Origin of the sequence: Pseudomonas sp. AF32 (genome assembly GCF_022342325.2) — a bacterium.
GTDB classification, from domain to species: domain Bacteria; phylum Pseudomonadota; class Gammaproteobacteria; order Pseudomonadales; family Pseudomonadaceae; genus Aquipseudomonas; species Aquipseudomonas uvaldensis.
The window spans coordinates 1-188,460 of sequence record NZ_RQJK02000012.1 but is presented as its reverse complement, the minus strand read 5'-3'; the positions used below and the strand labels follow the sequence as shown (position 1 = coordinate 188,460).

167 protein-coding genes and 2 pseudogenes are annotated in these 188,460 nt (G+C 59.4%); 36 read left to right on the top strand and 133 right to left on the bottom strand.

The genetic code is table 11. The features are described 5' to 3' along the window. Positions 1 to 143: 143 nt before the first annotated feature. Together EGM97_RS13705 and EGM97_RS13700 are read right to left on the bottom strand one after the other, a co-directional pair. On the bottom strand, positions 144 to 581 hold the full coding sequence (locus EGM97_RS13705; protein ID WP_238962030.1) for a DoxX family protein: 438 nt from the start codon (positions 579 to 581) through the stop codon (positions 144 to 146). A gap of 102 nt (positions 582 to 683) precedes the next feature. Next, complete coding sequence (locus EGM97_RS13700; RefSeq protein WP_238962029.1) at positions 684 to 2,105, bottom strand: MltF family protein; 1,422 nt, start codon at positions 2,103 to 2,105, stop codon at positions 684 to 686. A gap of 236 nt (positions 2,106 to 2,341) precedes the next feature. Here EGM97_RS13700 and EGM97_RS13695 point away from each other — a divergent pair, with 236 nt between their 5' ends. The 3 genes and pseudogenes from EGM97_RS13695 to EGM97_RS13685 all read left to right on the top strand — a co-directional run. Then, positions 2,342 to 3,151: a TatD family hydrolase gene (locus EGM97_RS13695; RefSeq protein WP_238962028.1), complete on the top strand. Its 810-nt coding sequence runs from the start codon at positions 2,342 to 2,344 to the stop codon at positions 3,149 to 3,151. 127 nt (positions 3,152 to 3,278) lie between these two features. Further along, positions 3,279 to 4,760, top strand: coding sequence for a methyl-accepting chemotaxis protein (locus EGM97_RS13690; RefSeq protein ID WP_238962027.1), 1,482 nt, complete (start codon positions 3,279 to 3,281; stop codon positions 4,758 to 4,760). Positions 4,761 to 4,917: 157 nt separating this feature from the next. Then, a pseudogene (locus EGM97_RS13685) lies at positions 4,918 to 5,136 on the top strand (terminase); the annotation flags it as partial. Between the two features lie 16 nt (positions 5,137 to 5,152). On the opposite strand, the gene EGM97_RS13680 reads toward EGM97_RS13685, so the two are convergent. From EGM97_RS13680 to EGM97_RS13670, 3 genes are all read right to left on the bottom strand, one after another. Next, the gene (locus EGM97_RS13680) at positions 5,153 to 5,950 is read right to left on the bottom strand and encodes an acyl-CoA thioesterase (RefSeq protein ID WP_238962026.1); all 798 of its coding nucleotides are present in this window, start codon (positions 5,948 to 5,950) and stop codon (positions 5,153 to 5,155) included. 131 nt (positions 5,951 to 6,081) lie between these two features. Next, entirely contained in the window at positions 6,082 to 6,840 is a 759-nt protein-coding gene (locus EGM97_RS13675) for a CHAD domain-containing protein (RefSeq protein ID WP_238962025.1), read from the bottom strand. 96 nt (positions 6,841 to 6,936) lie between these two features. After that, positions 6,937 to 7,227 (bottom strand): hypothetical protein, encoded by a 291-nt coding sequence (locus tag EGM97_RS13670; RefSeq protein ID WP_053155130.1) that lies wholly within the window; start codon positions 7,225 to 7,227, stop codon positions 6,937 to 6,939. Between the two features lie 205 nt (positions 7,228 to 7,432). On the opposite strand from EGM97_RS13670, the gene EGM97_RS13665 reads away from it, so the two are divergent. Continuing rightward, positions 7,433 to 8,470 carry a patatin-like phospholipase family protein gene (locus tag EGM97_RS13665; RefSeq protein WP_238962024.1) on the top strand — a complete coding sequence of 346 codons (1,038 nt, stop codon included), beginning with the start codon at positions 7,433 to 7,435 and terminating at the stop codon, positions 8,468 to 8,470. A gap of 94 nt (positions 8,471 to 8,564) precedes the next feature. Here EGM97_RS13665 and EGM97_RS13660 read toward each other — a convergent pair whose 3' ends face one another. From EGM97_RS13660 to kdpF, 6 genes are all read right to left on the bottom strand, one after another. Next, positions 8,565 to 9,278, bottom strand: coding sequence for a response regulator (locus EGM97_RS13660; protein ID WP_238962023.1), 714 nt, complete (start codon positions 9,276 to 9,278; stop codon positions 8,565 to 8,567). 48 nt (positions 9,279 to 9,326) lie between these two features. Beyond that, positions 9,327 to 11,978, bottom strand: coding sequence for a sensor histidine kinase (locus EGM97_RS13655; protein WP_238962022.1), 2,652 nt, complete (start codon positions 11,976 to 11,978; stop codon positions 9,327 to 9,329). A gap of 54 nt (positions 11,979 to 12,032) precedes the next feature. After that, a complete protein-coding gene (gene kdpC, locus EGM97_RS13650) occupies positions 12,033 to 12,578 on the bottom strand; it encodes a potassium-transporting ATPase subunit KdpC (RefSeq protein WP_238962021.1) in 546 nt (181 codons plus the stop codon). A 65-nt stretch (positions 12,579 to 12,643) separates the two neighbouring features. Beyond that, positions 12,644 to 14,698 (bottom strand): potassium-transporting ATPase subunit KdpB, encoded by a 2,055-nt coding sequence (gene kdpB, locus EGM97_RS13645; RefSeq protein ID WP_477788813.1) that lies wholly within the window; start codon positions 14,696 to 14,698, stop codon positions 12,644 to 12,646. A gap of 10 nt (positions 14,699 to 14,708) precedes the next feature. After that, positions 14,709 to 16,403, bottom strand: coding sequence for a potassium-transporting ATPase subunit KdpA (kdpA, locus tag EGM97_RS13640; RefSeq protein WP_238962020.1), 1,695 nt, complete (start codon positions 16,401 to 16,403; stop codon positions 14,709 to 14,711). 8 nt (positions 16,404 to 16,411) lie between these two features. Continuing rightward, positions 16,412 to 16,501 (bottom strand): K(+)-transporting ATPase subunit F, encoded by a 90-nt coding sequence (gene kdpF, locus EGM97_RS13635; protein WP_053155116.1) that lies wholly within the window; start codon positions 16,499 to 16,501, stop codon positions 16,412 to 16,414. 243 nt (positions 16,502 to 16,744) lie between these two features. Here kdpF and EGM97_RS13630 point away from each other — a divergent pair, with 243 nt between their 5' ends. Further along, entirely contained in the window at positions 16,745 to 16,912 is a 168-nt protein-coding gene (locus tag EGM97_RS13630) for a DUF2897 family protein (protein ID WP_082339829.1), read from the top strand. A 68-nt stretch (positions 16,913 to 16,980) separates the two neighbouring features. On the opposite strand, the gene EGM97_RS13625 is transcribed toward EGM97_RS13630, so the two are convergent. From EGM97_RS13625 to mtnA, 33 genes are all read right to left on the bottom strand, one after another. Beyond that, positions 16,981 to 17,316 carry a ComEA family DNA-binding protein gene (locus EGM97_RS13625; protein ID WP_238962019.1) on the bottom strand — a complete coding sequence of 112 codons (336 nt, stop codon included), beginning with the start codon at positions 17,314 to 17,316 and terminating at the stop codon, positions 16,981 to 16,983. A 115-nt stretch (positions 17,317 to 17,431) separates the two neighbouring features. Beyond that, positions 17,432 to 19,426, bottom strand: a complete 1,995-nt coding sequence (locus EGM97_RS13620; protein ID WP_238962018.1) for a polysaccharide biosynthesis protein — start codon at positions 19,424 to 19,426, stop codon at positions 17,432 to 17,434. Between the two features lie 147 nt (positions 19,427 to 19,573). Further along, a complete protein-coding gene (locus EGM97_RS13615; RefSeq protein ID WP_238962017.1) occupies positions 19,574 to 21,583 on the bottom strand; it encodes a polysaccharide biosynthesis protein in 2,010 nt (669 codons plus the stop codon). 96 nt (positions 21,584 to 21,679) lie between these two features. Then, complete coding sequence (locus EGM97_RS13610; protein ID WP_238962016.1) at positions 21,680 to 22,696, bottom strand: MraY family glycosyltransferase; 1,017 nt, start codon at positions 22,694 to 22,696, stop codon at positions 21,680 to 21,682. Further along, positions 22,693 to 23,658: a UDP-glucose 4-epimerase family protein gene (locus EGM97_RS13605; RefSeq protein ID WP_238962015.1), complete on the bottom strand. Its 966-nt coding sequence runs from the start codon at positions 23,656 to 23,658 to the stop codon at positions 22,693 to 22,695. The genes EGM97_RS13610 and EGM97_RS13605 overlap by 4 nt, the downstream gene beginning before the upstream one ends. After that, entirely contained in the window at positions 23,658 to 24,911 is a 1,254-nt protein-coding gene (locus tag EGM97_RS13600) for a glycosyltransferase family 4 protein (protein WP_238962014.1), read from the bottom strand. The genes EGM97_RS13605 and EGM97_RS13600 overlap by 1 nt, the downstream gene beginning before the upstream one ends. A gap of 14 nt (positions 24,912 to 24,925) precedes the next feature. Beyond that, entirely contained in the window at positions 24,926 to 26,056 is a 1,131-nt protein-coding gene (gene wecB, locus EGM97_RS13595; RefSeq protein ID WP_238962034.1) for a non-hydrolyzing UDP-N-acetylglucosamine 2-epimerase, read from the bottom strand. Positions 26,057 to 26,078: 22 nt separating this feature from the next. Next, complete coding sequence (gene wbjC / locus EGM97_RS13590) at positions 26,079 to 27,197, bottom strand: UDP-2-acetamido-2,6-beta-L-arabino-hexul-4-ose reductase (RefSeq protein ID WP_238962013.1); 1,119 nt, start codon at positions 27,195 to 27,197, stop codon at positions 26,079 to 26,081. Positions 27,198 to 27,202: 5 nt separating this feature from the next. After that, positions 27,203 to 28,237, bottom strand: coding sequence for a polysaccharide biosynthesis protein (locus EGM97_RS13585; protein WP_238962012.1), 1,035 nt, complete (start codon positions 28,235 to 28,237; stop codon positions 27,203 to 27,205). Positions 28,238 to 28,268: 31 nt separating this feature from the next. Further along, complete coding sequence (locus EGM97_RS13580; protein ID WP_275300595.1) at positions 28,269 to 29,051, bottom strand: AglZ/HisF2 family acetamidino modification protein; 783 nt, start codon at positions 29,049 to 29,051, stop codon at positions 28,269 to 28,271. 1 nt (position 29,052) lies between these two features. Continuing rightward, positions 29,053 to 29,667: an imidazole glycerol phosphate synthase subunit HisH gene (gene hisH, locus EGM97_RS13575; protein WP_238962010.1), complete on the bottom strand. Its 615-nt coding sequence runs from the start codon at positions 29,665 to 29,667 to the stop codon at positions 29,053 to 29,055. Beyond that, positions 29,664 to 30,809, bottom strand: a complete 1,146-nt coding sequence (locus EGM97_RS13570) for an N-acetyl sugar amidotransferase (protein ID WP_275300594.1) — start codon at positions 30,807 to 30,809, stop codon at positions 29,664 to 29,666. Before EGM97_RS13570 ends, hisH begins: the two co-directional genes overlap by 4 nt. A 21-nt stretch (positions 30,810 to 30,830) precedes the next feature. After that, positions 30,831 to 32,090: a hypothetical protein gene (locus tag EGM97_RS13565; protein ID WP_238962008.1), complete on the bottom strand. Its 1,260-nt coding sequence runs from the start codon at positions 32,088 to 32,090 to the stop codon at positions 30,831 to 30,833. Between the two features lie 239 nt (positions 32,091 to 32,329). Then, the gene (locus tag EGM97_RS13560) at positions 32,330 to 33,517 is read right to left on the bottom strand and encodes an MATE family efflux transporter (protein ID WP_238962007.1); all 1,188 of its coding nucleotides are present in this window, start codon (positions 33,515 to 33,517) and stop codon (positions 32,330 to 32,332) included. 224 nt (positions 33,518 to 33,741) lie between these two features. Beyond that, entirely contained in the window at positions 33,742 to 34,443 is a 702-nt protein-coding gene (locus EGM97_RS13555) for an acylneuraminate cytidylyltransferase family protein (RefSeq protein WP_238962006.1), read from the bottom strand. Positions 34,444 to 34,483: 40 nt separating this feature from the next. After that, entirely contained in the window at positions 34,484 to 35,530 is a 1,047-nt protein-coding gene (locus EGM97_RS13550) for a nucleotidyltransferase family protein (RefSeq protein WP_238962005.1), read from the bottom strand. A 9-nt stretch (positions 35,531 to 35,539) separates the two neighbouring features. Next, the gene (locus EGM97_RS13545; protein ID WP_238962004.1) at positions 35,540 to 36,205 is read right to left on the bottom strand and encodes an acetyltransferase; all 666 of its coding nucleotides are present in this window, start codon (positions 36,203 to 36,205) and stop codon (positions 35,540 to 35,542) included. Then, a complete protein-coding gene (gene neuB, locus EGM97_RS13540; protein WP_238962003.1) occupies positions 36,202 to 37,287 on the bottom strand; it encodes an N-acetylneuraminate synthase in 1,086 nt (361 codons plus the stop codon). Before neuB ends, EGM97_RS13545 begins: the two co-directional genes overlap by 4 nt. Continuing rightward, positions 37,284 to 38,444 (bottom strand): UDP-N-acetylglucosamine 2-epimerase, encoded by a 1,161-nt coding sequence (gene neuC / locus EGM97_RS13535; protein ID WP_238962002.1) that lies wholly within the window; start codon positions 38,442 to 38,444, stop codon positions 37,284 to 37,286. The genes neuB and neuC overlap by 4 nt, the downstream gene beginning before the upstream one ends. Then, entirely contained in the window at positions 38,434 to 39,591 is a 1,158-nt protein-coding gene (locus tag EGM97_RS13530; RefSeq protein WP_238962001.1) for a LegC family aminotransferase, read from the bottom strand. Before EGM97_RS13530 ends, neuC begins: the two co-directional genes overlap by 11 nt. An 11-nt stretch (positions 39,592 to 39,602) precedes the next feature. Next, positions 39,603 to 40,583 carry an NAD-dependent 4,6-dehydratase LegB gene (locus EGM97_RS13525; protein ID WP_238962000.1) on the bottom strand — a complete coding sequence of 327 codons (981 nt, stop codon included), beginning with the start codon at positions 40,581 to 40,583 and terminating at the stop codon, positions 39,603 to 39,605. Positions 40,584 to 40,612: 29 nt separating this feature from the next. Further along, the gene (locus EGM97_RS13520; protein ID WP_238961999.1) at positions 40,613 to 40,852 is read right to left on the bottom strand and encodes a hypothetical protein; all 240 of its coding nucleotides are present in this window, start codon (positions 40,850 to 40,852) and stop codon (positions 40,613 to 40,615) included. 947 nt (positions 40,853 to 41,799) lie between these two features. Beyond that, a complete protein-coding gene (locus tag EGM97_RS13515) occupies positions 41,800 to 42,024 on the bottom strand; it encodes a lipopolysaccharide assembly protein LapA domain-containing protein (RefSeq protein WP_238961998.1) in 225 nt (74 codons plus the stop codon). A gap of 17 nt (positions 42,025 to 42,041) precedes the next feature. Next, complete coding sequence (ihfB, locus tag EGM97_RS13510) at positions 42,042 to 42,338, bottom strand: integration host factor subunit beta (protein WP_238961997.1); 297 nt, start codon at positions 42,336 to 42,338, stop codon at positions 42,042 to 42,044. A 144-nt stretch (positions 42,339 to 42,482) separates the two neighbouring features. Further along, positions 42,483 to 42,761 (bottom strand): hypothetical protein, encoded by a 279-nt coding sequence (locus EGM97_RS13505; protein WP_238961996.1) that lies wholly within the window; start codon positions 42,759 to 42,761, stop codon positions 42,483 to 42,485. Positions 42,762 to 42,984: 223 nt separating this feature from the next. Beyond that, positions 42,985 to 44,673 (bottom strand): 30S ribosomal protein S1, encoded by a 1,689-nt coding sequence (gene rpsA, locus EGM97_RS13500; protein WP_238961995.1) that lies wholly within the window; start codon positions 44,671 to 44,673, stop codon positions 42,985 to 42,987. A gap of 119 nt (positions 44,674 to 44,792) precedes the next feature. Next, entirely contained in the window at positions 44,793 to 45,482 is a 690-nt protein-coding gene (cmk, locus tag EGM97_RS13495; protein ID WP_053155075.1) for a (d)CMP kinase, read from the bottom strand. Further along, complete coding sequence (locus EGM97_RS13490) at positions 45,479 to 47,686, bottom strand: bifunctional prephenate dehydrogenase/3-phosphoshikimate 1-carboxyvinyltransferase (protein WP_238962033.1); 2,208 nt, start codon at positions 47,684 to 47,686, stop codon at positions 45,479 to 45,481. Before EGM97_RS13490 ends, cmk begins: the two co-directional genes overlap by 4 nt. A 28-nt stretch (positions 47,687 to 47,714) precedes the next feature. Then, positions 47,715 to 48,827, bottom strand: a complete 1,113-nt coding sequence (gene hisC, locus EGM97_RS13485) for a histidinol-phosphate transaminase (RefSeq protein WP_238961994.1) — start codon at positions 48,825 to 48,827, stop codon at positions 47,715 to 47,717. Between the two features lie 13 nt (positions 48,828 to 48,840). Further along, positions 48,841 to 49,935: a prephenate dehydratase gene (pheA, locus tag EGM97_RS13480; RefSeq protein ID WP_053146538.1), complete on the bottom strand. Its 1,095-nt coding sequence runs from the start codon at positions 49,933 to 49,935 to the stop codon at positions 48,841 to 48,843. Continuing rightward, positions 49,935 to 51,020, bottom strand: coding sequence for a 3-phosphoserine/phosphohydroxythreonine transaminase (gene serC / locus EGM97_RS13475; protein WP_238961993.1), 1,086 nt, complete (start codon positions 51,018 to 51,020; stop codon positions 49,935 to 49,937). The genes pheA and serC overlap by 1 nt, the downstream gene beginning before the upstream one ends. Positions 51,021 to 51,179: 159 nt before the next feature. Further along, positions 51,180 to 53,843 (bottom strand): DNA gyrase subunit A, encoded by a 2,664-nt coding sequence (gyrA, locus tag EGM97_RS13470; RefSeq protein WP_238961992.1) that lies wholly within the window; start codon positions 53,841 to 53,843, stop codon positions 51,180 to 51,182. Positions 53,844 to 54,285: 442 nt separating this feature from the next. Further along, complete coding sequence (gene mtnA / locus EGM97_RS13465) at positions 54,286 to 55,362, bottom strand: S-methyl-5-thioribose-1-phosphate isomerase (protein ID WP_238961991.1); 1,077 nt, start codon at positions 55,360 to 55,362, stop codon at positions 54,286 to 54,288. Between the two features lie 106 nt (positions 55,363 to 55,468). On the opposite strand from mtnA, the gene EGM97_RS13460 reads away from it, so the two are divergent. The 5 genes from EGM97_RS13460 to EGM97_RS13440 all read left to right on the top strand — a co-directional run bounded on the left by EGM97_RS13460 (position 55,469) and on the right by EGM97_RS13440 (position 60,316). Next, entirely contained in the window at positions 55,469 to 56,800 is a 1,332-nt protein-coding gene (locus EGM97_RS13460; protein WP_238961990.1) for a TRZ/ATZ family hydrolase, read from the top strand. 62 nt (positions 56,801 to 56,862) lie between these two features. Then, the gene (ubiG, locus tag EGM97_RS13455; RefSeq protein ID WP_238961989.1) at positions 56,863 to 57,561 is read left to right on the top strand and encodes a bifunctional 2-polyprenyl-6-hydroxyphenol methylase/3-demethylubiquinol 3-O-methyltransferase UbiG; all 699 of its coding nucleotides are present in this window, start codon (positions 56,863 to 56,865) and stop codon (positions 57,559 to 57,561) included. A 4-nt stretch (positions 57,562 to 57,565) separates the two neighbouring features. Beyond that, the gene (gene mupP / locus EGM97_RS13450; protein ID WP_238961988.1) at positions 57,566 to 58,237 is read left to right on the top strand and encodes an N-acetylmuramic acid 6-phosphate phosphatase MupP; all 672 of its coding nucleotides are present in this window, start codon (positions 57,566 to 57,568) and stop codon (positions 58,235 to 58,237) included. Between the two features lie 87 nt (positions 58,238 to 58,324). Then, the gene (locus EGM97_RS13445; protein ID WP_238961987.1) at positions 58,325 to 59,065 is read left to right on the top strand and encodes a YciK family oxidoreductase; all 741 of its coding nucleotides are present in this window, start codon (positions 58,325 to 58,327) and stop codon (positions 59,063 to 59,065) included. A gap of 324 nt (positions 59,066 to 59,389) precedes the next feature. Then, complete coding sequence (locus EGM97_RS13440; RefSeq protein WP_238961986.1) at positions 59,390 to 60,316, top strand: GGDEF domain-containing protein; 927 nt, start codon at positions 59,390 to 59,392, stop codon at positions 60,314 to 60,316. 167 nt (positions 60,317 to 60,483) lie between these two features. On the opposite strand, the gene EGM97_RS13435 is transcribed toward EGM97_RS13440, so the two are convergent. After that, a complete protein-coding gene (locus tag EGM97_RS13435; protein WP_275300591.1) occupies positions 60,484 to 61,242 on the bottom strand; it encodes an iron-containing redox enzyme family protein in 759 nt (252 codons plus the stop codon). Positions 61,243 to 61,320: 78 nt separating this feature from the next. After that, complete coding sequence (locus tag EGM97_RS13430) at positions 61,321 to 63,780, bottom strand: EAL domain-containing protein (RefSeq protein WP_238961984.1); 2,460 nt, start codon at positions 63,778 to 63,780, stop codon at positions 61,321 to 61,323. Between the two features lie 306 nt (positions 63,781 to 64,086). On the opposite strand from EGM97_RS13430, the gene EGM97_RS13425 reads away from it, so the two are divergent. After that, entirely contained in the window at positions 64,087 to 68,778 is a 4,692-nt protein-coding gene (locus EGM97_RS13425) for a deaminase domain-containing protein (protein ID WP_238961983.1), read from the top strand. Between the two features lie 10 nt (positions 68,779 to 68,788). Here the strand turns inward: EGM97_RS13425 and EGM97_RS13420 are convergent, their stop codons facing one another. The 5 genes from EGM97_RS13420 to EGM97_RS13400 form a co-directional block, all read right to left on the bottom strand. Beyond that, positions 68,789 to 70,606, bottom strand: coding sequence for an ABC transporter ATP-binding protein (locus tag EGM97_RS13420; RefSeq protein WP_238961982.1), 1,818 nt, complete (start codon positions 70,604 to 70,606; stop codon positions 68,789 to 68,791). Beyond that, on the bottom strand, positions 70,599 to 71,234 hold the full coding sequence (locus EGM97_RS13415) for a DsbA family protein (RefSeq protein WP_238961981.1): 636 nt from the start codon (positions 71,232 to 71,234) through the stop codon (positions 70,599 to 70,601). Before EGM97_RS13415 ends, EGM97_RS13420 begins: the two co-directional genes overlap by 8 nt. 3 nt (positions 71,235 to 71,237) lie before the next feature. Beyond that, positions 71,238 to 72,179: an oxygen-dependent tRNA uridine(34) hydroxylase TrhO gene (gene trhO / locus EGM97_RS13410; protein ID WP_232775449.1), complete on the bottom strand. Its 942-nt coding sequence runs from the start codon at positions 72,177 to 72,179 to the stop codon at positions 71,238 to 71,240. Between the two features lie 315 nt (positions 72,180 to 72,494). Beyond that, positions 72,495 to 72,794 carry a BolA family protein gene (locus EGM97_RS13405; RefSeq protein WP_053155039.1) on the bottom strand — a complete coding sequence of 100 codons (300 nt, stop codon included), beginning with the start codon at positions 72,792 to 72,794 and terminating at the stop codon, positions 72,495 to 72,497. Between the two features lie 12 nt (positions 72,795 to 72,806). After that, complete coding sequence (locus EGM97_RS13400) at positions 72,807 to 73,328, bottom strand: DUF2059 domain-containing protein (RefSeq protein WP_024778710.1); 522 nt, start codon at positions 73,326 to 73,328, stop codon at positions 72,807 to 72,809. Between the two features lie 191 nt (positions 73,329 to 73,519). On the opposite strand from EGM97_RS13400, the gene EGM97_RS13395 reads away from it, so the two are divergent. After that, positions 73,520 to 74,914, top strand: a complete 1,395-nt coding sequence (locus tag EGM97_RS13395; RefSeq protein ID WP_238961980.1) for a class II fumarate hydratase — start codon at positions 73,520 to 73,522, stop codon at positions 74,912 to 74,914. A gap of 196 nt (positions 74,915 to 75,110) precedes the next feature. Here the strand turns inward: EGM97_RS13395 and EGM97_RS13390 are convergent, their stop codons facing one another. Beyond that, positions 75,111 to 76,073, bottom strand: coding sequence for a DMT family transporter (locus tag EGM97_RS13390; RefSeq protein WP_238961979.1), 963 nt, complete (start codon positions 76,071 to 76,073; stop codon positions 75,111 to 75,113). A 188-nt stretch (positions 76,074 to 76,261) separates the two neighbouring features. Here EGM97_RS13390 and EGM97_RS13385 point away from each other — a divergent pair, with 188 nt between their 5' ends. Further along, entirely contained in the window at positions 76,262 to 76,459 is a 198-nt protein-coding gene (locus EGM97_RS13385; protein ID WP_238961978.1) for a DUF6316 family protein, read from the top strand. Positions 76,460 to 76,583: 124 nt separating this feature from the next. Here the strand turns inward: EGM97_RS13385 and EGM97_RS13380 are convergent, their stop codons facing one another. Both EGM97_RS13380 and pap read right to left on the bottom strand, forming a co-directional pair. Then, positions 76,584 to 77,768, bottom strand: coding sequence for a thiolase family protein (locus EGM97_RS13380; RefSeq protein WP_238961977.1), 1,185 nt, complete (start codon positions 77,766 to 77,768; stop codon positions 76,584 to 76,586). Between the two features lie 105 nt (positions 77,769 to 77,873). Beyond that, entirely contained in the window at positions 77,874 to 79,388 is a 1,515-nt protein-coding gene (pap, locus tag EGM97_RS13375; protein ID WP_238961976.1) for a polyphosphate:AMP phosphotransferase, read from the bottom strand. A gap of 151 nt (positions 79,389 to 79,539) precedes the next feature. On the opposite strand from pap, the gene mnmC reads away from it, so the two are divergent. From mnmC to EGM97_RS13340, 7 genes are all read left to right on the top strand, one after another. Continuing rightward, positions 79,540 to 81,522: a bifunctional tRNA (5-methylaminomethyl-2-thiouridine)(34)-methyltransferase MnmC2/FAD-dependent 5-carboxymethylaminomethyl-2-thiouridine(34) oxidoreductase MnmC1 gene (gene mnmC / locus EGM97_RS13370; RefSeq protein ID WP_238961975.1), complete on the top strand. Its 1,983-nt coding sequence runs from the start codon at positions 79,540 to 79,542 to the stop codon at positions 81,520 to 81,522. A gap of 565 nt (positions 81,523 to 82,087) precedes the next feature. Continuing rightward, positions 82,088 to 83,458 carry a hypothetical protein gene (locus EGM97_RS13365; RefSeq protein WP_238961974.1) on the top strand — a complete coding sequence of 457 codons (1,371 nt, stop codon included), beginning with the start codon at positions 82,088 to 82,090 and terminating at the stop codon, positions 83,456 to 83,458. Between the two features lie 987 nt (positions 83,459 to 84,445). After that, complete coding sequence (locus EGM97_RS13360) at positions 84,446 to 84,724, top strand: site-specific integrase (protein ID WP_238961973.1); 279 nt, start codon at positions 84,446 to 84,448, stop codon at positions 84,722 to 84,724. Positions 84,725 to 84,762: 38 nt separating this feature from the next. Beyond that, positions 84,763 to 86,535: an N-acetylglutaminylglutamine amidotransferase gene (locus EGM97_RS13355; RefSeq protein ID WP_238961972.1), complete on the top strand. Its 1,773-nt coding sequence runs from the start codon at positions 84,763 to 84,765 to the stop codon at positions 86,533 to 86,535. 3 nt (positions 86,536 to 86,538) lie between these two features. Beyond that, the gene (gene ngg, locus EGM97_RS13350) at positions 86,539 to 88,284 is read left to right on the top strand and encodes an N-acetylglutaminylglutamine synthetase (RefSeq protein ID WP_238961971.1); all 1,746 of its coding nucleotides are present in this window, start codon (positions 86,539 to 86,541) and stop codon (positions 88,282 to 88,284) included. A gap of 135 nt (positions 88,285 to 88,419) precedes the next feature. Further along, the gene (locus tag EGM97_RS13345; protein ID WP_275300590.1) at positions 88,420 to 89,610 is read left to right on the top strand and encodes an osmoprotectant NAGGN system M42 family peptidase; all 1,191 of its coding nucleotides are present in this window, start codon (positions 88,420 to 88,422) and stop codon (positions 89,608 to 89,610) included. 207 nt (positions 89,611 to 89,817) lie between these two features. Then, positions 89,818 to 90,045: a YheU family protein gene (locus tag EGM97_RS13340; RefSeq protein WP_024778700.1), complete on the top strand. Its 228-nt coding sequence runs from the start codon at positions 89,818 to 89,820 to the stop codon at positions 90,043 to 90,045. On the opposite strand, the gene csrA is transcribed toward EGM97_RS13340, so the two are convergent. The 3 genes from csrA to EGM97_RS13325 form a co-directional block, all read right to left on the bottom strand. Beyond that, the gene (gene csrA / locus EGM97_RS13335) at positions 90,034 to 90,234 is read right to left on the bottom strand and encodes a carbon storage regulator CsrA (protein ID WP_238961970.1); all 201 of its coding nucleotides are present in this window, start codon (positions 90,232 to 90,234) and stop codon (positions 90,034 to 90,036) included. The two genes, EGM97_RS13340 and csrA, sit on opposite strands and share 12 nt — an antisense overlap. Positions 90,235 to 90,383: 149 nt before the next feature. After that, positions 90,384 to 90,716, bottom strand: a complete 333-nt coding sequence (locus EGM97_RS13330; RefSeq protein WP_238961969.1) for a YnfA family protein — start codon at positions 90,714 to 90,716, stop codon at positions 90,384 to 90,386. A gap of 57 nt (positions 90,717 to 90,773) precedes the next feature. Then, positions 90,774 to 91,589, bottom strand: a complete 816-nt coding sequence (locus tag EGM97_RS13325) for an SDR family oxidoreductase (RefSeq protein WP_238961968.1) — start codon at positions 91,587 to 91,589, stop codon at positions 90,774 to 90,776. 315 nt (positions 91,590 to 91,904) lie between these two features. Between EGM97_RS13325 and EGM97_RS13320 the strand changes: the two genes are divergently transcribed. Next, positions 91,905 to 92,057 carry a DUF3309 family protein gene (locus EGM97_RS13320; RefSeq protein WP_018606531.1) on the top strand — a complete coding sequence of 51 codons (153 nt, stop codon included), beginning with the start codon at positions 91,905 to 91,907 and terminating at the stop codon, positions 92,055 to 92,057. A 53-nt stretch (positions 92,058 to 92,110) separates the two neighbouring features. Here the strand turns inward: EGM97_RS13320 and EGM97_RS13315 are convergent, their stop codons facing one another. The 11 genes from EGM97_RS13315 to ccmA form a co-directional block, all read right to left on the bottom strand. After that, the gene (locus tag EGM97_RS13315) at positions 92,111 to 94,204 is read right to left on the bottom strand and encodes an LTA synthase family protein (protein ID WP_238961967.1); all 2,094 of its coding nucleotides are present in this window, start codon (positions 94,202 to 94,204) and stop codon (positions 92,111 to 92,113) included. A 250-nt stretch (positions 94,205 to 94,454) separates the two neighbouring features. Then, complete coding sequence (locus EGM97_RS13310; RefSeq protein WP_238961966.1) at positions 94,455 to 94,862, bottom strand: hypothetical protein; 408 nt, start codon at positions 94,860 to 94,862, stop codon at positions 94,455 to 94,457. A 14-nt stretch (positions 94,863 to 94,876) separates the two neighbouring features. Then, positions 94,877 to 96,085, bottom strand: a complete 1,209-nt coding sequence (gene ccmI, locus EGM97_RS13305) for a c-type cytochrome biogenesis protein CcmI (RefSeq protein ID WP_238961965.1) — start codon at positions 96,083 to 96,085, stop codon at positions 94,877 to 94,879. Further along, complete coding sequence (locus tag EGM97_RS13300) at positions 96,078 to 96,551, bottom strand: cytochrome c-type biogenesis protein (RefSeq protein WP_053155005.1); 474 nt, start codon at positions 96,549 to 96,551, stop codon at positions 96,078 to 96,080. The genes ccmI and EGM97_RS13300 overlap by 8 nt, the downstream gene beginning before the upstream one ends. Beyond that, positions 96,548 to 97,084: a DsbE family thiol:disulfide interchange protein gene (locus EGM97_RS13295; RefSeq protein ID WP_238961964.1), complete on the bottom strand. Its 537-nt coding sequence runs from the start codon at positions 97,082 to 97,084 to the stop codon at positions 96,548 to 96,550. Before EGM97_RS13295 ends, EGM97_RS13300 begins: the two co-directional genes overlap by 4 nt. Continuing rightward, positions 97,081 to 99,069, bottom strand: a complete 1,989-nt coding sequence (locus EGM97_RS13290; protein ID WP_238961963.1) for a heme lyase CcmF/NrfE family subunit — start codon at positions 99,067 to 99,069, stop codon at positions 97,081 to 97,083. Before EGM97_RS13290 ends, EGM97_RS13295 begins: the two co-directional genes overlap by 4 nt. A gap of 3 nt (positions 99,070 to 99,072) precedes the next feature. Continuing rightward, positions 99,073 to 99,528: a cytochrome c maturation protein CcmE gene (ccmE, locus tag EGM97_RS13285; protein WP_238961962.1), complete on the bottom strand. Its 456-nt coding sequence runs from the start codon at positions 99,526 to 99,528 to the stop codon at positions 99,073 to 99,075. Continuing rightward, a complete protein-coding gene (gene ccmD, locus EGM97_RS13280) occupies positions 99,525 to 99,701 on the bottom strand; it encodes a heme exporter protein CcmD (protein ID WP_238961961.1) in 177 nt (58 codons plus the stop codon). The genes ccmE and ccmD overlap by 4 nt, the downstream gene beginning before the upstream one ends. Beyond that, a complete protein-coding gene (locus EGM97_RS13275) occupies positions 99,698 to 100,453 on the bottom strand; it encodes a heme ABC transporter permease (protein ID WP_238961960.1) in 756 nt (251 codons plus the stop codon). Before EGM97_RS13275 ends, ccmD begins: the two co-directional genes overlap by 4 nt. Positions 100,454 to 100,547: 94 nt before the next feature. Beyond that, positions 100,548 to 101,216: a heme exporter protein CcmB gene (gene ccmB / locus EGM97_RS13270; protein ID WP_238961959.1), complete on the bottom strand. Its 669-nt coding sequence runs from the start codon at positions 101,214 to 101,216 to the stop codon at positions 100,548 to 100,550. Beyond that, positions 101,213 to 101,848 (bottom strand): cytochrome c biogenesis heme-transporting ATPase CcmA, encoded by a 636-nt coding sequence (gene ccmA, locus EGM97_RS13265; protein WP_238961958.1) that lies wholly within the window; start codon positions 101,846 to 101,848, stop codon positions 101,213 to 101,215. Before ccmA ends, ccmB begins: the two co-directional genes overlap by 4 nt. A 198-nt stretch (positions 101,849 to 102,046) precedes the next feature. Here ccmA and fliK point away from each other — a divergent pair, with 198 nt between their 5' ends. The 5 genes from fliK (at position 102,047) to EGM97_RS13240 (ending at position 106,899) form a co-directional block, all read left to right on the top strand. Beyond that, on the top strand, positions 102,047 to 103,618 hold the full coding sequence (gene fliK, locus EGM97_RS13260; RefSeq protein ID WP_238961957.1) for a flagellar hook-length control protein FliK: 1,572 nt from the start codon (positions 102,047 to 102,049) through the stop codon (positions 103,616 to 103,618). Continuing rightward, complete coding sequence (locus EGM97_RS13255; RefSeq protein ID WP_238961956.1) at positions 103,615 to 103,944, top strand: EscU/YscU/HrcU family type III secretion system export apparatus switch protein; 330 nt, start codon at positions 103,615 to 103,617, stop codon at positions 103,942 to 103,944. Before fliK ends, EGM97_RS13255 begins: the two co-directional genes overlap by 4 nt. Positions 103,945 to 104,485: 541 nt before the next feature. After that, positions 104,486 to 104,782, top strand: a complete 297-nt coding sequence (locus EGM97_RS13250; RefSeq protein WP_238961955.1) for a fructose-bisphosphate aldolase — start codon at positions 104,486 to 104,488, stop codon at positions 104,780 to 104,782. Between the two features lie 432 nt (positions 104,783 to 105,214). Next, positions 105,215 to 106,330, top strand: coding sequence for an AAA family ATPase (locus tag EGM97_RS13245; RefSeq protein ID WP_238961954.1), 1,116 nt, complete (start codon positions 105,215 to 105,217; stop codon positions 106,328 to 106,330). Then, entirely contained in the window at positions 106,324 to 106,899 is a 576-nt protein-coding gene (locus tag EGM97_RS13240; protein ID WP_238961953.1) for a DUF4276 family protein, read from the top strand. The genes EGM97_RS13245 and EGM97_RS13240 overlap by 7 nt, the downstream gene beginning before the upstream one ends. Positions 106,900 to 106,935: 36 nt before the next feature. Here the strand turns inward: EGM97_RS13240 and EGM97_RS13235 are convergent, their stop codons facing one another. The 58 genes and pseudogenes from EGM97_RS13235 to EGM97_RS12950 form a co-directional block, all read right to left on the bottom strand. Then, complete coding sequence (locus EGM97_RS13235; protein ID WP_238961952.1) at positions 106,936 to 107,331, bottom strand: DUF2802 domain-containing protein; 396 nt, start codon at positions 107,329 to 107,331, stop codon at positions 106,936 to 106,938. A gap of 1 nt (position 107,332) precedes the next feature. Continuing rightward, positions 107,333 to 107,818, bottom strand: a complete 486-nt coding sequence (locus EGM97_RS13230; RefSeq protein WP_003183968.1) for a chemotaxis protein CheW — start codon at positions 107,816 to 107,818, stop codon at positions 107,333 to 107,335. A 72-nt stretch (positions 107,819 to 107,890) separates the two neighbouring features. After that, positions 107,891 to 108,763, bottom strand: a complete 873-nt coding sequence (locus EGM97_RS13225) for a CheW domain-containing protein (RefSeq protein WP_238961951.1) — start codon at positions 108,761 to 108,763, stop codon at positions 107,891 to 107,893. A gap of 80 nt (positions 108,764 to 108,843) precedes the next feature. Then, positions 108,844 to 109,635 (bottom strand): ParA family protein, encoded by a 792-nt coding sequence (locus EGM97_RS13220; protein ID WP_238961950.1) that lies wholly within the window; start codon positions 109,633 to 109,635, stop codon positions 108,844 to 108,846. 49 nt (positions 109,636 to 109,684) lie between these two features. Continuing rightward, positions 109,685 to 110,569, bottom strand: coding sequence for a flagellar motor protein MotD (motD, locus tag EGM97_RS13215; protein ID WP_238961949.1), 885 nt, complete (start codon positions 110,567 to 110,569; stop codon positions 109,685 to 109,687). Between the two features lie 15 nt (positions 110,570 to 110,584). Further along, a complete protein-coding gene (locus EGM97_RS13210; protein ID WP_238961948.1) occupies positions 110,585 to 111,325 on the bottom strand; it encodes a flagellar motor protein in 741 nt (246 codons plus the stop codon). Continuing rightward, positions 111,325 to 112,452: a protein-glutamate methylesterase/protein-glutamine glutaminase gene (locus tag EGM97_RS13205; protein WP_238961947.1), complete on the bottom strand. Its 1,128-nt coding sequence runs from the start codon at positions 112,450 to 112,452 to the stop codon at positions 111,325 to 111,327. The genes EGM97_RS13210 and EGM97_RS13205 overlap by 1 nt, the downstream gene beginning before the upstream one ends. Positions 112,453 to 112,500: 48 nt before the next feature. Next, the gene (locus EGM97_RS13200; RefSeq protein ID WP_238961946.1) at positions 112,501 to 114,774 is read right to left on the bottom strand and encodes a chemotaxis protein CheA; all 2,274 of its coding nucleotides are present in this window, start codon (positions 114,772 to 114,774) and stop codon (positions 112,501 to 112,503) included. A 30-nt stretch (positions 114,775 to 114,804) separates the two neighbouring features. Continuing rightward, positions 114,805 to 115,593: a protein phosphatase CheZ gene (locus EGM97_RS13195; protein ID WP_238961945.1), complete on the bottom strand. Its 789-nt coding sequence runs from the start codon at positions 115,591 to 115,593 to the stop codon at positions 114,805 to 114,807. Between the two features lie 18 nt (positions 115,594 to 115,611). Continuing rightward, positions 115,612 to 115,983, bottom strand: coding sequence for a chemotaxis response regulator CheY (locus EGM97_RS13190; protein WP_003183998.1), 372 nt, complete (start codon positions 115,981 to 115,983; stop codon positions 115,612 to 115,614). Between the two features lie 165 nt (positions 115,984 to 116,148). Then, complete coding sequence (gene fliA / locus EGM97_RS13185) at positions 116,149 to 116,892, bottom strand: RNA polymerase sigma factor FliA (RefSeq protein WP_238961944.1); 744 nt, start codon at positions 116,890 to 116,892, stop codon at positions 116,149 to 116,151. Continuing rightward, complete coding sequence (gene fleN / locus EGM97_RS13180) at positions 116,889 to 117,719, bottom strand: flagellar synthesis regulator FleN (RefSeq protein ID WP_003184001.1); 831 nt, start codon at positions 117,717 to 117,719, stop codon at positions 116,889 to 116,891. Before fleN ends, fliA begins: the two co-directional genes overlap by 4 nt. Before the next feature lie 116 nt (positions 117,720 to 117,835). Further along, entirely contained in the window at positions 117,836 to 119,185 is a 1,350-nt protein-coding gene (flhF, locus tag EGM97_RS13175) for a flagellar biosynthesis GTPase FlhF (RefSeq protein WP_238961943.1), read from the bottom strand. A gap of 11 nt (positions 119,186 to 119,196) precedes the next feature. After that, positions 119,197 to 121,326, bottom strand: coding sequence for a flagellar biosynthesis protein FlhA (flhA, locus tag EGM97_RS13170; protein WP_238961942.1), 2,130 nt, complete (start codon positions 121,324 to 121,326; stop codon positions 119,197 to 119,199). Between the two features lie 235 nt (positions 121,327 to 121,561). Continuing rightward, positions 121,562 to 122,698, bottom strand: coding sequence for a flagellar biosynthesis protein FlhB (gene flhB / locus EGM97_RS13165; protein ID WP_238961941.1), 1,137 nt, complete (start codon positions 122,696 to 122,698; stop codon positions 121,562 to 121,564). A gap of 3 nt (positions 122,699 to 122,701) precedes the next feature. After that, positions 122,702 to 123,478, bottom strand: a complete 777-nt coding sequence (gene fliR, locus EGM97_RS13160; RefSeq protein WP_477788814.1) for a flagellar biosynthetic protein FliR — start codon at positions 123,476 to 123,478, stop codon at positions 122,702 to 122,704. A gap of 10 nt (positions 123,479 to 123,488) precedes the next feature. Further along, positions 123,489 to 123,758 (bottom strand): flagellar biosynthesis protein FliQ, encoded by a 270-nt coding sequence (gene fliQ / locus EGM97_RS13155; protein WP_047226258.1) that lies wholly within the window; start codon positions 123,756 to 123,758, stop codon positions 123,489 to 123,491. Positions 123,759 to 123,781: 23 nt separating this feature from the next. Then, the gene (fliP, locus tag EGM97_RS13150; protein WP_053154963.1) at positions 123,782 to 124,531 is read right to left on the bottom strand and encodes a flagellar type III secretion system pore protein FliP; all 750 of its coding nucleotides are present in this window, start codon (positions 124,529 to 124,531) and stop codon (positions 123,782 to 123,784) included. Beyond that, on the bottom strand, positions 124,531 to 124,944 hold the full coding sequence (gene fliO / locus EGM97_RS13145) for a flagellar biosynthetic protein FliO (RefSeq protein WP_275300598.1): 414 nt from the start codon (positions 124,942 to 124,944) through the stop codon (positions 124,531 to 124,533). The genes fliP and fliO overlap by 1 nt, the downstream gene beginning before the upstream one ends. A gap of 27 nt (positions 124,945 to 124,971) precedes the next feature. Continuing rightward, positions 124,972 to 125,430 carry a flagellar motor switch protein FliN gene (fliN, locus tag EGM97_RS13140; protein WP_238961938.1) on the bottom strand — a complete coding sequence of 153 codons (459 nt, stop codon included), beginning with the start codon at positions 125,428 to 125,430 and terminating at the stop codon, positions 124,972 to 124,974. A 64-nt stretch (positions 125,431 to 125,494) separates the two neighbouring features. Next, complete coding sequence (gene fliM / locus EGM97_RS13135) at positions 125,495 to 126,463, bottom strand: flagellar motor switch protein FliM (protein ID WP_072389494.1); 969 nt, start codon at positions 126,461 to 126,463, stop codon at positions 125,495 to 125,497. Positions 126,464 to 126,472: 9 nt separating this feature from the next. Further along, a complete protein-coding gene (gene fliL / locus EGM97_RS13130) occupies positions 126,473 to 126,976 on the bottom strand; it encodes a flagellar basal body-associated protein FliL (protein WP_238961937.1) in 504 nt (167 codons plus the stop codon). A 200-nt stretch (positions 126,977 to 127,176) separates the two neighbouring features. Then, entirely contained in the window at positions 127,177 to 128,550 is a 1,374-nt protein-coding gene (locus tag EGM97_RS13125; RefSeq protein ID WP_238961936.1) for a flagellar hook-length control protein FliK, read from the bottom strand. 98 nt (positions 128,551 to 128,648) lie between these two features. Further along, the gene (locus tag EGM97_RS13120) at positions 128,649 to 128,993 is read right to left on the bottom strand and encodes an Hpt domain-containing protein (RefSeq protein ID WP_042731736.1); all 345 of its coding nucleotides are present in this window, start codon (positions 128,991 to 128,993) and stop codon (positions 128,649 to 128,651) included. A 31-nt stretch (positions 128,994 to 129,024) separates the two neighbouring features. Next, a complete protein-coding gene (locus EGM97_RS13115) occupies positions 129,025 to 130,731 on the bottom strand; it encodes an ATP-binding SpoIIE family protein phosphatase (protein ID WP_238961935.1) in 1,707 nt (568 codons plus the stop codon). 99 nt (positions 130,732 to 130,830) lie between these two features. Then, positions 130,831 to 131,130 (bottom strand): annotated as a pseudogene (locus EGM97_RS13110) (STAS domain-containing protein); the annotation flags it as partial. 102 nt (positions 131,131 to 131,232) lie between these two features. Beyond that, the gene (fliJ, locus tag EGM97_RS13105) at positions 131,233 to 131,682 is read right to left on the bottom strand and encodes a flagellar export protein FliJ (RefSeq protein ID WP_053154949.1); all 450 of its coding nucleotides are present in this window, start codon (positions 131,680 to 131,682) and stop codon (positions 131,233 to 131,235) included. A 6-nt stretch (positions 131,683 to 131,688) separates the two neighbouring features. Next, a complete protein-coding gene (gene fliI, locus EGM97_RS13100) occupies positions 131,689 to 133,047 on the bottom strand; it encodes a flagellar protein export ATPase FliI (RefSeq protein WP_053154947.1) in 1,359 nt (452 codons plus the stop codon). After that, positions 133,037 to 133,867, bottom strand: a complete 831-nt coding sequence (fliH, locus tag EGM97_RS13095) for a flagellar assembly protein FliH (protein WP_238961934.1) — start codon at positions 133,865 to 133,867, stop codon at positions 133,037 to 133,039. The genes fliI and fliH overlap by 11 nt, the downstream gene beginning before the upstream one ends. Positions 133,868 to 133,874: 7 nt before the next feature. Then, positions 133,875 to 134,894, bottom strand: coding sequence for a flagellar motor switch protein FliG (gene fliG, locus EGM97_RS13090; RefSeq protein ID WP_053154943.1), 1,020 nt, complete (start codon positions 134,892 to 134,894; stop codon positions 133,875 to 133,877). Continuing rightward, complete coding sequence (gene fliF / locus EGM97_RS13085; protein WP_238961933.1) at positions 134,887 to 136,671, bottom strand: flagellar basal-body MS-ring/collar protein FliF; 1,785 nt, start codon at positions 136,669 to 136,671, stop codon at positions 134,887 to 134,889. Before fliF ends, fliG begins: the two co-directional genes overlap by 8 nt. Positions 136,672 to 136,686: 15 nt before the next feature. After that, positions 136,687 to 137,013: a flagellar hook-basal body complex protein FliE gene (gene fliE, locus EGM97_RS13080; RefSeq protein WP_238961932.1), complete on the bottom strand. Its 327-nt coding sequence runs from the start codon at positions 137,011 to 137,013 to the stop codon at positions 136,687 to 136,689. A gap of 238 nt (positions 137,014 to 137,251) precedes the next feature. Next, the gene (fleR, locus tag EGM97_RS13075; protein WP_238961931.1) at positions 137,252 to 138,646 is read right to left on the bottom strand and encodes a sigma-54-dependent response regulator transcription factor FleR; all 1,395 of its coding nucleotides are present in this window, start codon (positions 138,644 to 138,646) and stop codon (positions 137,252 to 137,254) included. Positions 138,647 to 138,651: 5 nt separating this feature from the next. Continuing rightward, positions 138,652 to 139,860 (bottom strand): sensor histidine kinase, encoded by a 1,209-nt coding sequence (locus EGM97_RS13070; RefSeq protein WP_477788812.1) that lies wholly within the window; start codon positions 139,858 to 139,860, stop codon positions 138,652 to 138,654. 110 nt (positions 139,861 to 139,970) lie between these two features. After that, complete coding sequence (locus tag EGM97_RS13065; protein ID WP_053154934.1) at positions 139,971 to 141,446, bottom strand: sigma-54 dependent transcriptional regulator; 1,476 nt, start codon at positions 141,444 to 141,446, stop codon at positions 139,971 to 139,973. A 160-nt stretch (positions 141,447 to 141,606) separates the two neighbouring features. Next, positions 141,607 to 141,903: a flagellar protein FliT gene (fliT, locus tag EGM97_RS13060; RefSeq protein ID WP_238961929.1), complete on the bottom strand. Its 297-nt coding sequence runs from the start codon at positions 141,901 to 141,903 to the stop codon at positions 141,607 to 141,609. A gap of 12 nt (positions 141,904 to 141,915) precedes the next feature. Continuing rightward, positions 141,916 to 142,311: a flagellar export chaperone FliS gene (gene fliS / locus EGM97_RS13055; protein WP_238961928.1), complete on the bottom strand. Its 396-nt coding sequence runs from the start codon at positions 142,309 to 142,311 to the stop codon at positions 141,916 to 141,918. Between the two features lie 127 nt (positions 142,312 to 142,438). After that, positions 142,439 to 143,875, bottom strand: coding sequence for a flagellar filament capping protein FliD (gene fliD / locus EGM97_RS13050; protein ID WP_238961927.1), 1,437 nt, complete (start codon positions 143,873 to 143,875; stop codon positions 142,439 to 142,441). Between the two features lie 82 nt (positions 143,876 to 143,957). Continuing rightward, complete coding sequence (locus EGM97_RS13045) at positions 143,958 to 144,329, bottom strand: flagellar protein FlaG (RefSeq protein WP_238961926.1); 372 nt, start codon at positions 144,327 to 144,329, stop codon at positions 143,958 to 143,960. Positions 144,330 to 144,401: 72 nt separating this feature from the next. Next, a complete protein-coding gene (locus EGM97_RS13040) occupies positions 144,402 to 145,253 on the bottom strand; it encodes a flagellin domain-containing protein (RefSeq protein ID WP_045155383.1) in 852 nt (283 codons plus the stop codon). 312 nt (positions 145,254 to 145,565) lie between these two features. Beyond that, positions 145,566 to 146,492, bottom strand: coding sequence for a ketoacyl-ACP synthase III (locus EGM97_RS13035; RefSeq protein ID WP_238961925.1), 927 nt, complete (start codon positions 146,490 to 146,492; stop codon positions 145,566 to 145,568). A 215-nt stretch (positions 146,493 to 146,707) separates the two neighbouring features. Continuing rightward, positions 146,708 to 149,641: a TIGR00180 family glycosyltransferase gene (locus EGM97_RS13030; RefSeq protein WP_238961924.1), complete on the bottom strand. Its 2,934-nt coding sequence runs from the start codon at positions 149,639 to 149,641 to the stop codon at positions 146,708 to 146,710. A gap of 49 nt (positions 149,642 to 149,690) precedes the next feature. Beyond that, positions 149,691 to 150,428: a cephalosporin hydroxylase family protein gene (locus EGM97_RS13025; protein ID WP_238961923.1), complete on the bottom strand. Its 738-nt coding sequence runs from the start codon at positions 150,426 to 150,428 to the stop codon at positions 149,691 to 149,693. A gap of 15 nt (positions 150,429 to 150,443) precedes the next feature. Then, positions 150,444 to 151,514 carry a class I SAM-dependent methyltransferase gene (locus EGM97_RS13020; protein ID WP_238961922.1) on the bottom strand — a complete coding sequence of 357 codons (1,071 nt, stop codon included), beginning with the start codon at positions 151,512 to 151,514 and terminating at the stop codon, positions 150,444 to 150,446. Next, entirely contained in the window at positions 151,504 to 152,361 is an 858-nt protein-coding gene (locus EGM97_RS13015) for an NAD-dependent epimerase/dehydratase family protein (protein WP_238961921.1), read from the bottom strand. The genes EGM97_RS13020 and EGM97_RS13015 overlap by 11 nt, the downstream gene beginning before the upstream one ends. Then, on the bottom strand, positions 152,358 to 153,584 hold the full coding sequence (locus tag EGM97_RS13010) for a class I SAM-dependent methyltransferase (RefSeq protein ID WP_238961920.1): 1,227 nt from the start codon (positions 153,582 to 153,584) through the stop codon (positions 152,358 to 152,360). Before EGM97_RS13010 ends, EGM97_RS13015 begins: the two co-directional genes overlap by 4 nt. Further along, positions 153,581 to 154,141, bottom strand: a complete 561-nt coding sequence (locus tag EGM97_RS13005) for a dTDP-4-dehydrorhamnose 3,5-epimerase family protein (RefSeq protein WP_238961919.1) — start codon at positions 154,139 to 154,141, stop codon at positions 153,581 to 153,583. Before EGM97_RS13005 ends, EGM97_RS13010 begins: the two co-directional genes overlap by 4 nt. Further along, positions 154,138 to 155,220, bottom strand: a complete 1,083-nt coding sequence (gene rfbG / locus EGM97_RS13000) for a CDP-glucose 4,6-dehydratase (RefSeq protein WP_238961918.1) — start codon at positions 155,218 to 155,220, stop codon at positions 154,138 to 154,140. Before rfbG ends, EGM97_RS13005 begins: the two co-directional genes overlap by 4 nt. Beyond that, on the bottom strand, positions 155,202 to 155,975 hold the full coding sequence (gene rfbF / locus EGM97_RS12995; RefSeq protein ID WP_072389542.1) for a glucose-1-phosphate cytidylyltransferase: 774 nt from the start codon (positions 155,973 to 155,975) through the stop codon (positions 155,202 to 155,204). Before rfbF ends, rfbG begins: the two co-directional genes overlap by 19 nt. A gap of 226 nt (positions 155,976 to 156,201) precedes the next feature. Beyond that, positions 156,202 to 159,774 carry a glycosyltransferase gene (locus tag EGM97_RS12990; RefSeq protein WP_238961917.1) on the bottom strand — a complete coding sequence of 1,191 codons (3,573 nt, stop codon included), beginning with the start codon at positions 159,772 to 159,774 and terminating at the stop codon, positions 156,202 to 156,204. Positions 159,775 to 159,868: 94 nt separating this feature from the next. Then, positions 159,869 to 161,434 (bottom strand): flagellar hook-associated protein 3, encoded by a 1,566-nt coding sequence (locus tag EGM97_RS12985; RefSeq protein ID WP_238961916.1) that lies wholly within the window; start codon positions 161,432 to 161,434, stop codon positions 159,869 to 159,871. A gap of 13 nt (positions 161,435 to 161,447) precedes the next feature. Further along, positions 161,448 to 163,508, bottom strand: a complete 2,061-nt coding sequence (gene flgK, locus EGM97_RS12980; protein ID WP_238961915.1) for a flagellar hook-associated protein FlgK — start codon at positions 163,506 to 163,508, stop codon at positions 161,448 to 161,450. A gap of 10 nt (positions 163,509 to 163,518) precedes the next feature. After that, positions 163,519 to 164,826, bottom strand: a complete 1,308-nt coding sequence (gene flgJ / locus EGM97_RS12975; RefSeq protein ID WP_238961914.1) for a flagellar assembly peptidoglycan hydrolase FlgJ — start codon at positions 164,824 to 164,826, stop codon at positions 163,519 to 163,521. A 10-nt stretch (positions 164,827 to 164,836) separates the two neighbouring features. After that, positions 164,837 to 165,922: a flagellar basal body P-ring protein FlgI gene (locus EGM97_RS12970; protein WP_238962031.1), complete on the bottom strand. Its 1,086-nt coding sequence runs from the start codon at positions 165,920 to 165,922 to the stop codon at positions 164,837 to 164,839. Positions 165,923 to 165,952: 30 nt separating this feature from the next. Further along, the gene (gene flgH, locus EGM97_RS12965; RefSeq protein WP_238961913.1) at positions 165,953 to 166,648 is read right to left on the bottom strand and encodes a flagellar basal body L-ring protein FlgH; all 696 of its coding nucleotides are present in this window, start codon (positions 166,646 to 166,648) and stop codon (positions 165,953 to 165,955) included. Between the two features lie 52 nt (positions 166,649 to 166,700). Next, complete coding sequence (gene flgG, locus EGM97_RS12960) at positions 166,701 to 167,486, bottom strand: flagellar basal-body rod protein FlgG (RefSeq protein ID WP_053154880.1); 786 nt, start codon at positions 167,484 to 167,486, stop codon at positions 166,701 to 166,703. 49 nt (positions 167,487 to 167,535) lie between these two features. Next, entirely contained in the window at positions 167,536 to 168,273 is a 738-nt protein-coding gene (locus EGM97_RS12955) for a flagellar basal body rod protein FlgF (protein ID WP_238961912.1), read from the bottom strand. Positions 168,274 to 168,529: 256 nt separating this feature from the next. Continuing rightward, positions 168,530 to 170,092: a sigma-54-dependent transcriptional regulator gene (locus EGM97_RS12950; RefSeq protein ID WP_238961911.1), complete on the bottom strand. Its 1,563-nt coding sequence runs from the start codon at positions 170,090 to 170,092 to the stop codon at positions 168,530 to 168,532. Between the two features lie 333 nt (positions 170,093 to 170,425). Here EGM97_RS12950 and phhA point away from each other — a divergent pair, with 333 nt between their 5' ends. The 3 genes from phhA (at position 170,426) to EGM97_RS12935 (ending at position 172,889) form a co-directional block, all read left to right on the top strand. Next, positions 170,426 to 171,241, top strand: coding sequence for a phenylalanine 4-monooxygenase (phhA, locus tag EGM97_RS12945; RefSeq protein ID WP_275300587.1), 816 nt, complete (start codon positions 170,426 to 170,428; stop codon positions 171,239 to 171,241). Positions 171,242 to 171,339: 98 nt separating this feature from the next. Beyond that, positions 171,340 to 171,696 (top strand): 4a-hydroxytetrahydrobiopterin dehydratase, encoded by a 357-nt coding sequence (locus tag EGM97_RS12940; RefSeq protein WP_003184087.1) that lies wholly within the window; start codon positions 171,340 to 171,342, stop codon positions 171,694 to 171,696. Next, on the top strand, positions 171,696 to 172,889 hold the full coding sequence (locus tag EGM97_RS12935; RefSeq protein WP_238961909.1) for an amino acid aminotransferase: 1,194 nt from the start codon (positions 171,696 to 171,698) through the stop codon (positions 172,887 to 172,889). The genes EGM97_RS12940 and EGM97_RS12935 overlap by 1 nt, the downstream gene beginning before the upstream one ends. Before the next feature lie 73 nt (positions 172,890 to 172,962). Here EGM97_RS12935 and EGM97_RS12930 read toward each other — a convergent pair whose 3' ends face one another. Next, positions 172,963 to 173,526, bottom strand: coding sequence for an NAD(P)H nitroreductase (locus tag EGM97_RS12930; protein ID WP_238961908.1), 564 nt, complete (start codon positions 173,524 to 173,526; stop codon positions 172,963 to 172,965). 172 nt (positions 173,527 to 173,698) lie between these two features. Between EGM97_RS12930 and EGM97_RS12925 the strand changes: the two genes are divergently transcribed. Continuing rightward, complete coding sequence (locus tag EGM97_RS12925) at positions 173,699 to 175,153, top strand: TrkH family potassium uptake protein (RefSeq protein ID WP_238961907.1); 1,455 nt, start codon at positions 173,699 to 173,701, stop codon at positions 175,151 to 175,153. Here EGM97_RS12925 and EGM97_RS12920 read toward each other — a convergent pair. Next, positions 175,110 to 176,165, bottom strand: coding sequence for an AraC family transcriptional regulator (locus tag EGM97_RS12920; protein WP_238961906.1), 1,056 nt, complete (start codon positions 176,163 to 176,165; stop codon positions 175,110 to 175,112). The genes EGM97_RS12925 and EGM97_RS12920 overlap by 44 nt on opposite strands. A gap of 136 nt (positions 176,166 to 176,301) precedes the next feature. Between EGM97_RS12920 and EGM97_RS12915 the strand changes: the two genes are divergently transcribed. Continuing rightward, the gene (locus EGM97_RS12915; protein WP_238961905.1) at positions 176,302 to 176,613 is read left to right on the top strand and encodes an Mpo1-like protein; all 312 of its coding nucleotides are present in this window, start codon (positions 176,302 to 176,304) and stop codon (positions 176,611 to 176,613) included. Between the two features lie 51 nt (positions 176,614 to 176,664). Here the strand turns inward: EGM97_RS12915 and EGM97_RS12910 are convergent, their stop codons facing one another. Beyond that, complete coding sequence (locus EGM97_RS12910; RefSeq protein WP_238961904.1) at positions 176,665 to 177,483, bottom strand: UDP-2,3-diacylglucosamine diphosphatase; 819 nt, start codon at positions 177,481 to 177,483, stop codon at positions 176,665 to 176,667. 134 nt (positions 177,484 to 177,617) lie between these two features. On the opposite strand from EGM97_RS12910, the gene EGM97_RS12905 reads away from it, so the two are divergent. After that, positions 177,618 to 178,361, top strand: coding sequence for a helix-turn-helix transcriptional regulator (locus tag EGM97_RS12905; protein WP_238961903.1), 744 nt, complete (start codon positions 177,618 to 177,620; stop codon positions 178,359 to 178,361). A 247-nt stretch (positions 178,362 to 178,608) separates the two neighbouring features. Continuing rightward, a complete protein-coding gene (locus EGM97_RS12900; RefSeq protein ID WP_238961902.1) occupies positions 178,609 to 179,499 on the top strand; it encodes a DMT family transporter in 891 nt (296 codons plus the stop codon). On the opposite strand, the gene EGM97_RS12895 is transcribed toward EGM97_RS12900, so the two are convergent. Beyond that, entirely contained in the window at positions 179,493 to 179,780 is a 288-nt protein-coding gene (locus EGM97_RS12895; RefSeq protein ID WP_238961901.1) for an Rdx family protein, read from the bottom strand. The genes EGM97_RS12900 and EGM97_RS12895 overlap by 7 nt on opposite strands. A 70-nt stretch (positions 179,781 to 179,850) precedes the next feature. On the opposite strand from EGM97_RS12895, the gene EGM97_RS12890 reads away from it, so the two are divergent. Then, positions 179,851 to 181,995, top strand: coding sequence for a patatin-like phospholipase family protein (locus tag EGM97_RS12890; RefSeq protein ID WP_238961900.1), 2,145 nt, complete (start codon positions 179,851 to 179,853; stop codon positions 181,993 to 181,995). 138 nt (positions 181,996 to 182,133) lie between these two features. Here the strand turns inward: EGM97_RS12890 and EGM97_RS12885 are convergent, their stop codons facing one another. The 3 genes from EGM97_RS12885 to recQ all read right to left on the bottom strand — a co-directional run bounded on the left by EGM97_RS12885 (position 182,134) and on the right by recQ (position 186,895). Continuing rightward, positions 182,134 to 184,116 (bottom strand): FimV/HubP family polar landmark protein, encoded by a 1,983-nt coding sequence (locus EGM97_RS12885; RefSeq protein WP_238961899.1) that lies wholly within the window; start codon positions 184,114 to 184,116, stop codon positions 182,134 to 182,136. 100 nt (positions 184,117 to 184,216) lie between these two features. Further along, complete coding sequence (locus tag EGM97_RS12880; RefSeq protein WP_053154838.1) at positions 184,217 to 184,651, bottom strand: MarR family transcriptional regulator; 435 nt, start codon at positions 184,649 to 184,651, stop codon at positions 184,217 to 184,219. A gap of 117 nt (positions 184,652 to 184,768) precedes the next feature. Next, the gene (gene recQ / locus EGM97_RS12875; protein ID WP_238961898.1) at positions 184,769 to 186,895 is read right to left on the bottom strand and encodes a DNA helicase RecQ; all 2,127 of its coding nucleotides are present in this window, start codon (positions 186,893 to 186,895) and stop codon (positions 184,769 to 184,771) included. Positions 186,896 to 187,309: 414 nt separating this feature from the next. Between recQ and EGM97_RS12870 the strand changes: the two genes are divergently transcribed. Both EGM97_RS12870 and EGM97_RS12865 read left to right on the top strand, forming a co-directional pair. After that, positions 187,310 to 187,897 carry a UPF0149 family protein gene (locus tag EGM97_RS12870; RefSeq protein WP_053154832.1) on the top strand — a complete coding sequence of 196 codons (588 nt, stop codon included), beginning with the start codon at positions 187,310 to 187,312 and terminating at the stop codon, positions 187,895 to 187,897. Positions 187,898 to 187,907: 10 nt separating this feature from the next. Then, a complete protein-coding gene (locus EGM97_RS12865) occupies positions 187,908 to 188,303 on the top strand; it encodes a YbaN family protein (protein WP_238961897.1) in 396 nt (131 codons plus the stop codon). The last annotated feature ends 157 nt before the right edge of the window (positions 188,304 to 188,460 follow it).

Here is a 188,460-nt window from a genome sequence, read left to right as displayed (position 1 = left end):
TGCTGTTCATAACAAAACGCCCCAGACCGGCGAGGCCCAGGGCGGTGAAGATGTCAAAAACCCGGTATCCCGTGGATCGCAATGCTGCTCCGCTTAAGTGAACAGCATTGCGTACCAGACGGGCCTTTCACGGGTGGATTTGACTATGAGCGAGCGACAGCGCCGTCGACCGAGAACTTGCCTGCACCTTCGATCAGGATTGCAATGCTGCCGGCCAACAAGGCCAGGGCGAACTCATAACCATTGTTTGCCATGAACAGACCGTTACCGATGTGGACCGAAAAAATCGCCACCAGCGACAGGAAGGCCAGGCCCAGTGCCGCCGGACGAGCCAGCAAACCGATGACCAACGCCAACCCCGCGAAGAACTCCGTGCCGCCTGCCAATGTCGCCATCAGGTAACCGGGGGTCAACCCGATGCTTTCCATCCATTGAGCCGTCCCGGCCAGACCGTAGCCACCGAACAGACCGAAGAGTTTCTGCGCGCCATGAGCGGCGAAAATGACGCCCACCGCTATACGCAAAACGGTCAGGCCATAGCCAGCGCGGGTAGACAGGACTTTGTTGATGACAGTGCTCATAGCGTGCATTTCCTGAGTGAGTGCAGTTGATGGCCGCCATATTAATCAAATAAACAAATGACAAAAGCGGAAAATATCCGTCATTCAGATCAAATTATTCGATTACTTCCGTGAGGCGACCTTTTGCTCCTTGGGCTCCAGCGACTCTCGTTCCCGATCGAACGCCAGATAGTACTTATTCACACTATTAACGTAGCTGACGGCGCCCATTCCCACCTGCTCCATGGCAATGCGCTCAACCTGGAAGAACCACTGATTGGGATTCAAGCCCCGTCGCCGGGCCTCGGCACGCATGCCCTGCACCCGCTCCGGTCCCATGTTATAGGCTGCCAGCACGAAGGCCATGCGTTCGCGTTCGTTGAGTTTGGGGCTGGAAAAAAACTTGCGACGGATCATGGCCAGGTACTTTGCGCTGGCCTGCACGTTCGCATCCAGGTTCTGGATATTGCCCACACCTACCCGCTGGGCTGCCGACGGCGTGATCTGCATCAGGCCTGTGGGGCCGCTGCCACTGCGGGCATTGGGTTGCAAGGCCGACTCCTTGAACGCCAGGGCAGCCAGGTTCAGCCAGTCCATGTCTTGGGCCTCGGCATGCTTTTGCAACACCGGACGCAGCTTCTCCAGACGCTGGCGATCAGCCCGGGCCAATGGGTTGTGGACCTGATACAAACGGCGATAGATACGCAGGAATGCCGCATCCTGATTGGACGGCACCTTGTAGGTGGTCAGGAATCCGTTGATGCTGGCACGCAGCATGGCAGCGTCACGGCGGACGAACCAATGCTCGCTTCGTGGCTCACCAATCAGCACCTGTCGATCGAAACGCAGTTTGGGGAGAATCTTGCCCCAGCGCTCGGCAATCGGTTGTTCGACGATGGTCAGGTGAAAGATCCCGCCCTGGACCATCTCCAGCACATCTTCCACCGCCAGGCTGGGGTCCACCCATTCGATCTTCACCGGTGGCAATTTGAGCAGAGCCAGCTTCTGGTTGATCTGGTTCACGGCATCTCCCGCTGCACTGCCATTGGGCAGGGCCAGGCTCTTGCCGGAGAGCTGTTCCACGCGGGTGTAACGTTTCTCGCCCTTGATGCCCACCAGCAGCAGGGGCACATCGGATCGGATCGGATCGCTGGCGCTGACCGCCTGGCCAGCCTGGGGGTCGAGCAATTCGCCCGGTGCCACCATGTCGCCTTCGCCACGGTGCAAAGCACCTAGCAGTTGGTCCTTGGCAGTGGGGATGATCTTGAGGGTGATTTCCTGGCCATCGCGGGCGTGACCGTTCAGGTACTGCTCGAAGGCTCGCAGCCGGTGATATTCGACGCCAATGGATTGCCCCTGGACTTCACCGGAACTGTTGCGACTTTGATTGACCAGCACTTTGAGCACGCGACTGCTGCGGATCTGCGCCAGATCCCGCACGGTACCCGGCGCCACCGTTTGCACTGGCCCGGGCAGCCGCGCTTCGGCCGACAACGGCAAAAGCAGCGAACAACACAGCAGTAACAATACCTGAGGACGTGCCATCCATTCTCCGGGGAGGATACCGGGACTCGCCTTTCGGAAAATTCGAGGCTTGAGCCGACGGAAACAGAGCGCACGAGGCGCTGAAAAGTGCGCAAGACTGGCACAGTGCTGGCTTTTATACCAACCCGACCTGTCTCGTGGCCTCAACAGACAGCCTCAACTCATTGTAGTTCTTGGCTTTTCTTATAAATCTACAGCTCTGGTATGCTTTCGGGCCCTTGGGCCGAGGTAGCACCATGCAACTCATCGATATCGGCGTCAACCTGACCAACCCCAGTTTCGCCGACAAACACGAGGCGGTACTTGAGCGCGCCTACGATGCCGGCGTCTGCCAACTGGTCCTGACCGGCACCAGCATTGAGGGCAGCGAAGAGGCGATCGAGCTCTGCCAGCGCCTCGATGAAACCGCGCAACGGCTGTTTTCCACCGCCGGCATCCACCCTCACAGCGCCAGCGAATGGACCGCCGACAGCGCCCGGCACCTCAAGGATCTGCTGAAACAAAGCCGCGTCCGGGCGGTAGGTGAATGCGGACTGGACTACAACCGGGACTTCTCGCCTCGTCCACAGCAAGAAAAAGTCCTGGAAGAGCACCTTGCCCTGGCGGTGGAACTGCAACTTCCGGTCTTCCTTCACGAACGCGACGCGGACCAACGACTGCTCGAGATCCTGCGGGACTTTCGCGACCGCTTGCCTGCCGCGGTGGTGCATTGCTTCACCGGCGAGAAAAAAGCGCTGTACAGCTATCTCGACCTGGATCTGCACATCGGCATCACGGGCTGGATCTGCGACGAGCGCCGGGGCACGCACTTGCATCCCTTGGTACGCGATATCCCTCGCGGCCGGCTGATGCTGGAAAGCGATGCGCCGTACCTGCTGCCCCGCACGCTGCGTCCCAAGCCCAGGAACGGCCGCAACGAACCGGCTTACCTGACCGAAGTGTTGCGCGAAGTCGCCTTGCACCGGGGCGAGTCCCAGGAAGACCTCGCAGCGCACAGCACGGCTTGTGCCCGAGCGTTTTTCGGGTTGCCGGTCATTCCGGGGTAGGACATTGCCCTCTGTGGCAGCCCCCGGGCAGTGTGATCTGTTGATCCGTATCAAAACCCCAGCCCTGGTTAGCGGCACAATAATGGCACCTTGCCAAAACTGTTTCCGCTATCAGAGAAGACCTACCATGGGTGCCTGGCTTAGCAACATCTCGCTGAAATACAAATTCTGGGCGGTCAATGCGGTGGCCTTCGTGACCACCCTGCTGCTTGTCCTTTTCGCGGTGCATCTGGAACAACAGGCCCGCAACCACGCGGCCCTGGCGAATGCCCAGGCCCAGGCCCGGTTGCTCGACCGTTGGCCTGTTGGACAGGCCGTGCCCAAGACCGATGACTTGTTGACCTTCCCCCGAGGCCAGGTGCCCGTTTTCGAGGGCGAGCCGTTGCCGACACTGGCGACCGCCGCGGGCTGGGTCGAGCTCGATGCCAGGCCATTATTCGGCGACCGGCCGCTGCTGGGCGCCGAGGTGATCCAGCGAAGCGACGGCCAGCAACTCGCCGTCCTCGCCCCTGGCGCCAGCCTGAGCCAGGTCTTCAGCGAACGCTTCAGCCAATACGCCGTGGCGGTATTCGTGCTGATGTTGGCGATGCTGGGTGCGTCTCAGTTGTTGATCCGCTTTTTGCTGAGCCAACTCAACACGTTGAAGGACGTGATGCTGCACGTGGAACGGACCGGCGACCTGTCCGCCCGCGTGCCCCTGGCCTGCAAGGATGAAGTAGGCCAGATGGCCGCGGCCTTCAACGCCATGCAGGCCGGTTATCAGCGGGTCGTCGATACCGTGGCCAACACCGCTCGACAACTGGACAACGGAGCGGCACGCCTGGCATCGAGCATGAACGATGTGCGCCACGGCATGCTCGGCCAGCAGAGCGAAACCGATCAGGCAGCAACGGCGATCAACGAAATGTCTGCCACGGTGCACCACATCGCCCAGCATGCCGGCGCCACCCGCGACCTGTCGAAAACCGCCGACACCCTGGCCGGCAACGGTCGCGAAGTGGTGGGCCGTGTACAGCAATCGATCACCGGGCTTTCATCCGGCGTGCAACAGACCGCCGAAATGATCCAGCGTCTGGCCGAAGACAGCCAGAAGATCAACAGCGTGGTCAGCGTGATCCACAGCATCGCCGAACAGACCAACCTGCTGGCCCTCAACGCAGCCATCGAGGCGGCACGGGCCGGGGATATGGGTCGGGGCTTCGCCGTGGTCGCCGATGAGGTACGCAACCTCGCCAAGCGGGTGCAAATCTCGACGGACGAAATCACCACCATGATCTCCGCCCTGCAGGCAGGAACCCGGGATGCGGTGGATTTCATGCAGGAAAGCTCTTACAAGGCTGACGACTGCGTACAGCAAGCTCGCGAAGCGGGCGAGGCGCTGGAACAGATCACCGGCGCGGTGGCCCAGATGCGTGAAAGTAATACCCAGATCGCCGTCGCGGCCGAACAGCAGAGCCAGGTGGCCGAAGAAATGAACCGGGCGGTGGTCGGTATCCGTGATGTCACTGAAAACACCGTGCGCCAAACCGTGGACTCGGCCACCACCAGCCATGAACTGGCGACCCTGGCGGGTGAACTGAACAAGGCGATCGGGCAGTTGAAACTCTGAGACACTGTCATCGCGGGCAAGCCGTGCCCGCGATGACAGTCTGCAATTGATCCAGACTCCAGCACCTATCGCTTCGATAGCCAACCATGATTCGCCCGCCCTGCCTGCCGCGCCTATCCTTGGGTCATTCGGTTCCATCGACTCAAGGATCACCATCATGGGCAAACGTCACCCCAACCTTGCGGCCTGGCAATGGCGCGTCTACCCCAACAACCACCGCCAACCGACCCATCAGGTCTTGCAGTTGATTGCGATACCCCTGTTCATCGTTGCATTCCTGTTGATCGTCACCGGGATGTTCAAGCTGAACCTGGCGGATGTCGCCATCGGCATCATCGGTGTGTTCGCGTCGCTTGCGCTGCAACGCCACCGACACTGAACAGACCGCAGCGTCAGCCGAAGATCGTCACGGTCTGCCGGCTCATGGCGATCAAACGTCCATCGGCGCTCCAGAACTTCGCGGCGACGTGTCCGTAGCCGTCCTGGGCGTGCTCGATCTCGGCCAGGTACTGGCACCAGTCCAGGGTCGTGAGCTCCAGCACCGGCTGGACGAACTCGATGGTCCAGGTGAGCGTGCTGCCCGGCGCCATTTGCGTGAGGTGTGGCAACAACGCCGGAGGCCAGGCGTCCACCAACGCCAGGATGTGAGCCTCATTGAGCAGTTCCTCCTTTACATCCCCCCGTAACCGTACCCAGCCCCCCATACTCCGGGATTTATTTCCGGTAAACGGCAGGCCGCCGACGCTCCAGCGCATTGCCAGATGCCTCATGAACTCCGGCGTGGCGCCTTTGACGTAGGGCAGCTCCTGGCACCGCTCCACCTCAGTGAAGGGCGGCGCAGGTTCGGCCTGTACCGCCACCACGGAAGCACGGGAGGCACCGAAGCTGCCCTGGACCAGGGTCACCACCTGCCCCTTCTGCACCGCACGCCCCACGACCTGGCTGACCGCCTTGCCTTCACGCAACACGTCGACCTCGAAACTGACGGGTACGTCCGGTTCGACCGGGCCGACGAAGGTGATCGCCAGCGAGCGCACTGGACGATCCGCCGGGACCTGCGCACGCATCGCTTCGTATTGCAACGCCGCTATCAGCCCACCAAAACTGGCGCGCCCCTGGCCCCATTCCGGGGGAACAACCACGGCGCCTGGCTGACGGCGCACGGCCTCGATCAAATCGGAAAAGCGCATGACAACCTCGAAGACTGGGAAGAAAGTTGAACGGATCTTAACCAGCCGGGGTGAATGGCACAGCGCTCATTCCGGCCAAAGAGGCTGACAGAAAAGCCGCCACTTCTGAATCTGCGCTCTTCATGCTGGATTCAGGAATCGAAGCAACTGGCAATCAGCCGATCGAGAACCCTGTCGGACCTGGCCTCGGCCTTGCCCATGGTGATTTGCCAGACCGGTACGCAAGGTTGCAGGTCGCGCTCCTGCTCGGCCCTGGCCAGCCACTGCCAGCAATCGTGCCAGTCACCCAGCGCGCCCTGGGCGGATTTGAGTCGTGGCATGGCCGTTTCGGGCAAGCGGTTGAGCTCAGGGTAAGCTTCGATGGCGTAGCGCACGCGCTTGATCAGCAGGCGCAGCCGATGGCGGTCGTGGGCTGGATCGCGCAAGGCTTCGCCGAGTTTCTTCCATTGTTTGTCCAGACGCTTTTCGATGCGCTTGCGCAGGCCTTTGAGCAGCCCTTCACGCTGGGCGGCGCGAATGAAACGCGGGAACGCGTCGAGGATCATCAACAGCTGCGCCAGCTCCGGGCTCTCGGCCACGGCAGGATAGGCGCCCTCCATCTGCACCCGACGCTGCTCGGCGGCTTGGGTCTTGCCGTGTTGCTCAAGATAGGCCGCCAGCACTTCACGATCGCGCAACGGCGTGGTGAGAGTGCCGACCGCCGATGCGGCGGCTTCCAGCTGTTCAACACCGGGCAACCCTCGTAGCGGACGAAGCAGGCTGCGCAGACGGCGAACCGTGGTGCGCAGGTCATGCAGCGCCTCGCTGTCGGTATGGGCATTCAAGCGGGCCTGGCAGGCCAGCAGGCGGACTTCCAGGCCCAGTATCCGGGCCACCAGCCGATCGATCATGGGCGTACTCCGTACGCAGCTTCGAGCTTCAAGCTGCAAGTGAGGAGCGGTGCGCGCCCTTCACTTGTAGCTCGCTGCTCATGGCTTGTCGCTGGTTTATCGTCCCGCGCGGGATTCGCGGATGTAGAAACGCGCCTTCTCGGCTTTCCTGGTGCAGCCTTCAAAGGCTTCGAACTGCTGCTGGGTCTTGGCCCCTGTCAGCAGCGACAGGGCTTTGGAATAACTCACGGTGCCGGCAAAACCTTCGGCCTTGGCCAGGTCGAGTTCCTTCCAGGCGGCGTCGAGCTGGCTGCCGCAGCTGTCACGGTAAGCGGTTTTGCCGGCGCAACCGGCCAGGGCCAGAACCATCAGGGAAGCCACCAAGGGCAGGCAGATCCGGGCTTTCATCGATAACACCTCAAGGTCAACAGTCGTGCTGGTAAGACGGTCCCGCCGGCAAAAAGTGCCGAGGCCGGACCGCGTTAATTCAAGTGTGGGCGAGAATACAAAAAAGCCACATCGGCGTGTCAAAAAACGACGCCTGCGCCATGACGATTGAGCCGGGCCGTCGATGAGTGCATTGTTGAAGTCTGTTCGACAAGGGGGCATGGTCATGACAAAACGTGTCGCATTGGTATTGGGCTCGGGTGGCGCACGGGGCTACGCGCATATTGGCGTGATCGAGGAAATCGAACGGCGTGGCTACGACATCGCCTGCATCGCCGGTTGTTCCATGGGCGCCGTCGTCGGCGGGATCTATGCCGCGGGCAAGCTCGACGACTATCGCAACTGGATCGAAAGCCTGGACTATCTGGATGTTCTGCGACTGGTGGATGTGAGCTTTCGCCTGGGGGCGATTCGTGGGGAAAAGGTCTTCGGACAGATCCGCAAGATCGTCGGCGAACTCAATATCGAAGATTTGCGCATTCCCTACACGGCCGTGGCCACCGACCTGACCAACCAACAGGAAATCTGGTTCCAGGAAGGTTGCCTGCATCAGGCCATGCGGGCGTCGGCGGCAATTCCCAGCCTGTTCACACCCGTGATGCAAGGCAACCGCATGCTGGTGGACGGCGGCCTGCTCAATCCATTGCCGATCGTGCCGGTGGTGTCCAGCCATTGCGACCTGATCATCGCGGTCAACCTCAATGCCACGAACCAGCGGCAATATCAGTTGCCGGTGATCCCGCGTCCCGCTGCGTTCCGGCGGCGCTTCGACACCCTGGTCAACTCCTTGGGCTCGCGCATGCCGTTCCGGCGCAAACAAGCTGAACAATTGCTGCTGCTGGAACAGGAGGCGCTGAAGGCGGAGGCGGCGGCGCTCAATCCATGGATCGAATCCGCCGAACCCGAAGGCCAGCAACCGGCCGCCGCGCCTGAGGCCGAAGGCGCACCGAAGTCCGCTACGGGCTCGTTCATCATCGATAACGTCGGCCCGGCTTCGTTGCTGGACCTGATCAACCAGAGTTTCGAGGTGATGCAGACCTCCCTGGCTCAGTACAAGATCGCCGGGTACCCGCCGGATGTGCTGATCAACGTGCCGAAACGGGTATGCCGTTTTTTCGAGTTCTACAAGGCGCCTGAACTGATCGCGCTGGGGCAGGAAATTGCCAGTGATACGCTGGATCGGTATGAGCGTGAGGAGCGATGAATGACTGAAGGATCTCTTTTGACTGTCAGGACCTGATCGCGAGCAGGCTCGCTCCCACAAGAGTTGCGCTGAACCTGCTCGCGCTGGCATCAGCTCAGACACCACTGAATGGGATCCCACCCTCCTCCAGCAACCGATACCCCACCCCCGCCTCGGTCACGATGAACCGGGGCCGCGTAGGATCATCCGCCAGCTTTTGCCGCAGGTGGCCCACCACAATCCGCAGATAATGGCTGTCTTCGACGTGGGTCGGGCCCCAGATGTCCTTGAGCAGTTGCTGCTGGGTAATGACCCGCCCGGGATGACGCGCCAGTTGCGCCAACACTGCATATTCCTTGCGGGTCAGGGACACTTCGGCGCCATCGAGCAGCACCCTCCGGTATGCCAGGTCCACCGTCAACGGACCGACTGTCACAGCCGCTTCCCGCCCCTCCGCCGCTGGCACCTGTCGCAACAGCGCGCGGATGCGGGCCAGGAACTCCTGGATGCCGAACGGCTTGGTGACGTAGTCATTGGCCCCATTGTCCAGCGCCTCGACCTTCTGCGCTTCGCTGGCCCGCACCGACAGCACCAGCACCGGTACCGCCGACCATTGACGGAACTCGCGCAGCACTTGCTGGCCGTCCATGTCCGGCAGGCCCAGGTCGAGCACCAGCAGGTCAGGCTTGTTCAACGCTGCCTGGGCCAGGCCGTCGCTGCCCGTGGCGGCCTCCAGCACCTTGTAACCCTGAGAGGCCAGGCTGATGCGCAGGAATTTGCGGATCTGCGGTTCATCGTCGATGACCAACAGTGTGGCGGTCTGGTTCATGAGGTCCGTTCAGTAAAAATAGATCGCAGGAGAATATCCCAGCCCGACTCAGGCTTCATCGTCCATGCCCGGTTGTGCCTGCGAGGGCAAGTGCAACGTGATACAGGTTCCGCGTCCGTCGAGCCCTTCGTCCACACTGATCCGCCCGCCATGGGCTCCGATCATGCCCTGGCAAATGGCCAATCCCAGCCCGGTGCCCTGTCCGCCCCGGTCGCCCCGCGCAGCCGTGTAGAACATGTCGAAGATTTTTTCCCGATCCTCTGCCGGGATTCCCGGCCCCTCATCGGCCACGGCAAAGAATACTTCGCGATCCGTCGCTCCGGCACTCAGTAACAGCCGGCCGTGCGCCGGTGAGAACCGCGCAGCGTTCTCCAGTACATTCACCAGGGCCTGCTCGATCAGCGCTGCATGGATGTGCAGCAACGGCAGTTCGGCCGGGGCCTCGACGCTGACCTCCAGCGGCGCCAGCACCGCACGCAACCGATTGAGCGCGCTGCCCACGATATCGGCCGGCGCCACCCAGTCCCGCGCCAGTTTCAGGGCGCCGTGGCCGAGACGGGTCATGTCCAGCAGGTTCTGGATGTAGCGATCCAGCCGTTCGGCTTCGTCACGCGTACCTTCGAGCAATTCACGACGATCGGCCAACGGGATCGCCTCTCCCAGCGCCAGCAGGCTGTCGATGCTGCCCCGCATCGCGGTCAGCGGTGTGCGCAGATCATGGGACACCGAGGCCAGCAAGGCGCTGCGCAGTTGCTCGGTTTCGCCGTGCAAGCGCGCCGCTTCCAGATCCTGGGCCAGTTGGGCCCTCGCCAACGCCTGGGCCAGCGGCTGACCGAGGGCGGCCAGCAGACGTCGCCGCTGACCACTCAACGGCTTGCCGTCCCTGGGGCATGCCCCCAACAATGCCAAGGGCCCACCCTCCGCCGACAATGGCCACCACCACCAACGCCCGGATGGCAGCGTCCCGGTACCTGCCCCGGCTGACTGATCATGCTGCCAGGCCCAGTCGGCGGCGGCGCGCTCGGCCTCGCTGAAGGTCAGCGGTTCGCCGGTTTCGACTTTCCAGCCCGCCTGGCCATCACGGTTGAGCAGACACAACTGCATATCGTGCCAACCGTCAAAGTGCTGCACGGCGGCACTGATCACTGCCTGTCTGTCAGTCGCCGCGGTGAGCTTTCGAGACAGGTCGAGCAACTCGCCGGTTTCCTGCTGGGTATCGCGCAGCACCTGCAACTGACGACGCTGGCGAGCGGCGAGGTTGCCAGTCAGGGCCGCCATCAGCAGGAAGAACACCAGCGTCAGCACATCCTCCTCGCGCTGGATGGTGAAGGAGAAATTCGGCGGGATGAACAGAAAGTCATAGGCCAGGAATGACAGAGCCGCGCAGGCCAGCGCAGGGCCGAGGCTGCTGCGCACAGCCACCAGCAGGACCGCCATCAGAAATACCAGGGAAATGTTGGGCAATGCCAGCAGCCCGGAGATACCCCAGGCCAGTGCGCTGGCGGCCATGGTAGCCAGCAGCGCCAACGCATAGTCGAACCCGCTGCGCGCGGCGTCTGAACGCACATGGGCGGGACGCGGCTGCTCATCGCTGTCCAACACATTGATCTCCAGCCCCCGGGCATCTCGCAGCAGACGCGACGCCAGACCGCCGCCGAACCAGCGCCGGCGCAAGCGTGGCCGGGACTGCCCCACCAACACCAGCGTGGCACGGCGCTCGGTGGCATGCTGGATCAAGGTCCTGGCCACTTCACCGGCCCGCAACAGCACCACTTCGCCGCCCAGGCGTTCCGCCAGTTGCTGGGCGGTTTGCAGGCGCTGGCGCGAGGGCTCGTCCCGTGTGCTGCCGTTATCCACATGCACGACACTCCACGGCAGATGCCGCCGCTGGGCGACGCGGCTGGCGTGGCGTACCAGACGTTCGGCCTGGATGTCACCATCCACGCCCACCAGCAGCCGTCCGCGCACCGCCGGCGCAGCCTGGCCCAGTTGCCGATAGCCCTGGGTCAGATCCTTGTCCACCTGGGCCGCGGCAGTCTGCATCGCCAGCTCGCGCAAAGCGGTCAGGTTGGTCTGGCTGAAGAACGCATCGATGGCTGCCCGGGCCTGCTCCGGGACGTAGACCTTGCCTTCGCGCAAGCGCTCCAGCAGTTCCCGGGGTGGCAGGTCGATCAACAGCAACTCGTCGGCGTCCTGCAGCACCCAGTCCGGCAACGTCTCGCGAACCTGCACACCGGTGATGCCCCGAACCTGATCGTTGAGACTTTCCAGATGCTGGACGTTCACGGTGGTATAGACGTCGATGCCGGCGGTAAGCAATTCCTGGATATCCTGCCATCGCTTGGCATGACGGCTGCCGGGGGCATTGCTGTGGGCCAGTTCGTCCACTAGCACCAGGGCCGGACGTGCCGCGAGCAGGCCGTCGAGGTCCATTTCTTCAAGCGTCACACCACGGTACTCCGAGCGCACCAATGGTTGCTGCGCCAGGCCACCGAGCAGCGCCTCGGTTTCGGTTCGACCATGCGTCTCCACCACGCCAGCGAGCACCTGCACACCCTGGCGCAGTTGGGCATGGGCCGCCTGCAACATGGCGTAAGTCTTGCCGACCCCGGGGGCCGCCCCCAGGAAAACCTTGAGCCGACCACGGCCAGTGCGGGGCAAGTTGGCTAACAGTGCGTCGGCACGGTCGGAGTCGCTCATGCGATGGGGCTCTCTCGTTTCAGTTTTTGATGCGTTGGATGTTCCGGCGCCTGATTACAGTTTTTCCAAAGCCAGGTTCAGTGCCAGGACATTCACCACCGGCGGCCCCACCAAGGGCTGCTCGATGTGTGCATCGAGTAATTGCTGCACCGTCGAAACCGGCAGATTGCGCGCCGCGGCGACACGCGCCAGTTGATAGGCAATCGCTGCCGGAGGCAAGTGCGGATCGAGACCGCTGCCGGAGGTGGTGAGCAGCGCCAGCGGTACAGGCCCTTGCTCGGTCACCTGAAGCTTGCGAGCGTCTTCGACCACTCGGGTGGCCAGGGCCGGGTTGCTCGGGGCCAGGTTACTGGCGCCGCTGGCGACCGTGGCGAAGGCACCAGCCGATGGCCGTGAATGGAACCACGCATCACCCTGGAAATCCTGGGCGATCAGCATCGAACCGCGCACCTTGCCGTCGGCATCCTGGACCAGACTGCCGTTGGCCTGGGCGGGAAACGCCATTTGCGCGACTCCCGTCACCCCCAACGGATAAGCAACACCTGTGATCAGGGTCATCAGCAACAACAGGCTCAAGGCAGGGCGTAACAGTGTGGACATCTCAGAATCCTCGAATTGGAACAACAACCGCTAGCGACGGATAGGCCGGTTGGCCGGCATCAGGCTCAGACCAGGTTCAACGCTGTCAGCAACATATCGATTGCCTTGATGCCTGCGAATGGCACCACGATCCCACCCAGGCCGTAGATCAACAGGTTGCGCCGCAGCAGTGCCGCCGCGCTCGCCGCCTGCACACGCACGCCCCGCAGGGCCAGGGGAATCAGCACCACGATGATCAGCGCATTGAAAACGATGGCCGAGACAATCGCGCTTTGCGGGCTGCTCAGGTGCATCACGTTCAACACACCGAGCTGTGGATAGATCGAAGCGAACAACGCCGGCAGGATTGCGAAGTATTTGGCGACGTCATTGGCCACGGAGAATGTGGTCAACGCGCCCCGGGTGACCAGCAGCTCCTTGCCGATCTGCACCACGTCCAGCAATTTGGTCGGGTCACTGTCGAGGTCGACCATGTTGGCCGCTTCCCGCGCCGCCTGCGTGCCGTCATTCATTGCCATGCCGACATCGGCCTGGGCCAGGGCCGGCGCGTCGTTGGCGCCGTCGCCGCACATGGCGACCAATCGACCGTCATTCTGCTCGTGACGAATACGCGCCAGTTTCTTTTCCGGCGTGGCTTCGGCCAGCACGTCATCGACACCGGCCTCGGCAGCAATCGCGGCGGCCGTCAGCGGGTTGTCGCCGGTGACCATCACAGTGCGGATTCCCAACTTGCGCAGTTCGGCAAACCGTTCGCGAATACCGGGCTTGACCACATCCTTGAGATGGATGGCGCCCAACAACTTGCCGTCGACGCACACCAGCAGAGGCGTGCCACCACTCTGGGCGATCCTGTCGACCTCCCGGGCGAGCACCGGAGGCAACTCATCGCGTGGCAGACCAACGAATGCCAGCAGCGAATCGACGGCCCCCTTGCGATATTTGCGTCCTTGATAATCGACACCGGACAAACGGGTCTCAGCGCTGAAGGGGACGACAGTCAGCAAGTCGACAGCGGGCTCGGGCTGCGGATGCAGGCCGCGCAGGTATTCGACGATGGACTTGCCTTCGGCGGTTTCGTCGGCCAACGAGGCGAACAGCGTGCCTTCAGCCAGCTCCCTGGCGCTGACGCCCGGAGCGGCATACACCGCGGCACAACGCCGATTGCCAAAGGTGATGGTGCCGGTCTTGTCCAGCATCAGCACATGGACGTCCCCCGCCGCCTCCACCGCACGACCGGACTTGGCGATCACATTCAGGCGCACCAACCGGTCCATCCCGGCGATGCCAATGGCCGACAGCAGTCCGCCGATGGTGGTGGGAATCAGCGTGACCAACAGCGCCACCAGGAACACCAACGGCAGGCTGCCATTGGCGAAATGGGCGAACGGTTGCAACGTGACGACCACCAGCAAGAAGATCAGGGTCAGGCCGATCAGCAGGATATCCAACGCCACTTCGTTGGGGGTCTTCTGGCGTTTGGCGCCTTCGACCAGGGCGATCATGCGGTCCAGCGTGGACTCACCGGGGTTGCTGGTGATACGCACCAGCAACCAGTCGGAAACCAGCCGAGTGTTGCCGGTGACGGCCGAACGATCCCCACCGGATTCCCGGATCACCGGTGCCGACTCTCCCGTGATGGCGGCCTCGTTGACGGCGGCGATCCCTTCGATCACTTCACCATCGCCCGGAATCATCTCCCCCGCCTCGACGCGAACCACATCGCCCTTGCTCAAGGCGCTGGCGGGGACCGATTCAAACCCTCCAGCTGTCTGACGGCGTGCAGTGAGGCCTTCGCTACCGGCCTTGAGGCTGTCGGCCCGGGCCTTGCCACGCCCCTCGGCCAAGGCTTCGGCGAAATTGGCGAACAGCACGGTGAACCACAGCCAGAGCGCAATCTGCGCCGCCACGAAGACTGGTACAACGCTGTCAGGAATGAAGCACAACACCGTGGTGAAAATCGCGGTCAATTCCACCACCAGCATCACCGGCGCCCGATACAACTGCCGCGGATCGAGCTTGACGAAGGCTTGCTTCAGCGCGGGCCGCCACAGGGTAGAAATCGAAGTCTTCGGTGACTGGGAGGCCTTGGTGGCGACCGTTTCGGTTGCAGACATATTCATCATCGGTTCCTCAGAAGCCCATGCTCAGGTGTTCGGCAATCGGGCCCAGGGCCAGGGTCGGCAGGAAGCTCAGGCCGCCTACCAATAGAATGGTCACGGTCAGCAGGGTCACGAATAACGGACCGTGGGTGGGGAAGCTGTTCTGGCCGATCGGCGCGCGTTTCTTCAGCGCCAGGCTGCCGGCCAATGCCAGCACTGGCAGGATGTAGCCGAAACGACCGATCAACATGCCCAGGCCCAACATCAGGTTATGGAAAAGCGTATTGGCGCCGAAGCCGGCGAAAGCCGAACCGTTGTTCGCCCCCGCCGAGGTATAGGCGTAGAGCAGTTGGCTGAAACCATGGGCGCCGGGGTTGCTCACCGCCGCGGCCGGTCCGGGCAGGATCGCGGCGACGGCACCGAGCACCAGGACGCTCACCGGCATGACCAGCAAGGTCACCACGAGCAACTGCACTTCCCTGGCACCAAGCTTCTTGCCCAGGTATTCCGGAGTTCGACCGATCATCAAGCCTGCCAGAAACACCGCGATCAGCACGTTCAACAGCATCCCGTAGAGCCCGGCACCCACGCCGCCGAAGATCACTTCGCCGACCATCATGTTGACCAGCGCCACCATGCCGCTGAGCGGGTTCAGGCTGTCGTGCATCGCGTTGACCGAGCCATTGGACGCCGACGTGGTAGTCACCGACCACAGCACCGTGGCGGTGGTACCGAACCGTGATTCCTTGCCTTCCAGTGGCGCGGTTTGCTCCACCGCCGCGTTGATCAGGGCCGGATTGGGCTGGTATTCCGCCCATAACGAGGTAGCGCCGCCAATCAAGAACAGCACGAGCATGCAGACAATGATCGCCCGGCTCTGGCGCAGGTCCTTGACGTAATGGCCGAAAGTGAACACCAGCGCGGCGGGAATCAGGATGATCGAGGCGACTTCGAACAGATTGCTCAAGGCCGTCGGGTTTTCGAAGGGATGCGCCGAGTTGACACCAAAGAACCCACCACCGTTGGTGCCCAGTTGCTTGATCGCGATCTGGCTGGCGGCCGGACCCAGCGGGATCACCTGGTCCGCGCCCTGCATCGTCACGGCGTGGACGTAATGGGCGAAGGTCTGCGGTACGCCCTGCCACACCAGGAACAAGGCCAGTAACAGGCACAACGGCAAGAGTCCATAAAGAGTGGCACGGGTCATGTCGACCCAGAAGTTACCCAGCGTCGCGGCGGATCTGCGTCCAATGCCGCGACACAGCGCCACCAACACAGCCAGGCCAGTGGCGGCGCTGACGAAGTTTTGCACGGTCAGGCCAACCATCTGGCTCAAGTAGCTCAGGGATGCCTCGCCACTGTAGGACTGCCAGTTGGTATTGGTCATGAAACTGACGGCCGTGTTGAAGGCCTGGGTCCACTCCATGCCAGGCAGTTGCTCGGTATTGAGGGGCAGGTATCCCTGTAGCAGCAACATTGCGAACAGCAACACGAACCCCGCCAGGTTGAAAGCAAGCAAGGCCAGGGCATATTTTTGCCAGCTCTGCTCGATAGCAGGATCGACACCAGCCAGGCGATAACAGCCACGCTCCATCGGGCCGAGAATGATTGAAAGCCAGGTGCGCTGGCCCTCCATGACCCTGTAGTAGAACCGTCCCAGAAACGGTGCCGGAATCAGCACCAACGCGAAAAAGGCAAGTATCAATCCGTAGTCATAACCGTGCATGGCCGCTCCTAGCTCCGATCCGCGCGCAACAGCGCAACCAGCAGATAAATGAACAGCGCCACTGCCAAGAGCAATGACACCCCGTCCAGAACACTCATGGGATTTCTCCGTATTACGGCGTCGTGCCGTGTTGGAGCGATTGTCCTCAGGCAGGCTGTAAAGGAGCGAGATCGAGAGCGAGCGTGGGGATAAAAAATGCGTAAAGAATGAGCCAGGGTTTCGTTATGACAGCGATAGTGCGCAGCAGGGGTAGTATTGAACCACTGCGAACGACTTTCGCTCAAAACTGTAACGACGGCTGAGGCAAGCGCGCCTCACCGCCGAGCCTCTAGGAGAGCCCTATGCCCTGGTATGCCTGGTTGATTCTGATTATTGCGATCGGCTCGATCGTCGGCGGCTTGATGCTATTGCGCGACACCGCCAACAAGGTCGAACTGACTGAAGAACAACGCAAGCGCGTTGCCGAAAGGAACGCCGAGATGGATGCGAAAGAAGCCAAGGATCGCTGACTGGAGTTAGTGTGGCGAGGGAATTCAGAAAGGCCAGTCGTCAGGACCGGCCCTCTTATTGTCACACCTTAGTTCACTTCCAGCTTGTCGCGGTTCCGGTCCAGGATCGCCTTGCCGATCCCCTTGACTTCCAACAGTTCTTCGACCGACGAAAACGGCCCATTACTATCACGGTAGGCAATAATCGCCTTGGCCTTGGCCTCACCAATTCCCGACAAGTCGCGTTGGAGGGTAGCGGCATCCGCCGCGTTGAGATCAACCTTTGTACTCTGCGGTTTCGTCGACAGTTCCGTTGCCTGCGGTGCAGCCGTCGACTCTGTTTTTACCGCAGGTGCAGCGATCACGGCAATGGACGCGCTGGTCAGGAGAGCGAAAACGAGGGAGTAAAAGTAGCCTTTACGCATGAGTGAAGCTCCATCACATCGTTAAGAGAGGAAGCAGCTTTTCCGAAGCTGCCTGTCAAACTTAGGCCATCATGAAGCGGTGTCAAAAACAGGCAAGTTACAGCATGTGTAACAATCAGGGCTCAAGGCGACGCTGTTGGTAAATCCAGTCGACGATCTCACCATCCGGGGCGTAACCACTGACAGTGTCTCGAAGCAACTGGCGGACTCGTGCGTAGTCATCCCGCTCAATCGCGGCCAACAACCCAGCGAGCCTGGTCTTGAGCACTTCCCACGAGAGAAAATCCTCGTTGGCGCTCATGATCATCGGGTGCTGGGTCGAAACAACGTTGTCACCAATCAGTAACTCTTCGTAAAGCTTCTCGCCAGGGCGCAGGCCCGTGAACTCGATCGCAATGTCGCCATGGGGGTTCTTTTCAGAGCGCACGCTCAAGCCAGAAAGGTGGATCATCTTTTCCGCCAGCTCGACAATCTTCACCGGCTCGCCCATGTCCAGCACGAAAACATCCCCGCCCAAGCCCATGGAACCGGCCTGGATCACGAGTTGAGCCGCTTCGGGAATGGTCATGAAATAGCGCGTGATCTTGGGATGCGTAACGGTCAATGGACCGCCGGACTTGATCTGCTTATGAAACAGGGGAATAACCGAACCGGACGAGCCGAGTACGTTGCCGAACCTGACCATGGTGAAGCGGGTTTTATTGACACGCGAAACGTTGGCCTGATCGCCGAACAACACGGGCGCCAACTCACGGCTGAGGGCCTGCAAGGTCAATTCCGCAAGCCGCTTGGTGCTGCCCATCACGTTGGTAGGTCGCACGGCCTTGTCCGTCGAAATCAGCACAAAGTTCGACACGCCCGCCTGCAACGCAGCCTGCGCCGTGTTCAGCGTGCCAATCACATTATTCAGGACACCTTCGGCGATATTGTGCTCGACCATTGGTACATGTTTGTAGGCTGCGGCGTGATAGACCGTGTCGACGCTCCAGGTCTTCATCACATCCAGCAGCTTGTTCTGGTCCCGTACCGATCCCAGGATAGGCAACAGGCGAACGGACAGGGACTCCCGGGCAATCCTGGGTTCCAGCTCGGACAGGATACTGTAGAGATTGAATTCGCTGTGCTCGAAAAGCAGCAGCGTCGTTGGCTTGAGCGCCAGAATCTGTCGGCACAGTTCGGAGCCGATAGAACCGCCCGCCCCGGTAACGAGCACCGACTGGCCCACAATGCAATGTTCGAGCAAATCAGCTTGCGCAGGCACCGAGTCACGCCCCAGGAGGTCCGCGATATCCACCTCTTGGATGTCATCGACCTTGACCCGTCCACTGGCCAGGTCCATGAAACCGGGGACGCTGCGCACATGCAGCGGAAACCGTTCGAGCAACGCCAGTATTTCCCGACGACGCCCGCGGGATGAAGACGGGATAGCCAGCAAAATCTCCTGGGCGCCGGTGGTATCGATCATCTTCTGGATATTCTTCGGCTCGTAGACCTGCAATCCGGCGATGACTCGGTCGGCAATACTGCTGTCATCGTCGATGAATGCAACCGGTCGCATGACACGTCCCATACGTAAGGCGGCCACGAGTTGATTACCGGCAGCCCCTGCGCCATAGATTGCAACCTTGGGCAGGCCATCTGCGCGATTGGTAAAGGGGACATGCTGCGCAGCAGAGAACCAGTCCCCCAGGAAATACTGCCGCATCATCAGACGCAGGCCGCCAATCATGATCAGGCTGAGCCACCAATAATTGAAAATGATGGAGCGCGGTACGACGGTCTTGTGGTTGCTGTACCAATACACCACGAGAGCCAGCAATAATGCCGAAAGGCTGACGGCCTTGCAGATTGTAATCAGCGCGTCGTTACCGAAATAACGCATGACAGCGCGGTACATGCCAAAGCGGATGAAAATCGGAACAGCAACCAGCGGTGCGGAGCCGAATAACCACAAATGCGTCTCAATCGGGCTGGCCAATGCGTCGATACCGAGCCGAACGACGAACGCCAGCCAAAGGGCGAGCCAGACAAGGACGATGTCAGTCGCCACCTGGATCGCCCGCTTATGGCGCCTTGGCAATCCGAGCAGGGTTATTCTCAACTTGTCCATGAACCCCTTACCCACCTTGGGCTACTCCCGTCGCGAATGCACTCGCATTGAACGCATAGGCGCCGTGCATCATCGATAAAACGTTCATCAGAAAACGTACCCGTACCTAGTACTAGAAAATAGACCCGATCCAGCGCTCCGGCCTGTTCAGCAGTCCTTATGTTTGGGTATCAAGCGCCGCTGTTGGAATATCCAATCGACAATTTCTCCCTCTGGGGTATAACCGCTGACCACTTCACGCAAGAGCACGCGGACTCGTGAATATTCGTCCCTGGCAACGGCAGCCATCAACTCGTCCAACTTTATCTTGAGTTGCTCCCACGGCAGATGGTCCTCATTGGCACTCATGATCATCGGATGCGGGGTCGCGACTACATTATCCCCGATCAGCAACTCCTCATAGAGTTTTTCACCTGGCCGCAGTCCGGTAAATTCGATCGCGATATCACCGTGTGGGTTTTTTTCGGAGCGCACGCTCAAGCCTGACAGATGGACCATCTTCTGCGCCAACTCGGCGATCTTCACCGGCTCGCCCATGTCCAATACGAACACGTCCCCTCCTCGCCCCATCGAACCCGCTTGGATCACCAACTGAGCGGCCTCCGGGATGGTCATGAAATAACGCGTGATATTGGGATGGGTAACGGTGATGGGCCCGCCGGACTTGATCTGCAAGCGAAAGCGCGGGATAACCGAGCCGGACGATCCCAGCACATTACCGAAGCGCACCATGACGAAACGGGTTTTGTTGACCCGCGCGACATTCCCGCTGTCGCCGAACAGCACCGGGGCAACCTCTTGGCTCAAGGCCTGCAAGACCATTTCCGCCAAACGCTTGGTACTGCCCATGACATTGGTCGGGCGCACGGCCTTGTCCGTGGAAATGAGCACGAAATTTTCAACCTGAGCCTTCAGCGCCGCTTGTGCAGTATTTAACGTACCGATGACATTGTTGAGCATCCCTTCGGCGATGTTGTGTTCGACCAGGGGCACATGCTTGTAGGCTGCGGCGTGATAGACCGTCTCGACCTTCCAGGAAGTCATGGTGTCGAACAATTTATTCGCGTTGCGCACCGATCCCAGAATTGGCAATACATTTACCGGGATCGATTGTCGGGCAATGGTTTCTTCCAGCTCGCTCAAGATACTGTAAAGGTTGAACTCACTGTGGTCGAACAGTAGCAACGTGGAAGGCTCCAGGGCGAGGATCTGGCGGCAGAGCTCGGAACCGATCGACCCGCCCGCACCCGTGACCAGGACCACCTTGCCCCGAATGCAACGCGACAGCAGCGCAGGTTGTGCAGGGACCGCATCCCGTCCCAGCAAGTCCGCGATGTCCACCTCCTGGATGTCGTCGACTTTCACACGACCGCTGGCCAGGTCCATGAAACCCGGAACACTGCGGACGTGCAGCGGAAAACCTTCGAGATACCCCAGAATTTCACGTCGCCGCGCACGGCTCGCCGAAGGAACGGCCAACAGCACTTCCTGGGCCCCGGTGAGTTCAATCATCTTCTGGATGTGTTTTGGCTTGAACACCTGCAAGCCGGCAATCATGCGATTCGCGATACTGACATCGTCATCAATGAATGCCACCGGTTGCATGTCTCGACCAATGCGCAAGGCAGCCACCAACTGATTACCGGCGGCACCGGCACCATAGACCGCTACCTTGGTAAGACCGGTGTTACGGTTTACAAAAGGCACGTGATGGGCCGGGATGAACCAATCGCCCATGAAGTACTGTCGCATGAGCAGTCTCAGGCCGCCGATCATCACCAGGCTGAGCCACCAGTAATTGAAAATGACCGAACGTGGCACGGGTGCCATGTAGGAAGCCCCCCAATACACCACGAGCGCCAATAGAAGCGCGCTCAGGCTGACCGCCTTGATGATCGCGACCAGGGCATCGTTCCCCAGGTAACGCATGACCGCCCGATACATCCCGCATCGTACGAACAAGGGAATGGCAATCAACGAAGCGCTGACCATTAGCCATGGATGATGGATGAATGGATTGACCATGTCGTCGAAGCCAAGGCGCACCACAAATGCCAACCACAAGGCGAGCCAGACCAACAGCACATCGGTCACGACCTGAAGCAGGCGTTTTTGCCGACGTGGCAGCTTCAGCAATGCGACGCGAAGTCTATCCATGAATGTTTCCAACACCTTGTCCTTCCTACCCATTCTCGTGAAGGCTGTACGGCTACAGTCTTCCCTTACCATTATCTGCTCTCTCTACTCGAGGACTCAGGCGCTCTCCAATTGACCGGCCTTGAACTTGAGGGCCAACAACACCAGCGGCACGTAAGCCAGCAACAGACCTGTCAACCCATCGAGCTTCAACATCACGACGCACCACGCCACGGGGAACAACCACAGCACGTTGATTGCAGCCACTGCCAGTGTGACCGGACGATGGCGACCATAGCGGCGCGAGGCAAACTGATAAGCATGACTGCGGTGTGCCTCGTAGACCTTGTCACCCCGTAAGAATCGACGAATCAGCGTGACCGTCGCATCGACGATAAACACCCCCAACAGAATCAGCCAAGCCCAAAACAAGGCTGGTGAAACCCAGGCCGCTTGCAGCGACATTATCCCAAGCGCGATGCCCAGGAAGCCACTGCCCGCATCCCCCATGAAAATTTTTGCCGGTGGAAAATTCCAGAACAGAAAACCCAGCACCGCAGCAGCCAGTATCAACGGGGGCCAGATCAGGTCGGCGAAACCCGACAAAACGTAGAGCACGCTTGCTCCAACACAGGCCAGCACCGCCTCTATACTGGCGATACCGTCAATGCCATCCATGAAGTTATACAGGTTGAGAAGCCAGACTAGATAAAAAGCAGCCAGAACATGCCCCACCCAGGAGAGGTCGAAGTGGACGCCAAACAGGTCCAGTGGCGCCAGGCCCTCAAGCCATACCAGCGCCCAAACAGCCGCACTGAAATGCCCGAGCAATCGCCAACGTGCGGCAATGTGACCATGATCATCCATGAACCCCACGATGGCCACCAACGCACCGCTCCCACCCAACGCCACCAGATAGTCGAGCGACACCAGGCCCAGTTGTCCCAGCAACGGCAATGTCACCAGGAACGCAACCACGATCGCGACGCCCCCTCCCCTAGGGGTCGGGATGCTATGTGAGCTGCGTGCGTTCGGGATATCGATGATGCTGCGTGCCAAGGCATAGCGACGAAGGCCAGCCGTCATGAGCAGCGACGCCATCGCGACAGAGAAAAACAACCAGAAGTACATCATTTCGTTTGATTCATCCTGAAGTGCCGTGCGGTCCTGGCCAAGGCATCATCGACACTCACGGGCGGGATCCAATTCAAAAGTGTCCGGGTTTTCTCAATATCGACTTGCAACGAACCACACAGGCGCTGAGACAGCGCTTTTTTACCCAACAGGCCGGCTCCACGTTCGAGCATCCAGCTTGGGACCGGTATCAATCGGGCCGACTTGCCCAGTGCACGAGCCATTCGACTGAGCAACGCCGTTGTCGATAAGTCTTCACCATCACTGACCAGAAACGTTTGGTTCGCCGCCGCCGGATGGTCGATGCACGTGACAATCAGGTCGACCAGATTATCGATACTTACCAGGCTACGCCGGTTTTCAATGGCACCGAATGGCAATGGCACACCTTTGTCCAGCCAACGCATCATGCTCAGGAAGTTCGCCTTCACCCCCGGGCCATACACCAGAACAGGCCTGATGATAACCACTTCCATTCCCGTCGCTTGCGCAAGCTGGCGCAGACCTTCCTCGGCCTCCTGCTTGGACACGCCATACGGGTCGGCCGGCGCAGGGAGATCGTCCGCATGATAAGGGCGGCCGGGCGAGGTGCCTTCCCCATTGACCTTGATGGAACTGATGAAAATAAAGCGGCGCACTCCGGCTTGCGCCGCCTGCCGCGCAAAGTTGAGCGTGCCCACCACGTTAACCTGCCGAAAAGCAGCCAGTGGATCGGCTTCCTTATCATTCATCACATGCACGCGCGCGGCGCAATGAATGACGGTATCCACATTGGTCAGGTGCGATAGCCATTCGGTCTGCGGGGAAAATGCCTCGATCCGTACCGTGTTTACGGGAGCTGGTAAACGCTTGTCACCACGCACCACCGCAATCACCGACTTCTCGGGCTCCGCTTGCAGGCGCTCGAGCAATGCACCGCCGACAAACCCGCTCGCTCCGGTCATAAGAATACTGTGCTGCATCAGCGGTCTACCTTCCGTAGCGTGGCATTTCTGAAGATCTCTTCCAAACGCGCCAGTAAACGCTGCTTGGAGTAGTGCTGGAGATAATAGTTGCGACCACTCTCGCCCATCACCTTGAGCTGAAGAGGCGCCGTTTCGGCCAGGGCCTCAGTGATGCGGGCCAGCCCCTCTGCGTCACCGGATGCACATGTGAAACCCGCACCCGACTCATTGATGACGCGTGCGGCTTCACCATTGATCATGCCCAGCAGGGGCCTGCCCGAAGCCAGGTAGGCCTGGACCTTGCCGGGAATGGTCTTTTCAAATACATCATTGGTTTTTAATGAGACCAACAGCGCATCGGCGTTGGCGAACAGCGCAGGCATGGCTTCCAGTGGATGTCTGCCCAACAGCAATACGTTGTCCAGGCCGCGTGCGCTGACCTGTTGCCCCAGCCACTCACTCATTCGACCATCCCCCACGATGGCCCAACGCACAGCGACTTTCCCACGCAGTCGTTCAGCCGCGTCCAGCACGGCAGGGAAATCCTGGGCTTCGCCCAGATTCCCGGCAAACACCACCGTAAACACTGACTCGTCACGTGCAAGTATCGCGGTCGATGGGTCCGCCGTCGTCGAGAAATCGTCCTCAGCCCAACTGGGGAAATAGACCAGGCGCTCCAGATCCATAGGCCGGGTACAGTAGCCTTTGACGTTTTCAAGGAAGCCATTGGATTGCAGCAGCAAATAGTCCGCGCGGTTGTAGATCCACGACACCATTCGTCCCACCAGAGCCAATAACGCCGGTTTTTTCAATACACCTACCGCCCGCAGCGTTTCCGGCCACAGATCCAAGACCCAGATGAATACCGGGGCTTTCTTCAGGCGACCGATGACCAAGGCAGGAATCGCCGCCATGATGGGGGACACGGCGTAGACAAATACGGCATCGAAAGCACGCCCCCGCAGTGCATAAGTACCGACGGTCGAAGCGCTGGTAAAAAAACTGAGGTAGTTGAGGATCAACTGGATGCTGCGCTTTCCACGCGGGATCATGGGAACCCTGACAATGTTCGCACCATGATAGTCGTCGAACTGATGCGGTGCGGACTTGTAGGCTTCGAATACCCTCCCTTCCGGATAATTGGGTACCCCGGTGAGCACCGTCACCGAATGCCCTTTTTCGGTGAAATCACGCACAAGATCGTTGATCCGCATGTTTTCCGGCCAGAAATACTGCGTGACCACCAAGATGTTCAGCTTGCTCTCAGGCATATTCACAACTCGACTCAATACCGCTTCCAGACGACACGGTTCACGTAGTCGGTGTAGCTGTGCACGATCCTGGCAACCTTTTCAGAAACGTTGGGCATGCTGTAATCCGCCACCAGACGCAGGCTGCGCTCGGTGCCTGATAGCTGTGCCTGGAGAATATTCAGCCCCTGCAGAACACGCTCGACTTCCAGGCCCACCATCATTACCGCCGCTTCTTCCATCCCTTCAGGCCGCTCATGAGCTTCACGCAAGTTCAAGGCAGGAAAATTGAGGATGGAAGATTCTTCGTTGATGGTGCCGCTATCGGATAGAACAGCACGGGATTCGAGTTGCAGCTTGTTGTAGTCCATAAAGCCCAGGGGCTTGAGCAGTCGAACGTTCTCATGGAAGACGATACCCATGGCATCCACGCGTTTCTGAGTACGCGGATGGGTAGAAACAATCACGGGCTGGCCGAACGTGCTGGCAATGGTATTGAGTACCTCGACCATCTTGAGGAAGTTCTTGTCCGAGTCGACGTTCTCTTCCCGGTGTGCGCTGACCACGAAGAACTTGCCCGCTTCCAGGCCAAGCCGTTCCAGGACGTCTGACGCCAGGATGCGATCACGGTAATGGTTGAGCACCTCGAACATCGGGCTGCCCGTCTTGATCACCCGATCGGCAGGTAACCCCTCGCCCAGCAAATAATCACGGGCGATGGTGCTGTAGGTCAGGTTGATGTCTGCAGTGTGATCGACGATGCGTCGATTGATTTCCTCGGGAACACGCATGTCAAAACAGCGGTTCCCGGCTTCCATGTGGAAAGTTGGGATCTTGCGACGCTTGGCAGCAATGACCGCCATGCAGCTGTTGGTATCGCCCAACACCAGCAAGGCCTCCGGCTGGATAGTCGCCAATACCCGATCCACTGCGATGATCACATTACCGATGGTTTCAGCACCGGTACTCCCAGCGGCATTCAGGAAGTGATCAGGCTTGCGAATGCCCAGGTCCTGGAAAAAAATCTCGTTCAGTTCATAGTCGTAGTTCTGTCCTGTATGCACCAATACGTGCTCACAGTACTTATCCAACGCAGCCATGACCCGGGACAAACGGATGATTTCCGGACGCGTTCCTACGACGGTGACGATTTTCAATTTTTTCACTGCAGTGTTCATTACTAATCCTTCAGGCCTGGGTGCCAACAGCCATGGTGTAGGTATCTGGCCGCTCACGATCAAAGATCTCGTTGGCCCACAGCATTACGATCATTTCGGTTTCGCCAATGTTGGTGATGTCATGCGTCCAACCTGGCACCGTCTCGACCACTCGTGGGGTATCGCCGTCCGTGTAGAGTTCGTAGAACTCACCGCTGACGATATGCCGGAAACGGAAGCAGGCACGGCCCTTGATAACCAGGAACTTTTCGGTTTTGCTGTGATGGTAATGCCCCCCCCGCGTAATACCTGGATGGGCAGTGAAATAGGAAAATTGACCCGCATCCGGGGTTTTGAGCATCTCGACGAATACGCCCCGCGCATCACCATGCTTGGGCAATTCGTAGGTGAATACTTCAGGGGGAAAGTAACTTAGATAGGTCGAGTACAGCGCACGGACCAAACCGGTTCCGACCCGTTCGGTCACCATGGTCTCCCGGCTGCGCTTGAACGCCTGCAATTGCTCCGCCAACGCTCCGACCGTAGTGTCGTAGATCGGCTGGACATCCAGATAAGGGCCCTGAGCGGCATTGCCATCCATCACGTCGATGAAGCTTTTGATCACATCGTCGATATACACCAACTGCAAGGGAGCAACCGGGTTATTGACGGTAATCGGCAAGTCACGAACGATGTTATGGCAGAACGTCGCTACAGCCGAGTTGTAGTCAGGCCGTGCCCATTTTCCGAAAACGTTGGGCAAACGATAGAGATAGACCGGTGAGCCCTGCTGTTCTGAAAGCTCGAGCAATGCGCGCTCTGCCTCTCGCTTGCTCGCTCCATAGGGATTGTCCACTTCGGCTTGTATGGACGAGGTGTAGATCACGGGAATCGACCGACCAGTGGTTCTGATTGCTGCGCACAATGTTGCGGTGAGGCCGCTATTACCTTCGCTGAACTCCTCGACACGCTGCGGTCGGTTGACGCCGGCCAGATGAAAAACAAAGTCCACGCCGTCCAGCATCGACACCAAATCGCACGCAGCTTGCTCGCGACCAAATCGCACGACCTGAACATCTCGGCGCTCCTGCAGATGCGCAACAAGATTCTTGCCGACGAAACCGTTGGCGCCGGTAATAAGGACTTTCATAGGTCTCATTCCTCTGGAGTGGCATGCTCGCCACGCTGGATGGCCCGCATGAATTCCAGCTTCAACAACAACTTCTGCATGCCTTCGACGTCCAGGCGCTCAGTGTTATGCGAGTTGTAATCCTCTGTATGGGAAATCTTCTCCTCGCCTTGCTCTACGAACTTGCTGTAGTTCAAGTCACGCAAGTCCGGCGGGACACGGAAATAGGCGCCCATATCTTCCGCAGAGGCCATTTCCTCACGACTGAGCAATGCTTCATAAAGCTTTTCGCCGTGGCGTGTGCCAATGATCTGGATCGGGTGATCGGGCAGGCCGAGCATGGCCGTCAACGCCCGCGCCAGGGTCTCCACCGTAGCCGCGGGCGCTTTCTGTACAAAAAGATCACCATTGTTGCCATGTTCGAAGGCATAGAGCACAAGATCCACCGCATCGGACAAGGTCATCATGAACCGAGTCATGTTCGGGTCGGTGATCGACAATGACTTGCCTTCACGAATCTGCTCGATGAAGAGCGGGATGACCGATCCCCGAGAAGCCATGACGTTGCCATAACGCGTACCGCAGATAACCGTCTTGCTCTCGTCGACATTACGCGACTTGGCGACCATGACCTTTTCCATCATAGCCTTGGAAATGCCCATCGCATTGATGGGGTAGACAGCCTTGTCGGTACTCAGGCAAACCACGCGCCGGACGCCATTCTGAATAGCGGCCTCGAGCACGTTATCAGTGCCGATAACGTTGGTTTTCACCGCTTCCATGGGATGGAATTCGCAGGACGGAACCTGTTTGAGGGCTGCGGCATGGAAGATATAGTCAATACCGCGAGTGGCATTCAGCACGCTTTGGTAATCACGCACATCACCGATGTAAAACTTCAGCTTGGCGTTACTGTAACGCTTGCGCATGTCGTCTTGTTTTTTTTCATCGCGGCTGAAAATGCGTATCTCAGCGATGTCGGTATCCAGGAAACGTTTGAGCACTGCATTACCGAAAGAACCAGTACCGCCGGTAATAAGAAGTTTCTTGCCGTTGAACATATGACCTGACCCTTGCCGCGAACCCGGAGAACTACCGAGCCCGTAGAGCTGAATAAATAATTTCGTTTTTCTGCTGAGCACTCGGGTAGCTGATCAGCACAGCCCGGTATGCGCCCTTGAACACAAAGAAGCTGCCCGCCGCTACACCGACCACACCACAAGCTGCCACGACGTCGCGCATGTCCTCAAGCGAACCGCCGCCACCCAGGATGGTAATGGGGATGCGCAGGGTCTCCCGGAGCTTAACGGCAAGCTCCACATTGTAGCCTTTCATCCTGCCGTCGTTTTCGATGGAATTGAGCACGATTTCTCCGGCTCCGAGTCTTTCAAACTCTTGAGCCGCTTCAAGAACGCTGCGCTTGGTGTTCCGCGTGCCGTTGTGCGTCCAAACCTCCTGCTGCTTACTCAACAGGCGGGCTTTATGGTCCAGGACCACCACAACGCTTTGACTGCCGATCTCTTCAGCGATCTGACTGATCAACTGAGGGGTCTCAAAGGCCGCCGAGCTGATGGCGACCTTCTCAACGCCCAACGCGATAATGTCCTTGGCTTGCTGCGCGGTACGAATGCCCCCGCCATAGCACAACGGCATGCGGCACTCCGCTGCCAGTTTGGCAATCTGAGCGTAATTAGGTTCGACAGCGTTCACCGTGGCGTCGATGTCGATCACAATCAATTCGTCGGCTTCTTTCTCGTTGAAGATTTTCACCGCGTTGATCGGGTCCCCAACGTACTTGGGATCCTTGAACTTCACTGTCTTCACCAGCCCGCCGTCTTGAATCAGCAAGCAAGGAATGATCCTGGGTCTCAACATGTCATAGTTCCGCGAAGTTTTTCAGCAATCCGACGCCGAAATGGTGGCTTTTTTCGGGATGAAACTGAACGCCATACACGTTTTCAGCGCGCACGGCGCAACTGAACGCCAAGCCGTAGGAAGATGTTGCCTCGCTGTGCCGGGCCTCTTCACATTCAAAAAAGAACGAATGCAGGAAATAAAAACGCGCATCGTTCTCAAAGCCGTTGAATAACGCGGAGTTCGCAGTCGGACTGACATCGTTCCAGCCCATGTGCGGCAGAGGTAGCTCGGTCAGGCCCGGAACAGACTTGAATGACCGAACACAACCGGGCACCCAGCCAAGGCCAGGCAGGGAGCCCTCGTCACTACGGTTCGCCAGTATTTGCATGCCTACGCAAACACCCAGTACCGGGACATTGTGCCCCAAGACCAATTCTTCCAGCGCGGGACGCATGCCCGAGGCGCCAAGCCGTTGAACGGCATGGTCGAACGCGCCGACCCCAGGCAGGATCAATTTGGTCGCACCGTCCAATTGCGCAGTTGTCTGAGCGACGGTAACCGGGATGTGCAAACGTCGATAAACGTTCACGAAAGCCTGGATATTTCCCAGACCATAATCAATGATGGTAATCATCTGAACAGTCGTTTTTCCAATCCGATTGCACTGAGTATCCGGGCACCTATTCCGATCAGGAAGCGCTTGTTTTTGTAGTCACGGTAGGTTTTATTTTCACCCTCGAAAATGCGCTGAAGTTCAGGCACAGTCAAGTCCAACTTATGCGCGACATATTCAAACTCAGACGTCAGAAAATTTTCATCCAGTTCTGGCTTGGCGATGCGCTCCAGGGCGGACTCACGAGTCATCTGTCCGGTCATGATGAGACTGGAGAAATGAGCACGGCGCTTTTCATATCCGAACTTACGCGGCATCCAGTAATCTTCGTAGAAACGTGTGAACCGGGATTCATGATGTTTGTGTTGAAAACGCTTCCAGCCAAACAAGCGCTCCAGCGTATCTTCCGCATCACTCTTTATATAAGGCAACAGGTTTAACGGGCGCACAACCTGCATACCCAAGACATAGCGGTAATACAACTTATAGGACAATATATCGACGAGAGGGAACGTCTTGAGCTTGCGAGTCCCAAATTTGCCGTGGATATCATTGATCAGTATTTTGTCGATCCCCGGATAGCCGCCCCACTCCTCCGGTTCACGGCAACACTCCGTAGAGTAGTTGGCGCCTGTCAATACGTACTTTATTTTGTTGGCTTTTGCAAACCGATAAAGCCCGGAAAAGAAAGCAGCATCTTGCGGAATATCCTGGTCCGGAATTTGCGCTTTTAAGAAAGCCACTTGCAAACTCTTCATTTCTTCCCAGTTGACAACGTCGGTATATAGCTCCAAGCCAAGACCATCAACCAGCTTTTCGATATTCCCCACAGCCTGGTCAGTATTCCAACCTGCGTCAACATGAAACAGGAGCGGCCGCAAGCCCATGATTTCCTTGGCGACATAGCACAAGTAAGAACTGTCAAGACCACCGCTAAGACCTATGATACAGTCGAAATCGCGACCAACGCCGTCAGCTTTAATTTTATTAGCCAACGCCTCAAGCTCAGCTTGGCCACGAGCATCAGTGTGCCAACTGGGCTTGATAACCTTCTCAAAATTATTGCAATACTCGCAAACGCCCTGCTCATCAAATTTTATATTAGGATCACTGGTATCCATAATACATCTAGAGCAAATAGTGTACTCTCCAGCGCGGCTCATCCCCCCCCCTCCCACTCAACTTTACTTCGCTGACTGCAGCTTATTGGTTATTTTCGACAAAACCGATTCGTATTCCTCGGGCTGAATCGCCAACGGGTGCAAAATCGCACCTATTCCGCTGCCCTCATACTCAGCCACCAAGGTAGAGGGGTAAGATATTAACAAATCGACCTTGGGAAAGAAATCAGCCTGCTCGATCATATGCCACCCCCTGGCCCTGATCTCCTTGCTCGGAGACACCGTCGGGTGCGGCTTGTAAAAAAAGTCAATAGAGGAATCCGACATTATCCGGTCATACAGAAATATGTGAAAGTTTTCACATATGGCATGTCCGACAATCAGCACGCTAAAACCCGAAGACACAGGGGTCAATGAAATTCTTGGTTTGAAACACTCAATATCCAGATCACGCTTGAGGTTGCCGCGAAATATAATATATTTGCGAAACACCTCGGCAGACGCCTCATTGTATACATACAACTTATCCACATTTCTCAACCGGGTAGGAATTTTTACGGAGAAAGTGGTTTCCATACTTGTTGAAGATAACCCTACAAGCGAACCATGCTGGACAATTGTCAGGCTTGACTGCGTCTTCTTTTCGGCGACCAGACGATCAATAAGAACCGCCCATCGATCATAATGATCAGTGATGACAAATTTATGAGAAGGTATTTTTTCGATAGCCAAATAAAATGCAATCCATTTGAATGCCGTATAACTTTGCAGCCTCCAAACTTTAAAAGCAGCCTTATGCCCCATCCGACTGGAAATAAAAAAGGAAAGTCTTAGCGCCTGAGCGCAATCCCACCAGGTCAGAAGAGACGAATAATCCAAAACTGTTAACTTTGAATTAACCACCAATCCCTCGCTGCCTGGCCCTCTAATCAGACAACTGGAATAACTCAACGCATCAACCGACTCGAGTACACCCAAAGCCCGCGGAGAGAAGGCAAGCGCAACAGGCTTATTCGAAGGCAAATCCAAGAACTTTAAATCAAACTTTTCCTTCCCGATCAACAACCTTAAGAAGTCAAATAGAAACCAACATTTATCGAACCCCATGCGCCACAGCAAGCTTACGATCTGAATAAAAAAGCGAGCGGATAAAAAACCTGACCCTATGACACTTAAAAATTTTGCGGGACGAGGCGCATATGCCAGCTTACTCGGATCACACGCGCACAGCGAATAAACACTCTCATCAACGGCAATTTCATTTTTTGTAGCGGCAAGATAGTGGGCAAGCAACTTAAATCGTCTGCGCATTTTATTATCCATTATATTCGCTCCCCCTCGACTCTCTGAAAAAAGCGCCTCTATCAGGCAAAAACATCTGATCACGGGAAGAAATTCAGTGCATTCTCAAATACAGCACAAACGAGGCAATACAAAATCATCGCGACCATCCCAGGATATCTCGTAAAAGCACATGAAACATCGAGGAAACCAGACACTTTGATGTCGCTTTAGTGAAAAAACATGACAATCTTGAATCGCCCCTTTCATGGAACGTTCCGTTAGGCTTTAGCATCACAACCTTCCTTCTTAATCAAGCGAAAGCCAAAACCATAAGCCAGAGATTTCCATATAAATATCGTCGCAAAAGCATTACACATGCCCCAGAGTACAGCCGAGACCCCATCAACGTCTGCCATGCGCATCGCAAAATAAGACACGAGAAAAACCACAAGCCCGCCGACTTGACTCAAAAATATGTGCGAATCTTTATGAAGCGCATAGAGTCCCACGTGGGGAATCATGCTTAAGGCATATAGAGCCATCGCTAAAATCAGCCACTTCAAAATATAAAAATACTCTACATAAACAACCTTATCCAACCATAGCGCCATGCCCCAACCAAAAAAGTAACAGGCAACAGACAGAAACAGGGTAAATCCAATTACGTTAAAACTAAGTCCACGCATACTGACCGAGAATTGATGGTGATCGTGAGACTTGGCGGCAAGAATAAGTTTTGGTAAAAAAAACACTATTACGGCCGCATCCAAAAATGAAAGAACAGCTGTCGCCATACCTATGTACAAAACATACGCACCCAAGACGTCCAGACCAGCCACCCGCTCTATCCAATAACGATCAATTGTAAAAATACCACGAATACAAAGGCTGGCGATCAGCAACGGCCACACCAACCTTAGCCCTCTTTTTATCCACAGCCAATTCACCGGCGTAAAAAAAGAACGGCCGTTGTACGTTCTCAAACCCCAGAGCCCCATAAACAGCGCTAATACGCATCCCGAAAACCAGAGCGCAAAGACAAAGTTCAAATTTCGCGAGGAGGGCGATATAAACATGACCAATATGGCAAGCAGCCCCCAGACACCACTGCGGACAAACAGGACCGCACTGGCCAGCATCTGCTGCGAAACAGCGACCAGAACTCGGTTTAGCTCTTGAGCCAGATGCTCGACGATCAAAAGAAAACCAAACCAATAAATATATTTTATGGCTATGAATCCACTCGAAAAGAAAACCACCATTAGTGGAAAAGCCAGAAGATAAGCCAGAGCATAAAGCACTACTTGATCTTTAAGATAGCCAAATAAAAGATCTGGATCGGAACCTATGATCTCCCGGGTTGAGTAATTATAAAACTCAAAGCCAACCAGATAAATTGCATACCCAATGGTGGCCGCTACCAGACCGTAGACACCGACATCTTTAGCATCGAGGTACTTGGCCATAAAAAAAATCAGAGCGAACTTACTAACCAGCGTAGCCGCCCTTATATTTAAATTGATAACACGCTTAATTTTCTCGCGCCCCACCAACGTTAGAATTCTATTTAACAACCGAACCAACACTCCTAAACAAAAACAGCTGCTTTGGACAGAAGAATCATGCGACCAGATTCTCCTGTCGCGAGGTAGCGTATTGTATACGGCAAATCAATACACATACTTCAGCATTAAGCGTCTAGGTCCTTGTTCAGATTTTCATCATGAACGAACATTTCAGCCATCTTAAAATCATAGATATCATCCACATCGACAGCGCGCATCCGCGGGATCACAACAGATTTCAACCGTCCATCAAAAAGCCCTGTCGACGCTTTGATATAGGAAGGCCGCGTCACATAAGCAACCCCGGTCATATCATAGACAGCCGGAGCATCCTGCCTACGAGTAATGGTGCCATCTCCACACACCAACTTGCTAAACCCAGCATCATCCCGAATCAACATTGCAAAGTACGGATTAGTTGCCGCGGGAGTCACAGTCACAACGACATCAGCGTCTTTAATTGAATCCAGGCATTTGCGTACATCACCGGCATTTCGTAATGGACTGGTAGCAGGGAGGCTTAAGAAAATATCAAAACGATCACCGCGCTGCTCCAAAGTTTCGACGGCATGCTGCCAGGATTTCCACTCGGCCGATGTATCCGCCGCCAAATCTTCTGGTCGATCAATCACCTCTGCGCCATACTGTTTCGCAATGGCAGCTATCTGGGGACAATCCGTTGACACAAATACCTTCTCTATACTTTCTACCTGCTTGGCCACATTGATTGAGTAGGCCAGCAAAGGCTGACCTGCCAAGTTTCTAATATTCTTACCAGGCAGCCCCTTAGAGCCACCTCTTGCAAATATAAAAGCGTACGTTTTCATGAACCCCCCGATGACGCAAAAAGATCAGACAAGCAAAAAATCACAAACTTAAAAAATCACTTTGAGCACGCTGGAAGTCCTCCATACGACCTATATCAAGCCAATACTCGTGAACAGGAAACATATTCACATTTCGATTGAGCCCGATCTCTCTTTCCAATAGCGTAGGCATATCAATGCGCTCACCGGCCGGAACGCTTTTCACCAGTTCTGGTGACAGCAAATAAATACCAGCGTTGATGAAAAAGTGTTGGATCGGCTTTTCGACCATAGAGATTATTCTGTGCCCTTCGCTCTGAATAACGCCATAGGGGACGCGATATTCAAACTCTCTCACGCACATGGTGGCAACGCCGTTGTGTGTTTCATGAAATTCCAACAGATTGAGGAAATTCAAGGTAGTCAACAAATCTCCGTTCATCATGAACAGCGGCATATCTATCTCATCATGAGGAAGCAGTCCTAGCGCCCCCCCCGTGCCCAGCGGGGCCTCTTCATGGATATAGGTAATGCTGACACCCCATTGACTTCCGTTGCCAAAATAATCTCGGATCATCTCCGGCATGTAATGAGTGGAAATGTAAAACCGATGAAAACCAGAGCTGATGAAGCGCTCTAAAATCAGTTCCAGAATTGGCTTATCCCCAACCTTGAGCAAAGGCTTGGGACAGTTATGGGTCAGCGGCCTCAATCGTGTTCCAAAACCACCAGCCATGAGAAATACAGGATTATCACGGCGCGGCTTATCTAGAAGATTATGCAAGGTCTCAAGGCCAATCACCTTGCCTTGGTCATCCAGGATCGGAAGTTGAAGAAGTTTATATTGTTCCATTATGGAAAGGATACGCGCCTTCGTCCAACCCGTTCGGGCAGTCTTCGGCGACAAGCACATGATATCCCTGATAGGACCGTTGAGCGGCAGCTTTTTCAGTAGTGCCCGCCGAATATCTCCGTCAGTCACTGTACCTAAGAGTTTTTGTTGGTCATCGACCACTAGTACTATACGCATCGCAACGCGATCCAGCGTAGCGATAGCTTCTTCCATAGCGATATCTGGACTAACAAGGGTTAACTGCCACTGTTTCATTCTTGCCTCTTAATTCTTTAGCCGTTGGGTAATGTGAGGTTTGGCACCTAACGATATGCGATTAGCTGGTAACGATCTCACCAGTACCGAACCGGCTCCAATCACAGCGTCCTTTCCCACGGTCAATGACTGAACGACGGTCGCACCAGCACCAACGAAAGCCCCTTCGCAAATAGTACAGTCCCCACAAACCACCGCACCGGGGGCAATATGCACGTTAGCGTGGACATTACAGTCATGATCAATGCTCGCGCGGGTATTGATAATTGTATTTTCACCGATGTCACAGTCAGCCTGTATGATAGCACCCGCCATGACTTGAACGCCTTGCCCAAGGTTCGCAGTGGAGTCGACTGAAGCACGGGGATGAACCAATACAGGAAAATTAAATCCCTTGGCTCGGTAGCACTTGAATATTTTTTTTCGAATATTATTGTGAGTGACTTGACCAATCCCATTGATAAGGCCAACTTCTGTGGGATCTAATTGCTCAATAAAACTATCATCACCAAGCACATCGACGCCACGCCATTCCTTCACTTCTTTTGATTTAAACTCAGGAGCACATACGCCGATGACATCAAAACCCGCCGATGTCGCTAATGAAAGAAGAACCTTGGCATGGCCTCCCGCACCGATTAGCACTACTGACTTTACAGTCTTTACGAGTTTCACTTCTCGAGAGCCTCGCCCACGGCATATTCGCGCGGGCTGACTTTTCCGACCAAACTCCATAGTTCAACAGCCGGCACGCCACCGCCACTGCGCGCCGTTGTAAGGTCCTCACGGGACAACACAGTTCCTTTTGCTATTTGACGACTTGCTACAACCTGCTGCCGGGCGGCCTTGCGTGTATCCCACTCGCTTGCTTGCGGAGCCTTGCACGCACTACCAATGGCTTGTTCTAAGGCTCGGATATCATTGATCATGCCTTTAAGCTCATTCGGCTCAAGGGATGCTTTGTGATCAGGCCCTGGCAGAGTCCGATCAAGCGTAAAATGCTTTTCAATGACCTTGGCTCCCCGTGCCACAGCAGCAATGGAGACCAACGCACCTTCCGTATGGTCCGAATAACCAACCTCAAGACCAAAAGCATTTGCGAGCGTATCCATCGCCTTCAAATTGACCTCAGACCAAGGGGTGGGATATTGCGATGTGCAGTGAAGCAAGGTCACGTGTCCAAGCAATTTATGTCTGTTTTCTGCAACGCTCCAGGAACGCCAAACCTCATCCATATTCTCTGGCTCACGCTCATGGACCAAGGCATGAGCAACAATAGCCAAACCCTGCTCAACCTCACTGAGCGTGGCCATTCCTGTGGACAGCACCAGGGGCTTTTGTGTCCGCGCAAATTGCCAAAGCAATGGACCGTTGGTCAATTCACCGGAGGGCACCTTGAAAAAAGGCATATCCAAGCGACATAGAAAGTCCAAGCTCTCCGCGTCAAAAGCGGTTGAAAGGAACTCGATTCCAAGATCTCGAGCGTGTCGTTGGATATCCTGATGCCATTCCTTTGGCAACTCGAGCCTCTTCAACATTGCAAGCTGAGACTCAGCATTGTCGGTATTTGTGACTTGGTAGGCAGCCTTGGGGGCGCTCTTGGAAGCCAGCTTGGCAGCATCAAACGTCTGGAACTTCACCGCATCAGCGCCAGACGCTGCTGCTGCTTCAACAAGTGCCAACGCCATGTCCCGTTGACCGTTATGGTTAACACCTGCTTCTGCAATTACGTACACACCTTGCGAGCTACTTTTCATAGTAAATCCAGGTCATAGAATTTTTTTGAAGTATTGCCGTCGAAACCTATCAACTGCTGTACGATTTTCTGACTGGCATCACCTTGCCCATAGGGATTCTCTGCATGTTTGCACATATTGGAGAATCCTTCCGAAAGCGCGAGGGAAATAGCTTGGCGAATTGAGTTGGCGCCAGGTTCACAAGGAATGACAGTTTCAGCAGCCAGTCGGCCCTTCTGACGCGAGCCAATATTGACAGTCGGCAAGCCAAATGAAGGTACTTCGATAATTCCGCTTGACGAGTTACCAACTACGACACTCGCAAATTGCAATATACTTAAATAGCGTTTGAACCCAAGCGATGGCACGGCGAGCACCCTGCCAGGATTGAGTGCCGCATATTTTTCAATCAACGATATTATGCTACGGCCGCCGTTGTCTGCGTTGGGGTAAGTAATAATCACCTGATGATCTGGAAATGAGTCCAACGCATCCAGCAATGCACAGAAGCTCCGCTCAGGATCCTCTTCAGCAAGGGTGACCGGATGATAGGTCACCAACATGAAGGGCCTTTTTATGTTGAAATCGAGGCTTTGAGACAACGCCTCGAGAGATAAAAACTCTCCCCGTTTTACATGATCCAAGCCTACGGCACCCACGTTAAATACTCGTGTAGGATCTTCACCCATCTGAATGACGCGTTGCCTATAGGGTTCGGCAGCCACAAAATGCAGCGCGGCCATCTTGGTTATGGCATGCCGAATAGCATCGTCATAGGCCCCTTCCGTTATTTCTCCACCATGGATATGAGCCACTGGAATTTTCATGATGAGTGCAGCTTGCACTACCGCTAGCGCCTCGAACCGATCCCCGAGCACTACCAGTACATCTGGCGCTAGCCGCTCCAAGGCTTCGGCAAATCCTAATAGTCCCAAGCCCATGGATTTGACAACGCCAACCGCCGTATCAGAGGACAATAGCATCTCGACTTTTGCATCGATCTCAAATCCATCATGAACGATCTGTTTCCAAGTTTCCCCGAACTCAGGGGACAGGTGCATACCGCTCACAATGACTTTAAGGTCCAACGAAGGATTATTTTCTATATCCTTCATCAACCAATACAAAAGGCCATATTCAGCCCTGGTACCGGTAAAAACTGCGACCTTACTGACCACGCTGAAACTCCGGCAACACGCTGCTCGGCAAATTCACTACTCGGGCCTCCAGCCACAGCGAGTTGGTCAAATCGCCTTTAATGCATTTATTGTAAAGCGGGAGGTGACACATCAACTTCCAGATGGGACGAGTCATCACGCCTTTATCGTTAGTTGCTTTAAGAAGAGCATCACGGCGCTCAACAGACTCGCAAATGACTGTATTCAGCCAGTAATTCGAGCGGCATTCGGGAGGCTCTTTAAAAAAGGTCAGCTCGCTATTAGCCAACAACGAGGCGTAGCGGGACGCCAACTCACGTTTGGCTGAAACAAATGTGTCGATCTGTTCCAGCTGCGCACAACCCAAAGCTGCATTCAGGTTGGGTAATCTATAATTGAAACCCAATTCGTCATGAACGTATTCGTAGGGATGAGGTTGCTTCGCCGTTGTCGTCAGGTGCTTGGCTTTTACACCAAGAGTCTCATTGGAAAGAATAGCGCCCCCGCCACCCGTCGTAATTATTTTATTACCATTGAAGCTGAGTACTCCCAGAGCACCAAATGTTCCAGTGTGCTGCCCTTTATAGAGGCTTCCGAGCGACTCCGCCGCATCCTCGACCAAGGTTATATTCCAAAGCCGACAAACTTCCACCAAGTGATCGATATCTACTGGATGCCCAAATGTGTGCATCGGCAAACAGGCCCGGATAACCTGATGCGTCGTTTTGTTGCGACAAAGCCCACTATCATCTAGATAAGCATGCTCTTGAAGCCACGCATTCATCGCCGACGGGGAAAATCCAAGTGTGTGCAGATCAACGTCAATAAACACTGGCATGGCGCCGCAATAAGCGATTGCGTTGCAGGTCGCGACAAAAGTTAACGCCTGGGTCAAGACCAGATCGCCCTCCTTTACCTCAGCCAAAACAAGCGCCGTGTGAAGAGCTGCCGTGCCGTTCACCGTCGCCGTCGCCCGAGGGCTCCCCGTATAGGAAGCCATGTCTTTTTCGAAACGATCGACAAAGGCACCCACGCTCGATACATATGTAGATTCGATTGTTTCCACTACATAATCACGTTCACGACCGTTGAAGATCGGTGCATGCAGCGGAATGAAGTCATTGGTAGCGTATTCGTCACGCACGAATTTAATTAATGAATCGAACATAGCTCCCCCTCTCAGACGTTATAAATATCAGCTTTATACTTAGCCAAATTTTGGGGAACGAGAAGCCAGTCGATTGTTTGTTGCAGGCCTTCAGAAATAGAATAACTCGGCACAAAACCGGTCAGTTTATTTATTTTGGTATTGTCGCACCACAACCTGAACACTTCCGATTTTCCTGGGCGCATGCGCTGATCATCAGTCAAGAATTCTACGTCACTGTTCATCAGCTTTTTGATGAGCTCAAGCGTATCACGTACAGATATTTCGTAGTTTGAACCAATATTTACCGTTTCACCAATGGCTTCCTGGCACCGCGCCAGCTGCAAGAACCCCCGGCAGGTATCAGCTACGTAATTGAAATCTCGGGTTGGGGAGACATCGCCTAGTTTGATCTGCTTCTGGCCGCTTGCAATTTGAGTGATGATGGTTGGAATAACCGCTCTGGCCGATTGCCTAGGTCCGTAGGTATTGAACGGCCTGGCGATGGTCAACGGCAAATCGAAAGCATTGAAGAAGCTCATGGCCATCGCGTCGGCGCCAATTTTCGAAGCACTGTAAGGCGATTGAGCTTGTAAAGGGTGCTTTTCGTCGATAGGCACATACTGAGCGGTGCCATAAACTTCACTAGTAGAAGTATGGATCACCCTTCTTACATTATTTTCAAGGGCTGCCTGACAGATATTCAGCGTACCTTTTACATTGGTGTCTACGTAGCTATCTGGAGCAACATACGAGTATGGAATGGCGATCAATGCCGCGAGATGGAAAACAACATCAACTCCCTTGGTGATGTGCTTGCAAAAATGTGGATCCCTGACATCACCGCTAACGACTTCAACTTGATCAAGACAGTTGATATTCTCTAGCCAACCCCAATAATTAAATGAATTGTATTGGGACAGTGCTTTTACTTGATAACCTTCCTTCACCAACAACTCAACCAAATGGGAACCAATAAATCCGTCGGCACCCGTTACTAAAACTTTATTCAATTTCCACCTCAGTACTGGTTGAGTTTTTTTTAAATTCGAACTGGCAATTTCAAGCTCGCCAGCTCTATTAATTCGTTAGTCAAAGTCACACCAATGGGTATGTCACCGACCCAGAGATTCATATTTCTCTCAAATGGCACATTGATATGACACTTCGCGTCACTCACCATAAAATGAGATTGAGCCACCTCAATAGTCTTCGGGGGCAAAATGAAAGCACAGATCCTTTGCGGAGCGCTGGGAACTGCCAGAATTTTCTCAGTATTCATGATGCAACTCCCTGCGCTTTGCAGCCTATCCATTGCTTTGGAAAATTTGTACCTATGTCCACCCTACCTAGCAGCGCCCCAGCAGTCGATGAGTGAGCCAATAAGCCCAAATGGAACCAACTGGCTTTTCAAGTCTACGCAAAAAATTAGCCTAGTCCGCCCAGCGCAGCAGCGCTCATGAGCTCTCGGTGCGCTCCTTACGCGACATGAGTCCCTCAAAGTGATTCATTAGAGGTAGGCGAGCCAGGAGCAATTTTGATTTTGTCATCCCGCAGCCAGCCCTGCTCAATGCATGTCGCTCATTGCGGCATTACTCGCCGGCAGCTCTAATGATAGCGAGGCCAAGCCACCGGGGAAAATGGTTTTTACCAGCCCCTCCTCCAGACCCACCTGAAAACTATCCCAGGGGCGGAAAGAGAATCGACGGATGGCCGAGGTTGCCCGACGGGAGGATGCTGCTGAATGCCCTGCCTGCCTCGCTCAAGCGAGCCGGTGCCAAAGGATGTGTGGTGGCGATCGACTCCAAACACCCAGCCGACATTTAGTCGGAGAAAATGAAATCCGCGACCGCCGCTAATGTGATCGAGGATGACATGCCCAGCGCTCTGGACGTCATGCAGAACCGACGACATGCGCCGCACGCGCCGAACCGAGTGTAGTCCTGAGACATTACGTATCTGCCATCTTCGTTATAGAGCAAGCACTACTGACGAAGCGATTCACCCTGAAGGTTCCGAGCAAATACATCATATATATTGGATCGAATAGGGCTTCAGCTCGAGGCTTTCCCCCGTCCGTAATTCAACTCACCCGTACCGCTCTGAGTAAACAGAAATGATAAAAGCTTACTTAATAGACTTGTAAGGAACGCAAAAGCAGCTGCACTGATAAAAGCCAGAAAATCTTGGGCAGTGATCCTTACCAAGATTACTGGGTTCACACATCAATTATTTGAGGCGTCGACGCCCCCGCATGAACCAAGTGAGCAACGGTCCGAGCATCATGCCAGCGAGCAGCGCCAGGAGCACGCAAACCGAAACAGGTAGCTCCGGGGCAGGCCACCCCAGGAACAACAGCGTGGCAGGCTGATTATTTTCCAGCACAAACAGAATAATCGCCAAGGCCACGAATAGCGCAGCTACGACAAACGCCAGGCGCCTAAAGTTCCGCATTTATCCCCCTCCCCTTGTCAAAGTTCACCCCCCTCCTCTTCGTTAACACGATCCCTGAGCTCTTTACCCGGTTTGAAATGAGGAACGAATTTGCCGTCCAGGCTTACCGACTGCCCGGTCTTGGGGTTACGCCCCACCCGCGGAGCACGGTAATGCAGGGAAAAACTGCCAAAGCCACGGATCTCGATACGATCTCCGGTCGCCAGGCACTGGGACATTTGTTCAAGCATGGTCTTGATGGCCAGCTCCACATCTTTGGATGAGAGTAGCCCTTGATGGGTGACAATTCGTTCGATCAACTCCGACTTCGTCATATTTTTCCCTTCTTTATCAAGCAGCTAGATCAGTGCTTCAAAAGGTTTTAGCATGCCCGAAGGGATTTGAACAGCCCGAGTATTGACAAATCTTTTGTTTATCTGGCTATCCCTTTTTTGGTGCATACACGAGAGCTCTTATGACTATCGGCATATAACCAGCATCGTTCGGGTCAGGTACCCAGCAGGGTTGAAGCCCAAAGGATACCAATCCTCATCCTTTGCATCGTCAGACCGGGTTATCACCTTATAACCCGCCCCCTTGCACTCCCTGGCAGCACGCTTGTGGCATTTCTCCCACCCGGAACCCAATCCCGAGCAATCAATCTCGATGCCGCTGACGCCGCGCACTGCATGTGTCTTAGCACTGGTAGAACACCCCACCAGCACCAGAACAGCCAAGACTGGAAAAAGCTTCTTCATTCGACTCCTTGAGCCAAGAACCCGACCAAATCATGCGCGCCAGGCTCGGCCCCACTCTTATAGATGATCGGTCCACCTGATAAAAAGACAATTTGAATTGGAGGTTGGTTTCGCGTAACCGCACCGGCGAATCCGCCCCCCCTCTGTACACCACGAAACGCAGAATATCCGCAGGCACAAAAAAGGGCGACCGAAGTCGCCCTTTTCTACAGAAACCCAGAACTCAGTTCTGTTTTTCCATTTGCGCACGCAGCAGGTCACCCAGGGTGGTGGCTACCGGAGCATCCGTAGCTGGCTTGTCGCGCAGGCTTTGGATAGCTTCTTTCTCTTCTTCAACGTCTTTCGACTTGATCGAGAGCTGGATTACGCGGCTCTTGCGGTCAACGCTGATGATCTTGGCTTCTACTTCTTCGCCTTCTTTCAGCACGTTGCGAGCGTCTTCAACGCGGTCACGGCTGATTTCGGAGGCTTTCAGAGTCGCTTCGATATCATCGGCCAGAGTGATGATGGCGCCCTTGGCGTCAACTTCCTTCACAGTGCCCTTGACGATGGCGCCCTTGTCGTTTTCCGAGACGTATTCGGAGAACGGATCGCTTTCCAGCTGCTTGATACCCAGGGAGATACGCTCGCGCTCTGGGTCAACCGACAGGATAACGGTGTCCAGCTCGTCGCCCTTCTTGAAACGACGTACGGCTTCTTCGCCCACTTCGTTCCAGGAGATGTCGGACAGGTGAACCAGACCGTCGATGCCGCCGTCCAGACCAATGAAGATACCGAAATCGGTGATCGACTTGATGGTACCGGAGATCTTGTCGCCCTTGTTGAACTGGCCAGAGAAGTCTTCCCATGGGTTCGACTTGCACTGCTTGATGCCTAGGGAGATACGACGACGCTCTTCGTCGATGTCCAGAACCATGACCTCCACTTCGTCGCCGACTTGTACGACTTTCGAAGGGTGGATGTTCTTGTTGGTCCAGTCCATTTCGGAAACGTGCACCAGACCTTCAACGCCTTCTTCCAGCTCAGCGAAGCAGCCGTAGTCGGTCAGGTTGGTTACACGAGCGGTGACGCGGGTGCCTTCTGGGTAACGGGCTTTGATAGCGACCCATGGATCTTCACCCAGTTGCTTCAGGCCCAGGGAAACACGATTGCGCTCACGATCGTACTTCAGAACCTTGACATCGATCTCGTCGCCAACGTTGACGATTTCCGAAGGATGCTTGATACGCTTCCAGGCCATGTCGGTGATGTGCAGCAGGCCATCGACACCACCCAGATCGACGAATGCGCCGTAATCGGTGAGGTTCTTGACGATACCTTTGACCTGCTGGCCTTCCTGCAGCGATTCCAGCAGAGCTTCACGCTCGGCGGAGTTCTCGGCTTCCAGGACGCTGCGACGGGAAACGACAACGTTGTTGCGCTTCTGGTCCAGCTTGATGACCTTGAATTCCAGCTCTTTGCCTTCCAGGTGCGTGGTGTCGCGCACTGGACGGACGTCAACCAGGGAACCTGGCAGGAACGCACGGATGCCGTTAACGTCGACAGTGAAGCCGCCTTTAACCTTACCGTTGATAACGCCCTTGACCACTTCCTCAGCTGCGAAAGCCGCTTCCAGAACGATCCAGCATTCAGCGCGCTTGGCTTTCTCACGGGACAGCTTGGTTTCACCAAAGCCATCTTCAACCGAGTCCAGAGCAACGTGAACTTCGTCACCGACGTTGATGTTCAGCTCGCCAGCGTCATTGTAGAACTGTTCCAGCGGGATGAGGGCTTCAGACTTCAGGCCAGCGTGAACGGTTACCCAGCGAGCCTGGTAGTCGATATCAACGATAACACCGGTGATGATGGAGCCTGTCTGAAGGTTCAGGGTTTTCAGGCTTTCTTCAAAGAGTTCCGCAAAGCTTTCGCTCATTTTAATTCCTGTTGATGAGGGCGAAGAATACGCCCGGCTCCACGCCCCAGACGACGTGGGTTAGTTTCATATAAAAGAAGACCGCAGGACTATGACTGGTCCCCTGCGGAGCTTCCTGGTCACCCGGCGATATCGCGAATGGCGATCTCGCTCATGATGCGTTGCAACACCTGATCGATGGACAACTCCGTGGAATCCAGCTGAATCGCATCGGCCGCCGGCTTGAGCGGGGCTACTGCACGCTGGGTATCACGCTCATCGCGCGCACGAATCTCATCTAGCAGACTCGACAGACTAACATCCTCGCCTTTGCCCTTCAACTGCAAATATCGACGGCGAGCCCGCTCCTCGGCACTGGCGGTCAGGAAAATCTTCAAGGGCGCGTCCGGAAACACTACCGTTCCCATGTCCCGACCATCGGCCACCAACCCTGGCGCCTCCTGAAATGCACGCTGGCGCTGCAGCAACGCCTCGCGCACCGCTGGCAGCGCGGCAACCTGGGAAGCGCCGGCGCCGACACTCTCCGTGCGGATGACATCGCTGACTTCGTCACCCTCCAGAATGATGCGTTGCAGTTGGCCCTCGGTGGCGGCAATGAACTGCACATCCAGATGCGCCGCCAGGGCCTTCAGCAGCTCTTCGTTGGTGAGATCCACGCCATGGTTGCCGGCCGCGAAAGCCAGCAATCGATACAGAGCCCCCGAATCGAGCAGGTTCCAGCCCAGCTGCCGGGCCAGGATCCCGGCCACGGTGCCCTTGCCCGAACCGCTTGGGCCATCGATGGTGATGACCGGTGTCTTGATCTTCACGACTGCGCCTCTTGTGCTACTCGAATACCGACCTGCGCGCACAGCGCCAGGAAGTTCGGAAACGACGTCGCGACGTTGGCACAGTCATGGATGCGGATCGGTGCGCTGGCACGCAGGGACGCAACACTGAATGCCATGGCAATACGGTGATCGCCATGCCCATGGACTTCGCCGCCGCCGATCTGGCCGCCATCGATGATGATGCCATCCGGGGTTGGTTCGCATTTGACGCCAAGCGCCAGCAAGCCATCCGCCATGACCTGGATACGGTCCGATTCCTTGACCCGCAGCTCTTCGGCGCCCGTCAATACGGTACGCCCTTCTGCACAGGCAGCCGCCACGAACAGCACCGGGAACTCGTCGATCGCCAGCGGAACCAGCGCTTCCGGAATCTCGATGCCCTTGAGTTTAGCCGCTCTTACGCGAAGGTCCGCAACCGGTTCACCGCCGACTTCACGCTGATTCTCCAGGGTGATGTCGGCGCCCATCAGGCGCAGGATGTCGATCACGCCGGTACGGGTCGGGTTGATCCCGACATGCTCGAGGACCAGGTCGGAACCTTCGGCGATCGACGCCGCCACCAGGAAGAACGCGGACGAAGAGATATCGCCAGGTACTTCAATATGGGTCGCGGTCAATTGGCTGCCGGACTCGACCGAAGCCGTGGCGCCATTCACCGTGACCGGATAGCCGAAGCCGCGCAGCATGCGCTCGGTATGGTCGCGGGTCGGGGCCGGTTCGGTGACGGTGGTCTTGCCTTCGGCATAGAGACCGGCCAGCAGCAGGCAGGACTTCACCTGGGCGCTGGCCATCGGCATGGTATAGGTCAACCCCTTGAGCTTGTTGCCGCCACGAATGGTCATCGGCGGACGACCGTCGGCGGCGGTCTCGATGACAGCGCCCATTTCGCGCAACGGATTGGCGACGCGATTCATCGGACGCTTGGACAGCGATGCGTCACCGGTCAGGACACTGTCGAAGTCCTGGGCCGCCAGCAGGCCGGACAACAGGCGCATCGAAGTACCGGAGTTGCCCAGATAGATCGGGCCCGGGGCAGGCTTGAGTCCATGCAGGCCAACGCCATGGATGGTCACGCGACCGTGGTGCGGCCCCTCGATGACCACGCCCATGTCACGAAACGCCTGCAGCGTCGCCAGGGCATCTTCGCCCTCGAGGAAGCCTTCCACCTCGGTCACGCCTTCAGCCAGGGAGCCGAGCATGATCGAGCGGTGGGAAATCGATTTATCGCCCGGTACACGAATACGCCCGCTCAGGGAGCCACCAGGTTGTGCCAGGAAAATCAGATCGTTGGAATTCATAGCGTCCACATAGGCCCGACGGGCCAGGATTTTACTGAAATGCTCGCGGGCTACCCTGGCGCGTGTGAAAACGCCCAGCAATTGGTGCCCGTCCCCTGCATCGACCGCGTCGCGCAAGGCGTCGAGGTCGCTGCGAAATGTATCGAGTGTGCGCAGGACAGCTTCGCGGTTGGCGAGGAAGATGTCGTGCCACATGACCGGGTCGCTACCCGCGATTCTCGTGAAATCGCGGAAACCGCCGGCAGCGTAACGGAAGATTTCAAGATTTTCATTGCGTTTGGCCAATGAATCCACCAGGCCGAACGCCAACAGGTGCGGCAAATGGCTGGTGGCAGCCAATACTTCATCGTGACGCTCGACTTGCATGTGCTCGACATCGGCACCCAGTTCACGCCACAGACGGTCTACTACCGCCAACGCGGCCGGATCGGTCTGATCCAGCGGCGTCAATATGACCTTGTGGCGGCGAAACAGCTCGGCATTGGAAGCTTCCACCCCACTCTGCTCGGAACCGGCAATCGGGTGACCGGGCACGAAACGCGCCGGCATACCATCGAAAGCTTCGGTGGCTGCGCGCACGACGTTGCCTTTGGCACTGCCGACATCAGTCAGGATCGCCTGCCCAAGTTCCATGGTCGCCAAGCGTGCAAGTAGTTTTTCCATGGCCAGGATCGGCACTGCCAGCTGGATCACGTCCGCGCCCTGGCAAGCGATGGCCAGGTCATCTTCGCAACGGTCCACTACCCCTAGCTCCACCGCCAGCTTGCGCGACTGCGAATCCAGGTCGACACCGACCACCTCACGGCACAGGCCGCTTTCACGCAGCCCCTTGGCAAACGAACCACCGATCAGCCCAAGGCCGATCACCACCAGGCGACCGATCATAGGGACGGCAGGTTGCAGTGAAGTGACATCAACCACGTGCCAGGACCTTGCTCAGCGCCTCGAGGAAACGGCTGTTTTCCGCCGGCAGGCCAATCGTGACGCGCAAGTGGTTCGGCATGCCATAGTTGGCCACCGGACGGACGATCACGCCCTCGCGCAGCAAGCCCTGGAACACTGGCGCGGCAACACGACCGACGTCAACGCAGATGAAGTTGCCCTTGGATGGAATCCAGTTGAGGCCCAATTCACGGAACCCGGCCTCCAGTTGCCCCATGCCCGCCTCGTTCAAGCGACGGCTTTCGGCCAGGTAGGCTTCATCTTGCAGGGCGGCACAGGCAGCGGCCAGGGCCAGGCTGTTGACGTTGAATGGCTGACGCACGCGGTTCAGCACGTCGGCCACCACTGCCGTGGACAAGCCATAGCCGACCCGCAGCGACGCCAGGCCATAGGCCTTGGAAAAGGTGCGCGAGACCAGCAGGTTCGGATAGGCCGCGAGGAAATCCAGGCCATCCGGCAAGTCGCTGCCTTCGGCGTATTCGATATAGGCCTCGTCCAGTACCACCAGCACATGCTCGGGCACGTCCTGCAGGAAGTCATCCAGGGCGTGGGCGTCGAACCAGGTGCCGGTCGGATTGTTCGGGTTGGCGATGAATACCACTCGGGTGTTGGCATCGATGGCCGCCAGCATCGCCGGGAGATCATGTCCCCAGTCCTTGGCAGGCACCACGTGGGCGTCGGCGCCGACGGCCTGGGTGGCGATCGGGTAGACCGCGAAGGCGTGCTCACTGAAAACGGCATTGAGGCCCGGCGCCAGGTAGGCACGCGCCACCAGTTCGAGGATATCGTTGGAACCGTTGCCCAACGTCACCTGGTTCAATTCAACACCGCAGCGTTCGGCCAGCAGGCTTTTCAATGCAAAGCCGTTGCCGTCGGGATAGCGGGTCAGCTCGGCCACCGCACCGCGGATCGCCTCCAGCGCCTTGGGGCTCGCCCCCAGCGGATTTTCGTTGCTCGCCAACTTGACGATGCTGGCCGGGTCCAGGTCCAGCTCGCGAGCCAGTTCATCCACAGGCTTGCCCGGAACGTAAGGCGAAAGTTGTTGCACGCCTGGCTGAGCCAGCGCGAGGAAGTTGCCACTCATTTGCTATCCGCCCTTAAAGAACTGCCTTTGGGTAGGAACCCAGCACCTTGAGTGCCACTGCTTCCTGACTGATTTTCTCCAGCACACCTTTGACCAGCGGATCGCGGTGATGGCCGACGAAATCGATGAAGAACACGTAGGTCCATTTACCGCTGCGCGAAGGACGGGTCTCAATCCGGGTCAGGTCGATACCGTTATCGTGGAACGGAACCAGCAATTCGTGAAGCGCGCCGGGCTTGTTGCTCATGGAGACAATGATCGAGGTCTTGTCGTCGCCGGTCGGAGGCACTTCCTGATTGCCGATCATCAGGAACCGGGTGGAGTTGTCCGGACGGTCCTCGATCTTTTCGGCCAATCGGGTCAAGCCGTAGAGGCCCGCCGCCATATCCCCGGCGATCGCGGCGGAGTTCCACTCGCCCTTCACCCGCTTGGCCGCTTCGGCGTTGCTCGACACCGCCACGCGCTCGACATTCGGGTAATGGGCATCCAGCCACTTGCGGCACTGGGCAAGGGACTGGGCGTGGGAATAGATCCGGCTGATGCTGTCGGTCTTGGTGTTCTCCCCCACCAGCAAATGATGGTGAATACGCAGCTCGACTTCGCCACAGATCACCATGTCGTGTTCGAGGAAGCTGTCCAGCGTGTGGTTGACCGCGCCTTCGGTGGAGTTTTCCACCGGCACCACGCCAAAATTCACCGCACCGGCCGCCACTTCGCGGAACACTTCGTCGATGGCCGCCATCGGTTTGCTGATCACCGCGTGACCGAAGTGTTTCAAGGCCGCGGCCTGGGTGAAGGTGCCTTCCGGCCCCAGGTACGCGACTTTCAGTGGTTGCTCGAGAGCCAGGCACGAGGACATGACTTCACGGAACAGCCGTGCCATTTCTTCGTTGCTCAGCGGCCCCTTGTTGCGCTCCATGACCCGCTTGAGCACCTGAGCCTCACGCTCGGGACGATAGAACACGGGCACTTCACCTTCAGCCAGGGATGCCATTTTTACCCGGGCAACTTCCTGGGCACAGCGCGCGCGCTCACTGATCAACTCCAGGACCTTTTCGTCCAGGGCGTCGATGCGCAGGCGCAGCGCCTTGAGTTCTTGCTCTGACATCAGCCGTGTTCCTTCTCGAACTCCGCCATGTAGGCCACCAGCGCATTGACGGCGTTGATGTCCACGGCGTTGTAGATCGAAGCGCGCATGCCGCCCACCGAGCGGTGCCCCTTGAGATTCAGCAGGCCGCGTTCGTCGGCACCGGCCAGGAACGGCTTGTCCAGACGGTCGTCGGCCAGGCGGAACGGCACGTTCATCCACGAACGATCGGTCTTGTTGATCGGGTTGCTGTAGAGGTCGCTGGCATCGATGAAGTCATAGAGGGTGCGCTGCTTCACTTCGTTGAGCTTGCCGATGGCCTCGACGCCACCCTGCTCTTTCAGCCACTCGAATACCAGGCCGGACAGGTACCAGGCCAGGGTCGGCGGGGTGTTGTACATCGAGCCGTTGTCGGCCGCGACCTTGTAGTTGAGCATGGTCGGGCACAGGGAGCGGGCGCGACCCAACAGGTCTTCACGGATGATGGCGACCAGGATGCCGCTCGGGCCGATGTTCTTCTGGGCACCGGCGTAGATCATGCCGAAGCGGGAGACATCCACAGGGCGCGAAAGAATGTCCGAGGACATGTCGGCCACCAGCGGCACGTCGCCGGTTTCCGGGATCCAGTTGAATTCCAGGCCGCCGATGGTTTCGTTCGGTGCGTAGTGAACATAGGCCGCGTCCTTGGACAGGTTCCATTCGTTCTGGCCGGGAATGGCGAAGTAGTCGTATGGCTTGGCGGTGCCGGCAATATTGACGCGACCGTAGCGCGAGGCCTCTTCGATGGCCTTCTGTGACCAGATGCCGGTGTCGATGTAGTCGGCGTGGCCGTTTTCCGGCAGCAGGTTCAGCGGAATCTGGGCAAACTGCTGGCTGGCGCCGCCTTGCAGGAACAGCACCTTGTAGTTGGACGGGATGTTCAGCAGATCACGCAGGTCCTGCTCGGCCTTGGTGGCAATGGACACGAACTCATCGCTGCGATGGCTCATTTCCATGACGGACAGGCCCTTGCCATGCCAGTCGAGAAGTTCACCCTGGGCGCGCTTCAGGACCGCTTCAGGAAGCGCCGCCGGGCCGGCACAGAAGTTATAGGCTCTCTTGCTCACATCCAATCTCGCTCTGATCTGGTGGTCACACATTTAATACGGTATCAGCGGGTGCTCACTGTGGGAGCAAGGCTCGCTTACACAGTTTGCAGTGTCGCAAATTTTCAAAAGGGACAAACAACAAGGGGGCGAATCTTCATCCGCCCCCTGCGTGTCTGCTTAGTCCTGCGGTTCTTCTTCATCTGCGACAGCGTCGAGCGACTGGTCGCCGGCCATGTCATCGACGTCGGCCCCAAGGGCGCCGTCGAAGGTCACGTTCTCGTCGCCTTCCAGCTCCTCGCCTTCGACTTCCGATGGTTCCTGGACCCGCTCGAGTCCCACCAGCGTTTCGTCGTTGGCCAGCTTGATCAGCGTCACGCCCTGGGTGTTACGGCCCAGGCTGGACACTTCGTCGACCCGCGTACGGACCAGCGTGCCCTGGTCGGAAATCAACATGATCTCCTCGCCATCGAGCACCTGGACAGCCCCCACCAGGCGGCCGTTACGCTCGTTGCTGACCATGGCGATCACGCCCTGGCCGCCACGCTTGTACTCCGGGAACTCGCTGATAGGCGTACGCTTGCCATAGCCACGCTCGGAAGCAGTGAGGATCTGGCTGCCTTCTTCGGGGATCAACATGGAAATCAGCTTCTGCCCTTCCGGCAGGCGCATGCCGCGCACGCCGCGGGCGGTACGGCCCATGGCGCGAACGTCGGATTCCTTGAAGCGGGTCACCTTGCCACCGTCGGAGAACAGCATCACTTCACGCTCGCCGTCGGTGATGGCAGCGGAGATCAGCACGTCGCCTTCGTCCAGCTCCAGGGCGATCAGACCCACGCTGCGCTGGCGACTGAACGATTCGAGCGGGGTCTTCTTCACGGTACCGTTGGCGGTCGCCATGAAGATGTAGTGACCTTCGGTGTATTCCTCGACCGGCAGCATGGTGGTGATGTACTCGCCATCGTCCAGCGGCAACAGGTTGACCAGCGGACGGCCACGCGCCGCACGAGACGCCTCGGGGATTTCATAGGTCTTGAGCCAGTACACCTTGCCCTTGCTGGAGAACAACAGCAGCGTGGTGTGGCTATTGGCGACCAGCAGGTGAGCGATGTAGTCCTCGTCCTTGACTCCGGTAGCCGACTTGCCTTTGCCGCCGCGACGCTGGGCCTGGTAGGCGGCCAGCGGCTGAGTCTTGGCGTAGCCGCCGTGGGAAATGGTCACCACGCGGTCTTCTTCCGGGATCATGTCGCCCAGGGTCAGGTCCAGGCGCGCATCGAGAATCTCGGTGCGACGCACATCGCCGTATTCGGCGCGGATCACTTCCAGCTCTTCGCGGATCACTTCCATCAGCCGGGTGGCGCTGTTGAGGATGCGGATCAGCTCGCCGATCTGGTTGAGGATTTCCTGGTACTCGGCCAGCAGCTTCTCGTGCTCCAGGCCGGTCAGGCGGTGCAGACGCAGCTCCAGAATGGCCTGGGCCTGTTCCGGGGACAGGAAATATTTGCCGTCGCGCAACCCGTATTGCGGGTCGAGGTTCTCCGGACGGCACGAGTCGGCACCGGCACGCTCGACCATGGTCATCACAGCGCTGGATTCCCACGGGGTGCTGACCAGCGCTTCCTTGGCCTCGGACGGGGTCGGCGAGGCCTTGATCAGGGCGATCACCGGGTCGATGTTCGACAAGGCAACGGCCTGACCTTCGAGGATATGCCCACGCTCGCGAGCCTTGCGCAGCTCGAACACAGTACGACGGGTCACCACTTCGCGACGGTGACGCACGAAGGCTTCCAGCAGGTCCTTGAGGTTCAGGATCCGCGGACGGCCATCGATCAGCGCCACGATGTTGATGCCGAACACGCTTTGCAGCTGGGTCTGGGCATAGAGATTGTTGAGGATCACCTCGGGCACTTCGCCACGACGCAGCTCGATCACTACCCGCATACCGTCCTTGTCGGACTCGTCACGCAGCTCGGTGATGCCTTCGAGTTTCTTCTCTTTTACCAGCTCGGCGATCTTCTCGATCAGGCGGGCCTTGTTCAGCTGGTACGGCAGTTCGGTGATGACGATCTGCTGGCGGCCGCCAACCTTGTCGATGTCTTCAACAGTGGAGCGGGCGCGCATGTAGATGCGGCCACGACCCGTGCGGTAGGCCTCGATGATGCCGGCGCGACCATTGATGATCGCGGCGGTCGGGAAGTCCGGGCCGGGAATGTACTGCATCAGCTCGTCGACGGTCAGCTCGGGATTGTCGATCAGGGCCAGGCAGCCGTCGATGACTTCACCGAGGTTGTGCGGCGGGATGTTGGTGGCCATGCCCACCGCGATACCACTGGAGCCGTTGACCAGCAGGTTCGGGATACGGGTCGGCATCACCGCCGGGATCATCTCGGTGCCGTCGTAGTTCGGCACCCAGTCCACGGTTTCCTTGTGCAGGTCGGCCAGCAGCTCGTGGGCCAGCTTGGTCATGCGCACTTCGGTGTATCGCATGGCCGCAGCGTTGTCGCCGTCCACGGAACCGAAGTTGCCCTGGCCGTCTACCAGCAGGTAGCGCAGGGAAAAGGGCTGCGCCATCCGGACGATGGTGTCGTACACGGCGGTGTCACCGTGGGGGTGATACTTACCGATCACGTCGCCGACGACACGGGCGGATTTCTTGTACGGCTTGTTGAAGTCGTTGCCCAGCTCGCTCATTGCGTACAGCACGCGCCGATGCACGGGCTTCAAGCCATCGCGCGCATCCGGCAGCGCCCGCCCGACGATCACGCTCATCGCGTAGTCGAGGTAGGACTGTTTCAGCTCGTCTTCGATATTGACCGGGAGGATTTCTTTGGCCAGTTCGCCCATGAGAAGCCTGATTCCTTTTTCTGGTGAAACCCCGTGCGTCCAGATGGGACGAACGAAGCTCGCCGCTGCAGAACAAGTGCCATGCAACGACTTACGACAAATCAACGAGTTATGCCATGGATCTGCGCAGTAGAGACTGCCTCGAGAGGCAGCCCTGGAAACCGCCGGATGTTATCACAAGAGCCGCCACGCACCTATCCCCCAGATGCGCATGGTGAGTAGTTAGTTGACCGGTGACAGGCTGATATCGGAGCAGAGGGGCTTAGAGGCTTGCCGGATGCAAAATTGTGGGGGTGGTTCTGGCTATTCCACTGACTTCAAGGGCCCTATCGCGAGCAGGCTCGCTCCCACAGGAACTGCGCACGCTTGATAGTCAGCGCAACACCGAGCCAATGTGGGAGCGAGCCTGCTCGCGATAGCGATTTCCTGGCCTATATCGGTTTCAATGCAACCGCTTGCGACACATCAATTGCGCCAGTTTCGCGGTATCCGGGCGCTCAACGATGCCCTTTTCCGTGACGATGGCGTCGATCAGGTCTGCCGGCGTCACGTCGAACACCGGATTGAAGGTTTCCACCTCCGCCCCGACGCGCTTGCCGTCGACTTCCAACAGTTCGCACCCGTCGCGCTCCTCGATGGGAATGTCCTCGCCACTGGCCAGGCTCATGTCGATGGTCGAACTCGGCGCCACCACCATGAAGCGCACGCCGTGGTGCATGGCGCAGACCGCCAGTTGGTAAGTGCCGATCTTGTTCGCCACGTCACCATTGGCGGCGATGCGGTCGGCACCAACGATCAACCAGGTGACGCCCTTGGTTTTCATGATGTGGGCGGCGGCGGAGTCTGCGTTGAGGGTTACCGGGATGCCTTCGTTGAGCAATTCCCAGGCGGTCAGGCGCGAGCCCTGCAGCCACGGACGGGTTTCGCCGACATAGACGCGCTCGACCATGCCTTCGAGAAACGCGCCACGGATCACGCCCAGGGCCGTACCAAAACCACCAGTAGCCAGGGCGCCCGTGTTGCAGTGAGTGAGGATGGCCTGGGCGTTGCCCTGGTGCCTGCGAATCAGATCGACACCGAGCTGAGCCATGGTCAGATTGGCTTCGCGGTCGCTTTCATGGATGGCAATGGCCTCGGCTTCGAGCGCCGCCAGCGGCTCGACATGTTCCTTCAGGCGCGCCAGCCGGTCGCGCATGCGGTCCAGGGCCCAGAACAGGTTCACCGCCGTCGGCCGGGATTCGGCCAACAGCGCAAAGTCGGTCTCCAGCGCGGCCCGCCAGTCACCGCCTTCGGCAAATCGCGCGCGAGCGGCCAACACCACGCCATAGGCCGCACTGATGCCGATAGCCGGCGCACCGCGCACCACCATCGAACGGATGGCTTCGGCCACGCCGACCGCACTGTCATAGGCGATCCAGCACTCCTCGAACGGCAAAAGACGCTGATCCAGCAAGTGCAGGTAGCCATTGCGCCAGTCGATGGCCTTCACCTTCTCCGCTGCCAGCAGACGATCGCGCATCCCTCACCCCGCACTCATGAACAAAAGCCGCCGATTATAGCGATCCCTCCGCGAAGACGCTCGGGTATACTTCGCCATCCTTTATATCCGATGGAACCGATCCACGATGCCCAGGACCGCCGTTGCGCTCGACTTATTATTGCTGCCGACCTGGTTGGTGCCTGTCGAACCCGCCGGCGTGGTACTCAAGGATCATGGTCTGGGCGTGCGCGACGGCTGCATTGTCTTCATCGGCCCACGGGCAGAAGCCCTCCAGTGCAACGCCGCCGAAGTCCGCGAGCTGCCGGGCATGCTGCTCAGCCCTGGGCTGATCAACGCTCACGGCCATGCGGCAATGACCCTGTTCCGCGGCTTGGCGGACGACCTGCCGTTGATGACCTGGCTCGAACAGCATATCTGGCCAGCCGAGGGCAAATGGGTCGATGAGGCATTCGTCCGCGATGGCACCGACCTGGCAATCGCCGAGCAGATCAAGGGCGGCATCACTTGTTTCTCTGACATGTATTTCTATCCCAAGGTTGCCAGCGAACGCGTTCATAACAGCGGTATCCGCGCACAAATCGCCCTTCCGATCCTTGATTTCCCGATTCCCGGTGCCTCCAACGCCGACGAAGCCATTCGTCAGGGCATCGAATTGTTTGGCGACCTCAAGCACCATCCCCGGATCAAAGTTGCATTCGGGCCGCATGCGCCCTACACCGTCGGCGACGACAACCTGGAAAAAATCCGCGTCATCGCCGAAGAACTGGACGCAGCGATCCATATGCACGTCCACGAAACCGCCTTCGAAGTGCAGCAGGCATTGGATAACACTGCTGAGCGGCCCTTGGCGCGCCTGGGTCGACAGGGTCTGTTGGGCCCGCGATTTCAGGCCGTGCACATGACTCAGGTCAGCGATGAAGACCTGGCGTTGCTGGTAGAAAGCAATTGCAGCGTGATTCATTGCCCCGAATCGAACCTCAAGCTGGCCAGCGGCTTTTGTCCGGTGGAGCGTCTGTGGCAAGCCGGGGTCAATGTCGCGATCGGCACCGACGGCGCGGCGAGCAACAACGACCTGGACCTGCTGAGCGAAACCCGCACCGCGGCGCTACTGGCCAAGGCTGTCGCCGGCTCGGCCACCGCCCTCGACGCCCACCGGGCGCTGCGCATGGCCACGCTCAATGGCGCCCGGGCACTGGGCCTCGAAGCGACGGTTGGCTCGCTGGAAGTCGGCAAGGCGGCCGACCTGGTGGCCTTCGACCTGTCGGGACTGGCGCAGCAACCGATCTACGATCCGGTGTCACAACTGATTTATGCCACAGGCCGCGACTGCGCGAAGCACCTGTGGGTGGCCGGCAAACCATTGCTGGAGGACGGCCGGCTGACTCGCCTGGACGAATCGCAACTGATCGCCACGGCCCAGGCCTGGGGACGTCGTATCGGCGGCCATGACGAATGACCCTGCCCCTCGAGCCACGGCTCGGGGCCCTGATTTTTTTTAAGTTTTTCGAGGATCTGCACATGAGTAACGTCGACCACGCCGAAATCGCCAAATTCGAAGCCCTGGCCCATCGTTGGTGGGACCGTGAAAGCGAATTCAAACCGCTGCACGACATTAACCCGCTGCGGGTCAACTGGATTGACGAACGGGTCAATCTGGCCGGCAAGAAAGTGCTCGACGTCGGCTGCGGCGGCGGGATCCTCAGCGAAGCCATGGCCCTGCGCGGGGCAACGGTGATGGGCATCGACATGGGCGAAGCGCCCCTCGCGGTCGCGCAATTGCATCAACTGGAATCCGGCGTCAGCGTCGAATACCGGCAGATCACCGCCGAGGCCCTGGCCGAGGAAATGCCCGGCCAGTTCGACGTGGTCACCTGCCTGGAAATGCTTGAACACGTGCCAGACCCCTCGTCGGTCATCCGTGCCTGCTTCCGCATGGTCAAACCCGGCGGCCAGGTGTTCTTCTCCACCATCAACCGCAACCCGAAGGCGTACCTGTTCGCCATCATCGGTGCCGAATACATCATGAAGCTGCTGCCGCGCGGCACCCATGACTTCAAGAAATTCATCCGTCCATCCGAGCTCGGCGCCTGGAGCCGCATGGCCGGGCTGACCGTCAAGGACATCATCGGCCTGACCTACAACCCGCTGACCAAGCACTACAAACTGGCCTCGGACGTTGATGTCAACTACATGATCCAGACCCTGCGCGAGGAGTAAGTCGATGCGTCTCAAAGCAGTTCTCTTCGACATGGATGGCACGCTGCTCGACACGGCACCGGACTTCATCGCCATCTGCCAGGCCATGCGCGCCGACCGCGGCTTGCCGCCCATGAACACGCAGCATATCCGCGACGAGATTTCCGGCGGCGCCCGGGCGATGGTCGCGGTGACCTTTTCCATGGACCCGGAATCCCCCGGGTTCGAAGAACTGCGCCAGGAGTTCCTGGATCGCTACCTCAAGGGTTGCGCGGTCCACAGTCACTTGTTCGACGGCATGGCCGAGGTGCTGGCCGACATTGAAGCCGCCAACCTGATCTGGGGCGTGGTCACCAACAAACCCGTGCGCTTCGCCGAACCGATCATGCAGCAACTGGGGCTGGCCGAGCGCTCGAAGGTGTTGATCTGCCCGGATCATGTGAAGAACAGCAAGCCCGATCCGGAGCCGTTGATCCTGGCCTGCAAAATGCTCGATCTGGACCCGGCCAGCGTACTGTTCGTGGGCGACGACCTGCGGGACATCGAGTCCGGCCGCAGCGCCGGTACCCGGACCTGTGCGGTGACCTACGGCTACATCCATCCGGACGACAACCCCAGGCATTGGGGGGCGGATGTGGTGATCGATCACCCGTCGGCGCTGCGGGAAGTATTGGATAACGCGTTGTGCAGTTGCTGAGCTGAAAGTCGCAGTCATGACAAGGGGATGAATCCCCTCGCCACAACAATGCATCACCACGCATCGTTTTGTTTCGTGAGGTTCTCTATGTTTGATTACACCGCCCGCCCCAACCTGCTCGATGGCCGGGTCATCCTGGTGACCGGTGCCGGTCGCGGCATCGGCGCCGCCGCCGCCAAGGCCTACGCCGCCCATGGCGCCACCGTGTTGCTGTTGGGCAAGACCGAAGCCAACCTGACCCAGGTCTACGATGAAATCGAAGCGGCCGGCCATCCACAGCCGGCGGTGATCCCGTTCAACCTCGAAACGGCCCTGCCCCACCAGTACGATGAATTGGCGGCCATGATCGAAACCGAATTCGGGCACCTGGACGGCTTGCTGCACAACGCCTCGATCATCGGCCCGCGCACACCACTTGAACAACTCTCCGGCGAAAACTTCATGCGCGTGATGCACGTGAACGTCAACGCCATGTTCATGCTCACCAGCACGCTGCTGCCTTTGCTGAAGCTGTCCAAGGATGCATCGGTGGTGTTCACCTCCAGCAGTGTTGGACGCAAGGGCCGGGCATACTGGGGTGCGTATGGCGTGTCCAAGTTCGCGACCGAAGGGTTGATGCAGACCCTGGCCGACGAGGTCGACTCCGTTTCGGCGGTTCGCGCCAACAGCATCAACCCGGGGGCCACCCGCACCAGCATGCGTGCCCAGGCCTATCCAGGAGAAAATCCACTCAACAATCCGACTCCTGAAGAGATCATGCCGGTCTATCTGTACTTGATGGGTCCGGACAGCACAGGCGTCAACGGCCAAGCCTTCAACGCCCAATAAGTCCCCACCTCCCGTCGCGGCGGTTTACCGTCGCGGCGCTGCCTACGGCAACGCCAAGCGAGGCGAATCGCCGGGTCTTTGTCGCTCAACGTCAGCGCGATGCTCGAATCTTTATTCCAACACCTTGATTCCCAAGTGATTTTCACGAGCCGAAGGGACTGGCACGACTTTCGCTCTGATTCCCTCAGACATCCATGTCCGGCAGACGACAGGCGCTACAGACGAGACCTGCATCCATCAAGGAAGCGGACTAAACTCAGCTCAATGCCTCACGGGGACGATGGACCACTGTCGGGACAGATTTTGCTCAGGGGCTCACGCCATATGAAAACGCCCACCCAGACCAATACGATTGACTTCGACAGTGCCAAGTTGCAGCGCCTGGGGCTCGGCCAGCCGTCACCGTTGTCGGCGCGGCCTGTCACTCTTGAGCAATTGCGCCAACAACTGAGCCAGCAATTGCAGACGAGCCTGGAACCGCAGCGGGTCCTGGGCCTGTTTTTTCGTGAAGTCCAGCGACTGGTGCCATTGGATGCACTGGCTTATCAACACAAGCCCAGCGACCTGCGCCTGGAATTCGGCCAGCGCGGTCACCACCTGCTCAGCTACAACCTCAGCCATGAAGGCGACGATCTGGGCGAACTGGTGTTTCGGCGCAATCAGCGCTTTACCGACCCGGAGCAGGGTGACCTTGAGGCAGCAATGTCGACAATGCTGTTTCCGCTGCGTAACGCCCTGCTCTACCGTGCCGCAACGCAGGATGCCCTGCGCGATCCATTGACCGGCACCGGTAACCGCATTGCGATGGAACAGACCTTGAATCGGGAAATCGACATGTCCCGGCGTCATATGCAGCCGCTGTCGCTGCTGATGCTCGATATCGATCATTTCAAGCGCATCAACGACACCTACGGCCATGGCGCCGGCGATGTAGTGCTCAAGACGGTCGCCGAGTCGATCAAACAGCAATTGCGCAACGTGGACATGGTGTTCAGGTTCGGTGGCGAGGAATTCCTGATCCTGCTTTCCAATACCAGCCGAGAGGCCGCAGCCCTGGTCGGTGAAAGGCTGCGCCATGCCGCTCAGTTGCAGGATTATTTTGCAGCGCAAACGAGGATCGACCTGACGGTCAGCCTCGGTTGCGCGACCCTGCTGCCGGGAGAGTCCGTCGAGAGCGTGCTCAGAAGGGTCGACAGCGCGCTGTATGTCGCCAAGCGAGAAGGACGGAACCGGCTGGCGATGGCGGGCTGAAATGTTTTTCAGGCAGGTCCGCCGCTCTCGCGAGCGGGCTCGCTCCCACAGGGCTCGGTGGCGATCACTAATCCCATGATCATCCGGAGCGTTGCGGGAGCGAGCCTGTTCGCAATGAAGTCCGACAGCCAACCTCCCCGTTGGCCGTCAGACTGACTCACAGGCGATCAGCTCCCGGCCAGGGCCAGACGCTCGCGAGTGGATGAGATTTTCTCCTGTTCCAGTTGCATGCAGCGCTCCAGGAACAGGTACATGTAGTCATAGCTCTTGCAAATGGCCTGGCGCAGCTCGGCTTGCAAAGCCTTGCTCGGGTTCATGCCCGCCAGGGTGCAGATGATTTCCAGCGCTTCCCATGGGTGGGCGTCGTCGTACTGGGCATGCATCTTCAGCCATTTCATGGCCCGCTTGCGGTCTTCCTCGGCAAAGGCTGCCGCGTAGACGCCACTGGAACATACCAGCGCCGACCACTCCCCGGTCGCACCTTCGATGGCATAGTTGGTCGCCGCAATTGCCACTACCAGCGAATCCGATGAACTGGTGTGCCAGCACCAATGACTCAATGCATGCAGTTCAGGTGGCACCTGCTGTGCTTGCAGGTCTTCCAGCGTCACGCCATGGGCGGCGCTCCAGTTCACCCAGTAATCGGCATGGTTGAGTTCGACACGAATGTTGCGCATCAGCCAACGACGGGCCATGTCTTCGCCAGGATGGCGAGCAAAGCGGGTCTTGGTGAGGTTCTGCGCCATGTATAAGGCGAACTGTTCGACGACCGGCCAACCACCGATAAGGTAGTGGCGCATGGTCCTGGTGCTGAGCTTGTTATCACGCATGCGCTGATACAGCTCGTGCTCGACAACCCGGCGCTTGCTCTCGCTGCAATCGGCAATGAGCATTTGTGCCCATTTCGGATAGCTTGTGGCGTCCATGAGCGGGCCTGTTCGGTTGAATGTGTCGATCACTGTCTGGCTCCTTTTGATTGTGATTTTTACGGATCAACAAGAGGTTCAGCGGAACGTGCCGGGGGCCTTGAATAACAACGGCTGGGGCCGGGCCGGCCTACACTGCAACGTGTCACAGGTAAACAATTGCGGGCGCTCGATCACATACCCTTGAGCGTAATCCACGCCGATTTCCAGCAAGGCCTGCTCGATCTGGGCGGTTTCAACAAACTCGGCAATGGTGCGCTTACCCATGACGTGGCCGATGTGGTTGATCACTTCGACCATTGCACGGTTAATCGGGTCGTCCAGCATATCCTTTACGAAACTCCCATCGATCTTCAGGAAGTCTACAGGTAAATGTTTCAGGTAAGCGAACGAAGACATTCCGGCACAAAAGTCATCCAGGGAGAAATAACAACCCAAGCCCTTGAGTTCGTTAATAAAGCGGATCGCACTGCCTAAATTCGAAATAGCGCTGGTTTCGGTTATTTCAAAACAAATCATTTCTGGCGGAACCGAATAGACCGCAAACTGTTTACGCAAGAAATCGAGAAACGCCTGATCTCCGATAGTCGTGCCTGACAGATTAATCGCACACATGGCCAGCGGTCCCTGGCCCGATTCATTCAGGCATTGGCGAATGATCTTGAAGACGTTCTCCACCACCCAACGGTCCAGGGAGGTCATCAGGCCATAGCGCTCCGCCGCGGGAATGAAGCTGTCAGGCAATATCATCCGGCCGGCTTCGTCATGCAGGCGCAGCAGGATCTCGATATGCCCGCCGCCATGGTCACCCGGCCCGAGCGCGGCAATTTCCTGGGCATAAAGACAGAAGCGGTTTTCCTCCAGGGCCATGTGCAAGCGCTGCACCCAAGCCATTTCGCCAAAACGCAGGGACAGCTCCGAATCGTCGGCGTGATAGACCTGCACGCGGTTGCGGCCCTTCTCCTTGGCCATGTAGCAGGCCATGTCGGCGGCACGCAGGGACGCTTCCAGGGTCGCCGGGTTCTGAGCGATATGCACCAGCCCGATACTGACGGTGGTCACGAAGGGCCGGCCTTTCCATACGAAGTGCAGATTCTGCACGGTCTGGCGCAGCCCCTCGGCGATCTTTTCCGCCGCGTCTGGCGCACAGTTCTCCAGCAGGATACCGAACTCATCCCCTCCCAGCCGGGCGAGGGTATCGTTTTCCCGCAACCCGGATTGCAACAAGGCGCAGATATGGCGCAGCAGTTCATCACCCGCCGCGTGGCCGCAGGTATCGTTAACCAGCTTGAACTGGTCCAGGTCGAGAAACATCAAGGCATGACGACCGCTCTGACGCGTCAGGCTGTGCAAGGCCTGCTCCAGGCGGTACTCGAATTCCCGACGGTTAGCCAGGCCGGTCAGGGCGTCATGGGTGGCCTGCCACGATAGGTTGGCGATGTATTGACGCTCCTGGGTCATGTCGTGCAGTACCAGCACGGCACCACTGACCTTGCCGCCATGGCGGATCGGCGCACCCACGAGCGTCACTGAAACGGTGCTGCCGTCCAGACGCTGGATCAGTTTCGAATGCTCACTGCCGCCACCGAGCCGACCGCTGAGGATATGCTCGATCAGGGTCAAGCCCTCGGTCTGGGCGTTATCGTCGAGTAAATTGAACAGCGCGGCCAGGGGCAGGCCGGTGGCATGCTCGGCCTTCCAGTGGGTCATCGCCTCGGCCGCAGGGTTCATATAGGCAATGGCACCCTCGACGTCGGTGGTAATGACACCGTCGCCAATAGACTGCAGCGTGATCTGCGCACGCTCTTTTTCCACTTGCAGCGCATTGGCAAAAATCTGTCGCTGGGCCAGAAGTTTATGGGTACGCAACAATGCCAGGACAATCAGACCCAGGGCGGTGGCGAAGTTGGTCACGAGTAACAGGCGCAGGATAAAGCGAGACCCCTCGCCCAGCGCATCACTGAAGGCCTTCGCGGCAGGTGTGACGGAGTCGTTGATGGCAAAGATCCGCGCCTTCCAGCCGCGGATATCGGGGTCCGTGGCCTTGCCTTGGGAAATGCTCTCGTGCATCTGCCGGGCGACGCTATTGAGCTCGGTCAGATAGCTGTCCCCCACCGTCCACAGATTGATGGCTTCTTCCAGATAACTGAAGTGACGGAAATTCAGGTAGAGCCAGATCAGGCTGGCGACGTCGTCCGGGTGATTGCCACCCTTGAGGATGCCCGCCCGTGCCGCTTCCAGGTCCGGCGGCTGGCGATCCAGCGCCACTCGCAGTTCATGACCGCCTTCGGGCACGGCGATGGCTTGCTGGTACTTGTGAAAAATCGCCTCGTCGCGGCTATCGGCGTAAAGGTTGAGGTAATAGATCGCATCTTTCTGTCCCTTCGACCAGAGACTTTCCCCCGCCACATAGCCACGAACCGCCGACAATACATAAAGACTGACGCCCCCCAACAAGGCCTGAAACAGGACAACGGCTATAAAAGGCCAGACGATGCCCAACAACCGGGGAGTTCCGAGAGTCCGCGCTTGATTCATGAGGTCCCTGTCTAGTGGCCTGTCAGGCTCGTCGACCAGCCTTCAGACCGATCATTCCAGCAAGACTAGGAGCAGCGGGAGTTCCTCGCAAGAGGGCACACATTATTTAACGTTGCTCCCTCTCGAACACCCGAGCCACGACTGGCGACGAGTGAGGGTAACTACCGAAAAAGTTACAACATGCCGGCACGCTATATCTATCTACCGCCCCGGACTTTCCCTGGACTGATTGGATACGAGGGCTCTCTATTTCGCACTTTTGAGGCCTAGTAGAGAACCTTTCGTTAATTATCAGGGAACCCCACTATGCCGTCCTTGCCCGCTTCTGACCTTTCAGCACCGAACCCATGGCCGTCCCATGCCCAAGCGCACCAGGGTCTGCTGGATGAATATGACGCACTGCTGGCAGTGATTCGAAGCAATGAAACACCATCCGACAGGCTTATCGACAGATTGCTGATCCCCAGGCCCTGCTCGCCCATGGCCCTGGAAAATGAAGTCGGTCAACGGGCATTACGAGCGCTGATCGAAGACAAGGCTTATCAAGCGCTGTGCGACACGCAGGATGCCTCGCCCGACAAGCTGACGGTCACACTGAAGGAAGGCAAAGCCTTCTACTCGACACGCCGGAATAGCGGTCCCGATGTCATCCAGCTTGAACTCGACAAGCAGCCTGGCTGCCAGGACTTATTGGTGAACATTGAAAAATCCGCTCTAAGGCTGGGTGGAAAGATCCGCTTCGACAGTCAGTTTTCCCTGATCAGAATGATCCGTTTCTATGGTTTCATCCCTTGGGACCCGCAAGACGCCGGACAACGCGAAGCCACGATCGATGCTCTGGAAGAAAAGCGCGCTCGTCATTCACTCGGACTGTGGCATGGAATAAATCTCGACGAAGCAAGTCAGGAGCCGACACCCGAACAGGTGCTGACCAATGGCCGGATCATCGACACAGTGCGCCAGTTCCTGCCCACACCAAAAACCTCCCTGCTGGCCTGTCTCGATGCTGTCGACATCGACAAGCTGACGACGGCGAAACTCCGTGCGAAACCGTCGATGTACCTCGAAACAATCCTGCGATCGGCACAAGCGCAGACCTTGGCGAACAAACTGTTGCAAGCCCTGGGCTGGTTCGGCGGCGGAGCCGGCGAAGAAACCGCTCCAGGAATTCGCATCCAGTTGGTAATCAAAGCCCTTCGCCTGTGGATCGCCTCGGCAGGTGGCGAAAATCCGGAGGGCGTTGCCGGCTATCTTTGGCAAAAGTCGTCCTATTGGGGGAAGAGCTACCAGGAAATCCAGACGGGGTTCGAGGAGCATCTGCTCGCGTCCAAGCGCGCCTCCTCCGAAAATGAAGCCATTCTGATTGCGGGGCTTTTCCACCCCTTGTTCCCGGCGGAGTTCCAAGTCCGCGATATACCGCCGCAATTGGCTTACCGAAGCTCCACGGTCTGGGTGAATTTTGTCCATGGCGTCCATCTCGCCAATGCCATTGACCCTTTGTTATTGCATCGCCTGAACTTCCAGCAATTGGTCGATCTGCCGATACGGCAGGCCGGCGAAGCAACCTCTGAAGACTTGAAGTTAATTACGCTGACCCGATTGAAACCGATGCTGGAATGGGCAGTGACGAATGGAATGGTTTCTTACAACGCTGACGCCAACTATTCGACGCAAGATCTACAGGGCACCGCGCAAAAGCTCGATACGACCGTCGAGAGTTTGAATAACGCTATTCGCTGGCTCGACACTGCCCCTCCAGAAAGACTGAACATTGCCAGGCTCAAGATGGCCAAACTTTTTGGCGATGGCGGTTTCGTGTCGGATGGCAGGAAACTGGTCAGGCAAGCCAATGCTCTTTACACCGCTCCCCAATTTCGACTGATGGCCCCCATGGGCAGGCCTGCACCTGACGCCTATTCATTCATTGACGTGTATGCCTCTGGCCAGCTCGCCGAACGAAAATGGTTTATCACTGAAACCGACGGAAAACACTCAACCGACATTTGGTTGAAAATCGGCAGTGATCGAACAGTACAAACGAACCTGTCGTGGCCGTCCTTGTCCGCAATCCCGCTCGAGGACAGGACGCTGCCGGATATCGAGAAGACCTTTTCGATTCACTTCAAGATCTACATCAATCAGCTCAGAAGTGCCTACAGGACACTGATCAGCCACCAACTCGCCTCCTTGCCCCTGGCTGACCGTCACGCCCTGGAATATGGATCGATCAGGGTGTACTCCTTGAGAAAAGCAACCACGGGGGTCGAAGCGGCAAATGAGACACCTGCCATGACACTTCCCCTTCGGGCACGTAATGGTTTCATTCTGGGAGCGACCCGCGGTGAAAAAACGTCCTGGTACGAACTGCTGCCCCGGGCCGGAATCATTCGGCGCCGCGCAGACATCTCCTCGCAGCATGTCGATGGCGAACGGAAAACGGAGAAATGGAGAGTCAGCCGTGGTTCAGCCGTGAGCGTGACCGTGATACGTCACAAGCGCCTCCCTTTCGATTGGGATGCCCATGTAAAAGGAACGGCTCCAGGCGCTGATGCCCACTGCGACGCGATCCTGGATCAACTGGGTGGCACACTTGCACCGATTGAAAGAAACGACAACAACGCCCTGCCGCATACATTGGCGTCGAAGACCACTCAACGGATCACCCAGCACATTGCCCAACATCTGCTTTTCGTCGATGAAAAAGCGCTGTACGACAGCTGCTATGGAAAAACCGAATTCGATCATGAAGAAGCCAGGCGCAAGAAGGTCATCGACGTGGCAAAAATGCTGGTGCCTTTCTGGAGCAGCATAGAAGACCTGAGCTCAGGCGATCGTGACCGACTGGCAAGCGGTGCCTTTGGCCTGTTCATTGATTTTGCATCGTTCGTCCTGCCCATCGGAAAATTCGCCTCGGGCTCATTGAAGCTGGTCAGGACGGTGGGGAAATGGAGTATCCGCGAAGCCCTCCCCGCCTTTGCGAAACTTTCGGGCACCTTGCTTAACGCCACCCTGAACCCCCTCGATGGCATTCCATCCTTGCTGCAGGCCGGTAGTCAAAGCGCCTACCGGCTCGGTAAAAAAGGTTATCTGAGCCTCAAGACCTTGAGCGGCAGAGCGGGACAATATGATTTCGTGAACGGCATGGGCCAGGTCACCGACCCTGGACGATGGCGCCCCCTGCTGCCAAATGACCACCTCGGTGCGGTGCGCGGGGTCGATGATGTGCCTGTGCGCAACATCGGCGTGCTGGACAATGCCGACTACCGCCTGATTGACCCTCTGACGTCCAAACCTTACGGTCCGTCATTGATCGACAATTCAACAGAACTGTCCTTGGGACGCTCCCACTACAGTGCGCTGGCCAGGACCGACACCCATGTCATCGTCCAGGTGCCGGAAAAAACCCGCGTACGAGAATTGCTTGAAGTCGACGGCAACCGGACCTTTTATCTGGATGACGTGCCCTATCGGTTGCACCATGAACACCTGCGTCGGGCCAGCCAACTGGACGCCAGCGAACGACTCAGGCAACGCCCATGCCGTGTGCGTCGTACACCCGATGAGTTTTGCAAGACCCGGTATGTGTTGCCGGGCAAGCCCGCCGAACGGCCGCCTGCCGGTGAGTTCGACCCAGAACCGAGCTGGGCCCCCTGGTTCGGCGATACGACGCTTTATCCCTCCCTGCCGAAAACCGTCAATGACCGCGCCCTGCTGGCCTTCGAAGGGAAGATCTATGAACTCAAGGGCGGCAAGCTCAACACTTATAAAGGCCGACCGGAATGGATTGGCCTCACCAGCAAAATCCCCATCCCTCGGGAAACCATTTCGGCGACACTGCAATTCCAGACCGGTCTGTATGGGGGAATCAAAGTCACGGGTACAGCACAGAACATCGACGATGTACATGAGACGGGCGCGTTGATCATCCGCTCTCTCGACGAGAAATCCACGTATGTCTTCACTCGCTTGAACTTCGATGATTACTACATGACGACACTGTCCTCTACCGACAGTGTCGAGTCTGCGCTGACCCTGAAGAAATTGAGCGCCGATGACCTGGCGCCAGGCACGGTGGGTGAGGAACTGCGACGGGTGTACATCGGCTCGCTGAATGCGAACAATGCCGCCAGGGTCTACGGCAGAGACCAGATCGAACTGGCGCTGGACAAGATCGATGAAATTTCGATTCCCATTGGCGCGCCTGTCCACCCGCCTTCGAACATGAAGTGGGTGAAAGTCAATACCTACTCCGCTGAAGCCGTGTTGTTCGACCGCAGGACGAGAATGATCGTCTCCGAGTTACCCAATGGCGCGGCCGTCTGGAAGCCTTCCACGCAAGCGCCCGAAGCCCTGCAAAAATCTACAGGCGACGTGTTCAACGCGCTTTTTACACATCCATCCACCCCCGATACGACTCAATCGACAAGCCGGGTCATCACCATCAACGACGCCATGCAGGAACTGCAAAAAATCCTGCCGACGCAAAACCAGAAGAACATCGCCTTCGCCAGCGTGACCACCGCGTCGGGCCAGAACGAAGTCTATGTCAGCGTTTCCGGAATCGAGGATTACACCCGACATCTGCCACTGTTCAAATCCAGCGGTGGACTGACCGAGATTACACAGGGTGACGTCACTTACTTCAATGTCGACGGGCTCCGGCCCCCCATCGATCCAGCCGCGCTTAGCCTGAGCTCTGAAGGGAAACTGCTGGCCATCCCCCACCTCATGGACGCCCCAGGCAGTTCGGACAGGCTGAGCCGCGTCACTTCGGGTGACAGCGAAAGCAAACTGATCGCCTATCTCAGTGAAAAATACCCGGATCCGGAAGACATCAAGTCGATCACAGTGGCGACGACCCTGCCGCCCTGCGAATCCTGCTCGATTGTCATGAAGGAGTTCGGCCATGAACGCGGCGCCGATGCGCTGAACGTCATCTGGGGACAACGGCGCAAGCGCCCGGCCACGGAGATGGACACGTCAACCGATTCGGAATGACCCCGCGTCATCAATGCTGTTGCAGATGACCGTAGAGCTTGGCGTAGAGGCCACCATCAGCCATCAGTTGCTGGTGACCGCCATCTTCGGCAATTTGCCCGCCATCGAACACCAGCACCCGGTCAGCCTGTTTCACGGCCGACAACCGGTGCGCAATGATCAGGGTTGTTCGGTTACTCAGGAACCGGGCCAGCGCCTGGTGCAGGTTGTATTCGGTGGCGGCGTCCAGGGCGGACGTCGCCTCGTCGAGGATCACCACCTTCGGCTCGGCCAGTACCATGCGGGCAATGGCCAGGCGCTGGCGTTGCCCACCGGACAAACGTACGCCAGAACGCCCGACGATGCTGTCCAGTCCGTTGGGCAGTTCGCGGACCGTGCTGTGCAACTGGGCAATTTCCAGTGCTCGCCAGCAGGCCTCGTCGCTGCGTTCGCGGCCCATGGTCAGGTTGGCCCGCACCGTATCGTTGAACAGTGCCGGGTGTTGCAGCACCACTGCGACATTTTCCCGGATGGTTTCCAGGCCGATCTCCTGTTGCGTGGCATCGCCGAAGCGGATGCTGCCCGACTGCGGTGTATAGAGTCCCAGCAATAGCTGCACCAGGGTGCTTTTGCCACCGCCACTGGCACCGACGATGGCGACTTTTTCCCCCGGCGAAATGGACAGGTTCAACTGGTTGAGCACCAGTTCCTCACCATAACCGAAGCTCAGCCCCTGAATATCGATCCCCACGGTGTCGTTCCCTTCGAAGGGGTCGATGTCACCGTTGTACTGGGGCTCGTCGTTGCGCGCCAGCAACTCGTTGATGCGGCTCAGGGCACCGCCCGCCGCGTAATAGGCGTACTGCAGGTTCAACAGTTGCTCCACCGGGCCGATCATGAACCACAGGTAGCTGAACACTGCCAGCATCTGGCCAATGGACAGGTCGGAGAACAGTACGGTGAGCATCGCCGCGGCACGAAAGATATCGATACCGAACTGGAAAAGCAGGCCACTGGCTCGGCCCGATGCGTCGCTTTTCCATTGGGAGTTGACAGCGTAGTCACGTACTTCCCGAGCACGCAGCCCCAGTCGCCCGAGGAAGAAACCCTGGCGATTACCGGCGCGTACCTCCTGGATGGCATCCAGGGTTTCGGTCAAGGCTTGAGTGAAACGCGAGGTGCTGTCGTTCTCCAACTTCTTGAGGTGCTTGACCCGTTTACCCAACTGCACCGTGGCGTAGATCACCAATGGGTTGAACAGCAGGATCAACAGCGCCAGTTTCCAGTGCATCCACATCAGGATGCCCGCAGTGCCCACCAACGTCAGCATCGCCACCAGGAACCGGCTGAGGGTTTCGCCGACGAACTTGTCGAGGGTATCCAGGTCGGTGACCAGGTGAGCCGCCACGGTGCCGCTGCCCAGGCTTTCGTATTCACCCAGGGAGATGCGCTTGAGGCGGTCGATCAAGCGGATGCGAATGCGATAGACAATATCCTTGGCCAATCTTGCGAACAGGCGCGCCTGCAAAACGTTGAACAGCAACGCGCCGCAGCGCAGCACCAGGGTCGCCAGCAGCATCAGCCCGATGTAACCGGCCGCGCTCTGCCAACCTGTCGGCAAGGCGTGGTTCATCACTTTCAGTGCCGCATCGCCACGGCCCAGCAGCACTTCGTCCACCAGCAATGGCAACAGCAAGGGAATCGGTACGCTGCACAAAGTCGCCAACACGGCCACGCCATTGGCGATCCACAGGGCTTTTTTGTGCTTGAGGGCCAGGCGACGGATTTCTGCCCAGGTCAATCGATCGGTGCGTTGCGGGACCGCAGCCCCCTCCGGCAGGTCAGGCACAGGCCGCGCGCTCCAGCCAACGACCCAGCAATGGAGACAACTGGCTCAGAGGCTGGTAGCCGTTGGTGAGCAAGGCCAATTGGCCGTCACGCTCGGCGAGCAGCGTGGGGAACCCGGCAATACCGAGGTCCTGCACCCACGTGAAATCCGCAGCGGTGGCCGCCTGTTGGTCGGCACGGTCGAACGCTTCGGCGAACTCGATGCGCGGTAGCCCGGCCTGCTCGGCCAGTTCCACCAGAATGCTGGCATGGGTCACGTCGCGCCCTTGCACATAGAACGCCTGTTGGATCAGCTTCACCAGCTTCCAGGACAGGTCGGGCGCCAGGCTGCGAGCCGTCACTATCGCCCGGCAGGCAGGTTCGGTGTCATAGACGAAACCGTCCGGCAATGCCCCTTCGAACTTGAATGGCTGGCCGGTGGCCTGGGTCACGGCCTGCCAATGCTCGAGGATGTAGCGTCGGGTCGTCGGCTCCAGCGCCGAACCGCTGCCGGTACGCAGACCACCCATGACCAGATGCAGTTCGACGCCAGCGGCGTGCGCCTGCTCGACCAATGCATCGGCTACCGGCGCGAAGCCCCAGCACCAGGAACACATCGGGTCCATCACATAGAGCAGGCGCGACGCCATGGTTCAAGCCTCGGAAGCTGATTGCTTGTAGTTGTAGCCGATCGGGTGCGGCATGTTACGGGCCTTCGCCAGCTCGATCTGCTTCTGCCGGTCGATGGCACTGCGCCGGGTCTTCTCGCTCAGCGTGTCCCAGCAATGCGGACAACTGATACCCGGTACGTAATGCTCCGACGCACGATCTTCGACGCTGACCGGCGTACGGCAGGCATGACATTGATCATAGTCGCCCTCGCTGAGGTCGTGGCGAACCGTCACGCGGTTATCGAACACGAAGCAGTCACCGCGCCACTTGGTTTCTTCCTGAGGCACTTCTTCGAGGTATTTCAGGATCCCGCCCTTGAGGTGATAAACCTCATCGAACCCTTGCCCAAGCATGTAGCTGGAGGCTTTTTCGCAACGAATGCCGCCGGTGCAGAACATCGCCACTTTCTTGTGCCTGGCCGGATCGAAGTTGGCTTTGATGTAGTCGGGGAATTCGCGAAAACTGGTGGTCTTCGGGTCAATGGCGCCTTCGAAGGTGCCGATGGACACTTCGTAGTCGTTGCGGGTATCGATCAGCAACACTTCCGGATCGCTGATCAGTGCGTTCCAGTCCTTGGGCTCGACATAGGTGCCGACCTGCTTGTTCGGGTCCACGCCTTCGACGCCAAGGGTGACGATTTCTTTCTTGAGTTTGACCTTGGTGCGATAGAACGGCTGTTCATCGCAGTACGACTCTTTATGGTCGATGTCGACCATGCGTGGATCGCTGCGCAGCCAGGCCAGCAGACCGTCGATGCCTTCGCGAGTGCCGGAAACCGTACCGTTGATGCCTTCCAGGGCAATCAGCAAGGTGCCTTTGATGCCATTATCGAGCATGGCCTTGAGCAATGGCTCACGCAACTCGACGTAATCTTCCAGGGTGACGAACTTATACAGTGCCGCCACGACAATGGGTGGTGTCATGGGTATTTCTCCAGGTGGCTACCCTCGTAAAGGGTGAACCGGATACGAAAAAAAACGCGCCGGGTAAGCGGCGCGCTGCGGATTCTAACAAAAACAATGGCATTACAGGATGGGGATTCCGAGACTGAACACAGATCCTTTGTGGCGAGGGGATTTATCCCCGCTGGGTTGCAAAGCAACCCCAAAAAGAAACCCAGTGTGCCTGATACGCTGAGCTCGGGTCTCAGGGCTGCTGCGCAGCCCAGCGGGGATAAATCCCCTCGCCACAAATAATTCCTCTGCCACTCACCTCGCCATCACGGCAGGCTATCTAAATCAGTGCTTGCTGCCACCGGCACAGGTCGGCGAAGCCGGGGCCGCGTCGATCTGCGCCCACTCTTCGGGGGTGTAGGTGTGCAGCGCCAACGCATGGAATTCGCCCATCAGCTCGCCGAGGGTGCCGTAGACCTTCTGGTGGCGCTTGACCCGATTGAGGCCTTCGAATTGCCGGCTGACCACCACCGCCTTGAAATGGGTCTGCTGCCCGCGGCTGTGCATGTGGCTTTCATCCAGCACTTGCAGATGCTCGGGCTGCAGCAGCCCGAGCGTCGATTCGATGCGTTGTTGCATGCTCATATCAGGCTCCGCTTACGGCTTTTTCTTGGCCGGGGCGGCGGCTTTCGGTTCGAGCTCAGCGGTCATGTCCGCCAGCAGCTTGTTGACCACCGGCACGGCGCTTTCCAGCTTGGCCTGGGTCAGCTGGGCCGACTGCTGGGTCAGCTGCGGCATTTTTTCCAGGACTTTCTTGCCCAGGGGCGATTGGTAGAAGGCTACCAGGTCCTTGAGCTCCGACTCGCTGAAGTTGGTGGTGTAGAGCTTGACCATGTCCGGCTTGAGCTTGTTCCAGCCGATGGCCTGGTCCAGCGCAGCGTTGGCCTTGGCCTGGTAGGTTTCCAGGGTGGCTTTCTTCGACTCGGGCGCCTTGGTCTGCTCGAAGCGTTGGGCAAACATCTGCTGCACTTGCATGTACACCGGGGTGCCCAGTTTGTCAGCATGCGCCAGGGTCAGGAACGCTTCGGCACTGGCGTTGTGGCTGGCGGTATCGGCGAGAACAGGGCCGCTGGCACACACCAGAGCAACTGCGGTACAGATGGCACGAAGACGGGTCATCGAGTTTCCTTTTCTAGCTGGCGAGGTAAAACCCCAGGGGCGACCATTCTGCGCCTAAAAAACGCCTCGCCTCAACCCCGTCCCCAGCCGGGTCCGATTGACGGACCGAACCGGGCGCTCCTACATTGACGGAACCGGTGCCGCCCGCCAGGGCCTAAACAGCGCATTCAGACCTACAGGAGTTTGACCCGATGAGCCGTATTGAAACCGACAGCCTTGGCCAGGTTGAAGTCCCGGATGAAGCCTACTGGGGAGCCCAGACCCAGCGCTCCATGATCAACTTTGCCATCGGCAACGAACGCATGCCGCTGTCGGTGTTGCACGCCTTGGCACTGATCAAGAAAGCCGCCGCGCGGGTCAACGACCGCAATGGCGACCTGCCCGCCGACATCGCCCGCCTGATCGAACAGGCCGCCGACGAGGTGCTGGACGGCCAGCACGACGATCAGTTCCCGCTGGTGGTCTGGCAGACTGGCAGCGGCACCCAGAGCAACATGAACGTCAACGAAGTGATCGCCGGTCGCGCCAACGAGCTGGCGGGCAATCCCCGTGGCGGCAAGAGCCCGGTGCATCCTAACGATCACGTCAACCGTTCCCAGAGTTCCAACGACTGCTTCCCGACCGCCATGCACATCGCCGCCGCCCAGGCCGTCCATCAGCAACTGCTGCCGGCCATCGCCGAGTTGTCAGGCGGGCTGGCGGAACTGGCGGCGCGGCACATGAAACTGGTCAAGACCGGTCGTACCCACATGATGGACGCCACGCCCATCACGTTTGGCCAGGAGCTGTCGGCTTTCATCGCCCAACTGGACTATGCCGAACGGGCGATCCGTGCCGCGTTGCCAGCGGTGTGCGAACTGGCCCAGGGCGGCACCGCAGTGGGCACCGGATTGAATTCGCCCCATGGTTTCGGCGAAGCGATTGCCGCTGAGCTGGCGGCGCTGTCCGGCCTGCCGTTCGTCACCGCGCCGAACAAGTTCGCGGCCCTGGCGGGCCATGAGCCGCTGACTACTCTGTCCGGCGCGCTGAAGACCCTTGCCGTGACCCTGATGAAAATCGCCAACGACTTGCGCCTGCTCGGTTCCGGGCCTCGTGCGGGGTTCGCCGAGGTGAAGCTGCCAGCCAACGAGCCGGGCAGTTCCATCATGCCCGGCAAGGTCAACCCGACCCAGTGCGAAGCATTGTCGATGCTGGCCTGCCAAGTCCTGGGCAACGACGTGACCATCGGCTTCGCCGCCAGCCAGGGTCATTTGCAACTGAACGTGTTCAAACCGGTGATCATCCACAACCTGCTTCAATCGATCCGCCTGCTGGCCGACGGTTGCAGCAACTTCCAGGCGCATTGCATCGCCGGGCTGGAGCCCGACGGCGAACAGATGGCGGCGCACCTGGAACGCGGCCTGATGCTGGTCACTGCCCTGAACCCGCACATTGGCTACGACAAATCCGCTGAAATCGCCAAGAAGGCTTATAGCGAAGGGCTGACCTTGCGCGAATCGGCCTTGCAGCTGGGGTATTTGACCGACGAAGAGTTCGATGCCTGGGTACGGCCGGAGAACATGCTGGAGGCGGGAAGCCAGGGCTGAGTCGTGTGTGACTGACAGCCCTCATCGCGACCAGGCTCGCTCCCACAATTTGATCTTTATTGCGCACCCAGGTTATGTCAGACCGGAAGCCCTTGTGGGAGCGAGCCTGCTCGCGATGAGGCCAGTGGGCTCGACATCTTCTCCGCCTGCCATGCCGCCATCGCGAGCAGGCTCGCTCCCACAGGGGAATGAGCCCCTATCGCTCTACAACCATCCGATCACGCCGGGCCCTGAGGCCGGCCATCAGCGAAGGCCCCAACGCCACCAGCGCCGAACCCAGCACCACCAGCACGGCCCCACCATAGCCCAGCAGATTGATCTGCTCGGCATGAACGTAATCGGGCCACCACCAGGCGGCCAGCGCCACCGCAGCGAAGGTCACCAGCGGCGTGATCGCCAGGGTCGCACTCACCCGCGAGGCTTCCCAGTGAGCCAGGGCCTCGGCAAACGCACCATAGGCAATCAAGGTGTTGAGGCAGCAGGCCAACAGCAGCCAGCCTTGCAAGGGACTCAGTTGCAAGGCCTCCAGTGGATGCACCCACGGCGTGAGTAACAAGGCGCAGAACAGGTAGATCACCATCATCACCTGCAAGGAATTCCAGACCGTCAACAATTGCTTCTGGCCCAGGGCGTAGAAGGTCCAGACCGTCGAAGCCAGCAGCACCATAAGAACCCCGGCGGTGTAGTCGCTCAAGGAAGTCAGCAATTCCGCGAGGCGCTGGTTGAAGAACAGCGTGAAACCGATCAACAACACCAGCAGGCCGATCCCCTGCCCCAGGCTGAAACGCTCCTTGAACACAAACAGACTGGCCACCAGCAACATGATCGGCCCCATCTGCACCACCAGTTGCGCGGTGCCGGGGCTCAAGCGATTGAGGCCCATCAGGTACAGGACGTAGTTACCCACCAGCCCCAACACTGCCATCGCTACCAACCAGCCGCCACGCGGGCCAAGCACCTTGCGGCTGGGCAAGCGTCGCGTCGCCGCCAGGTAGATGAACAGCAGTCCACCGGACACCAGCAAGCGAAACCAGGTCACGGTGATCGGATCCATCACTTGCAGCACTTGCTTGAGCTTGATCGGCAGGATGCCCCATAACAGCGCGGTCAATAAGGCGAGCAGCAGGCCGTAGACCCAACGACCGGACGAAATGTGCATGCAATCCCCGAGGCTCAAGAAAAGAACGACTATTCTAGTTGGAGAATGCTTTGGCGACACAGAGACAGTTGGGTATTAACAGTTCGAGCAAAGGGTATGGCACATTGCCGCCTATCGGCTGGCCAAGCGCCATCGAACGGCAACTCATAGAATGCCCCCTTCGTTCGACGCTTTTTTTGGAGCCTTCCATGCTTGGCAAACGCGCCCAAGACATCGTCCCGGCGATGGTCTTCCCCAGTGACCGGATTTGCCGGATAAACGGTGAGTTCTATTTCAGTACCCGGGAAGGCACCCAGGAAGGTCCGTTCGTCAGCCGCGAGGTTGCCTTGCTCGAAGTCGAGGCCTATATCAAGCGAATGCTGCAGGTGGATAAGGTCGCCAGCTGACGACCTTATATGATATATGAATTGTCTTCTCGAAACAGCAGACAAAAGCATTCCGCGACTAAATGAGGGCTGCTACGCAGCCCAACGGGGATAAATCCCCTCGCCACAACAGCTCGCGGCTCGATTACCTCACCGCCTCGAACAACCCCGTCGCCCCCATACCGCCGCCCACGCACATGGTCACCACGCCATAACGCAAACTGCGCCGTTGCAGTTCACGCACCAAGTGCCCCACCTGGCGCGAGCCGGTCATGCCGAACGGATGGCCAATGGCGATCGAGCCGCCGTTGACGTTGTATTTCTCGTTGTCGATCTCCAGGCGATTGCGGCTGTACAGGCACTGGGACGCGAACGCCTCGTTGAGCTCCCACAGGTCGATGTCAGCGATCTGCAAACCCTTGGCCTTGAGCAGTTTCGGCACCGAGAACACCGGGCCGATGCCCATTTCGTCCGGCTCGCAACCGGCCACGGTAAAGCCACGGAAAAACGCCTTGGGCCTGAGCCCCAGGGCCAGGGCTTTTTCCAGGCTCATCACCAGGGTCATCGAGGCACCGTCGGAGAGTTGCGACGAGTTGCCCGCCGTGACCGATCCGTCCTCGGCGAATACCGGCTTCAGGCCGGCCAGGCTCTCATAGGTCGTGTCCGGGCGATTGCAATCGTCGCGATCGACTACCCCATCGAGGATCTGCACCGCACCGGTGTGCTTGTCCTCGACCTTGTACTTGACCGCCATTGGCACGATCTCATCCTGAAACAAGCCCGCCGCCTGGGCGCGGGCGGTGCGTTGCTGGCTCTGCAAGGCGTAGCGATCCTGCTCCTCGCGGCTGACCTGATAACGGCGCGCGACGATCTCGGCAGTCTGGCCCATGGGAAAATAGATCCCCGGTACCTGTTCCTTGAGCAACGGATTGATCAGGTTGTCGGTGTTGACGCTTTTCAGCGTCAGGCTGATGGACTCCACGCCGCCGGCCACGATGATCTCGCTGCAACCGGAGGCGATCTGGTTGGCGGCGATGGCGATGGCTTGCAGGCCGGAAGAACAGAAACGGTTGAGGGTCATGCCGGCGGTGCCGGTACCCAGGTGGGACAGCACCGCCACGTTACGACCGATGTTGTAACCCTGGGCTCCCTCGTTGGAGCCCGCGCCGACAATGCAGTCTTCGACGCTGGCGGGGTCGATATCATTGCGCGTCAGCAGCGCGTTGACGCAATGGGCCGCCATGTCATCCGGCCGAGTCATGTTGAACTTGCCACGAAAGGACTTGGCCAGGCCAGTCCGGACGCTGTCGACGATCACCACTTCACGCATGGCGCTACCTCATTGTCGTTATTGGATTAAGTGACAACGAGCATAGATCCGACACATAACCCACCGCGACGATCATTCACCTCGCGTATGCAGCGCCATCGTCGGCTATTTCTTGTTCTTGCGCGCCTGCCTTGCACTGCGTTCGAACGCTGCCTCCAGCGCCTCATTGAGAGTGCGCAACACCTTGACCCGTGCCCAGCGCTTGTCGTTGGCCTCCACCAGGGTCCAGGGGGAAATCTCCGTGCTGGTGCGATCCACCATGTCGCACACCGCTGACCGGTAGGCGTCCCACTTGTCCCGATTGCGCCAGTCGTCCTCGGTGATCTTGAAGCGTTTGAATGGAATTTCTTCGCGCTCCTGGAAACGTTCGAGCTGGGTTTGTTTGTCGATCGCCAGCCAGAACTTGACCACCACCACACCCGCATCGGCGATCTGCTCCTCGAAATCATTGATTTCGCCATAGGCTCGCAGCCAATCGGCCCGGCTGCAAAAACCTTCGACCCGCTCCACCAAAACCCGTCCATACCAGGAGCGATCGAACATGGTGAACTTGCCCCGTGCCGGAATGTGCCGCCAGAACCGCCACATGTAGGGATGGGCGCGCTCTTCTTCGGTGGGCGCAGCGATCGGCACGATGCTGTACTGGCGCGGGTCGAGAGCCGCCGCCACCCGTCGGATCGCCCCACCCTTGCCCGCCGCATCGTTGCCCTCGAACACGGCCACCAGGGCATGCCGGCGCATCCGTTTATCCCGCAACAAACCGGCGAACCGTGCCTGTTCGGTAATTAACTGCTCGTTGTAGTCGGCCTTGTCCAGACGCAGGGTCATGTCCAGGCTGTCGATCAGGGTGATCGGGTGGTCCAGTGCCGGTAACGGCGCCACGCTGACTTTCTCCGGCTTGACCTTCGGCCGATCCAGCGCCTGGCGCAGCCCCTGGAGCAGAATCCGGCCAACCGTGAGGCTGCGGTAACAGGCGTCCATGCCTTCGATGACATGCCACGGCGCGTAATCGCGACTGGTCCGGCGCAGCACCCGCTCGCCATACTTGACGAACTTGTCGTAGGTCTCGGATTGCTGCCAGTCCAGCGGGCTGATGCGCCAACTGTGCAACGGATCATCCTTGAGGCTCTTGAGCCGGGCCTTCATTTGTTTTTTGGACAGATGGAACCAGAATTTGATGATCAACGCGCCCTCGTCGCAGAGCATTTTCTCCAGGCGCTCGGCCGCGTTGATCGCCTGATCCAGTCGAGGATCCTTGAACTCGCCATGCACCCGTCCCTGGAGCATCTGGCTGTACCAGTTGCCGAAAAAAATCCCCATGCGCCCCTTGGCCGGCAGCATGCGCCAATAGCGCCAGGCCGGTGGCCGCGCCAGTTCCTCATCGGTCTGCTGGTCGAAGGTGCGCACTTCGATCAACCGCGGGTCCATCCACTCGTTAAGCAACTTCACCGTCTCGCCCTTGCCCGCCCCTTCGATACCGTTGATCAACACGATGACCGGAAAGCGACCCTGCTGCTGCAGCTCGAACTGGGCTTCGAGCAAGGCTTCACGCAAGGCCGGCACTTCGGCTTCAAAGGTGTCTTTATCGATGACGTGGCCGATTTCGGCGGATTCGAACATGGGCAGCTCCTTCCAGGGAATGGGGCAAGACTAGCGGATTGGATACGCCGCCGTGCAGCAGATTCCATCCAGATGAGCAGTCTGTTGCGATGGATCAAGCAAGCCGATAGCGATCGGCTAGAATGGCCTCCCCGTTTCCACCGAGCCTGCCATGACGCCCATCCAGCACCACGCCCAACTCGACTGGGACGAACACGGTCGCCCACACTCGCGGGTGTTCGACGATGTGTATTTTTCCGACCACTCGGGGTTGGAAGAAACCCGCTACGTGTTCCTGGAACAGAACAATCTGGTCGAACGTTTTACCGCGTTGCCGGACAACGGGCGGCTGGTGATCGGCGAAACCGGCTTTGGCACCGGTCTGAATTTCCTCTGCGCCTGGCAGTTGTTCGAGCAATGCGCGCCGGCCGGGGCACGCTTGCACTTCGTCAGCGTCGAAAAATACCCGCTGACTCCGGCGGACCTGCAGCGCGCGCTCGCCCTGTGGCCGTCGCTCAAGGGCCAGGCCGATCAACTGCTTGAACAGTACATCGCGATCCACCAGGGCTTCCAGCGCCTGATACTGGCGGGTGGTCGCGTAACGCTGACCCTGCTGATCGGCGATGCGTTGGAACAGTTGCCGCAACTGGACGGGCAGATCGACGCCTGGTTCCTGGACGGCTTCGCGCCAGCCAGGAATCCCGACATGTGGACCGCCGAACTGTTCGCCGAGCTGGCGCGGCTGGCGGCCCCCGGCGCCACTTTGAGCACCTTCACCAGCACAGGTTGGGTGCGCCGGCTGCTGAACGCGGCCGGATTCAAGATGAAGCGCACACCGGGCATCGGCCATAAATGGGAAATTCTTCGAGGGACTTATCTCGGCTGGCCGGAGCAGACGCCGGCACCATCCCCGGCGAAACCCTGGTATGCCCGCCCCGCCCCACTGGCCGGAGAGCGCCGCGCACTGGTGATCGGTGGCGGCCTGGCCGGTTGCGCCAGTGCGGCGAGTCTCGCGGCACGAGGCTGGCAGGTCACGCTGCTGGAACGCCACGCCGGATTGGCCGAAGAAGCCTCCGGTAACCCCCAGGGCGTGCTGTATCTCAAACTTTCCGCCCACGGCACGGCGTTGTCGCAGATGATCCTCAGCGGTTTCGGCTACACCCGACGCTTGCTTGAACATCTGCAACGGGGCGTTGATTGGGACGGTTGTGGTGTCCTGCAACTGGCCTTCAATCACAAGGAAGCCGAACGCCAGGCCCAACTGGTTGAGGCGTTCCCCCATGATTTGCTCCACCGTCTGGACCGGCCCGAGGCCGAGGCGCGCGCGGGCATCGGCCTGGCCTGTGGCGGCGTGTTCTATCCCGAGGGTGGCTGGGTGCATCCGCCGGCGTTGTGCCGCTGGCAGGCTTCGGCGCCGGCCATCGACCTGCAGACTCACCATGAAGTGCTGGAGCTGCGCCGCGTCGACGGGCAATGGCAAGCCTGGGATGGCGAACGGTGCCTGGCCAGCGCACCGGTGGCGATCCTCGCCAGTGCCGCCGAAATCAAACGTTTCGAACCGGCCGCCGACCTGCCGCTCAAGCGCATCCGCGGGCAGATCACCCGCCTGCCGCAGACCGCCCGCAGCCAGGACCTGCGCACCGTGGTCTGCGCCGAAGGCTACGTGGCCCCGGCACGGCTGGGCGAGCACACCCTCGGGGCCAGTTTCGATTTCAAGAATGACGACCTGACCCCCACCGCTGCCGAACATGCCGGCAACCTGCAGATGCTGGAGGAAATTTCCGCCGATCTGGTGGATCGCCTGGAGGCCGACGCCCTGGCCCCGGAAAACCTCGAAGGCCGCGCGGCGTTCCGTTGCACCAGCCCGGACTACCTGCCCATCGTCGGCCCATTGGCCGATAGCCAAGCGTTCACCGAGGCCTATGCGGTACTGGGCAAGGATGCCCGCCAGGTACCGGACACCCCCTGCCCCTGGCTCGATGGCCTGTACATCAACAGCGGCCACGGTTCCCGGGGCCTGATCACCGCCCCGCTGTCGGGCGAATTGATCGCCGCCTGGTTGGAAAACGAACCCCTTCCCCTGCCCCGCAGCGTGGCCGAGGCCTGCCACCCGAACCGGTTTGCGTTGCGGGCACTGGTTCGTGGCAAGGCTTAACACGACTCCCCCCATAGAGCGGGCTCGCTCGCGAACCGGCGGCCCGTTCAACATTTACACAAACAGAACCAACGCCTTCGCGAGCAAGCCCGCTCGAAAACATATTGAGCAACCGCTACCAAAACTGCCCCACCCGTCGGTTTATAACGCATCACTATAAAACTCACGACAATCCTGCGGTCAGATTCGGACTACCTGCCCTTTCTTCGCGTGCGGCTTGACCCCCACCGACGGATAAACCGGTAAGGACTTATGCGGATAAGCTGGAGTATTCAAAAAGCGCTAGACAAGGGGTTTCAGCGCATTTGAGACCTCGGATAGGCCCTCAAGGAAACACCAGTGGGTACAAAAAGCAGTGCAAGATACACCCCGTCTCGCCCTTCGACATCCGACAAACCGTTCAACCCGTCTCATGTACGCCCCATTCAAAGCCGCCACGTGATCCGGTATGATCCGCCGCCAGTTACCTCCTGGAGCGCCCGCTACGATGCGATCGCTGCCGGCAATGGAATGGCTTGGAGATACCGCCTGACAAACCGAGCTGACGCGCTTGAGTGTCTGGTTTATGGAAGCTCAAAAAGGAACAAGTTTAGGTATGTATATATTTAATAATACGACGAAGAAACTGGCACTGATATTGGTTGGCCCGCTTGGATGCTATATCGCTTATCAGATGTTGTTCATCGGGCGGTATCTCGACATTGAAAAATACCCGATATTGACTTCCACCTACCTGAATGGCGCGACGATTATAGATTCGGTCTGCGCGTTTGCTGTTGCCCTACTTGGATTCCTGCTTGCTCGTCGCCTGGGTCTTCTCGACGAATTCTTGCCATCGCTTGAGCGTCTTTCGACACCGTCTCTTGCGTTGATAACGACGGGCATTCTGTGCCTTTTACTGCTGAGCATGTATCGAGTTTTTGGTACCCTCTCTCCCAACTATGTCGTTCAGAACTACCATACGTACAGCTTCATGGTAACTAACGGCGGCGCCTGGATAGTCCTCGCAATGTATTCTGCATTGCTTCTTCAGCTGATGAATATGTATTTCAGTGGCGTCACTTTGAAGAATGGCACTTTCCTGTTGCTGAGCCTACTTATCGTGTCGTTCAGTGGTGGGCGTGGAGTGCTGATTCTATTCGCGCTTATGTTCATCGTCATGCTGATGTTCCAGCGCGTAAGCCTCTTGAAATTTTTGATCGTAGCCATGCTCACAGCCGCATCGATGGGCGTGTCATACGTGATCATCACCAGCCTGCGCGCGCCCGTAGCGCCCGCTGCAATCGCCCCCGTGGCACCAGGTGAGGCCACGTCGCGCATAGATGAGATCTTCGGCAGGAAGGCTGATCGGGTCGCCAGCCCAGAGGCTGCCAAAGAATCAGTGGCAGTGGACCCCACGAACAGTTTTGAGGACCTGAATTACAACGCCGCATTCATTTCAGAGGACGTCTTGAGCGCGCTTCGGGACGAAAAAATTGAACCCAAGGCATATGCCCTTGAAGATGCGATGACACTATTCATCCCTCGCAAGCTCATGCCCAGCAAACCAATATCCACGGCCGAGACACGCGCGCTTTACCCTCACGTGGCCAAGCGCGGTACGAACATCACTTTCCCGCTCAAAGCGAACGTGCTCATGCACTTGGGAGGTTGGGCGTTCTATGCAGACTGGATCGTGGTATTGATCTGTCAGACGCTAATGATACTGGGCGTTTCCCGGCGCACCAGCGCGCCTAGCATATTCGGGTTCGCCATGCTGTTCTGCGGTATCGGATTCACGCTCATTGCTCGTGGCGGGATATTCAATGCCCGTCTACTGGTAATCGTGCTATGCGTATTCGCGGCCTATGCTGGATACCGCACTTTGCTGCGCATTCAAACCGCTTTGTATGCCAGCAGACGCGAGCGCCTTGCTGGCCCACCCTCGCCTACCTGATGACATCGGCCCATAAAAGTCGGCCCATAAAGGCAGCGGACATCCAAGGCCTTCGTGGGCCTCTGGATGTCTTATCCGCGCTAATTGCCGGCTAGTATTTGCGACTTCTCTTCCAGCCTGAAAAGGCCAGAATGACACCAACAATAATCATGATCACGCCGGGGATTTCGATCTCTTTCGATCTCAAAAAGAAGTTGATCGATATTCCTATTCCAGCCAATAAAAGCAGAACTCCAGATATAAATACTCCGCTTCTAAGTGCTTGATACATCGCAATTCCCCTTCCATGACTCCGCCCATTGTACACAAAGCCGATATGGGCGGAATGGCGCCGGAATTCGAAACAAAGCCCATCAGACCACGATGCGCAGGTCACCGGCAGCAGCCTTATAAGCGGCACCAGAACCAAGCCCGCCAGCTATAGCTGGGCGTTATCGGCGTAGGCCGGAACCGTCATGACCACGCCATTGGATCTGTTCCTCAGCTTGCTGCTACCAGCGTATCTAAGGCCGATACCGTCGGTAGCGTCAAGCATCTGAATGCCAGTAGTGAACGATGCTGTCAGGCCGTTGAAACGAAGCGAGCCCCGCGAGGCATGCCATGAATTCGCAAACCCCGATAAATTTCATCTTTAAAGGGTTTCTCAACCCTCTATGCCTACATTCGGCTTCGGGAAGCGGACGAGCTGCTCGTTAAGCTATACGAATTGACGAGCGGTCTTCAGACGATTCAAACGTGTTTTTTTGCGTTTTTTTCTATAGGCCAATGCGTCCAGGCGAGGCGATGACTCTACGATGGAGCGAGGTTGATACGTACTCACGGCACCCGAAGGTCTGCCGTATCAGGCTGTACGACAAGAGCAAGGAAAGGACGAAGACGAAGGTGTCATAGGAAGTTTTATTGAACGATCGCGCTTTGCAGGCACTCGAAAAGCCAGACTCCTTACGACGGCGCGCTCTGATTATGTTTTCGCGTCGGAAGGCTCGGATGGAAAATCAGAGCTGTACATCCGTTCCGAAACAGGGGGCTAAGCGCTATTGGTTGAAAGCGCTGCGCAACGCGGGGATTCATTATCGCCGTATGTTCGACATCAGCCACACCTACGCAATGATGTGCCTGATGTTCGTCGCCGTGCAGCTTGGGCACAGCGTCCAGATGTTGCTTTCAACCTATGCCAAGTGGATCAGTTCATCGAGCGATTTCGCTGAGCTTGAAAAGCTGGATTTACTAAAAATCGGTACAAAATGGGTACTCGATTCGAGGTAGAGGCGACTAGGCCCAGAAAATACAAGGCCTTTTGGAATATGTGCGGATTAGCTGGAGAGTTACGTTTCGATCAACAACCTGCGGACCTTGCGGCCGTAGAGCGAATCACCCATCACTTGGCCCCTCGCGGCCCCGACGCGTGGGGCTTCCATAGCCAGGGCCCGATTGCCCTGGGCCACCGTCGCCTGAAAATCATGGACCTGTCCGATGGCTCGGCCCAGCCGATGATCGACAATCAGCTGGGCTTGTCCCTGGCGTTCAACGGTGCGATCTACAACTATCCGGAACTGCGCGCCGAGCTTGAAGCGCTGGGCTATGCCTTTTACTCGGGTGGCGACACCGAAGTGCTGCTCAAGGGCTATCACGCCTGGGGTGAAGCGCTGCTGCCCAAGCTTAACGGCATGTTCGCCTTCGCCATTTGGGAACGCGACGCCAGGCGGCTGTTCCTCGCCCGCGACCGGCTCGGCGTCAAGCCTTTGTACCTGTCGCGCACCGGCCAGCGGTTGCGTTTTGCCTCTGCGCTGCCGGCACTGCTCAAGGGGGGCGACATCAGTCCGGTGCTCGACCCGGTGGCACTCAATCATTATCTGAATTTCCACGCGGTGGTCCCGGCCCCCCGCACGTTGCTGGCCGGCGTTGAAAAACTGCCTCCGGCCACCTGGATGCGCATCGAAGCCGATGGCGGCACCGAACAGAAAACCTGGTGGACCCTGCCCTACGGCCCACGGGCCGATGAACAGAACCTTAATCTGGAAGACTGGATCGACCGCGTGCTCGACAGTACTCGCGAGGCTGTCGCGATCCGTCAGCGGGCCGCCGTGGATGTCGGCGTGCTGCTGTCCGGCGGCGTGGACTCGAGCATGCTGGTGGGGCTGTTGCGGGAAGTCGGTGTGGAAAACCTGTCGACCTTCTCCATCGGTTTCCAGGATGCCGGCGGCGAGCGAGGTGACGAGTTCCAGTATTCGGACCTGATCGCCAAGCACTACGGCACCCGTCATCACCAGTTGCGCATCGACGAAAAAGAGATCATCGAGCAACTGCCGGCGGCATTCCGCGCCATGAGCGAACCGATGGTCAGCCACGACTGCATTGCGTTCTACCTGCTGTCGCGGGAAGTGTCCAAGCATTGCAAAGTGGTGCAAAGCGGTCAGGGTGCCGATGAGCTGTTCGCCGGTTACCACTGGTACCCGCAGGTGGACGGTGCCAGCGACCCTTACGCGGCCTATCGTGCGGCGTTCTTTGATCGCAGTTATGAAGAGTATGCCGCCACCGTGCAGCCCCAATGGCTGGTCGCCCACGACGCGGCCGGTGATTTCGTCAAGGACCACTTCGCCCAGCCGGGTGCAGACGCGGCGGTGGATAAGGCACTGCGCCTGGACAGCACGGTGATGCTGGTAGACGACCCGGTCAAGCGCGTCGACAACATGACCATGGCCTGGGGTCTGGAAGCTCGTACGCCGTTCCTGGATTACCGGCTGGTGGAGCTCTCGGCCCGGGTGCCAGCGAAATTCAAATTGCCCGACGGCGGCAAGCAGGTGCTCAAGGAAGCGGCCCGGCGGGTGATCCCCGGTGAAGTGATCGACCGCAAGAAGGGCTATTTCCCGGTGCCGGGTCTAAAGCACCTGGAAGGCGATACCCTCGCCTGGGTCCGCGAACTGCTGCTGGATCCGAGCCAGGATCGCGGCCTGTTCAAGCCGGCCATGCTCGACCGCCTGCTCACCGACCCCAACGGCCAGCTCACCCCATTGCGCGGCTCCCGGCTGTGGCAACTGGCAGCGCTGAACCTGTGGCTCAGCGAGCAAGGAATCTGATTGATGAAACCCAACCCTACCGTTCACAACCAACGCCTGCTGCGCGGCCAGGCCCCCTCCTACGAGCGCTTGCAGGCTCGCCTGGCCGAAGACGGCAGCGAACTGGGCGCGGCCCCCATCGCCGTGCATTGCGGCTGGGGCCGATTACTGATCGGCCACACCTTCCCGGACCCTGCCACCCTGGCCCGGGAGCTGCTCAACGAACAACCCGGCGAGCGCGACATTGCGTTGTACGTCGCCGCTCCCCAGCAAGTGCTGGGACTGGAGCCGGCGCATCTGTTCCTCGATCCCTCCGACACACTGCGCCTGTGGTTCAGCGACTACCGGCAAGCCACACGGGTGTTTCGCGGTTTCCGGATTCGCCGGGCTCAGAGCGACACCGACTGGCAAGCCATCAATCAGCTCTACCAAGCCCGGGGCATGCTGCCCATCGACGCACAACGACTGACCCCGCGCCACCAAGGAGGGCCGGTCTACTGGTTGGCGGAAGACGACGACACCGGTGCGGTGATCGGCAGCGTCATGGGCCTGAATCACCAGAAAGCCTTCAACGATCCGGAAAACGGCAGCAGCCTCTGGTGCCTGGCCGTGGACCCGCAATGTTCAAGGCCAGGGGTTGGCGAAGTGCTGGTGCGTCACCTCATCGAGCACTTCATGAGCCGGGGCTTGAGTTACCTCGACCTATCGGTGCTGCACGACAATCGCCTGGCGAAAAACCTCTATGCCAAGCTCGGCTTCCGTAACCTGTCCACTTTTGCCATCAAGCGCAAGAACGGCATCAATCAACCGCTGTTCCTGGGCCCGGGGCCCGAAGCGCAATTCAATCCCTATGCCCGAATCATCGTCGACGAGGCGCATCGCCGGGGCATCGAAGTGCAGGTCGACGACGCGGAGGCCGGATTGTTCACGCTGATCCATGGCAGTCGTCGGGTTCGTTGCCGCGAATCCCTGAGCGACCTGACCAGCGCCATCAGCATGACGTTGTGCCAGAACAAAAGCCTGACCCACAAGGTACTGAAAAACGCCGGCCTGAACCTGCCGGCCCAACAGATGGCAGGCAATGCCGACGACAACCTGGCGTTTCTCGATGAGCACGAACGGGTGGTGGTCAAGCCGCTGGACGGTGAACAGGGCCAGGGCGTGGCGGTGGACCTGCGCACCATCGAAGACGTGCAGAGCGCCATCGAAGCCGCCCGGCAATTTGACAGCCGGGTGCTGTTGGAGAGTTTCCACGAAGGCTTGGACCTGCGGATCCTGGTGATCAACTTCGAAGTGGTGGCGGCAGCGATCCGGCGTCCGGCGGAGGTGATCGGTGACGGCCAGCACACCATCGGCGCGTTGATCGAAGCCCAGAGCCGCCGTCGGCAGGCGGCTACCGGGGGCGAAAGCAAGATCCCGATGGACGCGGAGACCCAACGCACCCTGAGCGCGGCGGGTTATGACTACGACAGTGTCCTGCCGGCTGGCGAACATCTGTTCGTGCGTCGTACGGCTAACCTTCACACAGGCGGCGTGCTGGAGGATGTCACCGGCATCCTTCATCCGACCCTGGCCGATGCAGCGGTACGCGCCGCACGGGCGCTGGACATCCCCATGGTTGGCCTCGACCTTCTGGTGCCAGCGGCCGACCAGCCCGAATACGTCTTCATCGAAGCCAACGAACGCGCCGGCCTGGCCAATCATGAACCGCAACCTACCGCCGAGCGTTTTGTGGATCTGTTGTTTCCGCATAGCCAGGCGGTGGCCTAGTAGAGGTGTAGTGCCTGAGCGGGCCTCATCGCGAGCAGGCTCGCTCCCACAATACGTCAGGGCGGACAAAGGCGACCTGACCCCCACCCTTCAGAAAACAGGCCACTCATCGAAACCAACCGATCAGGAGTTTCCATGATCAGCAAAATTCCCGAACCGGATCTCGACTACCTGCAAAAGGTCCTGCTGGAAATGCTGGCCATCCCCAGCCCCACCGGCTTCACCGACACCATCGTGCGCTATGTCGCCGAGCGGCTCGAAGAACTGGGTATTCCTTTCGAAATGACCCGACGCGGCACGATCCGCGCCACCCTCAAGGGCCGCAAGAACAGCCCGGACCGGGCCGTATCCGCCCACCTGGACACCATCGGCGCCACTGTGCGGGCCATCAAGGACAACGGCCGCCTGACCCTGGCCCCGGTGGGTTGTTGGTCCAGCCGATTTGCCGAAGGTAGCCGGGTCAGCCTGTTCACCGACACCGGGGTGATTCGCGGCAGCGTGCTGCCATTGATGGCGTCCGGCCACGCGTTCAACACCGCCGTGGATGAGATGCCCATCAGTTGGGACCACATCGAACTGCGCCTGGACGCCTACTGCGCCACCCGCGCCGATTGCGAAACCCTCGGGGTGGGCGTCGGCGACTACGTCGCTTTCGATCCATTGCCGGAGTTCACCGAGAGCGGCCACATCAGCGCCAGGCACCTGGACGACAAGGCCGGCGTGGCGGCATTGCTGGCGGCACTCAAGGCCATCGTGGACAGCGGCGAGGAACTGCTGATCGACTGTCATCCGCTGTTCACCATCACCGAGGAAACCGGCACCGGTGCCGCCGCCGCGCTACCCTGGGACGTCAGTGAATTCGTCGGCATCGACATCGCGCCGGTCGCGCCGGGCCAGCACTCCAGCGAACACACGGTGAGCGTGGCGATGCAAGACTCCGGCGGCCCCTACGACTATCACCTGTCGCGGCACCTGTTGCGCCTGGCCAAGGAGAACGATCTGCCGGCCCGCCGGGACCTGTTCCGCTATTACTTCAGCGATGCCCATTCGGCCATCACCGCTGGCCACGACATCCGCACCGCCCTGCTCGCCTTCGGCTGCGATGCCACCCATGGCTACGAACGCACCCACATCGACAGCCTCGCCGCCCTCAGCCGCCTGCTGGGCGCCTATATCCTTAGCCCGCCGGTGTTCGCCAGCGACGCGCAACCGGCCCAGGGCTCCCTGGACCGCTTCAGCCACCAGATCGAGCATGATGCGCAGATGGAAAGCGATACCCGCGTGCCGTCGGTGGACAGCCTGGTGGGGCAGCGCTCGGAGAACTAGCCGGCACTTGGGTTGCCTGGGCGATCGCTATCGCGAGCAGGCTTGCTCCCACAGGGGATCTTCAGTGGATAGAAATGTCGTGTCTCATACGATCCTTGTGGGAGCGAGCCTGCTCGCGATGGCGATCGCCCGGGACCCACTCCCCCAAGGCTAGCCGCCAACGCGCATTGGTCGTAGCATCGCGACATTGTCCAGCCGAGGTAGACCATGCTGATTCCCCACGACCAACTCGAAGTCGACACGCTCACTCGCCTGATCGAGGATTTCGTGACCCGCGACGGCACCGACAACGGTGACGACACGCCCCTGGAGACGCGGGTGTTGCGGGTTCGACAAGCCCTGACGAAAGGCCAGGCGATGATCGTCTTCGACCCCGAAAGCGAACAGTGCCAGCTGATGCTCAAGCACGACGTGCCCAAACACCTATTTGACTGAACACACCCCGGGCGTGGCTCGGGCCTTCTTTTTCTGGATTTTCTCGTAGATCTCAAAGCGATGCACATCGATGTGCCGCGGCGCTTCCACGCCGAACCGCACGGTGGTGCCATTGACCGACAGCACCCGGACGGAAATGTCATCACCGATGGAAATCAGTTCACCCACAGCACGGCTTAATACGAGCATGGTCCTTGTCCTTAAGAATGTCTGGACCTTGACCATGCCCGGCCTCACGCCTGTGCACAAGACAACGACAAGAATTCAGTAAACCCCTACAAACAAGGCACTTGTGACTGACGGAAACGTCCTGCAAAACCCTGTGGAATTCTTGAATCTCAGGAAGCCGAGAATCGCGGGCCGAACAGAATAACGCTGGCGCCCAACACACAGAGCGCCACGCCGATCCAATCGGACCCCAGCGGCCTGGCGCGCTCCACCACCGCCAGCCAGCCGATCGAAGCGATGATGTAGATACCGCCATAGGCGGCATAGGCGCGACCGGCATACGTTGCCTCAATGCGAGTCAACAGCAGCGCGAACAGCGTGAGGCTGAGCAACGCCGGCGCGATCCACCAGGCGCTTTTGCCTTGGCGCAGCCACATCCAGAAGGCGTAGCAGCCAGCGATTTCAAACAGCGCGGCCAGGAAAAACCACAAGTAATTGAGCATTCGAATGTCCATCAGGAGGGCCGGATGGCGCCATCCTGAGGACACCGAGCGCCCAGGTCAACTCGAGCTTTGGCGGGCCTTGGCGCGCATTTTATCGGCCATGGCGGTCATCTCATCGTAAAGCAGCTGCGGATTCTTCTGCTTGGTCGCCCAGGCCAGGCGCCCCTGCTCATGAGGCAGGATCAGGAATTCGCCCTCAGCTACCTGACGATAAATGTAATCGGCAATGTCGGCTGCCGTAATGGGCGAACTCTCCAGCAATTTACCCACCTGGGCTTTCATCGCCGGGGTCGGGCCACGGAAGGAATCCAGCAAGTTGGTCTGGAAGAACGACGGGCAGACGACGTGCACGCCGATTTCCTGCTGCGCCAACTCCACCAGCAGGCTTTCCGACAAAGCCACCACGCCGGCCTTGGCCACGTTGTAGTTGCTCATCGCCGGCCCTTGCATCAGCGCCGCCATGGAAGCGATGTTGATAATCTTGCCACGGCTTTTTTCCAGCAACGGCAGGAACGCCTTGCAGCCCTTGACCACCCCCATCAGATTGATCGCGATCTGCCAGTCCCAGTCCTCCAGGGACAGTTCACTGAAAAAACCGCCCGACGCCACACCAGCATTGTTGACGATGATGTCGATACCACCGAACTTCTCGTCACAGGCCTGGGCTAATGCAGTCAGCTGACTGTAGTCGCGCACATCACAGCGCTGGACGAAGCCGTCGCCCCCGGCATCACGCACCAGCCTGAGCGTCTCCGTAAGCCCCGCCTCACTGACATCCGACAAGGCCAGGCGCCAACCTTCACGGGCCCAGCGCAGCGCGATTTCGCGACCCAGGCCGGAGCCGGCACCGGTGATCATCATGCGATTTTGCATAGGAAACAGCCTTGTTGTTCCGGGAGAGATGGGCCGAGTGTAGCGAAGGAGCCGACCTGCCCCATCCTCCATCAGATTGCTGAATGGCGAGGGCAAACTTGTAGAGTCCTGTGAGAGCAAGATCTGTGGGAGCAAGGCTTGCCCGCGATGCAGACACCACCGAGTTTGAACCTCACCCGCCAATTCCATCCTTAAAAACTTTGAATTTTTTACAGGACGTTACGGTCGGAATAATTAAGCCGCCCGGATTTAATGCAGCGCGCTGGCAGTTGAAAAGTTGTCTCACTCCGAAACTGACCAATAAGGAAATCAACAATGGGCACAATACTCATCATTATCCTGATCCTCCTCCTGATCGGTGGCCTGCCGGTCTTCCCACACTCCAGAAGTTGGGGTTACGGCCCATCCGGTATCATCGGCGTAGTGTTAGTGGTGCTGTTGATCCTGCTGTTACTGGGCAAGATATAAAACCCAGGCAAAAAAAAGAGGCCTTTCTCAAGGCCTCTTTTTTTTGTCGCTTATCAGTCCGGCTTGCCGTCTACCACGCCAGCGGTGTTATCCAGCAGGCTCTTGGTGGCCGTTTGCAGGAAGGACTCAAGCTGGAGCCTCATCTGCGCCGTAGCCGGTGCGTCCGGGATGACTTCCGCACGGGGATTGCTGCCCAACTCATAGCGGTACATCTTCGGCGGCATTTCCTTCTCCCTTGGCAGCACCAGGATCTGGTCGTCGCGGATGATCGCCGTGGTCTGCTCGCTTCCCGATGGCTTGATCACACCGAAACCGGTGTCGCCTTCCGGCAGGTTCAACAGGTCCCGGCCCCAGCATTGGTTGCGTACCTGGCCACCGATCCGGCCCATGATGGTCGGGACGATGTCGACCTGGGTTCCCACGGTGTGGTTGCGTTGGCCGAACTTTTCCTGGATGCCCGGGCCGATCAGCAGCATAGGCACGTTGAAACGACCCAGATCCATTTCGGTGATCTGGCGTTCGTTACCGAAACCATGGTCGCCCACCACCACAAACAGCGTCTCCTTGAAGTAAGGCTCCTTGCGCGCCTTCTCGAAGAACTGGCCCAGCGCCCAGTCGGCATAGCGCATGGCGGTCAGGTGTTCGTTGAGGCTGCCTCGGTCAGTGACCTTCTCCACCGGCAACGGCGTCGGCAGTGCATACGGCGTGTGGTTGGACAGGGTTTGCAGCAAGGCATAGAACGGCTTGCCATTTTCCCGTGCCTTGAGCTCGATCAGGCCACGATCGAACATGTCCTGGTCGGACACCCCCCAGGTCGGATCGGAAAATACCGGGTTCACGAAGTCGTTACGCCCGATGAAGTTGGTCATGCCCTGGCCGCTGAAGAACCCCGACTGGTTGTCCCAGGCAAAATCGCCGTTGTAGACGTAGACATCATCGTAATCACGGGCGCTGAGCAGTTGCGGCAAGCCCGACAGCTTGTGGCTGCCTTCCGGCGTCTGCATCAGGTATTCAAAGCCCGGCAGGTTCGGGAAGCAGGCCATGGTGGCGAACATACCCTGGTGGGTATGGGTGCCGTTGGAGAAGAAACGGTCGAACAACAGGCCTTCCTTGGACAATTTGTCCAGGTATGGCGTGATGTTGCCCGGCGCGCCCAGGGCGCCCACCGAGTGCCCCGCCATGCTTTCCATGAGGATGACGACCACGTTCTTGATCGGCAGGGTCTTGTCGACTGGTGGCGTGTAATCACGACGTACGGCGGCGGTCTCGGTATCCACCAGTTTGTCGTCGGGCATCACCAGCATGTCGCGCACGGTCTGTTGGGCCAATGGTTGTTCGAGGGTGGCCTTCCAGATGTTGTCACGGTCTTCGGACATGCGACTCTTGGCCGCCTCCACCAACGACAGCGTACCGTTGAGGCCCAACTGGTTGGCGAAATTCGAATCGGTGGTATAGACGTCACCCCAACGCATGGGTGGCCCCTGGCGCAGGGTGCCACGGGCGGCGGCGACGGCCACCAACAGGCAGACCATGAACACCGCTACACGCCCATACCACGGGGCGACCCGGCGCGTGCCGATGCTACCGCCGCTGAAAGGTCCACGCGGTCGGGTCGCACGATCGGCGCCCTTGAATGCAAAACTCAGGAGAAGGGTTCCGCCCACCCAGGCCAGCAGGTAGCGAACCACCGGGAAACCGTACCAGAGCATGCTCATCACGGTCTTAGGATCTTCCTTCACGTACTGGAAGACCAGGCCATTGAGCCGCTGGTGGAACTCGCGGTAGAAGTCCATTTCCATCAAGCCCAGGAACAGCGCGATGCTGGAGGTCACCGTCAGCCAGAAACGGAAGAATCCGCGAGCCGCCATTGCCCGGACACTGACCAGGGACAGCAGCAGCGGAATACTGAGATAGACCACCAGCCTCAGGTCGAAACGCAGACCGTTGACGAAGGCCTCGACGAAGGTCGAAGCCGGGGTATCGAGGATCATCTCGCGGTTATAGACCAGCAGCGCCAGGCGCAGCAGGCTGAACATCACCATCATCACCAGGGCACAGAGCAAGGTATAGGCCAAGTGTGATTTGACGGTCGGTTGCAGCAGGCGATGCGTACTTCGCTGTGGGCTCAGGGCGTCCGGAATTGCCATGTCTTTTGAGGACCTATTGGAATGTGTGAGACAGATGGAACAACGGCGTCCCCCTCTGTTGCCCGAGGGGTTTGCGCAGAGGGGGCAAATCTTGCACGAACGGTCGGGGCATTTCCATTAAATAACCGACGGCAATAAAAGCGCGGGGAATTGTCCTCAAGCATTTGTGAAAATTTCGTTCAATGCATATTCGGAAACACAAAAAAGCCCGGTCCGCCGATGGCATTGACCGGGCTGTCGTGGAGAGCAATTAACGGAACTGACGACCCAGGCCCGCCGGCACCCCTTCGATGGTGGTTTCCTCCCAAGGGCCGTTAGGGCTGACGGAGCGGCTCCAGCCGTTGTTCCAACGGTAGTAGGTCCGTTGGCGGTAAAAGGTGTTGGTCTGGTTATCCAGCACATAGACCCCAAGCTTTGCATCCCAGTGACTGTTGCCGCCCGGCGGCGGGGCGAAGCTGGCGGAAGTGCGAGGCAGCGGCTTGGCCGGCTTGCTCGGCGTAACCGGTTTGCCGGGGACAGTCGATGGCACCGGCTTGCTGGCGGGTCCGGAAGGCGGGATGGGTGGCAGCGGCGCCGAGGGCTCCGGCGGGCGGTGGACCGCACAAGCGCTCAGGCCCAGGACGAGCGAAAGCAGGGTGATACGAGCGAGGGCGGTCATGGTGCGGGTTCCTGTCATTGGTCCGGACTGTCGATGGTCAGTTGTTGCGGCGTCCGGGTGCTGCTCGCCAGAGGCTGGCTGCGACCAATCCATTCGCCGGCGGTCGGTTGACCGGCGCGGGAAATCCGCGCCACCAGTTGGACTTCGGGGAAGTTCGACAGTTTCAGTTGCGGCATCATTGCATCCGCATCGCCCAGTTCGACATTGGCTGGCAGGTCAGCGACCGTCAGGCGCTTGGCCGCCAGCGGCGCGGGCGGGCCGGAAGCGGCGCGGGCAAAGACGAACACGCTGTCGTCCGGCTTGACCTTGGCCTTGAGCGCCGGAGCCAGGTCGACGCGCACCGTGAGTACGGCAGCGGCTGTTGTTACGGCGGCCGGGGCCGGGGCGACCTTGCCACCACTGGCCTGAAGCTTCTCGGTGGCGCGAGCGATGCCGCCCTGCAAGGCCTCACGGGACTTGTCACCTTCCGGCAGTTGCACCAGCAGGCGTCCCCAGTAATCGATAGCGTCCTGATAACGCTCGCCCTCGAACGCAGCGATCCCCAGCAGGCCCAGGCTGGTGACTTCCTTGGGATCGACCTTCAGGGCTTCGTCGGTCAGAGCCTGGACCTTGTCGGACCATTTCTTGCCGTCGGCGAAATACTGCGCCTGAGCCCATTGCCCGAGCAGTTCAGGTTGCCGACCGGCGAGCGCCACGGTGCGCTCGAAGATCTTCGCCGCGTCCGCCGGGCGGTCCTGGGCCATGTACGTACGCCCCAGGAAATACAAGCCTTCCGCGTTTTCCGGTTGGGCCGCCACGGCCCTTTCCAGGCGCCGGGTCATTTCTTCCATCGACTGTGGTGCCTGGGCAAATTCGCGGGTCAGCTCGACTTTGTCGCTGGCGCCGAAGTGCAAGTACAACCCCAGGCCCAGCACCGGTACTAGCACGGCGGCAAGCAATGGCAGTGGCTTGCCCAATCGGGATTCCCGTGGCGCGTCGGCGCCTTCGGTGTCGGCGAGCAATTCACGGGCGGCTTCGGCGCGGCCGGTGTCCAATTGCGCGGCGTTGAGCACGCCCTCCTCCTGCTCGGCCTGCAGTTCGGCCACACGTTCCTGATACAACGCAACGTTGAGGGCCGTACGGTCCTCTTCCCGCTGGGCACGGCGCCCTCGTAACACAGGGATCAGCAGAAAACTCAGGGCAACCAGGAGAAGCAGACCTGCGGCGAGCCAGAAATCAATCATGCTTGGTGTTATCCAACAGTTGGTCGAGGCGTTGACGCTCTTCGACGGAAAGCGAGTCCGGGGCTGCGGTGCGCTGGACCCGGCGACGGCGCACGATCACAGCAATGACGACGAAACCGCCCAGCAACAGCCCGGCGGGACCGAACCAGAGCAGCGCGGTCTTGGAGGTCAGGGCCGGGTTGTAGCGCACGAACTCACCGTAGCGGTCCACCATGAAATCGATGATCTGCTGGTTGTCCTTGCCCTCACCCAGCATGCGGAAGATTTCCTTGCGCAGGTCGGCGGCAATCGGCGCATTGGAATCGGCGATGTCCTGGTTCTGGCACTTGGGGCAGCGCAGCTCCTTGGTCAGCTCGCGAAACCGCTCGCGCTCGGCATCGTTGGCAAATTCATAAGTATCGATGGCGGCATGCGCCACACCGGCGAGGCTCAAGCCGAGGATGACAGCGGCTAACCAACGCTTCATGGCTTGGCCTCATCCACCAGCGCCTGATACTTGGCAGCGAGTTTCTCGCGCCAGACCTGCTCGTCGATCACGCCGACGAACTTGTCGCGGATGATGCCCTTGGCGTCGATGAAAAAGGTTTCCGGCGCGCCATAGACCCCCAGATTCAGGCCCAGGGTGCCTTCCTCATCGCGAATGTCCAGTTGGTAGGGGTTATGGAATTCGGCCAGCCACTTCAAGGCATCGGCGTTGACGTCCTTGTAGTTGACGCCGTAGATCACCACACCGTTCCGGGCCAGCTTATTCAGCACCGGGTGCTCGACCCGGCAGGAAATGCACCATGTTCCCCACACGTTGACCAGTGCCGGTTTGCCCAACACATCGGCGCGGGTCAAGGTCTTGTCGCCCTGCACAGAAGGCAGGGTGAACTCCGGGAACGGCTTGCCGATCATCGCCGAGGGTAAATCGGCCGGGTTCAGGAACAGCCCCCGGTACAGAAAGACCGCCACCACCAGGAACAGCATCAGCGGCAACAGCATCAACCAACGTTTCATGCAGTGGCTCCCGTTACACCCAGGGCTTCACGCACCCGGGTCTTCACCTTGACTCGATAGCGCCGGTCCAATGCCGCCAGCGCTCCCCCCAGGCCGGTGAGCAGGCCACCGAACCAGATCCAGCGTACGAACGGCTTGACGTGCACCCGCACCGCCCATGCGCCATCGCCCAGGGACTCGCCCAGCGCCACATAGAGGTCGCGGGTGAAACCGGCGTCGATCCCGGCTTCGGTCATCACTGAGTTCTGCACGGTGTAGAGGCGTTTTTCCGGGTGCAGCACGGTCACTTCCTGGCCGTTGCGGATGACCCGCACGGTGCCTTTATCAGACGTGAAATTGGGCCCCTCGAAATGCTTGGCGCCTTCAAACACGAAGTGATAGCCAGCCAGGTCCATGGACTCGCCCGGCGCCAGCCGCAGGTCGCGCTCGGCGCTGTTCTGGCTGGACAGCACCACGCCCAGGGCGCAGACGGCAATGCCCAGGTGGGCGATCTGCATGCCCCAGTAACTGCGGGTCAGGGTTGGCAGGCCCTTGATCAGGCCCTTGTGGCGGGTCTTGTCGAAGATGTCCCTGATGCCGGCCAGCAATACCCAGGCCGCCAGCACGAACGTCGCCAGCACTGCCCAGTTGAAATCGCCATAGACGATACCGGCCACCACAGCCAGGGCGGCGGTACCCAGCAGCACCGGGGTCAACATGCCCACCAGCCATTTGACCGGCGTGTCTTTCCAGCGCACCAGCACACCGACCGCCATCACCACCATCAGGATCGCCATCAGCGGGATGAACAATGCATTGAAGTACGGCGGCCCCACCGACAGTTTGGCGCCGGACAGCGCATCGAGCACCAGCGGGTACAGCGTCCCCAGCAGGATCATCGACGCGGCCACCACCAGCACCAGGTTGTTGCCCAGCAGCAGGGTTTCCCGCGACCAGAAGTTGAAGCCGACCTGACTCTTGACCACCGGAGCACGCACCGCGAACAGCGTCAGCGAACCGCCGACCACGAACAGCAGGAATATCAGGATGAACACGCCACGCTCGGGGTCCGAAGCGAATGCATGCACCGACGTCAGCACGCCGGAACGCACCAGGAAGGTCCCCAGCAGGCTCAACGAAAACGCCGCGATGGCGAGCAACACCGTCCAGCTCTTGAACACGCCGCGTTTTTCCGTGACGGCCAGGGAATGAATCAGCGCCGTGCCCACCAGCCACGGCATGAAGGAAGCGTTCTCCACCGGGTCCCAGAACCACCAGCCGCCCCAACCCAACTCGTAATAGGCCCACCAGGAACCGAGGGTAATGCCAATACCGAGGAAGGCCCAGGCGACGATGGTCCACGGGCGCGACCAGCGGGCCCAGGCGGCATCGAGGCGACCGCCCAGCAAGGCAGCGATGGCGAAGGCAAACGCCACGGAAAAACCGACGTAGCCCATATAGAGCATCGGCGGGTGAACGATCAGGCCGATGTCCTGCAGCAGCGGGTTGAGGTCGCGGCCATCCATCGGCACCTGGGGCAGGATGCGCTCGAACGGATTGGACGTGACGATCAGGAACAGCAGGAAACCGGTGCTGATCATGCCCATCACCGCCAGCACCCGGGCCAGCATCACCTGGGGCAACTGCCGAGAGAACACCGAGACGGCGAAGGTCCAGCCGCTGAGGATCAGCGCCCACAGCAGCAGCGAACCTTCGTGGGCGCCCCACACCGCGCTGAACTTGTAGTACCAGGGCAACGCGCTGTTGGAGTTGCTGGCGACATACGCCACGGAGAAGTCATCGACCATGAACGCATAGGTCAGGCAACCGAAGGCGAACACCATGAATGCGAACTGCCCCCAGGCCGCCGGCTGCGCGAGGCTCATCCACAGGCGGTCGCCGCGCCAGGCGCCGAGCAACGGCACCACGGCCTGTACCAGGGCCAGGCACAAGGCCAGGATCATCGCCAGGTGGCCCAGTTCGGGGATGAAAAGTCCTGCCGTCATCGATCAGCCCTCCTTCACGGGAGCGGGCGCCGATTGACCACTGTCTTTCAAAGCCTTGGTCACTTCCGGCGGCATGTATTTTTCATCGTGCTTGGCCAGCACCTCATCGGCCACCACCACGCCATCGGCATTGAGCTTGCCCAGGGCGACGATGCCCTGCCCTTCGCGGAACAGGTCGGGAAGGATGCCCCGATAGGTGATGGTCACGGTCTTGTTGAAGTCGGTGACGTTGAAGGTCACGTCCAGCGAATCCCCGGACCGCACCAGCGAGCCCTTCTCCACCATGCCGCCGGCACGGATGCGCGTGTCATTCGGTGCTTCGCCATTGGCGATCTGGGTCGGGGTGTAGAACAGGTTGATGTTCTGTTGCAAGGCACTGAGGGCCAGGCCGACCGCGGCGCCCACCCCCACCAGGATCGCAAGAATGATGACAAGACGCTTTTTGCGCACCGGATTCACTGACCACTCTCCCGGCGCAAACGACGCGCCTCTTGTTGCAGATACCGCTTGCGGGCCAGGATCGGCACCGCGACGTTAAGGATCAGCACGGCCAGGCAAATACCATAGGCTGACCAGACATACAGGCCATGATGGCCCATGGCGAGAAACTCGCCGAATGAAGCGAAACTCATCGAGCGCTCTCCAGGCTGTTCTGTACTTCTGCCTTCACCCAACTGGCTCGGGCTTCGCGCTTGAGCACTTCCAGGCGCATGCGCAGCAGCAACACCGCGCCGAAGAAACAGTAGAAACCCAGCGCGGTGAGCAGCAACGGCAGCCACATTTCCACGGGCATCGCCGGTTTTTCGGTCAGGGTAAAGGTCGCGCCCTGGTGCAGGGTGTTCCACCATTCCACCGAATACTTGATGATCGGGATGTTGATCACGCCGACAATCGCCAGAACCGCGCAAGCCTTGGCCGCACTCTCACGATTGCTGATGGCGTTGCCCAGCGCAATGAGACCGAAGTACAGGAACAACAGGATCAGCATCGACGTCAGTCGGGCATCCCAGACCCACCACGAACCCCACGTCGGCTTGCCCCAGATCGCCCCGGTGACCAGTGCCACGGCGGTCATCCAGGCGCCAATGGGCGCGGCGCATTGCAAGGCAACGTCGGCTAGCTTCATCTTCCACACCAGCCCGACCACACCGCATACCGCCAGCATCACGTAGATGGACTGGGCCAGCACCGCCGTGGGAACGTGGATATAGATGATGCGGAAACTGTTGCCCTGCTGGTAGTCCGGTGGGGCGAAAGCCAGGCCCCAGACCACGCCGATACCGATCAGCAGCAGTGCGGCGATGCTCAGCCAGGGCAACATCCGGCCACTGATGCCATAGAACCATTTGGGTGAGCCGAGCTTATGAAACCAGGTCCAATTCATTGCTGTTTCCATCACGGTCGCGGCTCGCTGTCACGCGCCGCAGGGTCTGCCTTTACTTCACGGGAAGTGGTCAGTTTCTGACCAGGCCTCATTATTATTCGCCGACGCTGATTTTCAGGCCAGCGGCTATTGCAAAGGGTGTCAGGGTTATCGCCAGGGCGGTCAGGCTCCCAAGCCACAGCAGATAACCGGTTGCCGGCATGCCTTGCAGCGCGGCTTGCAAAGCCCCGCTGCCGAGAATCAGGACCGGGATGTACAGCGGCAGGATCAACAGCGCCAGCAACAGGCCACCGCGCTTCAATCCTACGGTCAATGCCGCGCCCACTGCACCGAGCAGGCTCAACACCGGCGTCCCCAGCAACAACGACACCAGCAATACCGGCATGCAGGCGGCGGGCAACCCCAGCATCATCGCCAGCAGCGGCGAGAGCAGCACCAGCGCCAGGCCGGAAAAAACCCAGTGTGCCAGTACCTTGGCCAAAACCAGAAGGGCCAGGGGGTGCGACGAAAGGACCCACTGTTCCAGCGAGCCGTCCTCGAAATCACTGCGGAAAAGCCCGTCCAGCGAGAGCAGAACCGATAAAAGCGCCGCCACCCAGACCAACCCCGGCGACAAGGTTTGCAACAATTGAGTTTCAGGGCCAACCGCCAACGGGAACAGCGCAATGACGATGGCGAAAAATACCAAGGGGTTGGCCAGTTCGGCCGGTCGACGGAACAACAGGCGCGTTTCGCGGGCAAGCAACAGGCCAAACACAGTCATACAGCCCAATTCCCCAGATCGATATTGCGGTAGCCGGACGGCATCCGGGTCAATGTATGGTGGGTGGTCAGCAACACCATGCCGGCGTTTTCGCAATGCCGGGCCAAATGCTCTTCCAGTTGCGCCACCCCTTGTTTATCGAGGGCGGTGAATGGCTCGTCGAGTATCCACAGCGGTGGGCTGTCCAGGTACAACCGGGCCAGGGCCACGCGACGTTGTTGCCCGGCGGACAGGGTGTGGCACGGTACGTCTTCGAAACCGCGCAACCCTACCTGCGCCAATGCCTGCCAGATCGCCTCCCGCCCGACAGGCCGATGCAATGCGCAGAGCCAGCTGAGGTTTTCTTCGGGGGTCAGCAGGTCCTTGATGCCCGCGGCGTGGCCGATCCAGAGCAGGTTGCGGGCCAGTTCGCTGCGCTGCTCCTGCAGCGGCTGGCCGTTGAGCAACACTTGGCCCGCGGTCGGTTGCATCAACCCGGCCAGCAAGCGCAACAGGCTGGTCTTGCCGCTGCCGTTGGGGCCACTGATCTGCACCATATCACCAGGCGAGAGTCTCAATTCGAGGTGTTCGAAAAGCAGCCGCAAGTCTCGCTCACAGGCGAGGCCGACGGTTTGCAAAAGAGGACTGGTCAAGGGATCGCGGGCCTTATACGGTTCAAGTCGGCGGTGCAGCGGCCGTTAAAGAGGTGCAGCATAGATGCTTTGAGGGCCTGTTCCACAGAGCTGCGTCAAACAATTGCAAGGTTTTCGCCACTCCCTGAAAGACGGGCGGCATTATACATGCCGCTCCCGGGTCTAAAGAGAGCTTATTTTTCCAAGGTAAGACCGCAGATGACAGGCGACATGAACATCCTGCCGCTGCCCCAGGCCACGGCAACGACACGCACGCCGGTGGTCAACGGCGAGCTGCTCAAACTGTTGACGCCGGTCGAGGGCCTGATCCGCGCCGGCCAGACCGCCCAGGCCGAGGTCTTGTCGCTCAAACAGGCGGACCAGACTTTCCAGCTATTGCTCAAGCTCACCCTGGACAGCGGTCGTCAGGCCACGGTACAGGCCACCAGCACCCAGCCGCTGCCCCAGGGCACCAGCCTGGCGGTGACCCAGCCGTCCGCCAACAACCTGGCGATTGCCGTGCAGCAGGCCGTCGCGTCCAGCGTGGCCACGCTGACCCGTATCGACACGACGCAGATGCCCGTTGGCACCCTGCTGCAAGGCAAGGTCATCACCAGTCAGGCGCTGCCGCAGGTGCCAGGGCAGCCGGCGGTGTACCGGTCGTTGGTGAGCCTGCTCAACACCGCCCAGGCCGGCGCCACCCTGGATATCGACAGTCCCCAGCCGCTGCGTATCGGCACGCTGCTCAGTGCCCAGGTGCAGGATGCCCAGACACTGAAGTTCGTTCCACTGAGCAACCGCCAGGAACAATTGGCGGTAAGCCAGCAACTGGCCACCCAGGTGAGCCGCCAGGGCTCGCTGGACAGTTTGATGACCGTGTTGCAGAACCTGCCCGCCACCGAAGACACCGGTATCGAACTGCGCGCCGCGGTGACGCGCCTGTTGGCCAGTCTGCCGGATGTCCAGCAACTGAGCACGCCCAAGGGCCTGGCCCTGGCCCTGGCTTCCAGCGGCGTGTTCCTGGAAAGCAAACTGCTGGCCGGGCAACCGCCCACCGTGGCACCGGACCTCAAGGGTGACCTGCTGAAACTGATCGCGCAGCTGACACCGGCCCTGCCCGCCTCCACCAACCTGGGTGCAATCATTGCTGCCAACACCCTGGCCCAGGCACTGCCCAGCTTCGTGCGCAACGCCCTCGGCACCCTCGGTCAGGTCAGCGCCAAGCCGCAACCCACCAGTTTTCCTCTCCCCTCGCGCCTGTTGAAAGAGCAGGACGACGAAGGCGATCTTGAACACCTGCTGCGCCTCGCCGCGGCCGCCGTGTCGCGCCTGCAGAGCCATCAACTGTCCAGCCTGGAACAGACCGGCCTGACCGACGACGGTCGCTTGATGAGCACCTGGCAACTGGAAATCCCGATGCGCAACCTGCAGGACATCGTCCCTCTGCAGGTCAAGTTCCAGCGCGAGGAAACCCCGCCCCGTGAGCAATCGAACGAGCATCGGGAAGAACGCGAGACACGACAGCAGCTCTGGCGAGTCGAGCTGGCATTCGACATCGAGCCGCTGGGGCCGCTACAGGTCCAGGTGCAGCTGCTCAGCGGCAGTCTGTCGAGCCAGTTGTGGGCGCAACGGCCTTACACGGCCAGCCTGATCGAAAGCAACCTGGCCGCGCTGCGCGAACGCCTCCTGACCTGCGGTCTGAACGTGGGTGATCTCGATTGCCATCTCGGCACCCCGCCCCAAGGCCCCAAGACCCGGCTCGAACAACGCTGGGTGGACGAAACCGCATGACAAGCCACACCGAACCCCGCCAGGCCATCGCCCTCAAGTACGACGGCCAGCATGCCCCGACCCTCACCGCCAAGGGCGACGAAGCCCTGGCCGAGGAAATCCTGCGGATCGCCCGGGACAGTGAAGTACCGATCTATGAGAATGCCGAGCTGGTGAAGCTGCTGGCACGGCTGGAGCTGGGCGACAGTATTCCGGAAGAGTTGTATCGCACGATTGCCGAAATCATCGCGTTCGCCTGGAACCTCAAGGGCAAGTTCCCCAAGGGGTTCGACCCGCATGCGCAGGGTATCGAGAAGGATGTGACGGAACGTGGTGAGGATTACTGACTGCCGACGACGACGCTGAATACAAGCAAGCTCCTCATTGCAGCCAGTCCCGGATTGATCGTTGGCTAACGACGCGACCAATTTTTAAGTCTGAAAATCCTGTGGGAAATAACTGTCTATGGTGATGGAGTTTGTTCCGACTGGACCGAGAAACAGCCCAAAACCTGATAACCCGTTTCCCCAGACCTGGCGCAACAATCGGTTTTAATGGGATTGCATCATGGGGCGCGGGAAAATCACTCGCCAGGATATCCACCTGAGCTTCCTACAGCCTGGTTGCGGCTACCAAAATCGCTGCCTAAAGTTGGCCTGTCGCTGACATCTGTTGGCGAAGGGTTTCGCAGCCCTTAAGATTGATACCTTGTTCGCCTTGTACGGCCGGCTTTCGGTTGCGCATCGTTTCATGGCGGTTGTGCGTGGGAGACCTTCGGGTCTGCCGGGTCTTGGTGTTAATCCTCCGGTCTGCGAACCCGCGCATAACTGCCACCCATACTGTTTCGCAGCAGACGGTGGCAATCCAATTTTCACCAGGATTAGCACCATGACAACTCAACACTCGCTCAACCACTTCACCCCCATGTCTCACTTCGCCACCGAACATCCCGTCCTCCTCATTGATGCCAATGCCCCACTGATTGAACTCCACAGCTGCCTTAACGAACGCCTCGAAGCCGTCCTCAAGTACCTCAATCTCATGGCCTGCACCACCCTGCCCGACTATGCCGAAAACGACATCAATACAGTCACCAACATTGCTCGGATCCTGGTTCAGGATGTGAGTGATGTGTTTCGGGTAATTGAGGTGCGGGGGATGGAGGTGTCCGAGGAACAGGAGTGATTTCCAGCTATACAACCCGCCCAGGCGGGTTGTTGCTTTCCAGACTCGTATTTGGAAACGGTGGAAAAACGTGTTGAAAGAAATCCGGAGATGAGGTGGCCACTTTTTGGCCTTTGTCTTGGTTGCAAAGTAGCCACAACCGTGGCGAACCTTAGGCTCTGTACGAAAAGTCTTGAGACGAAGGTCAGGCAAGGCGAAAACAGCCGAGCAAGCGCGGTGTACTGGAGTACATGAGCATTGTGAGGCTGTTTTCAACGCAGCATGAACGAGTATCAAGGCTTTTCGTACAGAGCCTGGTCAGGAGCGGGCCTTCCAATTTGTCTATAGAATCAGCGTCCATTGAGTAGAATACGTTACGAAAAATGACTCCAAACGCCTGATCCCAAGAAGTTTTGTGCAGAAACGGTGACCGAGGAGCACTGAGGATTTGCGATGAAAATTGAATACCTCGAGATCAAAGGCTTCAAGAGCGCGGTAAATATAGTCCTGAGGGATGTACCGCCCTTTATAGCTCTAGCCGGCTCGAATGGCGCAGGTAAGAGCAACATTACTGACGCGCTGGCCTTTCTAGGTGCGGTAGTGAAACGAGGGGCTGCCCAAGCAATACGCGACTTTGGGGGATTCCAGCAGATTCACTGCTTCAAGCATAGAAAGGAAAACCGTACGACGATCTCCTTTGCGCTCAGGATTAAGCTCAAGGAAGAGACTTTCGACTACAACTTGAAGATATCCGAAATAGACCGGATACCCCGGGTACTTGAAAGCTTAAAGATCAACGCCAAACAGGTCATTGACCGCAAGAGCAGCAATGAAACGCAGATTGCTTTAAGCGACGCCCAAGGTCTGCATCTCCTGCCTGAATATGCACAGGATATGACTGCGCTCATGTTGCTCAGCCATTCGCCACTGTATCGCATGCTCACCAATATCCAAGTATTCCGGATCGATCCGCTAGAAGCCAAGGAACCTGACAGCTCTACAGCTGACGCTACGACACTCGACAGCCACGGTCGGAACGTGGCAACCATGTTGTCAGTCCTGGAGAAAAACGAACGCTTTCGTGACCAGGTACTGGAATGGATCGAATTGATAGTTCCCGGAATGGAGAATGTGTCTACCGAGAAGCAAAGGTTGGATGGCTCCACAGTGATTACCTTCAAGGAAGAAGGCACAAAAGCTCGGTTCCCGGCACGGCTGATTTCTGACGGTACGATTTATGCCCTGTGCATCATGACCGCTGTATTAAGCCGTGCAGACAAATCAGGCATCACGATCATAGAGGAGCCGGAACGAGGCATTCATCCGAAAGCTATCGGTGAGCTGGTCCAGTTGATGCGTGAAAATGCGTCCGTGGAACACCCAGTTCTCATCACCACCCATAGCGAATCCGTTGTTCGGAATCTTGACCTTGAAGAACTGTGGCTCGTGAATAAAGAGGATGGCAAGACCAAGGTCAAATGTGCTTCGGACTCAAGGGTCGATAAAAAAGATATCCCGCTGGACACAGCGTGGCTGGCCAATCTTTTTGATGGAGGCCTGCCATGGTAAGAATTGGATTCATCGTTGAAGGCGATAGCGAAAAAATAGTTATCGAATCCGCTGACTTCAGAGCGCTTCTACTGGAAAACGACTTTGAACTGGTCAATCCCGTGGTCAATGCCAAGGGAGGCGGTAACCTTTTACCGCAAAACATCGACGCCTATCTGGCGCGCCTCGATCAGCAAGCGGTGGACAGAATCGTTGTGCTTACCGATCTCGAAGACGAAGGGTCAGTTGAGGTAGTCAGAGCGCGCATCTCAAACGCACGAATAAACATCACATTTGTCGCTGTAAAAGCATTGGAAGGATGGTTCCTGGCTGACTCAAGTGCAATGCGCAAATGGCTTGACGTACATCACTTCGATGAGCCTCGGCCCGAGCAGACACCGAACAAACCCTGGGAGCGCCTCAAAGAAATATCAAATGAGCTTGGCAAACGCGGTCCGGGCAACAAGACCGCCTTCGCAAAGAGAATGGTCAAACATTACGGCTTCAGCATTCGCCAGGCAGCCTCACACCCAGGGTGCCCAAGTGCGAAGGAACTTGTCAGTTATTTCACAGGGCAAGGACAAGCCTAGACTGAAATCTCTTGCCGCTTGCCGCTCAAGGCGCTCTTAGCTGCCCCTATGCAACTTACTCATCAACTCCGCCTCGGCCTGGGTCAAGCCGCAGGCCTGGGTCAGTTCGTCGACGCTGGCGCCCATGCCGACCAGGCGCGCGGCCTGGGCGAAGGACAGGCTGGAGGGGTCGCGCTGTTCCAGTTGGGCCAGTTTGTCCGGCAACGGCGCGAGCACAGCACGCAGCTCATGGATGGCTTCGCCCATGCGCACGGTACCGTTCTGGTAATCATCGACACGCTTGGCCAAGTCCTTGATGCGCTGATCGCGCAGCGCATCGCCCTGGGCCTGTTGAGCGGCGATCTGCCGCTGAGCGCGAATGTACGCCAGGAACATCGCCAGCGTGCCCGCCCAGAACAGGAACAGGACAATGACTGCTACCTCAAGGATCAAATCAGATACTCTCCAGTTCCGACCACTCTTCTTCGCTCATCATTTTTTCCAGTTCGACCAGGATCAGCAACTCGTTGTTCTTGTTGCAAACGCCCTGGATGAACTTGGCCGACTCTTCGTTACCGACGTTAGGCGCGGTTTCGATTTCCGACTGACGCAAGTAAACCACTTCGGCAACGCTGTCGACCAGGATACCGACCACTTGCTTGTCGGCCTCGATGATCACGATACGGGTGTTGTCGTTGACTTCGGTGGAGCTCAGGCCGAAACGCTGACGGGTGTCGATCACGGTGACCACGTTACCACGCAGGTTGATGATACCCAGCACGTAGCTGGGCGCACCCGGCACCGGCGCGATCTCGGTGTAGCGCAGCACTTCCTGCACGCGCATCACGTTGATGCCGTAGGTTTCGTTATCGAGCTTGAAGGTGACCCATTGCAGGATCGGATCTTCGGAACCCTTGAGAGACGACGCCTTATCATTCATACCCTGACCCCTCGAAAAACCGCCTGTGGCGGTGTGTATTCTGCCCCGTGACGCCGCGCGCCGCCGGTTGTGTTATTTCGGTTTCTGGACCGGCTTGGTGCCGCCCAGGTGTTTTGCCCCGCCGCTGGCGATCAGCTCAGCCAACTCGGAAACGTCCAGCAAGGCGCACATGTGTTCGATCACCGTACCGGCCAGCCATGGCCGCTGCCCTCGATGGCTGCGCCACTTGATTTCGTTCGGGTCCAGGCGCAACGAGCGACTGACCTGATGCACCGCCAACCCCCACTCGTAACCCTGCACCGAAATCACGTACTGCAAGCCCTGGCGAAAATCATCGCGATAACGATCCGGCATCACCCAGCGCGCGGTATCCAGTACCTTCAGGTTGCCGGCCTGGCTGGGCAAGATTCCGAGGAACCACTCCGGCTGGCCGAACAACGGTGTCAATTCCTGCCCGGCCAGGGAATAAATCGATCCCAGGCATACCAGCGGCACGGCCAGGGTCAACCCGGCCACATCGAAGAGCAGGCACTCGAACGGCTCCGCTGCCCAGGACGGTCGATCGTCGACCTGCACCGGTGGCGGTGGACTGCTCGGTGGCAGATGAACTTCCACCACTGGTTTGACCAGACCCTGCAACAACGGCGCAACAGTCGAAACCGGCGCCAGGAGTGGCGCGGGTGCTTCCATCACTTTCACCGGCGGCTTGACGAACGGCGCTTCGACCGCCGCAGTCATGACCGACTGGCGTGCATCACGGGCCTGCTCTTCGAGCACGGCCGCCTGAAACTCATCCAACGCACCTTCGGCTTCGACGGGTTCGGGCGTGGCCTCGACCACGCTCGGCTGCGGTGGCAGTTCTTCGGTCGCTTCCTGCAGAAGCCCGTCCAGGTAGGACTGCAAGGCCAATTGCGGACGCGAGGTTGTCTTGATCGGGCGGTTCATTGAAACAGTGCACCGCATATGGAGGTTATCGGCATGATTGCCATGGGACTTGAGCCCGGGAAACGTTTAGAGGCGTTCAATCAGGCCACCTGCTGCGGAACGAGCTGCTGGGCCAGCAGGTGCTTGAGCAGCGCCCGGTAAGCCAGCACACCACGGCTCTTGCCATCAAATTGCGAAGGCGTCACGCCAGCACGGCTGGCATCGCGCAAGCGCGTGTCGACCGGGATGTAGCCTTGCCAAATGTCATCGGGATACATGTCGCGCAACACCCGCAACGTGCCCATGGAGGCCTGGGTGCGACGGTCGAACAGGGTCGGCACGATGTTGAACGCCAATGACTGCTTGCGCGAGCGGTTGACCATCGCCAGGGTATTGACCATCCGCTCCAGCCCCTTGACCGCGAGGTGTTCGGTCTGCACCGGAATCACCAGTTGCTGGCTGGCCGCCAGGGCATTGACCATCAGCAAGCCGAGCAGCGGCGGGCTGTCGATGATCGCGTAATCGAAATCCTGCCACAGCTGCGCCAGACTCTTGGCGATCACCAGGCCCAGGCCGCTCTGCCCCGGCGACTGCCGCTCCAGGGTCGCGAGCGCCGTGCTGGATGGCAGCAAGGAAATCCGCTCGTCGCTGGTGGACAACAACAATTGCCCCGGCAGGCCCTCGGGCACGATGCCCTTGTGCAAGAACAGGTCGTAGTTGCTGTGCTCCAGGCTGTCGGGATCATAGCCGAAATAGCTGGTCATCGAGCCGTGGGGGTCCAGATCGACAATGACCACGCGCTTGCCCGCCTCCGCCAGCAATCCGGCTAAAGCGATGGAAGAGGTGGTTTTACCCACGCCCCCTTTTTGATTGGCAACTGCCCAGACTCTCATTCGGATCGTTCCTCCCGGCCGAAACTGGCTCGACCGAGAAATAGCTCGGTTATAAAGCGGGTGACGGAGAATTGACGGCGCTCTGTCTTCCCGGTGTCTTGACCGGAGCCGGTGCAGTTTGTGTGCCAGCCCGCTTCAATGCCGCGTCCGGCGTCGCGTTGGCCGTGCCGGTACCGGTCAGGCTGCGGCGCACATCGAGATTGCGCGACACCACCAGTACCACGCGACGGTTCTTGGCCCGCCCTTCGACGGTGGCGTTATTGGCCACCGGCTGGAACTCGCCATACCCCACCGACGCCAAGCGGCCGGGATTCACACCCTGCATGGCGAGCATGCGCACGATGCTGGCCGAACGGGCCGAAGACAATTCCCAGTTGGTCGGGTACTGCGCGGTGCGGATCGGTTGGTCGTCGGTGAAGCCTTCCACATGAATCGGGTTGTCGAACGGCTTCAGGATCGCCGCCACTTTATCGATGATATTGAATGCCATGTCGCTGGGCATCGCATCGCCGCTGCCGAACAACAGGCTGGAGTTGAGCTCGATTTCTACCCACAGCTCATTGCCGCGCACGGTCATCTGGTTGGAGCTGATCAGATCGCCGAACGCGGCGCTGATGTCGTCGGCGATGCTTTTCAGTGGATCGCTGCCACCGGCGATTCCGGCATCGACCTGCTCGGCGTCCCTGACCAATGGCTTGGCCGGCGTCGTGGTCTTGGGTCGCTCGTCGCCGATGGGAATCGGTTTGAGGGCACGGTCCGAGTCGGTAAAGACCCCGATCAACGCTTCGGAAATAACCTTGTACTTGCCCTCGTTTACCGACGAGATCGAGTACATGACCACAAAAAAGGCGAACAGCAACGTGATGAAGTCGGCGTAGGAAACCAGCCAGCGTTCATGGTTGACGTGTTCTTCATGATGTCTGCGGCGCGCCATGGTCCATTACTCCCATCAATCCATGAAGCCCTGGAGCTTCAACTCAATGGAACGCGGGTTTTCACCCTCGGCGATGGACAGGATGCCTTCCAGCAACATCTCGCGATAACGCGACTGGCGTAATGCGATGGACTTGAGCTTGGCGGCAATCGGCAACAGCACCAGGTTCGCACTCGCCACGCCATAGATGGTGGCGACGAAGGCCACCGCAATGCCGCTGCCCAGCTGCGATGGATCGGCCAGGTTGCCCATCACGTGGATCAAGCCCATGACCGCACCGATGATGCCGATGGTAGGGGCGTAACCGCCCATGCTTTCGAACACCTTCGCTGCTTCGATGTCGCGACTCTCCTGGGTGTAGAAATCCACTTCCAGAATACTGCGGATGGCTTCCGGTTCGGCGCCGTCCACCAGCAATTGCAGACCTTTGCGCGAATAAGCGTCCGGCTCCGCATCGGCGATCCCTTCCAGGCCGAGCAGGCCCTCCTTGCGGGCTGTCAGGCTCCAGTTCACAACACGATCGATACCACCCGCCAGGTCCACCCGTGGCGGGAAAAGGATCCAGACCAGAACCTGTATGGCGCGCTTGAAAGCGCTCATGGGCGATTGCAGCAAAGCCGCACCGATGGTACCGCCGAGTACGATCAACGCTGCCGGGCCGTTGGCCAGCGCGCCCAGATGGCCGCCTTCCAGATAATTGCCACCGATGATGGCGACGAACGCCATGATGATGCCGATCAGGCTGAGTACGTCCATTACACGCACGCCTCGACCAGGTGCCTGCCAATATCGTCCAGCCCATACACACCATCGGCCAGGTCAGCTTTGACGATCGCCATCGGCATACCATAGATCACACAACTGGCTTCGTCCTGGGCCCAGATCGTACTGCCACCCTGCTTGAGCAAGCGCGCGCCTTCACGACCATCGGCGCCCATGCCGGTGAGCACCACCGCCAGAACTTTGTCACCGTAGGATTTCGCTGCGGAACCGAAGGTGATGTCCACGCACGGCTTGTAGTTCAAGCGCTCATCGCCAGGCAGGATTTTCACCGCGCCACGGCCATCGATCATCATCTGCTTGCCACCCGGCGCCAGCAGGGCCAGGCCAGGACGCAGGATATCGCCGTCCTCGGCTTCCTTGACGCTGATGCGACAGAGCTTGTCCAGGCGTTCGGCGAACGCCTTGGTGAACGCCGCGGGCATGTGCTGGATCAACACGATGGGAGCCGGGAAGTTGGCCGGCAACTGGGTCAGAACCCGTTGCAGCGCCACCGGGCCACCGGTGGACGTACCGATGGCGACCAGCTTGTAGGCCTTTCGCTTGGGTGCAGGCGACGAAGCCGTGACGGGTGCGGAACGCACGGGAGCCGGTGCGCTACGCGTCGGCGCCGCACTAGGACTGAAGCTGCTCGATGGCGCCGGAGCTGGCGCAGGCGCAGCCACAGGCGCCGAGGCCGGTGGGCTATAGGCGCTGACACGCCGGTTGCTGCGGGAAATGCTGTGGACCTTCTCGCACAGCAACTGCCGGACCTTGTCCGGATTGCGCGAGATGTCCTCGAAGTTCTTCGGCAGGAAATCCACCGCACCGGCGTCCAGCGCATCGAGGGTCACCCGAGCGCCTTCGTGGGTCAGGGAGGAAAACATCAATACCGGAGTCGGGCAGCGCTGCATGATATGCCGCACGGCCGTGATGCCGTCCATCATGGGCATCTCATAGTCCATGGTGATCACGTCCGGCTTGAGGGCCAGGGCCTGATCGATCGCCTCTTTGCCGTTGGTCGCGGTGCCGACGACCTGAATACTCGTATCCGCTGAAAGAATTTCCGAGACGCGGCGGCGGAAGAACCCCGAATCGTCCACCACCAGGACTTTAACTACCATAAACACTCCGTTAGACGAGGCGCGGCCATGGGCCACGCCCCTCCAGAATCAAATACGCCGTGTGGCGTAACGCTTGAGCATGCTTGGCACATCGAGGATGAGCGCGATGCGACCGTCGCCGGTGATGGTGGCGCCGGACATGCCTGGGGTCCCCTGGAGCATCTTGCCCAACGGCTTGATGACCACTTCTTCCTGGCCTACGAGCTGGTCGACGACAAAGCCGATCCGCTGGGTGCCCACCGAAAGAATCACCACATGGCCCTCGCCCTGTTCTTCATAGGCGGCGGAACTGACCAGCCAGCGTTTGAGGTAGAACAGCGGCAACGCCTTGTCCCGCACAATCACCACTTCCTGGCCGTCCACCACGTTGGTTTTCGACAAGTCGAGGTGGAAAATCTCGTTGACGTTGACCAGCGGGAAAGCGAATGCCTGGTTGCCCAGCATCACCATCAGAGTCGGCATGATCGCCAGGGTCAGCGGGACCTTGATCAGAATTTTCGAGCCCGAGCCCTTGACCGACTGGATGTTGATCGAACCGTTGAGCTGGGAAATCTTGGTTTTCACCACGTCCATGCCCACACCGCGGCCCGACACGTCGGAAATCTCGGTCTTGGTCGAGAACCCCGGAGCGAAGATCAGGTTGTAGCACTCAGTGTCACTCAGGCGGTCGGCGGCATCCTTGTCCATCACGCCGCGCTTCACGGCGATGGCGCGCAGTATTTCCGGGTCCATGCCCTTACCGTCGTCGGAGATCGACAGCAGGATGTGGTCACCCTCCTGCTCGGCCGCCAGGATTACCTTGCCGCTACGGACCTTGCCCGCGGCTTCGCGCTCTTCCGGCGACTCGATACCGTGGTCGACCGCGTTGCGCACCAAGTGGACCAGCGGGTCGGCCAGGGCCTCGACGAGGTTCTTGTCGAGGTCGGTTTCTTCACCCACCAGTTCCAGGTTGATTTCTTTCTTGAGTTGGCGAGCCAGGTCACGTACCAGGCGCGGGAAGCGCCCGAACACTTTCTTGATCGGTTGCATCCGGGTCTTCATGACCGCGGTCTGCAGATCAGCCGTGACCACGTCGAGGTTCGACACGGCCTTGGACATGGCTTCGTCCTGGCTGTTGAGGCCCAGGCGTACCAGACGGTTACGCACCAACACCAGTTCGCCGACCATGTTCATGATCTCGTCCAGGCGCGCGGTGTCGACCCGCACGGTGGTTTCGGCTTCACTGGCAGGTTTTTCCGGCGGTGGCGCGGCGGCAGCGCGGGCTGGCGCCGGGGCGGCAGCGGCAGCGGCAGCGGCAGGCTTGGGTGTCTCGGCCTTCGGTTCCGGCGCCTTGGCGGCGGGTTTTGGCGCAGCCTTGGCGGCCGGTGCAGTCGTCGTCGCGGCAGTTGCAGGCGCAGCGGAAGCCGTACCGACTTCGCTGAACTTGCCCTTGCCGTGCAGCTCGTCGAGCAGCGATTCGAATTCCTGATCGGTGATCAGGTCACTGCCGGCCGCTGCAGCCGAAGGCTTGTCCGCGGTCGGCGCAGATGCGATGGCCGACTCCAGTGCATCAACGGCAAACGTGCCCTTGCCATGCAATTGGTCGAGCAGCGCTTCGAATTCATCGTCGGTGATATCGGAATTGTCACCTGCTGCATTCGGAGCGGCAGGCGCCGCTGCCGGGGCTACGGCGTCGGGCGCGAACTGACCTTTGCCGTGAAGCTGGTCGAGCAGCGACTCGAACTCGGCGTCGGTGATTTCATCGCTGGCCGCGCCCTCGCCGGCCTGGGCAACAGGTGCTGCCGGGGCCTGGGCTTCGGCTTTCACCGCGCTCAGGGAATCCAACAATTGTTCGAATTCGTTATCGGTAATATCGCCCGACGCTTCGGCAACCGGCTCTTCGATAGCGGGTTCTTCAACCACAGCTTCGACCGGAGCGGCTTCGTCAGCCGATTGCGGCTCAGCCAGGCGCGACAGCGCGGCGAGCAACTCAGGCGTGGCGGGGGTAATGGGCGAGCGCTCGCGCACTTGGCTGAACATGCTGTTGACCGCATCCAGCGCTTCAAGCACCACGTCCATCAACTCCGAGTCAACGCGACGCTCCCCCTTGCGCAGGATGTCGAACACGTTCTCGGCAATGTGACAGCACTCCACCAGCTCGTTGAGCTGGAGGAAGCCGGCGCCTCCTTTTACAGTGTGGAAACCGCGAAAAATTGCATTGAGCAGATCCGCATCATCGGGCCGGCTTTCCAGCTCGACCAATTGCTCGGACAGTTGCTCTAGAATCTCGCCGGCCTCAACCAGGAAATCCTGAAGGATCTCTTCATCGGCGCCGAAGCTCATTAAGGGGTGCTCCTAAAACAGGGCTAAAACTCAGAATCCAAGGCTGGACAGCAAATCGTCCACATCGTCCTGACCGGACACAACGTCTTCTCTTTTATCGGCATGAATTTGCGGACCTTCACCCTGAGAGAGATGTTTTTGTGGATCTTTTTCAGCGAGCATCGCCGCACGGTCATGTTCGATGCCCGCAAAGCGGTCCACCTGACTGGCCATGAGCACGAGTTTGAGCAGATTGCTTTCGACTTCGGTGACCAGTTGGGTCACGCGCTTGATCACCTGGCCGGTCAGGTCCTGATAGTCCTGGGCCAGCAAGATGTCATTGAGATTGTTCGCCACGGCGCGGTTTTCGGTGCTGCTGCGCGTCAGAAAACCGTCGACGCGACGGGCTAGCTCGCGAAACTCTTCCGCTCCGACTTCACGCCGCATGAACCGGCCCCAATCGGTGCTCAAGGCCTGGGCTTCGTCGCTCAGACCGTTGACCAGGGGCGTTGCGTTTTCCACCAGGTCCATGGTGCGGTTGGCCGCGGCCTCGGTCAGCTTGACCACGTAGGACAGACGCTCGGTCGCATCAGTGATCTGCGAGACTTCCTCGGCCTGCGGCGTGTTCGGGTCGATCTGGAAATTGACGATCGCGCTATGCAGTTCACGGGTGAGCTTGCCAACTTCCTGATACAGACCACGATCCCGGGTCTGGTTGAGCTCGTGGATCATCTGGACTGCGTCGCCGAAGCGGCCTTTTTCAAGGTTCTCGACCAGTTCGTGGGCATGTTTTTTCAGGGTCGATTCGAAATCGCCCATTGAAGATTCGTTATGCTCCATAGCTCCCCCGTGGCGCCATTAACCGATGCGTTCGAAGATTTTTTCGATCTTCTCTTTCAACGCCTGGGCCGTGAAGGGTTTGACCACATAGCCGTTCACACCGGCCTGGGCCGCTTCGATGATCTGCTCGCGCTTGGCTTCGGCGGTGACCATCAGCACGGGAAGGTGCTTGAGTTTTTCATCGGCGCGCACGTGACGCAGCAAGTCGATACCGGTCATGCCGGGCATGTTCCAGTCCGTTACCAGAAAGTCGATACTCCCGCTGTTGAGGACCGGGATGGCAGTGGTGCCATCGTCCGCCTCTACCGTGTTGGTGAACCCAAGGTCACGCAACAGGTTTTTTATGATCCGCCGCATCGTTGAAAAATCGTCAACGATGAGGATTTTCATGTTCTTGTCCAATTCGACCTCCAAGCAGTCTTAAACGTGTCCAGCACCTGAACGCGCCATTTCAATCAATCCGGCACAACACTCGACAACGGTCCGGAACACACCGTACGGCGACTGACGCGGCTTGCCTCGCCAACCTCGCCCAATGCGTTCCCATGCCGCCTGTCAGCGCGCTCGCCAATCCCCCAAACGCCCCCGTAGACGGGCCGCGCACTGGCTGTGTAACTGGCTGACCCGCGATTCGCTGACCCCCAGGACCTCACCGATTTCCTTGAGGTTCAGCTCCTCGTCGTAGTACAGCGCCAAGACCAGTCGCTCGCGCTCCGGCAAATTGGCAATCGCATCCGCCAACGCACTCTGGAAGCGTTCATCTTCCAGATCGCGCGACGGCTCCATGTAGGTACTTGGGCCATCCTCATGCAGCCCTTCGTGTTCGCCGTCCTGCAACAGGTCGTCGAAACTGAACAGGCGGCTGCCCAGGGTATCGTTCAAAATCCCGTAATAATCGTCGAGACTCAACTGGAGTTCGGCCGCAACCTCGTGATCTTTAGCGTCACGACCGGTTTTAGATTCAATAGCGCGAATCGCGTCACTGACCATGCGGGTATTACGGTGGACCGAACGCGGTGCCCAATCGCCCTTGCGGACCTCATCGAGCATCGCTCCACGGATGCGGATACCCGCGTAGGTCTCGAAACTGGCGCCCTTGCTCGCGTCGTATTTGTTCGCCACTTCGAGCAGGCCGATCATGCCGGCCTGGATCAGATCCTCGACCTGGACACTGGCTGGCAGACGCGCCAGCAAGTGATAGGCAATACGCTTGACCAGGGGCGCGTAACGCTCCACCAGCTCGTATTGGGCGTCCCGTGCCGATTTCTTGTAGAGATGGTTGTAACCGCTGGCTGTCATAACACGGGCCCTGCTGTTTGTTGCACGAGACGCTCGACGAAAAATTCCAGATGCCCGCGTGGGTTTGCCGGTAGCGGCCAGGTATCGACCTTCTGGGCGATTGCCTTGAACGCCAGCGCGCATTTGGAACGTGGAAAGGCTTCATAGACGGCACGTTGCTTCTGGACGGCCTTGCGTACGCTTTCGTCGTAAGGCACGGCGCCCACGTATTGCAGCGCAACATCCAGGAAGCGATCCGTGACCTTGGTCAACTTGGCGAACAGGTTGCGTCCCTCCTGGGGGCTCTGGGCCATGTTGGCCAGGACGCGGAAGCGGTTCATGCCGTAGTCGCGGTTCAGTAGCTTGATCAGGGCATAGGCGTCGGTGATGGACGTCGGTTCGTCGCAGACCACCAGCAACACCTCCTGGGCTGCGCGCACGAAGCTGACGACCGAGTCACCGATGCCGGCAGCGGTATCGATCACCAGCACGTCGAGGTTGTCACCAATGTCGCTGAACGCCTGGATCAGGCCCGCGTGCTGGGCCGGCGTCAGATGAACCATGCTCTGGGTGCCAGAGGCGGCCGGCACGATGCGAATCCCGCCAGGGCCTTGCAGCAGCACGTCACGCAGCTCGCAGCGACCTTCGATGACGTCCGCCAGGGTGCGCTTGGGTGTGAGCCCCAGCAACACGTCGACGTTCGCCAGGCCCAGGTCGGCGTCCAGCAGCATGACCCGTCGGCCAAGCTCTGCCAGAGCCAGGGACAAGTTCACTGACACGTTAGTCTTGCCGACGCCACCTTTGCCGCCGGTCACCGCGATCACCTGTACGGGATGCATGCTGCCCATGTTCGTTCTTTACCTTGTCTTACTTAGACGGAGGCCACATTACTGGCTGCGCGTTCACATAGAACATTGCATGGCAGACCATCGATGTAGGTACAAAAAAAATATTCATGATTACCTCAGCCAACCTGCTTGGTCGGGCTGTGGTAGATATCAGCGAACATGTCAGCCATGGCTTCTTCGCTGGGTTCGTCCTGCATTTGCACACTCACTGCACGGCTGACCAGTTGATGGCGACGCGGCAGATGTAAATCATCCGGGATCCGCGGCCCATCGGTCAGGTACGCCACCGGCAGATCGTGACCGATCGCCAGGCTCAACACCTCGCCCAGGCTTGCCGTTTCGTCCAGCTTGGTCAGGATGCAACCGGCCAGACCACAGCGCTTGTAGCTGTGATAAGCGGCCGTTAGAACCTGTTTCTGGCTGGTGGTTGCCAACACGAGATAATTTTTTGACCGTATACCGCGACCGGCCAGGCTTTCAAGCTGCATGCGCAGGGCCGGATCGCTGGCTTGCAGGCCGGCGGTATCGATCAGCACGACGCGCTTGCGCAGCAGCGGTTCCAGCGCCTGGGCCAGGGATTGGCCCGGGTCCACGTGGGTCACCGACACATTGAGAATACGACCCAGAGTCTTGAGCTGTTCCTGGGCGCCGATGCGGAAACTGTCCATGCTGACCAGGGCAATGCTCTGGGCACCGTACTTGAGTACATAACGGGCGGCGAGCTTGGCCAGGGTGGTGGTCTTGCCCATGCCGGCCGGGCCGACCATCGCAATCACCCCGCCCTCTTCCAGCGGCTCGACTTCCGGCGTGGCGATCATCCGTGCCAGGTGCGCCAGCAGCATGCGCCAGGCCTGGCGAGGCTCTTCGATGTCATTGATCAGCGCCAGCAGGTCGCGAGCCAACGGGCCGGACAGGCCGATGCGTTGCAGGCGACGCCACAGGTTGGCCTGGGCCGGACGGCTGCCTTGCAACTGGTTCCAGGCCAGGGAGCCGAGCTGGACTTCCATCAATTCGCGCAAGCTGTTGAGTTCGGAGCGCATCGAGTCCAGGGCCCGCGGATCGAGACTGGGAGCTGGTGCGGCCGGTGCCGGAGCCGGACGACGCGGCTCGACCGGGGCTGGCTCGATCAGCGGCTCGGCAGCGGTCAAGGGCAGGCCGGCGGTCAACGGCTGGCCGGCGAACAATTGACGATTGGTACCCGCCGCGGCTTCGCCTTCGCTGCTGCGCAGGCTCAGTTCAGCCTGGGCGCTGGCAATGCGCGACTGGGTCTTGCGCAGCTCATCCTCGAGTTCCATGTTCGGAACCCGCGGGGCCAGCGCAGACAGTTTGTAGTCCAGGGCCGCCGTCAGCTCGACACCGCCGGCGATCCGGCGGTTGCCGATGATGGCTGCTTCGGCGCCCAGCTCGTCACGAACCAGTTTCATGGCCTGACGCATATCGGCGGCGAAAAAACGCTTCACTTGCATAAACCACTACCTCAGCCGTTGGGCCCTACTGTCGCAACAATGGTCACTTGCTTGTTGTCCGGTATTTCCTGATACGCCAGCACATGCAGGCCCGGGACTGCGAGGCGGCCGAAGCGCGAGAGCATCGCGCGGATCGGACCTGCCACCAGCAGGATCACCGGTTGGCCTTGCATCTCTTGCCGCTGGGCTGCCTCGATCAACGAACGCTGCAGCTTCTCGGCCATGCTTGGCTCCAGCAGAACACCCTCTTCCGAGCCTTGTCCTGCCTTCTGAAGACTATTGAGCAATATCTGTTCCAACCTTGGCTCCAGAGTGATCACAGGCAGCTCGGACTCAGTGCCTACAATGCTTTGGACGATTGCACGGGATACGCCGACCCGCACCGCAGCCACCAGGGCGGCGGTATCTTGACTCTTGGAAGCGTTGTTGGCGATCGCTTCGGCGATACTGCGGATGTCGCGCACCGGCACCTGTTCGGCCAGCAGCGCTTGCAGAACCTTGAGCAGCTGCGACAACGAAACCACACCCGGCACCAGCTCTTCGGCCAGTTTCGGCGAGCCCTTGGCCAATACCTGCAACAATTGCTGGACTTCTTCGTGGCCGATCAGCTCGCTGGAGTGTTTGTACAGAATTTGATTCAAATGGGTTGCAACCACGGTACTGGCGTCCACCACGGTGTAACCGAGGGACTGGGCCTGGGCCCGTTGACTGATTTCGATCCACACCGCTTCCAGGCCGAAAGCCGGATCCTTGGCGGTGATGCCGTTGAGCGAACCATAGACCTGACCCGGGTTGATCGCCAGTTCGCGATCCGGATAGATCTCGGCTTCGGCCAGGATGACCCCCATCAGCGTCAGCCGATAGGCGCTCGGCGCCAGGTCGAGGTTGTCGCGGATGTGCACGGTGGGCATCAGGAAGCCCAGGTCCTGGGACAACTTCTTGCGCACGCCCTTGATCCGCGCCAGCAACTGGCCGCCCTGGTTACGGTCGACCAATGGGATCAGGCGATAACCGACTTCCAGGCCGATCATGTCGATGGGCGTCACGTCGTCCCAGCCCAGCTCCTTGGTTTCCATGGCGCGCGCTGGCGACGGCAACAGCTCCTGCTGACGCTTGACCTCTTGCAGGGCCTGCTCTTTCTGCACGTTCTGCTTCTTCCAGAACAGGTAGGCACCGCCTGCCGCCACGGCCGCCATGGTCAGGAAGGAAACGTGCGGCATGCCTGGCACCAGCCCCATCACTGCCATCAGGCCCGCGGCCACAGCCAGGGCCCTGGGCGATGCGAACATCTGCCGGCCAATCTGCTTGCCCATGTCTTCGGAGCCCGAGGCACGGGTGACCATGATCGCGGCGGCTGTGGATAACAACAGTGATGGCAATTGCGCCACCAAACCGTCACCGATGGTCAGCAAGGCGTAGACCTTGCCGGCGTCGCCGAAGGTCATGCCATGCTGGAAAATACCGACGGCCATGCCGCCAATGAGGTTGATGAACAGGATCAGCAGGCCGGCGATGGCGTCACCGCGCACGAATTTGCTGGCACCGTCCATGGAACCGTAGAACTCGGCTTCCTGGGCCACTTCCAAGCGACGCGCCTTGGCCTGACTCTGATCGATCAGACCAGCGTTGAGGTCGGCGTCGATCGCCATCTGCTTGCCGGGCATCGCATCGAGGGTGAAACGCGCGCTGACCTCGGAAATCCGCCCGGCACCCTTGGTCACCACAACGAAGTTGATGATCATCAGGATGGCGAAGACCACGATACCGACCACGTAGTTACCGCCGATCACCACCTCACCGAAGGCCTGGATCACCTTACCGGCGGCGGCGTGACCTTCCTGGCCATGGAGCATGACCACGCGGGTGGACGCCACGTTCAGCGCCAGACGCAACAACGTAGCCACCAGCAGAATGGTGGGGAACACCGCGAAATCCAGCGGACGCAGGGCATACACGCAGACCAGCAGGACCACGATCGACAAAGCGATGTTGAACGTGAAGAACACGTCCAGCAGGAACGGTGGTACCGGCAGCATCATCATGGCCAGCATGACCATGAGCAACAGCGGCACACCCAGATTGCCCCGGCTGAGGTCTACGACGTTGCTGCGCGCGGTGCTGAGTAACTGAGAGCGATCCACCAATATTCCCCGTTCCGTGAAGCAAACTTTTGACGCCCGGAGCGGGCTCGGAGGGGGTATTGCAAGAAGCCTTCCAACTTTTGCCAGACCTTGAAATACAAGCCTGGGACTGAGAGTGCGAACCCTGTGGGAGCGAGCCTGCTCGCGATAGCGTGGGGTCAGCTGAGCAGGTATCGACTGACAAACCGCTTTCGCGAGCAGGCTCGCTCCCACAGGTTCCGTTGCGCAGGCTCACTCAGGGGTCGCGGCGCAGGTCCGGCGGAATCGGCAGGTCCTTGAGCGGTTCGGGTCGCTTGCCCTTGCCGGCGCGGTGCTGGCGGATCTGGTACACGTAGGCCAACACTTGAGCCACCGCCAGGTACAAGCCGCCAGGGATCTCCTGGTCGAGTTCGGTGGAGTAATAGATCGACCGCGCCAGCGCCGGGGATTCAAGCAGCATCACTTCGTTGGCCACGGCGATTTCGCGGATCTTCAACGCCAGGAAGTCGCTGCCCTTGGCGAGCAACACCGGGGCGTTGCCTTTGTCGGGGTCGTACTTGAGCGCCACGGCGTAGTGGGTCGGGTTGGTGATGACCACATCGGCCTGCGGAATCGCCGCCATCATCCGCCGCTGGGACACCTCGTGCTGCAACTGGCGAATCCGCTGTTTGACCTCGGGCTTGCCCTCCTGCTCCTTGTATTCGTCACGAACCTCCTGCTTGGTCATCATCAGCTTCTGCTTGCTCTGATAGAGCTGGATCGGCACGTCGATCGCTGCGATCAGAATCAATCCGCAGGCCATCCACAGGGTACTCCAGCCCACCAGTTGCACACTGTGGATGATGGCCTGCTCCAACGGCTCGTGGGCGATGCGCAGCAGATCGTCGATGTCGGATTGCAACACAGTCAGGGCTACGAACAGGATCAGCAGGAATTTGCCAAGTGCCTTGAGCAACTCCATCAGCGCCGTGGTGGAGAACATCCGCTTGAAACCCGAGAGCGGATTCATCCGACTAAACTTGGGCGCCAGGCTCCCGCTCGCGAACAACCATCCTCCCAGGGAAATCGGACCGATGATGGCGGCCAGCAGGAGGAAAATCAGAATCGGCTGCATCGCCAGGATAGCGATCTTGCCTGAATGCAACAGGTATTGGGTCATGGCCCCCGGCGTGAGCAACACCTCACGGGGCAAAGAGAAGTTCAGGCGCATGATCTCCAGCAGGTCCAGCGCCAATCCTCCCCCATAAATCAGCAGCCCACCGGCACCGGCCAGTGTCACCGCCAGGGTGTTGAGCTCCTTGGAGCGCGCAATCTCTCCCTTCTCCCGGGATTCGCGCTTGCGCTTGTCCGTGGGATCTTCTGTCTTGTCCTGACCGCTCTCGCTTTCCGCCATGGTTCAGCGCGCCTGTGCCAGGTCACGCAACAACTGCAAGGCCTGGGTGGCCAGCGGCTGGTACTGATTGAGGATATCTCCCAGGCTGATCCAGAAAATCACCATGCCAAGGACGAGCGTCAGTGGAAAACCGATAGAGAAGATGTTCAGTTGCGGCGCGGCCCGGGTCATGACCCCAAATGCGATGTTGACGATCAGCAACGCCGTGATTGCGGGCAAGACCAGGACCATGGCAGCCCCCAGGACCCAGCCGAGCTTGCCGGCGACATCCCAGAAATGATTGACCAGCATCGCACTGCCCACCGGCAAGGTAGTGAAGCTTTCGGTCAACACCTCGAACACCACCAGATGACCGTTCATGGCCAGGAACAGCAGCGTGACCAGCATGGTCAGGAACTGCCCGATCACCGCCGTGTTGACCCCATTGGTGGGGTCGATCATGGAGGCGAAGGCCATGCCCATCTGGATCGAGATGATCTGCCCGGCCACCACGAACGCCTGGAAAAACAATTGCAGCGAAAAGCCCAACAACACACCAATGAGGATCTGCTCGGCCACCAGCATCAGCGCACTGAGGTCCAGGGCGTTGACCGGTGGCATCGGCGGCAGGCCGGGCACGATGACCACTGTGATAGCCAAGGCAAAATAAAGACGCACGCGCGTGGGCACCAGAGTCGTGCCGAAGACCGGCATACTCATCAATACAGCCGTCACGCGAAACAGCGGCAGGATGAAGGACGCCACCCAAGTACTGATCTGGGTGTCCGTCAACGCTAGCATCGACATCGGGTCAACCGATCAACTGCGGAATACTGCCGTACAACTGCAGGATGTATTCCATGAAGGTTTGCACCAGCCAGGGACCGGCGACAATCAACGTCACCAGCATCACCAGCAGACGCGGCAGAAAGCTCAGGGTCTGTTCGTTGATCTGGGTCGCGGCCTGGAACATTGCCACCAGCAGACCCACCAACAAACTGGGAATCACCAGCACGGCCACCATCATGGTCGTCAGCCAGAGCGCTTCGCGGAACAGGTCTACCGCTACTTCAGGCGTCATATCTTGCTACCCGCACGAATGGTCTAAACACCGCCGAAACTGCCCGCCAGCGTGCCAATGATCAAGGCCCAGCCATCCACCAGCACGAACAGCATGATCTTGAACGGCAGGGAAATGATCAGCGGCGACAGCATCATCATACCCATCGCCATCAGTACACTGGCGACCACCAGGTCGATGATCAGGAACGGGATGAAAATCATGAAGCCGATCTGGAACGCGGTTTTCAGCTCGGACGTCACGAACGCCGGCACCAGGATGGTCAGCGGCGCCTGGTCGGCGCTGGGGATATCCGTGCGTTTGGACAGGCGCATGAACAGTTCCAGATCGCTGCTGCGGGTTTGGGCCAACATGAAGTCCTTGACCGGCACTTCGGCCTTGGCCACGGCTTCCTGGGCGGTGATTTTCTCCGCCAGGTAAGGTTGCAGCGCATCCTGGTTCACCCGATCGAACACCGGAGCCATGATGAACATGGTCAGGAACAGCGCCATGCCGGTGAGGATCTGGTTCGACGGCGTCTGCTGCAGGCCAAGGGCCTGGCGAAGGATCGAAAAGACAATGATGATCCGGGTGAAACTGGTCATCAGCATGACGAACGCGGGGATGAAACTCAGCGCCGTCATGATCAGCAGGATTTGCAGGCTGACCGAGTATTCCTGGGCTCCTTCGGCGTTGGTGCCGAGGGTGATCGCCGGGATCGACAACGGATCGGCGGCAAACGCCAACGGTGCGGCCAGCATCAAGGCCAGCGCCAACAGAATGCGCAACGGCATTACTTTCTATCCTTCTGGTCTTTACCCAGCAGCTCCATGAGGCGCTGGGCAAATTCGGGAGCGACCTGTTCGGAAGTGGGCACCTGCACCGGCTCCTTGAGCACGTGCAACGCGGTAATGGTGCCGGGGCTCAGGCCCAGCAGGATCTGTTCGTTGCCAACCTGCACCAGCACCAGACGATCACGTGGCCCCAGTGCGCGGGAGCCGACGATGTCGATGACCTGCCCCTTGCCGGCCGGCCCCGCCTGCTGCACGCGACGCAGCAACCAGGCCAGGAAAAAGATCAACCCCAGCACCAACAGCAGGCCGAGCACCAATTGCGCCAGTTGCCCAGCCATGCCACTGCCGGTCGCCGCTGCGCTTGCCGTTGCAGTCGCCGCAGGCTCGGCGGCCAACACGCTGAACGGCAGCATGAGGGCTGTTGCGATAACCCCTTTCACTCAGCGCAGCTTCTTGATGCGTTCGCTCGGGCTGATCACGTCCGTCAGGCGGATGCCGAACTTCTCATTGACCACCACCACCTCGCCATGGGCGATCAGGGTGCCGTTGACCAGCACGTCCAGCGGTTCGCCGGCCAGGCGGTCCAGCTCGATCACCGAACCCTGGTTGAGCTGCAGCAGGTTACGGATATTGATGTCGGTGCTGCCCACTTCCATGGAAATCGACACCGGGATGTCGAGAATCACGTCCAGGTTCGGCCCGTCCAGCGTCACCGGCTCATGACTCTTGGGCACGCTGCCAAACTCTTCCATCGGCAGACGGTTGGACGCATGGGCACCCGTGTCGGCGGCCAGCAGGGCGTCAATGTCGGCCTGCCCGCCTTCGCCGGCTTCTTCCAGGGCCGCAGCCCATTCATCGGCCAGCGCCTGGTCGTCCTGGTTGTTCATATCGTTAGCCATCATTTGTCCTCGGCGGGCAAAAATCAGTAAAAAACCTAAATTCGATTACAGCGTTCGACACCACTCAACGGCGTTCGATCGGCTCGATTACCTGCAACGCCAGGTTGCCTTTGTGAGAGCCCATCTTGACCTTGAAGGCCGGCACGCCATTGGCGCGCATGATCATGTCTTCGGGCATTTCGACGGGAATGATGTCTCCCGGTTGCATATGCAGGATGTCCCGCAGACGCAGTTGACGCCGGGCAACCGTCGCCCCGATCGGCACGTCCACGTCCAGCACGTCCTGGCGCAGGGCATTGATCCAGCGCTCGTCCTGGTCGTCGAGGTCCGATTGGAAACCGGCGTCGAGCATTTCGCGCACCGGCTCGATCATCGAATAAGGCATGGTCACGTGCAGATCACCGCCTCCTCCGTCGAGCTCGATGTGGAAAGTCGACACCACAATGGCTTCGCTCGGGCCAACGATGTTGGCCATGGCCGGGTTCACCTCCGAGTTGATGTACTCGAAGTTCACTTCCATGATCGCCTGCCAGGCCTCCTTCAAGTCGATGAAGGCCTGCTCCAGCACCATGCGCACCACCCGCAATTCGGTGGGAGTGAATTCACGCCCTTCGATCTTGGCGTGACGACCGTCGCCGCCGAAGAAGTTGTCCACCAGCTTGAACACCAGCTTGGCGTCCAGGATGAACAACGCGGTACCGCGCAGCGGCTTGATCTTCACGAGGTTCAAGCTGGTGGGCACATACAGCGAATGCACGTACTCACCGAACTTCATCACCTGCACGCCACCGACGGCCACGTCGGCCGAACGGCGCAGCATGTTGAACATGCTGATGCGGGTGTATCGGGCAAAACGCTCGTTGATCATCTCTAGGGTCGGCATGCGCCCACGAACGATGCGGTCCTGGCTGGTCAGGTCGTAGCTTTTGACGCTGCCCGGTTCAGTAGCGGTTTCGGTCTGCACCAGGCCGTCGTCGACACCATGCAACAGCGCGTCGATTTCGTCCTGGGACAACAGGTCCTGCACGGCCATGTCGTGTTCCTACTGCAATACGAAGTTAGTGAAAAGCAGCTGTTCGATCACCACTTTGCCCAGTTCTTTCTGAGCCACTTCCTGAACGCTGGCCGTGGCTTTCTGACGGAGCATTTCCTGGCCGACCGGAGTCGCCAGGGTGTCGAAATTCTGTCCGGAAAACAGCATTACCAGGTTATTGCGGATCAGCGGCATGTGCACGCGCAGCGCTTCGAGGTCGGCCTGGTTGCGGCCCATCAGGGTAATGCTGACCTGCATGTAGCGCTGGCGACCATTCTGGGTGTAATTGGCCACGAACGCAGGCGCCATGGGCTCGAATATCGCCGGCTGCTTGCCGACCGGAGCCGCTTCGGCCACGGGCGCTGGCTTGCTTTGAGCGTTGTGCATGAAATACCACGTCGCCCCCACGGAAACACCGATCGCCAGCAGTAAGCCCACCACGATCAGGATGATCATCTTGAGTTTGCCTTTGGTCGCGGGGTCTTTTACAGCTGCTGCTTCGCTCTTCGCCATGCCAATAATCCGTCACTAATCGGGGGGTTTACGGTTGCATGGGAAGGCAGGAGCAAGTGTTATGCCAGAAGCAATTTGCAAAACTCAAAACAACTGTGGGAGCGGGCTTGCTCGCGAAAGCGGAGTGTCAGTCGACGTCATCGATACTGATATACCGCTTTCGCGAGCAAGCCCGCTCCCACAGGGTCTGTGGCGCCTGATCAGGCGTAGTAATCCACCGCGCTGGTGCCGATGACGCTGGTGGTGCTGGCCGCGACATCGGCCACGTTGGCCGGCAGGCTTTCATCGGCCGAATCCAGACGCGAACCACCTGAGGTGATGCGTCCGGCCTGGGCCTGCTGCTGTGCCTGTTGGTCCTGGTTCTGCGAGCCCCGGGACTGGTCGGAGACGTTGACATCGACCTGGCCCATGCCTTGTTGGGCGAAACTGTCCCGCAGGCGGTGCATCTGGCCTTCGAGGGCCTCGCGAACGCCGGAGTGGGCGCTCATGAAGGTCACCTGGGTCTGCTGGTCCGGAACCATGTTCACCCGGATATCCAGGCGCCCGAGTTCGGCCGGCTGCAACTGGATGTCCGCCGCCTTGAGATTGGCGCTGGAGAGGTACATGACCCGGTTGACGATTTCTTCGGTCCAACCGCTCTGGTTCATGGCGATGGGCTGGTTGACCGGCACCGCATTGGCCGTCTTGGGCGTAGCGGCCTGGGTCAGCGCCGCCAGACGGTTGGCGAAATCATCCACCCGCGTGTCGCTGGACGCAGCGCTCAAATCCTTCAGCCCTTCGCTGATGAGACCACTAAAGGCTTTGTCGCCGCCCTGGCTACCCGGACCGGTGCCGTCCTGGTCGGCCTGGACGCTGAGCATATTGGCCATGCCGGCGGCAAATGCCTGGGCCGACGTGGATGTCTGTTCAGCATCGAGCGGCGCCGTAGCGGCGGCCTTTGGCTGGCTGGCCGCGGAAACATGGCCGCTCTGTTCCATTGCCAGGCGCAGCGCTGGCAGAGCGTCGAGGGGATCAGCCTGTGGATCGAACTCCGGATCCACCACTGGCGTCTCGGCCTTGGCCGGAGTGACCAGGGGAGCAACTGGCGCCGCCACCGCGGCGGCAACTTGAGGCGTGGAGGACACGTCCACCGGCGTGGGGGCAACCTCCACGGTCACGACCGGCGTGACGGTCTCCGGCAGCAAGGCCGGATCGAGCGCCGGATCGGCAGGCTGAGCCTCGGCCACTGGCACTTGGACGGTATCGTCGCGGTCTTCGCTGGCGCCCTGACCGTCAGCCGTAGCCGGCTTGTCGGCAGGCAAGGGTTTGCCGCTATCGGCAACGGCCGGTTCTGGCGCGGCAGCCGTTTCGCTGTCGACGTTCTTCTTGACGGTGTTGTCGGGGGTCTTATCACGCACCGGCTTCATCGAAGGGTCCGAGACCGACGGTGATTTGACAGGCGTCTGCTTGGCGAAGACCTGCGCGAAGCTGGAGGCTCTATTTCCTGGCTCAGGGGCCGCTGCCGGTGAATTGACGGCGGTCTGGGGCTTGGCCTGGGTAGCGGCCTGCAGCAGTGTATTGGGCGTAACGGGCATAAAAAGTCTCCGCTGCACTGAAATCATAGGTACAGTCGGGACAAGTCACTGCAAGGGTTGGGCCAACTCAGGCAAACATGGAATTGCGTGCACAACTTTCAGCAATGGAAACCTTCGCGCTCTTCCCTGCAAAGGTTGCGCACATGAGCGAATTCGCTGTCGATTTCGCTGACCAGTTTCTCGATGCCACCCAGCGAAGGCTGTTTGGCGCGCTGCTCCAGCTCACCGCACAGCTCGGCCAGGCGGATGGCGCCCATGTTGCTGCTGCTGCCCTTGAAGCTATGGGCCGTAGCACTCAGCTTCTCGGCATCGCGGGCCTCGTGCAGCACCCGAAGGCGAGCCTCGGAATCGTTGAGAAAGGTATCGAGCAATTCCAGATACCCTTCTTCCATGACTTCCTTCAATGTGCTGAGCACATCGCGGTCCAGATGTATCTCACTCACTTGCTCGCTCCTTGATCAAGAATGGCCTGGATTATGCCAGAGCCTCCCAGAAAAACTCCACGCGCACATTACGACCATCGTCTGACCAGCGGGCCTGATGGCTCAACTGACGTACGAGACTCACGCCGCGCCCGGACAGCCTGTCGCAGTCCTGCGGACGCGCCAGCACACGGGCGACATCGAAGCCCTCGCCACTGTCCTCGACCTCAATCACCAGGCTGCCACCCTCACCATGGGGGGTAACGTGCAAATGTACCCTGATATGACCGTCACTCAACGCCTCCAAGCGTGAGTTGCGCTCCGTATAGTAACGCGCAAAACCCGACGCATCACGCTTGATACCCGAGTCGAGTCCCAGCACCCCATGCTCAAGGGCGTTGGAATACAGCTCCGAGAGAACGCTGTAGAGGGCTCCGCTCTGAGCCCTGAGCCCATGAACCTCCTGCAAAAGCTGCAGCAAGTACGGCATCGGGTTGAACCGCCTGAGCGTCTGCGCCCGGAATTCGAAGCTCACCGACCAGTCCAGCGGGCTGGACTGGCCGCTATCGGAATAGACCGGTGGCGGCGGGTTGAGTTGCGTCGGCGCAACCATCCGCACCTCCACCATGCTGAAGTCATCACGAGCTTCGCCGCGGAACTCGCGCAGCGACTGCTGGATGTCTTCAAAAAGGCAGTCCGGCTCGCGATTGGCGGCGAAGACCGCCTGCAGCCGTTCCACACCGAACAGTTCTTCCTCTTCATTGCTGGTGTCGATCACACCATCCGACAACAGAAACACCCGATCCCCCACTGCCATGGGATGCACTTCGGTACGGTCATCGAACAGTTGTGGCGTCAGCACGCCCAACGGCAAATGGCGCGCTGGCAGAGGCTTGCGCGCGCCGCTGAGACTGTCATGCAGGTAGCCGTCGGGCATGCCACCGTTCCAGATTTCCACGGTGCAACGCTGAAAGCTCAGGCACAACAGCGTCGCGCAGCAAAACATGTCGACCGGCAGGATGCGCTTGAGCTTGGCATTCATCTCCCGCAGGATCTGCGCCAGGCCGTAGCCCTTGGCGGTCATGCCGTAGAAGACCTCCGCCAGGGGCATGGCGCCGACCGCCGCCGGCAAGCCGTGCCCGGTAAAATCCCCCAACAGGACGTGCATGTCTCCGGCCGGATTGAAGGCGGCCAGGAGCAAATCCCCGTTGAACAGGGCATAGGGCGATTGCAGGTATCGGATATTCGGCGCGTTCAGACAGCCGGAATGGGCGATCTTGTCGAACACGGCCTTGGCGACCCGTTGTTCGTTGAGCAGGTAATCGTGGTGTCGAGCGATCTGATCGCGCTGTTCGACAACCGTGGCCTGCAACCGGCGCAAGCGGTCCATGGCCTTGATCTTGGCCGCCAGAATCACCTGGTTATAGGGCTTGGCCAGGAAATCGTCGCCACCGGCCTCCAGGCAACGAGCCAAGGCTTCGCTTTCGGTCAAGGACGTGAGAAAGATGATGGGGACCAGCTGTTCGCCGGCCAGGTGCTTGATCTTCTGTGCAGCTTCGAATCCGTCCATGACGGGCATCATGGCATCCATCAATACCATGTGAGGACGCTGCAGCCGGTACACCTCCACCGCCTCGGCGCCATCGGCGGCGGTCAGCACATGATGACCCTGGCGACGGACAATCGTCGACAACAGCAGCCGATCAGCGGCACTGTCCTCGGCAATCAGGACCGTCAGGGACTCGGTATCGGACAACATGGCTGCCGGTCAAGCTTTGCCTGCATGAAGCTTGTCCCGGAGGGCGTGGCCGTGCTGCGTTCCGTCATTAGGATCGGACCTGTCCTCCTTCGGGCCGTCGATGTCGAACAGCTTGTCGAAATTGGAGATCGCAAGAATCTTGCGCACATCCGCACTGCAGTTGGAGACGCTCACATTGGCGTCTTCTCCTCCGGCGTAATCCCGAAGCAGGAGCAACATGCCCAAGGCGGAGCTATCAAGATAGGTAGTGTCTTTGAGATCCACGACGTAGATTTCGGGCTTTTGGGAAAACTTTTCGTAAGATTCACGAAATTCCTGATGCCGCCCGAAATCGAAACGACCCTTGATCGAAATCGTCAGTTTCTTCCCATCGCCGGAGACTTCTGTAACGACTGACATAGTAGGCTTCCCTGTCATGGACATACGTGTACAAGGTGTAGCACCTGGTAGAGGTCTGAGCAAGGTTTTGGATCGCCCGATCCTCTAAATTCGGTGCCGCGATCAGAACGGATCCTGGCGCGGCAGACGCTGGGACAGTTCATCCAGCAGTTTTTGCTCGCGCTTGTCCTCCAACTGCCGCGCCTCATCGATATAGCGCTGCACCAGCTTGCGCAGCCCTTCGACCCGGGCGAAGGCCTCCTGCCAACTCTGGCGGGCCTTCTCCAGATTGTTCTGGTGCCAGACCAGACTCTGGCGCTGCTGGTCGATGGCAGTCCCCAGTTGCGCGAGAAACCCTTGATAACCCAGCAGCCATTGCCCGGAAACGCCATGACTGCCCCGGGCAATCCATTGTTCCTGGTATTCGAGGCGAAAATTCTCGAGGTCCGCCAGTTTGCTTTCGGCGACGGCCACCTGGCCCTGAAAATACGCCAAACGTTGGACGGCCGTTTTCTCGGCCTTCTCTGCCATATCCACCACAGGCGCCAGACGCGCCGCACGACTCGTGGCCATGATCGGTTATCCGCCGGATACCGGGGCGAAGATCGTTTGCAGGTGCGCTTCGCTGGCCCCCATGCCGATGTTGTCGTTCAGGCTCTGGCGCAGGTAAACCGCCATGGCCGGATAAAGATTGATGGCGGTGTCCGTTTCGCGATCGCCACCCGGCACGTAGGCACCCACACTGATCAGATCGCGGCTCTGTTGGTAACGCGACCAGTATTGCTTGAACTGTTGCGCACGCTTCAGGTGTTCGGCGCTGATGACGGACGGCATGACCCGACTGATGGACGCCTCGATATCGATGGCCGGGTAATGCCCCTCCTCCGCCAGGCGCCGGGACAGCACGATGTGCCCATCGAGCACACCCCGCGCCGAGTCGGCAATGGGATCCTGCTGGTCGTCCCCCTCGGAAAGGACGGTATAGAACGCGGTGATCGAACCGCCACCCTTCTCGGCGTTACCGGCGCGCTCCACCAGCTTGGGCAATTTGGCGAATACCGAAGGCGGATAACCCTTGGTGGCCGGGGGCTCGCCGATGGCCAGGGCGATTTCCCGCTGGGCCTGGGCGAAACGGGTCAGCGAGTCCATCAGCAACAGGACATTCTTGCCCTTGTCACGGAAATATTCGGCAATACGGGTGCAATACATGGCGGCCCGCAGCCGCATCAACGGCGCATCGTCCGCCGGCGAAGCCACCACGACGGAACGCTTGAGGCCTTCCTCGCCAAGGATGTGCTCGATGAATTCCTTCACCTCACGACCCCGCTCGCCGATCAACCCGACCACGATGATGTCGGCTTCGGTGAAGCGGGTCATCATGCCCAATAGCACACTCTTGCCCACGCCGGTACCGGCGAACAGACCCAGACGCTGACCGCGCCCCACCGTCAACAAACCGTTGATGCAGCGAATGCCCACGTCCAGCGGAACGCTGATGGGATCACGTTTGAGCGGGTTGATGGTCGGGCCGTCCATCGGGACCCAATCCTCGGCCTTCATGCCGCCCTTGCCATCCAGGGCACGACCAGCCCCATCCAACACCCGGCCGAGCATGCTCATGCCCATGGGCAGTCGGCCCGTATCGGCCAAGGGCACCACGCGTGCGCCGGGGGCGATCCCGGCCACGCTGCCCACCGGCATCAAAAAGACTTTGCTCCCGGAGAAGCCCATGACTTCGGCTTCGACCTGTACGGGGTGATAAGTGTCATCGTTGATGACCAGGCAGCGGCTGCCCATGGCGGCGCGCAGGCCTTCGGCTTCGAGGGTCAAGCCGACCATGCGCAGCAGGCGCCCTTCCAGGATGGGCTGGCCGGCCAGTTCGGTGGCCTCGGCATAGCTGCCCAGGCGCTTGCCGAAGCTGGTTCGTTCAAGGCGCATCGCGACCATCCGGTTCAGTTGCGATCAAATCAGCGGCGTCCGCGCTGACGCTGGCGGTGGCCTTGGGCTCGTCCGGCAATTGCAGGCTCAGGTCCGGAGCGGCCGGATGCAGGGCCTGCTCGTGGAGCTGGTCAAACAACTTGGCCATGATCTGCGCAATGCGGGTTTCGATGGTCGCGTCGATGCGGCTGTGTTCGGTTTCCACCCGGCAACCGCCCGGCAGCATGGACTCGTCTTCGACGATGCGCCAGGTTTCCTCATGACGTTCGCGCAAGGCTTTGACCAACGCAAAATCCTGAGGGTTGATGTAGAGCCGCACATTGCCCACGCCCAGCGGCAAGAGTTTGAGGGCTTCGCGCATGACGTGTTCGATCTGGCTCGAATCGATGGCCAGTTCGCGCTGGATCACCTGTCGGGCGATGTGCTGCACCAGCCCCACCAGGGATTTTTCGATCTGCGTATCCTGCTCGGCGATGGGCTCGAACAGGTTGTGCATCAGCGCTTCCATCGTCTGGAGCTTGGCCGCCAGTGCGATGTCGGCTTCCTGGCGGACCTTGATCGAGGTGCTGTGGAAGCCCTCTTTTTCACCAATGGCAAAGCCTTCGTTGTAGGCTTCCTGGCGGATGCTTTCAACTTCTTCCAGGGTCAGCGGCTGGACTTCCTCCAGCGGCACTTCCTCGATTTCCGGCAGCTCCTCCACCGGCTCGGGCTCAGGCTCCGGCACATGGGGATCGAAGCTGGGCAGCGACCAGACGTCGAAACCACCGACGTCCCGGGCGCGGATCAGGTCGCTGGGTGCTTCATCACTCTTGACAGACATAACGACCTTAGATCATCTCTTCGCCGCCCTTGCCGCCGAGCACGATTTCTCCGGCTTCGGCCATGCGACGGGCGATGGTGAGGATTTCCTTCTGTGCGGTTTCCACGTCGCTGACGCGCACCGGGCCCTTGGCCTCGAGGTCGTCGCGCAACAGTTCGGCCGCCCGCTTGGACATGTTCTTGAAGATCTTTTCCTTGACGCCTTCGTCCGATCCCTTGAGGGCCAGCACCAGCACATCGGAGGACACTTCGCGCAACAGCGCCTGGATACCGCGGTCGTCGACGTCGGCCAGGTTGTTGAACACGAACATGAGGTCTTCGATCTGACCGGACAGGTCTTCGTCGAACTCGCGGATCGAGTCCATCAGTTGACCTTCGATCGAACTGTCGAGGAAGTTCATGATATCCGCCGCACGCTTGATGCCACCCAGGGTGGTGCGCGAGGCATTGGAGTTACCCGAGAACTGCTTCTCGAGGATCTGGTTCAATTCCTTCAGGGCCGCCGGTTGCACGGTGTTGAGCGACGACACCCGCAGAATGATGTCCAGGCGCGCCTTGTGATCGAAATTGCCGAGCACTTCGCCGGCCTGGTCCGGATCGAGGTAGGCCACCACGATCGCCTGGATCTGCGGGTGCTCGTAACGGATCACGTCGGCCACGGCACGCGGCTCCATCCACTTGAGGCTGTCCAGGCCACTGGTGTTGCCGCCCAGCAGGATCCGGTCGATCAGGCCGTTGGCCTTGTCCTCGCCCAGGGCCTGGGTGAGCATTTTGCGCACGTAGTCATCGGAACCGACGCCCAGGCTGGTCTGATCGCCGACGATGTCGACGAACTCGCTCATGACCTGCTCGACCTGTTCACGATGCACGTTACCCATCTGGGCCATGGCCACGCCCACACGCTGAACCTCCTTGGGCCCCATGTGACGCAGCACCTGCGCGGCATCGGTCGACCCCAGGGACAGCAGCAAGATCGCGGCTTTGTCGACCCGGGACAATTTGGCTACGGCGGCTCGATTATCACTCATCTGCGTTAATCCACTCTTTCACGACCTGGGCCACACGACCCGGATCTTCTGCCACCAGACTCTTGATGGCGTTCAACTGTGCGTCATAGCCTTCGCTCGGGCTTGGCAGCAGAATGCTCTGCGGCCCGCCGAGGCTGACGCGATCGTTGGCCAATTCGCCATCCAGGCCGCCCATGCCTCCCAGCTCTACATCACCCAGGCCGGCCAGCTGCTTGTTCTTGCCGCCATTGGTGATGTTGTTGAGCACCGGACGCAGCACCCCGAACACCAGCACCAGGATGAACAGCACGCCCAATACTTGCTTGACCACATCCCAGAACCAGGGTTGCGAATAAAACGGAATATCGGCAATCACCTCTCCGCGCTCGGAGGAGAACGGCACGTTGATCACGCTGACGCTGTCGCCACGGCTGGCGTCGAAACCGACGGCGTCCTGCACCAGGCGGGTGAAGCGCGCCAGCTCGTCGGCGCTCCATGGCGCACGGGTGGTTTCGCCATTGGCCGGGTTGACCTTGACCTGGTCGTCCACCACCACCGCAACCGACAGACGGTTCAAACGCCCCTGCTGTTGCTTGGTGTGGCTGATGGAACGGTCCAGTTCGAAGTTCCTGGTCGCTTGCTGACGCTTGTCGGCCGGGTACGGCGCGAGCATCGGCTGGCCGGTGGCCGGGTCCATGATCTGCTGGCCGTTGGCGTCCACCAGCGGCTGGCCTGGCTGCACCATGCCGGCGGCACCGGCGGCACCACCCGTGGTCTGCGGTGCACTGGCCGGTGATGGCGGCTGGTTGCTCAAGGCACCGGGCACACCTTGTGGACCATTGCTGGCGGTGCGCTGCTCGGTGACCGACTGCTCGCTGCGCAACGCCGGTTGATCGGGGTTGAATTGCTCGGACGTCGATTCGACGGCGCTGAAATCCACATCGGCCGACACTTCGGCTTTGTAACGGTCATTGCCCAGGATCGGCTGCAGGATGTTATGCACGCGCTGGGTCAACATGCCTTCCATGCGACGGCTGTAATCGAATTGCTTGCCGGCCATGGTCAGTTCGGAATTTTCCACCTGATCGGACAGCAGGTTGCCTTTCTGGTCGACCACGGTGATCTGCGACTTGCTCAACTCGGGAACGCTGGTCGCCACCAGATTGACGATCGCCAGGACCTGGCCAGGCTCGAGGGCACGGCCCGGATACAGGTCGACCAGTACCGAAGCACTCGGCTTGCGCTCATCACGCACGAACACCGAGCTTTTCGGAATCGCCAGGTGCACACGAGCACCCTTGACGTTGTTCAGGCTGGAGATGGTACGCGCCAACTCGCCTTCCAGGCCGCGACGATAACGGGTCGCTTCCATGAACTGGCTGGTGCCCAGGCCCTGGTCCTTGTCGAGGATCTCGAAACCGACATTGCCGTCGCTCGGCGTCACGCCAGCGGCGGCGAGCTTGAGGCGCGCACGGGCGACATCGTCAGCCTTGACCAGCAAGGCACCGGAATTGGGCTCGACGGTGTATGGAATGTCGGCAGAAGCCAGGGTCTCCATGACTTGCTTGGCGTCCATGCCTTCCAGGCTGCCGTACAAAGGACGGTAGTCCGGCTGCTGAGACCACAGCACCACGGCAAAACCAATCGCCACGCTGGCAGCCAGGCCGACCAACAGGCCCACCTGACGCAGCATGGTCATCTCGGAGAGATTTTCCAGGAAGGACAGGCCGAACAGCGGCGGTTTGCCGTCGGTCGGGGTGGCCTTGGCCGGAACGTTATCTACGGCTGCTTCTGCCATGACTCAATAGTTTCCTTAAACCGGCATCTGCATGATGTCTTGGTAGGCTTGAACCAGTTTATTGCGAACCTGGGTCAACGCCTGGAACGAGACACTGGCTTTCTGCGAAGAGATCATTACGTCAGTCAGGTCGACGCCACTTTTGCCAATTTCAAAGGCACTGGCTAATTGGTTCGATGCCTGCTGGGTATCGTTCACTTTATTGACGGCCTGACCGAGCATGTCGGAAAAGCTGCTGCCAGCCACTTGGGGCACGGCGACCGATTTCGGCTGGGCCATGGCGTCCATTTGCATGGCCCGCATGTCCAACATCAATCGATTAAATTCAATACCTTGGCTCATGCTCTATTCTCTCTGGCGGTCCGCGTTTTTTTGACACTTGGTCAGCGGGTATCTAGGTAGTAGCAACAAGGGTGCCAGCTCCATGGCCGCGATAAACAAATGCGCATACCGCCGCGCCAGGCTCCGGTAGGAGCGAGCCTGCTCGCGATAGCGGTCTGACAGTCAAACTGTGCATCGCTGGAATCACCGCCTTCGCGAGCAATCTCGCTTCCAAAGGAATGGCGGTGTCGGTGTGTTATCAGCTAGCGAACAGATACGCCTCCACATCCATACCGGCATCACGCATCTGCGCCAGTTTGTAGCGCAAGGTGCGGGGGCTGATGCCCAAGCGTTCTGCCGCCTCCTTGCGACGCCCGCGCTCGGCGCGCAAGGTGTCGATGATCATCTGGAACTCACGCCGACGCAGGTCGTCGCCCAACGCGCCGGCCGACTCGCCGTCTACTTCCACCGGGGCCGCGAGCACCGGTGCGGGCGCCGCTGCCAACACCGGCAACGGCGCACAGGCCACCGGACCGGCCAGGCAGAAATCCTCTGGCTGGATCAAGCCGCCCTGCTGCAGGATCAACGCCCGCTGGATGGCGTTATCCAGTTCCCGTACGTTCCCGGGCCATGGATACGCAACCAGGCAGGCCTGGGCCGCCGGCGAAAGCCTCGCCGTCGCGTGTTTCATTTTATTGACGTGCCGGGCCAATAGCCGTTCAGCCAGCGGCAGGATATCGGCAGTGCGTTCACGAAGTGGACGCCAGGCCAGGGGAAAAACCGACAGACGGTAATAAAGGTCTTCGCGAAACCGTCCCGCTGCCACTTCGCCCGCAAGATCGCGGTTGGTGGTCGCCACCACGCGGATATCCAGACTGATGGGCTTGCGCCCACCGACCCGCTCCACTTCCCGCTCCTGGAGCACCCGCAACAGCTTGGCTTGCAAGCCCAGGGGCATTTCGGAGATCTCGTCCAGCAAAATGGTGCCACCATCGGCCTGTTCGAACTTGCCGGCCTGGGCCGCAATGGCCCCGGTGAACGCCCCCTTCTCATGGCCGAACAGCGTCGCTTCGAGCATGTTGTCGGGAATCGCCGCACAGTTGATGGCAATGAACGGTTCGTTGGCGCGACGGGATTGTTGGTGGATATAGCGCGCCAGCACTTCCTTGCCAGTACCGGACTCACCGGAAATCAACACCGTTGAATCGCTGCGCGCCACGCGCGCCGCCAATTCCAGCAACTGCGCGCTGGCCGGCTCGAACGCCACCGGGCCTTCACCCTCGACAACAGGGGTGCCCAATGCATGACGCGCCACCAGGTCCAGCAGCGCCTTGGGTTCGAATGGCTTGACCAAATAATCCGCAGCCCCCTGGCGCATCGCTTCCACCGCACGCTCGACCGCACCATGGGCCGTCATCAGCAATACCGGCAACTGAGGGTGACGGGCACGCAACAACCCGAGCAACTGGTGTCCATCCATACCCGGCATGTTCACATCGCTGACCACCAGGTTGAAAGTTTCCCGAGCCACCGTCTGCAACGCATCCTCAGCCGAGCCTACGGCCACATAGCCATGCCCGGCCAAAACCAGCGTATCGGCCAGCGCTTCACGCAGGGCCCGATCATCCTCTACCAGCAACACCTTGATCGCCATCGCTATCACTCCACCTGCGGCGCACTGGAAAACAACGGCAGGCGCACCGTTGCACAGGTCCCACGCCCCAGCCGCGAACGTAACGTCAATTCTCCCTGATGGGCACGAGCCACGGCCTTGACCACGGTCAGGCCGAGCCCGGTGCCAGTCGCCTTGGTCGTGAAGAACGGCTCGCCGAGGCGGGCGAGCACGGCCGGCTCGATGCCACCGCCGCTGTCGCTGACGCACAGACGAAGGGAGTCATCGCGGGTGTAAAGGTGAACCTTCAGGCGAACTTTCTCGCCGCCGGCCTGGATCGCATTTTCGATGAGGTTCAACACCGCTCCCACCAAGGTGTCGCGGTTACACAGCACCTCGCCGACATGGCTGTCGCACTGCCAGCGCATCGGCAAGCCCTGTACATGGGTCGATGCCGCCGCTTGCAACGCCTGCAACAAGGCTTTCGGCGTCACACGATCGGTCAGCGGCAACTCGCCACGGGCGAAGACCAGCATGTCCCGCACCTGATGTTCCAGCTCGTGCAAACGCTCTTTCAGGCGCCCGGCGAAACGCTGCTGGGTTTCCATCGGCAGTGGTTGCTCGGTCAAATGACTGGCGTACAGCAAGGCGGCGGACAATGGCGTACGAATCTGGTGCGCCAGCGACGCCACCATTCGCCCCAGGGAAGACAGACGCTCATGGCGCGCCAGTTGGTCTTGCAGGTGACGGGTTTCAGTCAGGTCGTTGAGCAGCACCAACTGCCCGGGTTCGGCGTCCAGTGAGCGGGTCGAGATGGACAGGCGTCGTCCGTTCTTGAGGGACACTTCATGACCGTCGTCTTCACGAGGTGCGAAGCATCGGGTAATGACATGTCGCCACAGCTCGCCTTCGAGCGGCAGCCCGAGCAATTCGCAAGCGGCCGGGTTGGCCTCGCGGACAAAGCCATGGGCATCGATGACAATCACGCCGCCCGGCAAAAGATCGAGCAGGTTCTGCAACCGGTTGGCCAAGCGTTCCTTTTCCGCCAGCTCCTGCATGCGCTGGGCGCTGACCACCGCCAATTCACCCTTGAGCTCAGTGACACGGGCTTCGAGCAGACTGTAGGAATCGGTCAGTTGGCTGGACATCTGGTTGAACAGCGAAAACGCCTGCTCAAGTCCGAGCCGGCTCGCCTGTTCGGCGGACGTCATGCTCCCTGATTCGGAGACAGGAGATATCTGGGCGACTTGGGGCATCGGACTCTCTCGCTTGGCTGACCGTCAGTTAAACGGAATGTTGAGAGAGCCTTAGCAATACCCATGCCGAAAAAAAACCGCCTGAAAATCAGGCGGTTGCAAAACAAGCGTCAATCATCCGCCTGTTCATCTCCTTCGCGACGGCTCATGCCGTACTTGCGCATCTTCTCCACCAGTGTGGTGCGACGGATACGCAAGCGTTCCGCTGCCCGAGCCACGATGCCGTTGGCGTCATCCAGGGCCTGCTGGATAAGCCCCTGCTCCAGGCCACCGAGGTAGTCCTTGAGATCAAGACCTTCAGGCGGCAGCATGGCATTGGCGGTGAAATCAGGTGTGTGGCCGTTGATCGCCACCCGCTCTTCCAAATCGGTGCGCAGGCTGTCGACCATCTGCTCATCTTCGTCGTCGACGTAGCGGAATTTCTTCGGTAGCTCAGCCACGCCGATCACGCCATAGGGATGCATGATCGCCATGCGCTCCACCAGGTTGGCCAGTTCGCGGACGTTACCCGGCCAGCCATGGCGACACAGGGACATGATCGCCGCCGAGTTGAAGCGGATCGAACCGCGCTTTTCGTGTTCCATGCGCGAGATCAGCTCATTCATCAGCAGCGGGATGTCTTCGACACGCTCGCGCAACGGCGCCATTTCGATCGGGAATACGTTGAGGCGGTAATAGAGGTCTTCGCGGAAACTGCCCACCTCGATCATGCTCTCGAGGTTCTTGTGGGTCGCGGCAATGATGCGTACATCGATACTCTGGGTCTTGTTGCTGCCCACGCGCTCGAAGGTACGCTCCTGCAGGACTCGCAGCAGCTTGACCTGCATCGGCAGCGGCATGTCGCCGATTTCATCGAGGAACAGCGTGCCGCCGTTCGCCAATTCGAAACGCCCGGCCCGACTGGTGATGGCGCCGGTGAAAGCGCCCTTCTCATGGCCGAACAATTCGCTTTCCAGCAACTCGGCCGGGATTGCGCCACAGTTGACCGGCACGAACGGCGCTTCGCGACGCTTGGAATGGTAGTGCAGGTTGCGCGCTACCACTTCCTTGCCGGTGCCCGACTCGCCCAGGATCAACACACTGGCGTCGGTGTCGGCCACCTGCTGCATCATCTGGCGCACATGCTGGATCGCCCGGCTGGTGCCGACAAGACTGCGAAACAGATTGGGTTCGCGGTGCCTGCCACGCTCGCGAGCCTGGTCGTACATCTCGCGATAGACCTGGGCGCGGTGCAGCGAATCGAGCAACTTGCTATAGCTGGGCGGCATTTCCAGGGTGGAAAGCACCCGGCGGCGCTGGTCTTCAGGCAAGTCAAGGGAAGAATTTTCGCCCATTAACAAAACCGGAAGGAACTCATCCCAGGTTGACAGTGTCTTTAGCAAGCCCAAAAGAGTTGCGGGAGCATTTACGGTCCCGATAAGGACGCAAATGACTTCACGACTGGACGACAGAGAGCCGACCGCCTGCTGCCAATCATGGCTGCCGCAGGGCAAATTTTCTTCACCGAGAAAATTCAGGATCACCGCCAGATCACGGCGGCGGACGCTGTCGTCATCGATCAGGAGAATTTTGGTTTCACGCCACATGCAATAGCAACTTCCTAGTCAACTCAGAGCCCGGATTTGGGGGCAAGCTAGACGCTTGCAGACTTGTCGTGCCTGTAGACGTCTGAAATCTGAAAACAGTTACTAGTTAAGTCAAAAAACGGGTCACAGTCAAATTTATGGCGCACTTTGTTTGGATTTATTATCCGAACAAGTTGTAGACCTTCGCCGCGTTTTGTGCTTGGTGAACCTGCGACATCTCGTTGACGATCGCCTGGCGCTCCCCTGTCGCAGCCTCCAGAAGCTGCTTGTAGACCCCCATCAACTCCTCAAGATTGGCGCGCAATGCCGCCCCATCCACCTCGGACGCCCCTAGCACATCCTCCATGCAGGAACGGCACGTCATGTCCAACTGACCAATGGCCTCCCAGTTCCGCTCGGCCAGGGCATCGACCAGAGCGTCACGGGTTTGTTCTATTCGCTGCAGGACATGACTCATGGGGAGTACTCCTTAGAATTGCGGACCGGGAACGGCGATACCATCCCAGCCTTCCTTGACCGTACGAAGCAGATCGGCCACTTCGTCGAGGATCTTCGGGTCGGTCTTGGCGTTGGCTTCGGCCAGGCGTTTCATCATATAAGCGTAGAGAGCGTCCAACTCAGCAACCGACTCGGCCTGGTTTTCCAGATCCAATCCTTCACGCAGACCACCAATAATGCCGATGGCCTTGCTGATCAGGATGCCTTTGTTCGGAATATCCTTGCGCTCCATTGCCCCCTTGGCCTGGGCGATACGATCCAACCCACCCTCCATGAGCATTTGCACCAAGCGATGGGGACTTGCTTCGGAGGTTTGCGCCTGGGCGCCAATCTTCTGGTATTGGCGAAGGGCTAACATCGGATTCATGTTCTACCTCATCAAAAACTTCAGTTTCGTATAAACAGCGTATCGACGCCGCGTCAAAAAACTTTAGGCCGAAAAAACGAAAGCCCGGTGTGTTGTAACACGACCGGGCCTTTTGTTTAGATTGCTATCAGCTTTTTTTCTGTTGCGCCGTCAACGCTTCGAACATCGAGGTGATGTTGCTGGCAGTGGCTTTAAGCTTGCCCACCAAGGTGTCCATATCATTGTACTTTTTGGTGAGTACGGTGGTCAGGGTTTCGATCCTACGATCAAGAGCTGCCTGATCGGCGACCAACCTCTTCTGTATTGTTTCAAGGTTTTTTGACCTTGCTGTCAGAATGTTATCGACCGGCTTTCCGTTGGCATCCAACTTATTCTCTGTGTACGGCTTGATCGCATTCTGCATGCGCTCGATCAGACCATTATCACCTGTGAACAGCGTTTGGACTTCCCCACCCAGCTGCTTATCGTTCAGAGCTGCGGTGAATTTGGTGCTATTGAAATCCAAAGCACCTGTCGTCTGGTTGGTGGTAATTCCCAACTGAGACAAAACAGTTAGTTTTGTGCCAGCCCCGGTCTCAGATAACGGCCCACGGATGGCAGCCAACAGCGCACGTGGCATCGCATCACCATTCAGTGCAGCCGGAACCGATTTCCCGTCAGCGTCAGTGGTGGGCTTGGTCAGCGAAGTGACTGCCTTGGCGATCGCGTTATAGGCATCGACGAATTTCTGAATCGAGGCCTTTAGCCCGTCGGTGTTTGTCGCGACGGTCACTGTAACCGCCGTGGCGGTGGGCGCAAGCAGCGTCATGCTCAATCCGGAGACAGCATTATCCAACTTGTTGGTTGGACTGGTCATCTCCAGTCCATCGATGTTGAATTTTGCATCCTTGGCCAGCGACAGCGAGCCAGCAGAGTTAGCCGTCGGGGGAGTGGCCATGGCGACAGTGCCGTCAACCGCCAGACTGGCGATACCACTCATGGACAGGTCATTGCCCGCACCTGTTTTGCTGCTACCTACTACAAGTCTCGAACCGAAGCTGTCGGTGACGATGTTGGCGTTTATACCGCTGGCTTGATACTTGGCATTGATCGCATCCCGCACCGATTGCAGTGTGGAACCGGCAGGGACATCGACTGCATAGGAATCGCCGTTTTGACTACTGATGGTCAACGTGCCAGCGTCCACTGCGCTGGAAGGACCGCCAGCAAAAGCGGCCGTCGAAACCTTCGAGGAGGTCGCCAAGCTATCGATTTTGATACTGTAAGTGCCGCCAACCGCCGTGTTGCTCGACGTAGCGGTCAATATCTTGGTATCGGATGAAGTGGCGGAGAAGCCAGTGAACTGGGGCGTGGTTTTGCTCCCCAGAGCCTCGAGCGCAGACTGGAACGTAGCCAGCAGCGATTTCAACGAACCAATGCCGGAAATGTTGGAGGTATTGGTCTTAGTGGCACGGTCAATCTGACCTTGCTTGGCCGCTTTGTCAGAATCCACCAATGCCTTGACGATAGCAGTGGTATCAAGGCCAGAGCCTAAACCCAAGCCAGGTAGAATTGGACTTGCCATGTGGGACTCCCTTCAGTGTGTCGCCGGCCTTTTGACCATTACAACGCCCAAAAGAACTAAACAACAAAATTCGTGCCAGTCGTCAGGCTTCCGCGCTGAACAACAGGCTATTTGCATCATTCAGACTATCAGCCAACTTGAGGACTTCCTCGTTCGGGATCTGACGAATCACCTCACCGGAATCGCTGGCAATAACCTTGACCACTATCTTGCCTGAAGGCTCGTCAATCGAGAACTCCAGATTACGCTTGACCGACTGAACGAACTTCTCGATTTCCTGGACAGCTTTCTTGAGCCTGTCCTGCTCGGCAGCGGCGTCCTTGGGACTTTCTTTGACCTTGACCGCCCCCACCGGGACAGCATCGGCCCGAGGCTTCTCCACTGGCTTGTCGGCCACTGTTGGCGCCGGCCTCGCCGCTGGATAAGACAAGTTCAGCTTCGCGCTCATATCCATGTCCATCACCTCTAGAACGGAAAAAGCGAGAGAGTACGCAAGCGCACCCCCCCGCTAAAACTCATCCGGCTATTACTGAAGCAGCTTCAGTACAGCGGATGGCAGTTGGTTAGCCTGGGCCAGAACCGAAGTGGAAGCCTGTTGCAGAGTCTGCTGCTTGGTCAGCTGGGCAGTTTCAGCAGCGAAGTCGGTGTCTTGTACACGACCCAGTGCAGCACTGGCGTTTTCGTTGATGTTTTGCAGGTTGGAGATGGTGCTGGTCATACGGTTTTGCGCAGCACCGAGGTCTGCACGGCTGGAGTTGATCTTGGCCAGAGCGGCGTCGATTTTGGTCAGCGCGTTGTTCATCGAAGCTTCAGCGGTAGCCGAGTCGGTACCAGTGATCTGTACAGTAGCCGAGTCAACCGACAGGGAAGCTGCGTCGAAGCCGCTGTCCAGGGTCAGGGTGATCTGGTTGTCAGCACCAGTGTTGGAACCAACCTGGAAGGTCATGGTGCCAGCGGTACCGTCAATCAGGTTCTTACCGTTCAAGTTGGTCGATTTGGCAATACGAGTCAGCTCGTTCGACATCGAAGCGAATTCTTTGTTCAGAGCTGCACGGTCTTCGGTACCGTTGGAGTCGTTTCGTGCCTGTACAGCCAGCTCACGCATACGCTGCAGAATGTTGGTGGACTCTTGCAGAGCACCTTCAGCGGTCTGAGCGATGGAGATACCGTCGTTGGCGTTCTTGATCGCCATGGTCTGACCGCGGATTTGCGAGGTCATACGAGTGGAGATCTGCAGGCCGGCGGCGTCGTCTTTGGCGCTGTTAATTTTCAGGCCGGAAGACAGGCGAGTCATCGAAGTGGACAGAGCATCGGAAGCCTTGTTCAGGTTCTTCTGGACGTTCAACGATGTGACGTTGGTGTTTACTGTTAAAGCCATGACGAATTCCTCGTTGGTTGGGTACTGCGGCTTCCGGCCCTGGCAACCGCCGGGTGTGGCCTAGAGAACCTTCGTAATAGTTATCGTCGTAATCGGAACTTGCTTTAGCCCTTTTTTCAAAAAAATTGCCATCAGGATGCCACTCCTCAGAAATCAAGGACTTGGCAGCTCTCAAGCAAAAAAATGACGTCAAAAAAAATGACTGTCGAGGAATATGGCCTGTCACGGCAGTGAATACGCCCTGCTGAGCGCACAAAAAAAAGTCCCAGGTCAAACCTGGGACTTTTTTGCAGCTACCGTGGCTTCAACGATTCACGGACGATAGATGATCGCCGACCCCCAGGACAGCCCCACACCGAAACCGCTCAAGGCCACGCGCTTCCAGCTGGAGTCAAGCACATGCTTCTCCAGCAGCAACGGAATACTCGAGGACACGGTGTTCCCTGTCTCGACCATGTCCTTGATGAATTTCTCTGGATCCCCCTCGAAACGTCGCGCCACGGCATCAACAATTGCCGCGCTGCCCTGGTGGATACAGAACGCATCGATGTCGCTGGCTTGCAGGTTCGAATCGGCCAACAGCTCATGCAAATGGGCCGGGACCTTAAGCAGGGCGAAGTTGAACACCTGGCGGCCATTCATGAAGAACACGCCGTCGCTGACCTTCAGGTGCGGCGCACCGGAACCGTCGGTGCCGAACTTGGACTTACCGAGTTGCCATGGAGCATCTTCGCCCATCCACGTGGCAGTGGCGGCGTCGCCAAACAGCATTGTGGTGTTGCGATCTTCGGGGTCGACGATCTTGGAATACGGGTCAGCTGTTATCAACAGCCCGTTCTTCAAGCCAGCGGCCTCCATGAAGCCCTTGATGGCATAGATTCCGTAGACGTAACCCGAACACCCCAGGGAGATATCGAATGCCGCCACGCTGGTAGGCAAGCCCAGCTTGTCCTGCACGATAGCCGCCGTGTGCGGCAGGCCTTCCTCGTCGCCGTTCTGGGTGACGACGATCAGGACATCGATGGCTTCGCGTTTCAGACCAGGATTGTTGGCAAACAGCGCATTGGCCGCTTCGACACACAGGTCGGAGGTCTCTTGTCCATCATCCTTGCGTGGCAGGAAGGCGGAACCGATCTTGCCGAGAATGAATTCTTCATCCTTTTCAAACTTCGCACCCTGTGCGTAATTGTCCACGCCGGCTACAGGAACGTAGCTCGCAATGCTCTTTATGCCAATCATTACGGCTTCCCAATTAAAAACAGCCCAATACCACCGCTCGCAGGAATCGAGGGGCGCCGACAAGGGGAAGTACAAAGGGCTATCACTGGACCTGATAACGGCCAGGCGCCATCTTCCCGGTCAATACAATACAGTGAAGATGCGCGTTATGACTCGCAGGTCACGCTAATTTGCCGAATAAGCCCTTTTTGAAAGGGCTATTCGTAAAGGTATGCCTATCCGATCAGCCGAGCCCAATCCACAGCAGTGGGATCGCTCAGCGCGAAACCCGCTCCCGTCAGCGCCAGGTTGGGGTTGCGCATCGCATCCTGTTCGAAGCGTGATGGCCATTTGTCTCGCAGGGCATCGAGGGCCCGAGGCGCGTCTGGCAATGTGCCTGGGTGAAGCATCTGGGCCTGAGGGGTCCAGACCGTGAGATAACCTGCGTCGGCCACTTTCAGGCACAGGTCGACATCGGCAAAGGCTTCGGCGAACAGCTCTTCGTCCAAACCGCCCACGGCATCGAACAGGTCCCTGCGAATCATCAGGCAAGCGCCGGACACTGCCGAATAGTTCTGCTCCGCCTGGTGGCCATTGAGATAACCCTTGGCGTCCTTGCGCTCACCAACATACACCGAGCCCACTTGTCCATCGGGAGTGAGCACCAGGCCAGCCTGGGTGGTGATTCCGCGGATGTCCATCTGTTTGCTGCCGACAATCCCCACTTCCGGTCGCTGGGCCTGATTGAGCAAACTGTCAAGCCAGTTGGCGTTGATCACCTGCGCCTGGGCGGACAGCAACACCAGGTATTCACCCTTGGCCTGCCCACTCGCCCAGTTGATCAGTGCCGAACTGCTGAGGCGTCGGTCGCTGCGCAGAATACGAATCCGCTCGCCCTTGCCTTCCAGATCGTCCAGCCATCGGGCCAGTTCCTCTGATTGACTGAAGTTGTCAGCGATCACTATTTCATGGCGCTGATAACGGGTGCGCTGCAGCACACTGACAAGCGCTTGCTGCACCTGTTCGAAGTTATCCCGGCTTTCAAGAATGATCGATACCTGCGGCCGCACGGCGTGCTGGTAATCGATCTGGTAAGTCAGTGGCTGGGCCGAGGTGACTTGGGCACGATAGCCCCGGGCAGCCAAGTGACGTGTCAGCACCTGACGCTCCTGCGGGTTTTGCTCCTCTGCCGGGGCATTGCAGATCAACAATGGCTCGGCCAGGTGCGCCAGGCCAGCCAGACCGGAGTCTTCAATCAAGCGCAACAACAGGTCCTGCTCCAGCGCCTGAGGGTAATCTGCGGTGAAACCACGAGCCTGGGCCAGCACTTCGCGACGAATAAGCCAATGGCGAGCCATTAACGACGGCACCGATTGCAGCAGATCAAGGTTGACGCCCGGACGGAACACATCGGTCAGGCTGCCATCGGCCTTGCGCTGGATTTCATCCATGGCGACGGCGCGCACGCCTTCGGCACCGATCAGTTCAAGGCTGGCACGCAGCAGGCCACAGGCGGTGAACTGGTCACCGGCCTCGGCCAGCACCAGCCAATCAGCGGTCGACTCCCCGATGATCTGGTTGATGCGCTCGACATAATTGATCGTAGTGACTTTGACGAAGTGCACTGTGTCGCGCACCGTGGTGGAGGCTGGCAGTTCGCCGGTGGTGAACACCACCACGTTGAAAGCCTTGCAATGGCCGTTGACCAAGCTGTCGAAGGTGGCCTGCAACTTGAACATGTCAGCGTCCAAGTCCAGCAACAGGATGCCAAAGCGCGGCCCGCCCTGATGCTCGGCCAGATGAGCAGCGATGCCAGCACGCTCTTGCGGCTTCGGATTGCGCGCCTCAAGCCAGCTCAATAAACGACCGGAGTGCATGTTTTCCAGTAAACGTCGATCCTGCTGTCCTGGCACTGAGTCCAGTCGTTCGGCCCAAGCCTGCAACTTCAGTGCTTCATCGGGCTCGTCGCTGCTTTTCAACGACTCGGCCAGGCGTTTGACGACGGTACGGTTGAACGCATACAGGCCTTGGGCCTCCCAAAGACGGCTGCGTATCGTGCGTTCGTTGTCGTTGGGATGCACACGCATCAATTCATGCTGACGCAGAAGAATCCCCTCCAGTTGCTGAAGCTGCAGGCGGCCGGCCGGCATGGCGTGCAACAGGAATTCGAACTCCGTCAGCAGATCGAACACCCGCTGATTGTAGAAAGGCATTTCGACAAACTGCTGCGGCCCAAACGAGCGAACCGGCTCGCCACCCGCCTCGCTCCAGGCCGAACGAATGATCTGCGTACCTTTGAGCGAACGGCCTTGAAGCAGGCAATCAGCCATGGCCGCGAAACCGTCCAAGGCAATCTGCTTGATGCGCTCGGGTGCCTGCTCGCTCAACTGCGTTGGAATGGACGCCAGGAACTCGGCGAACTGCTCACGCTCGGCGACGCTTTTTGCGTCTTTATAGCTGAGCACGGTCAATACATTGGTGTTGTGCTCCGACCCACCATAGTTGAGCTCACGAACGGCGAACGGAATCGGCAGGATCCGCGCCTTGGCACAAGCCAACAAATAAAAGGTATGCCCGATTTCCTGCCATTCAAAGCTGGTCCCTGGAGGCAGCAGGCCGTACCACTGTTGCAGCAGATCAGTGCGGGTCACGGCGTAGAATGGCGGCAGGAACTGATCCATGAAACGGATCACCCGGTCCTCGGCCAACTCGCTGTTGTAGTCTTCATGGACCTTACGATCACGACGGAAGTAACACACCTCGGTCGCACAGGACAGGTACATGATCCCGTAGCCATGGCAAAGGCCATAGTCAGGATTGGCCTCGAGAAACTCCACCGACTCGGTCAGGGCATCGTGCAGCAGAAAGTCATCGTCGGCAGCGAATACCATGTACGGCGTAGTGACTTGATTGACACCGTATACCAGCTTGTCCTGCAGCCCTTTGTAGGTGAACTGCGGCAAATGGCGATAGTCGACCGATGGAAAGTCCAGGTGGATCTGCTCATCGCGTTCAACGGACGAATCAAGCACCAATACCGAACAGGGATAGCTGCTGTAGTAATGCAATGTACGACGCAGGAATGCGCTGCGATTGTGGGAAATTACCACCACGGTGAACCGCTCGCTCAACGGTGCCATGTTGTCTTGAAAAATGTTCTTAACCTGCATATTTCCTGTCCCCACAACCTGCCAGACGCCAATGACTTGAAACCGATGTTTAACGAACCCGACGCAGATAACCGTCCGGAGCAACGGTGATCAGCAACTTGTTCTGCAATTGCCGGTCGATCTCGAAATCGCCGTTTTCCTCAAGGTATTTCCAGACGGCAGTTTTCGGGTTGTCACCCGGCCCCCACGGACGGTCGGGGAAAAAGTCCGCCGGCATGTCTTCTACGACCGTATCCATCACCACGCAGTAACTGCCCACCGAAACCAGCGGCGCGTACAGACGCAGTTCTTCGAGCACGTGGTCGTGGGTGTGGTTGGAGTCGAGTACCAGAATGACCTTCTTGCCTTGCGCCGCCGCACGGACCTGCTCGGCGATGGCCGGATCGATGCTCGAACCTTCGATCATCGAGATGCGTTTGCTCATCGGGTGGCTTTCGATGGCCTCGCGGTTATGCGGGCGGATATCCAGGTCGATGCCCAGCACTTCACCGTGGCCTTGCAGTTCCAGCAACGAGGCGTAATAGATGATCGAGCCACCGTGGGCGATGCCGCATTCGATGATCAGGTCAGGCTTGATCTGCCAGATCAGTTCCTGCATCGCCATCATGTCCTGCGGTAGCTGAATGATCGGCCGGCCCATCCAGGAGAAGTGATAGCTGTATTTGTGCTTGGCCGATTCGTTGAAAAAATGCTTGGCCAGGCCGACGAGTTTCTCGTCCTGCCCCTGGGCGGCGATTTCAGTCTGGCATTGGGCTTCGAAAGCTTTATGGATCGTGTTGTCAGTCATATTCGAATCTCGCTGTTATTGGAACGAAGCGCTGTCAACGGCATGGTAGACATAACGCCCACCGGTCATCCGTTTGATCTCTTCGAGGTAATTGGAATTCATTACAAATACGTGAGCCCCTTGAGGCAGGGAGTCCATCGCCTCATCGGGTGAGGAAACCCGCACGCCACTGAGCGGCAGATACCGGCCTTGCTTGGCCGGGTTGATATCGATCACGCAGTCCACCGCCACTCCGGCCCGTTGCAGGAACAGCGCATAGATCACGCCCTTGGAAGAAGCCCCCCAGATCGCCGACCCTTGGTGCCGCGCGGTCTGGATAATCTGCACGGCGCGCCCGAGGCTGGCGGTGAATCCATCGGGCAGTTCCAGCATCGCCGCCGGTTGGGCCGGGCTCAGGCGTAACGTTGCCAGGTCGGCGACGATATACAGGTACTGGCCACCAAACAGATGCCCCGCTTCATGCACCGTACCGAACATCCGGCGCAGGTCATCGAGGCGGAAATAATTGACGTGCTCGTAGAACAGGTCGAACCAGGCGCGATGGTCCAGAATCCAGTCCAGGCATGGCACCTCGATGTAGATCTGTCCGCCCTGATTGGCCGCCGCGATTTCAGCCAGAAAGCCCACCGGGTCCTGGATATGTTCCAGCACATGGCGCAGCACCACCGCGTCGGCCGACAAGCCCAGCTCACGGGTGAACGGTGCCTTGACAACATCGGCATTGTCGCCCTCGTAGGCCGGGTCGATACCGGTGATGGCGTAGCCCCGCTCCTTGAGCAACTCCAGGAAGTAGCCTTTGCCGCAGCCGACCTCAATCAATGCCTGTCCGCTGAAATGCCGGGCAATGATGCCCTCCACATCAGCCAGATGCTGCTGGAACTGCCCCGAGTGAGCCTGTTCGTTCTGGTAGTCGCTGTCATAGTTGAGCTTGTCGGCGTCGAACGCCTGGTTGAAGACCAGCCCGCTCACTTCATCCTGGACCAACACCATATCGGCACAAGCCGAGGCTTTGGCTGACTGCTCATCGGCAAAGGTCCGGTTCTGCAGGACCGGAAGACCGGTGGCCCGGTAAAGCTCACGTGTCATGTGCGGCTCCCAGCAAGGTTTGCAAACGTTCGGCCACACCCCAGAACGCCATGGGTTCGTGGGTCGGATATGGGTAGCGGCCCAGGTTCAGGCGAATGGCGGCCCCACGCTCGCGAAGCCTCGCTTCCACCAGCGCCCGAACCGACACCGGTTGACCGCTGGAACAATTGATCACGCCATCGAACTGGCGGTGCAACAGCAGTTCTGCCAGGTAAGCGGCAGCCCGGTCGACCGGCAGGTAATCGCGCAGCTGCTCGCCACCGGACATATCGAATTCCGTGGCTTGGGCGTCGATGGCCCGGTCCAGTGCAGCCAGCAGGCTGTTGGGATTCTGGCCAGCGCCATGCAGGTAGAACAGACGCGCCCACTGCAAGGTAAAAGGATGTTCGCGTTGCAGGTACTGTAGAAAAACACGCAGGGTGTTTTTCGCCAGCCCATAGGGGTTGGCCGGAAGCGGCTCGGTCCGCTCGGAAAGCGGCCCGCTTTGCAGGCCATATTCGAAGCAAGTACCGGTGACCATGACCTGGGAGACGCCCGCCGTCACCGCCCGCTTGATAAAGCGGTAGTCGGCCATCAGGTTATGTTCAAAGTGAAACAGCGCCTGATAGTTCGGCAACCCCGGCCATGCCAGGTGTGCCAGTGCATCGACGCCTTCCACCAGGGCAGCGATGTCCAGGCCTTCCTCGTGGATATCCACCTCCACGAATTCAACCTGATCGAACCAGGGCTGGGCCCTGGCCGGCTCGCTGCGCCGCGCAGCAGCCCGCACCCGGCAACCACGCGCCAGCAAGGCTTGCACCAGATGACGGCCAACGAACCCGGTGGCGCCGGTGACCAGGACCTTCACAGGACGGTCAACTCTGGTACGGCGATCACGAACTTCCCGCCCCATTGACGAACTTCAGCCAACTGTTGACTGACTTCACTCAACAGGTTCCACGGCAGGACGAGCACGTAGTCAGGTTTCTCTACAGCGATACGCTCGGGCGACACGATAGGAATCCGGCTACCCGGCAGGTATTTGCCTTGTTTGTGCGGGTTGGCATCGGCCACCCAGGCCAGCAGGTCAGGCTTGACCCCGGCGTAGTTGAGCAACGTATTGCCCTTGGCCGCCGCGCCGTAACCCACTACGCGTTTGCCTTCGGCCTTGGCCTTCAGCAGAAAACGCAGCAAACCATGCTTGATGGCTTCGGCGGCCGGCGCGAGCGTTGTGTAATACACGGAGGTTTTCACGCCCGCATCCAACTCAGCCTGCATCTGCTGTTGCACCGAGGCCTGCACCGGGCGACGAACGCCATCGGCACGCTGGACGAATACCCGTAACGAACCGCCGTGAGTCGGCAGTTGGGTGACGTCGAATACCTCCAGGCCATTGCGCTCACACAAGGTTTGCACGGCCGTCAGCGACAGATAGGAAAAATGCTCGTGATACAGGGTGTCGAACTGCTGCCCGGCCATCAACGTGAGCAACTGGGGAAATTCGAACGTGGCGACACCGGTTGGCTTAAGGAGCGTGGCGAAACCACCGAGGAAATCATTGATGTCCGGCACATGGGCCAGCACATTGTTGGCCGCCATCAAGTCGGCCGCCCAGCCCTCGCCTTTCAGTTGCGAGGCCGTATCGCGGCCGAAGAACACCTCACGAATCTCCAGGCCTTTTGCCCGCGCCGCTTGGGCTGTGCTGCGGGTCGGTTCAACGCCCAGGCACGCAATGCCGCGCTTGGCCACGTATTGCAACAGGTAGCCGTCGTTGGCTGCCACTTCGACCACGCGGCTGTCGGCGCCCAGTTCGAAGCGTTCGATCATCTCGGCCACATAGCGCTCGGCGTGAGCCAGCCAGGTGCTGGAGAAAGAACTGAAGTAAGCGTATTCGGCATCGAACAGGCTGTCGGCCCGGGTGTAATCCTCGGTCTGCACCAACCAGCATTGCTGGCATACGGCGACCTTGAGCGGTACCCACTGCTCGGCCTGTCCCAACTGATCGGCCCGTACGTATGCGTTAGACGGCGGCGACGTTCCCAAGTCAATCAATGGCAACGCCAGGGCAGATCCGCAACCTCGGCAATTCATAGACGCACTCCAGCGAAACGCTCATCGATCCAGGGATGGTTGCGGTCCCTGGCCGACAGATTATTGACAGACAACGGCCAGGCAATCGCCAGCCGCGGATCGGCGACCGACAACCCGCCCTCCTGCTCTGGAGCATAGTCGGCGCTGTGCAGGTAAAGCAGTTCGGCGTCGTCGGTCAGGGTCTGGAACCCGTGGGCGAAGCCGGCCGGGATCAACAGGCTGCGGCCATCGCCAGCCTTGAGATGCTCGGCGTGCCAGTGCAGAAAAGTCTGGGAGTCGGGACGCAGGTCCACGGCCACATCCCAGACTTCACCGCGCAGGCAAGTGATCAACTTGGCCTCTGGCTGCGCCGCGTTCTGGTAATGCAGACCGCGCACACTGCCCCGTTCGCGGGTGCAGGAATGGTTGATCTGTCGAATATGAAAGGGCTGGCCGAACGCACTCAGGCTGCCTTCGCAGAACAGCCGGGCGAAATGCCCGCGCTGGTCTTCAAAGCGCTTGTGCTGGACGCTGAACAGACCGGCCAATGGCAATGCCTTCAACGAAAGCTCACTCATAACGCGCCTCGATACAGATTCAACTGGCCGAGGGAAACCTGGCGCATGTCATCACCGCTCTGCCAGGCCAGGTGCCAATCCAGCGTCTGGGCCAGGCATTGTTGCAATGTCCAGCGCGGTCGCCAGCCCAGCAATTGCCGGGCGCGACTGCTGTCCAGGCGCAACAGGCCGGCCTCATGCAAATCACTCGGTTCGATCCGCAAGCCAGGCGCTTGCGGCCAGCGTTCGGCGAGTAACTGAACCACTTCGCCAACGCTGCACATGTCCGCTTCGCCCGGACCGAAATTCCATGCCCCGGCGAACGTCGGGCCTTGCTCGAAAAGACCGGCGGCCAGTTGCAGGTAACCCGCCAATGGCTCCAGTGCGTGCTGCCATGGGCGCACCGCTTGTGGATAACGCAATGTCACCGGCTCGTTCGCCGACCATGCCTTGAGCACATCCGGAATCAGCCGCTCAGGCGCGAAGTCGCCACCGCCCAGCACATTGCCGGCCCGCGCCGTCGCCAGTGCCAGACCGTGTTCGGCGTGACGCTCGACCGAAAAGAACGACGCCGCATAGGACTGCGCCAGCAATTCGCAGCAGGCCTTGCTGCTGCTGTAGGGATCGTGACCGCCCAGGGGCTCGTTCTCGCGGTACGGCCACAACCATTCCTGATTCGCGTAGACCTTGTCGGTGGTCACCAGCACGCAGGCCCGAACCCCACCGACCTGGCGCATGGCTTCAAGCAGGTTAAGGGTGCCCATGACATTGCTTGAATAGGTGCCCAACGGGTCGCGATAACCTTCACGCACCAACGGCTGAGCCGCCAGGTGCAGGACGATTTGCGGCTGTACATCGGCGAGCAGCTCAAGCAGCGCGCCGAGGTCGCGCAAGTCGCCCCGCCGATCATCGATGTCCGTACCCACCCGGGCCAGTTCAAACAGGTTTGGCTCGGTGGCCGGGTCCAGGGAAAAGCCACTGACCTGTGCCCCCAGGCTTTGCAGCCACAACGTCAACCAGCTGCCCTTGAAACCGGTGTGACCGGTGACCAGCACCCGTTTGCCACGCCAGAACTCCGGGCTCAACCCCATTGCTTCCACGGAGCCTCCCCGCTTTGCCACAAGGCCTCAAGGTGGTTCTTGTCGCGCAGCGTGTCCATCGGATGCCAGAAACCATCGTGCTGGAAAGCCTGGAGTTGCTGCTCGGTCGCCAGGGCTGCCAGCGGCTCGGCTTCCCAGGACGTTTGATCGTCGGCAATGTAAGGCAGGACCTTGGGCGAGAGCACAAAGAAGCCGCCGTTGATCCAGCCGCCGTCCCCCCGAGGCTTTTCGGTGAACCCCAGGACCGTATCGCCGTCACGCTCCAGCGCGCCGTAACGTCCCGGGGGCTGGACCGCCGTCACCGTCGCCAGCTTGCCGTGGGACAGATGAAAATCCACCAGCGCGCCGATATTCAGGTCCGAGACGCCGTCGCCATAGGTGAAGCAGAACGCTTCTTCGTTTTCCAGATAACGTGCCGCGCGACGCAACCGACCGCCGGTCATCGTGTCCTCACCGGTGTCGATCAGAGTCACGCGCCAAGGCTCGCTGTAGTTCTGGTGAACGTCCATGCGGTTGTTGCACATGTCGAAAGTGACGTCGGAGGTGTGCAGGAAGTAGTTGGCGAAGAAATCCTTGATGGCATAGCCCTTGTAGCCCAGGCAAATGACGAAGTCATGGATTCCGTGAGCGGAATACTGCTTCATGATGTGCCAAAGAATTGGCTTGCCACCGATCTCGATCATCGGCTTGGGCTTGAGGTGCGACTCCTCGCTGATCCGCGTACCGAGCCCACCTGCCAGGATAACTGCCTTCATCGTCTCCCCTCTCGTTCATCACCGGGCTCGGCCAAGCGAATTTCGCTTTGCGGGCGCAGGGATTACACCTTCGATGCCTTGCCGAGCGCGCCGATTGCCGGGAAGCGCTCGTTTTATGGCGATATGAGGGGGACTTGCAGGAAACGCGCCAGCTCAGGGAGCGGTCAAGTGTAGGACAGGGGAAACGTTGAAAGGAGCCAGAAACCGGCTCCCGGGTGACCTGGACTCAGTCCGGCAGCCACCCCCACAGCCAATGCTGCAGGTTATCCCCACTGAGCATGAAATCGCGAAACACCGCTTCACGCAGCTCATCGCCCATGCGGTAGCTGGCGTCAGGGTCGGCCAAGTGCATGCGGATGGCGTCGATCCACTCCTCGGTGCTGTTGCTGCGCACCTTGGTACACGGCAGGAAACCGTCGTAGGCCTTGGTATCGGTGCAGATGACCGGATAGCCGCATGCGCCGTACTCCAGCAAACGCAGGTTGCTCTTGCAGTCGTTGAAGATGTGGAATTCCAGCGGCGCAAGCGCCAGGTCCAGGTTCAGGCTGGCGAGCTTGAACGGATAGGTATTGAGCCCAACCGAACCGTGGAACTCATGGATGTACGGACGTAGTGCCTCCGGGCACATGCCGAAGAACACCCACTCCACCTCATTGGCAAGCTGTTTAACCACGTCGGCGATGATCTCCAGGTCGCCGCTGTGACTGGTACCACCTCCCCAACCTACCCGAGGCTTGGATGACGTCGCGCGTCGACTGGTCAACCGACTCCAGGGCTCGGGCGGCAGCATGTTGGGCACGATACGGATTTCATTGTGCATGCTGGACAAGGCATCAGCGAGCGACGGTGTCGTTACCACGACGCGATCACACAACCCGATCCCTTCCCGCAGCATCTGCTCGATATTGGAAGGCTTGTTACGCGCATGGGTGTTCTTCTTGGGAGCACTGACAACGTAATCGTCGAGCTCGAAGATGCGCAAAGCGCTGGAGTATTTCTTCATCCTCAGAATGTCACCAGCAGCGCCTTCGCTGTAGCGCCCCTGCAATACAATCGTATCCGGCGACAAGCGCTCGATTTCAACGGTCGAAGGGGATTCGTAGGCGACGCGGGCTATCACTCGCCCGGCCGCCTCCAACTCAGCCAGCGGAGCCGTGACCCGATAATGGCCGACCGCGGTGGCGTTGACCGGCAAACCAAGTACCAATGGCAGAGATCGGCTGCAGAACGGATTCCAGTTGTTGCGCAAAGAAGGCTCCAGGCTGAAGCTTGATACTCCCAGGCTCAGCGCAGGACTGTAGGCGGGATCCCGGGCTATGAGCGGCAGCCATCTACGGTAGAAAACTTCCCTCTCATGCTCCATCAACGTGGTTTCGTCCGATTGGACAACGCTTGACGCAGGGTCGACTTCCATCACCGTGGCGTAAGGCGTCCAGACCACCAGATAGCCGTTCTGGCCGGCGCGTAAGCATAAGTCGACATCGCTGAGACCGAGGGAAAAGGACACATCGTCCAGGCAGCCGAGCTCATCGAACACCTGCTTGCGCACCATCAAGCAATCACTGCTGACCGAACTCCAGTTCTGGGTCGTGTGCAGACGTTGCATGTAGCCACGAGAGTGCGCGGCCTCGCCATAAAATGGTGATCCCACCGGTCCCGCCAACCCAAGAATCTGCCCCGCACCGACAATCGTACCCTGGGGGCTGAGTATCCTTGCACCGACCACCGCAACTTCCGGGCGCAAGGCATGGTTGATCATCTCGTCCAACCAATCGCTTTCGCAAATGACTATTTGTGGGCTAAGCAGCAACAAGTAGTCGCCCCGGGCCTGGTTCGCAGCAAAGTTACGCACCGCGGCGTCATTGTCGTCACCGTTGTAACGCAGAACGCGCAGCATACTCGCGCCCAACTGCTCCATGCTCGCCAGCCAGCCGAGCATGGCCGGATCCCGGACGCCACTGTCCACAATCAGAATTTCATAATTCGTATAGGCAGTGCGCTCGATCAGGCTTTCGCAACAGTGCTGCAAAGCACCCAGCGAATCACCCGTACGCAGGATGATCGACACTAACGGACGATTGCCGTGTCGGTAGTCAATTCGATTGATCAGCGGCAACACATCCTGGTGAATCTCATGTGGTGCGCCGATGCGCGTCAGGTGAGCACCAACCATGGGAGCGTTGCCCTCGATAACTTCCGGCCAGGACAACCACTGGGCGAAGCTCAGTGTCGACTCCACCTGAATCTCGGCAATGTGCTCGATGGTTTGCGGACCGGCCTCTTCCACCAAACGCCAGATCAGGTCGTGGGGCGCCAGCTCGCCGCGAGTTGGGTCGAACCCACCCATACTCAGGACACGCTCACGCTCGAAGGCCAGGGCCCGACCGACGTAGGGATAGGCGCGCATCAGGTCGAGATTGAAATCAGGCTTGAATACCGGCTCGATGGACTCGCCGTTCACCAGTGCTCCCTCATCGCTGTAGGCGCAGAGGATTCCCGGCTTCCCGGCCACGCGCTCGGCCAGAATCAGCAATGCGGAATCACGCAGCATGTCCCCGGCACGCAACAGATAGAACCAATGCGCACCTTCCAGTTGCGCGACGATGGAGTTGAGTTGCCGAGCCCAATCGGGCTGATAAGGCAATTGCAACAACCGGTCACCGGCCTCGCAACGGGCGTTGGAAAGCACAACGACAGCCTGAGCCGGATAGAGCTGGCCGTCTATGCTGCGCAGTGTGGACGCCAATGCGCCATCGTCACCGACACTGTCGATGACAATCGGGACGACGTTTGGTCGCAACGGCCAACTGTCGATGCGCACGGGCATGACACGCTGCTCCACATCGCTGAAGCGACGAATCGACAGCCAATCACGGTAAAACTCAGCATAACTCTCGCTCTGGGCGCCGACCCGACCATTGACGACTGTGTTGCGGTTGCCCAGAACTCGAGTCACGCACAGCTCTTGCCAAGCATGAGGCTGGTCGGTGATCTTGTTCAGGTCGATATAACGAACCCACCCTGAGGCAGGGGCTGCCTCACCGTTACGTGCTGCCAGCATTTGCGCCAGCCACTCCCACTCCACTTTCGCAGCCTTGAGCATTTCCGGGGTCTTGCTCAGGCGCTCCGGATACAACCGTTCGACACTCAGCACAGTGCTCTGCGCAACAAGATTGCCACGACGCATCAGACAGACGAACAAGGCAAAGTCGAGCGTGGCGACGAACCCGGCACCGTCCTGGATCAGCGCTGGCAACAGCTCCAGCACATCGGCCCGACGCATCAGGGATGAACTGAAATTACCCAGGAAGTTGATGGGCGTGCTCTCGAAGATCGCCAGCATATCGTCGCCTTTGAGCAACGCATCGTTCGGTGAAAATCGACAGTTGTCGACACGTGGCGGCAGGATGAAATTACCCGCGTCACACAGCAACCGAAGGGCGAACACGACACTGACGTCGGCATGCTCGATCAGCACCTGGGCTTGTCGCTCAATGCTCGGCGCAAACAGCCGATCATCGTCACACAACACCTTGATGAACTCGCCTTGCGCCTCTTCGACACAGCGCAACACGTTGCCCTGAAGTCCCAAGCGCCGTGGATTTTTCAGGTAACGGACCGGATGGGCCGGCTCGGTGAAAGAGGCGACGATGTGGCGAATTTCATCGCCAGGCGAATCATCGCAAACAATGATCTCGATGTGTTCGTATGTCTGGGCCAAAGCACTGAGCAGTGCCTGGTCAAAAAACCGAGGGTTGTACGCGGGGATGACAATACTGACGAGGGGAAGTGGCTTCACGGCAAAAACTCTCGAGCGGCGGGCCCCGACCTTTTCAGATCGGAGCCCCGGAACCGCTTAAAAAAAGACGGTTGGCGGCTCGGGCGATACCGACTCAAATCTTGTTGAACAGACCCAACTGGGTGATCTTGCTGAACGCCAGTTGCGAGGCCTGAAGCATGGTCTGCTGCAAGGTCAGGCGGGTCATCACTTCGGCCGCATCGGAATCACGGATTGACGATTGGGTCTGGGAATTGGCCTTGAGCAGGCTCTGGTTGGTGTCGCTCTGGATATCCAGCGCCGAGCCACGTCCACCCACCGAACTCAGGGCGCTGGACAACTGGTCGGTACCGCTCGCCAGGTTGCCGATGCCGGAGGCCAGCGAAGCCTGCAGTTTCTGTAGCGCGATAGGATCGCCATTGACCGGCGTGTTCAATGCGGTTTTCAACTGGCTCACGGTATCCAGGATGTTCTGGGTTTCATGAGTGTTGACAGCAATGCTGAACTGATCGTTCGCGCCAGGTGTACCGTTGAGGGTGAAACTCACGCCGGAAGCGGTGGCGACGTTACCGACCAGGGTACCGCTGGATACGGGTTTGCTGTCAGCGGTCAACGGTGCGGCATAGAGATCGAAATCAGTGGCACTGGTGAACTTCAACACCGCCGAACCGGTAGGGAAACTGGCGTGATAAGCCACCGGGTCGGTGATCTGGCTGCCGGTGATCTGCACCGCGGTCGGGTTACCGGGGCTGCGAGTGGCCACGAAAGTGTCCGGTTTGGCCGCCAAGGTGAAGGTGTGGCCTGGCAACACGGTGCCAGGCGCATCACCGGTTTGCAGGTTGATGTTCAGGGTCAGTTCCAGACCACGGAACGTCACGGCCTGGCCGGTTTTGCTGTTGGGGTCGAATGCGCCACCCTGGCTGGCTTCAGCCGTGACGTCATTACCGGCCGAGTCGGTGATCTTGAGCTGAGTACCACTGGTGAATTCCACGGTGTAAGGCTCACCGCTGCGGAATTTGCTGTTGTAGCTGACACTGGACGACACCTGACCGTTGGACAGCACCACGCGACCGTCATCGACCGCCGGCGCGGTCATGGTGACCTGGCTGCGACTGGTATTGATGGCTTGCTGGAACGCTTCCCAACCCGTGCTGTTGGTGGCCATCGACATGGTATCGCCCACTGGCAGGTCGAGGGTCACCTGGTCACCGTTGTAGCTGTAGGTGCCGTCGTTGTTCCGGGTGAATGGCACGACATCGCCCTTGGAACCGGCGAAGATATATTTGCCGTTTTCATCCTTGCTGTTCATCAGAGTGAGCAGTTGCTCCTCGATCTGTGCCAGCTCCGAAGCGTTGGCCTGACGGTCGGCGTCAGTGTAGCTCGCGTTACCGGCCCCCACGGCCAATTCCTTGGCGCGCTGCAGCACGTTACCAATGCTGGTCATGACCGCTTCGGTGGCGCCCAGGGTCGCCTTGATCGTGTTGGCGTTGGCCTCGTACTGGGACAACATGGAAGCCTGGTTGCCCAACTGCAGCAGACGCGAAGCGCCCACCGGATCATCGGCAGCGGTATTCACACGCACAAGACTGCTGGCTTCTTCACTGGTCTTGACTACGTTGGCGAAGTTTCTCTGGTAGTTCGCAGCCGTGCTTTCGTAAAACTGGGAGGTAGAGATGCGCATGGGCTACGACTCCTTAAAGACTGTTGATCAGTGTGCTGAAGATTTCCTGCGCAGCCTTGATGATCTGCGAAGACGCGGTGTAGTACTGCTGGAACTTGACCAGGTTGCCGGTTTCCTCGTCCAGATCCACGCCTGACAGCGAATCGCGAGCGGTCTTGGCGTTGTTCAGGATCGCACCAGTGGCGGCGCTGTCGAGCTTGCCCTGGGCGGCCTTGGCCCCCACGCCCTCCACGAGCTTGCCGTAGGCATCGTTCAGGGAAATACCCTTGCTGCTCGAATCGGTGTCCACGGTCTTGGCCGTCTGCAAAGCAGCCAGGGCGGTACCGTTACGGTTGTCCAGGCTGCCGGGCTGGCTGAGGCTGATGTTGATGCCCGCCCCTTCCGATGGTGCACCGGCAATCGACATCTCGAACGTGACAGTACGCTGTACCGGCGGTACGGACGAATCCATGATCGGGTTGCCGCTGGCATCCTTGAGCGGAACACTCAAGCTCAGCGTATTGCTCTGGCCTGGGGTGATCGTGCCGCTGCTGATCAGGCCACCCTTGGCATCCAGCAAGCGGTACCCCTGGCTGGTCCCCGAAGCTGCGTCGAAGACCACCTTGACCGGCATGGAGTTCTTGATGCCGTCCTGGATGATGGACGTGGTGGCTTGATCATAGATGTCAAACTTCGTTGTCAGGGTCGGCTGGCCGCTGGCCGGAATGGTCAGCGTGCCGCTGCCGCCCGGCGCGATGGCAGCGCCCAGCGGCGCGGCAATCGCCAACCGCTTGGAGTCGGTCATTTCGGTCTTGATGCTGCCCGCCGCGTTGCGGGTCGGGGTGATCTTGAATGAATCACCGGCCGTCGGAGCGCCGCCGGCGAAGGACATGGAGAAACCATCGATCACCGGTGGCGGCGTGGTCGTGGTGCTGAAGGCTCCCATCGACGTGCCTTCGGGCAAGCGTTGCACGATGTACCCGGTGGCGCTGGTGAACGTCACTTTGTAGTCGTTGGTGGTCAGCTTGCCGGTGTCCTCGATGGACACGTTGAAGTTGCCGGCGCCGGCACTGTTGTTCAGTGAAGCGACGCTGCGCTGGCTCATCTGCGCGGTGCTGTTGATGTTGCTGAACAGGTTGGAGCCGAAGGCTCCGTTCATGTCGATGCCGGACGCCTGGATGCGGTTCATCTGGTCGGCGACCACCAGCGCCACGCGGCCCAACTCGTTCATGGCCGGGTCGAGCACGGTGCTGCGGTAGCGCATCAGGCCACCGATCTCGCCACCGGTGAGCACCGAGGTAATGTCCATGGAACTGGAACCGCTGTTGAGCTGGATGCCCATGCGGCCCGGGTCGTTCTTGTCCGGCACGGCCTCAAGCGTGTTGGTGATGTTGCCCATCACCAGCGGTTGGCCGGAGCCCAGGTAGATGTCCAGGCTGCTGCCGTTTTCCACGACCTGGGTGCCGGTGAACGTCGATAACTGGCGAATGGCCTCGCCGCGGGAATCCAGCAGGTCGTTAGGCGCACCGCCGGTGTTGGAGACTTCGGCGATTTTCTTGTTCAACTGGGCAATGGTGGTCGCCAGCTTGTTGACCTGCTCAACCATGCTGGACAGGTTGCCGTTGATGTTATTGCTCTGCTCCGTCATCTGGCTGGCAACCGAATTGAACCGGTTGCTCAAGGCCTGGGCGTCGCTGAGCAGCAACTGACGCGAAGCATCGTCGCCCGGCTTGGCATTGACGTTCTGCACCGAAGCAAAGAACTTGGTCAACGCGCCGTTCAGGCCGGTGCCGCTGTCCGACAACAATGAATCCAGTGGCGTGATCTGCCCTTGATAGGCTGCCGCATCGCTGTTGAGCGAGGTGGTGGTCTTCAGCTGAGCTTCGAGATAGGAGTTATACACTCGGCGCACATCGGCCAGCGTCGTGCCCGAACCGATGAACACGTTGCCATACTGGTTCGACGCCTTCGTGGTCTGCACGGTCTGCTGACGCGAATAACCGGCGGTATCGACGTTGGCGATGTTGTTACCGGTGGTCACCAACGCGGTCTGGCTTGCAGACAGACCCGACATCCCTATGTTGAGCAAACTCATGGTTCAGACCTTATAAAGTCGTGGTGGCGCTTGCAGAGGCGTAGTTTTGGTAACTCGTCATCTGCCGGGCAATATTCGAAATCTTGCGGGCGTAGTTCGGGTCGGTGGCATAACCGGCCTTTTGCAGCTCGCGTACAAACTGTTCCGGGTTATCGGCCGACTTCAGCACATCTTGATAGCGGCTGTTGCTTTGCAGCAGATTGACCAGGTCATGGAAACTGTCGCGGTACGAGGCGTAGGAACGGAACTCGGCCGTCTCCTTGACCATCTCGCCGTTGCGGAACTCGCTGGTGATCGCCCGCGCCGAACCGCCCTTCCAGTTCTGGCTGGCCTTGATGCCGAACAGGTTGTGACTGCTGCTGCCATCAGGCTGACGCATGACCGATTTGCCCCACCCGGTTTCCAGGGCGGCCTGGGCCACCAGGTAACGCGGGTCGACACCGATGCGATCTGCCGCTTCCTTGGCCATGGGCAACATGGCGTTGACGAACTCGTCGGCATCGCGGAAGGCTTTGCGGGCCGGCGCCAGTGGCGGCTGGGCCACGGCGCGGCCGTAGACTTGCATATCGCCTTTGGACTCGGAGGCCTTGAGCGCAGCCAGCCAGTCGCCATTGGCCAATTCGCCAGAGGCGGGCTTGACGGCAGCGACGGCACGATCCGGCAGAATGTTTTGCGCAGCGGCGTCGCCCGTGGCGTTGGCCGCGGCCGAAGGCACCAGGCCGGCCAGCAAGCGGTCAGCCAATTTCGGCGGCAGGGCCAGGCGACGCTGGTTGAGCAGTTCCATGTCGTTGCGGTGGACGCCTTCTGCGCCATGCGGCGCATTCACGGCCCGCGATGCCCACAACGGCCGCTGGCCACTGGTACGCGAAAGAGGCCCGTCGGACAACGTTCCCGCCGCCACGGGTGTGGGCACCGGCGCCTTGGTCACCTTGTCCAGCGCTTCTTGCTGCTTGGCGGCCGACAACGTGGCCGCCTCGCCCGGCGCCAACGGTTTGTTCTTGGACATCTGACGCAACAGCACATCGGCCAGGCCGATGCCGCCGCCTTCGCGGGACATGGAAACGGCCAACTGCTGGTCGTACATTTCCTGATACTGCTTGGCCTCGGGCGTGTTCATGGGGTTGTCCTTGCCCAGGGCCTCGGTGGCCGAACGCATGGACTTGAGCATTTCGCCGAGGAACAGCGACTCGAATTCCTGCGCCACCTTGCGCAGGTTGCCATCGCTGTTCTTGTCGCCGACCTTGAGCTGGTTCAGGCGGTTCAGGTCCGAGTAGGACGCCGAATCCCCGCTGATCAAGGCACCTTTGCGCATATCCATGGCTCGTTCCTTAAATCACGATCAGGTCGGCTTGCAACGCGCCGGCCTGCTTCAAGGCTTCAAGGATTGCCATCAGGTCACCCGGTGCCGCGCCGACCTGGTTCACCGCCCGGACGATTTCATCCAGGGTAGTGCCCGGGCCGAACTTGAACATCGGCTTGGCTTCCTGTTCGGCATTGACCCGCGAACGGGGAACCACCGCGGTCTGGCCGTTGGACAACGGGCCCGGCTGGCTCACGATCGGGTCTTCGGTGATGGTCACGGTCAGGCTGCCGTGGGTCACGGCGGCCGGCGAAACCTTGACGTTCTGGCCGATCACGATGGTGCCGGTGCGCGAGTTGATGATGACTTTCGCTACCGCCTGGCCTGGATCGATTTCCAGGTTTTCCAGGATCGACAGGTAGTCGACCCGCTGGCTCGGGTCCAGGGGCGCGGTGACACGGATCGAACCGCCGTCGATGGCCTGGGCCACGCCTGGGCCGAGCATGTCATTGATCTTGTCGACGATGCGCTTGGCAGTGGTGAAGTCGGAGCGGTTGAGGTTCAGCGTCAGGCTGTTGCCCTGGTTGAAACCGCTCGGCACCGCACGTTCCACCGTCGCACCACCGGGGATACGACCGGCCGACGGAACGTTGACGGTGATTTTCGAGCCGTCCGCACCCGAGGCATCGAAACCGCCAACCACCAGGTTGCCCTGGGCGATCGCATAGACGTTGCCATCGATACCTTTGAGCGGTGTCAGCAACAGGGTGCCGCCACGCAGGCTTTTGGAGTTACCGATGGACGATACGGTGATGTCCACCTGCTGGCCGGGCTTGGCGAACGCCGGCAGGTCGGCACTGATCGACACCGCCGCGACGTTTTTGAGCTGCACGTTGCCCGAGCCTGCCGGCACCTTGATGCCGAACTGCGACAACATGTTGTTGAAGGTCTGCAGGGTGAACGGCGTCTGGGTGGTCTGGTCACCGGTGCCGTTCAGGCCCACGACCAGGCCGTAGCCGATCAACTGGTTGGAACGCACACCGGAGATGCTGGCAATGTCCTTCAAACGCTCGGCTTGAGCGGTGAAGGCTGCCGACATCAGCAATGCACCCATCAACAGCTTCTTAAGATTCAACGGGGCCACCTAGAAAGGGAACTTCGGGCTGAGGAAGAAACGGTCGAACCAGCCCGGCTGGCTCGCATCGGCAAACGCACCGGTACCCGAGTAGGTGATGCGTGCATCCGCCACACGAGTCGACGACACGGTATTGTCGGTAGCGATATCGTCAGCACGAACCATGCCGGCGATGCGCACCAGTTCGTCACCGGTATTCAAGGTCAACCACTTCTCGCCACGCACGACGATGATGCCGTTGGGCAGCACATCGGCGACGGTCACGGTAATCGAGCCGGTCAGGCTGTTGCTCTGCCCGGACTTGCTGTCGCCCTTGGTGGCGCGGTCGGAACCGTAGCCGGCGTTCAGGCTCAGGTCACCACCACCGATCGGGTTGTTGGTGGTCAGGCTGGAACCGAACAACGAGGTCAGACCGACGCTGGTTTCACTGGTCTTGTCGATCTGCGAGTTGGCGTTCTTGCTGGCCTGGGTCCGCTCGTTCAGGGTGATGGTGATGAGGTCACCGACCCGGAAGGCCTTGCGGTCGCTGTACAGGTTCTGCTCGAAACCGGCCTGGTAGATCGAGCCGTTGTTGGCGGCGGCCGGCAACGGCGTGCGCGGCAACACCGGAGCGTAGTACGGGTCATTGGGTTTGGGCGTTGGCCCGACGCAGCCGGCGAGCGCGGTGATCCCACTCAGTGCCAGTACAGATACAAAGCGATTCATGACCCTACCTCTTGGTGTTGCAAGGCGGCTTGCGACCGCCTCATGGACGTAATTACAGATTCTGCGTGACGAACGAGAGCATCTGGTCGGCGGTGGAGATCACCTTGGAGTTCATCTCGTAGGCGCGCTGGGTGGTGATCATGTTGACCATCTCCTCAACGGTGCTCACGTTGGAGGTTTCCAGGGTGTTCTGCAGCGTGGTGCCGAAACCGTTCAGGCCCGGCGTACCGACTTGTGGCGCACCACTGGCGGCGGTTTCCAGGAACAGGTTGTTACCCACCGCTTGCAGACCGGCCGGGTTGATGAAGTCGGCGGTCTGCAGGTTGCCGATCACCTGAGCAGCCGGGTTGCCGGCCACGGTGATGGACACGGTGCCGTCACGGCCCACGGTAAAGGTCTGGGCATCGTTCGGGATGATGATGGCCGGCTCCAGAGCGAAACCGCTGGCGTTGACGATCTGGCCATTGGAATCAAGGTGGAACGTACCGTCACGGGTGTAGGACGTGGTGCCATCCGGTTGCAGGATCTGAAAGAAACCGCGACCGTCGATGGCCATATCCAGTGGCTGCTCGGTGGTTTGCAGGCTGCCGGCGTTGAAGTTCTTCTGCGTGCCGACGATGCGCACACCGGTCCCCACTTGCAGGCCAGACGGCAGCTCGCTGTCCTGGGTCGACTGGGCACCTGGCTGGCGCTTGACCTGGTACAGCAGGTCCTGGAACTCGGCGCGATCACGTTTGAAACCCGTGGTCGAGACGTTTGCCAGGTTGTTGGAAATAGTGGAAAGGTTGGTGTCCTGGGCGGACAAACCTGTTTTGGCAACCCACAGAGCCGGAAGCATTCGATTCTCCTCGTACGCCTGATTTTCGGCGCGACGCTTTAATTAATGGTTAGATCTGCAAGACCCGAGCCATGGCCTCGTCGCCTTCTTTGGCGGTGTTCATCATTTTCACGTGAAGCTCAAATTGCTTGGCCAGGGCCAGCACCGACGTCATCTCATCCACGGCGTTGACGTTGCTCGCCTCCTGGAAGCCCGACACCAACTGCACGTTGGCGTCGATCGGCGCCGGCTGGCCATCCTTGGTACGAATCGAGCCGTCGAGCCCCTTGGTCATATTCTTGAGGTCGGGATTGACCAGTTTGATGCGGTCGACCTCAGCCATCACGCGCGGGCCCTCGCCCATGGCACGGATGCTGATGGTGCCGTCCTGGCCGATCTCGATTTTCTGCTCAGGCGGCACGGCAATCGGACCGCCGTTGCCCATCACCGGCATACCGTTGCCGGCCCGCAGCACGCCCAGGGCGTCAACGTTCAGGCTGCCGGTTCGTACGTAGCTTTCGCCACCGTCCGGGTTCTGCACGGCCATCCAGCCCGGCCCGTTGACCGCCACGTCGAGGTCGCGACCGGTTTCAACCAGCGCGCCCGGGGTGAAGTCAGTGGCAGGACGTTCGGACATGGCGAATGCCCGCGCCGGAAAGCTGTCGCCGAATACCGGCATCGAACGCGCCTGCTCCAGGTCTTTCTGAAAACCGTTGGTGGAGATGTTCGCCAGGTTGTTGGCATGAGCCCGCTGCGCCAATGCGTTCTGGCTGGCACCGGTCATTGCCACATAAAGGTACTTGTCCACTTTCGTTCCTCTGCATGCCGGACGTTTGCCGTCCACTGCTGTACTGCTGAGCCTTAAGCAATTTGCAGACCAAGTTATTTCCTGACGCTCAAGAGCCCGGAAAACAAAGGGGTTGAGGGGGTTGAAGGGAATTTTTCGGCGATGGGGAAGACGTAAAACCGGCGGTGTCATGCCGCTGGATGGCAAAGGATTACCGTGGAGCAGACTCGCAAGTGCCTGTGGCGAGGGGATTTATCCCCTCGCCACACATAACGGATTACATCCCAGGCTCTTTGCCGACCTCATACTCACGCAACTTATTGGCAATGGTCGTATGGGAAACCCCTAACCGTTTGCCCAACTGCCGGCTGCTGGGGTGCTCGGAATACAGGCGTTCCAGCACCGCCTTCTCGAAACGCCCGACGATCTCATCCAACCCGCCTTCGAGGGAAAAGTCCCCAAGGGGTTGGCGCACTCCGTAGTCCGGCAGACGGATGTGCTCGGCCTTCACCGTACCGCCGTCGCACAGTGAGACGGCCTGGAACAATACGTTTTCCAATTGCCGGACGTTGCCCGGCCAATGGTAATGACTGAGTCGTTCCATTGCCGCCGGGGCCAGTTTCGGCAACGGGCAACCGATTTGCCGACTGGCCTGGTCGAGAAAGTGCTCCACCAGCGGCGCCAGTCCATCGAGACATTCACGCAGCGGCGGAATGTGCAACGACAGCACATTCAAGCGGTGATACAGATCCTGGCGGAATTCTCCCCGGGCACAGAGCTCGGACAAATCCACCTGGGTCGCGCAGATCACCCGCACGTCCAGATACACCTCCTCGTCGCTGCCCACCCGTCGGAAGCAGCCGTCTTGCAGGAAGCGCAGCAGCTTCACTTGCAGGCGCGGGCTCATCTCCCCCACCCCGTCGAGAAACAGGGTCCCTCCGGCGGTGAGTTCCAGCAGCCCAAGCTTGCCTTCGGCCCGTGCGCCTTCGAAGGCGCCGGGGCCGTAGCCGAACAGCTCGGTCTCGGCCATCGACTCCGGTAACCCCGCGCAGTTGAGTGCCATCAACGGCGATTGCCCGCGAGGGCTCGCCAAATGGCACGCCCTGGCCAGCAATTCCTTACCGGTGCCGGTTTCGCCTTCTATCAGCAGCGGCGCATCCAGCGGTGCCATCCGCCGGGCTTCGCGGACTACAGCTGCCATGACCTTGGAACTCTGGAAGATACTGTCGAAGCCCCGCAGTTCCTGCTTGCGCACGTTATAGATACGCTCACCGACCCGGTCGGCGCGGTGCAAGGTCAGCACCGCACCGGCCATGGCCTCGCTGTCGTCATGCTCCGATTGCAGCGGAGCGATGTCGGCCAGGAACACATCACCCTTGACCTTGACCCGCAGTCCGTTGATGCGCGATTGATTGGCCCGCACCAGTTCCGGCAGGTCGAAATCCTCGGCATACCGGGACAGTGGAATCCCCGGCACCTCATCCACCCGCACCCCGAGCAACTGCGCGGCCGCCCGGTTGGCCGCGACGATGGAACCGCCCATGTCGATGGACAGCACCGGAAACTCCAGGGCGCCGAGCAAGGCATTGAGTTCCATGTGCCGCCGCTCGCTGGGCATCAGTCCTACGCGTTTGACGCCGAATACCCCGGCGATGCCCTCGAATTTCGGTCGCAGCGCCTGGAATTGAATGTTGATCAGGTTCGGGCAGTGCAGGTAGATCGCGTTGCCGTGCTCGCCACCAACCTCGCCCCGGGCGACGTTGATCCCGTACTCCACCAGCAGGTTGAGGATATCCCGCAGGATGCCGATGCGGTTCTGGCAATGGACTTTGATGCGCATGAAAGGGGTCCGGATGCATAGAAGGAGGAAAGACGCGCCATTGAAGCCAACCACCTGTGGCGAGGGGATTTATCCCCTCGCCACAGGGTTTTGTGGTGCGACTTTTTCTTGCGTCGCGCAAATAGTCGTCAAGATTATGTGACAGTTTCAGGCCGATTCCCAGCCTAGTATCTCGACAACAGCGCCCGCTCAAGGTTAATCGTAACGAAAATTTTACGAATTCACCTTCCTTCCGCCGAATGCACGTACGACGCCCTGCTGCAAACACCCCTGCCTCGGGTTATCTCTAATACATCGCTGGACATAACAACAAACAGCTTTCCCCGGCTCGAAATGCCGGAGAAAAAACAGCAGGAGAGCAGCATGAAGCAAACGCAATACGTGGCCCGCGAGCCCGATGCGCAAGGTTTTATCCACTACCCCGCCGAAGAACACGCGGTGTGGAACACGCTGATCACCCGCCAGCTGAAAGTCATCGAAGGCCGTGCGTGCCAGGAATACCTGGACGGCATCGACAAGCTGGGTCTTCCCCTCGACCGCATTCCGCAACTGGGGGAAATCAACAAGGTGCTGGGCGAGACCACGGGCTGGCAAGTTGCCCGGGTGCCCGCGCTGATCCCCTTCCAGACATTCTTCGAATTGCTTGCCAGCAAGCAGTTTCCGGTGGCGACTTTCATTCGTACCCGTGAAGAACTGGACTACTTGCAGGAACCGGATATTTTCCACGAGATATTTGGCCACTGTCCGCTGCTGACCAACCCCTGGTTCGCCGAGTTCACCCACACCTACGGCAAGCTCGGCCTGCAGGCATCCAAGGAAGAGCGCGTCTACCTGGCTCGCCTGTACTGGATGACCATCGAGTTTGGCCTGGTGGAAACTCCCCAGGGCCGGCGCATCTACGGTGGCGGCATCCTGTCGTCGCCCAAGGAAACCGTGTATTGCCTGTCCGATGAGCCGGAGCATCAGCCCTTCGACCCGCTGGAAGCCATGCGCACGCCGTATCGCATCGACATCCTGCAGCCGTTGTACTTCGTCCTGCCTGAGCTCAAGCGCCTGTTCGACCTGGCCCATGAAGACATCATGAGTCTGGTCAAGCGCGGCCGGGAACTGGGCCTGCACGCACCGAAATTTCCGCCGAAAGCCGCCTGAATGGCGTTTTTCGACCTCAAGTGAGTCTGTTGCACCGCACGGCTTTGCTTTAGCGTGGGTGCATCGACACTTTCAACTATTCGATCCAGGAACACACCATGAACACTCTGAACCAAGCCCACTGCGAAGCCTGCCGCGCCGACGCCCCGCAAGTCAGCGACGAAGAACTGCCGGTACTGATCAAACAGATTCCGGACTGGAACATCGAAGTGCGCGACGGCGTGATGCAGCTGGAAAAAGTCTTCCTGTTCAAGAATTTCAAGCATGCCCTGGCGTTCACCAATGCCGTCGGCGAGATTTCCGAGGCCGAAGGGCATCACCCTGGCCTGCTCACCGAATGGGGCAAAGTCACCGTGACCTGGTGGAGCCACTCCATCAAGGGCCTGCACCGCAACGATTTCATCATGGCCGCCCGCACCGATGACGTGGCCAAAACCGCCGAGGGCCGCAAGTAATGCATTTCGACGCCATCGGCCGGGTGCCCGGCGACCCGATCCTGGGCTTGATGGAGGCCTACGGGGCGGACAGCAACCCGAGCAAGTTCGACTTGGGCGTGGGCGTCTACAAGGACGCCCAGGGCCTGACGCCGATCCTGGAGTCGGTGAAGCTGGCCGAACAGCGGCTGGTGGATCGTCAGACCACCAAGACCTACATCGGTGGTCATGGCGATGCTGCATTCGGCCAGTTGATCAACGCGCTGGTGCTGGGCGCCGGCTCGTCGCTGATCGCGCAACAACGTGCTGGCGCCACGCAGACCCCTGGAGGCACCGGGGCCTTGCGCCTGAGCGCCGATTTCATCGCCCAGTGCCTGCCGGGCCGTGGTGTCTGGTTGAGCAATCCGACGTGGCCGATCCACGAAACCATTTTTGCAGCCGCCGGCGTCAAGACCCGTCATTACCCTTACGTGGGCAACGACAACCGCCTGGATTTCGAGGCGATGCTGGCGACCCTGAAGCAAGCGCCGACCGGTGATGTAGTCCTGTTGCATGCCTGCTGCCACAACCCCACCGGCTTCGACCTGTCCCATGAACAATGGCGCCAGGTATTGGAGGTGGTGCGCAGCCGTGAACTGTTGCCGCTGATCGACTTCGCCTATCAGGGCTTTGGCGATGGCCTGGAACAGGATGCCTGGGCGGTCCGGCTGTTTGCCGATGCCTTGCCCGAAGTATTGATCACCAGCTCCTGCTCCAAGAACTTCGGCCTGTACCGCGACCGTACCGGTGCGCTGATCGTCTGCGCCCGCGATACGGACAAGCTGGTGGACGTGCGCAGCCAACTGGCGAATATCGCCCGCAACCTGTGGTCGACCCCACCGGATCATGGCGCGGCGGTGGTGGCGACCATCCTCGGTGATGCAGCACTTAAAAGCCGGTGGAGCGATGAGGTAGAGCACATGCGGCTGCGTATCGCACAGTTACGCAACGGACTGCTGGAGGCGCTGGAGCCCCATGGCTTACGAGAACGCTTCGCCCATATCGGCGTGCAACGCGGGATGTTTTCCTACACCGGTTTGAATCCGGAACAGGTCAGGCAACTGCGCGAGCGACACAGCGTGTACATGGTCGGTACAGGCCGGGCCAACGTGGCCGGCATCGACGCCACGCGCCTGGACTTGCTGGCCGGGGCCCTTGCAGACGTCTGCAAATAACCCACCCCGAAAGCTCAAACGGCGGTCAACCTGTGGGAGCAACGCTTGCCCCCACAGGGCAGTCCCGATGGACCTATGCCCCCGTCCACTCACCAACGAATTGAGCCGTATCCTCCTTCGGCGCGATCCGGGCTTCTTTCTGCGGCGTGCCCAGGTAGAGGAAACCGATCACCTCTTCGCCAACCTCCAGGCCAAGCCCCTCGGCCACGTGGGACGAATAGGCCAGTTCACCTGTGCGCCAGACCCCACCGATGCCCTGGGCGTAGGCCGCCAGCAGGATGGCGTGCGCCGCGCAGCCCGCCGCCAGCAGTTGCTCGGACTTGGGCACCTTGAAATGGTCCTGCAGACGAGCGATCACCACCACGACAAGCGGTGCGCGCAACGGGCCATTGAGGGCCTTTTCCACCACGGCCTCGGGCACCAGCGGGTCATTGAAGCGCGCCGCTTCGGCCAGCAGTTCGCCCATGCGATAACGCGCTTGCCCTTCGACCGTCAGGAAACGCCATGGCCGCAACTGGCCGTGATCCGGAGCGCGCATCGCGGCAGCGAACATCACTTCCCGTTGTTCGGCCGTGGGCGCCGGCTCCATCAGGCGTGGAACGGAAACACGGTTGAGCAATACGTCGAGAGCCTGCATCAGGCACCTCCCTGGAAAAAATGTCCGACTATTCTAGTGGCTGCACGGCTCGTCCGTCAGCGCAAATTCCGATGTCAGGCTCCTGCTCGCCGCAAGCGCCCGGAGCAGCTGGTTTACACGAAGTCTGTCGCAGGTAGAATGGCGCCCTTCCCTTTCAGCCCGAGCGGACTCCATGGCGTTGCCGACCCTACGGATCATTGGTTTCATCATCGGCATCTTCCTGATCACCCTGGCGATCTTCATGGTCGTGCCCATGGCCACCCTGCTGGTCTTCGAGCGCACGGGCGACCTGCCATCATTTCTCTGGTCGAGCATGATCACCTTCGTCGCCGGCCTGGCCCTGGTGCTGCCCGGGCGCCCTGAACACATTCATCTGCGCCCCCGGGACATGTACCTGCTGACCGTCAGCAGTTGGCTGGTGGTGTGCATCTTCGCGGCGCTGCCATTCCTGCTGACCCAGCACATCAGTTATACGGATTCGTTCTTCGAAAGCATGTCGGGAATCACCGCCACCGGCGCTACGGTCCTCAGTGGCCTGGACACCATGTCTCCCGGCATCCTCATGTGGCGCTCGCTGCTGCACTGGCTAGGCGGTATCGGCTTCATCGGTATGGCGGTAGCGATCCTGCCGCTGCTGCGTATCGGTGGCATGCGGCTGTTCCAGACCGAATCGTCGGACCGTTCTGAAAAAGTCATGCCCCGCTCCCATATGGTGGCGCGACTGATCGTGGCGTCCTACGTCGGCATTACCATATTCGGGACCCTGGCGCTCTGGTGGGCTGGAATGAGCCCGTTCGACGCCATCAACCATTCGATGTCGGCGATCTCCACCGGCGGGTTTTCCACCTCGGACCTGTCCCTGGCCAAATGGGCCCAACCGGCGGTGCACTGGGTCGCTATCGTCATCATGATCCTCGGCAGCCTGCCGTTCGCCCTGTATGTCGCGATGCTGCGAGGCCATCGTCGGGCGCTGATCAAGGACCAGCAGGTTCAGGGTCTGATCGGTGTGTTGTTGGTCACCTGGCTGGTCCTCGGCACCTGGTATTGGGCCACCACCGACCTGCATTGGCTGGACGCACTGCGACACGTGGCGCTGAACGTGACATCCATCGTCACCACCACGGGATTCGCCCTGGGAGACTACAGCCTCTGGGGCAACTTCTCGCTCATGCTGTTCTTTTACCTGGGCTTCGTAGGCGGTTGCTCGGGTTCGACGGCCGGCGGGATCAAGATTTTCCGCTTCCAGGTCGCGTATATCCTGCTCAGGGCCAACCTCATGCAATTGATCCACCCGCGTGCGGTGATCAAGCAAAAATACAACGGTCACCGCCTCGACGAGGAAATCGTGCGGTCGATCCTTACGTTCTCGTTCTTCTTTGCCATCACCATCTGCGTGATCGCCCTCCTGCTGTCCTTGCTGGGCGTGGAGTGGATGACCGCGCTGACCGGGGCGGCCAGTACGGTGTCCGGCGTCGGCCCGGGGCTGGGGGAAACCATCGGTCCGGCCGGCAACTTCGCGCCGCTGCCGGATGCGGCCAAGTGGATCCTGTCGGCGGGCATGCTTCTGGGTCGCCTGGAAATCATCACGGTGTTCGTGCTGTGCATCCCGGCGTTCTGGCGTCACTGACCGGTTTAAGCATCCTGGTCGCCCGGTATTCTCCGGGCGTGGCATCGAACCAGCGGCGGAAGGCGCGGAAAAAATTGCTCGGGTCGGCAAACCCCAACAGATAGGCGATTTCCAGCAAGGTCATGTCCGGTTGCGTCAGGTACTGCTCAGCCAGTTCGCGGCGGGTGTCGTCGAGCAAATGCTGGAAGCTGGTGCCCTCCTCCTGCAGCCGTCGCTGCAAGGTCCTTTGAGACAAGTGCAATGCCTGCGCCACCACCTCGCGCTTGGGTTCGCCCTGGGGCAACAGCCGGCAGAGTGCCTGGCGCGCCTTGTGGGTCACCCGGCTTCCCGAAAAACGGGCCAGGTACTCGCCGGCAAAGCGGTCGTGAAGCAACGCCATGGCCTCGTTGGCCGTCGGCAGTGGCGCTTCCATATCTGCCCGCTCGAAGACCAGCGCATCATATGGCGCATTGAATATCAGCGGCGCGGCGAACGCCTGGTGGTAGGGTGCCGGATCAAGGGGTTCAGGGGCCTGGAGCAATACTTTCACCGGATGCAGGGTGCGTCCGGTCAGCCAGTTGCACAGGCTCAGCGCACAGGCCAGGGAGGCCTCGGTACTTTGCCGGGTGGGCGGGATATGGTCGCCGTGCACCGTCAGGATCAGCCCGTAATGGCCATCCAACTGGCGAATACTGACCTCGGCGCTTTCGGCGATGATTCTCTGATAGCGCACCAGCCGCTGGAAACCTTCGATCAACGTGCGGCTGGACATCAGGGCATAACCCACCACATGGAACGACGCCGGGCGGACCACCTTGCCCATGTTCAGGCCGATGGCCGGATTACCCGACAGCTCCACCGCCCGCTGCCAGAGTCGCGTCATCGAATCCTGGGGGAAACGGGCATCCGGATCGTCCAACGCGTCAAAGTCCAGCCCCAGTTGCCCAAACAGCGCGCGACAATCCAGGCCGTCCATTTCCAGCGCCTTGACAATCCCCATCGCCCAGCTGGAAGAAGTCGTTCGTTCGCTCATACGTTCCACCCGCATGACGAGCCGTATGCTACGGCCGGTTTTGCGAAGGATACTAAAGTGGCGCTCTTTGTCACTGGCCAACGCAACCGTTCGCCCTAGACTTGGATACAGAACAACAACCAAAGAGCCAGCAGTCTTGGAAAAGCGCGAACGATTCAACAGCTTTGCCGAGTTTTATCCCTATTATCTCGGCGAACACAGCAACAGCACCTGTCGACGCCTGCACTTCGTCGGCACCTCCCTGGTCATCCTGATTTTCGTCCTGGCGCTCGTCGCAACCGTCTGGTGGTGGCTGATAGCCTTGCCGGTGGCCGGCTACGGCTTCGCCTGGATCGGGCATTTCTTCTTCGAAAAGAACCGGCCGGCCACCTTCCAGCATCCGTTCTACAGCCTGTTGGGGGATTTTGTGATGTACCGCGACATGCTGCGGGGCAAGGTGGCTTTCTAGGCAAGGGACAGGGGTGCGCCTATCGCGGGCAAGCCTTGCCCGCGATCGGACTCAAGCAGGCTCGGAGAGCTTCAATTCGGCCTTGATCTGCGCTTCACGCGCCTGGGCATCCGCCAACCGGTACAGCTCGATCGAGCCATCCCAGTGCTCGATCAACGCCGTGCACGATTCGACCCAATCACCGCAGTTGAGGTACTCCACCTCTCCTACCTTGCGAATCTCGGCATGGTGAATATGGCCACACACCACGCCGTGCAACTCACGTTTCACGCATTCGTGGGCGATGGCCTCCTCGAAGTCGCTGATAAAGCTGACAGCGGTCTTTACCTTGTGCTTGAGGTACGCCGACAGTGACCAGTAGCCGTAGCCATAACGGGCGCGCCAATGGTTAAGCCAACGGTTCAGCGTGAGGGTCAGTTCGTAAGCCGAGTCGCCGAGGAATGCCAACCAGCGATGGTAACGGGTGATGACATCGAACTGGTCGCCGTGGATCACCAGCAGGTGCCGGCCATCGGCGGTGACATGCACCGCCTCGTCCACCAACTGGATGTTGCCCAGGATCAGCTTCGAATAGCGCCGCAGAAACTCATCATGATTGCCGGTGACGTAGATCACCTCGGTGCCGCGCTTGCTCATGGTCAGTAAGCGTCGGATAACGTTCGTGTGAGCTTGGGGCCAGTACATGCCGCCACGCAGCTTCCAACCGTCGATGATGTCACCGACCAGATAGATCCTGTCGGCGTGATAGCCCTTGAGGAACTGCGACAGATGCTCGGCCTGGCAGTCCCGGGTACCCAGGTGTACGTCGGAAATCCACAGGGTGCGAACACGCTGCTTGCGGCTGGGTCTGGCGAGCTCGGCGCTGGTCATGGGCAACCCCTCTATCGTTTCCACCAATGTGAACGCCGGCGATTAATGCCCCATGACAAACACAAGTCCGTTGCATGACAGCGCGCTACGTCACGCCCTGGGTGTATCCTGACGGCCTGCCACGGGAGACCGCGATGAGACCGATCCTCACGCTACGCCAATACAGCCAGGACCTGATCGTCCACAGCCATGACCATGCACAATTGGTATTCGGGTTGTCCGGTGCGCTGGACTTCGAGATCGAAGGTTGCGGCAGCCAGGTGGTCCGGCAGAGTTTCGTGGTAGTGCCGGCCGGAGCCCACCACGCCTGTGACAGCCCCCACGGCAGCCGCTGCCTGGTGATGGACGTGCCGGGCGACGACTGGATCGATCAGTGCCTTGGGGAGCACGCCGACGCCAGCCGGCGGTTGCTCGGCAGCGGTGCCCGTCTGCCCCTGGACGCAGGGCAAAGCCAGTTGGTCTGTTGGCTGGCAAGTAGCCGGATGGACGATCCGTTGATTGCCCGACAGGGGGCGGTGCTGCTCCTGGCCAGTCTCAATGGTGCTCGTCCCGCCACGACCGGAGGCCGTCGCCTGCCCTACGCCGCGCTCGACGCTCACATCGACCAATACGCGGCCTATCCGCTTCAAGTGGCGGACCTGGCCCAGGTCGCCGGGCTGTCCAGCGCCCGCCTGCATGCGCGCTTCGTTGCTGAATGCGGCCAGACGCCGATGGAGTACATCCGCAGCCGTCGCCTGCACAAGGCCGTGGGGTTGCTGCGCGACACGGACCTGCCCATCGGAGAGGTCGCCCACCGGGTCGGCTACAGCTCCCAGAGCGCCTTTGCCGCCGCGGTGCTGCGCGAATTCGGCGTGTCGCCGAGCAAGCTTCGGCGCTAGCCTGGCGCTAAAAATCGCCAGGATCGCGACAGACACACCGCTCTTGACCACGTTTAAATACTGACCGGGGAAAGCTTCGGTGGGAGCGGGCTTGCTCGCGAACGCGGTGTATCAGCCAGATGCAATATCGATCATGCCGCCGCCATCGCGAGCAGGCTCGCTCCCACAGGAGGCGGCGGTGTTCCGGGCTTTTGTGAATGCCTCCCTCAGGGATCCGCCTGTTACCGTTTTGTCTGGAAGGATTGTGATGACGCCCCGTACCGCCCTTGGCGCCTTGCACATTGGCGCTCTCATGTTTGGCCTGACTGGCGTATTCGGCAAGCTCGCGGCCGCGTCGCCGGCAGTCATTGTGTTCGGTCGTGCGGTATTTGCCGTACTGGCCCTGGCGTTCTTCGCCCGCTTCGCCAGTCGCACCCGCTGGCAACGACTGCGCGCACAAGACAGTCGGCGATTGTTGCTGGGCGGGCTGTTGCTGGCCGGGCACTGGGTCAGTTTTTTCATTGCGGTAAAAGTTGCAGGCGTGGCGGTCGCCACGCTGGGATTCGCCAGTTTCCCAGCGTTCACGGTACTGCTCGAAGGGTTGTTTTTCCGTGAACGGATTCGCGCCAATGAAATCCTGCTGGTGGTGATGGTGAGCATTGGCCTGGTGCTGGTCACGCCGGATTTCGACCTCGCCAGCGGGGCGACCACGGGCCTGCTTTGGGCGGTGGGTTCGGGCCTGCTGTTTTCCCTGCTCTCGCTGACCAACCGTGCCGGCTCCGGTCGCGTTCCGCCCGTACAGGCCGCGCTGTGCCAGAACCTTGTGGTCGGGTTATGCCTGTTGCCCCTGGCCGCGCCGCAACTGAGTGATGTGCGCCCGCTCGACTGGCTGTGGATCGGCCTGCTCGGGGTGTTCTGCACCGGTCTGGCACACAGCCTGTTCGTTGCCAGCCTGGGGGTGATCAAGGCCCGCACCGCGGCCGTGGTCTTCGCCATGGAACCGGTCTACGGCATCGCCATGGCCTGGCTGTTGTTCAGCGAGACCCCGACCTTGCGCATGCTGCTGGGCGGCCTGCTGATCATCATCGCGATCGTGGTGTCGAGTCAGTTGGGCAGCTCGAAAAAACCACAGGCAAGCGTCGAAGCGACGTCTCACTGAACCCGGTCGTTATGGCCCAGGTCCCGCTCCGGATCGATCCGATCGCGCACCCGCTGCTTGAGCACCTTGGCCTCAGGGAATCCGCCATCAGCCTTGCGCTCCCAGAGCTGCACGCCGTCGCAATCGATGCGGAACACGCCGCCGGTGCCGGGCACCAGGGCGACTTTGCCCAAATCGTCGCCGAACGTGCTGAGCAGTTCCTGGGCCAGCCAGGCCGCACGCAGTAGCCACTGGCATTGAGTGCAATAGGTGATGACGACTTCCGGTTTTTGCTCGGTCATTGCAGGTCGGCTCGTGAGTTTGAAGGCATCGCTATAATACTCGCCTTTGCCCCACGCCCCGAGATTGACGATGCGCCGTCTGCTGCCCTGCCTGCTCCTGCTACTGATGCCCCTGTTCGGCCATGCCAGTGAATCCGCCGTCGACGCCTCGCGTCCGAAGATTGGCCTGGTTTTGTCCGGCGGTGCGGCGCGAGGCCTGGCCCATATCGGTGTGCTCAAGGCCCTGGAAGAGCAAGGCATCAGGATCGACGCCATTGCAGGTACCAGCATGGGCGCTGTGATCGGCGGGCTTTACGCTTCCGGCTACAAGATCGACGAACTGGAAAAACTCGCCCTGGCCATCGACTGGCAACAGGCCCTCTCCGACGCCCCACCCCGCAAGGACGTGCCGTTCCGGCGCAAGCAGGACGATCGGGACTTCCTGGTGAAACAAAAACTGAGCTTTCGCGATGACGGCAGCCTCGGCCTGCCATTGGGCGTTATCCAGGGACAAAACCTGGCCCTGCTGCTCGAAAGCCTGCTGGCGCACGCCAGCGACACCCGGGACTTCGACAAACTGCCAATCCCGTTCCGCGCCGTCGCGACCGACATTGCCAGCGGCGAAAAGGTCGTATTCCGCAAGGGGCACCTGCCCAAGGTGATCCGCGCCAGCATGTCGATCCCGGCGGTGTTCGCTCCGGTGGAACTGGACGGCCGCCTGCTGGTGGACGGCGGTATGAGCGACAACATCCCTCTGGACGTGGCGCGGGAAATGGGCGTGGACATGGCCATTGTGGTCGACATCGGCACCCCTCTGCGCAACCGCAAGCAACTGGTCACGGTATTGGACGTCCTGAACCAGTCGACCACCCTGATGACCCGGCGCAATTCGGAAGAACAACTGGCCACGCTGAAAAAGGATGACGTGCTGATCCAACCGGCCCTGGCGAGCGTCGGCTCAGCCGACTTCGGCCAGGCTCGGGAAATAATCGATGCAGGTTACCGCGCCACCCGGATACTCAATGCCCGCCTGGCACACCTGCGCCCTCCCGAGACAGCCGATCCACAACTCATGGCAGCCCGCGCGCCCAGCGAACGGACACCGGTCATTACGGCGATCCGCGTGGAGAACGACTCGAAGGTCGGCGATGACGTGATTCGCTATTACATTCGCCAGCAGATCGGCGAGCCGCTGGACCTGGGGCGCCTGCAAACCGATATGGGCACGCTGTACGGCCTGGATTACTTCGAGCAGGTGCAATACCGCGTGGTCCACAAGGGGGCGGACAATACCCTGGTGATCAATGCCCGAGGCAAGCGCACCGGCACCGACTATCTACGACTGGGGCTGAGCCTGTCAGACGACATGCGCGGTGACAGCGCCTTCAACCTCGGTGCCAGCTATCGGGTCAACGGCATCAATCGCCTGGGCGCCGAATGGCTGACCCGGGCGCAGATCGGCGACAGGCAGGAATTGTACAGCGAGTTCTATCAGCCGCTGGACGTAGGCTCGCGTTACTTCATTGCCCCTTACGGGCAGTTCGAATCCCGCAATGTCGACGCGATCCTGGACAATGACCCGATCGCGCAGTATCGCGTTGAACGTTACGGACTGGGCCTGAACCTGGGCCGCCAGATCGGCAACAGCGGCGAGATCCGTTTCGGGGTCGGCCAGGCCTGGGGCAAGGCGGACGTACGCATCGGCGATCACGACCAGCCCAGCGAGGACTTCAACGAAGGTTTCTACGAGCTCAAGTACTCGTTCGATTCCCTGGACAACGTGTATTTTCCCCACGAAGGCGAAGACGTCGGCCTGTCCTGGCGCCAGTACGATCCAGGCCTGGGCTCGGACCAGCGTTACCGCCAGTGGGAGCTGAAGCTGGACAAGGCGCTGAGCAATGGCCCGAACACGTTTATCCTCGGCGGGCGCTACGGGCGCACCCTCGACACGGCCGAGGTGGTGACTTCCAGCTTCGTGCTTGGCGGCGCACGGCAGCTATCCGGTTTCCGCGAAGACGGGATTTCCGGGCAGAACATGAGCCTGATGCGCGCCGTTTACTATCGCCGGCTGACACCACGAGCCTACCTGCCCCTGGATTTTCCACTGTACTTCGGCGGCTCGCTGGAACGGGGCCGGGCCTGGAACAACGACAACGCGTTCGACAGCGGCTACATCAACGCCGCCAGCATTTTCCTGGGTTTCGACACGCCACTGGGGCCACTGAATTTCAGCTAGGGCTTCAACGACGACGATGAGCAGGCGGTGTACCTGAATTTGGGGCAAACGTTCTGACGGGCCTGGCTGAGCGCGATTGGCCGTCTGGCAGGGCTTGCCAGCGAAGAGCTGCACCCAGCCAGCCTTGATCCCAAAGTATCAGCGAATCCCGGCCAGCAGCACCCGAGCGGTCTGCTTGAGCGGCTCGTCGCCGTCCTTGAGCAGTTCTTCAAGCAGTGTAACGGCGGTCTTCAAATCGCCCTCATCGATGCAGTTCTGCGCCTGCTCCAGCTTCTCCGAATGCTCCGTGGCCTGAGGTTCCAGGGACAGAGAACCCAGGGACATTGACTCTGACCCAGAGGGCAGCGGCTCCAACTCAAGCGACTGTTCCTCGTCGGCGAATCCATCAAGAAAGGCGTCATCCAGCGATTCGGTTTCCAGCGGTGCGCTCCATTGCAGATCCGACTCGTCGAAACCGGAAAGCGACAGCCCCTCCGAAGCCTCGACAGCGGGTGACGCAGCGGCGTTTTTTCCAGCGACGGAGCCCTGCCCATCGGCCAGGTCCCAGCTGGTTTCCATGGACAGGGCGTCCAGGTCCAGCTCGAATTCGTCGCCGGGTTCAGGTGCGGGTTCAGGAAGCGGTGGCGGTGGCGGCGCTGACACCACCTCGGGTGCGCTGGTCACGGCAACCTTCGGATACCGCCCGCGAATGTCCTCCAGCTGGCTGGCATCGACGCCCTGGGTCGCCAAATGATGTTCCTGAGCCTGAAAACCGATGGCGTCGCCCTGCTTGCCCAGCACCTCCAGCAACTTCAGGCCCAGGTCCGTGCGCTCCGGTTCCGCCAGCAGCGCGGCCCGCAACAGTCCCGCTGCTTCGCTGAAGCGGCCATAGGTGAGGTAGATCCCGACGCCTTCCAGTACATCCCCCAAAGGCGTGTCACCGTTATTGAACGAAGTCGCGGCCTCGGGCTGCCCCGTGTCGACTGGCGATGCAAAGCTTTCGGTATCGTCGTCGAGCAGCGGTTCGGGACGCTCATTCATCGACTCCGAGCCCGCCTGCGACTGTTGCCGACGGCGCATGAACAGCAACAGCGCGAGCAACCCCAACAGGCCTGCCAGCGCCGCCCCCCACAACCCGCTGAAGCCTTCGGGCTCTGCTTCTGGCGTTGTCATCGGTGGCTCGACAGCCGTTGTGTCATTCGCCGCCTCGCCTGCCGATGGCACCGGTGGCGGTGCTGCCGCGGTTTCGGGAGCTGGGCTGGCCTCGGCCAGCTTCGCCTGCAACTCGCTGATCTGCTTGCGTTGGCCGGCCAGTTCTTCGTCCTGGGCCTGAATCCTGGCTTGAAGTTCGTCGATGGTTTTCTGTTGCTGCTGGTTTTGCAGCACGCTGGCGGCCAGTTGTTCGTCGGATGCGGCAGCAGCGCCAGCCGCTGTTTCGGCGGTGGACGGCAGTACCGCCGAGTCGGGCAATAACAAGCGTTGACCGATAGAGAGCCGATCACTGCCCGGGTTGAGGGCCTGAATGCCCTGCATCAACTCATTGACCGAACCGCCGCTGCCGGCAGCGTGCAGGCGTTTGGCAATGAGCCAGGGATTGTCACCCTGCGCGACGGTGTAGTGTTTGCCTTGTGTGGCGGGGGGGGGCTTGATGGCAGGGGCTGTCTGGGTCGGCACCGAAGACCGGGACACGTTGGCAAGTGGATCGTCGGCAGGCACGACGCCCGGCGTGCCCGGTGGGTCGATCAGTACGGTGTATTCGCGCAGCAGACGTCCATTGGGCTGATTGAGCTGCACCAGGAAATTGAGAAACGGCTCCTCCACCGGCTTGCTGGAGGTCACCCGGATAAAACTGCGCTCGCCACGCAGCACCGGCGTAAAGCGTAGATTGCTGAGAAAAAACACCCGTTCCACGCCGGCACGGCTGAAATCGTCCGGGCTCGCCAGGCTGGCCGACAGATCGCCCTCTTCCAGCCCGGCCACGTCGACCAGGGCAATATCAGCGCGCAACGGCTGGTTCAGGGCGGAATGGAGCGTGATCTCCCCCAGCCCCAGCGCAGACGCCAAAGCCGAATACCCCAAGGCACCCAAGACGACCGACACGTTGACCCAACTGCGCAACGTGGACTGCAAACTTTCAAGCATGGGTATCCCTTTCGATTCGAACGCTTCCAATACGAACGCTTAGTACTGGTTATAGTTCGCTAACCGCCGAATCTCAAAGGCATGCCAGCCGTGATATGCCTCAGGATTTTTCCAGATTGGCGAGGATTGTGCCGTGAACGCGCATGCACACGCGCATGTCTGCTTCGTCGACGCCTTCGAACAGTTCCTTGCGCAACTGGGTGGCAATGGTTTCGATCTGCTCGATCAACGGCCGGGCCGGCGCGCAAAGGACGATTTTCTTGGCTCTACGGTCTTCGGCCACGGCCTGGCGCTGCACCAGCCCCTGGGTTTCCAGGCTATCGAGCAGGCGCGCGAGGGTCGGGCCCTCGACGGCGACGCTCTGGGCCAACTCCCGTTGGGTCGGCGCGTGTTCGAAACGGGCCAGGTGCAACAGCACCAGCCAACGCGCCTGGGACAGGCCCAGCCCGGCCAGGCGCCGGTCCAGCTCGGCACGCCAACCTCGGGACATCTGCGCCAGTTGCATGCCAAAACGGTGTTGATCGGTTAACGACATAAAAAACTCATCAGATCTGAAATAGAGGAATACTAATTATTAGTCAGCTAAGCATGCGTATCGGATTCAGGCAAGGCCCGCTCCGTACTGAATCGTTAAAGGGACGCAACATATTGATCAGACTTCGAATTCCGACTGCAAGGCGGCCCTGACGCAATACAGGACGCCTTCCGGCACACGCCCGACGAACAGCGCGGCAACCTCCGACACGGAAGGTAATTCGCCCTCGCCATCGAGAAACGCGTCCTGGACCTCGCCCAGCAATTCCTCCGGCAGGTCCAATGCCTGTTCCAGGGACAATTGCTGCATGCCAATGGCCTCGGCGAGCATCGTGTAGACGTTCTTTTCCGAGCATTGCAATTGCCCGGCAATCTGCAACGGCGTCATGCCGGCCCGGGCCAGAGTGATAAGTTCGTGACGTACATCGGCCACCGATCTCGGCGTCTCGGCCTCCCCGCCCAATACCTGGAGGAATGCCTCGCCATAACGCTCCAGCTTGCGGGCGCCCACGCCACTGACCCGGGCCATTTCGGCGAGGGAGGTGGGTTGGCTGCGCAGCATTTCCAGCAACGTCGAGTCGGGGAAAATGACATAGGGTGGTACGCCGTGCTCTTCGGCCAGCTTGCGACGCAAGGCGCGCAGGGCTTCCCACTGATCGCGCTCCTCGCCACGTACCAGTTGGCTGGCCTGGCTCTTGCTGCTCTTGACCGCCGTTGCCGGCTTGAGGTCACGACGCAATTCCAGGGTGACCTCGCCTTTGAGCAGCGGCCGGCAACTTGCACTCAGGCGCAGGCCACCGTAGCCCTCCAGATCGATGTCCACCAGGCCACGCGCCACTAGCTGCCTGAACAACGAACGCCATTCGCTCTCGGAGCGGGCCTTGCCCACGCCAAACACCGACAGATGCTGATGGCCGAAGCTGCGGACCTTTTCGTTGTCCTTGCCCAGCAGGACGTCCACCAGGTGACCGACGCCATAGCGCTGGCCGGTGCGATAAATGGTCGACAGTGCCTGGCGGGCCGGCTCGGTGGCATCCCAGGTTTCCACGCCGTCGACGCAATTGTCGCAATGCCCGCACGGCTGGGGCATGTCTTCATCGAAATAGGCCAGCAAGGTCTGGCGTCGGCAACGGGTTTCTTCACACAGCGAAAGCATGGCGTCGAGCTTGTGCTGCTCCAGGCGCTTGTGGCGTTCGTCGCCTTCGGAGTTCTGCAACATCTGCTTGAGCATCACCACGTCTTGCAGGCCGTAGGCCATCCAGGCATCCGCCGGCAAGCCGTCGCGACCGGCTCGACCGGTTTCCTGGTAATAGGCTTCCAGCGACTTCGGCAAGTCCAGGTGCGCGACGAAACGCACGTTGGGTTTGTCGATGCCCATGCCGAACGCCACGGTGGCAACCATGATCAGGCCTTCTTCGTTGAGAAAGCGCTTCTGGTGATAGGCCCGAAGGTCGTTGGGCAGACCCGCGTGATATGGCAGCGCCGGAAACCCCTGGTCGCAGAGAAACGCCGACACCTCATCGACCTTTTTGCGCGACAGGCAGTAGACGATTCCGGCATCGCTGCGACGCTCGGCCAGGAACGCCAGCAACTGCTTGCGCGGCTGCTCCTTGGGCACGATGCGGTAGAAAATATTGGGTCGGTCGAAACTGGACAGGAACCGCTCGGCGTCCTGCAAGTGCAGGCGCTCGACGATTTCCTCGCGGGTACGCTTGTCGGCGGTGGCAGTCAGGGCGATGCGCGGCACGTCCGGGAACAGTTCGGCCAGTTGTCCCAATTGCAGGTACTCGCGACGGAAGTCGTGGCCCCACTGGGAGACGCAGTGGGCTTCGTCGATGGCGAACAGGGCAATTTCCAGGCCCTGCAGGAAGGCCAGCATGCGCGGCTGCACCAAGCGTTCGGGGGCCAGGTACAACATCTTCACTTCGCCGCGCCTGATCCGCGCCGCCAGCTCCCGCTGCTGATCGGCGCTCAGGGTAGAGTTCAACGAAGCAGCGGCAACCCCCAGCTCCTCAAGGGTGGCGACCTGGTCGTCCATCAGGGCGATCAGCGGCGAAACCACCACCGCCAGGCCGTTGCGCAACAGCGCCGGCACCTGGTAGCACAAGGACTTGCCGCCGCCGGTGGGCATGAGCACCAGGGCATCGCCACCGCTGGCCACGCGCTCAATAATGGCACCCTGACGGCCACGAAAACTGTCGTAGCCGAAGATGTCCTTGAGGACGCGTTGAGCCTGTTCGAGCATAGAAACTCCAAAAATCACCGAAACATCCCTGCAAGGCTGGTTCAGAATCGAAAAGGCTGCACCGGCAAATCGTAAGGGCGCGTTTCGAACCGGTGGGACACCGCAGGGCATCACAAAACGCGGCAGTATACCCGAGGCCTTCGTCCCAGAGGGCGATGCTGACAAGAGGTGCTCGCGCCTTCTCACGGTGCCCCCCTGTGTGAGCGAGCTGCTCGCGAAAGCGGTGTATCAGGCGATCCCCATGTCGATTGTGCCAACGTATTCGCGAGCAGGCTCGCTCCCACATTGATCGGCGGCGCCGCTGTATTCGCGGCCACCTCGCTCCTTCAAGAGGCAAATCTGCCACGCGGCTGGCCTGGGCGCTCAAGAAGGCCTAGAATTCCCGCATTGTTTATTCCCCCAAGGTAGCCCGCAATGTCCTTCGCTGAGCAATTGACCCGCCTGCAAGTCTTCCTCGATGCCGATGAGCTGCACGACGAAGCGCTGGATTACGTGGCCGCTCATGGCTATCTGACCGCCCTCTCGATCTGTTCCGAGCAGGTGCCGGACCGGGAGTGGATCGACGCCCTGTTCGCCGAAGAGCCGCATTACACGGACGAAGCCCAGCGCACCGAGATCGAAGCGACGCTGGTGGGCCTCAAGGCCCATATCGCCCGTCAACTGGCCTCGGACGAGGAGTTCGAACTGCCGTGCGAGCTGGACCTGGGCGACGACCCGGACGATTCGGAACTGCGTGGCTGGTGCATCGGTTTCATGGAAGGTGTCTTCCTGCGCGAAGCCGCCTGGTTCGAAACCGCCGAAGAAGAAGTCAGCGAAATGCTCCTGCCGATCATGGTCGGTTCCGGCCTGTTCGACGAACAACCGGAGTTTTCCGACATCGCCGCCGACCCGAACCTGATGGACGACATGATCGTGCAGATCCCGGAAGCCCTCACCGCCCTCTACCTGCTGTGCAACGCACCGGACGAGAAACCGGCGATTCTCAAGCCTCGCCATCACTAAGAACCGGCCTATGGACAACCCCATAGGCAACCGCCCCCTGATGTTGCGCTACGTCCTGCTGTCCATTGGCTGGCTGAGCGTGGCGTTGGGGGTGATCGGGATCTTCCTGCCGGTACTGCCCACCACCCCCTTCCTCTTGCTGGCCGCCGCCTGCTTCGCCCGCAGCTCGCCCCGCTTCTACCGCTGGCTGGTGGACCATCCCCGGCTCGGCCCGTGGATCAAGGACTACCTCAGCGGCCACGGCATCCCGCTCAAGGGCAAGGTCTACGCCATCGGCTTGATGTGGGCGAGCATCCTGTTGTCCTGCTACCTGGTGCCGCTGCCGTGGGCACGGGGGTTCATGTTGACCAGTGCGGTGTTGGTGACGGTTTATATCCTCAGGCAGAAGACGCTGCGCCGTCCCTGATTGCAGTCCAACCCTGTCTGTTGCTTCTAAGCGCACCGTAATCCCCCGTGGGAGATTCTATGGTTGAGGGGAAGCCCTCAAGCCGCTTTTGGTTGGTATTCGCTTTGCCCTTTCAGCAGAGCGAATACGATCCGAGCAAGCTTGCGAGCCAGCATTA

Coding starts and splice junctions, on each gene's coding strand:
- fliO (WP_275300598.1), bottom strand. CDS start 124,944: ATGCTGCCGTTCAGCGTGTTGGCCGCCGAGCCTGCGGCGACTGCAACG.
- flgG (WP_053154880.1), bottom strand. CDS start 167,486: ATGCTTCCGGCTCTGTGGGTTGCCAAAACAGGTTTGTCCGCCCAGGAC.
- EGM97_RS13555 (WP_238962006.1), bottom strand. CDS start 34,443: ATGAAAACGTACGCTTTTATATTTGCAAGAGGTGGCTCTAAGGGGCTG.
- EGM97_RS12985 (WP_238961916.1), bottom strand. CDS start 161,434: ATGCGCATCTCTACCTCCCAGTTTTACGAAAGCACGGCTGCGAACTAC.
- EGM97_RS12970 (WP_238962031.1), bottom strand. CDS start 165,922: ATGGGTGCATTGCTGATGTCGGCAGCCTTCACCGCTCAAGCCGAGCGT.
- EGM97_RS13065 (WP_053154934.1), bottom strand. CDS start 141,446: ATGTGGCGTGAAACCAAAATTCTCCTGATCGATGACGACAGCGTCCGC.
- EGM97_RS12905 (WP_238961903.1), top strand. CDS start 177,618: ATGAGACCGATCCTCACGCTACGCCAATACAGCCAGGACCTGATCGTC.
- EGM97_RS12935 (WP_238961909.1), top strand. CDS start 171,696: ATGCATTTCGACGCCATCGGCCGGGTGCCCGGCGACCCGATCCTGGGC.
- EGM97_RS12920 (WP_238961906.1), bottom strand. CDS start 176,165: ATGAGCGAACGAACGACTTCTTCCAGCTGGGCGATGGGGATTGTCAAG.
- EGM97_RS13395 (WP_238961980.1), top strand. CDS start 73,520: ATGAGCCGTATTGAAACCGACAGCCTTGGCCAGGTTGAAGTCCCGGAT.
- gyrA (WP_238961992.1), bottom strand. CDS start 53,843: ATGGGCGAACTGGCCAAAGAAATCCTCCCGGTCAATATCGAAGACGAG.
- EGM97_RS13425 (WP_238961983.1), top strand. CDS start 64,087: ATGCCGTCCTTGCCCGCTTCTGACCTTTCAGCACCGAACCCATGGCCG.
- EGM97_RS13200 (WP_238961946.1), bottom strand. CDS start 114,774: ATGAGCTTCGGCGCCGATGAAGAGATCCTTCAGGATTTCCTGGTTGAG.
- EGM97_RS13600 (WP_238962014.1), bottom strand. CDS start 24,911: ATGCCTGAGAGCAAGCTGAACATCTTGGTGGTCACGCAGTATTTCTGG.
- EGM97_RS13125 (WP_238961936.1), bottom strand. CDS start 128,550: ATGCCCGTTACGCCCAATACACTGCTGCAGGCCGCTACCCAGGCCAAG.
- EGM97_RS12940 (WP_003184087.1), top strand. CDS start 171,340: ATGAACACTCTGAACCAAGCCCACTGCGAAGCCTGCCGCGCCGACGCC.
- EGM97_RS13430 (WP_238961984.1), bottom strand. CDS start 63,780: ATGAATCAAGCGCGGACTCTCGGAACTCCCCGGTTGTTGGGCATCGTC.
- fliP (WP_053154963.1), bottom strand. CDS start 124,531: ATGCCGTTGCGCATTCTGTTGGCGCTGGCCTTGATGCTGGCCGCACCG.
- EGM97_RS12895 (WP_238961901.1), bottom strand. CDS start 179,780: ATGACCGAGCAAAAACCGGAAGTCGTCATCACCTATTGCACTCAATGC.
- EGM97_RS13255 (WP_238961956.1), top strand. CDS start 103,615: ATGACAAGCCACACCGAACCCCGCCAGGCCATCGCCCTCAAGTACGAC.
- EGM97_RS13245 (WP_238961954.1), top strand. CDS start 105,215: ATGAAAATTGAATACCTCGAGATCAAAGGCTTCAAGAGCGCGGTAAAT.
- EGM97_RS13070 (WP_477788812.1), bottom strand. CDS start 139,860: ATGCCCCAAGTCGCCCAGATATCTCCTGTCTCCGAATCAGGGAGCATG.
- kdpC (WP_238962021.1), bottom strand. CDS start 12,578: ATGTCCACACTGTTACGCCCTGCCTTGAGCCTGTTGTTGCTGATGACC.
- EGM97_RS13290 (WP_238961963.1), bottom strand. CDS start 99,069: ATGACGGCAGGACTTTTCATCCCCGAACTGGGCCACCTGGCGATGATC.
- fliL (WP_238961937.1), bottom strand. CDS start 126,976: ATGGCGAAGAGCGAAGCAGCAGCTGTAAAAGACCCCGCGACCAAAGGC.
- EGM97_RS13005 (WP_238961919.1), bottom strand. CDS start 154,141: ATGAGTGAGCTTTCGTTGAAGGCATTGCCATTGGCCGGTCTGTTCAGC.
- EGM97_RS13240 (WP_238961953.1), top strand. CDS start 106,324: ATGGTAAGAATTGGATTCATCGTTGAAGGCGATAGCGAAAAAATAGTT.
- fleN (WP_003184001.1), bottom strand. CDS start 117,719: ATGGGCAGCATGCATCCCGTACAGGTGATCGCGGTGACCGGCGGCAAA.
- EGM97_RS13365 (WP_238961974.1), top strand. CDS start 82,088: ATGGAAGCTCAAAAAGGAACAAGTTTAGGTATGTATATATTTAATAAT.
- EGM97_RS13300 (WP_053155005.1), bottom strand. CDS start 96,551: ATGAAGCGTTGGTTAGCCGCTGTCATCCTCGGCTTGAGCCTCGCCGGT.
- EGM97_RS13340 (WP_024778700.1), top strand. CDS start 89,818: ATGCTGATTCCCCACGACCAACTCGAAGTCGACACGCTCACTCGCCTG.
- EGM97_RS13445 (WP_238961987.1), top strand. CDS start 58,325: ATGTTTGATTACACCGCCCGCCCCAACCTGCTCGATGGCCGGGTCATC.
- fliT (WP_238961929.1), bottom strand. CDS start 141,903: ATGAGTCATGTCCTGCAGCGAATAGAACAAACCCGTGACGCTCTGGTC.
- EGM97_RS13675 (WP_238962025.1), bottom strand. CDS start 6,840: ATGATCGATCGGCTGGTGGCCCGGATACTGGGCCTGGAAGTCCGCCTG.
- EGM97_RS13040 (WP_045155383.1), bottom strand. CDS start 145,253: ATGGCTTTAACAGTAAACACCAACGTCACATCGTTGAACGTCCAGAAG.
- fliJ (WP_053154949.1), bottom strand. CDS start 131,682: ATGGCCACGAGTCGTGCGGCGCGTCTGGCGCCTGTGGTGGATATGGCA.
- EGM97_RS13550 (WP_238962005.1), bottom strand. CDS start 35,530: ATGAAACAGTGGCAGTTAACCCTTGTTAGTCCAGATATCGCTATGGAA.
- EGM97_RS13610 (WP_238962016.1), bottom strand. CDS start 22,696: ATGATGTACTTCTGGTTGTTTTTCTCTGTCGCGATGGCGTCGCTGCTC.
- ccmD (WP_238961961.1), bottom strand. CDS start 99,701: ATGAGTTTCGCTTCATTCGGCGAGTTTCTCGCCATGGGCCATCATGGC.
- EGM97_RS13295 (WP_238961964.1), bottom strand. CDS start 97,084: ATGAAACGTTGGTTGATGCTGTTGCCGCTGATGCTGTTCCTGGTGGTG.
- ubiG (WP_238961989.1), top strand. CDS start 56,863: ATGAGTAACGTCGACCACGCCGAAATCGCCAAATTCGAAGCCCTGGCC.
- EGM97_RS13530 (WP_238962001.1), bottom strand. CDS start 39,591: ATGTTCGATTCATTAATTAAATTCGTGCGTGACGAATACGCTACCAAT.
- pheA (WP_053146538.1), bottom strand. CDS start 49,935: ATGTCAGAGCAAGAACTCAAGGCGCTGCGCCTGCGCATCGACGCCCTG.
- EGM97_RS13690 (WP_238962027.1), top strand. CDS start 3,279: ATGGGTGCCTGGCTTAGCAACATCTCGCTGAAATACAAATTCTGGGCG.
- EGM97_RS13615 (WP_238962017.1), bottom strand. CDS start 21,583: ATGGATAGACTTCGCGTCGCATTGCTGAAGCTGCCACGTCGGCAAAAA.
- fliM (WP_072389494.1), bottom strand. CDS start 126,463: ATGGCCGTGCAGGACCTGTTGTCCCAGGACGAAATCGACGCGCTGTTG.
- ccmI (WP_238961965.1), bottom strand. CDS start 96,085: ATGATTGATTTCTGGCTCGCCGCAGGTCTGCTTCTCCTGGTTGCCCTG.
- EGM97_RS13355 (WP_238961972.1), top strand. CDS start 84,763: ATGTGCGGATTAGCTGGAGAGTTACGTTTCGATCAACAACCTGCGGAC.
- EGM97_RS13435 (WP_275300591.1), bottom strand. CDS start 61,242: ATGGACGCCACAAGCTATCCGAAATGGGCACAAATGCTCATTGCCGAT.
- EGM97_RS12950 (WP_238961911.1), bottom strand. CDS start 170,092: ATGCGCATCAAAGTCCATTGCCAGAACCGCATCGGCATCCTGCGGGAT.
- kdpB (WP_477788813.1), bottom strand. CDS start 14,698: ATGAATATGTCTGCAACCGAAACGGTCGCCACCAAGGCCTCCCAGTCA.
- EGM97_RS13700 (WP_238962029.1), bottom strand. CDS start 2,105: ATGGCACGTCCTCAGGTATTGTTACTGCTGTGTTGTTCGCTGCTTTTG.
- EGM97_RS13695 (WP_238962028.1), top strand. CDS start 2,342: ATGCAACTCATCGATATCGGCGTCAACCTGACCAACCCCAGTTTCGCC.
- neuB (WP_238962003.1), bottom strand. CDS start 37,287: ATGAAAAGTAGCTCGCAAGGTGTGTACGTAATTGCAGAAGCAGGTGTT.
- EGM97_RS13360 (WP_238961973.1), top strand. CDS start 84,446: ATGGAAAATCAGAGCTGTACATCCGTTCCGAAACAGGGGGCTAAGCGC.
- EGM97_RS13385 (WP_238961978.1), top strand. CDS start 76,262: ATGCTTGGCAAACGCGCCCAAGACATCGTCCCGGCGATGGTCTTCCCC.
- EGM97_RS13515 (WP_238961998.1), bottom strand. CDS start 42,024: ATGCGGAACTTTAGGCGCCTGGCGTTTGTCGTAGCTGCGCTATTCGTG.
- EGM97_RS13565 (WP_238962008.1), bottom strand. CDS start 32,090: ATGGATAATAAAATGCGCAGACGATTTAAGTTGCTTGCCCACTATCTT.
- EGM97_RS12870 (WP_053154832.1), top strand. CDS start 187,310: ATGTCCTTCGCTGAGCAATTGACCCGCCTGCAAGTCTTCCTCGATGCC.
- EGM97_RS13045 (WP_238961926.1), bottom strand. CDS start 144,329: ATGGATATGAGCGCGAAGCTGAACTTGTCTTATCCAGCGGCGAGGCCG.
- EGM97_RS13030 (WP_238961924.1), bottom strand. CDS start 149,641: ATGCAGGTTAAGAACATTTTTCAAGACAACATGGCACCGTTGAGCGAG.
- EGM97_RS13625 (WP_238962019.1), bottom strand. CDS start 17,316: ATGCGTAAAGGCTACTTTTACTCCCTCGTTTTCGCTCTCCTGACCAGC.
- EGM97_RS12885 (WP_238961899.1), bottom strand. CDS start 184,116: ATGCTTGAAAGTTTGCAGTCCACGTTGCGCAGTTGGGTCAACGTGTCG.
- EGM97_RS13250 (WP_238961955.1), top strand. CDS start 104,486: ATGACAACTCAACACTCGCTCAACCACTTCACCCCCATGTCTCACTTC.
- EGM97_RS13330 (WP_238961969.1), bottom strand. CDS start 90,716: ATGCTCAATTACTTGTGGTTTTTCCTGGCCGCGCTGTTTGAAATCGCT.
- rfbF (WP_072389542.1), bottom strand. CDS start 155,975: ATGAAGGCAGTTATCCTGGCAGGTGGGCTCGGTACGCGGATCAGCGAG.
- flhF (WP_238961943.1), bottom strand. CDS start 119,185: ATGCAAGTGAAGCGTTTTTTCGCCGCCGATATGCGTCAGGCCATGAAA.
- EGM97_RS13560 (WP_238962007.1), bottom strand. CDS start 33,517: ATGGCCAAGTACCTCGATGCTAAAGATGTCGGTGTCTACGGTCTGGTA.
- EGM97_RS13705 (WP_238962030.1), bottom strand. CDS start 581: ATGAGCACTGTCATCAACAAAGTCCTGTCTACCCGCGCTGGCTATGGC.
- ccmB (WP_238961959.1), bottom strand. CDS start 101,216: ATGACTGTGTTTGGCCTGTTGCTTGCCCGCGAAACGCGCCTGTTGTTC.
- fliD (WP_238961927.1), bottom strand. CDS start 143,875: ATGGCAAGTCCAATTCTACCTGGCTTGGGTTTAGGCTCTGGCCTTGAT.
- EGM97_RS13505 (WP_238961996.1), bottom strand. CDS start 42,761: ATGAAGAAGCTTTTTCCAGTCTTGGCTGTTCTGGTGCTGGTGGGGTGT.
- kdpA (WP_238962020.1), bottom strand. CDS start 16,403: ATGCACGGTTATGACTACGGATTGATACTTGCCTTTTTCGCGTTGGTG.
- wbjC (WP_238962013.1), bottom strand. CDS start 27,197: ATGAAAGTCCTTATTACCGGCGCCAACGGTTTCGTCGGCAAGAATCTT.
- fliS (WP_238961928.1), bottom strand. CDS start 142,311: ATGAATCCGATGTTAGCCCTTCGCCAATACCAGAAGATTGGCGCCCAG.
- rpsA (WP_238961995.1), bottom strand. CDS start 44,673: ATGAGCGAAAGCTTTGCGGAACTCTTTGAAGAAAGCCTGAAAACCCTG.
- trhO (WP_232775449.1), bottom strand. CDS start 72,179: ATGACACCACCCATTGTCGTGGCGGCACTGTATAAGTTCGTCACCCTG.
- EGM97_RS13025 (WP_238961923.1), bottom strand. CDS start 150,428: ATGACTGACAACACGATCCATAAAGCTTTCGAAGCCCAATGCCAGACT.
- fliN (WP_238961938.1), bottom strand. CDS start 125,430: ATGGCTAACGATATGAACAACCAGGACGACCAGGCGCTGGCCGATGAA.
- flhB (WP_238961941.1), bottom strand. CDS start 122,698: ATGGCGGAAAGCGAGAGCGGTCAGGACAAGACAGAAGATCCCACGGAC.
- kdpF (WP_053155116.1), bottom strand. CDS start 16,501: ATGAGTGTTCTGGACGGGGTGTCATTGCTCTTGGCAGTGGCGCTGTTC.
- EGM97_RS13225 (WP_238961951.1), bottom strand. CDS start 108,763: ATGAACCGCCCGATCAAGACAACCTCGCGTCCGCAATTGGCCTTGCAG.
- fliG (WP_053154943.1), bottom strand. CDS start 134,894: ATGAGTGATAATCGAGCCGCCGTAGCCAAATTGTCCCGGGTCGACAAA.
- EGM97_RS12910 (WP_238961904.1), bottom strand. CDS start 177,483: ATGACCAGCGCCGAGCTCGCCAGACCCAGCCGCAAGCAGCGTGTTCGC.
- EGM97_RS13020 (WP_238961922.1), bottom strand. CDS start 151,514: ATGACACGTGAGCTTTACCGGGCCACCGGTCTTCCGGTCCTGCAGAAC.
- EGM97_RS13310 (WP_238961966.1), bottom strand. CDS start 94,862: ATGACCGCCCTCGCTCGTATCACCCTGCTTTCGCTCGTCCTGGGCCTG.
- EGM97_RS13490 (WP_238962033.1), bottom strand. CDS start 47,686: ATGATCGGTCGCCTGGTGGTGATCGGCCTTGGGCTGATCGGTGGTTCG.
- EGM97_RS13630 (WP_082339829.1), top strand. CDS start 16,745: ATGCCCTGGTATGCCTGGTTGATTCTGATTATTGCGATCGGCTCGATC.
- fleR (WP_238961931.1), bottom strand. CDS start 138,646: ATGGCGATCAAGGTGTTGCTGGTAGAGGATGATCGGGCCCTGCGTGAA.
- ihfB (WP_238961997.1), bottom strand. CDS start 42,338: ATGACGAAGTCGGAGTTGATCGAACGAATTGTCACCCATCAAGGGCTA.
- EGM97_RS13585 (WP_238962012.1), bottom strand. CDS start 28,237: ATGTTCAACGGCAAGAAACTTCTTATTACCGGCGGTACTGGTTCTTTC.
- recQ (WP_238961898.1), bottom strand. CDS start 186,895: ATGCTCGAACAGGCTCAACGCGTCCTCAAGGACATCTTCGGCTACGAC.
- EGM97_RS12890 (WP_238961900.1), top strand. CDS start 179,851: ATGCGCCGTCTGCTGCCCTGCCTGCTCCTGCTACTGATGCCCCTGTTC.
- EGM97_RS13670 (WP_053155130.1), bottom strand. CDS start 7,227: ATGAAAGCCCGGATCTGCCTGCCCTTGGTGGCTTCCCTGATGGTTCTG.
- EGM97_RS13400 (WP_024778710.1), bottom strand. CDS start 73,328: ATGACCCGTCTTCGTGCCATCTGTACCGCAGTTGCTCTGGTGTGTGCC.
- mnmC (WP_238961975.1), top strand. CDS start 79,540: ATGACGCCCATCCAGCACCACGCCCAACTCGACTGGGACGAACACGGT.
- EGM97_RS13680 (WP_238962026.1), bottom strand. CDS start 5,950: ATGCGCTTTTCCGATTTGATCGAGGCCGTGCGCCGTCAGCCAGGCGCC.
- EGM97_RS13415 (WP_238961981.1), bottom strand. CDS start 71,234: ATGGCGTCGCGCCTGCTCTATGTGATGGACCCGATGTGTTCCTGGTGC.
- EGM97_RS13460 (WP_238961990.1), top strand. CDS start 55,469: ATGCCCAGGACCGCCGTTGCGCTCGACTTATTATTGCTGCCGACCTGG.
- fliE (WP_238961932.1), bottom strand. CDS start 137,013: ATGAGCCAAGGTATTGAATTTAATCGATTGATGTTGGACATGCGGGCC.
- mupP (WP_238961988.1), top strand. CDS start 57,566: ATGCGTCTCAAAGCAGTTCTCTTCGACATGGATGGCACGCTGCTCGAC.
- EGM97_RS13230 (WP_003183968.1), bottom strand. CDS start 107,818: ATGAATGATAAGGCGTCGTCTCTCAAGGGTTCCGAAGATCCGATCCTG.
- EGM97_RS13405 (WP_053155039.1), bottom strand. CDS start 72,794: ATGAGCATGCAACAACGCATCGAATCGACGCTCGGGCTGCTGCAGCCC.
- EGM97_RS12865 (WP_238961897.1), top strand. CDS start 187,908: ATGGACAACCCCATAGGCAACCGCCCCCTGATGTTGCGCTACGTCCTG.
- EGM97_RS13320 (WP_018606531.1), top strand. CDS start 91,905: ATGGGCACAATACTCATCATTATCCTGATCCTCCTCCTGATCGGTGGC.
- EGM97_RS13580 (WP_275300595.1), bottom strand. CDS start 29,051: ATGTTGAGACCCAGGATCATTCCTTGCTTGCTGATTCAAGACGGCGGG.
- EGM97_RS12900 (WP_238961902.1), top strand. CDS start 178,609: ATGACGCCCCGTACCGCCCTTGGCGCCTTGCACATTGGCGCTCTCATG.
- mtnA (WP_238961991.1), bottom strand. CDS start 55,362: ATGCGCGATCGTCTGCTGGCAGCGGAGAAGGTGAAGGCCATCGACTGG.
- EGM97_RS13620 (WP_238962018.1), bottom strand. CDS start 19,426: ATGGACAAGTTGAGAATAACCCTGCTCGGATTGCCAAGGCGCCATAAG.
- fliF (WP_238961933.1), bottom strand. CDS start 136,671: ATGGCAGAAGCAGCCGTAGATAACGTTCCGGCCAAGGCCACCCCGACC.
- EGM97_RS13210 (WP_238961948.1), bottom strand. CDS start 111,325: ATGGACGTACTCAGCCTGATCGGCATCATCATGGCGTTCGTCGCCATC.
- EGM97_RS13345 (WP_275300590.1), top strand. CDS start 88,420: ATGATCAGCAAAATTCCCGAACCGGATCTCGACTACCTGCAAAAGGTC.
- EGM97_RS13660 (WP_238962023.1), bottom strand. CDS start 9,278: ATGAACCAGACCGCCACACTGTTGGTCATCGACGATGAACCGCAGATC.
- EGM97_RS13315 (WP_238961967.1), bottom strand. CDS start 94,204: ATGGCAATTCCGGACGCCCTGAGCCCACAGCGAAGTACGCATCGCCTG.
- EGM97_RS13195 (WP_238961945.1), bottom strand. CDS start 115,593: ATGGAGCATAACGAATCTTCAATGGGCGATTTCGAATCGACCCTGAAA.
- EGM97_RS13325 (WP_238961968.1), bottom strand. CDS start 91,589: ATGCAAAATCGCATGATGATCACCGGTGCCGGCTCCGGCCTGGGTCGC.
- hisH (WP_238962010.1), bottom strand. CDS start 29,667: ATGATTACCATCATTGATTATGGTCTGGGAAATATCCAGGCTTTCGTG.
- ngg (WP_238961971.1), top strand. CDS start 86,539: ATGAAACCCAACCCTACCGTTCACAACCAACGCCTGCTGCGCGGCCAG.
- csrA (WP_238961970.1), bottom strand. CDS start 90,234: ATGCTCGTATTAAGCCGTGCTGTGGGTGAACTGATTTCCATCGGTGAT.
- EGM97_RS13205 (WP_238961947.1), bottom strand. CDS start 112,452: ATGGTAGTTAAAGTCCTGGTGGTGGACGATTCGGGGTTCTTCCGCCGC.
- fliA (WP_238961944.1), bottom strand. CDS start 116,892: ATGACAGCCAGCGGTTACAACCATCTCTACAAGAAATCGGCACGGGAC.
- EGM97_RS13655 (WP_238962022.1), bottom strand. CDS start 11,978: ATGAGCGACTCCGACCGTGCCGACGCACTGTTAGCCAACTTGCCCCGC.
- EGM97_RS12880 (WP_053154838.1), bottom strand. CDS start 184,651: ATGTCGTTAACCGATCAACACCGTTTTGGCATGCAACTGGCGCAGATG.
- fliR (WP_477788814.1), bottom strand. CDS start 123,478: ATGCTAGCGTTGACGGACACCCAGATCAGTACTTGGGTGGCGTCCTTC.
- EGM97_RS13220 (WP_238961950.1), bottom strand. CDS start 109,635: ATGAGAGTCTGGGCAGTTGCCAATCAAAAAGGGGGCGTGGGTAAAACC.
- EGM97_RS13390 (WP_238961979.1), bottom strand. CDS start 76,073: ATGCACATTTCGTCCGGTCGTTGGGTCTACGGCCTGCTGCTCGCCTTA.
- EGM97_RS13010 (WP_238961920.1), bottom strand. CDS start 153,584: ATGAATTGCCGAGGTTGCGGATCTGCCCTGGCGTTGCCATTGATTGAC.
- fliQ (WP_047226258.1), bottom strand. CDS start 123,758: ATGACGCCTGAAGTAGCGGTAGACCTGTTCCGCGAAGCGCTCTGGCTG.
- flgK (WP_238961915.1), bottom strand. CDS start 163,508: ATGAGTTTGCTCAACATAGGGATGTCGGGTCTGTCTGCAAGCCAGACC.
- EGM97_RS13605 (WP_238962015.1), bottom strand. CDS start 23,658: ATGCAGCACAGTATTCTTATGACCGGAGCGAGCGGGTTTGTCGGCGGT.
- hisC (WP_238961994.1), bottom strand. CDS start 48,827: ATGAGTGGCAACTTCCTCGCGCTGGCTCAGCCAGGCGTGCAACAACTT.
- EGM97_RS13190 (WP_003183998.1), bottom strand. CDS start 115,983: ATGAAAATCCTCATCGTTGACGATTTTTCAACGATGCGGCGGATCATA.
- flgH (WP_238961913.1), bottom strand. CDS start 166,648: ATGAATCGCTTTGTATCTGTACTGGCACTGAGTGGGATCACCGCGCTC.
- EGM97_RS12930 (WP_238961908.1), bottom strand. CDS start 173,526: ATGCAGGCTCTCGACGTATTGCTCAACCGTGTTTCCGTTCCACGCCTG.
- fliK (WP_238961957.1), top strand. CDS start 102,047: ATGACAGGCGACATGAACATCCTGCCGCTGCCCCAGGCCACGGCAACG.
- EGM97_RS13380 (WP_238961977.1), bottom strand. CDS start 77,768: ATGCGTGAAGTGGTGATCGTCGACAGCGTCCGGACTGGCCTGGCCAAG.
- EGM97_RS13665 (WP_238962024.1), top strand. CDS start 7,433: ATGACAAAACGTGTCGCATTGGTATTGGGCTCGGGTGGCGCACGGGGC.
- EGM97_RS13520 (WP_238961999.1), bottom strand. CDS start 40,852: ATGAATACTGAGAAAATTCTGGCAGTTCCCAGCGCTCCGCAAAGGATC.
- EGM97_RS13115 (WP_238961935.1), bottom strand. CDS start 130,731: ATGTTGTCCGATACCGAGTCCCTGACGGTCCTGATTGCCGAGGACAGT.
- EGM97_RS13035 (WP_238961925.1), bottom strand. CDS start 146,492: ATGATTGGCATAAAGAGCATTGCGAGCTACGTTCCTGTAGCCGGCGTG.
- EGM97_RS12925 (WP_238961907.1), top strand. CDS start 173,699: ATGGCGTTGCCGACCCTACGGATCATTGGTTTCATCATCGGCATCTTC.
- fliH (WP_238961934.1), bottom strand. CDS start 133,867: ATGTCTGTCAAGAGTGATGAAGCACCCAGCGACCTGATCCGCGCCCGG.
- flgJ (WP_238961914.1), bottom strand. CDS start 164,826: ATGGATATGCGCAAAGGTGCCTTGATCAGCGGGGATTCGGCGTCCTAC.
- pap (WP_238961976.1), bottom strand. CDS start 79,388: ATGTTCGAATCCGCCGAAATCGGCCACGTCATCGATAAAGACACCTTT.
- EGM97_RS13275 (WP_238961960.1), bottom strand. CDS start 100,453: ATGAATTGGACCTGGTTTCATAAGCTCGGCTCACCCAAATGGTTCTAT.
- EGM97_RS13570 (WP_275300594.1), bottom strand. CDS start 30,809: ATGAGCCGCGCTGGAGAGTACACTATTTGCTCTAGATGTATTATGGAT.
- phhA (WP_275300587.1), top strand. CDS start 170,426: ATGCCGGAGAAAAAACAGCAGGAGAGCAGCATGAAGCAAACGCAATAC.
- motD (WP_238961949.1), bottom strand. CDS start 110,569: ATGGCGCGCCGCAGACATCATGAAGAACACGTCAACCATGAACGCTGG.
- EGM97_RS13440 (WP_238961986.1), top strand. CDS start 59,390: ATGAAAACGCCCACCCAGACCAATACGATTGACTTCGACAGTGCCAAG.
- fliI (WP_053154947.1), bottom strand. CDS start 133,047: ATGCGCCTTGAACGAACCAGCTTCGGCAAGCGCCTGGGCAGCTATGCC.